183 protein-coding genes, 1 tRNA gene and 24 pseudogenes are annotated in these 220,547 nt (G+C 68.8%); 96 read left to right on the forward strand and 112 right to left on the reverse strand.

Annotated elements, in window-relative coordinates:
* Nucleotides 1–253: transposase (locus ABZ642_RS27960; protein ID WP_360489204.1), on the forward strand; the 253-nt coding region annotated here is incomplete at its 5' end.
* Nucleotides 254–464: 211 nt separating this feature from the next.
* On the opposite strand, the gene ABZ642_RS27965 is transcribed toward ABZ642_RS27960, so the two are convergent.
* Nucleotides 465–1,082 (reverse strand): TetR/AcrR family transcriptional regulator, encoded by a 618-nt coding sequence (locus ABZ642_RS27965; RefSeq protein WP_360489205.1) that lies wholly within the window; start codon nucleotides 1,080–1,082, stop codon nucleotides 465–467.
* 154 nt (nucleotides 1,083–1,236) lie between these two features.
* On the opposite strand from ABZ642_RS27965, the gene ABZ642_RS27970 reads away from it, so the two are divergent.
* A complete protein-coding gene (locus ABZ642_RS27970; protein WP_360489206.1) occupies nucleotides 1,237–2,097 on the forward strand; it encodes an enoyl-CoA hydratase/isomerase family protein in 861 nt (286 codons plus the stop codon).
* Between the two features lie 444 nt (nucleotides 2,098–2,541).
* Nucleotides 2,542–2,618, forward strand: a tRNA-Met gene (locus ABZ642_RS27975).
* Nucleotides 2,619–2,724: 106 nt separating this feature from the next.
* Here ABZ642_RS27975 and ABZ642_RS27980 read toward each other — a convergent pair.
* The 3 genes and pseudogenes from ABZ642_RS27980 to ABZ642_RS27990 all read right to left on the reverse strand — a co-directional run.
* A pseudogene (locus tag ABZ642_RS27980) lies at nucleotides 2,725–3,009 on the reverse strand (hypothetical protein); the annotation flags it as partial.
* A 768-nt stretch (nucleotides 3,010–3,777) separates the two neighbouring features.
* Complete coding sequence (locus ABZ642_RS27985; RefSeq protein ID WP_360489207.1) at nucleotides 3,778–4,494, reverse strand: methyltransferase domain-containing protein; 717 nt, start codon at nucleotides 4,492–4,494, stop codon at nucleotides 3,778–3,780.
* A gap of 53 nt (nucleotides 4,495–4,547) precedes the next feature.
* Nucleotides 4,548–5,063 (reverse strand): hypothetical protein, encoded by a 516-nt coding sequence (locus tag ABZ642_RS27990; RefSeq protein WP_360489208.1) that lies wholly within the window; start codon nucleotides 5,061–5,063, stop codon nucleotides 4,548–4,550.
* Between the two features lie 135 nt (nucleotides 5,064–5,198).
* On the opposite strand from ABZ642_RS27990, the gene ABZ642_RS27995 reads away from it, so the two are divergent.
* The 3 genes and pseudogenes from ABZ642_RS27995 to ABZ642_RS28005 form a co-directional block, all read left to right on the forward strand.
* A complete protein-coding gene (locus ABZ642_RS27995; protein WP_360489209.1) occupies nucleotides 5,199–6,485 on the forward strand; it encodes a histidine kinase in 1,287 nt (428 codons plus the stop codon).
* Nucleotides 6,473–7,123 carry a response regulator transcription factor gene (locus ABZ642_RS28000; RefSeq protein WP_067360243.1) on the forward strand — a complete coding sequence of 217 codons (651 nt, stop codon included), beginning with the start codon at nucleotides 6,473–6,475 and terminating at the stop codon, nucleotides 7,121–7,123. The genes ABZ642_RS27995 and ABZ642_RS28000 overlap by 13 nt, the downstream gene beginning before the upstream one ends.
* Nucleotides 7,124–7,167: 44 nt before the next feature.
* A pseudogene (locus ABZ642_RS28005) lies at nucleotides 7,168–7,605 on the forward strand (IS5 family transposase); the annotation flags it as partial.
* A 15-nt stretch (nucleotides 7,606–7,620) separates the two neighbouring features.
* Here the strand turns inward: ABZ642_RS28005 and ABZ642_RS28010 are convergent.
* The gene (locus ABZ642_RS28010; protein ID WP_360489210.1) at nucleotides 7,621–8,079 is read right to left on the reverse strand and encodes a PPOX class F420-dependent oxidoreductase; all 459 of its coding nucleotides are present in this window, start codon (nucleotides 8,077–8,079) and stop codon (nucleotides 7,621–7,623) included.
* Nucleotides 8,080–8,581: 502 nt separating this feature from the next.
* Complete coding sequence (locus ABZ642_RS28015; RefSeq protein WP_360489211.1) at nucleotides 8,582–9,556, reverse strand: LacI family DNA-binding transcriptional regulator; 975 nt, start codon at nucleotides 9,554–9,556, stop codon at nucleotides 8,582–8,584.
* Between the two features lie 216 nt (nucleotides 9,557–9,772).
* Between ABZ642_RS28015 and ABZ642_RS28020 the strand changes: the two genes are divergently transcribed.
* The 4 genes from ABZ642_RS28020 to ABZ642_RS28035 all read left to right on the forward strand — a co-directional run bounded on the left by ABZ642_RS28020 (nucleotide 9,773) and on the right by ABZ642_RS28035 (nucleotide 15,568).
* On the forward strand, nucleotides 9,773–11,044 hold the full coding sequence (locus ABZ642_RS28020) for an extracellular solute-binding protein (RefSeq protein ID WP_360489212.1): 1,272 nt from the start codon (nucleotides 9,773–9,775) through the stop codon (nucleotides 11,042–11,044).
* A gap of 62 nt (nucleotides 11,045–11,106) precedes the next feature.
* Nucleotides 11,107–12,012, forward strand: a complete 906-nt coding sequence (locus tag ABZ642_RS28025; RefSeq protein WP_360489213.1) for a sugar ABC transporter permease — start codon at nucleotides 11,107–11,109, stop codon at nucleotides 12,010–12,012.
* 107 nt (nucleotides 12,013–12,119) lie between these two features.
* The gene (locus tag ABZ642_RS28030; RefSeq protein ID WP_360489214.1) at nucleotides 12,120–12,917 is read left to right on the forward strand and encodes a carbohydrate ABC transporter permease; all 798 of its coding nucleotides are present in this window, start codon (nucleotides 12,120–12,122) and stop codon (nucleotides 12,915–12,917) included.
* Complete coding sequence (locus ABZ642_RS28035; RefSeq protein ID WP_360489215.1) at nucleotides 12,914–15,568, forward strand: hypothetical protein; 2,655 nt, start codon at nucleotides 12,914–12,916, stop codon at nucleotides 15,566–15,568. Before ABZ642_RS28030 ends, ABZ642_RS28035 begins: the two co-directional genes overlap by 4 nt.
* Nucleotides 15,569–15,612: 44 nt before the next feature.
* Here ABZ642_RS28035 and ABZ642_RS28040 read toward each other — a convergent pair whose 3' ends face one another.
* Complete coding sequence (locus ABZ642_RS28040) at nucleotides 15,613–15,822, reverse strand: hypothetical protein (RefSeq protein WP_360489216.1); 210 nt, start codon at nucleotides 15,820–15,822, stop codon at nucleotides 15,613–15,615.
* 172 nt (nucleotides 15,823–15,994) lie between these two features.
* Between ABZ642_RS28040 and ABZ642_RS28045 the strand changes: the two genes are divergently transcribed.
* The gene (locus tag ABZ642_RS28045) at nucleotides 15,995–16,318 is read left to right on the forward strand and encodes a hypothetical protein (protein WP_360489217.1); all 324 of its coding nucleotides are present in this window, start codon (nucleotides 15,995–15,997) and stop codon (nucleotides 16,316–16,318) included.
* 1 nt (nucleotide 16,319) lies between these two features.
* The gene (locus tag ABZ642_RS28050; RefSeq protein WP_360489218.1) at nucleotides 16,320–19,196 is read left to right on the forward strand and encodes a hypothetical protein; all 2,877 of its coding nucleotides are present in this window, start codon (nucleotides 16,320–16,322) and stop codon (nucleotides 19,194–19,196) included.
* 172 nt (nucleotides 19,197–19,368) lie between these two features.
* Here the strand turns inward: ABZ642_RS28050 and ABZ642_RS28055 are convergent, their stop codons facing one another.
* On the reverse strand, nucleotides 19,369–20,409 hold the full coding sequence (locus ABZ642_RS28055) for a serine hydrolase domain-containing protein (RefSeq protein WP_360489219.1): 1,041 nt from the start codon (nucleotides 20,407–20,409) through the stop codon (nucleotides 19,369–19,371).
* A gap of 1,084 nt (nucleotides 20,410–21,493) precedes the next feature.
* On the opposite strand from ABZ642_RS28055, the gene ABZ642_RS28060 reads away from it, so the two are divergent.
* Nucleotides 21,494–22,558, forward strand: a complete 1,065-nt coding sequence (locus tag ABZ642_RS28060; protein ID WP_360489373.1) for a LacI family DNA-binding transcriptional regulator — start codon at nucleotides 21,494–21,496, stop codon at nucleotides 22,556–22,558.
* On the opposite strand, the gene ABZ642_RS28065 is transcribed toward ABZ642_RS28060, so the two are convergent.
* From ABZ642_RS28065 to ABZ642_RS28080, 4 genes are read right to left on the reverse strand one after another with little or no spacing between them, the layout of a single operon-like run.
* Nucleotides 22,521–23,912: a glycoside hydrolase family 32 protein gene (locus tag ABZ642_RS28065; protein ID WP_360489220.1), complete on the reverse strand. Its 1,392-nt coding sequence runs from the start codon at nucleotides 23,910–23,912 to the stop codon at nucleotides 22,521–22,523. The two genes, ABZ642_RS28060 and ABZ642_RS28065, sit on opposite strands and share 38 nt — an antisense overlap.
* Nucleotides 23,909–24,763, reverse strand: a complete 855-nt coding sequence (locus ABZ642_RS28070; protein ID WP_360489221.1) for a carbohydrate ABC transporter permease — start codon at nucleotides 24,761–24,763, stop codon at nucleotides 23,909–23,911. The genes ABZ642_RS28065 and ABZ642_RS28070 overlap by 4 nt, the downstream gene beginning before the upstream one ends.
* A gap of 13 nt (nucleotides 24,764–24,776) precedes the next feature.
* Nucleotides 24,777–25,724 carry a sugar ABC transporter permease gene (locus ABZ642_RS28075; RefSeq protein WP_360489222.1) on the reverse strand — a complete coding sequence of 316 codons (948 nt, stop codon included), beginning with the start codon at nucleotides 25,722–25,724 and terminating at the stop codon, nucleotides 24,777–24,779.
* Nucleotides 25,721–27,130 carry an extracellular solute-binding protein gene (locus tag ABZ642_RS28080; RefSeq protein WP_360489223.1) on the reverse strand — a complete coding sequence of 470 codons (1,410 nt, stop codon included), beginning with the start codon at nucleotides 27,128–27,130 and terminating at the stop codon, nucleotides 25,721–25,723. The genes ABZ642_RS28075 and ABZ642_RS28080 overlap by 4 nt, the downstream gene beginning before the upstream one ends.
* 223 nt (nucleotides 27,131–27,353) lie before the next feature.
* Between ABZ642_RS28080 and ABZ642_RS28085 the strand changes: the two genes are divergently transcribed.
* Together ABZ642_RS28085 and ABZ642_RS28090 are read left to right on the forward strand one after the other, a co-directional pair.
* A complete protein-coding gene (locus ABZ642_RS28085) occupies nucleotides 27,354–28,940 on the forward strand; it encodes a GH32 C-terminal domain-containing protein (RefSeq protein WP_360489224.1) in 1,587 nt (528 codons plus the stop codon).
* Between the two features lie 109 nt (nucleotides 28,941–29,049).
* A pseudogene (locus ABZ642_RS28090) lies at nucleotides 29,050–29,310 on the forward strand (transposase); the annotation flags it as partial.
* 128 nt (nucleotides 29,311–29,438) lie between these two features.
* Here ABZ642_RS28090 and ABZ642_RS28095 read toward each other — a convergent pair.
* Complete coding sequence (locus tag ABZ642_RS28095; RefSeq protein WP_360489225.1) at nucleotides 29,439–29,984, reverse strand: hypothetical protein; 546 nt, start codon at nucleotides 29,982–29,984, stop codon at nucleotides 29,439–29,441.
* Between the two features lie 470 nt (nucleotides 29,985–30,454).
* On the opposite strand from ABZ642_RS28095, the gene ABZ642_RS28100 reads away from it, so the two are divergent.
* Nucleotides 30,455–31,759 carry a hypothetical protein gene (locus ABZ642_RS28100; protein WP_360489226.1) on the forward strand — a complete coding sequence of 435 codons (1,305 nt, stop codon included), beginning with the start codon at nucleotides 30,455–30,457 and terminating at the stop codon, nucleotides 31,757–31,759.
* 767 nt (nucleotides 31,760–32,526) lie between these two features.
* Here the strand turns inward: ABZ642_RS28100 and ABZ642_RS28105 are convergent.
* A complete protein-coding gene (locus ABZ642_RS28105) occupies nucleotides 32,527–33,225 on the reverse strand; it encodes a TetR/AcrR family transcriptional regulator (protein ID WP_360489374.1) in 699 nt (232 codons plus the stop codon).
* A 101-nt stretch (nucleotides 33,226–33,326) separates the two neighbouring features.
* Between ABZ642_RS28105 and ABZ642_RS28110 the strand changes: the two genes are divergently transcribed.
* The 3 genes and pseudogenes from ABZ642_RS28110 to ABZ642_RS28120 all read left to right on the forward strand — a co-directional run bounded on the left by ABZ642_RS28110 (nucleotide 33,327) and on the right by ABZ642_RS28120 (nucleotide 35,158).
* Entirely contained in the window at nucleotides 33,327–33,884 is a 558-nt protein-coding gene (locus ABZ642_RS28110) for a hypothetical protein (protein ID WP_360489227.1), read from the forward strand.
* 351 nt (nucleotides 33,885–34,235) lie between these two features.
* Nucleotides 34,236–34,550 (forward strand): annotated as a pseudogene (locus ABZ642_RS28115) (IS3 family transposase); the annotation flags it as partial.
* Nucleotides 34,551–34,792: 242 nt separating this feature from the next.
* Entirely contained in the window at nucleotides 34,793–35,158 is a 366-nt protein-coding gene (locus tag ABZ642_RS28120) for a hypothetical protein (RefSeq protein WP_360489228.1), read from the forward strand.
* A 58-nt stretch (nucleotides 35,159–35,216) separates the two neighbouring features.
* Here the strand turns inward: ABZ642_RS28120 and ABZ642_RS28125 are convergent, their stop codons facing one another.
* From ABZ642_RS28125 to ABZ642_RS28145, 5 genes are all read right to left on the reverse strand, one after another.
* Nucleotides 35,217–35,621, reverse strand: coding sequence for an IS5 family transposase (locus ABZ642_RS28125; protein ID WP_360489375.1), 405 nt, complete (start codon nucleotides 35,619–35,621; stop codon nucleotides 35,217–35,219).
* A 25-nt stretch (nucleotides 35,622–35,646) separates the two neighbouring features.
* Entirely contained in the window at nucleotides 35,647–35,832 is a 186-nt protein-coding gene (locus ABZ642_RS28130; RefSeq protein ID WP_360489229.1) for a hypothetical protein, read from the reverse strand.
* A gap of 106 nt (nucleotides 35,833–35,938) precedes the next feature.
* On the reverse strand, nucleotides 35,939–36,334 hold the full coding sequence (locus tag ABZ642_RS28135) for a hypothetical protein (RefSeq protein ID WP_360489385.1): 396 nt from the start codon (nucleotides 36,332–36,334) through the stop codon (nucleotides 35,939–35,941).
* A gap of 325 nt (nucleotides 36,335–36,659) precedes the next feature.
* Nucleotides 36,660–37,991: a hypothetical protein gene (locus tag ABZ642_RS28140; protein ID WP_360489230.1), complete on the reverse strand. Its 1,332-nt coding sequence runs from the start codon at nucleotides 37,989–37,991 to the stop codon at nucleotides 36,660–36,662.
* A gap of 5 nt (nucleotides 37,992–37,996) precedes the next feature.
* The gene (locus ABZ642_RS28145) at nucleotides 37,997–38,659 is read right to left on the reverse strand and encodes a hypothetical protein (RefSeq protein ID WP_360489231.1); all 663 of its coding nucleotides are present in this window, start codon (nucleotides 38,657–38,659) and stop codon (nucleotides 37,997–37,999) included.
* Nucleotides 38,660–39,106: 447 nt separating this feature from the next.
* Here ABZ642_RS28145 and ABZ642_RS28150 point away from each other — a divergent pair.
* The 3 genes and pseudogenes from ABZ642_RS28150 to ABZ642_RS28160 all read left to right on the forward strand — a co-directional run.
* A pseudogene (locus ABZ642_RS28150) lies at nucleotides 39,107–39,622 on the forward strand (transposase family protein); the annotation flags it as partial.
* A gap of 232 nt (nucleotides 39,623–39,854) precedes the next feature.
* Nucleotides 39,855–40,169 carry a hypothetical protein gene (locus tag ABZ642_RS28155; RefSeq protein ID WP_360489232.1) on the forward strand — a complete coding sequence of 105 codons (315 nt, stop codon included), beginning with the start codon at nucleotides 39,855–39,857 and terminating at the stop codon, nucleotides 40,167–40,169.
* 105 nt (nucleotides 40,170–40,274) lie between these two features.
* Complete coding sequence (locus ABZ642_RS28160) at nucleotides 40,275–41,486, forward strand: cupin domain-containing protein (protein WP_360489233.1); 1,212 nt, start codon at nucleotides 40,275–40,277, stop codon at nucleotides 41,484–41,486.
* 448 nt (nucleotides 41,487–41,934) lie between these two features.
* On the opposite strand, the gene ABZ642_RS28165 is transcribed toward ABZ642_RS28160, so the two are convergent.
* Nucleotides 41,935–42,894 carry a YncE family protein gene (locus ABZ642_RS28165; protein WP_360489234.1) on the reverse strand — a complete coding sequence of 320 codons (960 nt, stop codon included), beginning with the start codon at nucleotides 42,892–42,894 and terminating at the stop codon, nucleotides 41,935–41,937.
* A 736-nt stretch (nucleotides 42,895–43,630) separates the two neighbouring features.
* On the opposite strand from ABZ642_RS28165, the pseudogene ABZ642_RS28170 reads away from it, so the two are divergent.
* Nucleotides 43,631–43,750 (forward strand): annotated as a pseudogene (locus ABZ642_RS28170) (transposase); the annotation flags it as partial.
* Between the two features lie 51 nt (nucleotides 43,751–43,801).
* On the opposite strand, the gene ABZ642_RS28175 reads toward ABZ642_RS28170, so the two are convergent.
* Nucleotides 43,802–44,206, reverse strand: a complete 405-nt coding sequence (locus ABZ642_RS28175; protein WP_360489235.1) for a hypothetical protein — start codon at nucleotides 44,204–44,206, stop codon at nucleotides 43,802–43,804.
* Nucleotides 44,207–44,621: 415 nt separating this feature from the next.
* On the opposite strand from ABZ642_RS28175, the pseudogene ABZ642_RS28180 reads away from it, so the two are divergent.
* A pseudogene (locus ABZ642_RS28180) lies at nucleotides 44,622–45,403 on the forward strand (IS5 family transposase); the annotation flags it as partial.
* 75 nt (nucleotides 45,404–45,478) lie between these two features.
* On the opposite strand, the gene ABZ642_RS28185 reads toward ABZ642_RS28180, so the two are convergent.
* The 6 genes and pseudogenes from ABZ642_RS28185 to ABZ642_RS28210 all read right to left on the reverse strand — a co-directional run bounded on the left by ABZ642_RS28185 (nucleotide 45,479) and on the right by ABZ642_RS28210 (nucleotide 49,045).
* Nucleotides 45,479–46,030, reverse strand: coding sequence for a DinB family protein (locus ABZ642_RS28185; protein ID WP_360489236.1), 552 nt, complete (start codon nucleotides 46,028–46,030; stop codon nucleotides 45,479–45,481).
* A 171-nt stretch (nucleotides 46,031–46,201) separates the two neighbouring features.
* Nucleotides 46,202–46,321, reverse strand: a pseudogene (locus tag ABZ642_RS28190) (transposase); the annotation flags it as partial.
* 207 nt (nucleotides 46,322–46,528) lie between these two features.
* Nucleotides 46,529–47,266, reverse strand: coding sequence for a dienelactone hydrolase family protein (locus ABZ642_RS28195; protein WP_360489237.1), 738 nt, complete (start codon nucleotides 47,264–47,266; stop codon nucleotides 46,529–46,531).
* A gap of 306 nt (nucleotides 47,267–47,572) precedes the next feature.
* Nucleotides 47,573–48,079, reverse strand: a complete 507-nt coding sequence (locus tag ABZ642_RS28200; RefSeq protein WP_360489238.1) for a GNAT family N-acetyltransferase — start codon at nucleotides 48,077–48,079, stop codon at nucleotides 47,573–47,575.
* Complete coding sequence (locus tag ABZ642_RS28205) at nucleotides 48,054–48,599, reverse strand: hypothetical protein (RefSeq protein ID WP_360489239.1); 546 nt, start codon at nucleotides 48,597–48,599, stop codon at nucleotides 48,054–48,056. Before ABZ642_RS28205 ends, ABZ642_RS28200 begins: the two co-directional genes overlap by 26 nt.
* Nucleotides 48,533–49,045 carry a hypothetical protein gene (locus ABZ642_RS28210; protein WP_360489240.1) on the reverse strand — a complete coding sequence of 171 codons (513 nt, stop codon included), beginning with the start codon at nucleotides 49,043–49,045 and terminating at the stop codon, nucleotides 48,533–48,535. The genes ABZ642_RS28205 and ABZ642_RS28210 overlap by 67 nt, the downstream gene beginning before the upstream one ends.
* A 540-nt stretch (nucleotides 49,046–49,585) precedes the next feature.
* Here ABZ642_RS28210 and ABZ642_RS28215 point away from each other — a divergent pair.
* Complete coding sequence (locus ABZ642_RS28215) at nucleotides 49,586–49,912, forward strand: hypothetical protein (RefSeq protein ID WP_360489241.1); 327 nt, start codon at nucleotides 49,586–49,588, stop codon at nucleotides 49,910–49,912.
* A 526-nt stretch (nucleotides 49,913–50,438) separates the two neighbouring features.
* Here the strand turns inward: ABZ642_RS28215 and ABZ642_RS28220 are convergent.
* Complete coding sequence (locus tag ABZ642_RS28220) at nucleotides 50,439–50,981, reverse strand: GNAT family N-acetyltransferase (RefSeq protein ID WP_360489242.1); 543 nt, start codon at nucleotides 50,979–50,981, stop codon at nucleotides 50,439–50,441.
* A 104-nt stretch (nucleotides 50,982–51,085) separates the two neighbouring features.
* A complete protein-coding gene (locus ABZ642_RS28225) occupies nucleotides 51,086–51,898 on the reverse strand; it encodes a HEAT repeat domain-containing protein (protein WP_360489243.1) in 813 nt (270 codons plus the stop codon).
* A gap of 928 nt (nucleotides 51,899–52,826) precedes the next feature.
* Between ABZ642_RS28225 and ABZ642_RS28230 the strand changes: the two genes are divergently transcribed.
* Both ABZ642_RS28230 and ABZ642_RS28235 read left to right on the forward strand, forming a co-directional pair.
* The gene (locus ABZ642_RS28230) at nucleotides 52,827–53,216 is read left to right on the forward strand and encodes a hypothetical protein (protein ID WP_360489244.1); all 390 of its coding nucleotides are present in this window, start codon (nucleotides 52,827–52,829) and stop codon (nucleotides 53,214–53,216) included.
* Between the two features lie 298 nt (nucleotides 53,217–53,514).
* Complete coding sequence (locus tag ABZ642_RS28235; RefSeq protein ID WP_360489245.1) at nucleotides 53,515–53,919, forward strand: SsgA family sporulation/cell division regulator; 405 nt, start codon at nucleotides 53,515–53,517, stop codon at nucleotides 53,917–53,919.
* Between the two features lie 140 nt (nucleotides 53,920–54,059).
* Here ABZ642_RS28235 and ABZ642_RS28240 read toward each other — a convergent pair whose 3' ends face one another.
* Both ABZ642_RS28240 and ABZ642_RS28245 read right to left on the reverse strand, forming a co-directional pair.
* Nucleotides 54,060–54,764: a helix-turn-helix domain-containing protein gene (locus tag ABZ642_RS28240; protein ID WP_360489246.1), complete on the reverse strand. Its 705-nt coding sequence runs from the start codon at nucleotides 54,762–54,764 to the stop codon at nucleotides 54,060–54,062.
* A gap of 181 nt (nucleotides 54,765–54,945) precedes the next feature.
* On the reverse strand, nucleotides 54,946–55,644 hold the full coding sequence (locus ABZ642_RS28245; RefSeq protein WP_360489247.1) for an SDR family oxidoreductase: 699 nt from the start codon (nucleotides 55,642–55,644) through the stop codon (nucleotides 54,946–54,948).
* 130 nt (nucleotides 55,645–55,774) lie between these two features.
* Between ABZ642_RS28245 and ABZ642_RS28250 the strand changes: the two are divergent.
* Nucleotides 55,775–56,397, forward strand: a pseudogene (locus tag ABZ642_RS28250) (IS5 family transposase); the annotation flags it as partial.
* A gap of 155 nt (nucleotides 56,398–56,552) precedes the next feature.
* Here ABZ642_RS28250 and ABZ642_RS28255 read toward each other — a convergent pair.
* Nucleotides 56,553–56,936 carry a limonene-1,2-epoxide hydrolase family protein gene (locus ABZ642_RS28255; RefSeq protein ID WP_360489248.1) on the reverse strand — a complete coding sequence of 128 codons (384 nt, stop codon included), beginning with the start codon at nucleotides 56,934–56,936 and terminating at the stop codon, nucleotides 56,553–56,555.
* 46 nt (nucleotides 56,937–56,982) lie between these two features.
* On the reverse strand, nucleotides 56,983–57,891 hold the full coding sequence (locus ABZ642_RS28260; RefSeq protein WP_360489249.1) for an alcohol dehydrogenase catalytic domain-containing protein: 909 nt from the start codon (nucleotides 57,889–57,891) through the stop codon (nucleotides 56,983–56,985).
* An 87-nt stretch (nucleotides 57,892–57,978) separates the two neighbouring features.
* Here ABZ642_RS28260 and ABZ642_RS28265 point away from each other — a divergent pair, with 87 nt between their 5' ends.
* Together ABZ642_RS28265 and ABZ642_RS28270 are read left to right on the forward strand one after the other, a co-directional pair.
* Nucleotides 57,979–58,521: a MarR family winged helix-turn-helix transcriptional regulator gene (locus ABZ642_RS28265; protein ID WP_360489250.1), complete on the forward strand. Its 543-nt coding sequence runs from the start codon at nucleotides 57,979–57,981 to the stop codon at nucleotides 58,519–58,521.
* Nucleotides 58,522–58,602: 81 nt separating this feature from the next.
* A pseudogene (locus ABZ642_RS28270) lies at nucleotides 58,603–58,944 on the forward strand (transposase); the annotation flags it as partial.
* Nucleotides 58,945–59,023: 79 nt separating this feature from the next.
* Here the strand turns inward: ABZ642_RS28270 and ABZ642_RS28275 are convergent.
* Nucleotides 59,024–59,674: pseudogene (locus tag ABZ642_RS28275) on the reverse strand (CbrC family protein).
* Between the two features lie 37 nt (nucleotides 59,675–59,711).
* Entirely contained in the window at nucleotides 59,712–59,840 is a 129-nt protein-coding gene (locus tag ABZ642_RS28280) for a hypothetical protein (protein WP_360489251.1), read from the reverse strand.
* 5 nt (nucleotides 59,841–59,845) lie between these two features.
* Here ABZ642_RS28280 and ABZ642_RS28285 point away from each other — a divergent pair, with 5 nt between their 5' ends.
* The 7 genes from ABZ642_RS28285 to ABZ642_RS28315 all read left to right on the forward strand — a co-directional run bounded on the left by ABZ642_RS28285 (nucleotide 59,846) and on the right by ABZ642_RS28315 (nucleotide 69,243).
* Nucleotides 59,846–60,430, forward strand: coding sequence for a DinB family protein (locus ABZ642_RS28285; protein WP_360489252.1), 585 nt, complete (start codon nucleotides 59,846–59,848; stop codon nucleotides 60,428–60,430).
* 74 nt (nucleotides 60,431–60,504) lie between these two features.
* Nucleotides 60,505–60,750 (forward strand): hypothetical protein, encoded by a 246-nt coding sequence (locus ABZ642_RS28290; RefSeq protein WP_360489253.1) that lies wholly within the window; start codon nucleotides 60,505–60,507, stop codon nucleotides 60,748–60,750.
* Between the two features lie 245 nt (nucleotides 60,751–60,995).
* Nucleotides 60,996–62,048, forward strand: coding sequence for a hypothetical protein (locus ABZ642_RS28295; RefSeq protein WP_360489254.1), 1,053 nt, complete (start codon nucleotides 60,996–60,998; stop codon nucleotides 62,046–62,048).
* 831 nt (nucleotides 62,049–62,879) lie between these two features.
* Entirely contained in the window at nucleotides 62,880–64,844 is a 1,965-nt protein-coding gene (locus ABZ642_RS28300) for an ABC transporter ATP-binding protein (RefSeq protein WP_360489376.1), read from the forward strand.
* Between the two features lie 23 nt (nucleotides 64,845–64,867).
* Complete coding sequence (fxlM, locus tag ABZ642_RS28305; protein ID WP_360489255.1) at nucleotides 64,868–67,003, forward strand: methyltransferase, FxLD system; 2,136 nt, start codon at nucleotides 64,868–64,870, stop codon at nucleotides 67,001–67,003.
* Between the two features lie 91 nt (nucleotides 67,004–67,094).
* On the forward strand, nucleotides 67,095–68,012 hold the full coding sequence (locus ABZ642_RS28310) for an NUDIX domain-containing protein (RefSeq protein WP_360489256.1): 918 nt from the start codon (nucleotides 67,095–67,097) through the stop codon (nucleotides 68,010–68,012).
* Between the two features lie 28 nt (nucleotides 68,013–68,040).
* Entirely contained in the window at nucleotides 68,041–69,243 is a 1,203-nt protein-coding gene (locus tag ABZ642_RS28315) for a bifunctional class I SAM-dependent methyltransferase/NUDIX hydrolase (protein WP_360489257.1), read from the forward strand.
* A 180-nt stretch (nucleotides 69,244–69,423) separates the two neighbouring features.
* Here the strand turns inward: ABZ642_RS28315 and ABZ642_RS28320 are convergent, their stop codons facing one another.
* The 4 genes and pseudogenes from ABZ642_RS28320 to ABZ642_RS28335 all read right to left on the reverse strand — a co-directional run bounded on the left by ABZ642_RS28320 (nucleotide 69,424) and on the right by ABZ642_RS28335 (nucleotide 72,185).
* A complete protein-coding gene (locus ABZ642_RS28320) occupies nucleotides 69,424–69,924 on the reverse strand; it encodes a hypothetical protein (protein WP_360489258.1) in 501 nt (166 codons plus the stop codon).
* 789 nt (nucleotides 69,925–70,713) lie between these two features.
* A pseudogene (locus ABZ642_RS28325) lies at nucleotides 70,714–70,868 on the reverse strand (transposase); the annotation flags it as partial.
* Between the two features lie 607 nt (nucleotides 70,869–71,475).
* Nucleotides 71,476–71,682 (reverse strand): hypothetical protein, encoded by a 207-nt coding sequence (locus tag ABZ642_RS28330; RefSeq protein ID WP_360489259.1) that lies wholly within the window; start codon nucleotides 71,680–71,682, stop codon nucleotides 71,476–71,478.
* Nucleotides 71,683–71,855: 173 nt separating this feature from the next.
* Nucleotides 71,856–72,185 carry a WhiB family transcriptional regulator gene (locus ABZ642_RS28335; protein WP_360489260.1) on the reverse strand — a complete coding sequence of 110 codons (330 nt, stop codon included), beginning with the start codon at nucleotides 72,183–72,185 and terminating at the stop codon, nucleotides 71,856–71,858.
* Nucleotides 72,186–72,462: 277 nt separating this feature from the next.
* Here ABZ642_RS28335 and ABZ642_RS28340 point away from each other — a divergent pair.
* Nucleotides 72,463–72,585: pseudogene (locus tag ABZ642_RS28340) on the forward strand (Tn3 family transposase); the annotation flags it as partial.
* On the opposite strand, the gene ABZ642_RS28345 reads toward ABZ642_RS28340, so the two are convergent.
* Entirely contained in the window at nucleotides 72,585–73,220 is a 636-nt protein-coding gene (locus ABZ642_RS28345) for a TetR family transcriptional regulator (protein WP_360489261.1), read from the reverse strand. The pseudogene ABZ642_RS28340 and the gene ABZ642_RS28345 overlap by 1 nt on opposite strands.
* Before the next feature lie 62 nt (nucleotides 73,221–73,282).
* Between ABZ642_RS28345 and ABZ642_RS28350 the strand changes: the two genes are divergently transcribed.
* On the forward strand, nucleotides 73,283–74,161 hold the full coding sequence (locus tag ABZ642_RS28350) for a 2-dehydropantoate 2-reductase N-terminal domain-containing protein (protein WP_360489262.1): 879 nt from the start codon (nucleotides 73,283–73,285) through the stop codon (nucleotides 74,159–74,161).
* Nucleotides 74,162–74,304: 143 nt separating this feature from the next.
* A complete protein-coding gene (locus ABZ642_RS28355; protein WP_360489263.1) occupies nucleotides 74,305–74,580 on the forward strand; it encodes a hypothetical protein in 276 nt (91 codons plus the stop codon).
* A 223-nt stretch (nucleotides 74,581–74,803) separates the two neighbouring features.
* On the opposite strand, the gene ABZ642_RS28360 is transcribed toward ABZ642_RS28355, so the two are convergent.
* Nucleotides 74,804–75,322 (reverse strand): hypothetical protein, encoded by a 519-nt coding sequence (locus ABZ642_RS28360; RefSeq protein ID WP_360489377.1) that lies wholly within the window; start codon nucleotides 75,320–75,322, stop codon nucleotides 74,804–74,806.
* A gap of 127 nt (nucleotides 75,323–75,449) precedes the next feature.
* On the opposite strand from ABZ642_RS28360, the gene ABZ642_RS28365 reads away from it, so the two are divergent.
* On the forward strand, nucleotides 75,450–75,794 hold the full coding sequence (locus ABZ642_RS28365) for a hypothetical protein (RefSeq protein ID WP_360489264.1): 345 nt from the start codon (nucleotides 75,450–75,452) through the stop codon (nucleotides 75,792–75,794).
* Here the strand turns inward: ABZ642_RS28365 and ABZ642_RS28370 are convergent.
* From ABZ642_RS28370 to ABZ642_RS28380, 3 genes and pseudogenes are all read right to left on the reverse strand, one after another.
* Nucleotides 75,787–76,977 (reverse strand): hypothetical protein, encoded by a 1,191-nt coding sequence (locus ABZ642_RS28370; RefSeq protein ID WP_360489265.1) that lies wholly within the window; start codon nucleotides 76,975–76,977, stop codon nucleotides 75,787–75,789. The two genes, ABZ642_RS28365 and ABZ642_RS28370, sit on opposite strands and share 8 nt — an antisense overlap.
* Nucleotides 76,974–77,698, reverse strand: a pseudogene (locus ABZ642_RS28375) (transposase family protein). Before ABZ642_RS28375 ends, ABZ642_RS28370 begins: the two are co-directional and overlap by 4 nt.
* 58 nt (nucleotides 77,699–77,756) lie before the next feature.
* Nucleotides 77,757–77,966, reverse strand: coding sequence for a hypothetical protein (locus ABZ642_RS28380; protein ID WP_360489266.1), 210 nt, complete (start codon nucleotides 77,964–77,966; stop codon nucleotides 77,757–77,759).
* 169 nt (nucleotides 77,967–78,135) lie between these two features.
* On the opposite strand from ABZ642_RS28380, the gene ABZ642_RS28385 reads away from it, so the two are divergent.
* Nucleotides 78,136–78,561, forward strand: a complete 426-nt coding sequence (locus ABZ642_RS28385) for a transposase (RefSeq protein ID WP_360489267.1) — start codon at nucleotides 78,136–78,138, stop codon at nucleotides 78,559–78,561.
* A 16-nt stretch (nucleotides 78,562–78,577) separates the two neighbouring features.
* Here ABZ642_RS28385 and ABZ642_RS28390 read toward each other — a convergent pair whose 3' ends face one another.
* The 3 genes from ABZ642_RS28390 to ABZ642_RS28400 form a co-directional block, all read right to left on the reverse strand.
* The gene (locus ABZ642_RS28390; protein WP_360489268.1) at nucleotides 78,578–79,471 is read right to left on the reverse strand and encodes a DUF1963 domain-containing protein; all 894 of its coding nucleotides are present in this window, start codon (nucleotides 79,469–79,471) and stop codon (nucleotides 78,578–78,580) included.
* A 419-nt stretch (nucleotides 79,472–79,890) separates the two neighbouring features.
* A complete protein-coding gene (locus ABZ642_RS28395) occupies nucleotides 79,891–80,472 on the reverse strand; it encodes a TIGR03086 family metal-binding protein (RefSeq protein WP_360489269.1) in 582 nt (193 codons plus the stop codon).
* A gap of 102 nt (nucleotides 80,473–80,574) precedes the next feature.
* A complete protein-coding gene (locus tag ABZ642_RS28400; protein ID WP_360489270.1) occupies nucleotides 80,575–81,483 on the reverse strand; it encodes an MBL fold metallo-hydrolase in 909 nt (302 codons plus the stop codon).
* Nucleotides 81,484–81,822: 339 nt separating this feature from the next.
* On the opposite strand from ABZ642_RS28400, the gene ABZ642_RS28405 reads away from it, so the two are divergent.
* The 3 genes from ABZ642_RS28405 (at nucleotide 81,823) to ABZ642_RS28415 (ending at nucleotide 84,786) form a co-directional block, all read left to right on the forward strand.
* Nucleotides 81,823–82,704, forward strand: a complete 882-nt coding sequence (locus ABZ642_RS28405) for a helix-turn-helix transcriptional regulator (RefSeq protein ID WP_360489271.1) — start codon at nucleotides 81,823–81,825, stop codon at nucleotides 82,702–82,704.
* A 16-nt stretch (nucleotides 82,705–82,720) separates the two neighbouring features.
* On the forward strand, nucleotides 82,721–83,614 hold the full coding sequence (locus tag ABZ642_RS28410) for an LLM class F420-dependent oxidoreductase (RefSeq protein WP_360489272.1): 894 nt from the start codon (nucleotides 82,721–82,723) through the stop codon (nucleotides 83,612–83,614).
* A gap of 185 nt (nucleotides 83,615–83,799) precedes the next feature.
* Nucleotides 83,800–84,786 carry an SDR family NAD(P)-dependent oxidoreductase gene (locus ABZ642_RS28415; RefSeq protein ID WP_360489273.1) on the forward strand — a complete coding sequence of 329 codons (987 nt, stop codon included), beginning with the start codon at nucleotides 83,800–83,802 and terminating at the stop codon, nucleotides 84,784–84,786.
* Between the two features lie 245 nt (nucleotides 84,787–85,031).
* Here ABZ642_RS28415 and ABZ642_RS28420 read toward each other — a convergent pair whose 3' ends face one another.
* Complete coding sequence (locus ABZ642_RS28420) at nucleotides 85,032–85,919, reverse strand: helix-turn-helix transcriptional regulator (protein WP_360489274.1); 888 nt, start codon at nucleotides 85,917–85,919, stop codon at nucleotides 85,032–85,034.
* 246 nt (nucleotides 85,920–86,165) lie between these two features.
* Between ABZ642_RS28420 and ABZ642_RS28425 the strand changes: the two genes are divergently transcribed.
* The 3 genes from ABZ642_RS28425 to ABZ642_RS28435 all read left to right on the forward strand — a co-directional run bounded on the left by ABZ642_RS28425 (nucleotide 86,166) and on the right by ABZ642_RS28435 (nucleotide 92,442).
* Nucleotides 86,166–87,377 carry a Cmx/CmrA family chloramphenicol efflux MFS transporter gene (locus tag ABZ642_RS28425; RefSeq protein ID WP_360489275.1) on the forward strand — a complete coding sequence of 404 codons (1,212 nt, stop codon included), beginning with the start codon at nucleotides 86,166–86,168 and terminating at the stop codon, nucleotides 87,375–87,377.
* Nucleotides 87,378–88,091: 714 nt separating this feature from the next.
* Nucleotides 88,092–90,059 (forward strand): hypothetical protein, encoded by a 1,968-nt coding sequence (locus ABZ642_RS28430; protein ID WP_360489276.1) that lies wholly within the window; start codon nucleotides 88,092–88,094, stop codon nucleotides 90,057–90,059.
* Nucleotides 90,060–90,480: 421 nt separating this feature from the next.
* Nucleotides 90,481–92,442, forward strand: coding sequence for a hypothetical protein (locus ABZ642_RS28435; protein ID WP_360489277.1), 1,962 nt, complete (start codon nucleotides 90,481–90,483; stop codon nucleotides 92,440–92,442).
* Between the two features lie 214 nt (nucleotides 92,443–92,656).
* On the opposite strand, the gene ABZ642_RS28440 is transcribed toward ABZ642_RS28435, so the two are convergent.
* The 3 genes from ABZ642_RS28440 to ABZ642_RS28450 all read right to left on the reverse strand — a co-directional run bounded on the left by ABZ642_RS28440 (nucleotide 92,657) and on the right by ABZ642_RS28450 (nucleotide 98,985).
* Nucleotides 92,657–94,879 carry a TIGR03767 family metallophosphoesterase gene (locus ABZ642_RS28440; protein ID WP_360489278.1) on the reverse strand — a complete coding sequence of 741 codons (2,223 nt, stop codon included), beginning with the start codon at nucleotides 94,877–94,879 and terminating at the stop codon, nucleotides 92,657–92,659.
* 212 nt (nucleotides 94,880–95,091) lie between these two features.
* Complete coding sequence (locus ABZ642_RS28445) at nucleotides 95,092–97,899, reverse strand: TIGR03767 family metallophosphoesterase (RefSeq protein WP_360489279.1); 2,808 nt, start codon at nucleotides 97,897–97,899, stop codon at nucleotides 95,092–95,094.
* A gap of 318 nt (nucleotides 97,900–98,217) precedes the next feature.
* On the reverse strand, nucleotides 98,218–98,985 hold the full coding sequence (locus ABZ642_RS28450; RefSeq protein ID WP_360489280.1) for a class I SAM-dependent methyltransferase: 768 nt from the start codon (nucleotides 98,983–98,985) through the stop codon (nucleotides 98,218–98,220).
* A gap of 204 nt (nucleotides 98,986–99,189) precedes the next feature.
* On the opposite strand from ABZ642_RS28450, the gene ABZ642_RS28455 reads away from it, so the two are divergent.
* Entirely contained in the window at nucleotides 99,190–99,645 is a 456-nt protein-coding gene (locus ABZ642_RS28455) for a ricin-type beta-trefoil lectin domain protein (protein WP_360489281.1), read from the forward strand.
* Between the two features lie 133 nt (nucleotides 99,646–99,778).
* Nucleotides 99,779–100,063, forward strand: a complete 285-nt coding sequence (locus ABZ642_RS28460; RefSeq protein WP_360489282.1) for a hypothetical protein — start codon at nucleotides 99,779–99,781, stop codon at nucleotides 100,061–100,063.
* Nucleotides 100,064–100,207: 144 nt separating this feature from the next.
* Here ABZ642_RS28460 and ABZ642_RS28465 read toward each other — a convergent pair whose 3' ends face one another.
* Nucleotides 100,208–102,133 carry an N-acetylmuramoyl-L-alanine amidase gene (locus ABZ642_RS28465; RefSeq protein WP_360489283.1) on the reverse strand — a complete coding sequence of 642 codons (1,926 nt, stop codon included), beginning with the start codon at nucleotides 102,131–102,133 and terminating at the stop codon, nucleotides 100,208–100,210.
* Nucleotides 102,134–102,628: 495 nt separating this feature from the next.
* Here ABZ642_RS28465 and ABZ642_RS28470 point away from each other — a divergent pair, with 495 nt between their 5' ends.
* Nucleotides 102,629–103,546 carry an endo-beta-N-acetylglucosaminidase H gene (locus ABZ642_RS28470; protein ID WP_360489284.1) on the forward strand — a complete coding sequence of 306 codons (918 nt, stop codon included), beginning with the start codon at nucleotides 102,629–102,631 and terminating at the stop codon, nucleotides 103,544–103,546.
* 484 nt (nucleotides 103,547–104,030) lie between these two features.
* Here ABZ642_RS28470 and ABZ642_RS28475 read toward each other — a convergent pair whose 3' ends face one another.
* The gene (locus ABZ642_RS28475) at nucleotides 104,031–105,560 is read right to left on the reverse strand and encodes a SpoIIE family protein phosphatase (protein ID WP_360489285.1); all 1,530 of its coding nucleotides are present in this window, start codon (nucleotides 105,558–105,560) and stop codon (nucleotides 104,031–104,033) included.
* A 48-nt stretch (nucleotides 105,561–105,608) separates the two neighbouring features.
* Here ABZ642_RS28475 and ABZ642_RS28480 point away from each other — a divergent pair, with 48 nt between their 5' ends.
* From ABZ642_RS28480 to ABZ642_RS28495, 4 genes are all read left to right on the forward strand, one after another.
* Nucleotides 105,609–105,881: a hypothetical protein gene (locus tag ABZ642_RS28480; protein WP_360489286.1), complete on the forward strand. Its 273-nt coding sequence runs from the start codon at nucleotides 105,609–105,611 to the stop codon at nucleotides 105,879–105,881.
* Between the two features lie 502 nt (nucleotides 105,882–106,383).
* A complete protein-coding gene (locus ABZ642_RS28485; protein ID WP_360489287.1) occupies nucleotides 106,384–106,899 on the forward strand; it encodes a hypothetical protein in 516 nt (171 codons plus the stop codon).
* Nucleotides 106,900–106,904: 5 nt separating this feature from the next.
* On the forward strand, nucleotides 106,905–111,413 hold the full coding sequence (locus ABZ642_RS28490; protein ID WP_360489288.1) for an NACHT and WD repeat domain-containing protein: 4,509 nt from the start codon (nucleotides 106,905–106,907) through the stop codon (nucleotides 111,411–111,413).
* Between the two features lie 302 nt (nucleotides 111,414–111,715).
* Nucleotides 111,716–112,495, forward strand: a complete 780-nt coding sequence (locus ABZ642_RS28495; protein WP_360489289.1) for a hypothetical protein — start codon at nucleotides 111,716–111,718, stop codon at nucleotides 112,493–112,495.
* 932 nt (nucleotides 112,496–113,427) lie between these two features.
* Here the strand turns inward: ABZ642_RS28495 and ABZ642_RS28500 are convergent.
* The 5 genes from ABZ642_RS28500 to ABZ642_RS28520 form a co-directional block, all read right to left on the reverse strand.
* Nucleotides 113,428–113,817: a hypothetical protein gene (locus ABZ642_RS28500; RefSeq protein ID WP_360489290.1), complete on the reverse strand. Its 390-nt coding sequence runs from the start codon at nucleotides 113,815–113,817 to the stop codon at nucleotides 113,428–113,430.
* 3 nt (nucleotides 113,818–113,820) lie between these two features.
* Nucleotides 113,821–115,641: a glycoside hydrolase family 15 protein gene (locus ABZ642_RS28505; protein ID WP_360489291.1), complete on the reverse strand. Its 1,821-nt coding sequence runs from the start codon at nucleotides 115,639–115,641 to the stop codon at nucleotides 113,821–113,823.
* Nucleotides 115,642–116,150: 509 nt separating this feature from the next.
* Complete coding sequence (locus tag ABZ642_RS28510; RefSeq protein ID WP_360489292.1) at nucleotides 116,151–117,365, reverse strand: cytochrome P450; 1,215 nt, start codon at nucleotides 117,363–117,365, stop codon at nucleotides 116,151–116,153.
* Nucleotides 117,366–117,377: 12 nt separating this feature from the next.
* Nucleotides 117,378–118,769: an FAD-dependent oxidoreductase gene (locus ABZ642_RS28515; RefSeq protein ID WP_360489293.1), complete on the reverse strand. Its 1,392-nt coding sequence runs from the start codon at nucleotides 118,767–118,769 to the stop codon at nucleotides 117,378–117,380.
* On the reverse strand, nucleotides 118,766–118,993 hold the full coding sequence (locus ABZ642_RS28520; RefSeq protein WP_360489294.1) for a ferredoxin: 228 nt from the start codon (nucleotides 118,991–118,993) through the stop codon (nucleotides 118,766–118,768). Before ABZ642_RS28520 ends, ABZ642_RS28515 begins: the two co-directional genes overlap by 4 nt.
* Nucleotides 118,994–119,401: 408 nt before the next feature.
* Between ABZ642_RS28520 and ABZ642_RS28525 the strand changes: the two are divergent.
* Nucleotides 119,402–119,485, forward strand: a pseudogene (locus tag ABZ642_RS28525) (GNAT family N-acetyltransferase); the annotation flags it as partial.
* A gap of 145 nt (nucleotides 119,486–119,630) precedes the next feature.
* Here ABZ642_RS28525 and ABZ642_RS28530 read toward each other — a convergent pair.
* The 3 genes from ABZ642_RS28530 to ABZ642_RS28540 all read right to left on the reverse strand — a co-directional run bounded on the left by ABZ642_RS28530 (nucleotide 119,631) and on the right by ABZ642_RS28540 (nucleotide 123,043).
* Entirely contained in the window at nucleotides 119,631–121,838 is a 2,208-nt protein-coding gene (locus ABZ642_RS28530) for an FUSC family protein (RefSeq protein ID WP_360489295.1), read from the reverse strand.
* A 131-nt stretch (nucleotides 121,839–121,969) separates the two neighbouring features.
* Nucleotides 121,970–122,623 (reverse strand): ribose 5-phosphate isomerase A, encoded by a 654-nt coding sequence (rpiA, locus tag ABZ642_RS28535; protein WP_360489296.1) that lies wholly within the window; start codon nucleotides 122,621–122,623, stop codon nucleotides 121,970–121,972.
* 30 nt (nucleotides 122,624–122,653) lie between these two features.
* Nucleotides 122,654–123,043, reverse strand: coding sequence for an HAD hydrolase family protein (locus ABZ642_RS28540; protein WP_360489297.1), 390 nt, complete (start codon nucleotides 123,041–123,043; stop codon nucleotides 122,654–122,656).
* A 29-nt stretch (nucleotides 123,044–123,072) separates the two neighbouring features.
* Here ABZ642_RS28540 and ppgK point away from each other — a divergent pair, with 29 nt between their 5' ends.
* The 7 genes and pseudogenes from ppgK to ABZ642_RS28575 all read left to right on the forward strand — a co-directional run.
* Nucleotides 123,073–123,846 carry a polyphosphate--glucose phosphotransferase gene (gene ppgK / locus ABZ642_RS28545; protein ID WP_360489298.1) on the forward strand — a complete coding sequence of 258 codons (774 nt, stop codon included), beginning with the start codon at nucleotides 123,073–123,075 and terminating at the stop codon, nucleotides 123,844–123,846.
* 51 nt (nucleotides 123,847–123,897) lie between these two features.
* On the forward strand, nucleotides 123,898–125,964 hold the full coding sequence (gene tkt, locus ABZ642_RS28550; protein WP_360489299.1) for a transketolase: 2,067 nt from the start codon (nucleotides 123,898–123,900) through the stop codon (nucleotides 125,962–125,964).
* Between the two features lie 190 nt (nucleotides 125,965–126,154).
* Nucleotides 126,155–126,271: pseudogene (locus ABZ642_RS28555) on the forward strand (hypothetical protein); the annotation flags it as partial.
* 115 nt (nucleotides 126,272–126,386) lie between these two features.
* The gene (gene gnd, locus ABZ642_RS28560; RefSeq protein ID WP_360489378.1) at nucleotides 126,387–127,400 is read left to right on the forward strand and encodes a phosphogluconate dehydrogenase (NAD(+)-dependent, decarboxylating); all 1,014 of its coding nucleotides are present in this window, start codon (nucleotides 126,387–126,389) and stop codon (nucleotides 127,398–127,400) included.
* Nucleotides 127,354–127,836: a 6-phosphogluconolactonase gene (locus ABZ642_RS28565; protein ID WP_360489379.1), complete on the forward strand. Its 483-nt coding sequence runs from the start codon at nucleotides 127,354–127,356 to the stop codon at nucleotides 127,834–127,836. Before gnd ends, ABZ642_RS28565 begins: the two co-directional genes overlap by 47 nt.
* A complete protein-coding gene (zwf, locus tag ABZ642_RS28570) occupies nucleotides 127,758–129,167 on the forward strand; it encodes a glucose-6-phosphate dehydrogenase (protein WP_360489300.1) in 1,410 nt (469 codons plus the stop codon). Before ABZ642_RS28565 ends, zwf begins: the two co-directional genes overlap by 79 nt.
* Nucleotides 129,168–129,179: 12 nt before the next feature.
* Nucleotides 129,180–129,455: pseudogene (locus ABZ642_RS28575) on the forward strand (hypothetical protein); the annotation flags it as partial.
* On the opposite strand, the gene ABZ642_RS28580 reads toward ABZ642_RS28575, so the two are convergent.
* A complete protein-coding gene (locus ABZ642_RS28580) occupies nucleotides 129,441–130,295 on the reverse strand; it encodes an NmrA/HSCARG family protein (RefSeq protein ID WP_360489301.1) in 855 nt (284 codons plus the stop codon). The pseudogene ABZ642_RS28575 and the gene ABZ642_RS28580 overlap by 15 nt on opposite strands.
* Before the next feature lie 237 nt (nucleotides 130,296–130,532).
* Here ABZ642_RS28580 and ABZ642_RS28585 point away from each other — a divergent pair, with 237 nt between their 5' ends.
* Complete coding sequence (locus tag ABZ642_RS28585; protein ID WP_360489380.1) at nucleotides 130,533–131,459, forward strand: DUF5996 family protein; 927 nt, start codon at nucleotides 130,533–130,535, stop codon at nucleotides 131,457–131,459.
* Between the two features lie 322 nt (nucleotides 131,460–131,781).
* Here the strand turns inward: ABZ642_RS28585 and ABZ642_RS28590 are convergent, their stop codons facing one another.
* From ABZ642_RS28590 to ABZ642_RS28615, 6 genes and pseudogenes are all read right to left on the reverse strand, one after another.
* Nucleotides 131,782–132,759, reverse strand: coding sequence for a hypothetical protein (locus ABZ642_RS28590; protein WP_360489302.1), 978 nt, complete (start codon nucleotides 132,757–132,759; stop codon nucleotides 131,782–131,784).
* On the reverse strand, nucleotides 132,756–133,460 hold the full coding sequence (locus ABZ642_RS28595) for a hemerythrin domain-containing protein (protein WP_360489303.1): 705 nt from the start codon (nucleotides 133,458–133,460) through the stop codon (nucleotides 132,756–132,758). The genes ABZ642_RS28590 and ABZ642_RS28595 overlap by 4 nt, the downstream gene beginning before the upstream one ends.
* Nucleotides 133,461–133,848: 388 nt before the next feature.
* Nucleotides 133,849–135,327, reverse strand: coding sequence for a carboxylesterase family protein (locus ABZ642_RS28600; RefSeq protein ID WP_360489304.1), 1,479 nt, complete (start codon nucleotides 135,325–135,327; stop codon nucleotides 133,849–133,851).
* A 670-nt stretch (nucleotides 135,328–135,997) separates the two neighbouring features.
* Nucleotides 135,998–136,488 (reverse strand): annotated as a pseudogene (locus ABZ642_RS28605) (aldo/keto reductase); the annotation flags it as partial.
* 234 nt (nucleotides 136,489–136,722) lie between these two features.
* A complete protein-coding gene (locus ABZ642_RS28610; RefSeq protein WP_360489305.1) occupies nucleotides 136,723–136,878 on the reverse strand; it encodes a hypothetical protein in 156 nt (51 codons plus the stop codon).
* 99 nt (nucleotides 136,879–136,977) lie between these two features.
* Entirely contained in the window at nucleotides 136,978–137,382 is a 405-nt protein-coding gene (locus ABZ642_RS28615) for a helix-turn-helix domain-containing protein (RefSeq protein WP_360489306.1), read from the reverse strand.
* Between the two features lie 140 nt (nucleotides 137,383–137,522).
* Between ABZ642_RS28615 and ABZ642_RS28620 the strand changes: the two genes are divergently transcribed.
* The 4 genes from ABZ642_RS28620 to ABZ642_RS28635 all read left to right on the forward strand — a co-directional run bounded on the left by ABZ642_RS28620 (nucleotide 137,523) and on the right by ABZ642_RS28635 (nucleotide 141,742).
* Nucleotides 137,523–138,131, forward strand: a complete 609-nt coding sequence (locus ABZ642_RS28620) for a TIGR03086 family metal-binding protein (protein WP_360489307.1) — start codon at nucleotides 137,523–137,525, stop codon at nucleotides 138,129–138,131.
* A 107-nt stretch (nucleotides 138,132–138,238) separates the two neighbouring features.
* A complete protein-coding gene (locus ABZ642_RS28625; RefSeq protein WP_360489308.1) occupies nucleotides 138,239–139,702 on the forward strand; it encodes an aldehyde dehydrogenase family protein in 1,464 nt (487 codons plus the stop codon).
* A gap of 283 nt (nucleotides 139,703–139,985) precedes the next feature.
* Nucleotides 139,986–141,209, forward strand: coding sequence for an MFS transporter (locus ABZ642_RS28630; protein WP_360489309.1), 1,224 nt, complete (start codon nucleotides 139,986–139,988; stop codon nucleotides 141,207–141,209).
* 119 nt (nucleotides 141,210–141,328) lie between these two features.
* On the forward strand, nucleotides 141,329–141,742 hold the full coding sequence (locus ABZ642_RS28635; RefSeq protein WP_360489310.1) for a hypothetical protein: 414 nt from the start codon (nucleotides 141,329–141,331) through the stop codon (nucleotides 141,740–141,742).
* A 306-nt stretch (nucleotides 141,743–142,048) separates the two neighbouring features.
* On the opposite strand, the gene ABZ642_RS28640 is transcribed toward ABZ642_RS28635, so the two are convergent.
* Genes ABZ642_RS28640 through ABZ642_RS28655 form a run of 4 tightly spaced genes read right to left on the reverse strand, consistent with a single transcriptional unit; the run spans nucleotide 142,049 to nucleotide 147,891 of the window.
* On the reverse strand, nucleotides 142,049–143,359 hold the full coding sequence (locus ABZ642_RS28640) for an MFS transporter (protein ID WP_360489311.1): 1,311 nt from the start codon (nucleotides 143,357–143,359) through the stop codon (nucleotides 142,049–142,051).
* Entirely contained in the window at nucleotides 143,356–144,567 is a 1,212-nt protein-coding gene (locus ABZ642_RS28645) for a type III PLP-dependent enzyme (protein ID WP_360489312.1), read from the reverse strand. The genes ABZ642_RS28640 and ABZ642_RS28645 overlap by 4 nt, the downstream gene beginning before the upstream one ends.
* Nucleotides 144,564–146,276, reverse strand: a complete 1,713-nt coding sequence (locus tag ABZ642_RS28650; RefSeq protein WP_360489313.1) for an IucA/IucC family protein — start codon at nucleotides 146,274–146,276, stop codon at nucleotides 144,564–144,566. The genes ABZ642_RS28645 and ABZ642_RS28650 overlap by 4 nt, the downstream gene beginning before the upstream one ends.
* 37 nt (nucleotides 146,277–146,313) lie before the next feature.
* Nucleotides 146,314–147,891, reverse strand: a complete 1,578-nt coding sequence (locus ABZ642_RS28655; RefSeq protein ID WP_360489314.1) for an IucA/IucC family protein — start codon at nucleotides 147,889–147,891, stop codon at nucleotides 146,314–146,316.
* A 499-nt stretch (nucleotides 147,892–148,390) separates the two neighbouring features.
* Here ABZ642_RS28655 and ABZ642_RS28660 point away from each other — a divergent pair, with 499 nt between their 5' ends.
* A complete protein-coding gene (locus ABZ642_RS28660; RefSeq protein ID WP_360489315.1) occupies nucleotides 148,391–149,152 on the forward strand; it encodes a response regulator transcription factor in 762 nt (253 codons plus the stop codon).
* Nucleotides 149,149–150,705 (forward strand): HAMP domain-containing sensor histidine kinase, encoded by a 1,557-nt coding sequence (locus tag ABZ642_RS28665; protein ID WP_360489316.1) that lies wholly within the window; start codon nucleotides 149,149–149,151, stop codon nucleotides 150,703–150,705. The genes ABZ642_RS28660 and ABZ642_RS28665 overlap by 4 nt, the downstream gene beginning before the upstream one ends.
* 299 nt (nucleotides 150,706–151,004) lie before the next feature.
* On the opposite strand, the gene ABZ642_RS28670 is transcribed toward ABZ642_RS28665, so the two are convergent.
* The 7 genes from ABZ642_RS28670 to ABZ642_RS28700 form a co-directional block, all read right to left on the reverse strand.
* Nucleotides 151,005–153,407: a transglycosylase domain-containing protein gene (locus tag ABZ642_RS28670; protein WP_360489317.1), complete on the reverse strand. Its 2,403-nt coding sequence runs from the start codon at nucleotides 153,405–153,407 to the stop codon at nucleotides 151,005–151,007.
* Between the two features lie 277 nt (nucleotides 153,408–153,684).
* Nucleotides 153,685–154,890 (reverse strand): hypothetical protein, encoded by a 1,206-nt coding sequence (locus ABZ642_RS28675; protein ID WP_360489318.1) that lies wholly within the window; start codon nucleotides 154,888–154,890, stop codon nucleotides 153,685–153,687.
* Nucleotides 154,891–155,367: 477 nt separating this feature from the next.
* Nucleotides 155,368–156,204, reverse strand: coding sequence for a hypothetical protein (locus ABZ642_RS28680; protein WP_360489319.1), 837 nt, complete (start codon nucleotides 156,202–156,204; stop codon nucleotides 155,368–155,370).
* Nucleotides 156,205–156,444: 240 nt separating this feature from the next.
* The gene (locus ABZ642_RS28685; protein WP_360489320.1) at nucleotides 156,445–157,383 is read right to left on the reverse strand and encodes a lysylphosphatidylglycerol synthase domain-containing protein; all 939 of its coding nucleotides are present in this window, start codon (nucleotides 157,381–157,383) and stop codon (nucleotides 156,445–156,447) included.
* A 5-nt stretch (nucleotides 157,384–157,388) separates the two neighbouring features.
* Nucleotides 157,389–158,822, reverse strand: coding sequence for a hypothetical protein (locus ABZ642_RS28690; protein WP_360489381.1), 1,434 nt, complete (start codon nucleotides 158,820–158,822; stop codon nucleotides 157,389–157,391).
* Between the two features lie 317 nt (nucleotides 158,823–159,139).
* The gene (locus ABZ642_RS28695; protein WP_360489321.1) at nucleotides 159,140–160,069 is read right to left on the reverse strand and encodes a M48 family metalloprotease; all 930 of its coding nucleotides are present in this window, start codon (nucleotides 160,067–160,069) and stop codon (nucleotides 159,140–159,142) included.
* A complete protein-coding gene (locus tag ABZ642_RS28700) occupies nucleotides 160,066–160,437 on the reverse strand; it encodes a BlaI/MecI/CopY family transcriptional regulator (RefSeq protein ID WP_360489322.1) in 372 nt (123 codons plus the stop codon). Before ABZ642_RS28700 ends, ABZ642_RS28695 begins: the two co-directional genes overlap by 4 nt.
* Nucleotides 160,438–160,564: 127 nt before the next feature.
* Between ABZ642_RS28700 and ABZ642_RS28705 the strand changes: the two genes are divergently transcribed.
* The 4 genes from ABZ642_RS28705 to ABZ642_RS28720 all read left to right on the forward strand — a co-directional run bounded on the left by ABZ642_RS28705 (nucleotide 160,565) and on the right by ABZ642_RS28720 (nucleotide 164,300).
* Nucleotides 160,565–161,233, forward strand: a complete 669-nt coding sequence (locus ABZ642_RS28705; protein WP_360489323.1) for a DedA family protein — start codon at nucleotides 160,565–160,567, stop codon at nucleotides 161,231–161,233.
* 286 nt (nucleotides 161,234–161,519) lie between these two features.
* Complete coding sequence (locus ABZ642_RS28710) at nucleotides 161,520–162,308, forward strand: phosphatase PAP2 family protein (protein WP_360489324.1); 789 nt, start codon at nucleotides 161,520–161,522, stop codon at nucleotides 162,306–162,308.
* Entirely contained in the window at nucleotides 162,262–162,924 is a 663-nt protein-coding gene (locus ABZ642_RS28715) for a response regulator transcription factor (RefSeq protein ID WP_360489325.1), read from the forward strand. The genes ABZ642_RS28710 and ABZ642_RS28715 overlap by 47 nt, the downstream gene beginning before the upstream one ends.
* Nucleotides 162,921–164,300 (forward strand): HAMP domain-containing sensor histidine kinase, encoded by a 1,380-nt coding sequence (locus ABZ642_RS28720; RefSeq protein ID WP_360489326.1) that lies wholly within the window; start codon nucleotides 162,921–162,923, stop codon nucleotides 164,298–164,300. The genes ABZ642_RS28715 and ABZ642_RS28720 overlap by 4 nt, the downstream gene beginning before the upstream one ends.
* 28 nt (nucleotides 164,301–164,328) lie before the next feature.
* On the opposite strand, the gene ABZ642_RS28725 is transcribed toward ABZ642_RS28720, so the two are convergent.
* Nucleotides 164,329–165,120, reverse strand: coding sequence for a hypothetical protein (locus tag ABZ642_RS28725; RefSeq protein ID WP_360489327.1), 792 nt, complete (start codon nucleotides 165,118–165,120; stop codon nucleotides 164,329–164,331).
* 291 nt (nucleotides 165,121–165,411) lie between these two features.
* On the reverse strand, nucleotides 165,412–165,990 hold the full coding sequence (locus ABZ642_RS28730; RefSeq protein ID WP_360489328.1) for a TetR family transcriptional regulator: 579 nt from the start codon (nucleotides 165,988–165,990) through the stop codon (nucleotides 165,412–165,414).
* 119 nt (nucleotides 165,991–166,109) lie between these two features.
* Between ABZ642_RS28730 and ABZ642_RS28735 the strand changes: the two genes are divergently transcribed.
* The 4 genes and pseudogenes from ABZ642_RS28735 to ABZ642_RS28750 all read left to right on the forward strand — a co-directional run bounded on the left by ABZ642_RS28735 (nucleotide 166,110) and on the right by ABZ642_RS28750 (nucleotide 168,376).
* Nucleotides 166,110–167,093, forward strand: a complete 984-nt coding sequence (locus ABZ642_RS28735; protein ID WP_360489329.1) for an aldo/keto reductase — start codon at nucleotides 166,110–166,112, stop codon at nucleotides 167,091–167,093.
* A gap of 125 nt (nucleotides 167,094–167,218) precedes the next feature.
* Nucleotides 167,219–167,623 (forward strand): VOC family protein, encoded by a 405-nt coding sequence (locus tag ABZ642_RS28740; protein WP_360489330.1) that lies wholly within the window; start codon nucleotides 167,219–167,221, stop codon nucleotides 167,621–167,623.
* 33 nt (nucleotides 167,624–167,656) lie between these two features.
* A pseudogene (locus ABZ642_RS28745) lies at nucleotides 167,657–167,821 on the forward strand (transposase); the annotation flags it as partial.
* Between the two features lie 84 nt (nucleotides 167,822–167,905).
* Nucleotides 167,906–168,376 carry a GNAT family N-acetyltransferase gene (locus ABZ642_RS28750; RefSeq protein ID WP_360489331.1) on the forward strand — a complete coding sequence of 157 codons (471 nt, stop codon included), beginning with the start codon at nucleotides 167,906–167,908 and terminating at the stop codon, nucleotides 168,374–168,376.
* A 199-nt stretch (nucleotides 168,377–168,575) separates the two neighbouring features.
* Here the strand turns inward: ABZ642_RS28750 and ABZ642_RS28755 are convergent.
* From ABZ642_RS28755 to ABZ642_RS28805, 11 genes and pseudogenes are all read right to left on the reverse strand, one after another.
* Nucleotides 168,576–169,634 (reverse strand): annotated as a pseudogene (locus tag ABZ642_RS28755) (IS630 family transposase); the annotation flags it as partial.
* 71 nt (nucleotides 169,635–169,705) lie between these two features.
* Nucleotides 169,706–170,434 carry a dienelactone hydrolase family protein gene (locus ABZ642_RS28760; protein WP_360489332.1) on the reverse strand — a complete coding sequence of 243 codons (729 nt, stop codon included), beginning with the start codon at nucleotides 170,432–170,434 and terminating at the stop codon, nucleotides 169,706–169,708.
* A 188-nt stretch (nucleotides 170,435–170,622) separates the two neighbouring features.
* On the reverse strand, nucleotides 170,623–171,282 hold the full coding sequence (locus tag ABZ642_RS28765) for a lactate utilization protein C (RefSeq protein WP_360489333.1): 660 nt from the start codon (nucleotides 171,280–171,282) through the stop codon (nucleotides 170,623–170,625).
* A complete protein-coding gene (locus ABZ642_RS28770; protein WP_360489334.1) occupies nucleotides 171,279–172,748 on the reverse strand; it encodes a LutB/LldF family L-lactate oxidation iron-sulfur protein in 1,470 nt (489 codons plus the stop codon). The genes ABZ642_RS28765 and ABZ642_RS28770 overlap by 4 nt, the downstream gene beginning before the upstream one ends.
* Nucleotides 172,745–173,500: a (Fe-S)-binding protein gene (locus ABZ642_RS28775; protein WP_360489335.1), complete on the reverse strand. Its 756-nt coding sequence runs from the start codon at nucleotides 173,498–173,500 to the stop codon at nucleotides 172,745–172,747. The genes ABZ642_RS28770 and ABZ642_RS28775 overlap by 4 nt, the downstream gene beginning before the upstream one ends.
* Nucleotides 173,501–173,505: 5 nt before the next feature.
* A complete protein-coding gene (locus ABZ642_RS28780) occupies nucleotides 173,506–174,420 on the reverse strand; it encodes a carbohydrate ABC transporter permease (protein ID WP_360489336.1) in 915 nt (304 codons plus the stop codon).
* Nucleotides 174,417–175,349, reverse strand: coding sequence for a sugar ABC transporter permease (locus tag ABZ642_RS28785; protein ID WP_360489337.1), 933 nt, complete (start codon nucleotides 175,347–175,349; stop codon nucleotides 174,417–174,419). The genes ABZ642_RS28780 and ABZ642_RS28785 overlap by 4 nt, the downstream gene beginning before the upstream one ends.
* Nucleotides 175,346–176,734, reverse strand: a complete 1,389-nt coding sequence (locus ABZ642_RS28790; RefSeq protein WP_360489338.1) for an extracellular solute-binding protein — start codon at nucleotides 176,732–176,734, stop codon at nucleotides 175,346–175,348. Before ABZ642_RS28790 ends, ABZ642_RS28785 begins: the two co-directional genes overlap by 4 nt.
* A 127-nt stretch (nucleotides 176,735–176,861) precedes the next feature.
* Nucleotides 176,862–177,959 (reverse strand): enolase C-terminal domain-like protein, encoded by a 1,098-nt coding sequence (locus ABZ642_RS28795; protein ID WP_360489339.1) that lies wholly within the window; start codon nucleotides 177,957–177,959, stop codon nucleotides 176,862–176,864.
* Nucleotides 177,960–178,039: 80 nt separating this feature from the next.
* Nucleotides 178,040–181,249, reverse strand: coding sequence for a discoidin domain-containing protein (locus ABZ642_RS28800; protein WP_360489382.1), 3,210 nt, complete (start codon nucleotides 181,247–181,249; stop codon nucleotides 178,040–178,042).
* Nucleotides 181,250–181,538: 289 nt separating this feature from the next.
* A complete protein-coding gene (locus ABZ642_RS28805) occupies nucleotides 181,539–182,408 on the reverse strand; it encodes an FCD domain-containing protein (RefSeq protein ID WP_360489340.1) in 870 nt (289 codons plus the stop codon).
* 336 nt (nucleotides 182,409–182,744) lie between these two features.
* Here ABZ642_RS28805 and ABZ642_RS28810 point away from each other — a divergent pair, with 336 nt between their 5' ends.
* The 10 genes from ABZ642_RS28810 (at nucleotide 182,745) to ABZ642_RS28855 (ending at nucleotide 192,177) form a co-directional block, all read left to right on the forward strand.
* Complete coding sequence (locus tag ABZ642_RS28810; RefSeq protein WP_360489341.1) at nucleotides 182,745–183,578, forward strand: fumarylacetoacetate hydrolase family protein; 834 nt, start codon at nucleotides 182,745–182,747, stop codon at nucleotides 183,576–183,578.
* 1 nt (nucleotide 183,579) lies between these two features.
* A complete protein-coding gene (locus tag ABZ642_RS28815) occupies nucleotides 183,580–184,332 on the forward strand; it encodes an SDR family oxidoreductase (RefSeq protein ID WP_360489342.1) in 753 nt (250 codons plus the stop codon).
* A gap of 3 nt (nucleotides 184,333–184,335) precedes the next feature.
* Complete coding sequence (locus tag ABZ642_RS28820; RefSeq protein WP_360489343.1) at nucleotides 184,336–184,659, forward strand: L-rhamnose mutarotase; 324 nt, start codon at nucleotides 184,336–184,338, stop codon at nucleotides 184,657–184,659.
* Between the two features lie 66 nt (nucleotides 184,660–184,725).
* Entirely contained in the window at nucleotides 184,726–185,565 is an 840-nt protein-coding gene (locus ABZ642_RS28825; RefSeq protein WP_360489344.1) for an amidohydrolase family protein, read from the forward strand.
* On the forward strand, nucleotides 185,562–186,530 hold the full coding sequence (locus ABZ642_RS28830) for an aldo/keto reductase (protein WP_360489345.1): 969 nt from the start codon (nucleotides 185,562–185,564) through the stop codon (nucleotides 186,528–186,530). The genes ABZ642_RS28825 and ABZ642_RS28830 overlap by 4 nt, the downstream gene beginning before the upstream one ends.
* A gap of 222 nt (nucleotides 186,531–186,752) precedes the next feature.
* Nucleotides 186,753–188,474, forward strand: a complete 1,722-nt coding sequence (locus ABZ642_RS28835; RefSeq protein ID WP_360489346.1) for a hypothetical protein — start codon at nucleotides 186,753–186,755, stop codon at nucleotides 188,472–188,474.
* On the forward strand, nucleotides 188,471–189,409 hold the full coding sequence (locus tag ABZ642_RS28840) for an ROK family protein (RefSeq protein WP_360489347.1): 939 nt from the start codon (nucleotides 188,471–188,473) through the stop codon (nucleotides 189,407–189,409). The genes ABZ642_RS28835 and ABZ642_RS28840 overlap by 4 nt, the downstream gene beginning before the upstream one ends.
* Nucleotides 189,410–189,461: 52 nt before the next feature.
* Nucleotides 189,462–190,505, forward strand: coding sequence for a LacI family DNA-binding transcriptional regulator (locus tag ABZ642_RS28845; RefSeq protein ID WP_360489348.1), 1,044 nt, complete (start codon nucleotides 189,462–189,464; stop codon nucleotides 190,503–190,505).
* 376 nt (nucleotides 190,506–190,881) lie between these two features.
* Nucleotides 190,882–191,679, forward strand: coding sequence for a maleylpyruvate isomerase N-terminal domain-containing protein (locus ABZ642_RS28850; protein ID WP_360489349.1), 798 nt, complete (start codon nucleotides 190,882–190,884; stop codon nucleotides 191,677–191,679).
* Nucleotides 191,680–191,970: 291 nt separating this feature from the next.
* The gene (locus tag ABZ642_RS28855) at nucleotides 191,971–192,177 is read left to right on the forward strand and encodes a hypothetical protein (RefSeq protein WP_360489350.1); all 207 of its coding nucleotides are present in this window, start codon (nucleotides 191,971–191,973) and stop codon (nucleotides 192,175–192,177) included.
* Nucleotides 192,178–192,845: 668 nt separating this feature from the next.
* Here ABZ642_RS28855 and ABZ642_RS28860 read toward each other — a convergent pair.
* Nucleotides 192,846–193,175: a hypothetical protein gene (locus tag ABZ642_RS28860; RefSeq protein WP_360489351.1), complete on the reverse strand. Its 330-nt coding sequence runs from the start codon at nucleotides 193,173–193,175 to the stop codon at nucleotides 192,846–192,848.
* A gap of 189 nt (nucleotides 193,176–193,364) precedes the next feature.
* Between ABZ642_RS28860 and ABZ642_RS28865 the strand changes: the two genes are divergently transcribed.
* Nucleotides 193,365–195,629 carry a hypothetical protein gene (locus ABZ642_RS28865; RefSeq protein WP_360489352.1) on the forward strand — a complete coding sequence of 755 codons (2,265 nt, stop codon included), beginning with the start codon at nucleotides 193,365–193,367 and terminating at the stop codon, nucleotides 195,627–195,629.
* Between the two features lie 444 nt (nucleotides 195,630–196,073).
* Here ABZ642_RS28865 and ABZ642_RS28870 read toward each other — a convergent pair whose 3' ends face one another.
* The 11 genes and pseudogenes from ABZ642_RS28870 to ABZ642_RS28920 all read right to left on the reverse strand — a co-directional run bounded on the left by ABZ642_RS28870 (nucleotide 196,074) and on the right by ABZ642_RS28920 (nucleotide 206,655).
* Nucleotides 196,074–196,355: a hypothetical protein gene (locus ABZ642_RS28870; RefSeq protein ID WP_360489353.1), complete on the reverse strand. Its 282-nt coding sequence runs from the start codon at nucleotides 196,353–196,355 to the stop codon at nucleotides 196,074–196,076.
* A gap of 233 nt (nucleotides 196,356–196,588) precedes the next feature.
* A pseudogene (locus ABZ642_RS28875) lies at nucleotides 196,589–196,943 on the reverse strand (AAA family ATPase); the annotation flags it as partial.
* Nucleotides 196,944–197,109: 166 nt separating this feature from the next.
* Nucleotides 197,110–197,520 (reverse strand): cupin domain-containing protein, encoded by a 411-nt coding sequence (locus tag ABZ642_RS28880; RefSeq protein ID WP_360489354.1) that lies wholly within the window; start codon nucleotides 197,518–197,520, stop codon nucleotides 197,110–197,112.
* 202 nt (nucleotides 197,521–197,722) lie between these two features.
* Nucleotides 197,723–198,298, reverse strand: a complete 576-nt coding sequence (locus ABZ642_RS28885; protein WP_360489355.1) for a hypothetical protein — start codon at nucleotides 198,296–198,298, stop codon at nucleotides 197,723–197,725.
* A gap of 488 nt (nucleotides 198,299–198,786) precedes the next feature.
* Entirely contained in the window at nucleotides 198,787–200,373 is a 1,587-nt protein-coding gene (locus tag ABZ642_RS28890; RefSeq protein ID WP_360489356.1) for a GMC family oxidoreductase, read from the reverse strand.
* The gene (locus ABZ642_RS28895; RefSeq protein WP_360489357.1) at nucleotides 200,370–201,026 is read right to left on the reverse strand and encodes a DUF5987 family protein; all 657 of its coding nucleotides are present in this window, start codon (nucleotides 201,024–201,026) and stop codon (nucleotides 200,370–200,372) included. The genes ABZ642_RS28890 and ABZ642_RS28895 overlap by 4 nt, the downstream gene beginning before the upstream one ends.
* 6 nt (nucleotides 201,027–201,032) lie before the next feature.
* A complete protein-coding gene (locus ABZ642_RS28900; RefSeq protein ID WP_360489358.1) occupies nucleotides 201,033–201,704 on the reverse strand; it encodes a hypothetical protein in 672 nt (223 codons plus the stop codon).
* 616 nt (nucleotides 201,705–202,320) lie between these two features.
* The gene (locus ABZ642_RS28905; protein ID WP_360489359.1) at nucleotides 202,321–203,715 is read right to left on the reverse strand and encodes a hypothetical protein; all 1,395 of its coding nucleotides are present in this window, start codon (nucleotides 203,713–203,715) and stop codon (nucleotides 202,321–202,323) included.
* A complete protein-coding gene (locus tag ABZ642_RS28910) occupies nucleotides 203,712–204,428 on the reverse strand; it encodes an FCD domain-containing protein (RefSeq protein WP_360489360.1) in 717 nt (238 codons plus the stop codon). Before ABZ642_RS28910 ends, ABZ642_RS28905 begins: the two co-directional genes overlap by 4 nt.
* A 331-nt stretch (nucleotides 204,429–204,759) precedes the next feature.
* The gene (locus ABZ642_RS28915; RefSeq protein ID WP_360489361.1) at nucleotides 204,760–205,758 is read right to left on the reverse strand and encodes an NADPH:quinone reductase; all 999 of its coding nucleotides are present in this window, start codon (nucleotides 205,756–205,758) and stop codon (nucleotides 204,760–204,762) included.
* Nucleotides 205,759–206,025: 267 nt separating this feature from the next.
* The gene (locus tag ABZ642_RS28920) at nucleotides 206,026–206,655 is read right to left on the reverse strand and encodes a TetR/AcrR family transcriptional regulator (protein ID WP_360489362.1); all 630 of its coding nucleotides are present in this window, start codon (nucleotides 206,653–206,655) and stop codon (nucleotides 206,026–206,028) included.
* 177 nt (nucleotides 206,656–206,832) lie between these two features.
* Here ABZ642_RS28920 and ABZ642_RS28925 point away from each other — a divergent pair, with 177 nt between their 5' ends.
* A complete protein-coding gene (locus ABZ642_RS28925) occupies nucleotides 206,833–207,828 on the forward strand; it encodes a zinc-binding dehydrogenase (protein ID WP_360489363.1) in 996 nt (331 codons plus the stop codon).
* 333 nt (nucleotides 207,829–208,161) lie between these two features.
* Entirely contained in the window at nucleotides 208,162–208,887 is a 726-nt protein-coding gene (locus ABZ642_RS28930; protein WP_360489364.1) for a transporter substrate-binding domain-containing protein, read from the forward strand.
* 214 nt (nucleotides 208,888–209,101) lie between these two features.
* On the opposite strand, the gene ABZ642_RS28935 is transcribed toward ABZ642_RS28930, so the two are convergent.
* Complete coding sequence (locus ABZ642_RS28935; protein ID WP_360489365.1) at nucleotides 209,102–209,689, reverse strand: GNAT family N-acetyltransferase; 588 nt, start codon at nucleotides 209,687–209,689, stop codon at nucleotides 209,102–209,104.
* 167 nt (nucleotides 209,690–209,856) lie between these two features.
* Entirely contained in the window at nucleotides 209,857–211,476 is a 1,620-nt protein-coding gene (locus ABZ642_RS28940; protein WP_360489366.1) for an FAD-dependent monooxygenase, read from the reverse strand.
* Between the two features lie 139 nt (nucleotides 211,477–211,615).
* Between ABZ642_RS28940 and ABZ642_RS28945 the strand changes: the two are divergent.
* The 3 genes and pseudogenes from ABZ642_RS28945 to ABZ642_RS28955 form a co-directional block, all read left to right on the forward strand.
* A pseudogene (locus tag ABZ642_RS28945) lies at nucleotides 211,616–211,798 on the forward strand (IS5/IS1182 family transposase); the annotation flags it as partial.
* A gap of 25 nt (nucleotides 211,799–211,823) precedes the next feature.
* Nucleotides 211,824–212,447, forward strand: coding sequence for a hypothetical protein (locus tag ABZ642_RS28950; RefSeq protein ID WP_360489383.1), 624 nt, complete (start codon nucleotides 211,824–211,826; stop codon nucleotides 212,445–212,447).
* Between the two features lie 363 nt (nucleotides 212,448–212,810).
* Nucleotides 212,811–213,107, forward strand: coding sequence for a hypothetical protein (locus ABZ642_RS28955; RefSeq protein WP_360489367.1), 297 nt, complete (start codon nucleotides 212,811–212,813; stop codon nucleotides 213,105–213,107).
* A 6-nt stretch (nucleotides 213,108–213,113) separates the two neighbouring features.
* On the opposite strand, the gene ABZ642_RS28960 is transcribed toward ABZ642_RS28955, so the two are convergent.
* Nucleotides 213,114–214,376 carry an MFS transporter gene (locus tag ABZ642_RS28960; RefSeq protein ID WP_360489368.1) on the reverse strand — a complete coding sequence of 421 codons (1,263 nt, stop codon included), beginning with the start codon at nucleotides 214,374–214,376 and terminating at the stop codon, nucleotides 213,114–213,116.
* A 159-nt stretch (nucleotides 214,377–214,535) separates the two neighbouring features.
* Here ABZ642_RS28960 and ABZ642_RS28965 point away from each other — a divergent pair, with 159 nt between their 5' ends.
* Nucleotides 214,536–215,492, forward strand: a complete 957-nt coding sequence (locus ABZ642_RS28965) for a helix-turn-helix domain-containing protein (RefSeq protein WP_360489384.1) — start codon at nucleotides 214,536–214,538, stop codon at nucleotides 215,490–215,492.
* Between the two features lie 322 nt (nucleotides 215,493–215,814).
* On the opposite strand, the gene ABZ642_RS28970 is transcribed toward ABZ642_RS28965, so the two are convergent.
* The 5 genes and pseudogenes from ABZ642_RS28970 to ABZ642_RS28990 all read right to left on the reverse strand — a co-directional run.
* Nucleotides 215,815–217,230, reverse strand: a complete 1,416-nt coding sequence (locus ABZ642_RS28970; protein ID WP_360489369.1) for an MFS transporter — start codon at nucleotides 217,228–217,230, stop codon at nucleotides 215,815–215,817.
* The gene (locus tag ABZ642_RS28975) at nucleotides 217,227–217,454 is read right to left on the reverse strand and encodes a hypothetical protein (RefSeq protein WP_360489370.1); all 228 of its coding nucleotides are present in this window, start codon (nucleotides 217,452–217,454) and stop codon (nucleotides 217,227–217,229) included. Before ABZ642_RS28975 ends, ABZ642_RS28970 begins: the two co-directional genes overlap by 4 nt.
* 284 nt (nucleotides 217,455–217,738) lie before the next feature.
* Nucleotides 217,739–218,572: a hypothetical protein gene (locus ABZ642_RS28980; protein WP_360489371.1), complete on the reverse strand. Its 834-nt coding sequence runs from the start codon at nucleotides 218,570–218,572 to the stop codon at nucleotides 217,739–217,741.
* Between the two features lie 244 nt (nucleotides 218,573–218,816).
* A complete protein-coding gene (locus ABZ642_RS28985; RefSeq protein ID WP_360489372.1) occupies nucleotides 218,817–219,617 on the reverse strand; it encodes an inositol monophosphatase family protein in 801 nt (266 codons plus the stop codon).
* 136 nt (nucleotides 219,618–219,753) lie between these two features.
* Nucleotides 219,754–220,166: pseudogene (locus ABZ642_RS28990) on the reverse strand (transposase); the annotation flags it as partial.
* 139 nt (nucleotides 220,167–220,305) lie between these two features.
* Here ABZ642_RS28990 and ABZ642_RS28995 point away from each other — a divergent pair.
* Nucleotides 220,306–220,547 (forward strand): annotated as a pseudogene (locus ABZ642_RS28995) (DNA-directed RNA polymerase subunit alpha); the annotation flags it as partial.

The raw sequence follows: 220,547 nt of genomic DNA on the forward strand, positions 1-220,547 counted from the left end.
CCGGGGTTACGACTTCGACAACTACCGCCGCCAGCTGTGGAAGCGCGGCATCAAGCCGGTGATCGCCCGACGCGGCATCGCTCACGGCTCCGGACTCGGCAAAGTGCGCTGGGTCGTGGAGCGCGCGTTCGCCTGGCTGCACCAGTTCAAGCGCCTGCGCATCCGCTACGAGTACCGGGCAGACCTTCACCAGGGGCTCCTTGAACTCGCCTGCTCGATCATCTGCCTGCGGCGGCTCTCTCGATCATTCTGAAACGATCAGTTAGAGGTCGCGCAGATAGGCGCTGTAGGGGCCTCGGCGGCCCCGCACGGCTGCGCGTAAACACCGTCCGCTTCGGCCGGATCGACACCCCACTCCTGCACTCGCGGCCGGGACTGGACTCCGCCGACGCGATCACAGCCGCCGGATCGACCACTCCTTTCGGCCGCTTCGGCACCTCCGAGGAAGCCGCCGCCTCGGCCCTTTACAACGGAGCGTCCGACTGCCGGCATGCCGGGATCGAGAAGGCGGCGAACGCAGTGTCCAGCAGTGTGCCGAGGTCTTCTTGGCCGCCGCTCGCACTCCACTGTCCGAGGACGATCCACAAGCATTCGAGCGCCGCCGCAACGCGAACGTGGGCGATAACCGCTGGCTCGTCGGCCGAGGAAGCTGTCTCCTGGAGTCGGGCAACGATCCCTGGTCGCCATTCGGCCTGCTTCTCCCGGAGGCGTGCGCAAAGGGCTGGGGTCTCATCGATGAGGCCGAGGATCGTCACGAGTTCCTGGACGTCGCGCACGAGGAACGTCACGGCTGACTCCAGGGCGTTGCGCAGCCTGTCCCAGTCGTCCTGGTTGGCCCGGCCGGCATCGAGGGCGTCGGCGATGACGTCACCGACAGGGTCGAAGACGAACAGGACCACGTCTTCCTTGGTGCCGAAGTAGCGCAGGAAGGTGCTCCGCGACACCCCGGCGGCTTCGGCGAGGTCGGCGAAGGTGACCTGGTTGAAGCCGGTGAGGCAGAACCGGTTGAACGCGACGCGGGCCAGCTCTGCTCGCACCGCGTGGCGGCTGATCTCACGGGTACCGACTGGCGCTGCACTCATGGGGACGAGTGTACTCCGGCACACTCGTTTGCTTCTTCGGGTACAAGTTCCTAATCTGACACTCGGTGTCAGCCGCGATGCTGAGGTTCGCGACGCTGTCCCCAGCAAGCGGCCCGTTCACGGGCCGTCCCTTACCGCGAAATGGAGCCACCTCATGAGCTACGAAGACCTTCCCGCCCTGACGATCGACGTCTCGGACAGGGTCGCGACGGTGACAATCGATCACCCGCCGCTCAATCTGATGGACGCGGTGCTCCTGCCGTCACTCCGGGCATTCGTCGCGCGTGTGCGCGACGACGCCGACGTCCGCGTCATTGTCTTCGAGAGTGCTGACCCGGAGTTCTTCGTTGCGCACGGTGACATGGCCTACCTCACCGACCCTGACGCGCTGCCTACAGCCACTCGCGCTGCGATAGCGGCCGCACCGGACTCGGCCATCCCCGAGGGCCTGAATATCCTCCAGGCGATGAGCGAGGAGGTCCGCTCGCTGCCGCAGGTCACCATCGGCAAGCTGGCGGGCTTCGCGCGCGGCGCGGGCAATGAGTTCTTCATGTACCTGGACATGCGATTCGCGGCGATCGGCAAGTCGGGGCAGGGGCAGCCGGAGTCTTTGATGGGGATCCTCCCAGGGGGCGGCGGCACGGTGAACATGACGCGCCTGGCGGGCAGGGCCCGCGCGCTGGAGCTCATCCTCGGCGCCGAACTCGTGGGCGCGGAGCTCGCGGAACGGTATGGCCTGATCAACCGTGCGCTGCCCGCCGCAGAACTCGATGCATTCGTCGACACTCTTGCCCGACGGATCGCCGGCCTGCGGCCGGAGGTGCTCTCCGTCACCAAGGCCGCGGTCGACGCGGTCGCGCAGCCCATTCCTCACGCGGCGTATGCCGTTGAGAACGAGGGCCTGTTTGCGGCGTTCGGCGATGAGGTCACCGAGCTCGCCCACAAGCTGCTCGCGGCTGGTATCCAGACCCGCGAGGGCGAACGGGACCACGAGCGCATCGCCAACAGCATCTGAGTGCCCAAGCTCTCGCCATCCGTGCGCAGAGGCTTCGTGGGAGTTCCTCAGCCATTGCCGACACGCTCGTTGTCGAGTGGTCAGGTCGTGGTTCGCCGGGCTTGTCGGGAACACGACCGGCTGAAGCGCCGGAAACGGCGGGCAGGGAAGTGGATGGAGCAAGTAGCCGTAAGCTTGACAACGCTGTTCGGCCGCGCGCACTTTGTACCGATCCGCGGTGTCGGCGCCCGAATCATCGAGCTGAGGCGCAAGGAAAAAGCGCTCTCGGGCGCTCAACGTCCGTAGTGGGCGTGTGGAGTGGCTGCATCAGCGGGTAGCGCAGGAGGATGTGCCGGACCTTGCGTCGCCGGGTGTGCTGCTGCGCTGCACGGCGACCAGGACAATCGGAACCGCGCGAAAATCCCACGCTCGCGCTGCCGGCATCCCGTAGCCTGGTCAGACCGACGCGGGGTGGAGCAGCTCGGTAGCTCGCTGGGCTCATAACCCAGAGGTCGCAGGTTCAAATCCCGCCCCCGCTACCACGATCCGGCCCCGGTGACATCTCGTCGCCAGGGCCGGAGCCATGCAGGAGAAGAGTGCGGCCGGCGTCCTCGTCATCGGGATTACAGCTCCCGACCTGGACGGAAGGGGAACACGCAGCCGCGCCATCACGTCAGCGAAGGCAGGCGCGTCACCGGCCGGTCCGGCGGTGAGATGGAAGGCCAGGGGCCGGCAGTTGCCATCGGCCGCGAGATGGATCTTCGTGGTCAGTCCGCCACGGGACCGGCCGATGGCGTGGTCGTACAGCTCGTCGGCCGGGGCCCCTTTTTGCGGGCTCCGGCCGCGTGCTGGTGGGCTCGCACGATCGTGCAGTCCACCGAGACGGTGGTCCCGCCACCGGCCACCCCGCTTCGGTGTCCGGTCCGGAAGCAACGGCTCGATCCGCGCCCACTGCGCGTCAGTCAACGGCACACCAGGACAAACGAGCAGACGATCCGAAGGGAGTGACTACACGCAGCCGATGCCATCGGTTTTCCCGGCAGCTGTCCACCAGGACACCCGGGCAGCCATCTCTTCCGGCTCTGACGGAAGAGGGGTGAGACCGAAGTGGTCTTCCAGCTCATGTCGCAGGAACTCACCGATCTCCGCCTGGTCGGCGCCCCCGGAGCCGCTGAAGGAGAGGGACGAGTATGCAGTCGTACTCCTCCTGCACCGCGTCAGCGACGCCGATCGGATCCCACTCATTGAGCAGATGCCGCGGGCCGTTCTCGGTGACGTCGGTCCCAGGTCGCATCGCTCCAGGGTGCCACCCCAGAACCGCCGTCATCACTCACCCCCACCTTGATTCAGAAGAAACCGCCTACACCAGCCCCGCTCACCTGTGGCTGGGTAGCACCGCCGAAAACCGCGCGGAATGGGCCGGTCGGCACTGCACCGCCACAGGCCCGCCCGCAGAACTCCGCGAGGCTGCTGGACGCATTCGCGTTATGGCCGCCGTCCGGGCTTGCTGCCGGAGAGGGGCCCAGCGCAATCGATGACCGGATTCACGCAGCAGAAGCCACAGGACTCCCCTCCCACCTCGTGGGGGCGCCGCGGTTTTCGTGGCTGGCCGCGGTTGGGGCGGAGCCCGCTCGCCTCTTGGAGCGGCCTACCGCGCGCCAGGTTGTTCAGCTCGGTGATCGCGGTCCCTGCGTGCGGTGCTCACGCTTCCCCGTCGTTGGTGTCCCGGTCGCTGTGGGCGAGGCGCTCGCTCTGGTGGCCTGGCGCGTCGGCTCTGCAGGGTCGGAAGCAGGCGAGGTATGCCGGGCTTGGGCCGCGGCGCTCGGTCAGGTGGAGGCCGGCGGCGTCGGCGAGCAGGTGCAGCCGGCCGAAGGGGATCCAGTGCCGGTCGAAGAACTCGCCGATCACCAGCCGCCCGCCTGGTGCCAGCACCCGTGCCGCCTCGCGCAGTACCCGATCCGGCTCGGGGATCTCGCCGAGCGCGGTCACGGCGTATACGGCGTCGAATGTCCCGTCGGCGTAGGGCAGTTCACGTGCGTCCGAGCGGGTGGGCCTGATCGTCGCCAGGCCGTCGCGATCGGCGCGGCACATCACGTGGTCGAGCATCTCCTGCTGGATGTCGAGCACATCGAGCCGTCCCTCCGGCCCGAGCTGCGGGGCGACGTGCAGCGACTGCAGGCCCGTCCCCGGGCCGATCTCCAGCATCCGCTCCCCCGGCCGCGGCCGCAGTACGGCGTCCATCCGGTCGGCGGTCAGGAACGGCAACGGCACGTCGAGCAGGCCGCGTTGGGTGTACGGATAGGGCGCCGTGTCGCCCAGCCACCAGGCGGCGGCCAACGCGGCGCCGACGCCGGCGGCGACCGCCCAGCGGGTCCGGGCCGGGATCGGGGCGACGGGGACGGCGGCGATGCGGTGCATGGTGTTCTCCGGTGGATCGATTCGGTCCGTGGTACGTAGTCGGGCGGTCGGCGTCACGCGGGCCGGCTCAGCGCCCGCAGCGCCAGCCGGCCGCACAGCGCGGCGAGCGGCAGCTCGGCGCCGAGCGCCATGGCGACCGCGGAGGCGAAGTCGCCGCCCGGGGCCGCGGTCGTGGTGTCGAACCAGGCGTCCACCACAAGCAGCGTCGCGGTCGCGGCGGCTGCCAGGGCGTCCCGCCGGTCGCCGCGGGCGGCGAGGAGGCCGGTGGCGATCAGGCCGAGCGCCTCCAGCGCGTCGAGCCCGACCCAGGCGACCGGCCAGTGCGCCGCGGTCGCGGTGGCCGGCAGGCCGGTGGCCAGCACGTACAGCCACGGCAGCAGGGCGAGCCCGCAGGCGACCAGCAGCCACCCGGCCCGCCGCATGCCCCGCGCCGGGCGCGGTTCCTCCGCCTCTTCGTGGAGCGGGATGACCTCGGCGCGGTCGAAGTCCTCGGCGCTGGCCATTTTCTCATCGCACAAGCCCAGTTGACGCATCGTCTTCCCCTGCTCCCCGCCGGCTCTCTCCTTCACGTGCTCCACCCTCCGCCGCACACCAAGGCGCCGTCAGTCACGCAGGGTTCCGACCCGGGGTGGAGATAAGTGCACCCCCGAATCGGGCGGGAGCGTCATGGCACGGGGATGGCCTGCGGCTTTACCGTTTGACGCATGCAACTCAAGACGTGGCTGCAGCTGGTGCTGGGCCGGCCGTTCCGCAGGGCGGGACACCGGACCGCGCTTGTCGCCGCCGGCCTGCCGCTCCATCTCGCCGTGGTGCCACTGTGGCTCTGGTTGGTCGGCACGATGGCGGCGTTGGTGCCGGCCGTGACTCCGCTGCCCGTGCTGCTCACGCTCGTGGCGCTGCCCGTGCTGCTCACGCTCGTGGTGACACCCCTGCTGACCGTCGGGCAGCGGCGGCGCTACCGGGCGCTCGTCGGCAAGGACCTCCCGCGCCCCGCCGCACCCGGGCCGGGACGCAACTGGAAGTCGGCGGTGCGCCGGCTGACCGGCCGGGCCTTGTGGCGGCAGGTCTGCTACCACGCCGTGGCGGGTCCACTGCTCGCTGTCCTGGACCTCGCCGTCCTCGCCGTCTGGGCCGTCGCTCTCGTGGCCGCCTCCATCTACGTGTGGATCTGGGCGCTGCCCCCGCAGTGGCGGGTCACCGACGTCGGGTACACGACGCAGGCCGCGTACATCACCGCCGGCGGCCTCGCCCTGCTGTTCCTCGGGCCCCGGCTGACCGGCGCTCTGGTGCGGCTGGAGACCCGGGCGGCCGAGGTCCTTCTCGGCCCCAGCCGCACGGAGAAGCTGGCCCGCCGGGTAGCCGATCTCGCCGAGAGCCGGGCCGGTGTGCTCGACGCCGCCGACGCCGAGCGGCGGCGGATCGAGCGCGCCCTGCACGACGGCGCACAGCAGCGCCTCGTCTCACTCGCCGTCAACCTGGGCCTGGCAAGGTCCACCCTCGGCGACCTGCCGGAGGACGCCCGCAAGGTGATCGACGAGGCGCACCGCGAGGCGAAGGAGGCGATCGCCGAGCTGAACAACCTGGTGCGCGGCCTGCATCCGGCCGTCCTTGAGGACCGCGGCCTCGACGCCGCGCTGTCCGGGGTCGCCGCCCGCCTCCCGATCCCGGTACGCGTGGCGGTGGACCTGCCGCAGCGCCCCTCACCCACGGTCGAGGCCGTCGCGTACTTCGTGGTCTCCGAAGCCCTGACGAACGTGGTCAAACACGCCCAGGCGACCCGGGCGGACGTGACCGTGGAGCGGATCGGGGAGACACTGCTGGTGGTCGTCGCGGACGACGGCGCGGGCGGCGCGGATCTCGCGGCGGCCGGCGGTGGCACCGGGCTCGCCGGGCTCGCCAAGCGCGTCGCGTCCGTCGACGGCACGTTCTCCTGCCGCAGCCCCGCCGGGGGCCCGACCGTCATCACCGTGGAGCTGCCGTGCGCGCCGTGATCGCCGAGGATTCCCTCTTGCTGCGCATCGGCGTGGTCAAGGTGCTGGAGGCGGCCGGCTTCGAGATGTGCGCGCAAGTCGCCGACGCTGAAGGGCTGCTGGCAGCCGTCGAGGAGCACCGGCCCGACATCGCCGTGGTCGACGTGCGCATGCCGCCCGGCTTCACCGACGAGGGAGTGCGCGCCGCGCTGGTGATCCGCCGCCAGTATCCGCGTACCGCCGTGCTCCTGCTGTCGCAGTACGTGGAGGAGAGGTACGCCGCCGATCTGCTCGCCGCCAACACCTCGGGCGTCGGCTATCTGCTCAAGCAACGGGTCGCCGACGTGGAGGAGTTCGCCGAGGCGGTACGCCGGGTGGCGGCCGGCGGCACCGCGCTCGACCCGCAGGTCGTCGCGCAGCTGCTGGTGCGCCGGCACAGCGATCCGCTCGACCGGCTGACACCGCGCGAGCGGGAGGTGCTGGAGCTGATGGCGGGCGGCCGGTCCAACTCAGGCGTCGCCGCCGAGCTGGTCGTGAGCGAGAGCGCGGTCGCCAAGCACATCAACAGCATCTTCACCAAGCTCGACCTGCCCAAGGCCGACGCCGACCACCGCCGCGTCCTGGCGGTGCTGCGCTTCCTGGGCGTTGCGACCGCATAGTGCGCGATCACGCCCGCATGCCCAGTCGACAACGGTGCTGAGCCCTCGCGGCCGATGGCGACTGCCGGCCCCTGGCCTTCCATCTCACCGCCGGACAGGCCGGTGACGCGCCTGCCTTCGCTGACGTGATGGCGCGGCTGCGTGTTCCCCGACGGCGTGGACGGCCCCGGACCCGGCCAGCGGCAGTCCGAGCAGACAAGGCGTATTCGTCCCGGGTCATCCGTGAACACTTCAGGCGGCGCGGCATCCGGACGGTCATCCCCGTGCCGGCCGATCAACGCGGCCACCGTCTGCGACGCGGCAGCCGGGGTGACAGGCCACCCGCCTTCGACCGCGAGACCTACAAGCAACGCAACGCGGTCGAACGCTGCATCAACCGCTTGAAACAGTGGCGAGGCATCGCCACCCGCTACGAGAAGACAGCAGCCATCTACCTGGCCGGACTCCACATTGCGAGCATCTTCCTCTGGTCAGCCAGGTGATCCAAACGAAACCGCCTAGCCGTTGATGTCGAGTGCTGTTCCGTACAGCCGGTCAACTGTCAACCGGACGACCACTCGGCGCTCGGCAACCAGCTGCTCCAGAAACGCGTCTTCATTCCCCGGCTTCGCGGCCGGCGGGATCATTCCGAGCAGTTCCCGACCAACCTCATCGCCAGGAACCGTCGTGATCTCCGAGACTTCGGCCTCGCCTTCGGCGACGGCGAACGACCACACGTCGCCGCCCTGCACATGCAGCGAGGCACGCGGGTCGCGTCGCAGGTGTCCGACCTTGATGCGGTCGACCGTCGTTGAGAACCGCACGATGCGGGCCTCGGAGTCCCAGCTGTACAGCATGGTGGTCAGGTGGGGATGGCCACTGCGCTTGACGGTGGCGAGCGTGCCGAACTGCTGACTGCCAAGCAGGTTGGAGAGGGCTTCGTCGGACAGTGGGCGAGGCGCTGGTCCTTGAGTCATGACGTGATCAACGTCCATAGCCGCCCAACAATTTCGTGGACACTATGAGCTCCATCCCCACTTTCGCCACACGCCCCAGATCAGATGGGCGTTGATCTCGACTGGGCTTCAGCGGTCGCCATGGGCTGAGGCAAACCCCGGCGGGTGGTGCACTGCTGGTCGTGCAACATCCGCCAGGTCCGCTGGAGTGGTGTATCGACGGCCACTCAACCACCTCGACTTGAGACCGTGTCGCGCCAACCCGACATCAAAGCGTTTGCACCAGCCCCGGTCGCCGCATTCCGCCTCCCCCGCAAGGTCCTCTTCGGAGGCAGCAGCGAAACCTGGACAGGCCAGTTGCAAACACCCAGGCCTGGGCACAGCAGCAGCCCGCACCCACGACATCGAGCGCCGGCCCCACGCCTGCGCCGCTCCGCACCCCACGCCCCCGGACAACACGGGCGGCTGACGGCTCCCCGACCCGGGGCACCGCGCATCCGGCCCCTCCCCGTGCCCCAGGCCGTCAGGCGCGTACCTCGCCCGAACCGCGGATCTTCAACGTGACCGGGACGATCACCGTCTGCACCGGGCGGCCGGGGTCGGCGATGCGGGCGCGCAGCAGTTCGACGGCGGTTCGGCCGATCTCGGGGGTGTGCTGGGCGATGACGGTGAGGGCGGGTTGCAGGAGATCGGCCAGGGGGACCTCGTCGAAGCCCACGAGGGCCAGGCCGGAGGCCGCTGCGGGGCCGAGGTGCCGTAGGACCGCGAGTGTGGTGTCCATGTTGCCGGTGACGAGGGCGGTTGCCGGGTCCGGGCCGTGCAGCGCCGTGTCCAGGGCGGCGGCCACCCGTTCCGGGGTGATCTCGCCGGGGTGCACCAGGCCCTCGACCGCCTCGCCGTGGGCGCGCAGGGCCGCGCGGAAGGCCGCTGCCCGCTCCCGGCCGGAGAAGACGCGTTCGCTGTCGCCGATGTAGGCGATGCGGCGGTGGCCGTGCTGGTGGAGGTGGTGGAAGGCCATGCCGATGCCGGAGGCGTTGTCGGACATGACGCAGTCCACGGAGATTCCGCTCATCGGGCGGTCCATGGCCACCAGCGGCACGCCCGCGTCCAGTTCGGGCTGGAGGTAGGCGTGGTTCTCGCCGAACGGCTCGACGATGATGCCGTCGAGGCGCTGCCGGCACATGGAGATCAGGATGTCGCGTTCCCTGGTCTCGTCGAAGTCCGTGGAGGCGGCGAAGAGGGTCAGGCCCGCGTCCCGGGCCGTTCGTTCGATCGCGGCCAGTTCGGGGTTGGTCTCGGCGATCCGGCGGACGGCGGCGCCGATCGTTCCGGTGACGCCGGTGCGCAGCTGGCGGGCCCGGTCGTCCGGGCGGTAGTTCAGCGCGGCGATCGCGGCCTCGACCTTGACGACGTACTCCGGCCCCACCGTGGGGTCGTTGTTGACCACCCGTGAGACGGTGCGCAGGGCCACGCCGGCCTCGCGCGCGACGTCGACCATCGTTGGACGCCTGGGCCGTCCCCCGCTCTCACGCTGTGTTCGCGTCATCCGGCAGCTCCTCCTTGAAACATCGGACGGATATCAGACCAGGTCTTGACACATGGCCGCAACGCGCTCCTATTCTCGGGATAACGTTATCTCGAAGGGTGACGCGGTGTCGATCCGGTTCGGGGCACCGTCATCCATCGGGCCGCATCGTCCCTTCAGGAGACTTCCATGAGGCACAAACGTCCGACCGTTGTCTGCCTCGCCGCGGCGCTCGCCCTGACCGGATGCTCCGCCGCGTCGACCGGAAGCGGGACAGGCGGCAGCACCCTGACCTACCTCACCTTCGAGACGCCCAGCCTGACCGCGACGTTCTGGGACACCTCGATCGCGGGCGCCGAGAAGAAGGTCCCGGGTGTCACAGTGAAGAAGATCGTCGCGCCGAGCACGGACCGGGACGCGTACGCCAAACAGCTCCAGGCCTCCGGGCAGTTCCCGGACCTGCTCCAGTCGATCACCCCGTCGACTTTCGCGACGGCCGGGCTGCTCAAGCCGTACGACCAGAAGTGGGTGGACGCCAACTTCCTGCTGCCCCAGGGCAACGCCTACCGGGGCAAGGTCTACATCCCGCCGACCAACTCGCAGATCATCCCCGAGGTCTTCTACAACAAGAAGCTGTTCGCCAAGGCGCACATCGCCGCGCCCCCGAAGACGTGGTCGGAGTTCATGGCCGTGTGCGCCAAGCTCAAGGCCGCCGGCGTCACGCCGGTCGAGCTGGGCGGCGGCGATCCGTTCTCCGCCTCGATGCCACTGGTCGGCATCCTCTCCGCCGACGTGCTGGGCAAGAACCCGGACTGGCTGAAGGAACGCTACGCGGGCAAGGTCAAGTTCACGGACGCCAACGTCAAGGCGGCGGTGGGCAAGTACCGGACGATGGTCAAGAGCGGCTACTTCGAGGACGGCGCCCTGGGTGTCAAGTACGCCGACTCCATCACCAACTTCACCTCCGGCAAGGCCGCGATGTACATGATGGGCAGCTGGTTCCTCGGCGCGGTGCCCAAGGACCACGCCGACGACTTCGGTGCCTTCCTCACCCCGACCGAGGACGGGTCGCTCGTGGTGCCGTTCTCGGTGGGGGGCTCCATGGCGATCAGCGTCAAGGCCAAGGATCCCGCCAAGGCGACCGCGTTCGCCGAGGCCTGGTCGCTAGACCCGGCCAACTACAAGGCGCTGATCGAGGGCGACGGCGCGTTCCCGATGCTCAAGAACAAGACCCTCGACGACTACGGCGTGGACGTCACCAAGGTCTTCAAGGACTCCTACTCCTACGTGACCCAACAGAACACGAAGGTCTCGGCGTTCGGCTGGGCGACCAATGACGACTCCATGCCCTCGGGGCTCAACAACGCCTTCTACGCGGCCAGTCAGGCGCTGTTCTCGTCCGACGACGTCGACGGACAGCTGGCCAAGCTGGACGCCGCCTGGGACTCGGCGACCAAGTGAGCCACGTCACCGGCCCGGCCCTACCGTCCCGGCGTCGGCAGATCTCCTCCGAGGGAAGAGCTATGACCACCCGAGCCGTGTCCACCCGACTACGCCGACGACGTGGCGACTTCGCCCTGGAGTCGATCGCGCTCCTCGCGCTGGGTTTGTACGTCCTCTTCGTCGCCGTTCCCGTGATCATGAGCGCCTGGAAGAGTCTCACCGACGAGAACCCGCTGCTGGCGCGGGCCGACTTCGTCGGCCTGGCCAACTACACGGAGATGGCGCACGACAGCGCGCTGGCCGGAAGTCTCGGCTTCACCCTCCTGCTGGCCGGCGCGGTGACGGTCGCGGCCAACGCCGCCGGCATCGGGTTCGCGATGCTGCTCAACAGGACGTCGCTGAGCTTCCGGATGATGCGCACCGTCGCGTTTCTGCCGCAGGTGCTGTCCGGCGTCATCGTCGGTTACGTCTGGCGCTACATCCTGGCCCGCGACGGCATCCTCGACAACGTCCTGGTCTCGCTGGGCATCATCGACAAGCCGATCACCTGGCTGGGCAGTCCGCACCTGGCCGTCCTGTCCGTGGGCATCGTCGCGGCCTGGGTGCTGACGGGGTTCACCACCGTCGTCCACCTGGCCGCGCTCCAGTCGATCCCCGTCGAGCTGTACCAGGCCGCGATGGTCGACGGGGCCGGCCGCTGGCAGCGGTTCCGCCGGATCACGTTCCCGATGCTGGCCCCGGGGACCACCATCAGCGTCACCATCTCGCTGATCACGATGCTGAAGCTCTACGACATCATCGCGGTGCTCACCTCCGGAGGCCCGGCCAACTCCACGCAGTCCACCGCTCTTTACATCATCCAGCTCGCCTTCACGGACGACCGCTACGGCTACGCCTCGGCCGTCGCGATGCTCCTGCTCGTCGTCTCGATCGCGATCGCGCTGTCCGTGACCGCGCTGCTGCGCCGCCGGGAGGTGGACCTGTGAGCACGTCGACGTCGCACCTGCCCGCGTCCCAGGAGCGGACCGTGGCCCCGCGGGCAGTAATGGTGCCGCACCCGCGCCGCCGTCCCTGGGCTACGCGGGGACACCTCGTGGCAGCCGGTCTGCTCACGCTCGCCTTCGTCAGTCCCGTCTATCTCACGATCGTCAACGCATTCAAGACGCAGGACCAGATCGTCCGCGATCCCGCGGCTCCCCCCGCTCCGCCGACCACGCACAACCTCACGGACGCCCTCGCCCGGCCCGACCGGATCGTCCAGATCGGGCTGACCAACTCCGCGGTCACCGTGGTCGTCTCGGTGCTGCTGATCATCCCGCTGGGCGCGGCCCTGAGCTTCTGGCTGTCCCGCCGCTCGTCCCGGCTGCGCGCAATCGTCCTGGCGGGCTTCGCGGCCGGCCTGATGATCCCGCCCGCGGTGATCCTGCTGCCCACCATCCGCATCCTGACCTTCCTGCACCTGGACCACACCTATCCGGGCCTTGTCCTGGCCAACGTCGGCGGCGGCTACCTGTCGTTCGCGGTGTTCGTCTACTCCGGCTTCCTGCGGTCGGTCCCCGGCGAGATCATCGAGGCCGCGACCGTGGACGGCGCCGGAAGTCTGCGGGTCTGGTGGACGATCGTCATGCCGCTGCTGCGCCCGGCCACCGCGACCGTCACGATCTTCCTTTCACTGTGGATCTGGAACGACTTCATGAATCCGCAGTTCATCCTCGGCCCGCTGCACGGTCAGACGATCACCACCGGGCTGTATCTGTCGGTCGGTCAGTTCTCCACCGACTACGCCCAGTTGTTCGGGGTGATGCTCCTGGCAGCGGTCATTCCCGTCGCCGGCTACCTCGCGCTGCAGAAGCAGTTCATCGCCGGACTGACCTCGGGAGCCACCAAGTGACCACGAACACCGCCGCCCGGGCCGCGGGCATCGGCAGCACCGGCGTCCCGGACCTGGACGACGTCGCCGGGCACTGGGTCGGCGCGGACGAGATCGCGCACCTGCCCTCCCTGCGCAACCAGCAGGGGCAGGCGCAGGTCAACCACGACCTGACCTCCCTGTCCTGGCTGGCAGCTCCGCCGTTCACCTTCGGGTATCACACCGGCGAGCTGCGCGTGGACGGCCATGTCCCGGCCGCCCAGCGGTTCCTGTGGAAACCGTGGGGCGTGCAACGCGAACACCGGAGCCCCGACGGACTGTCGCTGACCACGGACACCCGCATGGCGCTGTCCCGGGACCTGCTCCTGTGGCGGATCACGGTCACCAACGAGAGCGCCACGCCGCGCACGGCCGAGTTGGCCCAGGATCTCTTCGCGATGGTCGCCCACTCCGAGACCGGGTACGGCTGGCTGTACGACGGCCCGTGGAACCACGGCATGCACCACGACTTCATGGCGCTGGAACGCATCCGGGCCACCACCGGCGGACGCGAGCCGCATTACCTGCTGTCCCCCGCCCCGCGACGCCTGCGCCTCGGCAGGCCCCGCGTCCCAGGGATCCAACGCGATGAGGAGCAAGGCCCCATGCTCCTCGACGACGCGTTGCCTGCCCACGTCAGTCACGACAAGGAGCCGGAGCCGCGGGCCGGCGTCGAGGGTGGCGTACGCGGGCTCCGGGTGACGGCGGCCGACGGCGACGTGATCCTGCGGGCCGACGGCCCGATCGCCCTGACACCCGACGACGAGAGCTCTCTTCGTCCCTTCACGCTCTCCCCCGGCACGACCATCAGCTTCGAGCTGCGTCTCGATACGGCGGCACAGTCCGGAACGGTACTCACGCACGGCAACCATCCCGACTCGCTGCAGGTCGGTGTCGAGGACGGCCGGCTGTGGCTCGGCATCACCGGGGAACGGGAGTCCAGCGACGCCGAACTCGCCATCGGCGACTGGCACCGCATCCGCGTCGAAGTCGACGCCGACCACGTCGTACTGCGGCTCGCGGGAGCAGAACGTGCTCGTACCCGGCACTGGACCGAGTCACGCCGCTGGATCTCCCGCATCGAGAACGGAACGGTCGCCTTCACGGACTCCCGATCGCCGGCGCACGCCGCCTACGCCTTCACCCATCCGCCCCGCGAGCTGCGCAGCGAGGGCGCCGGTGGGCGGGCGAGCTGGACCTGCCGGATCGAGCCCGGCCGGAGCGTGGAAATCGGGATCGCCTGCGCGTACGGCACCGACCCCGACAGCGTCTCGGTCCAGGCCCGCACCGCGGCGCAGGACTTCGAGGCGACGGCGCGGTCCGGGAAGGACGGCTGGCGGCGGCTGTGGGCGAGCATGTTCACCCCGGGCAACCCCGAGTTCTCCGGGCACCTGCCGACCTTCACCACCGAGGACACCGGGCTCGCGCGCACCTACTACATGGGAGCTCTGCAGGCGCTGTACCTGCGCAACACCCGCATCCGGCCCGGCGAGCCGGTGTTCCTCACCGGCGGCCCCCGGCTCGGCCCCACGACCACCTACTTCTGGGACCACTGCGAGTGGAGCCGCCTGTACGCCCTGCTGGAACCGGCCGGGCTGCGTTCCTGGCTGCTGCGGGTTCTGGCCGGCCCCTACCGTGACTCCTTCGGTGTGGAGAACCTCGGCGGCGGGCCCCTGGGCAATGCCTACAGCTCCACCGACTACGCCCTGTTCCGGCTCGTCGAGCACTATGTCTGCGTCACCGGCGACCTCGCCTTCCTCGACGAGACGACCGGCGGGGCGACCGTTCTCACCCACCTGGAGCGGCTCGGGCTGGGGTGGCGCGAGCGGCGGAACCCGGCCACCGGGGGCGTACTCGCCGACTTCGGTGACGATCCGTGGCAGTTGCTGGAGTGCGTGCCCACCTACACCGGTGTCGTCGCCTCCTTCAACGGCGCGTACGTCGCCTCGACGCGCTCGTTGGCCGCACTGTACCGGCGGCTCGGCCGCGCAAAGGATGCCGACCGGGCTGACACCGACGCCGGTCAACTGGCCCACGCACTAGTGGACTTGTACGCCGGGTCGGGCCGCTGGCGGATACTCCGCCCGGACGGGACCGACACCATCGGGCACTGCCTGGACTTCGGCCTCGTCACGGCGGCACTGTCCCGCGAACTTCCGGACGGGGCGCGCCGGGAGATGGCCGACTTCGTCACCGGCCGTCTCCTGGCGGGCGGATGGATGCGGGCACTCAGCCCCGACGATCCCATCGCCGCCGCCTCCGACCGTCCCGACCACGGCGCGGCCGGCGCCTTCGCCGCCTGGCCCGGCATCACCGCACACGGCCTGGCCCGCCTCGGTTATCGCGACCGCGCGATCGCCCTTCTGCGCGGCCTGTCCGCCGCCGCCTCGGGTGGGCTGTGGGGCCAGGCCATGGAGATCGTCACCGGTCCGGACGGGCAGTACCAGGCACGGGTGGCCGAGCGTGGCACCGCCACCCGCGACAACATCGCGGGCGCGGCCGGCGCGGAGGCGGTGCTCTCGGCCCTGTTCGACATCAACCCGACGTTCGCCGCCGGCGGGTGGGCGCCACTGCCCGCCACCTTGTCCGTCGAGGGCGTCGGGACACTCACGCAACTCGGTCCGCTCGCTTGACCGCCCCAGACCGTACTGGCAGAGAGGCTGACATCGTCATGCCGTCAGTTCGCGGCTACGAAGCCGACCCCTGCCACCGTGTCACGGGCGAGGTCGGTGCCGGACACCGGGACGCGGTCGCCGGGCTCGCTCCCGGGCAGGTCCTCGCCGTCGACGGCCCGGTGGTCGTCGACGGCGAGACGGTCACAAGCGGCATCCGCGACGCGCTGGCCGCCCGCGACATCCCCTCGAAGCAGATCGACACGCGCGAACACTTCGCACCCTGGCAGGACATCCTCGCCCTCACCGCGTCCGCGGAGCCGGCGGACGAGCCGGACTTCGCCGCGCTGTCGCGGGCCGGGCTCGCCGACTTCTTCACCGGCCTGCCGCAGCCCGAGGCCCCCGCCCGATGCCGTCACGGTCGTCGCCGGACCGGGAGCGGCCCTCGTGCCGTACGACCGGCTCTGGTACGCGGACCTGCCCAAGCGCTACGCCGAGGCCGGGATCACCGGCGGGACCGGGCGCAATGTGGGGCAGCCGGCCGATACCGGAGCGGGCACCACACGCCGGCCGTTCTACGTCGACCGGCCCGTCCTGGACCGGCACCGCGACAGCCTCGTCGGCGCCGTCGACCTGTGGCTGGACACCCAGGACCCGCAGGCTCCGGCCGGGCTGGAGGGCACCACCCTGCGCGAGGCTACCCCGCCGCTCTCACACGCCCGCTCAAGGAGAGCGGTATCCGGATGTACGACGAGCAGAAAGGTCACATGAAGTGGCATCCTCACTTCGTCACCGGCGACGCATCAGCACCCTGCTGGCCGCGGCCCTGGTTGCCATCGGCCTCACCGCCGTCCAAGGCAGCACGTCGGCCGCAGCCGCCGTACCGGCGCTCAGCGACCCCACGGCGGCCCAGGCGCTGCGCACCGTTGCGCGGTTCCAGGGCGAGTGGCACTCCCCGCCCACCACCTTGGCCAACGGCGAGACCGTCGACGCCCCGCTGATGGGCAACGGCGACGTCGGCGTCGCGGTCGGCGGCTCCATCGACGACCAGACCTTCTACCTGGGCAAGAACGACTTCTTCTCCACCGCGACCAACGGCATCGAGCCGCTGGGCCGGATCGTGCTCGCCGTCCCGGGGCTGGCCGGCGCCGACCATCACGTCGTACAGAACATCGCGCAGGCGCAGGTCGAGGGCACCTACACGCTCGGCGACCAGACGCTCTCGTCAAGGAGTTGGGTCTCGGCCACCCAGAACCTCTTCGTCACCACGCTGCGGCTGTCCGGCTCACGCGCGCAGGACGCGACCGTCACCGTGCAGGACGGCCTCGGAAAGACTCCGGCGACTTCCAGCGACGACGGTGTCCTTGACGCCGATGTGCAGGCCGGCGCCACCGACGCGCCGGGCAACCCCCACGCTCGTATCGCGACGAACGTGCGCGGCACGTCCGCGAGACCGTCAGGCGACCGGATCAGCCTCACTCTCAAGCCCGGCGTGACCTACACCCTCGCGGCGGCGATACAGAGCAGTCACGACACGCCCCGCTACCGGTCCGTCGCCCACTCGACGGCCGCCACACTGACCGACGGTTCACTGGCGAAGCTGTACGCGGCCCATGAGTCCTGGTGGCGTGCGTACTGGTCCCGGTCGTTCGTGCAGATCCCCGACCAGGCCGTGGAGAAGAGCTGGTACGGCTCGCTGTATCTGCTCGGCTCGGTCTCGCGCGCCGGGAAGTACGCTCCCGGTCTGTGGGGCAACTGGACCACCGGGGCCATGAACTGGTTCGGCGACTATCACGCCAACTACAACTACGAAGCGGCGTTCTATCCGGCGCTGTCCACCAACCACGTTGCCCAGATGGGCAATTACGACGACCCGATCCTGGACTGGATGCCGAGAGGCAAGGCGAAGGCGGCGGCAGCCGGTTACCAGGGCGTGCTGTACCCGGTGGGCATATCTCCCAACGGCACCAGCGCCGCAGACGACCTGTACAACCAGAAGTCCGACGCCGTGAACTTCGCCAGCGACATGGTCATGAAGTACGAGTACACCCGCAGCGCCTCCTACGCGCGCAAGGTCCTGCCCTACCTCCGGCAGGTCGGACTGTTCTGGCAGGACTACCTGACCTGGGACGCGGCCACGGGCACGTACAGCATCGAGAACGACGCGCCGCAGGAGGGCGGCGTCTACCCGCAGACCAACAGCATTCTCTCCCTCGGACTGGTGCACCTGCTGTTCCAGGGTCTGATCGACATGAGCAAGGACCTGCACACCGACGACTCGCTCGTCCGCACCTGGCAGCACATCGACAGCCACCTCGCGCCGCTGCCCACGATGGAGCGCAACGGCCAGACCGTCTTCCGGCAGACCTCCGAAGGGTCCGGCTGGGTCAGCGACGGCAACGACGTGGCCGTGCAGGCCGTCTACCCGGGCCTGCAAGTGGGCTTGAACAGCTCCGCCGACCTGCTTCGGACCGCGCGCGACACCGTCACGCAGCTGAACAACTGGCACAGCGACAACTCCCCGGCCACCCTGTACGCGGCCGCGGCGATGGTCGGCTACAACCCCAGCACGCTGATGGAGGAACTGCACGCCGAGGCCACCGCCTCCTCGTATTCGAACATGGCGGTGCACCACTACGGCGGCGGCATCGAGAACCTCAACGTCACCACCTCGGGGCTCGACGAGATGCTCCTGCAGTCCTTCCAGCACGACATCAAGGTCTTCCCGAACTGGCCCGCGAACTCAAACGCCAAGTTCGGCGGCCTGCTCGCCTACGACAACTTCCTGGTCTCCAGCAGCATCCGCGACAACGCCGTCGAATACGTCCGGATCACCAGCCAGTCCGGTAAGAACCTCACCGTCACCAACCCCTGGCCCGGCAAGGCCATGGAGTACTACGTAGACGGCGTCCACAAGGGCACTCTCTCGGGCACCACGATCAAACTGCACACCACCGTCGGCCAGACCATCGACCTCGCTCCGGTCGGAACCAGCGAGGCCACCGTCCGGCACGCGTTGTCCCAGCCGGCCAAGGCCGGGACGACCAGTTCGCTCACCACCGGCTTCGAGACCGGACAGACCCAGCCGACCTGGACCGACACCGTCGACGACGTCGACACCAAGGGCGACGGCAACTACGGGATCACCGGCCTGTGCTGCGGCCTTACCGGCCCCCAGGCGGCCGTGCGGACCGGTGAACAGGCCCACACCGGTGACGCGGCGCTGATGTACTCGGGCTACGCCAACGGCGGCTCGTACGACCACGCGTACCTGCAGGTCTACGGCTTCAACGGTGCACCGCTCACCGTCCGCGGCGACACGACACTCAGTTACTGGATCTTCCCGCAGTCCGATGCCACCACACCTTGGGTGTCCGCCGGATCCGGCAGCAGCACCTGCGTCGCCATCGACCTGATCTTCACCGACGGCAGCGCCCTGCGGGATTCCGGAGCCACCGACCAGTCCGGCAACGGGATCCATCCGGCTGGGCAATGCGGACGCCTCGCGCTCGACAGGTGGAACCACGTCACCGTGAACCTCGGCACGGTCGGGGCGGGGCAGGCGATCAGCAAGGTGCTCGTCGGCTTCGACCACCCGGGCGCGACCGGCGGCTACCGCGGCTACATCGACGACCTGAGCATCGGCTGACAGCGGGGGTCCGGTCGACCGACCGGATCCCGTCGCCCGCTCCTCGTTCCACGTGCACCTGTTCCCGGACACCACCCCCACGGCAACTCGCTGCCCGATCAACCAAGTTAAACCCGCTCAGTTGCGCGTCTCACATCATGATCCGGAGGCGGCTCCCACGGAAACGCACTGGTCAGTCGAACATGGCGCAGTTGACCGCGTCCATCAGGGCCGCGCCGGTCTGGTGCGCCTGCTTGTTGAGAGTGGACGTGGCAAAGAAGAAGGCGGCCGTGCGATGGCCGGTGGAATCGGTGACGTTGTAGGTCGCATAGCCCGGGACGACGCCGACGTGGTCCCAGACCGTGCCACAGTCGGTCTTCGCCGTCTCGATGCCCAACCCGTAGCCGAGCTCGTCCGGGTCCCCCGGCCCGTCCTCCGGCACGGTGGTGCGCATCTCGGCCAGTTGGGCGGCGGGCAGCAGGCGGCCCGACATCAGCGCGCCGTAGAAACGGGACCAGTCACCGGCGGTGGACACGATCGCGGCATCCGCTCCGTCGGCCGTGACGTAGTCGCCGGTGACGTCCACGTGGTCGTCGTGCTGCGGTCCGGCGTAGTTCCTGAACTCGTCGGGGACGTCCGGTGGCATGTGGGCGGCGTCAGGTTCGTAGCCGTGCGCGTGCCGGTCGTGCCAGGCGGAGCCGGTGGCGTAGAAGGTGTGCCGGAGCCCCAGGGGTCCGGCGATCCGCTCCCGCACCAGCGCCGCAAGTTTCTTACCGGTGGCCTTCTCCAGGACGGCACCGATCGCGATGTAGTTGGTGTTGCTGTACGACCACTCGGTGCCGGGCTCGAACAGTGCCGGGTGTCTGCTCACCAGGCTCAGGATTTCCTTCGACGTCCATACGTGGGAGTCCCGGCCAGTGAGGGCCGGTGCGAGGGCGGGGTCGTCGGTGTAGTCGAACAGCCCACTGGTGTGGTTGAGCAGCATGCGCAGGGTGATCGCTCTGCCGTTGCGTACCTGGCCGGGCAGCCACTTGTCGACCGGGTCGGTGAGGGCGAGTCTGTGCTCAGCGACCAGTTGCAGGACGAGGGTGGCCATCACCGTCTTGGTGTTGGACGCTTCTCGCACCTCGTCGTCCGCCCTGAGCCGATGGTCCTTCTTCGTCCAGGCGGCCTGCTCGGAGATCTCGATGGGCCTGCCGTGACCGTCGTCCACCCGCACGATGACCCCAGGCACTCCTTCTTCCACCAACTTCCGCGCCAACTCCCGCAGGTGAGCGCGTGTCTGCGCAGTGCCGTCCTGTCGGACCGCCGAGGGCGTCCGAGGGCCGATGGCCGCACTCTCGCGGACCGCCACACTCTCGTGCACCGTGTTCGCACTCGACGGGGTCGCAGCGAGGGGCACGACGAGGGCCGCGGACACCGCAACCGTTGCTACTGCGCGAAACCCCGTCAGTTGCGGGCGCCGTCGCACACGCACATTCACACGCAATTCATGCTCCTTCGAGAATCCGGGAAGGCCGTCGGGCACGATCGGGGGACGGGAAGGAGAACACACGACTCCGCCCGGCGAGTTGCCGCCCGGCCCTGAGGCGAAGCCACCTCCGGCGGCCCCGGCACGGCCCTGGGGAATCCTTCGGAGAATAGTCGAAGGCGGGGGGTGAAAAAGATGAATATCGGTTACTCAACCGTGTTTTCCTGGGTGGAGTCCGCGAAACGAGCGGTTGCGGCGAGTTGTTGAGCTCGACCTCGATGTCCCGTGACGACCGGCCGGCTTCACCTACGGACCACGAACCCCTGGGAAGAGATCCGCGAAGTCAAGATCGTCACCGTCAGCAGACCGCGCTTCCCGCATGCCCGCCAGGTGGTGTGCGTCCGCCGCAAGCGCCGCCGCATCGGCGAGAAGGAGCGGCAGGCCGAGACCGCCTACGCTGTCACCGGCCTGCTCGCCGAGCAGGCCACCGCGAAGAAGATCGCGGCCCGGGCACGCGTGCACTGGGTCATCGAGAACACCGTCCACCGGACCAAGGACGTCACCCTTAGCGAGGGCGCCAGTCAGGTCCACCACCACAGCCCGGTCGTCGTGAGCGGCTTGCGCGGCTCGGCCCGCGCTACCCTCCACCGGGCCGGTGGGTCGGCATCGCCGACGGACGACGTGCTTACGCCCAGTCCGAAGCGGTCCCCGCCCTGCGCGGTATCCGGTGATCAAATCGGACGCCCACGCCGCGGCGCCCTGAGGATCTCCCGTGTGCCGTGGCGCTCCCCGCGGATAGGGTGGACGGTGATCGACAGGGACGGGCTGGGTGAGGGCGGCGGACGGCGTGGGCGGTGCCGAGGAGAGCAGGAGCACGGGTACCGGGCGCCCGACGTCACGGGACGTCGCCCGGCTCGCCGGCGTGTCGCACACCGCGGTGTCCTTCGTGTTCAACGGCCGAGCCGAGGGCAACCTCTCCCCCGCCACCCAGGAACGAATCCGGCAGGCAGCGGCCCGGCTGGGCTACCGCCCCGACCCGGTGGCCCGCGGTCTGCGCCGTCGCCGTACGGCCGTGATCGGGCTGGTCACCGACGAGATCGCGTCCTCGCCGTTCGCCGGTCGGCTGCTGCGCGGCGCCATGGAGACCGCCTGGGACAGCGACCATCTCGTCCTCACCGTCGACTCCGGCGGTGATCCGGCCAAGGAGGACGCGGCCGTCGCGGAACTTCTCGACCGGCGCGTGGACGGCATCATCTACGCGGCCATGTCACTGCGCCGGGTCCGCGTCCCCGAAGGCTTGCACCGCACCCACTCCGTGCTGGCCAACTGCCTGCCCGAGGACGACTCCCTGCCCGCCGTGGTCCCTGCCGAGCGCGCAGGTGGCCGCAGCGCGGCCCGGCTGCTGCTCGGTGCGGGCCACCGCCGGCTCGCCGTGATCGGCGGTCTGGACGACATCGCCTCGGTGGAACGTACCCGCGGCTTCCGGGACGCGCTGCGCGCCGAGGGCGTCACCCTGCCCGCGGAGTGGATCGTGCGCGGCGGCGGGGAGATCTCCGCGGGATACGCGGGGGCGCTGCGCCTGCTCGACGGGGTCGAGCCGGGCCGCCGCCCCACTGGCGTCCTGTGCTACAACGACCGGGTCGCGGCGGGTGTCCTGCACGCCGCGACCCGGCTCGGGATCGACGTGCCCGCCGATCTGTCGGTGGTCGGTTACGACGACCAGGAGCACATGGCCGCGTTCCTCACCCCGCCGCTCACCTCGGTCGCACTGCCGCACCGGGCGATGGGCGAGGCGGCGGCCCGGCTGCTCCTGGACGCCATCGAAGCCGGCCCTACGCCGCCCGCGACCGTCCGGCGCCTGGCCTGCCCTGTGGTCAGCCGCGCCTCCGTGGGTCCGGCGCCCACCCGGTGACCCGGACACGCGGCCCGTCGACGGCCAGCTCGGCGATGTCGCCGGGGCGCAGGTAGACGCGCTCGGTGACCATGGCCCGTTCCGCGACGAAGAGTTCGAGGAGCGAGCCGTCGACGAGCAGTCGGAGTGCGAGTTCCGGCGCCTTCGGCACGTGCGCGGTGATCGGGGCGGAGCCTTCCCTGCCGGTCCGGGGCCAGGCACTGCGGTCGAGGACGACGGTCCCCGAGGCAGGGTCCGCCCGGACGGTCAGCTCGCGGCCCGACACGTCCCGGAGCAGGCTTACCGTGGTCGGTTCGTAGACGGTGATCGTCAGGTCGTACGTGTGGGGAAGCGGAATCCGGCCCGGCGCGGTGACGAACGGCTCGACCGGGCGCAGCGAGTCGAGTTCCGGAGCCGGACTCACACGCAGTGAACCGTCGGGGTGGACGTCGACGACCCGTGGCGCGGTGAGTACGCCCGCCCATCCGGCCCGCTGTATCTCCTCCTGCGGGCGGGCCTCCCACGACCAGCCCCACAGCAGTGCGCGGTCCGGCTCCTGGAGCACGGCGGGAGCGTAGAAGTCCCGCCCCTGGTCGAGCCGGCCGCCGACGCGCGGCACGAACCTCAACGAGCCCTGACCATCGGCCTGCAGACGGCCCGTCAGGTATCCGGTGGAGCAGGGATCTCCGTCCCACAGGGACACCAGAAGCACGTGGTCGCCGCCTGCTGTCCGGTACAGGTGCGGGCACTCCCAGCCCACCGCCTTGTCGCCGAACGCGCCCGCGGCCACCGGGTCCCTGCCGTCCAGCAGTACACCGGCGAACCGCCACTCGGTCAGGTCGTCGCAGTCGTAGAGCAGGACCGACGGCGTGCCGTCGGCGTGCCCGGCCCCGACGAGGGCCCAGCGCCTGTCCCCGCAGCGGAAGACGAACGGGTCGCGGAACATCACCACGTCCAGTCCCGGCGGCGGCCCTGTCACCACCGGCGTCGGCAGCGGCTTCCACTCGGTCAGCCGCTCGTCGTCCGGGTCCGCCGCCCGCGCCAGGCAGATGGTGCCGAGTCCGGTGTGGGCATGGTCGACTCCCGTGTACACGGCGGTCGGTGTGCCGGCGTCGTCGGTCACGCAGCCCGACCAGCAGCCGGCCTCGTCGGGTCCGCCGGGCGTCGGGGCGAGCGCGATCGGGTGATGCTCCCAGTGCGCGAGGTCGGTGCTGGAGGCATGACCCCAGTGGACGTTCGCGTGCACCGGTGCGTCGGGGTTGTGCTGGTAGAAGAGGTGGTAGCGGTCCCCCCAACGGAACGGCCCATTGGGGTCGTTGATCCAGCCGACGGGCGGACGGACCCTGAAGCGCGGCGCGTTGGGGTCATTGCTCAACGGTTGACTCCTGCCGAGGTGATGCCTTCGCGGAGAGGGCGCTGGCCGACGGCGAACACGGCGACGGCGGGGAGCATCGAGAGCACGACCCCGGCCAGGACCACCGAGATCGACCCGGTGCCGAGGTTGCCCTGCAGGGAGACCAGACCCAGCGGAAGCGTGTAGTTCTGGCTGGAGGTCTCCAGGATCAGCGGGCGGAAGAACTCGTTCCAGTGGTAGTTGAAGGCCAGCACGCCGACGATCGCCAGGCCGGGAGTGGCCAGCGGCGCGTACACCGAGCGGAAGATCCGCCAGGGCCCCGCGCCGTCCAGCATGGCCGCCTCGCCCAGGTCCTTCGGCATACCGAGGAAGTACTGGCGCATCAGGAAGGTGCCGAAGGCCGTCGGGAAGGCCGGGATGATCAGGCCGAGGAGCGTGTCGGTGAGGCCCATCGACTTCAGCACCAGGAACACGGGCACGATGGTGACCTGCAACGGCACCATCATGGTCGCCAGGACCAGGCCGAAGAGCGGCTTCTTGAACCGGAACTCCAGGCGCGCGAAGGCGTATCCGGCCAGGCCCGCCGTGATCATCTGGCCGACGGCGATCAGTGCCGTCACCAGCGTGGAGTTCAGGGCGAGCAGCCACACGTCGATCTGCTGGAAGACCCCGCGGTAGGCCGCGGTCGTCGGGTGCGTCGGGATGATCTGCGGGGGCAGGTCGAAGGACTGGGCCGGGGTGCGCAGGGAGGTGGCGACGGTCCAGATGACCGGGCCGAGCGTCAGTAGGGCGCACACGGTCAGTCCGGCGATCCGGGCCCAGGGGGTGAGTGAGTAACGTACGCGACTCAGGGTCGGGGTTGCTTGGCTCATGCGGCTCACCGGCTCACTGGTAGTGGACGAAACGCCGGCTGAGCCGGAACTGGACGGCGGTGACCGCCATGATCAGCACGAAGAGCAGCACGCCCACCGCGGATGCCTCGCCGAAGTCGAGCTGCTCGAAGGCCCTCTCGTAGATCACCATCACCACGGTGCGGGTGGCGTCGCCGGGTCCGCCGTCGGTGAGGACGTAGGGCTGTTCGAAGACCTGCAGGGCGTTGATGATGCCGACCACCGACGCGACGAGCAGCGTCGGCGACAGCAGCGGCAGTGTGATGCCGAGGTGCTTGCGCAGGCCGGTCGCGCCGTCGAGGGCGGCGGCCTCGTGGATCTCCTTGGGGATGTTGTTCAGACCGCCGACGAACAGCAGGAACGAGAAACCGAACTGCTGCCAGACGTAGACCAGGATCACCGTGGCCATCGCCGCGTGCTCCGAGGTCAGCCAGGGCACGGGCGTGACGCCGATAAGGCCGATCAGCCAGTTCACCACCCCGAAGTCCTGGTTGAACAGGTACTTCATCACCACCGAGATGGACGCGGCGGACAGCACCAGCGGGAAGAAGAACGCCGAACGGAACACCGACCGCAGCCACACCGGCATCCGCCCGTTCAGCGCGAGCGCCAGCGACAATGCGATCAGCAGTTGCAGCGCGACCGCGAGGACCATGAAGACGAGCGTGTTGCGGAAGGAGACCAGGACGGTCGAATCCGTGAACGTCGTACGGTAGTTGGCGCCGCCGGCGAAACGGGGCGGGTCGATCACGTTCCAGTGGAACAGGCTCAGCACGATGGACCCGATGATCGGCACGACCGTGAAGACGACGATGCCCACGACCGTGGGCGCCAGGAACAGCGCGGCCAGCAGCCGGGCGCCGCGGTCGCGGACGGACGGCCGCACGGCGGCGGGTGGCGCGGCGGGCCGTGGACGTACGGCCGGGACCTGGGTGTTCGTCATACCTCACGCTCCATGGCCTGCTCCAGGTCGCCCTGCATCCGGCGTAGCGCGGGACCCACCGCACGCGGCGAGGCCAGCGCGGTGCCGGTGTACTTGAGCAGGACGTCGGTCACCTCGGCGACCTGCGGCGGCGCGGGGATCGGGCCGGTGTCGGGAAACCGGTCGAGGGTGTCGTAGAAGACCTGCCAGTGCGCCGGGCCGCTCGCGGCGTAGCGGGCGGCGTTCAGCATCGAACGGCGGGCCGGGGTTGTCTGGTTGCTCCGGAACAGCCGGGTCATGGTGTCCTTGCGGGCCGCGTACTTGATGAACTCCCAGGCGGCTTCCTGCTTCTTGGAGGTGCGCAGCAGCGCGTAGCCCGCTGCGCCGAACTGGTGGCGCTGGGTACGCCAGCGCGGGAAGTACTGCACGTCGTAGTCGGCGGCCCGCATGCCGGCCAGCTGCAGGCCGCCCGCCCAGAAGCCGCCCGCCGGTGTGACGCCGACGCGGCCGGTGGAGAACACGCCGACCAGGTTGCTGCCGTTGCCGCCCTCGGGCCGGGTGCACAGGTTCTCCTGGACGAGGGAGGCGAGGTAGTCGTACGCCTCCTCGACCCGGTCGGCGGTGGCCTGCGGGGTCGTCCAGCGAAAGCCCCCGCCGCGCCCCTGCCGGTCGGCGGCCGGGTAGAAGGTGTCCCACAGCCAGGAGCCGCCGGGTGCCTTCGACTCCTTCAGCAGGTTCGTGCCGTTCGCGAAGAGCCAGGGCACCACGCCGCCCCACAGCCGGTTGGTCCAGAAGTACGGCGTGAAGTGCGAGCCACCGGTACGTTTCAACTCCCGCAGCAGCGCGGTGAAGTCGTCGCGGCTCCAGTCGGCCGCCGGGAACCCTGCGCCTGCCCGCTTCAGCACCTGCTTGTTGAGGTACATGTCGGCGGCGTTGAACTCCATCGGCAGCTGGTAGAGGTTGCCCTCGTACATCATCGACTCCACCAGCGAGGGGTGGACGTCGGCGAAGTACTCACGCAGTTCCGCCGCGTCCCGCCGCACCCAGCGGTCCAGGGCCACGCCGAGCCGCCGGGCGAACAACTGCACGCCCTCGGTGGCCACATACACCAGGTCGGGGGCGGTGCCCGCGGCGATCTGGGTGAGGATCTTCGCGAAGAAATCCGACCAGTCGACGGCCTGCACCGCGTTCACCCTCAGCGGGATGTCGGGGTGGAGCCGGTGGAAGCCCTTGGTGAGGGCGTCGACGGTGGCCGGGTCGAAGGCGGAGCCGAGGGTGGCGACGACGAGGGAGCCGTCGTCACGGCCGGGGATGTCGGCTCCCGTGAGCCGGTCCCAGCTCGCGGCGGTCGCGGCCAGGGCGGCTGCTCCGGCCCCGTACGCGCCGTACCGCAGCAGCGTGCGGCGAAGGAGGTGCGAGTCAGTCATCAAACAGGGCCTAACTCGTGTTAGATCAGGGTTGATGCCCCAGATGATGGGAACCGGACGGCAGGCCTGTCAAGGGTCGGGAACGCTTGACCTTTAACGAGTTAGGTCTACAGTCCTCGTTCACACGAGCCGCTTTTCACGCCCTCCGCGTTGTGAGCCGCACTCACGTGCGTGACGAGCCGCCACGGGCCCTCATGGGCCGCCACGAGAGGATCGATGCGTCATGCCCGGAACATCGGGGATTTCCAGGAGATCACTGTTCGCGGGATCGGCGGCGGGCACCGCCGCCGCGCTGCTGCCCACCGGAACGGCCACGGCCGCCCCGAAACCCAAACCCGGGGCCACGGCCAAGAACAGGACCAAGTCCGCGGCGAGCGGGGCGACTTACCGCGCCGCGTACCACTTCACGGTCCCCGACCAGTGGAAGAACGACCCGCAGCGGCCCGTCTGGATCGACGGCGAGTACCACTACTACTACCTCTACAACGCCGACTACTTCACGGGTGTCGTCGGCACCGCGTGGCGCCTGGCCACCACCAAGGACCTGGTCTCCTTCGCCGACCGCGGGGTCGCCGTGCCCAAGGACACCACGGTCAACGGCGATCTCTGGTCGGGTTCGGCGGTGGTCGACACCGGCAACACGGCCGGATTCGGCGCGGGCGCGGTCGTCGTCATCGTCACCATGTCCCCCGGCGGCGGCACCGACCATCAGGAGCAGTTCCTGTACTACTCGACCGACGGCGGTCTCACCTTCGACAACTACGGGACCGACCCCGTCCTGCCCAACCCCGGCGTCGCCGACTTCCGCGACCCCAAGGTGATCCGCGACGAGGACCGGGGCCGCTGGGTGATGGCCCTCGCCGAGAACGACAAGATCGGCTTTTACCACTCCGACGACCTCAAGTCCTGGACGTACGTGAACGGTTTCGTCCACGACGGCATCGGCGTCCTGGAGTGCCCCGACCTGTTCCGCATCACCGCCGGCGACGGCACCGTGAAATGGGTGCTCGGCGCGAGCGCCAACGGGAAGGGCTCGGGGCTGCCCAACACGTACGCCTACTGGACGGGTTCCTTCGACGGCAGCGCGTTCACCGCCGAGGCGAGTGAGCCGCAGTGGCTCGACCACGGCTGGGACTGGTACGCCGCCGTCACCTTCGAGAAGCGGGACGCGAGCGGTGCGGTGGACGCGGCTGCCCGGTACGCGATCGGGTGGGTGAACAACTGGGACTACGCCGACACCACCCCCACCATCGACTGCGACGGCTTCAACGGCACCGACTCCATCGTCCGCGAGATCACCCTGAAGAAGGCCGACGGCACCTACTACCTCGCCTCCCGGCCCGTCGCCGGCCTCGACTCGCATGTCTCCCGCACCGTGAACCTGGGCGACGTGACCGTGGACGGCACGAAGGTGCTCGACTACACCGGTATCTCCTACGAGGTGACGACCGAGATCACCTGGTCCCAACTCACCGGCGCCGGGCTCCAGTTGAGGCGCTCACCCGACGGCGGTCGGCACATCGATGCCGGGATCTACGCCGACTACGCCTTCCTCAACCGACGCAACACGGTGAACGCCGACACGTCCGGCAAGTGGCAGGAGAGCCACACCCCGTTCGACCCGTCCGCCGGCACGGTGAAGCTGCGCATCCTGGTGGACCGCACGTCGGTGGAGATGTTCGTCGACGACGGCCGCTACGTGCACACCAGCCAGGTGTTCCCGTACCTGCTGGACACCCGGCTCGCGCTGTTCACGATCGGCGGCAGCGCGGTGTTCCGCAACACGGTGATACGCGAGTTCTCCTTGTGAGGCCGGCCAGGGGCGCGGGTGCACACCGTACGTGTGAACCCGATCGGCAACACCAGAATGGGCCGCCCGGTCCTGGAGGGATCCGCGCTCCGCCCCGCTGACGCGGCGACTCGTCCGCAACGATCCCGATCAGCGCGGCTTCCGGGTCCAGCCGAAGCGGTGGGCTGTCGAGCGCACCTTCTCATGGCTGACCGCCCACCGGCGCCTGGCCAGGGACTACGAGGCCGGCCCGGCACGATCGGAGACCATGATCCGCTGGGCGATGATCGGCCTCATGCTCCGCCGGCTCACGCGCTGCCGTCCCACCACCCGGCCCGGCCCGAAACCATTGATGCAGCTGAGGCCACTCGCGAGTGCTGTTCGAACATGACCAGTGGCACTGCCGGCCCAGCGGGAGGCGGGGATCAGCGTGGTCGCAATGGCTCACCCGGTGGTTGGAAGGAGAGGGTGAGTCGGCCGCTTTCGACCAAGCCGCGAGCCTGACTCCGGAGGGGCACGTCAGGTCGTGCCCCGGCCCTCGCGTTCGGGGGATCCGTACGGGTAGTCGGTGGGGAGCCATTCGCCGACGCTGAACAGGCGGCTGCGGAGCAGGTCGCTGTCCGGCTTCAGAAGGCGGCTCGGGGTGTGCTCGTCCAGATCGAGCCAGGACCGCACCATGCGGTCGTCTTCGGGCTGGTTGAGGTTGGCGATGACGCAGGTCAGTGCGCCCTGCAGGACGTGAGTGCCGACGGCGGGGGTCCACACCCTGAGAGTCACGGGGGCGAACAGGGCGACCCAGGTGATGATGTACCGGCTCTCCGGCACCGGGTCGTCCCAGTCGAGGTGGGTGTCCGCGAGGGGATAGGGCGGGCCGGTGATCGCCAGTCGTTCCAGCACGATCCCGGGATCGTACGCTTCGAGGGCGCACTGGGCCAGGCCGCACAGAAGCTCGAACGGGTTGCCGAGAAATCGGGCGAACAGGTCGAGGTATTGGTACCTGCGGGCGAATGCCGCGAAGTGGCCCTCGCTGGCTATCCCGGGGACGTCGTCGGGGGTTTCGGCCATGGTGAGCGGGCCTGTCCTTCCGCCGTGCGAGGGCGGAGGTCACCTGTGAGCGCGGTGGGACGGGGGGGCCTCGGCGACTCCGGCTGCGGCACCTTCTCACGCCTGACCATCATGGGCAACGCTGCCGGGAAGGTACGGCTTGCCCCCAGCCGGCCGCAACCCATCCCAGCGTGACCAAGGTCTGGGCCGATAGCGGATACCAGAGCAGCACCCTTGACCACGGCGCCGGACTCGGCATCGACGTGGAGGTAGTCCAGCGCCCACGGACGAAGGGGTTCGAGCCCCTGGCGAAGCGGTGGGTGATCGAGCGGACCTTCGGCCGGCTGATGCAGCACCGCCGCTTGAAACAGCTCCCACAAGAGTCCTGGCCCAGACCCGCCTGCGTCGCGCGGGCGAACGGCCGCTCGGACTCAGGGAACACCCGGACCCGCTGTATTACCTGCCGCACGGCCTGGCTACTCTTCACTGCCATGCACATAGCAATCACACAGCGGATGCTCAGGGTTCACCTGGCGGTCGGGCTCACCCTGGGATTACTCCTGCTCATGCTGGCGAGAGCACAGCCGGCCGCGGCGGCCAGCACCCTGGACCCGATATCCGACCCCGGCAAGATGACCCTCACAGCCGGGGACTTCGCGTCTCGGTGGCGCGCCATCGACGCCGTCGAGGCGAGCGGCAAGGTGACTGCGTACAACTCGCTGGCGCCCCTGCTCAGCGGGAGCGGGCACAGCGGCCGCCCGTACCTGTGCCACGGCAACCAGAACCTCAACACGTCCTACCGCGTCGACGGCTTCTGCTGGGAACAAGCAGACGACACCACCGGCAACTGGGTGCCCCAGGGCATCACCGGATCGCATGACGCCCAGCCCGACGGCAAGTGGCTCGACAAGTACGTCTACATCGCGTCCTGGCACAGCAGGAACACCGGCAGCAACGAGTTCGCCCGGATCTCCGTCGTGGACAACGACGGCGGAGACCACACGATCTATAACCACGTCATGCTGGTCGATCCCTACATGGAGACCCAGACCACGGGGAACTTCCAGGCCGTGGGCGCCGCCGACAGCCCGTTCGCCGGTCACGCCGACGGTATCGCCTGGTACGGCAACAGGCTGTTCGTGGCGAGCGGACACCAGATCCAGGTCTACGACCTGCGCCACCTGTGGCGGATGTCGGACAACACGCGCGAGTCCGTCGGGATCAGCGACGGCAAGTCCTCCGCTCGCTGGCACAACTGGGCCCTGCCCATGATCGGTTTCTACGACAACGGAACCAAGGGCGATCCCTGCACGGACCTCAATCCGTGCATGACCTCCCTCAGCCTCGACCGCACCGGTACCGACGGGCTCATCACGTCCGAGTTCCGCCGTTCGACGGGCGGCGCCCCGATCGTGCGCTGGCCGCTGAACGCCGCAGACACGCTGCTCGACACGGACGGCACGACCAATTACGAAGGCACCGTCCGCGCCACAGCGGGCTACCGGACCCCGGTCTGGGGGGTGCAGGGAGCGGCGACCGACGGCACATACTTCTATTTCAGCGGCACCTGCCCCGAATACGCGGACCGAGATCCCAAGGACTCGGCGACCGCCGACCTTCCGTACTGCATCCACTGGGCGAAGCCCGGCAGTGCGCCGCACGTGCTCACGTACGGCCCTCCGCTCATCCAGAACCTCTCCTGGGCCCCCTCCTCCGGCCGCCTGTGGGGCATCAATGAACGCATAGCCCCGGCGCCGGGGGTCCGTTCGGTGTTCTCCCTCGACCCGCCCAACTGAATCCGTCCGACGGTCCTCGGTCCGAAAACCGGGGGCCGCCACGCTCACCTGGGCTGTGATCCCCGCGTGCCCCAACCCGGGTTCTGGTGACAACAAGGCTGCATCAGTGACAGCTATCGTGCTTCGGCTCAGCGGGCTGGACGCCTGCCCTCACCTATCCGGGCTCCTACCAGCGCATGCCGAGGGCATCGAAAGTGCTGCGTCGTTCTTGGCTCAGCCTGGCGGCCGGCGGCGGGTGTTGTCGAGCCAGGCCCCGGGCTTCACGGCCGCCTGGTCCCCGTCGCCGTTGCTGCCGGCGGTGATCTCGACATGCTGACGGGTACTTGGAGGTGGCCCTCGCGGGCCCATGGCCAACACAGAGGAAGAAGCCGACACCGAGCGTGCCGTCATCGACCACTACACCCCGCTGAGCAGGTGATCGAGCGAGCCGGCGTCGGCGAGTTCGACGGAAACGAATGCCGAGGGGGGTGGCCCTCTACGCCTACGGACCGGACGCCGAGGCACGCTTCGCCGTGATGGCACCCCTCGCACGACGTGCCGTTCCGCCCGGCACACATCGTCTTGCGCTACGGCTCGGTCGATGACGCATCGGCTTCCGAGCAGCACATCGACCTCTGACGACACCCGTCAGCAGCCGTCTGACAGACCGGCACCTGGGGAATTACGTGAAATTACCCCAGCTGAACATCGACTCCGCCGAGCAGAACACGTTCACCGAGCGCCTTGCCACCTGCCACGTCGACGCGCATGGTCGCGCCCGGCCGCGGTTACGCGCTGGGCGGCGAGCACTCGATGTCGGAAATTGTCGTGGCCGCCCAGGAGGCCTGGCCGGGTGCGGAGGCAGCGCGCGCGTCGAGCCCACGGGCGGTGTGGATCCGAACCAGTCCTTCAATGCCACGCAGCAAGGTCTCGCCGGCCAGAACGGGGTCACCGAGGTAACCGGCACTCACCGCACCGTCACGGAGCATGACGAAGTGCCGCCCGGCGTGATCGGCCTCTGCCGCAGCGATCTCAGCGAACAGTCCGGTGATCGTCTGCAGGAACCACTCGCGGTGCTGCACGACGGCACGGTGGACCGGGTGGTCGGGATCGGGGAATTCCGCTGCCGCGTTGAGAAAGGCACATCCGCGGTAACCGGGCGAGCGGATCTGCTCGACCAGGGACACACCGATGCCCCGCAGGATGCCGTCGGTCGGCACGTCCGCGGCCATCAGGGAGCCGATCTGGGTGCGGATCGCCTGGTCGACGCCTTTGATGTAGGCGACGGCAAGGTCTTCTTTGCTGCGGAAGTGGCGGTAGAAGGTGGCGTTGGTGACCTTCGACTCGGCGACCAGACGGTCGACGCCCACCGTGTGGATGCCCTCCGCGTAGAAGAGCTGCCCGGCGGTCCTCAAGAGCCGTTCCCGGGCCTCGGAGATTCGCCGGCCGGTGCCTGTGCCAGCTTCCGTCTTTGTCATGTCACCCATGGTAGCGGGTAGAACGCTCTCTCTTGTTTTCACGGGATGGGCGTGCCAGGCTGCGTACAAGAGAGAACGTTCTCTCTGTTCCGCAGTCATTGGAGAACCCCATGGCATCCACCGCCTCCGCCGAGCCCATCGGTGCCGCACCCGCCCTGCGTCGGCTGTACGTCATCCGCTTCGTCTTCGCCGCCGCCTGGGCCGCACTCCTGCTGGTGTCCGGCTCCGAGCTCACCTTCGGGGCCAAGTTGCTGCTGTTCCTCTATCCCGCCTTCGACGTGGCCGCGGCCGTCGTGGATGCCAGGTCGGCTCGCGCCGCCGGGCCGGTCAAGGGCCTGTACGCCAACATGGCCGCCAGCGTGCTCGCCGCCATCGGGGTCGCGGTCGCCAGCACCTCGGGCGTCGACGACGTACTGCGTGTCTGGGGCGCTTGGGCCGTCGTCTCCGGCCTCATCCAACTCCTCGTGGGCGTCGCGCGCCGACCCATGGGCGGCCAGTGGGCCATGATCCTCAGCGGCGGCATCTCCGTCCTCGCCGGCGCGACCTTCATCCGAAGCGCCACACAGGACAACCCCTCCCTGACCTCCCTCGCCGGCTATGCCGCGCTCGGCGGGATCTTCTTCCTCCTCTCGGCGATCCGCCTGTCCCGCTCGACCCCCAGGCACTGATCCGTGCCGACCGAGGATCGCGCCGACCAGGCGCGGCCCACGATCATCAGTGCCGCACCAGCGCCTTGCAGCACTCGGGCCACGATCAGCCAGCTCCCACCGACGACAGTCTGCGCAGCACCGCTCGCACTCGTCGCTGGTGGAAGCCGGTGGCAGGAGACGGCCGCTTCGCGGCTCAGGGCGGCCCGGAGCGTGCTTCGTAGTGGTGGACCTTCGGGCCGTCGAGCAGCCCGGAGGGGGCATGGTGTCGCGCTCCCAGCAAGACGCGATCGCTGGCCGGTGACGGGGTGCCCGTCACGGTGACGTGCCGGGTCCTGAACCGTGGCCCGACGTGACAACGTCGCCGGGTGCATTCTGCACAGCGATCGCGGATCACAGTTCCGGTCGAGGAGGTTCGTCCGGGCGCTCGACGGACACCGGATGACCGGTTCGATAGGGAGGGTCGGGGCGGCGGGCGACAAGGCGGCCATGAAGTCGTTCTTCAGCCTGCTGCAGAAGAACGTCCTCGATCGCCGTGCCTGGGCCACCTGTCAGGAACTGCGGATCGCGATCGTGAGCTGGGTCGAGGAGACCTGCCACCGACGCCGCAGACAAACCTCACTCGGTCGGCTGACCCCCGTCGAATTCGCAACCGTCATGACCACACCGGCCCGCCAGGCCGCGTGACCCGAACTGTCACCCAAACCTGCAGTAGACCCAACCCTTGTGACCCCAGTTCAACGAGCTGACGTCGGACGAGAGATCCCAAAGAGCTGTCTCCCCGCAACCTTCCCGCAGCGGCTCACGACCGTCGTGGCCTTGTGGCGGTCCGGAGGAGAACTGAGCGACGACGACGTACGCCGGCACTCGAAGCAGCGGCTACCCGACACCGCTATCTACATGATCGTCGGCAAGGCTAGGGTGCGGACATGGCTCTCATGGATGTCCGCAACGATTCCAAAGGGTGGCTCATCATGTGGCTCGAGCCACTTGGTGAGGATCGATGGCTCAAGCCCAACGAGACGTTCCGAGTCCGATCCGACTACAACGGCGATGAGCTGGCCTTCTCCATAACATTCTGGGTGGACGACGACGATCGGTCGGCGGGGATCGAGAACGTCGCCGTCTGGATCGAGAACGGTGACTGCTACGCGGAAGTCGTCGACAGCGCAGGCAACCTCATCGAGTGCGGGCACCAAAGGCCTGAGGAGGTCAACAGGCGATGGCAAGCCGCGCTCGAAGAGGCGCGAAAGCGCGCAGCAGCGCGGAAGGCCAGCGGAAAAACAGTGGGATGAAAGTGGCACCGTGCCCGCCGCCGGGGCCCGTAGAACCCCGCCGTCGGCACCGAGTTGTTCAAAGGCGGTCGCTGCGGTGGAACACCCGAGCGAGAGGCCCTGGTTGAGGTTGCTCGTCCATGTGGTGGCGGTGGTGCGACAGGCGCATCACGGTGGAGTCCACCGAGACGCGCCAGTCGATCGCGTCGGCAGCGCCCTGGACCTGCTGGAACAGCCGCTCCCAGGTACCGTCGGCCGACCAGTGCCGATGGCGTTCATACACGGTCTTCCACGGGCCGAACCGTTCCGGCCGGTCCCGCCACGGCACCCCGGTCCGCACCCGGTGCAGTATCCCGTTGGCCACCTGCCGGTGGTCCCGCCACCGCCCGCACCGGTTGTTGCTCACCGGCAGCAGCGGCTCCAACTGCGCCCACTGCCTGTCCGAAGATCTCCCCGCCCCGTCATGCTCCGGACAATGTCGCAGGCCGGTGGCCCGACACGGCCTGGCGTCAGGACACGGCAGCAGCCCGCAGGTCTTCGGCCGACAGCAGTGACAACAGACTGATGCCCTCTGCCTTGAGAGCCTCGGCACCGCCTTGCTCCCGGTCGATCACGCACAGGGCCTCATCCACCTGCGCGCCCAGGTTCCGCAGGTCCGCGGTCGACAGCACGATCTGCCCACCGCTGGTGACCACGTCCTCCAGGTTTCTCCGGGGCGCCGCGAGTGTGTGGGTGGAGTTTCCGCAGCTCAGGAGCGGTCGCGAGCACTGTAGCTGATGCAACACGTGTGGTGCACGGGTCCTACTGGTTCTCGTCGGCGGCAGGCGGCTTGTCCAGAATTTCCCGCTCGGCCTCTTCGGTGCGGGCCTCGATGTTCCACTGCCGAACGACGTCGTCGACCAAGCCCTCGATCGTTTCGTCGAGCCGCTGCCGCAGGAGCCCGGGGCGGAGGGCTTCGGCCTCGACGGCGGTGTGCGGATCGATGCCTTCGCGCAGGCACTCCTCGCAGTAGCGGGCGAAGTTGACGTCGCGGGTGTTGACGTCGTGGGTGGTGAGCCGGCCGGAGCGGACGTCGTTGGCGGTGATGGCGATCAGCCGGAACTCTAGGTCGAGTTCGCCATTTGGTGCGCAGCCGCAGGCCGAGCTCGTCGGACAGGCCGAGCAGCGCCCGCCGGTGCTCGCCGGCATCGAGTTCATCGCGGGCGAAGGTGTGGCTGGTGCTGGTGGAGCGGACCAGCGCGGTGCGGGTGACGCCCCCGCCACCGTGCTCACCCGCATCCTCGACTCCGCCGCCGGCCCCCAGCTCCACGCCCGAGCCCGTGGCGATGACCCCAGGTGGGTTGAGGCGCTGTGAGACGGAGGCTGTGTTCCCCCAGTGAATCTGTAGACGCCCCGTCGCGGTGCTGGATCTGGCCCGGGCGGAACTGGTGGCTGGGATGTGAGGGACAAGTACACGTTCGTCGGCCCGCTGGCGGATGATCAGAAGTTCTGTTGACCGATCAGCGGACTTGTCAGTGCCCGGTCACCTTCTCGACCTCACCCGAGTGAAGGCCGCCGACCTCCAGGCCGGTCTGCCATCTACTGCTTCGGAGCCAGACCGTTGTGGATGGTGTGCTTCCTCTTCGCGGTCGCCGTAGAGCATCGTGACGTTGATGCGCAGATTTTCGTATCCAGGCCGGAAGCGGATGGCATCCGAGGCGTGGAATAGGTCAGAGTTGAAAATCACCGCTCGGTTCTGTCGGTAAGGAATGGTCATGCTGCGGGCCTGCCGACGTTGCAGGAATGGCCGGATCAGGTCTTGGCGGCCATTGTATGCGTGGAATCCCCAAGACAAGGGAGCGTCGACGTTGTGCACCACCAGGCCGCCTGAGTGCTCGTCGGTGTTGGCGCTGTCAGGGGTCACCCAGAAGTTGACGTTGACGGCGGCGAAGTCCGCATGCGTGGTGACGTCGGCGGGCACTTGAGGGCCGCATTTAAAGCCCCACATTTGGCGCAGCGGGTACTGGTTCCCGATGAGCCGAGGTAGGGCGTTCTGTAGTTCCTCGGCGATCTGCATGAGCAAGGGGCAAACAAACCCATCCTGCATGAGCGCGCCCAGCCGACCGTGGGCGTAGCGGTTGCCGAACCAAACTGTCGACTCCAGACAGAAGTGGTACAGCTCGCCCAATGCCTCTTCGGTAAGAAAATCATCCACATAGACTACGCCGGGCGCATTCGCCAAGTATTGGTCCTCAACAGCTGCGGGATCCCAGCGACGGGACAGGGCACGCGCCACGCGTGGTGTATGGCGTACATGTAGCAGTCGATTGTAGTTCTCGGCGATGCGGGGGTCGGCATCGGAGTCGAGGGGCGCCTGAGCGTGAGGGCCTTCAGTCACCAGTCGGTCGTGCACGGCCTGGTAGGCGTCAATGACCTGGCTGTACTCCGAGCTCAACACGCCTAGGCCCTGGAGGTAGTACATCTGCTGGATGTCGTGCCGCAACTTGGGAACTGTCAGTGGTATTGCTGGGCGCTTGGCCGGATCCGAGGAAGCACCCCAACGCAGTCGGGCGAAGAGCGAGGCGAACCCCTCTGCGAGCGCGAAGTCACAGTGTTCCAAAGCCGCATTGAGCACCTCGGTCACCCACACCCTGCTGTCGGCATCTGCGCACAGTTCGTCACGCAACAACGGCTGCACCTCGTCCCAGCGCTCCGAGGCGGCCAGCAAGAGCGCCAACTCGCGTTTGTTCGACCAGCTTTGGGAGTCGGCTTGAAGGGCCTCGCGGAGGAGGTGCACCTCCTCCTCCGCAAGGCCAGCACTGACAGCGGCCCTCGCGCGGGCGACCGCCGATCCGGCGTTCCACGGCGTGCCCATGCAGATCACCCGAGCTGGAAGGCGTTGCGTGCCCGGAGTTCCACTGCGTATCGGGCCAGTCCGTTGAGGGTCACCGCGACGTATGGCGGCGCGAAGCGTGAACTGAAGGCCTGCTCATCGTCCGCAGACTGAATCTTGTACCAAGTCTTCCAGGTCATATTCGTCACGAACGGGGTTTTGTCTCGGGGCTGCATGCCGACGTTCTCTTCGCCCTCCCCTGGGTCTCCGTCCTGTTTGCCAGCCCTGTCACTGTAGAGTGTCTGCGCGACAGGGAGGTTGATGAAGTAGTGCAGCAACTCATCGGTGAGCCCATAGATTCCGGTCTCTGTCACGCATCCTTCCAGCAAAGTAGCCACGACATCCCGGCCACCGTGGTTCACAGTCGCCTCACAGAAGTCGGCTAGAAACTTCCTCCCAGCAGGCATTTTCTCTTTTTCCGTGTGACTGTGCGCGTACTCCTCGAACCACTGCAGTAGCTTCGGGCTGGCGAACACCGAGTAGATCAGCCGGTCTGTCAGGGCCTCTTGTTCCGGCGAAACGGATGAGCCCGCAAGATACTCCATCAAAATATGAGTCGGGCCAGTGATGAACTGCTCGCGCAGGAGAAAATCCGTTTCCATGGCCTGGAACAGTGCATCGACACGTCGCACGGTCGCAGCACGGGACATCGCAGTGGATTGTTGTGCACCCAATTTCTTCTCCTCTGGTCGGGGCGATCCGGTTGGCCAGCAGGTGCTGGGCCGTGACACGACTCCCAATCTAATAAGGAGTTCCGCTACGGAATGCCGTGCGGCACGCCGCAGATCAAAGGTGATCGGCTCAGGTTCACGCATTTGGTCCGCGGAGACTGTCCCACTCCATCCACTGCTCAGGGTCGATGAGACTGGCGTCATCCAGCCAGCGCCGGACCGCTTTGCCCAACGCCAGCTCTGGACCAGATCGAACCAGCGGTGGGCCGTGGACTTCGAAATGCCGAAGCACGGCGGCAGTGGGCCCTTTCCAACCTGAGGGCGTGTTGGCGGTTGGGATGACAACGTGGTGAAGCCCCTGTTAGATCGATTGCGACCAAGAGAACCGTCTCCACCAGCTTCATGTGCTTTGTTTAGCCATCCGGCATCGACGTGTCCACTGCTGCCCATCGCTTCCTGGCTTTCACGAACTGCGCTGGCACCGCTGCGTGATCGGCTCCCGTGGGCGGCGGCTGAGCGGTGGCCGCCAAGTCCTTCTCGCGCTCGCCCACTTACGGGTTGGGCGCACCTATGCTCAGCGTGGGGGTCGGTTTCGACATCGGAACCACGACCGCGTACCGCTACGTCACTCGCGCCCACCCTCACCAAGGCCGTCCGCGCCGCATCGGCGAAGTCGCACCTGCTCCTGGACCGCACGCTTCTGTCGATCGACCGCATCGCCGCAAACCTGCGCTCCGACTCCGGCAAGCAGCAGGCACGGGATGAACGTGCAGGGCACCGCCGATCCCTCCGGCCCACTGCTGCTGGCCTCGCCGGCCTTGTGCGGCGCCGTCCACGACGTCCGCGTGACCCGCAAAACGCGGCATCGGCGACGCAGCTGCCAATGCCGACATCAATTGTAGGGCCGATAAGGGCTGTCGAGGTGCCGGTGAGACGGTCCGCACATTTTTACGGCGCAGTAACGATCGCATAGGCTACTCCGCCCGCACTGGCTCGCGTCTTCAACTGCTGCCGAGATGAAAGAAACGCAGGGGCAGATTGAATGCGAAACGATTTTTCGAGTTGCAGGCAGACTCTAACGGCAGGATCCTTGAAGGTAGGTGACGGGTGATTGGAACAACATTTGGCAGCACCTTCGCTGAAGATCCGTTGCCATCCAAAGCGGGAGTCAGTCATGGTACACACACAGAGCGAGAAGTACACCCTGAGGGACGATCAGATCCGGGTGAGCGAGACCGCGATCAGCGCCGCTGACGTTCTGCGGTCTTCGATGCCTTTCCTGGAAAAAGCACTCAGGGCCATCGAGCGCGGTGGCCGGGATGAACGTATCGAGGTCTCGCCAGAGGTTTTCCGGGATCTTGTCGCCATATTGGCGGCCGAGGTGAAGAGGGCCGATGCGTATACCAGCACAGAAACACACCTTCGCCCAAAAAAGCCGCGTGACAAGGATTGGAACCCCTTTAAGGGCATCGATATCAGTTGGCTCTGAAGCTGGAACCACCTCAGCGTCCGGTTCAACACGCTCGACAAGTTGATCCGGGCGTTGAGATGCGCTGCTCCTCACAGGGCAGGGTGGCAACGATCGGGTAACCCAATGAAGCACACTTCACCCTCGTTCGACAAGCTGATGGCGATTCCCCCCGAGACGTTCATGGAACGGCACTTCGAGCGCTTCTATTTCCTTTCCCGTGGCGAGCAGAACTCGGAAAGGGCAGGTCACTGCCGAGATCTCTTCTCTTTCGATGACGTCGACCAGATACTTTCGGTCCCCGGGCCGAGATTTCAGGGATTCATTCAGATGAGCAAGGGAGGCCATCCGATATCAGCCGACGAGTACTCGGCGCCGAAGCAAGGAGGGTTGGCAACGTTCGATACAGAGGCGATTCTTGAGCTGTACGCCAGCGGAGGCACCATAACCTTGAACCAGGCGCATCAGTGCAATGAGCGACTTGCTGTATTTTGCGCTGAACTGGCAGGAGTGTTCTGCGCCCCTATCGCAGCCAACGTGTACATCACACCGCCTAACTCGCAAGGGTTCGCGGTGCACGCTGATACCCACGATGTGATCCTATTGCAGTCCGAAGGTCGAAAAAGGTGGAAGCTGCAAAAGGAGTTGGAATTCCTTGCCACGCCTCGGAGCCCTAACGTCTGCTCAGATCCGATGGGCACCGGAATGTGGGACGAGTTCGTGCTCGAGGCCGGTGACGCACTGTACATTCCTCGCGGATTACTGCATGAGGGGACCACGGAAAGCTCTCATTCCTTGCATATCACCATAGGAATATATCCCTACACTTGGGCCGATATGGCACACGAGGCGCTCGCAATGGCCGAAAGCACGGACGCGCTCCTGAGACGCTCCGTCATCTCCGCCTCCCCGGCCACAGTCGACGACGACGCAAATGAGCTGCTCGCGAGACTGTCGCCGCACCTGAAAGCCCTGGCCACCAGGGAGCCGCGAGTTCCCACGCATCAGGCCAGCCTGCACAGGGGCCGGTTCCGGGCGCTGGTCGAACCGCTCCCCATCTCACTCACTACGGCTGTTCGGATCGCAAATAGAGCCGACGCGCAACTCGAACGATGCTCCAGTGAGGTTGTCCTTCATAGTGACGCAAAAATGATCGCATTCCCAAGCTACGTTTCTCCGTCTCTTGAGATTCTTTTGCACGCCGACGTGATCACGGGCCAGGATCTCGCCCCGAACCTGGATGACGAAGGCAGGCTGACACTTCTGCGGCGTCTTCATAAAGAGGGAGTACTCGAGCTTGGGGTGAAGGACGGTCCAGCCCAATTACGAACGCGTTAGGCCTCCCGGTGCCGCCGCTGCGCTCCTAACTCGCGGTGCAGAGCCCGTTCCGCCGATGCCTGGTTCGGTGATGCCCCAGTGGCAGGCGTTACTTCGCCAGCAGGCTCCGTGCGGCCATGCGCTTCACTTCCGACCGCGCCCCGTCCGGGGTTGTGTCGACGAGCATGGCCATGAGCCGCCGGCTCGTGCGACGGGCAAACTGAGCAACTGAGAGCGCCTGGAGTCGTTACTGTCGCATCATGAGCGGAAATTCCGGTCCGAGTCGCAAGCTGCGGGACACGGCACATCGTGGGGGGATATCCGAGTGTTGCTGCCGGTCACCGTAGCCTCGGTCACCGACTGGGAAGCGGGCAGAGACTGCTGGTCCGGCTACGCGACACTGCACTCACGCCGACGGGCTCGCGACTATGAGAACAGGCACCGACACCTCGAGAGCGTTGATCCGCAGCTACACGTCTATAACCGACACGGAGTTTGCGAAAAAATTGGTCACGTACAGGCGGGTTCCATCCGGGCTCACTGCCACACCACGCGCGTCATCACCAACCGGGACCGTGGCAACTATGGTCTGGGTAGAGACGTCGATTACCGACACGTCTCCGGGGCCTAGGAAGTGAGTCACGTAGAGGTGAGTTCCATCCGGACTCACAGCCACACCATACGGGTCGTTGCCGACTGCGATGGTGCCCACTACGGCCTGGTCAGAGACATCGATTACCGAAACAGACCCTGCGGCAAAGTAGTTCGTCGCATAGACGCGGGTGTTGTCGTTGCTTACTGCCACACCCACCGGGAAGTTGACGGCTGGAATATCCCTGATATCCATGAGAAACTTATCAGTTACTCGCACGGCGTCTGACAAAGCCAGCGTCACGTAGACGTGTCCGTCTGGGCTCGCCGCCATACCGTAGGGGTTCTTGCTGTGGTTCTCCGCCTCAAGGATGGAGCCATCTTCGACGACATCGTCACCGGAGATGCTGTACTGCGTCACGGTGCCTTGGCTTGGGGAGGCCACGTAAAGATCGGTTCCATCCGAGCCCACCGTCAAACCATACGGGCCTTCGTCGACTGGGTGTGTCGCAACTACTGACTCGCGGCCAAGGTCGATCACTGACACTGAGCCGTCACCGAAGTTGGTAACGTAGAGGCGGGTTCCATCCGGGTTCACGGCCACACTGTGTGGACGATCGCCGACCGGGATCTTCTTCCTCTGCCAAGCAGCTGCAGGCTCCGCTTGAACTGGCGCCGACGGAACCTGCAGACCCTTGTCTCGCGCCCTCGCGCAGAGTCGCTCGAATGGCAGGTCAGTGATAACCCGCTCTGTTGCAGCCATCGGCCTCCGTCTTGGATCGCCCGACGGCGACTCGTCCATGATCCGGGGGGCCTGGCTGCCGTCCTCGGTGGTCATAGCAGTTCCTCCTTGGCGGATTCCGTGGAGCGGTGCAAACTCCCATATTCAAAGGGTGTGCCCCACAAATGGCCCAGCCGCAGTTCCTGGTATCGCCGATGGTCTGGACCGACTGGACTCGACCCGCCGAGACCCTCTGGCGTCCTGTCAAGAGGTATGACCGGCGCGCGCACCGCGCCATTCCAGCCAGGCCAATAGGGAGAACGTAACGGTGGCAGCCAGCGCCAATGCGGCGATGACTGCCTCAAGGGTGCCGCTTCCTGCGTCGGGGTCGACTCCGAAGACCGCCTCGATCTAGTCAGGTCATACCAACACCAGGATAAATAGGAGGCCGCTGATGCAAGCGCCCGCAGCCTCCACCCATCCACGCAACCTCATCCCACGGCCCTCCGTGGTTACCAAACACCCCGTTTCTCCTTCATCATGCGCTCTTTTCTGGTGGCCTGCACCTCGAACCAGACGTTGTCCGCCGACACTTACACGTGAAGTCGGCAGGGTCTGTGTGAAGCAGGTGTCAGGTCGGCAGTCCAGTAGCGGAGGAGCATGGGGTGATTCATGATGGTAGGAGGGGTAGTCCGGAAAGTTGCAACTATGGCCAAATCGCCGAATCGACTGTGCCGAGCCTTCTCTCTCGTCCCGAGTGTCCTGAGACCGCGTTTGAGAGATGCCGTGCCCCGTTCCTGGTGTGGTCGTTGAGCATGTCGTGAGCGGTGCCGCGGGTGGGTATCCGTAGGACTTGACGGACGAGCAGTGGGCGTTGGTGGAACCGTTGCTGCCGCCCGCGAGGGTGGGGCCCAAGGGCGGGCGGCGGGAGAAGCATCCGCGGCGGCGGATCGTAAACGCGATCTTCTATGTCGTGGCCCGTTGACTCGAACTTCGGCCTGATAGCGCGGCGTGGTCAGCAACATCAGTCTGGCCCGTGTTCGTCCCCGAGGAGCAACGTCACCATCGCTTCGAGATGCTGGTCGCCCACCTGCGGAACAGTCCAGTTGTTGCTACGCGCGTGCTCAATGAACGCTGGGTCGAGCTCCACGTGGTAGCGCCACACATAGTGGGCCAGGTCGGAGTACCACAGCCAGTGTCCATCCGTGAGTAGGTGCAGCCCCCCGATGAGGGCGCCAGTCTCGCTCAGCACGTCAGGCACAGCCGAAGGCATGGCGACCAACGTCGTGCCGGCGCGCAGGTACTGAACAAGATCGCCTTCATGCTGCGGCGCAGCCGTTCGCACAGCAGCCCGGATCGACGGCCCGTCCGGACGGCCGTATTCCAACTCCTTGAAGCCGCCGACGATGGGGAACTTGTCGGAGAGCACCCGCCGAGAGGCCACCGACCCAGATCTCAAACGCGGTCTAAGCAAACAACGTGACCATGCTGGGGCCGCTGCTCCAGAAGAACCCGCCGGGGTAGCCGTCGTAAAAGATGCAGTCCATGGAAGCGTTGCATGCCCTGTCGACGGCTTCCGTGTAGGCGTCTGGCAGCTCGGGAGACTGGCCGCGTGGGGTAGCGTAAACGTACTTGTCGCGGTCGAGTACGACGGGGGCGTACCACTGTGATGCCTGCCCGGACGTCGATCTTGCGGGCTCGCGGGTCGCGCGGACCGGGGTCGATGTAGATACGCCGTTCGGTCACGTGCTCTGCTCCCTGGCTCTATCCAGATCGACTAGGAACTGTCCGGCGGATCATGTGTCTGTCGGACTATTGGCTCGTTGTGTCCGGCATGGGGCGGGGTGATCAACGGGATCTTGTTCCGGGTCCGGACGGGCATACCGTGGCGGGATCTTCCCGAGCGTTTCGGCAGTTGGAAGACGGTCCATGAACGGCACCGACGCTGGTCGGCGGACGGCACGTGGAACCGGATCCTGCGTTCCGTCCAAGCCGACGCCGACCTCGGGGGCCGGATCGACTGGAGCATGGTCGGCGTCGACTCGACGTCTTGCCGTGCCCATCAGCACGCGGCCGGGGCCCGGAAGAAGAAACCACATGTCCCGAAAAAAGGACAACGCCCCGGCACCACCGCCCCGACGAAGGACTCGGGCGGTCCCGGGGCGGCCTGACCTGCAAAATCCACCTTGCTGGCGAAGGCGGCTGCCGCCCGCTGGCGTTCCTGGTCACCCCCGGCCAGTGGGGCGACGCCCCGCAGATGATCGAGGTCCTCGAACGCATCCGCGTTCCCCGCCCGCAGGGCGGTCGTCCTCGGACCCGGCCGGACCACCTGGGTGGTGACAAGGCATACAGCTCACGCCGCAACCGGGGCTACTTGCGAAGACGTCAGATCAAGCACACCATCCCCGAGCCGAAGGACCAGCGGGCCAACCGCAAACGGCACGGCAGCAAGGGCGGTCGGCCCACCGGCTTCGACAGCGAGATCTACAAACGTCGCAACGAGGTCGAGCGGACGATCAACCGGCTCAAGACCTTCCGAGCCGTCGCCACCCGCTACGACAAGAGGGCCTTCGTCTTCCACGGCACCGTGGCCGTCGCCGCGATCCGCCTATGGCTCCGGGTGTGATCGCTCGACAGGAACTCGCCTTTATCAGGGGTGAGCATGATGAAGGCCGACCATTCCTCCACGCCGTACTTCAGTTCACCTCGGCGGGTCCTCGCCTGTGAGCCCGTCGACGGATTCACGGATGAGGTCGGCGTGACCGGCGTGGCGGGCGTACTCCTCGATGAGGTCAAGGAGAATGCGGCGGAGGTTGGGGCGTTCGCCGCTACGGGTGGTGTAGGCGCCCAGCTGGTCCAGCCCACCAGTGCTGAGCGCCTTGTCGACGATGGCACGGGAGCGGGCGACTGATTCCTGCCAGAGAGCGCGCAGTTGCTCGGGGGTGTCCTGCGCAGCGGAGCGGTAGTCCCAGTCGGGGGTGTTGTCCCAGTCGACGCTGTCCCAGGGAGCCCCGACGGGGGAGCCGAGCCACAGCCGGGCGAAGTGGCTGTCTTCTACGTGCGCCAGGTGCTTGAGGAGGCCGCCCAGAGTGACGGTGGACGTGCCGAGTGTGGCGCGAAGGCCGGCGGCGTCCAGGCCGGAGCACTTCCAGGCCAGGGTGGCCCGCTGCCGTTCGAGGGCGCCGAGGACGGCTGCTGCCTCGGTGCCGGCGAGGGGAGGTTCCGGCCAAGCTTCTGTTGCGCTCTCAGTCATGGCCGCAGACCTTAGCGAACGGAGCTGACAGTGCCGCCGACGGGTGAACCGCAACGAACCGATCACCCAGAACCACAAGATCCGCCGGACAGGCTGTAGGGCTGTCCCGTAATCAATCTTCGAGTCGCGATGGGCAGGGGCAGTTGCGGTGCGTGCGCTCGCCGTTATCCAGCCAAGTTCGAGCAGGCCCTGGTGGAGATCTGCGCGTCGTTGGTAGCGGGTGCGGAGCCGTTTGAACTGATGCAGCCAGGCGAAGGCGCGCTCGACCACTCAGCGCACCTTGCACATCCCGCCCTGGAAGCCGGAACGTTCCGCCGCAGGTCGCGACGATCACGGCCAGGGCTCCGTCGCAGTAAATCCGGTATTTACTGCGGCAGTTGTGAATACGTCTCCGCGATCGCACAACTACCCGAAGGCGGATCTGCTGTGAGGGCTTGAGGGGAGGAGGCCGTCAGTGCGCGACGCTGACCAGTCCTGGCGCCAGCATGTTTGCCTGGGTCATGCCCCCAGGTCCTCCGTCACGGGCAGGCACTCGGTGAGCAGGTCGACGATGTCGCGCCAGGCTCGCTGCGCGTGCTGTGGGTGGTAGCCGACACCGGGGACCACGGGGTGGTCGACCGGCGGGTGGTGGAAGGCGTGCAAGGCGCCGCCATAGACCGCGAGGCGCCAGTCGACGCCAGCGGCCTGCATCTCAGCGGTGAACGCGTTTCGTTGCGCGGGCGGCATGATCGGGTCTTCCGATCCGACCCCGGCCCACACCGGACAGCGGATGCGCGCTGCCTCGCCCGGTCGGCCCGTGGTAGTAGCGTTGACTGTCCCGATCGCGCGCAGGTTGACGCCGCCTCGCCCGAGTTCCAGCGCGATGGCGCCCCCGGTGCCGTAGCCGATGGCGGCGATCCGGTCGGGGTCGGTCCGGGGCTCGGTGCGCAACTCGTCGAGTGCCGCGTGGCCGATGCGCCGCATCCGGTCGGGATCAGCGAGCAGCGGCAGGCAACGGGCCAGCATCTCCTCGGGGTCACCCAAATAGCGGCCGCCGTGAAGGTCGAAGGCCAGCGCTACATATCCCAGCTCGGCGAGAGCATCGGCCCGGCGGCGCTCGACGTCGCTGAGCCCCATGCCCTCTGGTCCGAGCAGCACTGCGGGCCGGCGGTCGACACCGGCCGGGAGCGCGAGGTGCCCGATCATCGTCAAACCGTCGGCCGGGTACTCGACCGTACGCGTCGTAATCGTCGTCATGAGACTGGACTGTAGTGATCGTCGAGCCCGGTCCGGCCGGTGTTCTGCCGCTGGCAGAACAGCGTAGGTGTCCCTCTGAAATACGGGACGGGCCCGGCGCTCAGGGCTGCAAGATCATCCCGTTGCCCCTTTGGTGCGTATCTCGGTCACACCCCCTGGAGTCCCGCGGTTCACGCAAACTGAAGGGTTATGGGTCGGAACTCAAGGATCCGTCGTCGTGCTTCACGGTGCTGGTTCAGCGAGTTCGATGCCGACCCGCGGCCACACGGCTTCCTGGCTCTCTCGACGTGTAAGACCGCGAGCGGGCTAACCAAGAGGGCGGCTGTAACGCAGCTTGTTGAGAGAGGCGCCGCCGGTGGTGTCCACCACGGCCGCGCCATCCGGGCGCCAACCGGCTGCCTCGTAGAAGCGCCGGGCGCGTTCATTGTCTTCCAGTACCCACAGGGCAGCCTGTGGGTAGTCGGCCTGTTTGAGAGTCGCCAACGTGGCCAGCATCAACTGCTTGCCGATCCCGGTGCCCCAGACCTCGGGCAACGTGTAGAGCGTGCCGATTTCCGCGACGCCGGGGGCCTTTTCAGACGGGCCGAAACTTGCGAAACCGACGATCCCCGTCTCGGTTTCGGTTACCAGTACTCCCGACGACGGCCACCGTGTCTCTGCGATAAGTGACTTCCAATCGGGCTCGACGCGGCTTGCGTCCATGGCGTCGAGGTAGCGCTGTGGAACAAGACCGGCAAAGGCCACCTGCCACGATCGCACGTAGACACCAGCGACGGCCGAGGCGTCATCAAGCCCTGCCTGTCGAATCTGCATGGCCGTCATTCTTCAAGGCTCCACGAGCCGGGCCAAGTTCTTTTGTTGAGGAGGATGTTGAGTGCTCGGCTGTCTGTGCCAGCAGTGCGCGGGCCGAGTTCGCGTAGCGGATCGCGGTCTTCTCGTCCAGGCCGAAGACCTCGGCAAGGTGGAATGGGTCCGGGCCGTGGACGAGGGCTTCTTCGAGCTGGCGGTCGACACGGAGCCGTTCCGGTGTGGCGGTCTGGCCGCGAGGCGCCGCGGAGACGGAGACGCCGCTGATGGGCCCGGTCTCCGGCGCGGTCTGCTTGTTGATTGGAAGGTGCAGGTTGGCGGTGTCGGGCCATCGGCGCCGCCGGTGGTCCAGCCAGGCGAGGGCGAGCTGCAGCGTCAGCTCGTCCAGGGGCCGGACGCGGCCGTCGATGAGAAGTCGGCGGTTGCCGATGTCGAGGTCGTCGACGTGGAGGCGGCGGATCAGGCCGGGGCGGGCGGCGTGGACGGCCGCGAGGGCGAGGACCAGCCGGTCCGCCGGCCGGGCCACCACGGCGACCGAGGACTGGACGTGCCCGGGGTGCAGTGGCTGGATGACGCCGGCTCCTGCTGGCCGACCCGGATGCGGCTGGTGGGGTTCTTGAAGATCGTGCCGTTCCTCTTCGTCCGGGTGAACAGCGACCGCAGGGCGACCAGGGTGTGCTTGCGCTGCGAGCCGTGAACGGTGCTCAGGTGGCTGGGGATGTCGTCGCGGGTGACCTCGCGCAGGTGGTCGTAGCGGTTGGACCATTCCAGCAGCACGGGCCGGATTCGGTTGAGGTAGCCCCAGAGCGTGTGCACGTCCCGGGGGGCGAGCGGCGGCCGCCGTCGTGCAGGAGCCGGGCCCACGCCTCGACGTCGCGGCGGATACCGGCCGAGGCCGTCGAGCTTGCGCTCCAGCCACTGGTCGAACGACGAGGGCCGGTCGTCGTGGAAGATGCCGACGTGGTCGAGCACCTCCGCGATGCGTTCGACGCTGAGCCCCCGTGATCGCAGGGCCGAAAACAGCTCGGAGTACCGGAGGACTTCGCCCGCGATGTGGCCGGACAGGACGATGACCAAGGCCCGGTCGACGTCGAGGCGGACTCGGCGTGGCCAGCCGTGGGCCTCGCCGAGACGGTGCGCGACATGCCGGGCCCAGGCCGGCCGCCGAGCTCGGAAAGATCCGCCGGCCAGGCCTTAAAGATCCCCATCATCGGCGTGCCGGCCGTGAACCCATGGCGTCCTCTGGCATCGACTGGCGCCGAGGAACAGGGCAAGGGTGAGGCCGCGTGCTTGAGTGAGTGTCAGGTCCATCATGCCTGCTCGAAGGTGGTTTGCGGTAGGACGGAGGGCACGTCCGTTGAGGCTTGTCCGGGGTGGTGGCCTGCCCGCAGACTCGTCGTCATCCACTCTCCGACGTCCGTGTCGGCATCCGTTCTCGGGTGTCGACGCGTTCGTCGTGCTGTCCCGTCGTGGGACGGGTGCAGGTGGGGGTGAGGGAACGGAGGGGGACCGATGGATCAGGACATGGTCATGCGGGCGAGGGTCCAGTTGCTCAGTGCCAACCGGCGGGTGGTGCGCGGCACCGAAGGCTTGCGGATCTACCGCCTGCTGACGCAGGTCGAGCCGGAGGTGTACGGATCGAAGCTGGCGTACGTTCTGGTGGAGGCCAGCGCGTCACCGCTGGTGCGGGAGCTGCCCGAGCAGCGGCTGGCGCTGTTGGACGAGGCGCTGGCGGTGGCGTCCGCCCTGGGTGCCGCGAACCCCTACCGGGCCAAGGTGCTGGCGAAGGCGCTCGCCGCCAGGCGGGAACTCGAGGGGCGGCAGACACAAGGGATGTGAGACAGGTGCCGTTGCGCCGCAGGCACCCCTGGGGCTCTACTGGGGGCTCAGGCGCCTGCGGCCGGCAGGGAGGGCCCGCGCGGTACGGGAGGCGCACCGAGGGCTGGTTGTCCCGTTCGACCGTGACTTCGACTCCGTCGGCGGCGACGTCCGCCAGGACCTCGATGTAGGTGCGGCAACCCGGTCCCAGGGCGGTCGAGACCCGGGTTGGGGACGTCCCCGACCCGGGTCTCCGGCCCCACGCCCTCAGAACGCTGACAGCTGCGTCCACCAGCAGGTGGTGCAGTTCGCTGTTCTCGGGCGGAAAGGGCCGCGCCGCGGCCGCGGCACCCAGCCACCGGTCCTGGGAGGCTACGGCGCCGTCCGCTGTGCAGGACAACTCGACGGTGAGCTGCCGCCGCATCGACCGTGAGACCGTCATGAGCCGGTCAGCCTGAAAAACGCACTCGCCTCCCCGGCAGTCGGGGAACCAGGGACCTGGGTGAACGGGCAAGGCGGCGACCGGTGCCGGCGGTGAGACGGTCGGTCAGCCGTCCTGCCGGTCGACACGATAGAGGTAGTGGGTCCGGTCATCGACCGGGTTGTCCGGCTCCAGGTTGCCCACCCCGACCCGGCTCAGCCCCGCTCGTTCGAGGGCCCGCCACGAACGACGATTGGCTGCCACCACCGGGACGAGAACACACGGGGCGGCCGGGTGTTCGGCCCAGGTTCGCGAGACGACGGAACGGATGACGGCCGTGCCAATGCCCTGCCCGGTCTGGCGGGGATCACCGATCAGGTAGTCGATGGTCATAGCGCCGTCGGGAACAGGAACGATGGCCGCCAACTCGGCCATGTACTCGGGGTAGTCGCGCAGGCGTGCCCGCTGCACGAGACCCACCGGCCGACCGTAGAGCAGGGCGAGGAGATCCTCCGAAGGCTCCTCACCGCGGACTGCGGGGCCGAAATCGCGTACCACCGCTTCCGCCGTGGTCTCGTGATTCCACCAACGCTTCACGTGGGGCTGCTGGAGCCACTTTCGCAGCAGAGGGAAGTCCTGCTCCTCGACTCGACGCCATGTGATGTCCATGAGACCGCTCCAGGGTTGCTCTCGATTCTCCGCAGGCCAAGTGCCTTGGGGATCCTGCCGTCGACTTCACCGACCCAAGCGCGCCATGCACAGGATCGGAATGCTCAGTCCCGAGCTGTGCCGTCAAGTGGCCGCATTCCAGGGCCGATTTCCGGCTGATCAGCCGCCGGCAACTCCCGCGAACTGTCGACGCGGAGATCCGCCGCGTCGATCCAGGAGATCGTCACCACCCGACCAGGTGCCATGTCCACCGCCTCCGCCGCCAGCAGCGCCCAGTCGCGGCAAGAGGCGACACACCCGGACCAGGGGCGGTCACGGTCCACGGTCCAGTCGATGCCCGGCCCGCGGACGCCGCGACGTCCGCCGTCGAACGTGACCTCCCAGACCTGGAAGTACAGCACCGCCTGCCCGTGGTCGGCGAGGTCCCGGATCACCTCTGGCAGATGTTCCACCGGCCAGAGACCCGTCGGTGCGCCGCCCGTGCCGCACAGCGCAGCGGACCGCCGCGGGAGGACGGTCTCGCGGGCACCCAGTTCGGTGAGCGCCCAGCGCAGGCCCTCGCCCTCACTGTCGTCGGGCGCCTCCCCGCGCCGCAGGAACGCGTCGTACGTCTGCCACAGGCGTGGTACGGCACGCTGGACGCCCAGGTCGGCCAGGGCCTCGGCGGCCCACTGCCGGACGGTCGCGCTCTCGCTGCCCAGCATGCCGATCAAGGTGTCGGCGGGGCGCGGGTCACCCAGCGCGGTGAACACCTCCACGGCACACAGCTGCCCGAACGGATTGAGCGCCGGAGCCGCCGCGATCAGCGGCTCCAGCACCTGTGGTCCCAGGGCGATGAGCGTGTGCTGCGCCTCCTCGGCCACCTCGGTTGACTCCGCGTCCAGTTGGGCCACCTTACGGGCGATCTCGTCCTCCATGCGCGCCAGTCTGACCCGTACGACACCCCCGGCGCCGCCCGATTTCCGCCCGCATCGTGGAGCCGGAAGATTCAGCCGGGTACCTGGCGCACGCGGTAAGGACGTCAATTGACATCGGACGTAGGCACGTTCACATCCCACTCCACGGAGCGCGGGCCTCCCCCGTCCCCGTCGACCGGGCCCCCTGCCGGGAACCCTCGCACAGACCGCTTTCCTTCCCGAGGCCACGTGACCTCTTCGGTGCCACCGCCCATGACTTCCCGAAGCACCGGACCTACCAGGGAGCGCTGAGCCGGCCAACGATGAACCGGCGGATCGAGGACTTCATCACCTGGGCACCTGAATCTGGCCGTCCGATCCGGCCGCCTCCACGAAGTGATCCCTGAAGACCCGCGCGGCGCCGTCGGCACCGAGCGGTTCCGTCGCACCCTGGCCTGGCACCTCGCGCGGCGTCCCGGCGGGCTCATCGCGTCCTCCAGGGCCGCCGCCACGGCGCTGCCCATCCACGCGGCCGGGCTGCCCACCATCTTCGAGGACACCGTGACCAGCGGTTACTGCCTGCGCCGCCGCACACGTCGAGTCCACCGCCGCCGCCACCGAGACCCAACCGCGCGCTGGTCGCCGCGGCTCCCAGCACGAGGTTGGCGTCGGCGCCCCGGGTCCCGGATGCCCGTTCCTGCAGGTCAGACCCGGCGCCCGCCGCCTCGGCCGCCGTCGCGCCACTCGTGCCAGTCGACCCCTCCGACGTGCTGTGATGAGCCTCACCGCAAACATGAGGGCCCCCTCAAGTACGCTGAGCAACGTCGAACATGAGGGCCCCCTCCGGATGATCCTCACAGTTCGGCACCCGACCGATTCGGGTCCCCCGGATCACGGACAGGACAGCCGCCCGGTGAACGGAATCGCGGCACATCACAAGGAGATGACCATGAACAAGTGGATCAAGCGCGTCTCGACCGCTGTCGCTTCTACGGCGCTGGCAGGCGGAGCCCTTCTCGGAGTCAGCGGCACGGCGTCAGCGGCGACGGCCTCGGCGCCCGGGGAGCACACGCATTCCGCGATCACCGCCTTCGCCACCAGCGGCGACCGCGCGGACCGATACCAGAGCGTCCACCACGAGGCACAGGACGACAGCTGGGGCGCACCCCGCGGCTGGTACACGAACGACGACCGCCAGGGCCACTACGGGGAAGAGCGCTGGAACGGTAGCCACGTGTACGTCTGGGACGGGTACCGCTGGAACGAGGCGACCACGTACCGCGTCAGCGCCGAGCTTTGGCACCTGGACCAGGTCGTGTGGTTCGCGGACCAGCGCTGATGCGGCCGCAGGCCAGCACGGTCGGTTTGACCGGCCGCAACGACGTGGCTTGGGGTTGTGCCGTTGCGACTCGTCAAACCGACCGCTCGCCGAGCCGAGATCGAGCTCGAGCCGGTGAAATCGCCTCCCGGCCGAACAGGGACAACACGCGGGAACCGTGTGGGCTGCTCCCGTCCACCGGCGCTTCCGGTTGCGCCGGCGGTACCGCCACCCCCGCGCCTCGAAGCACGCGGGGAGCGATCGCAGTGCCGGGCGAGCGGGGACGTGGAAGTGAGGGACAGTGAGATCGGTCCGAACCGTGGCGCGCGAGCTGACCGTGCAGCTCGTCTTGTCGCACGACCTGTCGGTGTCGGTACATGCAGCACTGCAGTACGACGCGGGTGATCCCTATGCGGTGCGTGCCGTCTTCCACACCCCGGACCAGAGCGGAACGATCGAGTGGTTCCTCAGTCGCGACATGCTGGCTCAGGCTCTGGGCGAGCACACCGGGCAAGGAGACGTGCACATGTGGCCGACCGGCGGCCCGGGACGCGATGTGGTGAGCATGGTTCTTCGTTCCCCTGCGGGATCGGCCCTGCTCGAGTTCCCCGCGCGGGGCGTGGAATCCTTCGTGCGTGAAACGTGGTCCGTGGTGCCGCCGGGGACCGAATCCAGCCGGCTCGACCTGGACGCCAAGCTGGCACAGCTGATGGCGGACAACTGAACGCCATCCCCTGAATGGTGATGCCCCTCGCAGGACTGAGGGCCCGGATGCCGACCGCGGCACCGGGCCCGCCGTATGCCCCGCTGCATGCCGCGTTGCCCAACGTTGCATGCCCCGTTGCCAACGTCGTCAGCCGCGGCTCATGCCTCCTCGCGGCACTCGCGGCACTCCTCTTCGGGACACTCGAGAGTGGTGAGGGTCTGCTCGACCTGCTGGGGGGTCAGCGGAGGTTCGGGCAGCTCGTGGGCGCACTGCGCGCGGAAGGCGTCGAGCAGCAGGTGCAGGTGGCGGCGCCAGGCGTTGGGGGCGACAGCACGGGTTGCCTGGATGATCCCCATCTGGGACCAGATCACGAAAGTGATGTCCTCCGGAGTGACGTCGTCACGCAGGACGCCCTGCTCCTGGGCGTTGCAGAAGATCTGAGCAAGCCGTTCCTGCGTACGCTCGAACATTCCTCTGCCGAGCGCATGGATCGGCAGGCGAGCCGAGATCAGGTCATTGAAGGCGTGGTCACAGGCCTGCAGTTCGCAGAGCTTTTCCAGGTAGTGGCAGAACCCTTCCCAGGCGTCGTCCATGGCCGCGGCCTCTTCGGCTGCGGCCAGCAGGTCCGTGAACTTCGCGGTGAAGAGCTCTTCGACCAGGTCGAGCCGGCTGGGGAAGTGACGGTAGACCGTGCCGATCGCGACGCCCGCCTCGCGGGCAATACCCTCCAGGGAAGCGTCCAGCCCCTGTTCGGCGAAGGCCTTGCGGGCGGCGGCGACGATCGCGTCCCTGTTGCGCTGCGCGTCACGGCGCAGCGCCTTGGCCGGCGCCTGAGGCGCGGGCAGGACGTGCTGGTGACTCATGCCTCCAGACTAACATGAGGGGGCCCTCGAATTAGGTTGTGATCTTACTCACGGTCCGGACGGAACGTGGTCCAGGCGCACGCACGCAGGGCGCACCGGAGACGATGAGACTCCGGCACGGGCCACACCATGCTTGGCGGAGCCAAAGGCGCCTCCCCGTACGACCCTTGGGAGCTCTACCTCAGCCGACCTGCCCCGTCGGCCGCACCGTGATGTGGTTGATGTCCACGCCCGCGGGCTGGTTGATGGCGAACACAATGGTGTCCGCGATCTGCTCGGCGGTCATCGTGGCGGCTGCCTCAGGGGTGCCGCCGCGGACGTGCCAGAAGGGGGTGTCCACGACGCCGGGGGCGACAACGGTGACGCCGACTCCGTCCTGGCCGACCAGGAGACGGGTGTTCTCGGCGAGGGCGTGGGCGGCCCACTTGGTGACGGAGTAGAGATTGCCGGGGGTGTGGCGGACGCCGGCGACCGAGCCGATGATCACGATTCGGCCCTTGGAGGTCCTCAGGTGGGGCAGGGTCTCCTGGATCAGCAGGGCGGGGCCCAGGACGTTGGTGAGGATCATGGCGCGCATGTCCTCAGGGGCGTGGGTCTCCAGGTTGCCGGGCAGGGAGAAACCAGCATTGGCTATGACGTTGTCCAGCCGGCCCCAGGTGTCCAGCACGCGGCGGACGGCGGCGGCGACGTCATCCGCTTCGCCGGCGTCGCCGGTGATCATCAGCAGCCGCTCGCCCTCCCCCGCAGTGGTGGCGAAGGCGGCCAGCTTGCCCGCGTCGCGTCCGGTGACGGCCACGCGGTGGCCCTGCTTGAGCAGGGCGCGGGCGGTGGCGGCGCCGATTCCGGTCGACCCACCGGTGATCAGCGTGACGGGTTCCATGGGACGGCCTCCTCGGCGACGGGGTCATCGGGGCAAAGCGCCTGCACTATACCCAGCGATCTTCGACGCTCGCTCCCGGCTTTCTCCGACGGCTCCGCTCCTGACCGTGGACCAGGAGTTGGGCAGTGTCATGCCGATCAGTCGAGTCGTTGATAGGACTGTGGGGCATAGGGGTGATCTGACTGACGCCCAGTGGGAGCGACCAGAGCCGCTCCTGCCAGTGAGCAACCGACGCTGTAGCCGCTGGCAGGACCATCGGCAGGTAATCAACGGGGTGCTGCACCGGATCCGGACAGGCGTGCAGTGGCGCGATCTGCCGGAACGCCAGGGGCCGTGGAAGGCGGTGCACGAGCGGCATCGCCGCTGGTCAGCTGACGGCTCCTGGGAGTTGCTCGTCCAGCGGGTCCAGGCCGAGGCTGACGCGGCCGGCGACATCGACTGGGATGTGTCCGTGGACTCGGCCTCCGTGCGAGCCCACCAGCACGCGGCCGGCGCCCGGCTGGCGCCGCCACCGCGCCCCAAAGGGGGCTTTGGCAAGGCGGTCGGGAACGCTCAGATCCGGGCGGAACTGACTGACCTCCTGGCGGAGGTGGCGCAGGAGATGAGGCGCTCGGCCGCTCACGCGGCGGCCTTACCACCAAACTCCACCTGAGCGCGGACGGTCGCGGCCTCGCCGCCCTCCGCGGTGCCAGCCCCGTGGAAGCTTCGTCTGGAAAGACCCAACGCCGCCGACTCAACCGCGGCGGCGACCGCCAGGGCGATCACCGCGACCGAGGAGGAGGCGAACAAGCTGGTCAGCCGGGAGCGTGCTGCCATCGAGCACGGCCTCGCCGACCTGAAGAACTGGAGGATCCTGACGAAGGTACGGATGAACGCCCGGCACGCCACCGAGTTGAGTAGGTCCAGCCTTATCCCATCCGGCTGGTGAACTGGTTCATGTCGAAATAGTCGCGCCAGGCGTTGATCTTGCCGTCGGTGACCTCGAAGGTCCCCATGACCGGCAGTTCGAACGATTTGTCAGGGAGCTTGAAGACATCCACCCGCTCGGTCATCACGATCGGTCCGTTGGCCGCGATGTTGATGACGCGGAACTCGATGTGCTCAATGCCCGGCGGGCCAGGGCGGATGAACGAGGTGATGGTGTTGGCGATGGCCTCCCGGCCGGAGATCGGCGCCAGCGGGATGTTGTGGTAGATGGCGTCGTCGGTGAAAAATGCTGCCAGTTCGGCGGCCCCAGTGTTGTCCGACCATGCCGCGCAAAACCTGCGCACTACCTCGATCGGGCTCTCCATCTGGCTCCTCCCGCGGTTGATGTGAACAGTGCACTGCGATAGCCCGCTAAGCGGTGAGGATGAGCTTTTCGTGCGCTGTGCCCACCTCGAGGAGGGCGTGCGCCTGCGCGGCGTCCCGCATCGGCAGCAGCCGCTGGGCACGCAGGCGGAGTTGCCCGGAAGCGAGTAGTGGCATGGTCTGCTCGACCGCGTCGGGGGCGCGGTCCGGGGTGGGGGCGGAGAGGGCGACGCCGAAGTCGGCCGCATGCTCGTCCGCGAGGGTGATCACGCGCGCGGGGCCGCCCGCGAGTTCGACAGCGTCGCGCAGGCCGCCCTTGCCTCCGGCGTCGAAGACGGCGTCCACCTTGCCGACGTGCGCGCGCATCTGCGCAAGGAGCGCCGATCCGTAGCGGACCGGGATCGCGCCGAGATCCTTGGCGAACCGCTCGTCGCTCGGGCCGGTGGCGCTGAAGACTGTGAGGCCCTGGGATACGGCCAGCTGGGTGGCGATCACGCCGACCGAGCCTCCGCCGCCGAGGACGAGCAGGGTCTCGCCGGAGGTGACGCCGAGTTGGCGCAGGACGCCGACGGCGGCTTCGGCCGAGGCGGGCAGCGCTGCGGCGTCGGCCCAGCTGACGGTCGCCGGTTTGACGGTCCAGTCCGAGGCGAGGGCGTATTCGCCGTACCCGCCGAGCGTGGGCAGCTGGGCGGCGACCTCGTCACCCAGCGACACGCCAGTCACGCCTGGTCCGAGGGCGTCGACGGTGCCGGCGGCCTCGAAGCCGAGAACGGCGGGGTCAGGCAGCGGGAAGACCTCTCGGAGGTCACCGCGCCGGATCTTCAGGTCGGTCGGGCCGACTCCCGCCGCGTGTACGCGCATCCTGATCTGACCAGGTCCGGGTGCGGGCAGGGCGACTTCCGACCACACGAGCGTCTCGGGCGATCCGTATCCGGTGAGCACTGCTGCGTACGGCATGGATACCTCCTGCTCCTGGCGATCCGCGCGAGATGATGTGGGAGCGGCACGCCTCGACGGTGGTGCTAGACAGAAAGCATAGGTGACATGTCACGCAATGCCAACGGCGGCGCGCCGGTGCCCGAGGGCGGGTGGCTCGACGGCGAACAGCAACGGGCCTGGCTGGCGTACATCCGGGTTCAGCTGCGGCTGACCTACGAGATGAATCGCCAGCTGCAGTCCGACAGCGACCTGTCCCTGCCGGATTACGACGTCCTGACGGCCCTGAGCGTCGCCGACGGGGGCCCGATGCCGATCACGGTGCTGGCCGCGCAGATCGGCTGGGAGCGCAGCCGGGTCTCGCACCACGTGCGGCGGATGACCAAGCGGGAACTGGTGAGCTGCAGCCTGTCTGCGAACGACCGGCGCGTGACCGAGGTGAGTCTGACCCAACACGGCCGGACGGTACTCGAGGCCGCGGCTCTGGGACACGTGGAACTCGTGCGTCGCCTGTTCTTCGACGGCTTGCCGCACGAGCTTGTCGGGCCGCTCAGCCAGGCGCTGGAGAGCGTCTACGCAAACATAATCGCGCAGGGCACACTGCCGCCGCCGGTGGACTGGCACCCGCGCGGGGCGAGTGACCGGCCTTGACTTAGTACTGCAACGGTGCTTCCGCTGACTACTGGCCAGGTCGGTCATGGGTAGGGGGGCCTTGCTGATGCCAGGTAATGGGTGGGTGAACTGACCGCTTTGCACGAGCGGTTCGTGCACCGTTTCGACAGGTCGGAGCCGCGTGAATCGGCTCTTGCCCACATGCGGGGGCTGATTGCTCCGCTGGAGCGCGAGAACGGCTGGACGCCGGCCGAGGAGGCCGGTCATGACAGTCCGGACCGTATCCAGCGGATGCTGGACAGGATCGAGTGGGACGCCGACAAGGTCCTCGACGATGTGCGTGACTACGTCGTGGAACACCTCGGAGACCGGGATGCCGTCCTGATCGTCGGCGACACCGGCTTCCTGAAGAACGGCGTCCGGTCGGCCGGGGTGCAAAGGCAGCACTCCGGTACCGCCGGACCCGCGCACCACAAGAAGGGAACGAAGCGCCGGCGAACGACCGACGATGGCCGTGATCACGGCACGGAATGAGCTGCTGTCAGCCGATGTCCCAAGATGCCAGGCCTGTGTTGCAGTGCAAGCAGCGGAAGAGATAGGCGGTCGGCTCGCCGGCCCGGTCCAGTCCCCGCAGGAACCGTTCGGTTTCTGCCGGCGACCAGCCGTAACGCTGATGATCTTCATGGAGCATCGCGAGGGCCTCTGGGTGGGCCTCAAGCTCGCGATACCCGGCAGGGCCGAGAAAGGCCGCGCCATCGCCACAGTGGTACAGCCAGGCCTCCTGCTGCCAACCCGCAAAGCCGGGAGTGCGTCAGGTGATCTCTTCGACGACCGACAGAGGCACGTCGTCGGGGACGTCGACGGCATCGCTGAACACCGCAGCCATGTCGGAGTTCTTATCGCCTCCGGCTGAGACGCTCAGGGCACGAGACGCTGCCCCGGAGTGGATGCAGTGAAGGCACAGGGAATCAGGTTGCCGACCGTAGACAGGGCCTTGATAGCGGATCTGTCGATCCACGCCACAAACACTGCAGACATGGTCGGTGCGCAACGCGGACCCGGAAGCCAGCGGATCGGGGTGGTATCGAAAGGTCGGCTCTGCCACGGGACCATCATCCCAACCAGAAACCGGCACCGCGAAGCTGGTAACCGTCTGCCACAGGCCACGATGTAGCGCAGCAACCCCCCACACGAAGACCAGAGGTTAGACGGCAAGGTAAGAGGTTGTCTCACGTGGCAAGTTTCGCGAGCTTCTTGTAGCAGGTCAGGGCGGCGGTCACGGCCTGGCCTCGGCTCTGCCAGTCGTTGCGGACCACGTACAGGATCTTGAGACCACGAGCAGCCCATGGCAGGCTCATGCCGCATGATCGATGAGTTCGCGAAAGACAGCCTGCACGGGAGACTGCGGCGGGACCGCAAGGCGCTGCTCTGGAAACTCGACGGCTTGTCCGAATACGACGCCCGCCGACCTTTGACAGCGACCGGGACCAACCTCCTCGGCCTGGTCAAACACGTGGCCACCGTCGAGGCCAGGTACTTCGGCGAGGTCTTCGACCGCCCTTCCCCGGAACCGCTGCCCCGGTGGCAGGACTCCAACGGCAGCGATCATTGGGCGGCCCAGGACGAGACCCGCGATCAGATCATCGAATTCTACCGGCGCACGTGGGAACACTCGGACGCGACGATCAACGAGCTTCCCCTCGACGCCCCCGGCCACGTGCCGTGGTGGCCAGAGCCTTATCCCAACACGAATCTGTTCGCCATCATGGTCCATGTCCTCGGCGAGTCCATCCGGCATGCCGGGCACGCCGACATCCTGCGCGAGGGCCTCGACGGCAGGACCGGGGTGCGCGCCGAAAACGAGCAGCAGATCGACGAAGAAGCCCGCGCAGCCTACTGCGCGAAGATCGAGCAGGCCGCCAGGTCGGCCGCACCGATCAAGGCCTAGAGGTCGTCTGACGTGACTTGATGTTCGTGCGGCATGATGCCGGTCGTGGGTGCTGTGCCTTCCACCATATCGGTGTGCTCGTCGACGACTTCGATGCGGCCATGGCAACCGCGTCGGCGGGCGGTGCCACCGCGAGGTGGAGTGCTGATGTGCCGAACGGGATGCGGGTCAGCTATCTGAGCGTGCCTTTGCTCGGTCACTATGTCGAGTTCGTGTACTACGGCGGCGACAGCGGCCAATTTCTCGAGGGGCTGCGCGAGCCGCGTGCCCGAGCATCGATACACCGCTCTTCCAGCGAACCAGAAAGCGAGTGCTGGTGACGTCGACGAACAGCAGGTCCGCTTCGAGGTTCAGCAGGTTGGTGACCCCGTCGAAGACCTGCTTCGCCAGATCGCCCTTCACCTCGTGCAGCCAACTGATCGAGGCCTTCTCGGCCTGAAGCTCTGGCGAGCGGCCTCCACAAGGGTAATCCTCTGGACGAGCACAGTCAGGACCGCCTTGATCGTCCACTCCCCCGCTCCACTCGCCATCTCGGCTGTCAGTCGGTTCCGGCATACTCCGCGGCATGTCGACTGCCGATATCACCCTCGACGAGTGGCTCCAGTTCGACCAGAAGGCGGCCGCAGCCAGCGCCGAGGCAACCGCTCGAGAGGTGGGCGGTGCCGTCGTGTCCGTCCACGTCCACAAGTACGCCCGACGAACCGCCTACAACGCGATCGTCGAGGTCGGCGGGAGACCATTTGCCTTCGTCCCCGGCGGAGACACCCAGCTCGGCTTCGACCCCGAATCCTGGACACCGACCGACGAAGAGGTTCTGTCCTACCTCGGTAGCCACCGGGCGTTGGACCCGTTTCCCGAGTACGCCGACCACGAGTCGGATGACCGTGCTGAGGCCCGCGCCCGCCACACCGACAACACCGTCGAGGAGATCCGCGCGCACATCGCCGCGATCACCTCGCGCCCCCGTACTGCGCATGTGAAGGCGTTCCTCGCTGCTACGCACGCTGATGAGGCCGGCGTGAGTGAGGCTCCCCTCGACCACCCGATCATCACCGCGCTCATCCAGCGGTGGAAGCCGGGATTCCAGGAACCCATCGACGATCTCATCCTGCCCGAAACCGATACGGCAACCCACGGTCGCGTCCGCTTCGACCCAGACGGAAACCCCACTTCGGCGTCGCTCACGGCCCACACCACCTACGACACGATCACCGATGAGCTGGCACGGACCGGCCGACGCCTGCCCACTCCCAACGAATGGGAACACGCCTACGCGTTCGGCGCACGAAGCCTGTTCCCCTGGGGCGACCGTATGCCGACCCGATGGCTCGAGGACGACAACACCTTGGTCATGCCCGACTGCGTCCCCGTTGTCGCGGCATCGCCGATGCTGTCAGGACTGCACATGGCTCAGAACTCCTACAAGTGGGAGCTGACCGCCGACCCGCGCGAAGTCCGTGGCGCCGACGGCGGAGGCACCGAATGCGGCGGCGAACCCTGGTTCGCCAAATGGTTGATTCCGGCGAACTCCTATCGCGACCCCGAACAGGGCGACTTCGTCGCGAAGCGCCCCCATACCCGCGGCACCCTCGTCAGGCCTGTCATTCCGCTGAACTGATGGCGGTAGTCGGCCGGCACCGAACGAAGTCTGGTCTTGTTCGCAGAAGTCTGCAGCCGATGCCCGCCTCGACGAAGACAAGCCGTGCCGGCGGACAAACTCACCACGGCGAGCCTCCTCACCCAACGGCACGACGTTGTCCAAATCTGCTTGTACGACTTCCGGCCCGTCACCGGCCGTCGGGGCTGACGAACACGGGGCGCGGCGAAGCCGAACTGAGGCGACTCCTGCGGGGCAACAAGGCGCTATCAGGCAATCACCCGGAGGAGGTACCCCAACCCACACGAGTGATCGAACACAGCATCACGGACCGCCACGCACGACCACATAAGGGGAGGGCACGGTATTCGAATTCAAGTTCCAGATTTCGTCCTCCTCCACCCGTTACAGCGACACCGAAACCCCCGTTACCCGATCACTCGTCCGCATCTTGCTCCGAGGAGTCCCCATGCATCTCGTACGCCGTCCTGCGTTGGTTCATCCCGCGTTCGAAGAGACCGCCGCCTCCTCGGGCACCAGCCCTCTCTCCGCCCCGGCCGCAACTCCCTGCTCGCCGACGGGTCACGACCGATCACGACGTGTCTGGCATGACGCAACCCACTCGTCTCCCGTCCGCTCTCGCCCCCTGGGTGCCGAGCGTGCCGGCCGCTTGGACGGTGTGTGGGAAGCCTCGCACCACCGCGTCAACTCCACGGGCTTGGAAAGGCCCCCGCCAACCTGCCGTCCCTGCACCGCCGCGATCTTCCACATGCTCACCCACGGCCCGTCCCACCGGGCACTGAACTGGTCTACGGGAGGCTCCAGGTGAAGAGGTTCTTCGGCCCGGTCACGATGGTCGACCCGCAGGTCTCCGACGCCGAACATGAGCTGTTCGGCGGACCCCTGCGCTACGACATGGGTTGGTCCACGCACGAGCACTCGACCTTGGACTTGACCATGATGTCCGCGCTGCGTTCCATGCCCGCGCTCGTCGGCGCCACGCTGCGCATGGCGTGGCAGGCGGACCGGCGTGCCCTGCTCTCCGTCGGAGTCAGCGAGATCGGCCAGGGCATCGCCGCAGCAGCCGGCCTGCTCGCCGTCAACGCCGTCATGCACGCGCTGCTCGCCGCAACCGGCAGCGCCGCCGAACGGCTGCATGCCCTGTTACCCGGCCTGCTGGCCGCCGCCGGCATCGGCGTCGTCAACTCCGCCCTGTCGGCGTGGTCCACCTCCCGGGCCGGGCGCCTGGAGCCCAAGGTCGAGCGGATCGCCACCACCCAGTACCTGGCCGCCGCAGCGGGCGTCGAACTGGAAGCCATCGACGACCCCGACTTCCGGCGGCTCGTGGACATCGCACAGCACGGCCCCGGCTCGGCCCGCCGCATGATCAGCGCCTGCGTAGCCGCGCTGAACGGACTCATCTCCCTGGTCACCACCGCCGGCGTCCTTCTCGTTCTGCACCCCGTGCTGCTGCCCCTGCTGATTCTCATCGCCGCCCCGCGCGGCTGGGGCGCCATGCGGGTTGCCCAGGAACGGTATGTGTCGGTGATGAGCTGGATCGAGCACGTGCGGGCCAGCCGCCTGATCGGCAATCTGCTCACCGAACGCACCGCCGCCCAGGAGGTCCGCCTGCACGCCGTCGGCGCCTTCCTCCTCAGCCGCTACGAGCGCATGGCGGAGAGCGCCGAGGCCGAACAAGAACGCCTCGCCTCCAGCAAAGCCCTGACCGAGTGGGTAGCCTCCGCACTGTCCGGACTGGCGATGGCCGCAACGTACGGGGCCATGTTCTGGCTGATCCTGGCCGGTCATATGAGCCTCGCCGTCGCGGGGACCGCTGTCATCGCCGTGCGTACCGGCTCGGCGAGCCTGGGCGCCCTGGTCATGAACATCAACCAGCTGCACGAGGAGAGCCTCTACGTCCGCGATCACGGCCGGTTCCTCACCCAGGCCGCCCAGCGGACATTGCCCGCCGGCGGTGCACCTGTACCGGAGCGGGTCAGGGAGATCGTCCTGGACGAGGTCACCTACCGCTATCCCGACCGGGACACCGTGGCCCTGGACAGGGTCTCGCTGACGCTGCCGATGGGGTCGGTCACCGCGGTGGTGGGCGAGAACGGCTCCGGCAAGAGCACCCTGATGAAGATCCTCTCGGGCATGCTGCTGCCCGATACAGGCACTCTGCGCTGGGGCGAGGCGGACCTCACCGGCCTCGACCGCGCTCAGGTCTTCGAGCGCGTCTCCCTGCTCACCCAGGACTTCCAGCGCTGGCCCGTGACCGCCGCGATGAACATTCGCCTCGGTCGCCCCGCTCACCCCGCAACAGATGAGGATCTCGAGCCGTCGGTCGATTACGCAGCCGCCGGTCCCGTGATCACCAAACTCCCCGACGGCCTGCGCAGTCTGCTCGCCCGCATGTTCCGCGGTGCCATCGAACTGTCCGGCGGCGAATGGCAGAAAGTGGGTCTGGCCCGCACGCACTGGCGTAGTTCAACATCGCAGGGGGACGGCATCCTCATCGTGGACGAGCCGACGTCCGCCCTTGATCCCGAAGCCGAGATCGAAGCCTTCGACCGCATCCGCGGCCTGGCCGCGCCGAACCGGGCCGTCGTGCTGGTCACCCACCGCATGTCCGGCGTCCGCCACGCCGACCGCATCTACGTCCTCAACAACGGGCACCTCGCCGAGCACGGCACCCACGACGAACTCATCGCCGCCCGCGGCCGGTACGCAGCCATGTTCGACGCCCAGGCCGCCCAGTACGCCCCGCCCGCGAACATCCCGAACCCTGCTGCGCCCGCCGTCTCGGATCAGGTATGACCCGCTCGACCGAAAGGCCCGCCGTGACCACGCCCCCCACCGCAGGCTTCGCCGGGGCCACCGCCCTGCGCCACCAGCTGGCCGACCGACTCGCGGCTGCCGGACACGTCCGCACCCCCGCGGTCGACCACGCCCTGCGCACCGTGCCGCGGCATGCCTTCGCCCCCGAAGTACCCCTCCCCGCGGCGTACGCCAACGACATCGTCGCCACCCTCCACAGCGACGACGGCCGCATCACCAGCTCCATCTCCGCGCCCTGGCTGCAGGCCGACATGCTCGAAGCCGCCCGCATCCGGCCCGGCCACCGCGTTCTGGAGATCGGCTCCGGCGGCTACAACGCCGCCCTGATCGCCGAACTCGCCGGCCCGACCGGTCACGTCACCACCCTCGACATCGACCCGGCCGTCACCGAACGCGCCACCCGCTTCCTGACACAGGCCGGATACGACCACATTCGCGTGGCCACCGCAGACGCCGAACACCTGCCCACTGACGTGGTTCCCGACGGCGGCTTCGACGCCATCGTCGTCACCGTCGACACCTGGGACCTGCCCTGGATCCACGCCCTCGCCGAGGGCGGCCGTCTCGTCGCCCCGCTGCGCCTGCACCAGTACACCTGGGCCATCGGCTTCACCAAGCGCGACGGAGCCCTGCACAGCGACGAACCGCTCATCGTCTGCGGCTTCGTCGCCATGCAGGGCGACGGCGCCTGCAGCGCAAACCGACGCACCATCCCAGGCGCCGGCGTCCACCTCTCCTGGGAGGACGGCGTCCCTCCGGACGTCGACCACCTCGCGCCCGCATTCACCCGCGAGCCCTCCGTCACCCGCACCCGCATCACCGTTGGTGGACAAGAACCCTTCGACGCCCTCCTCCTCTACCTCGCCGGCGCACTGCCCGGATTCTGCCGCCTCGCCGTCGACCCCGACGACCATGCGGTCCTCAACCCGCCACCCCAGCACAGGCCTGCCGCCGCAATCGTCCGCGGCACCTCCCTGGCTCGGCTGGCCACCGAGCGCATTGGCGACGGAGACGACGGCACCAGTCTGTATGAACTCGTGGTCCACGGTTACGGCTCCCACGGCCACCTCGTCGCGCAGGACATGGCCGAACAGGTCCGGCACTGGCAGCGCAACCACCGCGGCGCCCTCTGCCCCCGCATCACCGCCCACCCGACGGCCGGCCCCACCCCGGTGGCAACAGCCCACCAGCCGCACGTGTTCGACAAGAAACACACCCGCATCACCGTCGACTGGCCGATCGTTCCCGGCACCGCTGCCCTGCTCACCGACGACCAAGGCCGCTACCTGCTCCACCTCCGCTCGGCGAACAAGCCGATCTGGCGCCCAGGGCACTGGGCGCTGCTCGGCGGCAACACCGAGAAGGGCGAGACCTGCGACGAGAGCATCGTCCGTGAACTCGACGAGGAGATCGGGCTTGCCATCTCCGACCTCACCGGCTTCGTCACGCTCGACACCCGCGACGCGGACGGCACCTTCCACAACCGGGTGCGCGTCTACCACGGCACCCTCAACACCCCCGCGCACGAGATCGAACTGCACGAGGGCATCCAGGTGCGCTGGACCCGCATCGACGAGATCGCCGAGATGACCATGGACCCCGGCGCTGCCGCCGTCCTGCACGCCCACCACACCGCGCAACATCCCGTGAGCGGACAGGACCCGCTGCCGGTGCTCGAAGTCCTGGAACCGCGCGACCGACGCAGCCGCAGCATCATCGGCGCCCACCTCGTCCTCATCCGCGACGGCGCCGTCCTCCTGGGCAAACGCCACCCGAGCAGTGCCTTCGCTCCCTCCACCTGGCACCTCCCCGCCGGCCACCGCGAAGACACGGAATCCGCCGTCACCTGCATGGTCCGGGAAACGGAGGAAGAGACCGGACTGCGCATCCCGGAGGACGACCTGGCATTCGTCCACGTTCTCGACCTGCTCGACCCCGACAGCCCGATCCCGCGGATCCAGTTGTTCTTCGCCCCCTCCCGCTGGGAGGGCGAACCCGTCGTACGCGAACCGGAGCACTGCACCGAGTGGCGCTGGTGGCCGCTGGACGCCCTGCCCGAGCCCATCGTCGACTACACCCGCATCGCCCTGGAGGCCATCTCCCGCGGCACCTTCTACGTCTCCATGGGGTGGACCTAACACGGATCCATCACGACCGGCACGCGGCAGCGCCATCGGCCGATCCGCTCCCCCGCCGCCGCGACCACCGCTACCGAGAAGGGCGTGCTTCATGTACACCACACAGGACGAAGAGGACCGCGGCAACGCCGAAGGGGCCCGCACACAGAACGAGGATCAAGCCGCGCCGCGGCAGCATCACTTCCGCCTCATGGGCCGCTACTACGGGCAGGTCGAGTCGGGACGCAAGACGATCGAAGTCCGCGCCGCCACCCAGGAGAAGAAAGCCGTCGAGGTGGGGGACGCCATCGTCTTCCACGACCGGGACAGCGATCGGGAACTCGACATCATCGTGAAGCGGATCACCCCGTACGCCTCCTTCGAGGACCTGCTCAGCGCGGAGGATGCCGCCCGGATCGACCCGGACGGATCACCAGGGGACCTGCTGCCCAGCCTTCGCGGCATCTACCCGACGGCCAAGGAGGCGCTCGGCGCCCTCGCCTTCGAGTTCGACCACCGCCCAGCCAGGCCCGGCCACCCCATGCCGATGACACCCACGCAGTACGCGCAGACCATTCCCCACCACACGGTGTACGGCTGCCTGTACGTACGGGACGAGCAGGACCGGCCGGTCCAGCTGCGCTCGGTCTACGGCTCGCGGCCCTGGCAGTTTCCGGGCGGAAACCTGGATGCCCAAGGAGAGGACCCGCTCCAGACCGCCCGGCGCGAAGCGGTCGAAGAGACCGGTCTGGAACTCGGCCTGGAGACGCCGAGGCTGCTCCTGACGTACTTCCTGCACGCCGGGCTCCGCCTGCCGCTGAACAGGGTGGGTCTCGTCTTCGACGGCGGGCGGCTGACCGCGGACCAGCTCGGCCGGATCCGACTCGATCCCGCCGAACACGACATGTGGGCCGTCCACGACCTCGCCGCCTGGCAGGAGCTGATGGCGCCGCGCGACTTCGCCCGTCTCGACGCCGTCGAACGAGCCCGGCGCGGGGAAGGCCCCGCCTACCTCATCGCGCACACCTGAACCGCAGCACGCCCACCCAGGAGGCATCGTGACCGTCGAGGACATCAACACCCGAGCCTGGAACGTCTACGGCCAGCGCCAACTGGCCCGCGCCTACACGCCGCCCATTCCCGACCAGATGTCCTGGACGCCCTGGGAGGGGGACGGACCGGGAGCTGAAATCCTCGGTGCCATCACCGGCCGCCGCGTCCTGGACATCGGCTCCGGGGCCGGCCACCACGCCGTCCATCTCGCACAGGCTCACGGCGCTCGCGTCACCGGAATCGAACTGTCCCCGACCCAGCACGAACGCGCCGTCTCCACGCACGCGAACGTTGAGGGTGTGGACTTCGCCCAAGGAAATGTGGCCGAGTACCTGGCCGGGGCCGAGCCGTTCGACGCCGCGTACGCGATCGGGACACTGGGGTTCATCGACCCGCACCGTTCGCTGCCGGCGCTGCGCGAAGGACTGCGTCCCGGCGCCCCGTTGATTCTCTCGCTCCTGCACACCGACCTGCACGGCCGCGGTCCGTCCACGGAGGTGGCGCCACGCGAGCAGTTGATCCTGCTGCGCGACGATCCGCCCCTGCCGACCCAGATGTGGGTCCTGGCACCGCAGTTGTGGGAGGACCTTCTCACCGAGTACGGCTTCCGTGTCGAGGCCATCGACCTGCTGCCCCACCCCGACGGGAGCGCCGCTGTAGTCCAGCAGCTCATCCGCGCCCGCCGCCTGCCCGACCGGCCGAAACGGATCTCCAGCCGACCTCGCAGCACCAAAGCGCCAACTCCGCACGCCGCCGTCGGGGTCGGAGCGATCCTCCTCAGCGAGCAGGGCGTCCTGTTGGGCCGACACCGGCACGGCACCCTCGAACTGCCGGGCGGGACCGTGGAAGCCGGGGAATCCTTCGAAGCCGCGGTGATCCGCGAACTCGGCGAGGAGACCGGTCTGATCGCGCGCCCCACCGACGTCAGGCTCCTGGGAACGCTCGTCGACCACATCGAAGGTGTCCTGCGGGTCACCGTCGGCGCGCTCGTCCACGCCTGGCGGGGACAGCCGGCCACGCAGCCGGACGAGAGCGTCGGCGACTGGGCGTGGCACCCCCTCGATCAGCTTCCCGACGGACTGTTCGTGTGCAGCGATCAGATCCTCACCGCATGGCGACCCGACCTGCCCATCGATCACACGTCCGCACACTTCACTCGCTTCGCCCCCGGCACACCGGACACGACGACGACAGAAGCATTGGCGTGACAGCCAGCACAGACTCGAGCCTGTCGTGCGACGCGACCTCGCCTTCCCCCACCCAGAGGAGACATGGTTGAAGATCGTGCTGATGTCTGACCCCTGTGAGTTGTGCCCACGCAGTTGGGAACCGCTGCTCGACCGGACATCCGCCGGCCCAGCCGTCTCGTTTGAACGCCGGTGAGCAGGTCAGGCGGCAACCAGTGAGGCCTGGATGCGGCTGACGGCATGCAGGATCTCGTCCCGGTTCTTCGCCCGCTTGATCCATGCCGGCAGCCGGGCCACCAACGTCATCTTCTGCCCGGTGTCGTACCAGGGCGCTCGTTCCCGCAGCGGTGCCTGGACGAAACGACGGATCAAGTCGAGATGTTCGAGGTTGTACGCCCACAACCACCCGTGCCGGGTCTCAACCTGGAGCCACAATGGCATACCGAAGTACGGATCCGTCGCGGGTTGAGCTGTGCCGGCAGGGAGCGCGACACGACGGCCGCTCCACACTCGAGACAGTCCGCAGCCACGACAGACCAGACGTCGCGGCCTGAACAGGATCCGACACCCGGGATCAGAATCCTCGGGCGCCGGAACGACACGAGCGGCCTTCTCGCAACCAGGACACCGCACGATGATCAAGCTGATGAAGTCGTACTCGGTACTGCGTGGATCCCGGAACCGCGCAGAGAACAAGGCCATGCGGTGAGTATGCAACTGCCTTGCGGAACGGCGCATCCCAATTCGACTGCTCACGCTCAAGCCCGCCATGGCCGGACCGAGGTCTAAGAACAAGCTCAGGATGCCGCTTGACGACTCCGCTGGGCAGGCAACGGTGCTGGGGCAGCGATCGACGCAGGTCTATCCCCAACAGCGTCTTGCCCACCATCCGTCGTCGGGCGAGGCGAAGGGGTCGGGCCAAGTTCTGGCGATGTAGAGGTCGTCGAGCGGTTTCACCAGACGCCGCAGCTCACGCGCCGCCTGCGGCGGAAGAGCGTGCATTGCCGCTTCCAGAACTCCCCGCTCGTCCGTTGTGTAGAAGGGGTTGCACAAAGGGCAACCGCAACCGCCGGAGAGAGCACGACTGGGACGGTGGGCTGTTCGTGACCACTGCTGCAAGGCCTGGGCTATCGCCCCAGGCCAGAGCCGAGCGTGCTCGAGGCGGGAAACCGCTCCGGCAAGCTTGCCGGAGCCACGCGGCAACCCAGGTGTTGGTGTTTCGTGCGTCTGCCGCCTCGGGTGACGTCCGGCGGCGCGAACTCGGGACGGCCGATTACGCGGCATCGTCCTTTCTGCGCTTGTTGTTCACGGGGCCAGCATGCCAGGTCCGGGGGCCGTCTCGCGCCCCGGATTAGGCGTCGGACGGGTCGTCTCGCCAGTGCGCCGGCGCTTGGTTCCTTGCTTGTGGTGCGCGGGTCGGGTGCAGGACTCGCCGGTGGCGAGGACTCGTCCGACGTCGTAGCGCGCTCCAGCCGGATCGCGTCCAGCAACGGTCCACGAGGTCCGGCCGGTCTCCAGCGCCGCGACGATCGAGTACGGCCAGCCGGGGACCATCTGGTGTTGCCCAAGCCCCGGCCGAAGGTATGGCAGAAGGAGCGGTCCGAGGAGGTGTCGGCGTCTGGCCGCAACCACGGCGAGACAGGTAGCCGCCAGCAGCGCGGCAGCGCCCTGCACGAGCAGGCTTCCGTCGTTTGCCGCCTCCAGGAGGAAGCCGGCCTTGCCGGTGGCGTACTGCTCCTCGCTGTCGCTGAAGACGGACGTTCATCACCACGAGGTCACTGTTCCAGCTCCGGACGGCGTCCGGCCGTGCCTCGTCGCCGGCGCCGAATGCGCCGACCTGCGGACCTTCGGTGACCCACGCCGATGTGCCGTCGGCGTGGAAGTGCGCGACATGACGGCTGCGAGACTCCGCGGTCGAGGCGATAAAGCGACGCGGTCCGACGCCGAAGGACCTGAACACGTAGGAGGTGGTGTTGTCGTTGCGGTAGGGAAAGCGCAGGGTTCCGTCACGGGCGTCCTCGAGACCGGTGACCGCGTGTGGGCCACGGGCGCTGGGCGGTACCGAAATCACGACAAGCCCGCGAGGCGCCGGCGCTTCCGGGTCCTCTGCTATGAACGTGATGTCACAGTCGGCCGGCGGTTCCATGCGCCAGGCCAGGGCCTCGCGGTAGTTCTTGCGGAGCTGGTCGGTCAACGGCTCCGGGTTGGCACTGACCAGTATGGACGTGGCCCGGTCCTCCTCCAGACCGAGGATCAGCGTCCCCCGGCCGCGTTGGCCAGGGCAGCGACGTCCTTGGCCAGTTCAGCCTGCCACTCCGGTTTCCGCTCGTACTGCGTGCCCTTGTAGTCCAGGTCCGTGCTCTCCACTGCGTTCGGATTCCGGAGAAGCGTCGGGTACTGGTGCCAGGAGGCCTCACGGGGAGAGGCGCCGAGCAGAGTCTGCAGGCGGGTATCGAACATCCCCCAGACGGCAGTTCCGAACCGTTCGCGCCCGATGATTGACGCGGACGTCCAGCCCGCGATCTTCTCAGTGCTTGACCGAAGTTTCCGGATCGTTGGACACGACTCTGGGCCGCTCTACCGGTGGGACAGACCGGCACCCGCGCACCGCATCAGTTCGGGGGCCAACAGGCTCAGCCCGCCTGCGAGAAGCCTTCGCCCGGCTCCTGATCGCCCGCGTCCTGCCGACCGAACTCGGCACGCGCGGTCTCCAGCAACATCCTCCAGGATGCCACCGTCGGCCGGCGGCGCAGGAGCGCGCGCCTCTCCCGCTCGGTCATCCCACCCCAGATGCCGTGCTCGATGCGGCGGTCGAGGGCGTACGCGAGGCACTCGGTGCGCACCGGACAGCCGGCGCACACGGCTTTCGCCTGGTTCTGGGCCGCTCCCTCGACGAACAGTTCGTCCGGATCAATACGCCGGCAGACCGCCCGCGCACCCCACTCCTGCTCATCCCCGACCACCCCGACGCCGTCCTCTCCCCGGTACGGCCCGCCACACTCCCCCGGGCAGGCACAGTGCCAGAACGCTACGGCAGGCACACGGGTCATGGCACATCGTGGTGCGGCAGCAATCCCTACGGGTGACGGGGACTTGACGACAACCTCACGGAATATTGATGGCGGAGTGCGACGACCGGCTCTCCCTGTTGAGATACCGACCTGGCTGAGTGCTCTTGATCGCCGGCCCCACCTGGTTCAGATCTCTGTGATCGAATGCCGAGCGCGGGCATAGGACCACCTCACCGTGCAGGAGTCCCGCCACAAGCTGGCGAGGGACGTGTGCCACAGCAAGCGCGGCACCAGCCACCAGGCGTACCGCGACGGGATGGAGGACCAACTCGGCGCGCTCGGCCTGGTCCTCTACCGACGGGCCCGGGTCGGTGGTGCGCTCATTGCTGCCGTCAGGAACGTGATCGCCCAGCGCCGGGCCTCCTCGCCCGCCGTCACCGTCGGGCAGCCAGGGGACGGCCGGTGGTAGACCTCGACGCGGTCCACGGCCGTCACGGCGAAGATCCCCCGCATCCGGAACAACAGCTCCTCTGGGGCAAGGCCGGGCAGTGCGCGCGCGAAAGCCGCCAGGTAGCGCTCACGGACCGTGTCCTCTTCCGGGCCGGTCCAGCTGCGCGCCTCCTCGGCCGGGTCGCTGAGGATCGTCACGAACAGCCGGGACGTCCGGGCTCCGCTCTCACTGCCGGCGGGCATCTCGTCGAAGAGCGGCCCTGCGAATGCTTCCACCAGATCGGCGACCGGCGGGTCCGGAGTCCGGGCGAGCAGTTCGTCGAGCCCGGCGCTCTGGGCGGCGGTGATCGGCTCGGTCACGCGGCGGGCGACCGCGGCCAGGAGTTCCGCCTTCGAGCCGAAGTGATAGCCGACGGCCGCCAGGTTCGCTCCGGCAAGGTCGGTGACCGCCCGGACCGAGGTGCCGCTGTAACCGTGCTCGGCGAAGAGGTGTTCCGCTGCGTCGAGGATCTTGGTCCGAGTATTGGGTAGCGCCATGTGCCGTACTATACAGACGTTCGATTGAAACGAACGTTTGACTCAGGGTGGAAGAGGCTGTCATGAAACTGCTCGTGTACGGCGCCGGGGTCTGCGGCAGCCTGTTCTCCGCCCGCCTGCACGAAGCCGGGCTCGACGTCTCGCTCCTCGCCCGGGGCGAGCGCCTGGCCTCCCTCCGCCGGCACGGCGTGCAGCTCGCCGAAGGAGACGGCACTGCCGTCAGGCGGGTACCGGTACCGGTGGTCGAGCACCCGGCAGGCGGGTACGACCTGACCGCCGTCCTCGTGCGCACCCATCAGGTCGACGCGGCGCTGGAGTCGCTCGCCGGCCTCGAAGGCGACGTGCTGTTCCTGCACAACTGGGCGGCCGGCGCGAAGCCGTTGGGCGAGGCGATCGGCCACGAGCGAGTACTGCTCGGCTTCCCCCCGGCTCCGACCGCCGGCACGATGGACGGCGACGTGGTCCGCCCCCGCGCTACCACCTTCATGACCAGCCGGGTCCCGATGCCGATCGGCGAACCCGACGGCCTGACCACCCCGCGACTGGAACGGATCGTCCGGGAGTTCCGCACCGCCGGGATCAACGCCAAGGCCGAGCCGCGGATGGATGCCTGGCTCAAGACACACGCCGCGTTCGAGGTGCCACTCGGGCAGGCGGTGCACGCGGCGGGCGGCCCGGTGGCGCTGGCCGACGACCCCGACGCGGTCCGCGGCATGCTCCACCTCGTACGGCAGAACCTGGCCGCCATGCCGACGTCGCCGGTCCCCCGCGCGTTCGCTGCACTGCAGACCCTGCCGGAAGGGCTGCTCGTGGCCCTGCTGCGTCGCTTCCTGCGCAGCCCGACCGCCGTAAACAGCGGGCTCAGCAACGCCTCCCAGGCAACGGTCGCCGAACTCGGACGGCTGGCCGAACAGATGCGCGCCCATGCGAAGGTCCGGTAGACCAGCGGCGGCAGTAGCTCCTCGGCCGCACCCAGCCGAGTGCGGTCCGGGGACTTCCACCGGACCTCCGGCACCCTTGCCCTCGGTCGACGACTGACGAACCGACACCTCGGACACCCCGCACGCACAGCACCGCGGAGCGATTGGCTGCCGGTGCCTCCAACACCGAGGCCGCCAAGGACTTACGGATGAGTGTGCACTCGGTGCGGTGCTGGCGCCGGGCCTGGCAGGACGCCGACACTCAGGGGCTGCGGTCTGCCGGGCCCGTCTCACGGCCCAAACTGAGCGAGGCCCTGTTCGTGGTGCTGGAGCAGGAGTTCGCCAAGGGGCCGGTCGCGCACGGCTGGCCGGACCAGACGTGGACGCTGGAGCGAATCAGGACGCTGATCGGGCGCCGGTTCCACAAGAGCATCACGTGAACGATGACAGGGCGCCCGTCCCGGTCGAGCGCACTGCCCGTCCGGAGCGTCTGGTGGCCGGCGCCGGCGAGCGTCGGGCGCGCGGGGTCGGTGACGTACTACAGGATCGTGGTCCTGTCGCTGCTCGCGGGCACCGGCGGTCGGGACCGTTCGCAGCCCGGTTCGCTGTCGGCGCCGACCCGGGGTCCGGGCGGTTATCGGGCGGCGTGAGTCCGGCGGGCCGTCACCAGTCGGCGGTGGCGGTCGGATGGACCTCGCAGTGATCGACCTCGTCGAGGGATCCTCCCGCACCGGAGACGGCCACCCGGAGGGTCTTTCTGCTCTTTGCGGGCACCGATACCTGGTTGGTGGTGTCGATGAGGGTGAAGCCGTTCCTGTCCTTGAAGCTGATCTTTGCGGTGAAAACAACTTCGCGTGCGTTCGGATTGCTGACCTCGACGGTGGCGTAGGGGTCGTCCGCGCTCGCACAGCGCACGAGCACCGCGGTGCCGTTCTTCAGCGGCCGGGAAGTCGACGCGGAGGGGGACGTCGTGGAGGTGGAACGGTGGGTGGGCTGCGAACGGTATGTCGCGCCGCTGGACGGCTTGCCGGTGTGCGTTTCACCGTCGCCCGACGCCGACACCGGGGTGGAACCGTCGTGGTCCTGGCGGGAACTGCTGCAACCGCCGCCGTCACTGCTGTGATCGCTGCGGCTTCCGTGGCTTCGGCCCGACGAGAAACCGGTCAGGGCCAGTACGACCATGGCTGCCACCGCTGTGAATCTGAGTCTGCGTCCCCGCGTGTACATGCCATCACCCTAACGAGGGGCGTGCACCCGTCCCTGCGGGGGTAAGCCTGCCGGCTCGGTCTCGGTCTCGGTCGCACGGACGGTGACGGCCCCAGATGCGGTCACCGTCAGTGATCGTCATTGTTCCAGCGCGCGGAGAATCGTCAGCCGCGCCGGCGAGGTCTGGTTCCGGCGCACGGCCGCCCACCGCGGCTACAGCAACAGCGCGCTTGACGAGGTGTGGGAGACGGTCGCCTCCTTCGGTGCGTACGGCTTCTGCCGCGCCCACGCGGTGGCCTTCGCCGTACCCGCCCTGCAGTCCGCCGTCCTCAAGGCCCGCTACCCACCGGACAGGGCTGGGGTGTGCGCCTCGATTCGCGTCTGCCGCAGGGCTCGGGAGCCGGACCGATCCCGGTTCGACCCCAGCGGTCCGCGCTTCGTTACGTAGCGGACAGGCTCCATGCTCCGGCCGAGCGCACCTGGTAGTAGCCGCGGCCCGGCCACTGGAACGTATGCTCCCCAGCGGGACCCTCGGTCACCGTCACCCAGTAGGCGAGGCGGTCGTCCAGCGCCTCCAACCGGATCAGGCTCGGCCCCGCGTACTGCAGGACGCCCGGGCCCGGTTCCCCTCGATAGTGCACGACATCCGATCCGGTCCCGTTGATCTCGTCGTGGAAGCGCGGGACTTCTCGCAGCGGGGCCGCAGTTGCCGTCCACGCCTCCCGCTCGACGGCGGCGAACACGCGGAAGGCGATTGCCTTGTTCCCTTCCGGCAGCGGAATCCGGGCGGTGATGGGAGTGCCGTCGCCGGACAGCCGGTACAGGCGTGAGGAACGTCCCTTCCTGCCGCCCTCGAACCGTAGGTGGACCCGTGCATGCCCATCGGTCGAGAAGACCATCACGGCCGGGCGGTACGACGGCATTTTCAGCTGATGGGTCTGCTCGCCACTGCCTCCCTTCCCGCTGACCTGGGGCTGGGGGACACGCGTCGGCGTCGTCGGGCGAGGCTTGGCCTCGCGTGGCTGTGTGCGGACTCTGCTGCCTGGTCCAGGCTGTCTCGGAGTGCTGGGGCTCGGGTTTTCGGCCAGGCGGACCGCGTCCGCTGCGCATACGGCAATGATGCGGGCGGCCCCCTCGGGAGGCGTCCAACTGACCTTCCGGGCGGCCCCACCGTGCCGGGCGTCGAAAAAGCACAGCGGCATGTGATCCGGCAGAGGTCGGCCGGCGACCAGGGCATCCAGACAGGCCAGCGCGTGCCTGCCCTCGTCCAGCACGCGCAGCACATCGAGCGTGTCCCCCCGCATCCGATCGCCGGCGACGTCCCGCTTTCCCTGGTCGTACGCGTCGAGAGCACGTGCCAGCTCGGCCCGCATCTCATCGGTGGCGCCGGACTGGCCAGGGCTGAAGGAATGGACGTCCAGAGCCTCACCGAAGGCCGTGATCTCGGCCTCGATCTCGGAGAGCGCCGACTCGTCGCGTCTGCGCCACGGCCACAATCGGCGGAGCCCCCTGCCCACCCCTCTACGCATGGTCCCAATCATGCCGCACGGCTCGGCAGGCACGTCCTGGGTTCGGGGCTGAGCACGGAGCGGCAAGCTGAAGCAATCAATGGCTAACTGAGCCTCTTTCATCCTGAGTTCGTGCAGATCAGGAGGGTATGGACGGCATGGACGATGCGGCCGAGGCGATTGGTTGAACAGCGTGCTCTACGGAGCAGGCGCCAGGATTTTAGCTGGCGAAGGCGCGTTCGCCGGATGCGCGCAGACGGGCATGGTCGCGGTTGTACTGCTGGTAGTGATCAGGCAGTTCGCGGTCGACGTAGTAGGGGGTGCGGACGGTGGCGCCGGCACCCTGGTAGGCACGGTCGGCCAGGATGAGGATCTGCCGGGTCAGGCAGGCTTGGACGATGCCGTGGGCGCGGGCGGCGGTCAGGTCGTGGGTCCGCCCCGGCGTTGCCCGTTAGAACCACAGTCGCGTGCCGTCCGGCGTCGCAATGACCTGGACGTTCAGGCCGTGCTTCTTGTGCTTCTGCGAGTAGTACGGCTCGTCGGCACGGATGCGGTCGGTGGGAATCAGCATCCCGTCGACGATGACGAAGTCGCCCTCGCCCAGGCCCACCAGTGCCTCGTACAGTCCTGGCGCCCAGGCGGCCAGGACCTCCGGTGTCTCGTCCACGTACCGCCGCGCCGTAGCCTCCGACACTCCGAACCCGGCCCCCACCTGTGCGAACGTCTCGTTCTTCCGCAGGTGGGCCAGGACCAGCAGAGCCTGCCTGAAGCAACCCAACTTCCGCCACGGCGAGTTCAGTTCACGCCTTCGGGCGTAGATGAGCCGGAAGACGTGCTCGACCATGGTGACGAACAGTCAACATGTCGACGAGACGCAGCAGACCCAGTTTGAGGCGCCGTGCCTACGGACTGCTCTGACGTTTCGCCCGGCGGCGCCGGTAGAGGCCATGCAGGCTGAGGACGACCATCACGCCTGCCGTCAGCGGCCACCACCACGAGTTCCCGTTCTGGGCCATCTGTATGCCCTTCCACAAGAGAGCGATCGAGAGCAGCAGACCGAGCAGTCCCATGGCGATTTCGAGCGGACCGCCATCCCTGAACGGATTCTGCATCTTCGTGTTCCTCTACTCTGCGGGCTCGCGTGATCACGGCGTCGGCGAGTGTAATCAGTACCCGCTTGAAGCCATCGCCTTGGTGCACGTTGAGAAATGGACGCGCACGCGGAGTATCACTAGGACAGTCCCTCAGCGCCACCGCACCGCTCAACTTCGAAGACCCGGCATGGCCTGCTACAAGCCGGGCGAGCGGTCCCGGCTGATCTACGCGCTTCGCGAGTACCGGGGCCGCAGGGACGAGCCGAAGGGCTTCGGCTGGCGCGAGCTCCGCGACCTGATCGTCCGCGCCCGTATCCAACTCGGCGGCCCGATCGTGCTGGTCTGGGACAAGGTCCGCCTGCACCTGACGGCTGGCGTGCGGGAGTTCATCGCCGCGAACGTCGAGTGGCTCACCGTGTTCCAGCTGCCCACCTATGCCCCGGACCTCAACCCGCAGGAAGGCGTGTGGTCGCTGGTCAAGCGCGACATCGGCAATCTCGCCGCGGCCGACCTCGGTCAGATCACCCGGGCCGTGAAGCGCAAGCTCAAGATGGTGCAGTACCGTCCCGAAGTGATCGACGGCTGCCTCGTGGGCACCAGTCTGGCCCTTTGATCGAAGCAGCGCGCAGTCAAGAACAATCTGAGCGGTAGGCGAAGGGCCTGTCGGAGCAGTTGGTGCATTCGAACAGGTAGATCCCGCCCATGTCGCCGAGCATGAGCCCAGGGGGGCATTGGATCTCGGTGCGTTGTTCGTATGGAAGGTCCCAGATGGTTCCCATGGCCGGGGTGTCCTCGATGGGCAGCCACGCGCGCCAACTCTCGCCATCGAACTCGTTGCTGCTGATCGTCAGGAGATGCTCCATGCGCACCCGGCATGTCGGGCACGTCGGCCAGTTGGGCTCCTGCGTCCACGTCGGATACCCGCCGACCTTGACGCCGTCCGACACGGAGAGGTGGGACCAGTAAGACCAGCCGGTTTCCTCCTCCAGCTGTTCGAACCTGGCTTCGAGCGCGTCGGCGACCTCGTCCGGGAGGTCCCAGTTGGGGTAGTCGGTGACACGCTCAGGGTGCAGGACGCACGGGTCCGGAAGGTAGTCCTTGTCAGCGCCGGCCGGGCGGGGTCGGTTGGCCGGCTGCAGGTCGCTCAGGGAGCCGTCTCGCCAGTAGATCTCGGGGCGGGGAACGTAACCGTCCTCGTGATCGAAGGGGCACCACAGCACCTGCAGCAGATCGGTGGCGCTGGGGAAGGCCAGGTCAGGAACGTCGGCCGCGAAGAGCTGGAGGACCGGGACGAGCGGGATCGGTCCCTGGGCGGGAGGGGAGAACGCCGTGCGCGGGTGGTCGTCCTCGCAGTGGGGCCAGGGCTCCGAGAGCGGCCAGAGCACGGGTCCGCCGAGCGAGCTTTCCCGCGCGCTCGGATCGCCGAGGCGCGGATGCAGACGAACGGCCGTCTTCCGATAGCCGGCCACCTCAGGGAACAGCGTCTCGATATCGAGCGGACGTGGCGGGGTGGTGCGAGCCATCGGAGTGCTCCTCACAGACCAAAGCGCTGGCTTGGCCACGGCCGAGGCCGCGGTGGGCTGAGAGTAGCCGCACGGTCCATCGGATCCAGCAGCAGGCCCTGTTCTCGGTCACGGGGCAGCGCGCGGTCGGCCCTGACAACACCCGACATCACGAGTTCAAGTTCAGCAGCGCCGAAGCCCTTGGTCGCCAGATGCGAGACCGTCCGTCTGACCTTGCATCAGGCGATGTCGTCATTGGCGAATTCCTTGGTGACCTGGAACTTCTAGTCCATGCACCCTCGGAGGAGGGCGAGCGGTGAGCAGGGCGCCTCTCTGCTGATGCTGATGGCCAAGTCCCGGCACAAGATGACAATGAGGCGTTAATCGAGCCGGTGACCGCCGCGTGGAAGGCCGCGCACCCCTCAGTTGTCGGGCAGACCCTAATGCGCCTCCGGTGTCCATCGGGGGTTTCTGCCTGTAAGGGCCAGTGCGCGGTCGAGCACAGGTGCGTCTGCGTCTTGGGGTACTTCGTCACCCAGAAGGCCGAGACCGCGCATGCGGGGTGCCTCACGCGAGTATGTCGCGAACGTGGCCTGGGCCAAGGCCGCGGGTACGGCGAGCGGTTGTCCGGTGGCTGCTGCCGTGTCCCAGGCGTGGACGGTGAATTCGGCGATCAGGATCCCGCCGAGCGCGGTCGCGGGCATGGGGGGTCCGCCGAGGCCGGCCTCGCCCTCCCACGCCGCAGGTTCGGACCAGGCCCTGGCCGCCGGTTCCGCTCTGCCGGCCAGGAGCAACGCCCACTCGGATTCTGGCCGCCCGGCGAGGAGTGGCACCGGGTTCGCGGTCAGCAGGCTCGGATCCGATGCCGTGCGGGTGCCCGCGTCTCTCGTCATCAGCAGCATCATGGCGATGTGATTGACGAGGTCTTTCACCGTCCACGCCGAACACGGCGTCGGGTTGTGATACTGGTCGACCCGTGCACCGCGCACAGCGTCCACGACCAGGTCGATGCTCTGCGTCAACTGTTCCACCTTCGTCGCCGGCAACATGCGATATCCCTTCTGCGAAGTCGACTGCGACGAACGCAATCACCGCGGTTCGCCCCTCATTCGTAGGGCGTCGTCCTAGTCGATGAAGACGCTCCACGCGGTGGCGTTGAGGTTGTCGGAGAGGAAGATGTCGGTTCCTCCCAGACGCTTTTCCCAGGACGGCATGAGTTCGGCCGCGCGGGCGGTGACCGCATCCATCCAGACCTTGATTTCCGCCTGCTTGTTGTTGGCCGGCACCTTGGCGGCGGCCGAGGCTTCCTTCATGTCGACCGTGCGCAGCGCTTCGGAAGCAGCGGCGCGCAGGTCCCGGATGTACTCCCGGTTCGTGGCCACGTCCTCGGGCGTACCGGGCAGGGCCATGTGGCCGGTGACGATGGTCTCGTAGTCGTACTCCAGCAACTGGTCCATGGCGTCGAAGTACGCTGGCACGTGCGCGGAGAAGTACAGGCGGAAGAACGGCGCGCTCTTCGGAGAGAAGCTGTCCATCGCTCCCATGAGCTTCAGCTCCGGCAGGTGGATGAACAGGTTGCCGGCCTGATGCCAGTCTCCCGTGTAGTCGAGGACGAACCGCACCCCGTCGATGTCCATCTCCTTGCGCCGGCCACTGAAGGTCTCGGTGGGCAGGGGACGCCGGTCGTCGTTCTTGACCTCCTTGATGAACTCGCCGGTGATCTCATGGGAGATGATCTTCAGGCCGTCCCGCTTCAGCAGGTGAGCTGCCCCGATGTGGTCGGCGTGCGCATGGCTGTAGATCAGGTGGGTGACCGGCTTGGGGGTGACCGACTCGATCGCCTCCAGCAGTTTGTCCCCCAGGAACGGTGAGGCGTCCACGAGGACGACACCGTTCTTCGTCTCCACGAACATCGTGTTGATCATCCCCTGGGTGACGAAGTGGGCACCGCCGCCCAGGTCCTGGACGACATAGCCGGACTCCGGGATGTCCGGGCCCAGGGCGAAGTCGGGTACAGGCGCGAACTCGGTCATGGTGATCTCCTTTGGGTGGCCCGCCCCAGGGCTGGGGCGGAGGCGTGTCCTGTGATGGGTTCGAAGGGACCGCGTGAGGGCTGGCTCGGGCCTGACCTGCGGCAGCGCGGTCTTCGAGGCGACAGCGGGCCGGTGCAGGACCGCCGCTCCTTTCTCCAGCCCGGCGCAGGGAGGTCCTCCGGCTTCCTCGCGGGAGAAGCGGGAGAAGGTCGTCGCTTTTCAGCCAGCATGGCCCGCTTTGCATGCACGTGGACGCTCCAAGGGCGCCCTGCTGAACCTAGGTCTGACTGGTCCACCTTCACCGGCCCGCCACGCCGCTGTGGGGAGCACACTGGCCGCATGAACGACAACGGCGAACTGGCGGACTTCCTGCGCTCGCGGCGGGCCCGACTGCGTCCCGAGGATGCGGGGGCGGCTTTCAGCGGCGGCACGCGCCGGGTCCCGGGACTGCGCCGTGAGGAAGTCGCACACCTGGCCGGGGTGAGCACGGACTACTACGCCCGCCTCGAACAGGGCCGGCACCCCCACGTCTCGGAGACGGTACTGGAGGCGGTCGCCCGCGCCCTGCGCCTGGACGACACCGAACGCGGCTACCTCTTCGAACTCGCCCGGCCCAGGACACCCGGACGCCACCGGAGCAGCCCCGCCCGCGCACCACGCATGCGGCAGCCGATCCACCAGATGCTGGACGTCCTCAACGACGTCTCACCGGCCGTCGTCATCAACCACCGCAGCGACGTCCTGGGCGCCAACCACCTGGCCAAACAGCTGATCACAGACTTCGACGCACTGCCGCACCGCGACCGCAACCTCGCCCGATTCGTACTGCTCCACCCCGCCGCCCGTGACCTCTATCAGGACTGGGACCGGGTCGCGGAGACCTTCGTCGCCAGTCTGCGCCTGGCCTCAGGACGCCATCCCGACGACCGCCTGCTGAACGAACTCGTCGGGGAGCTGTCCATCAAGGTTCCCGAGTTCTCCACCTGGTGGGCCGGCCACCGCGTGGACCAGTGCGCCCACGGCACCCAACGCCTGGTTCACCCCGTGGTCGGCGAACTCACCCTCTCCTACGAAACGCTGGCTCTGCCCGCCGACCCTGACCAGAGCATCGTGCTCTACACCACCGAACCCGGCTCCGCCTCCGCGGAGACACTCCGGCTGCTCGCCAGCTGGACCACACCGGCGAACACACACGAGGCCGCCCCCTCCCAGGCACCGTAGGGCTGGGGAATGAACGATGCACTCCGCACCTCGCACCGAACTGCAACGGCCCCTGGGCCGCTTCGGAATCTTCAGCCACGAACTGCGCTCCGAAGACCCGGCACTTCAAGAGCAACGGCGACGCGCGGCAGCCGAGTTGGAGGAACTCGGCTTCGGCGTGATCTGGCTCGGGGGCAACACCAGCGTGCGCCACGCCGCGGCGCTCGCCGGGTCCACTGAACGCATCGCCCTGGCCACCGGCATCCTCAACATCTGGAACGAGGACGCCAACACCGTGGCCGAGCAGCAAGCCGAGATGGAAGAAACCCACCCCGGCCGGTTCCTCCTGGGCCTGGGCGCAAGCCACGCGCAGTTGGCCCAGAACTACCAGCGGCCCTACTCCACGATGGTCGGCTACCTCGACACCCTCGACAACGCGGCCACCCCCGTCCCGGCCGACCGCCGGATCCTGGCGGCCCTCGGACCGAAGATGCTGCGTCTCGCCCGCGACCGGTCCGCCGGCGCCCACCCCGCGATGGTCACCCCCGAATACATCAAGCAGGCCCGGGAGGTCCTGGGCGACGGACCGCTCCTGGCTCCCGTGGTCACCGTGGTCCTGGAAAGCGACCCCGTCCGGGCACGTGCCATCGCACGTGACTTCCTCGAGCTGTACTTCCGGCTGCCCAACTACACCACGAACTTCGAACGCCTCGGCTTCACCGCTGACGACTTCACCGGCGGCGGCAGCGACCGCTTGGCCGACGCCCTGGTGGCCTGGGGAGCCGACGACGCGATCAGCGACCGCCTGACCGAGTTCCACACCGCCGGCGCCGACCACCTGGCCCTGCAGCTCATCACCGCCGAGGGGGGCGAGACGCCGCCACTCACCCAGTGGCGCCGCCTCGCCGGCGTCAGCGCGAAGAGTGCGTAGCCGCACAGGTGACGACGCCCGAGGCGTGTTCACCGGCAAGAACACCGGCAAGCTCGAACTCGAGCACCAGGCGTGAGCCGACCCCTCTGTCTTTCCGGCGCACCTGCACCAGGTCTGCCGGGACCGCTTCCCTCACCTCTTCAGGTGCGGGAAGAACAACCGACCAGTGACTAGGACTTGAGGTCATGACAACCACCCAGCGCATCCACACCTCCTTCGGAGAAGAGTCGACGGCCGCCGAGGTCATCGAAGGCATCGACCTTTCCGGCAAGCACGCGGTCGTCACCGGCGCCGCCTCGGGTCTCGGCGCCGAGACCGCCCGCGCCCTCGCGGGCGCCGGTGCCTCGGTCACCCTCGCGGTCCGCAACACGGACGCCGGCGAGCGCACCGCGACCGACATCCGCAAGGCCACCGGAAACGACGCCGTCCATGTCGGCCGGCTCGACCTCGCCGACCAGGCGTCGATCGCCGCCTTCACGAACGCCTGGACCGGGCCCCTGCACATCCTCGTCAACAACGCCGGCGTGATGGCACTGCCCACACTCGAGCGCACACCGGACGGCTGGGAGCTGCAGTTCGCGTCCAACCATCTCGGCCACTTCGCGCTCGCGCTCGGCCTGCACGACGCGCTCGCGGCCGCCGGCAACGCGCGGATCGTGTCGCTGAGCTCCCGCGGCCACCACGCCTCGCCCGTGGAGTTCGACGACATCAACTTCAACGACCGCGCCTACGACCCGTGGCTCGCCTACGGGCAGTCCAAGACCGCCAACGTTCTCTTCGCGGTCGAGGCGAGCAACCGCTGGGCCACCGACGGGATCACCGCCAACGCCGTCCACCCCGGCGTGATCATGTCGACGAACCTGTCGCGCTACATGGATCCGGACCAGGCCGCACAGCTGCGCGCCGCCGAGGCAGCCGGAGAATTCGGATCGATCCAGGGCGCACCGTTCCGGTTCAAGACCATCGCCCAAGGCGCCGCGACCAGCGTGCTCGTCGCGACCTCCCCCCGGCTGGAGGGCATCGGCGGCCGCTACTTCGAGGACAACAACGAAGCGGAGAAGCTGTCGGCCGAGGCCGTCGGATCCGCTCCCGGCGGCGTAGCTCCCTACGCGCTCGACCCGGACGCCGCCAAGCGCCTGTGGGAACTGTCACTCGCCGCAACAGGCGCATGAGCAGAATCCTCGCAAGAGGGGTACTGAACTCGTGGCAGCGATTCCAGCGCCATTCATCGACGCATGCTGATCCGCGCATGGCATACGTGAGCGGTGACACCTGACTCCATGCGCGGTCCTGGGAGTCCGCAGAGGAGCCGGCCATCGTCCGGCACCGCGCAGACGAGGGCAAAACACATCCCGGCACCGGCAGGACGGCTGCCGCAGGTCACACGGAAGCAGAAACTACGGACGACCTTGGGAAGTCAACTTGAGGGTGCCTCGGAGGAGCTGCGCCCTCGTAGGCCCGTCGGGGCACTCCAGCTGGCGAGCATGCCCAGCGTCTCCGCAGAGGCCGAACCAGGTTCCGCGGTGTAGAGGCAGATACTCAGGTCAGGGTCGGCGGGCAGGGCCAGAATCTCGTAGGAGAGGGTGAGTTCGCCGACCACTGGGTGAACCAGGCGCCGGGTGCCGTGGGCGCACTGGTCCACGCGGTGGCCGGCCCACCATGTGGAGAACTCGGGAACCTTGATGGACAGTTCCCCGACGAATTCCTTCAGCAGACGGTCGTCGGGATGGCGTCCGGCAGCCAGGCGCAGACTGGCGACGAACGCCTCCGCGACCCGGTCCCAGTCCTGATAGAGGTCACGGGCGGCGGGCTGGAGCAGTACGAATCGGGCGAAGTTGCGGTCACGGTGCGGCAGTGCGTCGAAGTCCGTGATCAGCGCCTTGGCAAGATGGTTGACTGCCAGGACGTCGCTACGGTGGTTGAGGACCAGGGCCGGCGAGACATCGTTGAGGACGTCCAGCATCTGGTGGATCGCCGGACGCACGCGCGGTAGCGGGGCCGGACGGCGCCGTTCCGCGCTGTGTGACTTGGGTCGGGCGAGTTCGAAGAGGTAGCCGCGCTCGGTGTCGTCCAGGCGCAGGGCGCGGGCGACCGCCTCCAGCACCGTCTCAGAGACGTGGGGGTGCCGGCCCTGTTCGAGACGGGCGTAGTAGTCCGTACTCACCCCGGCCAGGTGCGCGACCTCTTCACGGCGCAGTCCCGGGACCCGGCGCGCGCCGCCACTGAAAGCCGCCCCCGCATCCTCGGGACGCAGACGGGCCCGCCGCGAGCGCAGGAAGTCACCGAGCTCGTCGCTTTGGTCCATGCATCCAGTGATACCACTACAGCGGCATGACGGGCCGGTGAGTGGACCAGCCAGACCTAGGTTCAGCAGGGCGCGCGCGAGGCGTCCGCACGCGCGTCCCGGACGGGATGCTGGACGCGAACCGGGAGGCAACGCTGCCTCCACAAGGTGGTCCTCGCCGGCAACGGGCCCTTTCTGAGAAAGGGCCGCGCACGGCCGAGCGGAGCACCCGGTCACCCCTCGTTCCTCACACGAAGCAGATGAATCATGCCCTTTGTGATCTACGTCCTTGGGCTGGGCATCTTCGCCCAGGGCACCTCGGAATTCATGCTTTCCGGCGTGATGCCCTCCATCGCCCAGGACCTCGACATACCCCTCGCCTCCGCCGGAATGCTGGTGTCCGCCTTCGCCATCGGCATGCTCGTCGGAGCACCGCTGATGAGCCTGGTCACCCTGAAGATGCCGCGCCGTGCCGCGCTGGTCGGCTTCCAGCTCGTCTTCATCGCCGCCCACGTCGGCGCCGCCCTCGTCCCGCACTTCGGATTCCTGCTGGTCATGCGGGTGCTGTCGGCCATGGCGTATGCCGGATTCTGGGCCATGGCCTCGGTCGCGGCCATCTCGCTGGTGGACGCCGACAAGCAGGGCCGGGCCATGGGAGTGGTCGTCTCGGGACTGAGCGTGGCCACGATCATCGGTGTCCCGGGCGGCACCCTGCTCGCACAGCACGCCGGCTGGGAAGCCGCCTTCTGGGCCGTGGCCGCGATGACCGCTCTGTCCACGATCGCACTGCTCATCGCCCTGCCCGGCGGCCGGGACACGACAACGGCACAGCCCCGTCTGGCCACGGAACTGCGCTCGCTGACGCAGCCACGGCTCTGGGTCGCCTACGCCACCACCGCACTGACCGTGGCGGCCCAGTTCGCGATCTTCTCGTACCTCGGAGCCCTGCTGGAGGACGTCACCGGCCTCAGCACAGGCCTGGTACCCCTCGTGCTCGGACTCTACGGCGTCGGCGCGTTCATCGGCCTGACCATCGGAGGACGCGTAGCCGACCGCGCCCCCTTCCCGCTCCTGCTGGTGGGCATGGCCGCCTTCATCGTCGCCGCGACAGCACTCGCAGTGACCGCACATGTCGCCTGGGCCACGACCGCGCTGGTGGTGGTCCTGGGCGCCGCCAACTTCGGAGTCACGCCCGCAGTCAACGCCAGAGTCTTCTCCATTCTCGGAGAGACCAGGACGCTCGGCGGCGCCGTGAACATCGCCGCCTTCAACGTCGGCATCGCCGTCGCCCCCCTGGCATCCGGCCTCGTGATCAACACGGGACTGGGGCTGGCGGGTACGGCCTGGATCGGTGCGGCCTTCGGGGTCGCCCACATGGGCAGCGTTCTGCTGGACCGCCATCTCACCCGACGCCACGAAGCGGGAACCGAGGAGCCCGCAACCGTCTCCGAGCTGGAGCACGCTCCCGCTGCATCCTGACAACTGCAACCGAAACCAACGACCTCGTGCACGATTGGCCGTGGCCCGTCGAAGTGGGTGGCGTTGTCGGTGTTCACGCTTGAAAGGCGTGTCCGAGGGTGGCGGTCTGCCGGCGTGAGAGCAGCCCGGTGGCGGCTTGGACGATGTCACTCATGTGTTCGCGTCGGCCATGGTGGCGGGCGGGTGCCCGCCGGTTTTCGAGGTGGTCGATGCCGTGCTCGACGCGGAATGCGCCGGGAGGAGTGCGCCTTGCGCTGCACTTCGTGCCGTTTCTCGTACCAGGCGGGCGCGTTCTTCTTGAACTTGCAAGGGGGTGGCGTCACCCCCGCCCGCCGGTCTGCGCGCCCATGCCCTGATAGCCGGCGTCCGCGAGGATCTCCAGGAACGGGCCGTCAGGACCATAGGCTTCACGGCGTCCTGTTTGGTCTCGCCGGAGACGAACTTGTTCCGGCCCTTGCGGCCTGCGGCCGGGCGTCGCACACGGATCTCCGAGCCGTCGATGATCGCGGTCCGACCGTCGACGCCCAGGTGCTCGGGCCTCACACGATGTCCACATCCCGTACAACTTGTGGCTGTTCCCCCACCACGACCTCTGCGCTACGCTCTCTGGCCGTCGTCCCCCGCCTGGGGCAAGGCCACCGATCACGACCGACCCGGCGGTCCGGCGGGCTCCCCTCTGGCGTTGTCGAGTGCACCCAGGAGGGAAGCACAGCCGTGAACCATGTCGATGCGCCCGTGCGGGACGCGCGCGGTCCGGACGTCCCGCGGCCCGGTGAACTTCAGACCCTGCTCGCCGAGGGCACCCTTGCCGTGGTCGACGACGGTGATCTGCGTACCGGCCGGGACCGCTTCGAACGCGCCTACCGGATCGCCGAGTCGATGGGCGATGAACGGGCAATGGCGGTGGCCGCCCTCGGCTTCGGCGGCCTGTGGGTGCACGAGCACCGCACGGTCGCCGGCTCGGTACTCCTGGAATCGCAGATACGCCGGGCGCTGGAGTTGCTGGACCCGCAGTCCTCCCTGGCGCTGCGGCTGCGGATCAGGCTGGCCGGGGAGGGCGACTACCGCAGCGGCGACAACACGGCGGTACTGGCGCTGCTCAAGCAGGCGAGGTCGCGGCAGAATCCGATGGCGCGTGCGGAGGCACTGAGCCTGGCCCATCACTGCCTGATCGGCCCGGAACACGGCGCACTTCGCCGGGAACTGGCCGCCGAGCTGGTCGCCGAGAGCTTCCGTACCTCCCGCCGCAGCGATCTGCTGATGGGTCTGCTGTGGCAGACGGTCGACATGTTCCTGGACGGTGACCCGCACGCGGAACGCTGCCTGGCGGAGCTGCGCGGCCTGCTGGCCGAGCGGGACCATCTCGCGGTGGGCTTCGTCGTGAGCGCGATGGAGGTCATGCTCGCCGTCCGCGCGGGCCGCCTCGACGAGGCCGAGGCCCTGGCCAGGGCGTGTACCGATCGCGGGGTGGCCGCCGGTGATGTCAACGCCACGGTGTGGCATGCCGCGCAGCTGGTGACCATCCGCTGGTACCAGGGCCGGGTGGCCGAACTCGTGCCGCTGCTCAGCGAAGTGGTCAACTCTCCCACGCTGAGCGCCGTGGACGATCACGCCCAGGCCGCGCTGGCGGTGGCCGCGGTGACGGCCGGGGACCGGCGGAGGGCCGTCAGTGCGCTGGCCACGCTGTGCGGCCGCGACCTCGGCGACCTGCCGATGTCGAGCAGTTGGATGGTGACGATGCACGGTCTCGCGGAGGCCGCCTATCTCCTCGACGACACCGCCACGGCGGCGCGGGTCTACGAGTTGCTGAGTCCCTACGGTCACCTGCCGATGGTGGGCAGTCTCGCCATTGCCTGCTTCGGCTCGGCCCACCACGCGCTGGGGGTCGCCGCGTTGACCATGGGAGACGTCGACCGGGCCGTGACCCATCTGCGGGACGCGGTACGGCAGAACCTCGCCCTCGCGCACTGGCCCGCGGTTACGGCCTCCCGGGACCGGCTCGCGGAGACGCTCGTACGGGCCGGCCGGCAGGCCGAGGCCGACGCCGTCCGCCAGGAGTTCGCGGTGGCTGCCGGGGAGGCCGCGACGGCGCCGCCGGGGAGCGACAGGCATGACAGCGCGGGTCCGCAGGGCGAGGACGGGCAGGTGCAGCCCGCGGCGTTCTGTACCCGGCTGGGCCGCAAATGGCGGATCGGCTTCGGCGGGCGCAGCGTCCTGGTGGAGCACAGCGTGGGGATGCTCCATCTGGTGGTGCTGATCGCCAACCCGCGCCAGGAGATCCGGGCCGTCGACCTCGTGGCGGGGCTGACCGCGCTCAACGGGGCCGCCGAGCACACGCCCCTGTCCGGGCAGCCGGTACTGGACCGGGTGGCGACGCAGGAGTACCGCAACCGTCTGGCCCGGCTGCGCACCGAACTGGACGAGCTCAAAGCGGCCGACGACCATGAGCGCGCCGCCGTGGCCCAGGTCGAACACGACTGGCTGATGGGCCAGTTGGCGGGCGCCACGGGCCTGGGCGGACGTGCCCGCCGCTTCCCCGAGGGCGAGGAGCGCTCCCGGGTCGCGGTGAGCAAGGCCATCCGCCGGGCGCTGGACCGGATCGTGGCAGCGGATCCGGCGATCGGTGAACACCTGCGGCACGCGGTGCACACCGGGGTGCGGTGCTCGTACTGGCCCGCATGACGCTTACATGACGCGGGCCCGGCCCGCGGTCCCGGCCGGATCGAAGGGCTCACCGCCTTGCTCCCGGGCGACCGGCGGGTGGATCTCAACGCGATCCGCACGCAGCACGCTATGCCGGATTCTGCCGGCCATTCCCTCCAGGTCCGGCCGGTCGTCCTCCCCTGCCCCGAGGGGGCACCGCCTTGTCCCGACGATTTACCCTCCCGGCCAGGAGCGTGCGGTGGCTGATGAGGCAGAATCTGGCGCGGCCAGGCATCTGTCGGCTGCTCTGCGCCGTTCTTTCGTGCTGAGGCCCTGAGCCGGGCCCTCGCCGCACGGGAGACGAGTCCCGGCTACGGCTGCGTCGTCGTACTGGTCGATGCCGGAAGTCAGCGGAGAGGACCGGCTGGGAGGGCGGCCGGTCGGGGAGCGAAGTGGAGACATGACGGGGATGGACGCACCGGCCGAGGACGATCCAGGCCCGACGGGACTCGGCGCCGAGCCGGCGCGCGACCCGGAGTCGCTGCTCGCGGCAGCCACCCGGGCACTCGTCGTCGAGGGTGACCTGCAGTCCGGTCGGCGGCGGTTCGACGCGGCCTACCGGATCGCCGAGTCGACGGGTGACGCACAGGCGATGGCCGTCGCGGCGCTCGGCTTCGGCGGTCTCTGGGTCCATGAACACCGCACTGTCGCGGGTGCCGCGCTGCTGCGGTCACGGCTGCGTCACGCGTTGTCGCTCCTCGACCCGGACTCCCCGCTCGCTCTGCGGCTGCGGGTCAGGCTCGCCGGCGAGACCGACTACCGGGCCGGTGAGCATGCCGCGATACTCGCCCTGCTCGACGAGGTCAGGCTGACAGCCGACCCGGTGGCGCGGGCCGAGGCCCTCAGCCTCGCCCACCACTGCGTACTCGGCCCGGACTACGGCGCCTTACGCCGAAAACTGTCGGTCGATCTCGTCGCGGAGAGCTTCCGCACCGCACGGCACAGCGACCTGTTGATGGGCCTCCTCTGGCAGACGGTCGACCTGTTCCTCGACGGCGATCCGCATGCCGAGCGCCGCCTGGCCGAGCTGCGGGACCTGCTGGCGGAGCGGGATCACCTCGCGGTCGGCTTCGTGGTGAGTGCGATCGAGGTGATGCTCGCCATCCGGGCGGGCCGCCTCGACCAGGCCGAGACACTGGCACGTGCCTGTGCCGAGCGCGGGGCGGCCGCCGGTGACGTCGACGCCACGGTCTGGCTGGAGGGGCAACTGCTCACGATCCGGTGGTACCAGGGGCGCGTCGCGGAACTGCTGCCACTGCTAGGGGATCTGGCGCATTCCCCCAGGCTCAGTCCGGTGGACAACCATGGTCTGGCCGCACTCGCGGTGGCCGCGGCGGTGGCCGGGGACCGGCGCAAAGCGGTCGGCGCGCTGGCCATGCTCTGCGGCCGCGACCTTGCCGACCTGCCGCGTTCGAGCAGTTGGCTGGTGACGATGAACGGCGTCGTGCAGGCCGCATACCTGCTTGACGACGTCGAGACGTCGGCACGGGCGTACGACCTGCTGAGCCCGCTCGGCCACCTGCCGATGATGGGCAGCCTCGCCGTGGCCTGTTTCGGCTCGGTGCAGCACGCTCTCGGGGTCGCGTCGTTGACCACGGGAGATCTGGACAGGGCCGTGGAGCACTTCCACGCGGCGGTGCAGCACAACCTCGCACTGGCGCACTGGCCCGCGGTCATGGCCTCCCGGCAGATGCTCGCGCAGGCCTTCGCCCGCCGGGCCCGGCCGGATGACGACGCCGCCGCCCGGCGCGAGCTGGCCGCCGCCGCGGAGGAGGCCGCGGCACTTCAGGACGCCGGGCAGCCCGGCGATCCGGAGGAAGAGCCGCCGGAGTCGGAGGCGACATGTGCCCGCCAGGGCCGGAAGTGGCGGATCGGTCTGGGCCGGCGGAGCATGCTCGTCGAGCACAGCATCGGGATGTTCCATCTCGCGGTGCTCATCGCCAACCCGCGTCAGGAGATCCGGGCCGTCGACCTGGTGGCTGGGCTGACCGCGCTCGGCGGTGCCGTCGGGAGAAGTGCCCTGTCGGAGCAGCCGACGCTTGACCGGGTGGCGGTAGATGAGTACCGACGTCGCCTGACAGGGCTGCGTTCCGAGACAGCCGGCCTCGAGTCGCGGGATGAACTTGAGGACGCTGCCGGCTCCCGCCGCGAACACGACTGGCTGGTGACCCAGCTGGCCAGTGCCGCGGGACTGGGTGGGCGCCTCCGCGGCTTCGCCGAGGGCGACGAACGAGCGCGGATCGCCGTGGGCAAGGCGATCCGCCGCGCGCTGCAACGGATCACGGATGCCGACCCGTTGATCGGCGAACACCTGCGTCACACCGTGCACACCGGACTACGGTGCTCCTACTGGCCCACGTGACGTACGTCCGGGACTTCCCCGTACGCACGCGGACGAGTTTGCTCGGGCCCGGTCGTGCGGCCCGCCGGCCGGCCCTGTGCCGGGTACAGAACCCGTTGGGCCCGCCGGCGGTGGCGCACCGTACCCGGTCAACCGCCCCCTCAGTACCGCCTTCGCACGCCGCGGCACCAGCGGGTCGGCGTCGGCCGCCCGGCAGTCCCGTGGACGGTCCGCGTCACAGTCCGGTCAGTGTCTGCCAGGTCGTGGACGCGACGACCCCGTCCGCCGGAAGGCTGTGGGCGGACTGAAAGGACTGCACCGCGCTGCCGGTGGACGGACCGAAGGCGCCGTCCACGCTCAGTGCGGCCCCGTGGGCGTTGAGCTGGCGCTGCAACGCCGTCACCGCGGGGCCGCTGCTGCCCTGCTGCACGGCAATGGCGAGGGCCCGCCAGGTCGTGGGTCCGACGATCCCGTCGGCGGACAGACCGCGGCTGGACTGGAAGGACTGCACCGCGCTGGCGGTGGAGGAGCCGAAGGCGCCGTCCACGCTCAGCGTGGCTCCCCTGGCGTTGAGCAGGTACTGCGCGGTCCTGACCCGCTCACCGCTCGCCCCCTGCTGAACCACCGGCCAGCCGGCGCTCGGAAGCGGCGTACCGCGGCCGGCGGGCAGGGAGAAGGGAGCGGGAAGGAGCAGCTGTGTGTTGCGGGCATCGGCCGTTCCACGGCGCTTGCCGATGCCGGCCGCCACCGCCTGGAGGTCGTTGGCCGCCAGCTCGCGTCCCAGCGAGGCCAGCGCGGCGGGGGTGCTGGTGTCCCCGTTGTACGACAGCGGTGCGTCTGAGTCGACCATGGTCGTGAAGATCGACAGGATGCCGCCGCCTTCGGCGATCTCGAAGATCCGGCTCTGGATGGGCCAGTCGATGTGCGACGCCGTGTTCACCTCCCAGAAGCCGTTGCCGATGACGGACGGCCAGGAAGTCTTGTGGGCCGAGATGTTGTTGGTGTGGGTGTGGCCGTCGACCATGAGGATCACGTTCGGGAAGCGCAGCAGCAGGTCGCGGAGTTCCGTGCCGCCGTACGGGGACCCGCTGTCCGTGTTGTCCATGGAGTCGAGCGTGTGATGGCAGCAGATGACGATGAGTTTGTCGGTCACGCCGGGCTGGGTGACGACCGTCCTGGCCTTGGTGCCGTCGGAGTCGTCGAGTTCGTAGCGTGAGCTGTTGGCCTTGAGCTGGGCGTTCAGCCAGTTCCACTGGTTGGTGTCGATGGCGCCGTTGGCACCGCCGCTGGTGTTGGTCGTGTCCAGCACAAGGAACTGGAACGCGTCGCCGGTCCCCGAGGGAATCGCGTAGTAGCCCTTGTCGCTGCCGGAGGTGAAGCCGTGACCGCGCGGGACACCGGTGGTGTTGAAGTGCTCGGCGATGAAATCGCTCCGCGCGAGCAGCCGCCGGGACGGGTCTGCCGTCACGTGGGCGGTCTGAAGGGTGAACTCGCCCGTCAGTACGTCCTCCAGCAGGTCCAGATAGTACGTCGCGGTGTTGTCGAAGACGTCCGGGACGCCCTCGATCTCCGTCAGTTTGGTGGAGCCGGTGGCGATGCTCTTGAGCGGGTCGAAGGGGAGGATGTCGATCGGCACGTTGCCCTGGACGAGCGCGTCGTGGTTGCCGTAGGCGGCGTACCAGGGCATGCCCAGCCCGGTCGCCGTGAACGATCTGCGGGCGGCGTTCAGCAGGCCGCTCACGACGGGAAAGCCGTGCTGGGCGTTGTTGTCGGGCGGAGTCTGCCGTCCTTCCGGATGCCAGTAGTGGGTCTCCGTCCCGAACTGGCCGCCGGCCACGCTCTCGTCCTTGGTGAGGTCACCGGAGTCCGGGCGCACCGTATTGCCGTCGAGCAGGTCGATGTACCAACGCGACTCGTTGTACTGGCAGTTGTCGACCGCGTCGCCCGTGACGACGGTGAAGGCCAGCGGTGTGCCCGTACGCGGGCCGCGGAGGACCTGCCGGACGGCTCGGCACATCGCGTCGGTCGTCTGTGTCGAAAGGAATTCGTGCGCGCGGTACGCCGATTCGGTCGGGTACGAGTTGTAGTGCGGAGGTCCGTAGTCCGCGAGTCGGTCCAGGCACTCGACCCGCAGCGGCGACTGGTCGTCGACGATGTGCAGGTCGGACATCTGGGCGAAGGCGATCAGCGACCGGGTGACCTGCGGCGAGGCGGCGAGGGTGAAGTCGTTGCGGATGATGTGCGGTTCGCCGGGCCCGGCGACCACGCCGTGGTATCCCAGGCCCAGGTCGGGACCGACCTGCACGGTCTGGTCCAGGGTGGTGAGCCCGAATGCGGCACCGGTGCCGAGAGGCGGCGATGCGGCACTGGCGACGGCGCGCAGACCGCCGGTATCGATGGCCGCGGCCACCAGAGCCACTCCGGCAGCGGTCAGAATCCTGCGTCGGGAGATTGTCATGTCGATTCCTTCGGTGTGGGACGTGACATGCTGCGAAGTCGTCGTTCGCCCGTCCCGCACCCCTTTGACTGCGGTGGAGTCCCGAGGGGTCCGTGACGGGAGGGTTGCGGGGAGGCGGAAACCCGCGCAGGTGCCGGTCCCGTCGCTGAGCGACGGGACCGGCACCTGTGTTCAGGCGGAGGAGCGGGACGGGTCAGGTGTTGCCGGACCTTTCACAGCCCGACGAACGTGTGAGTGGCGCGCAGCTGGAACTGGTAGGACTGCCAGGCCGACCAGGTGGTGCTGTTGGGGTCGGTCTGCGTGCAGTGGTACAGCGTGCCCGTGTCGTCGACGGCGAACAGTTCGATCTTCCCGGCCCCGTTCCGCTCGGCGGCGACGTGGCGCATCCGCAGCGTGGTGCCGCCGTGCTGGGTCGATATCTGGGCCCAGGACTGCCAGGTGCCGGCGGCGGGGGCGGTCTCGAAGCGGCGCCAGAGCATCCCGTCGGGGTTGGTGCCGAAGATCGCCAGGCGACCGTCGAGGTTGCGGGCCATGTCGATGGAGTCGAGGATGCCGTCGACCGGCAACACCCCGCCCCACTCGCTCTCCGTCTGCGCGTTGGGGACGTTCATCTTGCGCTGGATGAGGAGGCCGTCCTCCTTGATGGCGACCAGCACGGCGCGCCCGTCGGCGCCGGTCTCGACGGCGAGCTGGATCGCGGTGCCGCCGAGCTGGGTCCAGGGAGTGAACCAGCCGTTCGAGGCGGTGTCGTCGTTCAGGAAGTCCTGCCAGCGGTGGCGGAGGGTGTTGTCGCTGCGGGTCGCGTAGACCTGCATGCCGCCCCACTGGTCCTGGACCGCGGTCGCCGAGGTGAAGCCGGAGTCGAACTGCTGGGGTGCCGTGTAGGTGCTGCTGCCCGCGCTGGTCTGCGTGCGACGGGTCACGTAGCCGTTCTGGTCGATGGCGAACACCGCGACCCGGCCGTCCTGGTGGGTGCCGGCGGTGACGGACTGCCATCCCGGGCCACTGGCGAGCTTCGTCCAGGCCTGCAGGCTGCCGCCGGCGGTCTGCTGGCTGGTGTTCCACAGGTTGCCCTGCGCGTCCGTGCCGAACAGCTCCAGCCGCCCGTCCTTGTTCCGGGCCGCGGCGACCGGGGAGCCGAGCGGGTGCGGAGCGTGCAGCGGGAAGGGGGCCGGCAGCAGCAGCTGTGTGTTGCGGTCCTGGTTGACGCCCATGCGGTTGGTGATGCCGTGGCTCACCTCCTGCGGGTCGTTGGTGGCCAGCTCCCGTGCCAGGGAGGCGAGTTGCGCGGGGGTGCTGGTGTCACCGCCGAAGGAGAGGGGTGCGGCGGGGTCGACCATGGTGGTGAAGATCGAGATGGTGGCGGGTCCGGCGGAGGAGCCGAACTCGCCCGCATTCTGGGCGTCGGGGCTCGCCATGATCTCGATGATGCGGCTCTGGATCGGCCAGTCGATGTGCGAGGCCGTGGAGATCTCCCAGAAGCCGCCGGAGATCGGGCTGGAGGCCGGCGTCGGATGCGGGACGATCTTGTTGGCGTGGGTGTGCCCGTTGACCATGGCGATCACGTTCGGGTAGCGCAGCAGCAGCGACTTGAGTTCGTCGCCGGTGTGCCGGTCCCCGAAAATGCCGCCGAAGATGCCGTCGTCGAGGTTGTCCATGGTGTTGAGCGTGTGGTGACAGAACAGGACGTACATCTTGTCCTGCACACCGCTCTGCGTGACGATGCGGTTATTGGTGTCGATGTAGCGCGAGCTGTTGGCCCTGAGCTGCTGTTCCAGCCAGTTCAGCTGGTCGGTGTCGATCGACCCGCCCGCGGCACCGGAGCCGAAGCCGTCGGTGTTGGTGTTGGTGGAGTCCAGGGTGATGTAGCGGATCAGGTCGCTGGAACCGGACGGGATCGCGTAGTAGGCCTTGTCGATCCCGACGCCCTGGAATCCGTGCCCGACCGGCAGGCCGGCGGTGTTGAAGTGGTCCTGGATGAACGCCTTGCGGGTGAGCAGCCGCCGGTTGGGGTCCGCGGCGACCCGGGTCCCCTCCAGGTCCCAGGCGACCATCAGCTTGCCGAAGGTGCCGAGGTCGCTGTAGTTGTCGGGCAGATCGGCGGAGGTGCCGGTGGTCTTCGACGAGCCGACCGTCATGCCCTGCACGTCGACGAGGTTGTTGTCGATGGGCTCGTTGCCCTGCCACAGTCCGTCGTGGTTGCCGTACGCCGCGTACCAGGGCATGCCCAGGCCGTGGGAGACGAACGGCCGGCGGGCCGCGCCCACCACTCCGCTCGCGTCCAGCAGGCCCGGAACATAGGGAAATCCGAGCCCTGATGTGCCGGTGTACTGGTTGCCCGGCACCTGCTGCGGGGGCACCGACGGGTAGTAGTAGTGGTTGTCCCCGGTGCCGCCGCTGGTCAGGGCACCGCTGGAGAAGCTCTGGTCCAGGCCGATCTGGCCGGAGTCCGGGACGATCGTCTGGCCGCCGTCGAGCAGGTCGATGTACCAGCGGTTCTCGTTGTGCTGGCAGTTGTCGATCGCGTCGCCGGTGACGATGGTGAACTGCAGCGGTTTCCCGCTTCGCGGGCCCTTGCCGATCCCGGCGATGGCCTGGCACATCGCGTCGACGACCTGGGTCGAGAGGAACTCGTGACCCCGATAGGCCGAATCGGTGGGGTACGAACCGTAGTGCGGGGCGCCGGCGTCCGCGTAGCGATCCATGAACTCGAGGCGGGCCGGCGACTGGTCGTCCACGATGTGCAGGTCGGTCATCTGCGCGAACGTCGCCAGCACCATGGTCGGAGGACCGAAGCGGGACCAGAGGTCGGTGCGGATGGTGTGCGGCTCCCCCGGCCCTGCGACGAGCCGCTGGTACCCCGCGCCCTGGGCGTAGCTCGCCCGCTGCACCGTCTGGTCCCACGTGGTGACCACCTGCACGTCCGGTGCGGAGGCGGCCGCGGCCTTGCCGGTTGCGACCGAGGTCGCGGCTTCGGCTGCAGCGCGGAAACCGCCCGCGTCGATAGCTGCCGCCACCACGCCCACTCCGGTCGTCGTCAGTAGCGTTCTTCGCGAGATACCCACGACATGTCTCCCAGGAAAGGTCCAACCCCGTCTCCTCTTACGGCGTTCCATTCCGTTCCGCCTCGTTCCACAGGCGTGTCCGTCAGCGGTCGGGCAGGGGGAACGTCGCGGCGGAGCTCGACCCCGGCCTCTGCGGCACGGGTACCGATGACAACCTGTGGGGGCCGGTCCCGGTGGCACCGTTCTTCGAACCAGTGCACGCACGCCATACGCGAGTGAAGGTGGCTCGGCACCGGCCTGGGGCCGGCGGGCTGACATGGCGAGGTGTCGTGATCAATCCTCGTAGCGCCGACGCGCCAGATGGACGGTGATGTCGGCGGCCATCTCCACTCTGTCCGGCAGTACCTGCATGATCTGGCTGAATACCTGCTCTCGCTCCACAGTCGGCAGGACGAGATAAGCCGAGATGGTGGAGAGATGACCAACGTAGTCGTGAGCGCTCATCGTCACGCGCCGTTCGAGCACGGACTGCTGAACGCCGGTGAACCACTCGGACCGTTGCAACTCCGTACCCGGCCACTGCATCTCATGACCCGGAGGCGTTCCGTCAGGCGACGAAATCTCGTCACTCTCCAAGAATGGTGCTCGCGCCGCGCGGACAGCTTCCTCTACAGCCGGGTCAGCCAGTCGACATGGCCCGCCGCATGAGGCGAACACGCCACCCGGTTCCAGCAGCGCGGCCATGCGCGACCACCGACCCTCCAGGTTCGTCCAATGCAGCGCAGCCGCCGCATAGACCAGCCCATACCGTTCGCCTGGTCGCAACTCCTCGAACGCAGCTTGCACCGGTCTGACGTTCGTCGGCACGTGCTTGCGCAGCTCGGCGAGCATGGACCCGTCAGGATCGGTAGCGGTCACCATGACCCCCCGCTGAGCGAACAGGCGGGTCGCCTTGCCTGTCCCGGCGCCGATCTCGAGGGCGGTCCGAACCGGATGGCCCGCGTATGCCATCACCATGTCGAACAGCTCCACGGGATACCCCGGCCGGAACCGTTCGTATGCTTCCGCCATCACTCCGAAACTCAGCGCGCGACCAGACATGCCCAGCATCCTCACATGAGTCGCGCCTCCGGTGCTTGATCTTCTCTGGGCGGTGCTGTCAGCGGCCGAGGACCTCGTTGAGGCTGACGGCGAGTGTGGCGTTTGTGAATATATCGACCGTTGACGCTCCTTCCGGCCGGTATCCCCGGTTTACTGCTCGGTGGTGCTTTTTCATGCCAGAACAAGCCGAGGGGGACCGCGTTGATGAAGAAGATCGCCGCCGTGGGTGCGGCCGTTGCGCTGGGTTGGGGACTGGGTACCACGCCGGCGACCGCGGCGCCGGTCTACTACCACGTGCAGAACGTGGCCACGGACAATTGCCTGGACTTTCGGGCCGACTTCGGGCCCTACGCGACAGGGTGCAACGGAGGCGCGTACCAGACCTGGCTGATGAACGACACCATCGGCCAGCTCTCCGAAATGCGGCAAAACGTGGGTGCCAGGCTGTGCCTGGTCGCCCGCAACGGTCAGGCGACGATGAAGCCGTGTTCGTCCAGCGACCCGGCAGCACTGTGGGATGCGTACTTCACCACCTCGAGCTTCGAGCTGATCAACAACGTGACCAAGACCTGCCTCGGTGAGGGGTCGGGAGACGTCCATCACGTCACGCTCGTCAAGTGCACCGGCGGCGATTCCCAGCAGTGGACGCTCCACCGCTGACCGTTCGATGCCTCGTGAGTGGTGAAGACGGTCAGAACCGTCGTAGGCGCTCACGAGGCATCCTGGAAGCCCCAGGTCAGGTCACGGGCAGCCGGTCGGCGATCTTCTGCAAGGGACGATCGGCGCTCTCCCGATGCCCTGGGCATCAGCGCCGGCGTGCGGTCATGTTCCGCTCGGCCATCAGTTCTCGGTTCGCTGCTCGCTCGGCGTCGAGCTCTTCGTCCTGGTCCACGAGCTTCCGTTGCAGGTCAAAGATCTCCTGCTCCAGCAGTGCGATCCGTTCCTGAAGGGCGTGAACGCCGGTCGGGCCGCCCAGGCCGGTTCGCGCCGGATCTGTTCGCCCGGGGCTTCGGAAAGCGGGGTGGCGGATGCCGTCGACGCGGGCGGTTATGGAAGCGCGGCGGGGGGGCCGAGGTGATGTGCGTGGAGGAGCTAGAGGCAGAACTTCGCCCGTCACCCTCGGCCTCGCAGAGCCACCTCTCAGGTGAGGGACCCGGCCGGAGTGGTGCCATTGCTATCCGGCCGGGTCTCGTCACCTACCCGTCACCTGGCTGAGGACGCGTCAGTTCGCGTCGTCCTCCCAGTGGTGGATCGCGGTGGTCGCGGTGACGTCGTTCGCGTAGACCAGCGCCACGCGGTGGTTGTACTGGATCGTGTACATCTTCTTGCTGCCGATGACGACCGCTCCGGAGGTGAAGTAGTCGTCGGTGGCGGCCGCCGGCTGGGTGGCGACGTACGCCTGGCCGGCCGGAACGGTGTACATGCTCAACGGGGCCTGGGTGGAGGCGCCCAGGCCCGCCGGGTACTCCGACTTGTCCGGGTAGCTCGACCCGTAGACGGCCACCGCCGTGTCCACCGCGGGCTTGATGATCTTCACCCCGTAGGTGGCCCTGGTGTTCTTGCCGCGGGGGTTGTAGAACCACACCTTCGACCCGCTGTACCAGACGGCGGTCCAGTCACCCTGTACATCGGCGACCACGAACTGCTGTCCGGCCTGCGCGGTGCCACCCCAGTCGCTGATGCGGTCGGTGCCCGCGCCGGTTCCGTGGATGGCCTGGTCGCCGAAGATCGGGGCATCGGCGTCCGGAGCGGTACGCAGGTAGACGAAGTTCGAGGCCTGCTGCTTGTCCGTGCAGGCGGGCGTGCCACCGGTCGGGTCGTCCGCCGGACAGACCTCGACGGTCTGCACGTTGTCGGCGAACGGCGGGTCGACGGTCACGACCGAGCCCACCTCGGGAACGCCGTGCAGCCCGCTCAGCGGACGGCCGAGCAGGCGCATGAAGTGGTCCCAGTCCCAGCCGTTGCCCGGGTCCCAGTGCATGCCGGAGACCAGCGAGGAGTTCGGTCCGGCAACGTTGTCATGCCCCAGGATGTGCTGCCGGTCCAGGGGTATGTCGTAGCGTCCCGCCAGGTACTTGACCAGGTCGGCCGTGGCCTCGTACTGCGCCTCGGTGTACCAGGTCGCGCCCTGTGCGGCGTAGCCCTCGTGCTCGATACCGATGGAGTGCAGGTTCGTCGAGTAGTTGCCCGCGTGGAACGCGATGTCCTTCGTGGGCACCATCTGGGTCACCGCACCGTCCGACGACCGCATCACATAGTGCGTCGACACGGTGTTCTTCGGGTCGGACAGGCCATTGACCCCGGCGTCGTAGGTGGATTCGAGGTCGTGGATGACGATGGAGTCGATCCTGATGCCGTTGGTCGGCCGGTTCGACACCTGGCCGCCCACCGGGGAGCCGGGGACGAACGTGCAGTCGACCGTCGGCGGGCACTCCGTGTCGGCCGTCGCCGCGGTCTTGAGGTGCAGTCGCTCAACCTGCGCGTCCGCGCGTCGCACGGAAGGGCTGGCGGCCAGTCGCACCCGCTGGCCGTCGTGCGTCACGCCGGCGGCTCCGGTGCGGAGGACGGCGAAGACACGGTCCGCGAAACGGACCGCCCCCTGCTTCTGCGACGACTGGCTGTACCGGGCCACGGCCCCGTACCACTGGGAGGCGTCGGCCGGCGTGCCACCGGTCACCTCCCGCTGATAGGACGCGAGCAGCGCGGCGCCGCCGCGGATGTTCGCGGCCGGATTCGACCGCAGGGTGTCCTCCGGCAGTCCGGTCAGCTTCGCAGCCGCCTGCAGGGTGTGCAGGGCCGGATCCGCGGCGAGGGAAGCGAGGTCGCTGCGCCCGGCGGCGCCCGCGGCTCCGCGGGCCATCATGGCGGGGGTGACGTCCGTGAGGTGCATCGGTCCGAAGCCGCCCTCGGTGCTGGGCAGCGCGCCGTGCGCGTCCCACCCCGACTCCTCGTATGCCACCGCGAGCAAGACGTTGACGGGAATGTGGTACTGCGCGGCGGCCGAGACGAAGTCCTCCTGACGTGAGGTGGACACGTCGTCCGCGGTGCCGGCCAGCGCGTGGAAGGGCAGGGTGGCCAAGCCGCCTGCGGCCAGCGCGCTCGCGGCGATAGCGGTGGCGATGCGCAGTCGCGCCTTTCTCTTGTGCAAGATGCTGTTCCTAACGGTGATGAGGGTTTCGCGGTCGTCACGTCTGCCATGCGGATGGCGGTGCGGGACGACGAATGTCACGGGCCTGAGGCGCCGTTGACTACTTGACCGGCCGGCCGGGCCGGCTGTGACACGACCGCCGCCGTCAGCTGCCATGGGGGCGGGCCGGCAGGGGCGGCGGCGTCGACGCTGTACGGGGAGTGGATCTGGCCTTCGCCACTGTCCCGGTACCAGGGTTTGACCGGGATCTCCGGTTCTGAGCACGGCCGCACCTTCGCCGTGTTGGTCGCAGGCCTGGGACATTGCGGCAGCGTAGCGTAGCGTTCCAGTAACTCCCTTGCCCGGACTCGGGGTTACCGCGCGATGTGCGCGGGAGTCGTGAAGAGTTCTCGCATGGTTCTGGGGATTCGGTCACGGGAGCGGAAAGATCGGGGGGCTCACTCGGCGCTCCGAACAGGTCGGGCGCCGCTCCATGCGATGGGAGACCGATCAACGATGTTCACTCCGGTGCGGAGCAGAGTACGGACTGCCGCGCTCGCGCTCTCGGCCGTCATGGCCCTCGCCCTCGGCGCGACCGCCACGACCGGCGCGGCAGCGGCCCCCGCTGCCGCGAAACAGGGACCGACCTCGGTGGCGTACGTCGAGGTGAACAACAACAGCATGCTGAACGTCGGCAAGTACACCCTCACCAACGGCGGCGGCAACGTCTTCGACGTCGCCGTGATCTTCGCCGCGAACATCAACTACGACACGGGCACGAAGGCGGCGACCCTGTACTTCAACGAGAACGTGCAACGCGTCCTCGACAACGCCGCCACGCAGATACGGCCGTTGCAGCAGAAGGGCATCAAGGTCGTCCTCTCGGTGCTCGGCAACCACCAGGGCGCGGGCTTCGCCAACTTCCCGTCCCAGCAGGCGGCTTCGACGTTCGCGAAACGACTGTCGGACACCGTGTCCAAGTACGGCCTCGACGGCATCGACTTCGACGACGAGTACGCCGAGTACGGCAACAACGGCACCGGCCAGCCCAACGCCAGCTCGTTCGTGTACCTGGTGTCGGCACTGCGCGCCAACATGCCCGGCAAGATCATCAGCCTCTACAACATCGGACCGGCCGCGTCGCGCCTGTCCTATGGCGGCGTCGACATCACGTCCAAGTTCGACTACGCCTGGAACCCGTACTACGGCTCCTGGCAGGTCCCCGGCATCGCACTGCCCAAGTCGAAGCTGTCGCCGGCGGCCGTCGAGATCGGCGGGACCTCGCAGAGCACGGTCACCAGCCTCGCCCGCCGCACGGTCAGTGAGGGGTACGGCGTCTATCTGACGTACAACCTCGACGGCGCCGATCGCAGCGCCGATGTCTCCGCGTTCACCAGGGAGCTGTACGGCAGTGACGCCCGCTACACGCCGTAGGCCGATCACGTTCCCCGGCGTCCGGTGCCCCCTCGGGGCCTGCTGCATCCCGTAGGGCCACACCTCGGGCAGGCCACGCTTTCGACAACGATGTCGGAGGCGTGGTCGCCGTAGGTACCGTGACCTGCGCTGCACCAAAGTGCCAACTTTCTCTCTGATTCTGCGCTTCGGGCCGCTAAAGCTAATTGGCATCAGCGCAGGTCACGAACGTCGCCCGATGTCAACTAGCAATCTTCGCCACATGAACACGGGCCCCGGTGCTGCTCGCGGTCGGCGTGACGGCAGCTTCGGAAGCCGGTATCAGGACCGCTGACACGGTCTTGGTAGTAGCCCCCGCCGATCGGGATCAGGTCGATTGATTCGAGCGGCACGAACGCGTCGATCTCGATCCCCTTCGCCGTGGTCAAGGGGAGATCACAGAGTTCCTGATCCGATTTCCAGTAGCCGCTACATGGCTTGGCTCACGGGGCGAGAGATATCAGAGCTATGGGTGACTCTGCCTCGACCCACTTCGGGGAGTCCCAGCTTCACGGGAATTCGGGATGATTTGCTCGGACCAGATCGTCTTGCCGTTCTGGCCGTGGCGGCAACCCCATCGTCTGCCGAGTTGAGAGACGAGGAACAGGCCGCGTCCTCCCTCGTCCGTTGTGCGCGCATGCCGCAGGCGCGGTTGGGTGCTGCTGGAGTCGGTGACCTCGCACACCTGGACGTGGTGGCGAATCAGGCGGAGGTCCATCGGCGGACGGCCGTAGCGGATGGCGTTGGTCACCAGTTCGCTGACGATGAGTTCGGTGGCGAAGAGGAGGTCGTCCAGGCCCCACATGGTGAGTTGGCGGGTTATCCACTCGCGAGCTTTGGAGACAGCGGCCGGATCGGCCGGGATCTCCCAGTGCGCGGTGCCCGCCGCCGGGACGGCGCGGGTGCGAGCCAGCAGCAGGACCGCGTCGTCGCGTGGGGCCTGGTCCGCCAGGTCGGCGAGGAGAGCCCGGCCGGTCTCGTCCAGGGCACGATCCGAACGGCAGTGCGCGGCGAGGGCACGTGTCAGGCGTGGCAGGCCTTGACCGGTGTCGCGATCGCCCCGTTCGACCAAGCCGTCGGTGTAGAGGGCGAGGACGCTGCCCGGCTCGACGTCGATCACGGTGGTCTCGTACGGCATGCCGCTGAGGGCGAGTGCCGGCCCGGGGGAGATTTCGACTGCTTCGGCGGTTCCGTCGGGCCGGACCAGGACGGGGGGCGGGTGTCCGGCACTGGCTATGGCGCAGCGCCTGGTGACCGGGTCGTAGACCGCGTACAGGCATGTGCCGCCGACGATGTCGCGGTCGCCGGGCGGGGCTTCGGCCGCGAGGCGCTGGACCAGGTCCGCGAGCCGGGTGAGCAGCTCGTCCGGTTCGAGTTCCAGGTCCGCGAGCGTCTGGATGGCGGCGCGCAAGCGGCCCATGGTGGCGCTCGCGGGCATGCCGTGGCCGACCACGTCTCCGGCGACAAGGGCTACCCGGAGAGAGGGCAGGGCAATGGCGTCGTACCAGTCGCCGCTGATGTCCGCTCCCCCGCACGCGGGCAGGTAGATGCCAGCGGTCTCGGCTGCCGGAGTGTCGGTCGTGGCCGGGGGAAGGAGACGCTGCTGCAGTGCTACCGCCGCCCGGTGCTCACGTGTGTAACGGCGGGCGTTGTCGATGGCGAGCGCGCCGCGTGAGGCGATCTGCTTCATGAGATCCGCCTCGTCCTCGGTGAAGGGGGCGGTTCGGCCGCAGCGCCAGGCCGATATGGCGCCGAGCGTGTGCCCGCGGGCATGCAACGGTGCCGCCATCACCGAATGGGCGTCCTTCGGGATGAGAAACTCGACCAGCTGCGGGTCTCCGACCATGGCGATGAAGTCGTCAAGGTCGAAGACGACCGGCTCGCCGTGACGGAAGCTGCGCAGCAGGGGGTGGTCGGGAAGGGGCGGGATGGACTCGCCGCGCTTGATGCCGGCCGGCCACACCGCGCCGGCCGGTGCAAGGGCCGCGTTGCCCATGTCTCCACCGCCCAGCCGCTTCGACGGTTCGTCCCCGTCGAAAACGGAGTGCGCAAGGTCGACTGCAGCCAGATCCCCGAACGCAGGTGTGCGGTCTACAACTCGGCACTGCAAACCGGAGTCTTCCTGATCGCGGTCCGTGCGGCGGGTTTCGCGGCCGGTCCCATGGCGGGCTTCGACAAGGCCGGCATGGACGAGGAGTTCTTCGCCGGTACCAGCTGGCGCTCGCAACTGGTAGTGAACATCGGTCACCCCGGTGCCGACCCGTGGTTCCCGCGGCTGCCCCGCGTGCCCGTCGAGGACGCCCTCGCCTGGGCCTGACGGCACTGCTGCCGCCCGGCCCCGCGGGACCAGAAGAGTCCGATCAGCCCGGGAGTGGCGATCGTAGAAGCGAGAGGTGCCATGTTGTGGGCGCCGGTGCTCTCCTGAGTACCGGCCCCCATTTTTCTGCCCTGCCCGAAGTGGCTGTGATGGATTTCCCGGAAGCAACCGTCCTCATACTGGTCACAACGAACCGTGATCGCTGGTCGCACAGCACGCCGAAGTGAAGGCTGCCGTCGACCGGTCCGGCTGTGAAGCCGGCCAGTGGCACACAACGGGGACGCCGGCCTGTGGCCGTGTCCCCCCGCGCCGAGGTCTGCATCCGCAGCGTCAGCCCTGCCCTCCCCCCTGGCGGCACTGATTGGACGTGCGCGCATTCGTCCACCGCGCCTGCAAACAACGCGGTGCCCCAGCCTGACCGGCTGGCAGGCAAAGGCATCTGTGGGACGATTCATGGCGTTCTGTGTCGCTCTGTTGCCCACTATGGTCCTTACCGATATAGATGAATGACGGAAATAGACAACTAGTCAGGTATATACTCCCACTTGACTATTGTGCTCGGTTGAGTGAATGCGGTATCCCGTCATACGCGAGGAACGGCGCAATCGGGGGGATTACCGTGGGCGACACAGTCCGGATCGAGATCCGTGGGGAAACCTCGAGCGCATCTCTGCGATCGCTGTACACGTCTTTGGTGCAAGATCCTGAATGGCGTGCGCGTGTCGGCTTCGTGGAGGCACGGCCGCAGCCGGAGACACTGGGCAGCCTGCCCGAAGCACTCGCCATTGTGCTGGCGCCTGGCGGAGCGGTCGCGGTACTGGTGGGTGCCGTGGTGTCCTGGGCTCGGCGGCAGGCGGCCGGGGACGTGGTGTGCAAGCTGAGCCGGCCGGACGGAAGTTCAGTGGAGGTGTCGGCTCCGATCGCGCGCAGTCTGCGGGGGCCGGACGAGCTAGGTGCCTTGGTGGAGAACGCCGTCCGCCAACTCGAGCGCGGCTCGGGCACTCCGGACGGGGAGTGAGGAGAATGGGGGCTCTCGCCGCGGGTGGCGCGCGGGTTCTTCTGGCGGGATGCGGCACCTACAGCACGGAGTCGGGACTGGAGGACGTGGCTGCGGTGCGGGCCAGTGTCCGTGACCTGGGGCAGGCGCTGGTTGAGCGGTGCGGGCTCGGTGAGGCGAACCTGCGGATAGTGCTGGATCCGCAGGAGCCCGGCGAGTTGGGGCGCGCTGTCGCGGAGGAGATCGGACGACGTGCCGGGGTGCTCTGGTTCCACTATGTGGGGCACGGGCTGGTCAGTCCGAGCGGTCAGCTGCATCTGGCGACGGGCCGGACTCGTACGGAGCCAGGGTGGCTTGCCCATACGGCGCTGCCGTATGCGTCGGTGCGTGACTCGCTACTGCTGAGTTCCGCGGATGCCCTGGTGGTGACGCTGGACTGCTGCTTCTCCGGGCATGCCGTCGGATTCCTCGGACCGGGCCCGGAAGGGCTGGAGACGGATCTGGCACAGATCGACGGCGGGTTCGTGCTGGCCGCCGCGGCCAGGGAGGAACTGGCGTTGGCGCCGAAGAACGCGGTACACACGGCGTTCACCGGGGAGCTGATCAGGCTGCTGCGGCAGGGCGATCCCCAGGCCGGCCCTCAGCTGACGCTGCTGGGAACGGCACGCTCTTTGCAGCGGACCCTCGGCGAACAGGGGTTTCCCGTTCCTCGCCAGCGGGCGAGCGGCCGGGCCGGTGACATGGTGCTGTGCGCCAATCCCGCCTACCGGCCGCCGGCAGACAGCGGGAGCGCCGACGAAACGCAGAGCCCCGAGGACACGGGCGCCGGCGCTGTATGTCCCTACCCCGGGCTGGGGGCGTTCGGCCCGGAGCAGGCGGCGTGGTTCTTCGGGAGGAGGGAGTTACTGGACCGACTCACCACGCAGCTGGCACAGCGCATGGACACGCCAGAGCCGCTGGTGGTGATCGGGCCGTCGGGCGCGGGCAAGTCGTCGCTGCTCGGCGCTGGACTGATACCGGCGCTGGGCCGGGGTGATGCCGGTCTTCCCGGCTCCGCCACCTGGCCTCATGTCCGGTTCTCCCCGACCGGCCGGCCGGTGGCCGCTCTGGCCGCGGCACTGGCTCGCCTGGGCGCGGGCGAGAAGGCCGAGGACATCACGGCCGTTCTGTCGGCACAGCCTGAACTCATAGGCGAGTTCGTGGAGAAGATCCTCAAGGACAGGGCCGGTGGCCGAAGTACCGGACGGACGCGCCTGGTGATGATTGTCGACCAGTTCGAGGAGGTCTTCGCGCTGTGTGGGGACCGCACGCAGCGGCAGACATTCATCGGAGCCCTGAGCGCGGCCGCAAAGAGAGCCAGTGGGGCAGGGGGTGCGCTGGTGGTCCTCGGGGTGCGGGCCGACTTCTATGCCGAGTGCCTGGCCCGGCCGGAGCTGGAGCAGGCGTTAGGACAGGCTGTGGTGGTCGGTCCCATGACGCAGAACGGCCTGGCCGAGGCCATCACCGCTCCGGCGGGTCTGTGTGGCCTGAGGCTTCAGTCCGGTCTGGTCGAGATCATGCTGCGTGACCTGGGACTCCTGCGGCTGACGGCGGAGGTTGGCCTGGGCGAGGAGAAGGGTGACGACCGCGAGGCCGCGGACGCGGGGGTGCTTCCGTTGCTGGCGCATGCGCTGCAGGCGGTGTGGGAGCGGCGCAAGGGCAAGACGCTGACGCTCGCGGGCTACCGCGCGGCAGGGGGGATCCACGGCGCGATCGCCGCAACGGCAGACGCCTGTTACAGGGCCCTGGAGACAGAGGGCCTCCAGGAGCTGGCACAGACCTTGCTGCTGCGGCTGATCCAGGTCACCGACAAAACCGAGACCCGGCGCCGTATGCGCCCCGCCGATCTGCTCGTGGACCTGCCGTTGCCGGATGCGACAGTCGTGCTGGACGCCCTGACCGAAGCCAGGCTGATCACCCGGGACACTGATGCGGTCGAGATCGCCCACGAGGTCCTCATCCGGGCCTGGCCGCGGCTGCGGACCTGGGTGGAGGACGACCGGGCCGGTCTTCTGATACGTCAACGTCTGGCAGCTGCCGCGCGGTTATGGCAGGACTCTGGGCGCAAGGAGAGCGAACTGCGGCAGCAGACGGTCCTGCTGCGCCAGGAGGTCGCCTGGGCGGCACGCTCCCCCGCTCATCTGCGTCCCACCGTCGTCGAGCAGGATTTCCTGAACGCTTCGATGACCCTGGACCAGCGACGCGCCCGTACACGGCGGGCCTGGGCTGTGGGTGGCAGCCTGCTGTTGGTTCTGGCTCTCGTGGCCGGCCTGCTGGCCTTACAGCGCTCCCAGGCCCTGGCGGCGAACCAGCGGCAGGCGGCCGCTCGCAACATCGCAGCCCGGGCCGACACACTGCGGCAGTTCGATCCGCCAGCCGCGATGCTGCTGAACATCGCCGCATGGAAGACCGCGCAGGTGCCCGAGACGCGGTCCGGTCTGCTGACCGCCGCCGTACAGCAGGACCAGGACACCTTCTCCCTGCCCAATCTGTCCGAACCTCAGATCGTCTTGTCCGGAGACAGCCGGGTGGTGATGGCCGTCGACGCACAGGGCACGGCACACGCCTGGAACGTCGCTGCCAAGAAGCTCACCCATAAGTTCGACGTGTCCGACGATGTCTCGGTACGCCCTGATGCCGGTGCAGCCGTCATCAACTTCAACGGTCGGGTGACGGCAGTGCAATCCGGCGAGGGCGTGCGCCTGTGGGATGTCGACCGCGGCCGGCAGATGCGCCGCCAGACGGTGGGCGACCAGGACAGCACACCGCTGGCATTGGATGATTCCGGACAGCTTCTGGCCCTGACCTCGGGTCGTCACGTGGAGGTCTGGGACACAGTCACCCACCGCCGGCTACTGCAAACACCGGGCCCGGCCACGACAGCGGAGCTGTCCCATGACGGCCATCTGGCCCTCTGCGACATACCCCAGACCGGAGACCAGCCCACGGCACTGGAACTGTGGGACGTGCGGACGCGGCGGAGCATTTCACGGAGCCTGACCTCTTCCGTCGTATGCGAGGAGGGATCCCTGCACTTCAGCCCCGACGGAAAACAGCTGGCTGCCGCCGTCTTCACCTCAGGGACATCCGCAGGCCAGTTCATGCTCTGGGACACCGACACGGGTCATACCGGAGGGCTCTTCTCGGCATTCCACATCCTGGGCCCCGGCTATCCCTCCTCCATCTCCGTCGCGTTCTCCCCCGACGGCACACGGCTCGCCGTATCCGACGATCAGGCGATCAAACTGGCATCACTGAGCGGTCAGAGCCCCGACCAGGACTATCTCCTGACCAACGAGGAGGCAGACTTCATGGCCTTCGCCCCGGACGGCCATACGCTACGGTTTCTGCGCGGTATCAACGCCGGACTGGCCGTCAGGTCCATCGACATGGACACCGGGGCCGGCCACGCCTTCTCCACCGCCGCCGGGGCGAGCGCGATCAGCGCCAACGGACGAGTCGTGGCCGTGCAGAGCCCCGAGGGCAGACGCAACAAAGTCCGGATCATCGCCCCCTCCACAGGCCGGGCAATCGGACAAGCCCTTGCCACCCAGCCCGGATCCGCTGCCGTCCCGGAAAATCCGGGACCCACTCCGATGGCGCTGAGCTCCGACGGACGACTCCTGATGGTCGCTGACCCCACGGCGTCCACGGCAGCCGTGTGGGACACACAGACCCGCCGCCGAGAAAGCCGGCTGGTCTTCTCAGACCCGTTGACAAGCAAGTCGTCCCCGTTCGGAAGCGCAAACCTGCTGCTGAGTGCTGACGGCACGGTGGCCACCGCCGCGCTCGGTGACGGCACCACGGTGCAGGCTCTACAGGTGAACACCGGCGCAGAGATCCGTACCATCCGCCATGTCGCCGGCAGGCTGCTGGCCCTCAGCTCCGACGGCCGCCTCCTGGTCACTGACGCCGGCGAGGTCATCGACGTACCGTCAGGGCGGATACGCAGAGTTGTGCTCGCCCGTTATGGAACGGCCACCCAGGCGGCGTTCAGCCCCGACGGCTCGCTGCTCGCCGCAACCGACTACGCCGGAGGCCTGGCCCTGTGGAACAGCACGGCCACCGAGCGACTGACCTATCTCGACGACGGAAACGCCTACTCCTACGGCAACGGCATGCTCTCGCACGGCGGCCTGCTCGCCTTCTCCGCCGACGGGCGCCAACTGGCCGCCCAGCAGCCCCTAGCCCCCAAAGCCACGCTCTGGGACACCCACACATTCCGCGCCCTCGGCGCCCCACTCCCGCTGTACCCGCAACTGACTGTCAGCGGGCTGGCCTTCGACGCCAGTGGAAAAAACCTCCGTGCCGTAGGGGCAGCCGCCAGCATCTCCTGGACCCAGTCGGCAACTCGGCAGGGGATCTTCCTCGTCCAGACGGCACTCGACCCGGACGTGCTCGTCGCCACTCTCTGTAAACGTGTAGGCCACGATCTGCCGCGCACCGAATGGGCTCTCTACATCCAGGACCTGCCCTACCGGCACGTGTGTACGTAAGCGTGTTGAACACCGGCCGTAAGGTGCGTGCAGTTGGCGGTGACCGGCAGCGGTACGCCACATCCACGCGACCAGCCCCGGCTCTACCTCATGTACGCGCTCGACATGCTCCGCCTGCGCTCACGCGCGAACCACCACCCGAAGGCGTGGCAACGCCCATTGGCGGGCCCACCGTGAATGCGCCGGAAGACTGAGCGCCAGCGCGCCGGACCAGATGAACGCACCCCGGTTCAGCGGCTGTGACCGGGAATGTCTCCGGATCACATAGGCTCTCCTGGCACGCGCACGACAAGGGGAGGATCATGAGAGGCAGAACGGCCTGGGCCGCGGCCAGCGGGGCGGCGGCCCTGGTGCTGACGACGGCTACCGGAGCACACGCGGAGGGGCGGGGCGACATCCGGGTGGTGAAGACCGTCGTCAACGGCGGCGGCAATGTCATCGTGGGGACGTCGAAGACGATCCGGTACCCGATCGACATCACCGTCAAGGACAACTCGGGGGTGAAGAAGCTCACGGACGTCTTCACCTTCAACAAGACGAACGCCTACACCTTCGCGACCTGGAACGACGACTCGTCCTGCACGAAGAAGAGCGCGACCACCTCGGTGTGCCGGGCCACCATGACCATCGACCCGAGTTGGATCCCCGACAGCGACGACATCGACACCAACAGGGTCGCCGGTGTCTGGCGGGTCGACGCCACCGTCAAGGCGAATGACGGTGACTACTGGATCTCCGACGACATCGCCGAGTACAAGGTCAAGCGGGCCACCCAACTCACCACGGTGATCGCACCCGCCAAGGTCGCCAAGGGTGCCAAGGCGAGCGTCACCGGCAAGCTGTCGCGGGCCAACTGGGAGGACCTGAAGTACCACGGGTTCACCGGGCAGCAGGTCAAGCTCCAGTTCCGGAAGAAGGGCGCCGCCCACTACAGCACGGTCAAGACCATGACCACGGGCGACGCCGGCAAGCTGAGCACCAAGGTGACCGTCACCGCGGCGGGCAGCTGGCGCTGGTACTTCCCCGGCACCACGACCACCTCACGCAAGGTGTCGACCGGGGACACACTCAACCTGAAGTAACCGGCGGACGGCGCCCCTGCCGGCAGTTGCCTGATCGCCGGTGCCGCCGAGGACGTCCGCCCCTGCTCAAAGCCGTCATACGGGCCCCTACCGTGGCCGGTGTCCACGCTGCGAGAAGTGAGCACGCGGGCGGCCGGGCAGGCGGCCCGACCCGCAACCGGCTGGCGAAGGCCCGGCGCCTGGAGCGTGAGCTCGGCACAGCCGTGGTCGGCGACTTCCACGCCGCGCCCGGGGTCATGAACTCCGCTACGCGGGGACGTCGCCCGCCAGTCGGTGAGCAGTTTCTGAAAGGCAAGCACGGTGACGTCGTCGGCGGCCGCGAGTCGCCAACGACAAGGCGGCGAGCGGGTCCCGTTTCCAGCGGCCCTTGTCGGTCAAGGCTCGGCCAACTGGTATTGGCGCCGGGCCCGGTCGGCGGCATAGTCCGCGCGTTGCAGACGCTGCTGCCAGATCCGGTCCACCTCTGTGTGCCGTTTCTGGGCCTGCTCGGCGGCCGACAGCGCCCGTTGCGTCGTGCCAGTACTGCCGGACCCAGACCTGCCGCAGGACCTGCGCCGACCTCAACTCCCGCAGGTCAGGCAGGGCATCGTCGCGATGGACGGCGCGCAGAATGGGCAGCCCGTCCTCACCCACCGGCAGCACTCAGGCGATCAATGCGTCTCCGCCACAGGGAAGGCGGTCATAGCGCACCGGTCGGCCATACCGGTCTGCCCAGCCAGGAGTCACGAGAGCGGCCAGCCACTCCTCGCCCGGCAGAGCGAGTTCCTCCAGGGCAACAGCGCAGCGTCTCAGCGACCAATTCACCCCGGTTCAGATGGCGCACCGCCGCCAGCACGTGAGTGGAATCCGTTCGGATCCGTCCCCGCCTCCTGACGCTGTTGTCAAGCCGTCGGAGTGCGACTCATGCGCCAGGTGAGTACGAGGTCATGTACTCACCTGGGGTCCTCGGCTCCGGCCATGTCGTACTCGTCGATGTCGAGCTCGGCGCTGGTGGCGCTGAGGAAGTCCAAAACCTTCAGGTCCCGGTGCCAACCGAAGACGTTGGGGTACCCGCTGCGCCTACCGACGCTCCCGCGCATCTCGTGCCTCGAGGGCTCCGGGTTGTCAGGACCGGGCGAAGTCTCCACCGGCGCGGCCAACGTGACCGTCCGTCCGGTCCCCATCTCGCGGGTGGCGGCCGGCACACGGGCGGGGGTGAGCGCATCCAGAGCGCCCCGCCCGCCCTTGGCCCAGGAGGCGCGCGAGCGCAGCCGTCGGTACAACGCGTCGGTCCCGGTCGCCGTCAGCGGTGGCGGTCCGGCCGGATGGGCATGCGTGACCATGGGTCAGCGCTCGGTCTCCGCGTCGAGCGCCTCGTCGAGGGTGATGGCGGCCATGATCAGGGACAGATGGGTGAACGCCTGCGGGAAGTTGCCCAGTTGCTCCCCGCTCGGGCCGATCTCCTCGGCGAACAGTCCGACGTGGTTGGCGTAGGTCTGCATCTTCTCGAAGCTGTAGCGGGCCTGGGCCAGCCGCCCCGCCCGGGCCAGCGCGTCGACGTAGAGGAAGGTGCACAGGCTGAAGGTGCCCTCCGAGCCTCGCAGCCCGTCCGGCGATGCAGCGGGGTCGTAGCGGTAGACGAGGCTGTCCGATACGAGCTTGCGGTCCATCGCGTCGAGCGTGGAGAGCCACGCCGGGTCCTTCGGGGCGACGAACCCGACCCTGGGCATCAGCAGCAGCGAGGCATCCAGAACATCGCTGTCGTAGTGCTGGACGAAGGCGTGCTCCTTGTCGCTCCAGCCTCGTTCCATGACCTGCTCGAATACGGCGTCTCTCGCCGTGCGCCACCGCGCCACGTCGGCGGGCCTGCGGAAGGACTCGGCCAGGCGCATCCCGCGGTCGAGGGCAACCCACGACATCACCCGGCTGTAGGTGAAGTCCTGGCGGCCGCCGCGGGTCTCCCAGATGCCCTCGTCCGGCCGGTCCCAGGCGTCGGCGAACCAGTCAAGTGCCCTGGTAAGTGCCTGCCATCCCTTGAAACTGGCCTGGTGTGCGATTTCTGCCCCCTGGGACACCGCGTAGATGGCCTCGCCGTAGATGTCCAGCTGAAGCTGGTCGGCGGCGCCGTTGCCGATGCGGACGGGCGCGGAGCCGCGATAGCCCTCGAAGTGATCGAGTGTCTCCTCCGGCAGATCCGGACTGCCGTCGATCCGGTACATCGTCTGGAGCGGTTCCCCCTCCTTGCCCTCGCGCTCGCGCAGCCTGTCCACCAGCCAGTGGACGAAGGCGGTCGCTTCCTCGACGAAGCCGAGGTCCAGCATGGCCCGCACGGACAGCGAGCCGTCGCGTACCCAGGTGAACCGGTAGTCCCAGTTCCGCTCCCCGCCGACCTCCTCGGGCAGGCCCATGGTGGCCGCCGCGATCAGAGCGCCGGTGGGCGCGTAGGTGAGGAGTTTGAGGGTGATGGCCGAGCGGTGCACCAGCTCGGGCCACCGTCCCCGGTAGCGGGACTGGCGCAGCCAGTGCTGCCAGAACCGTCCGACTTCCTCCACCTGTCCGGTGAGCCGGTCGATCGTGGGCGGCGGGGGTGCCTTACCGCCGGACGCGCAGACGGTGAACACGGCACCGCCGGCTTCGCCGGCTTTCAGAGTCACTTTGGCACGCACGTCCTGGCCGTCCCGCTCCAGTGGGAAGGTGGACTGCAGATGCCCGTCGATCCCGAGCGCCCGGAACAGAGCGTCGTTCTCGCCGAGTTCGAGTTCGTGCTCGGCTCGGCCGTAGTCGAAACGCGGCCGGCACTCAAGAGTGAATTCGACGGTCCCCCGCACGACACGGACGCCGCGGACCAGGGTGTGCCGGTCGGTGGCGGTGCGGGTCTGGTCCGGGGGCATGAAGTCGAACACCTCGCCCACTCCGTCCGGTGACATGAACCGGGTGACGAGGATGGCGGTGCCGGGGTAGTAGAGCTGTTTGCAGGTCGCGTCGGGGTTCTCGGGGGCCAGCCGCATGTACCCGCCGCGATCGTGGTCGAGCAGGGCGGCGAAGATGCTGGGCGAATCGAACCTGGGAGCGGCGAACCAGTCGACGACGCCCTGCGACGAGACGAGCGCGGCGGTCTGCAGGTCGCCCACCAGGCCGTGCTCGGCGATGGGAGGGTAGCGGTCCATTGCAAACTCCGAGGTCTCGGAAGAAGCTCCCGCTTCCACTATCTTGCATCTCCGTGACTCCTGCCGCGTCGAGGCGATCGGCGATCACCCGCCCACGGTCCGGCCGTCGACGGCCCGTCGGCCGCATGCAACGTGCGCGGACCTTTCCCGCCGAACCATCCCTGAGAGCAACTGATACTGACGGTCCGTCACATGAGTTGTGCGCTGCGGGATGCCACGACGTGCGGCCTTGGCACGGGAGCCGCACCACGTCCCGTCGCCGCGGTCGCGACCGAAGTGGTGGTCGGAGGCTGTCGATCGGAGTCGTGGGCCGAAGCGGTCCCCCGCGGTGCCGATCACCGCGTCGCCTGCCATGAGAACACCGGCTGCGAACACCGTGAACAGATGCTTCACGCGCTGTGCTCGCCTGGGAAGACCCTTGAAGAGCGGTCACTGAGGTGAGCAGGGCGCCGACGCGTATGGGGATGCCCGCGGCTGCCGCGGGCAGCGTCAGCTCCGCTCGATGTGCGTCAACTCTGTTCGATGTTCAGATGGATGGGGCCTCGCAGGATGGGGCTGGGCCGGTACGGCGGCGGGTCGGCGACCAGCCTGGGCCGGTCCAGGCGGCGTACCAGTTCGTTCAGCGCGGTCTGGGTCTCCAGCCGGGCCAGTGGGCCACCGAAGCACAGGTGGATGCCGCTGCCGAAGCCCAGGTGCTGGTTGTCCTGCCGATCGGGGTCGAAGCGGTCGGGATCGTGGAAGCGGTCGGGATCGCGGCTGCCCGAGGCGAGCATGAGCATGATCTGCGAGCCTTTGGGGATGACGGTGTCGGCTACGGTGATGTCGCTGTACGCAGCCCGCCACGGAATGATGTGTACGGGGGGCTCGTAGCGCAGCAGTTCCTCGACCAGCGACACGACCAGGCCCGGTTCCTCGCGCAGCCGTTGCAGCACCTGCGGGTGGCGCAGCAGCGTCAGCATGCCGTTGGTGATGAGGTTGACGGTGGTCTCGTGGCCGGCGATGAGCAGCAGGTTCGCGGTGCTGACGATTTCGTCGTCGGTCATCCGCCCGTCGGGTCCGTCGTCGTTGGCGAGCCGTGTCAGCAGGTCGTCGCCGGGCCGGCCGTGGCGTTGTTCCAGCAGACCGCCGAGGTACTGGCGCAGGTCCTTGGTGGCCTGCACGCCGTTGTCCAGTTTCTCCTGCGGGTCGGTCTTGGGATCGTAGTCGAGCGAGTCGACGATGGCGTTCACCCACACGTGGAACCGCGGTTCGTCCTCGCGCGGCACGCCGAGCAAGTGACAGATCACCGTGACGGGGAACGGGTAGGCGAAGTCGTCGACGATGTCGATCCGCTCGTTGCCCGCGAAGTCGTCGATCAGGCCGCTGATGGTGGCGGTCAGGTCGGGTTCCATGCCGGTCACCAGCCCCGGGGTGTGCGGAGGGCCGAAGTGGCGCATCGCCAGGCGCCGCAGGCGGTCGTGCTCGGGTGGGTCGAGGTTGATGAACGACGGCGTGGTACGTCCCTCGGCCGTGGCCATCGGCCGCGACAGGTGGCGGACGTCGGAGCTCAGATGCGGGTCGTGCAGTATGCCGCTGAGCTCGCGGTAGGTGCTGATGACGTAGCTGCCGTCCTCCTGCAGGGCCACCGGCGTCTCGCGCAGTTCGGCGTACAGCGGGTAGGGGTCGGCCCGGGCGGAGTAGTCGAGGATCCGGGGCAGGATGTCAGGCGTCTCGGTCGTGGTCATGTCGCTTCCCTCCTACCGGTGCTGCCACGCGGCCGTGACACGCCGCTCGCCCGGGTCGTGGCCGGTGACGACCACCGTGGCGCCCTGGGCGAGCAGAGCGGGGCCGGGGAAGTCGACGGGGACCGGCTTCGCGTCGGCGGGCTCGTCGGGGGTGGGGCAGGGCGGCGGGAAGGGCGCGGCCGTCTCTATCAACTGCCGGTAGTGGTCCAGCCACTTCGCATTGTTGAAGCTGACTGCCGCGGTGACGCGGCCCCGGTAGCCGTATGCGGCGACGAAGCGGTGGTCGGGCACGGATCCCTGGGTGACGACGACCTCGTCGGCGAAGGTCGGTACGCCGACGGACTTGATGTTGACGCCGAACTGGATCGACCAGAACGTGGGGATGGACAGGTGCGGCCAGCGGTCCGCCTGGGCGCTGACCATGTTGTGGGCCGCGACCTTGGCTTGCTCCACGGCGTTGACCCAGTGTTCCAGGGAGATGAGCCGGTACTCGTAGATGGGGTTCGGGCAGCGGGCCACGTCTCCGGCGACGAAGATGTCGTCGGTGATCAGGCCGTTGAGGTCGAGGGCGCGGCAACCCGTGTCGCAGGCGATGCCCCACGGGCCTGCCGCCAGTCCCGAGTCGCGCAGCCACTCGGTGTTGCGGATGCCGCCGAGCGCCACCACCGCCACGTCGGCGTCGACGGTGCTGCCGTCGTCGAAGTGGGCGCGGCGAAAGTGCCCCTGCGCGTCTCCTTCCAGCCGGGTGACCTTGACGCCGCACCTCAGGTCGACACCGTGGGTGCGCTGCATCTCCGTCGCGACCTCGCCGATCATGGCGCCGAGCGCCCCGACCAGCGGGGCCGGCCCGAGTTCGGCGACGGTCACCGGGATGTCCCGCTCGCGGCAGATGGAGGCGATCTCGGAGCCGGTGAAGCCCGCGCCGATGACCAGGACGCGGGAGGGCCCGGCGGCAAGGGCTCGCGCCAGGCCGTCGGCGTGCTCGCGCGTGCGGACGACGAACACCCCGTCCAGGGCCGCCTCGCTCTCGACGAACCAGGGCCGGGCCCGCACCCCGGTGGAGATCAGCACCCGGTCGAAGGGAACCTCGCGGCCGTCAGCGAGATGCACGTGGTTGGCCGCCAGGTCCAGCCCGTCGGCGGGCACGCCCAGCAGCCACTCCGCATCGATGTCACGACGTCGCGGCAGCGTGGTGCCCCCGGCCGGCACCCACCCGGTCAGCACCTGCTTGGACAGCGGGGGCCGGTCGTAAGGCTCCCCCAACTCGTCACCGATCATGGTCAACGACCCCGTGAACCCCTCGTCGCGCAGATCCTCCGCGGCTCGCAGGCCCGCCAGTGACGCCCCGACGATCACGACCCGGCCGTCGCGCTTGAACCCCTTCAGGGTGTCGGCGCTGGTCATGACCGGGACGCCCCCACCGGTGCGTCCCGCCCCTCCAACTGGTCGACCAGAATCGCCTGGAGCGGGCAGGCCGCCGCGGCGCGCAGCACCTGCTCGCGCTGGGCATCATCGGGGTTCGGGTCGTACATCAGCGCTTCCTCGCCGTGCATCCGGAAAGCGTCCGGAGCCAGAAACGCGCACTGCGCATACCCCTGACACCGGGAAAGATCAACGACAACTCTCATCCCGAACTCCATTTCAGGGACGCAAAGCTGCGGGCCCCAGAGGCAGCACCACTACAGCGCCCAAAGCGCGGGGCACGCCTTCGAAGAAGGGAATCGGCTGCTGCTCACCCCTGCGAACGCGAAGGGGGTGCACCACGCACGTCAAAGGTCTCCGCAGGATGAACTGATCATTGCGAATGAGGCCCGGGCGTCTGCAAAACCGCCCGGATAACCTGACCTTGCCGTCAAAAGCCTATCCCGCACGCAGGTCGTCCGCACTCCGGAAATGGGACGCGCGGGCGTCGGTCACCCCGGCGGCCGAGGGTTGAACCGAATGGGTGAAGCGTGCCTTTGGGCTGGGTGTACGGGCTTGCCGAAGAGACTGTCCACCGCGCCTTCGCACCCTGGCGGGTCACCGCCGAGCACGTACTGTCGTACGCCGGGATTCGGAAGAACTTCGAAAGCGCCCGGTACGCCCATGCCGCCGACACCACCTCGGTGCGGGCCGGTCACCGGCAAGGTTCACAACAGCCACCCGGGCCGGGAAGCCCGGCCCGCGAGGGAGCAGCAGCTGCGGCCGGCCGCCAAGCGCCGGGCGCCCGCATCGTCCCATGGCCCGCCGTGCCCCGTGAGGACGTCGCCACGATCCTCGCCGTCGTCAACCCCGCGCTGCTGTCTGCCCTGCCACGGACGGACGGATCGCCGTGACCACCCGCTGCAGGCTCGCCAGCCAGATGGCTGCGTCGACGGCGTAGTACAGCAGCGGGTCGGGCGCCCCGCCGTCCGAGGCGGCGCACACGTCGGCGATGACGGCGCGGTCCGTCGGCAGATTCGGATCCGGGGGCTCGGCGGGCGCGGGGCGCCCCTTCCGGGATCGCAGGTCGTGCATCAGCGGCAGCGCTATCAGCCGCAAATGGTGCGCGGCGTCCCGCAGATGCGCGGCGCTGCGCGGCCAGGCCGCCAGCGCGCCCGGTGGGCAGTGGTCGACCAGGGTCTGCCCCATGGTGATCACCCGGTTCCCGGCGAGCATGATGGCCATCCAGTCCATGTCGACGGACGTGCCGGAAGGGTGCTCCGGGTCCGGGGCACCGCGTTCGGTGGCGTACTGCGCGTAGCTCGCCTCCGCGATCACCTGGGCGAGGCGGGCCCGAGCCAGCGCGTCGCCGGCCGTCCGGTCCCCCGCGATGGTGTCGATGATCTCGGTGACGGCACGGGTGCCCTGGTCCAGCAGCCGGGAGCAGGCCCGTCGCAGCTCCCCGGTGCCGCCTTGTGGCCAGGCCAGCAGCCCCACAAGGGCGCCGATGACGCCGCCGATGACAATGTCCGTGAACCGGACTGCGGCCACCCCCGGCCCGGTGGGAGCGAGCTGGGCGAAGGCGGCGACCGAGGCGATCGTCGAGAACGCCTGGCCCCAGCCCATGCCGAGCACGGGCCCCGCCGAGAACGCCAGGAGGTACAGGGGCAGCATCACGACCGCGTACGCCGCCACGTGGTCGCCCACGGAGTACAGCATCACAGCTGCCGCGGCGGCCCCCGCGAGCGTGCCGCCGAACGCCGGCCACAGCGCCGTACGGGTACCCGTGGCGCTGGTGCGCATCACGGTGATGGTGGCCAGCAGCGCCCACAGGCCATGGGACAGATCGAGCGCGCCCACGACCAACCGGGCGGCCGCCAGGGCCAGCGCGATCCGGACGGAGTTCTGGAAGTACACCGACCGCGGCGTGAGATGGGCCTGCAGGCGCCGCGCGTAGAGCGAGAGCGTAGGCCGCCCTACGTACCAGAACGGGCCCGGCCGCTCCGCGGGCGGCGTCGCGTCCGCGGGCACGGGCGCGCCGAGTGCGATCCGCACCGCCGTGACCAGGAGAGCCCCGGTGTACGCGATGTCCAGGGCGATCGCGCCGCCGCGCACCACGGCCGCGCTGTTGGCGCCCCATGTCGGCGGGCGGATGCGGTGGGCTTCGAAGTCCGCCGCGGCCGCGGTGTACGGGGCGTCGGAAGGCGCGGGCCCCCGGCCGGACAGCCCGAGAGCGACGCCGCGGCATGTGGTGGCCGACGCGTGCAGCAGCCGGGACGCCGCGGGGTCGCGGGCGCCGGGCGCCTCGCGGGCGTCCTGCGTCAACTGCCAGGTCTGGGCCAGCAGATGACGCATGTAGGTGGCACCCTGGCACAGCGCCCGGTCCCGCGCCGACGCCGACGTCGGGCGCTCGTCGTCCGGCACCCGGCTCAGCCGCAGCTCTTGCGACGCCGACACCAGCCGCTCCGGGCTGTCGAACGGTGACCGCGGCTCCGCTGCGAGAGCCCGCAGCGCCCCGGAGGCCAGCGCCGCGGCGCGTTCGAGGCGGTCCGCGTAACGCCCCGGCGGGCGATCCGGCAGCAGCCACATCTCCGCCGCCGCCATCAGCACCATCCCGGTCGCCAGCCCGACCAGGCGCGCTCCCAGCGTCTCGGGGGCGTACGGCGGAAAGCACGCCAGGATGTAGAACGCCTGGAGGCCGCCTGCCAGCCCCCCGATCCGGGGCGCGCCCACCCCCGCGAACGTCACCAGGAAGCCCACTCCGAGCATCCCGAGGGCCGCCGTCCACGAGTGCACCGCGAGCACGGTGCCCAGGGTGACCAGCGCGGCCGCGACCGGCAGCGCCGCCAGCAGCGTGCGGGCGCGCTCACGCGGCGTACCCGGAACGAAGGACATCCCCCCGGAGGCGATCGCTCCGAACAGCGCGTAGATCGCCGCGACATGGTTCCCCAGGCCGTAGCGGGCGGCATAGAAGCCCGCACACGCCACCAGCGTCACCCGGACCGAACGACGCACCGCCCGCAGACCCGGATCACGGGCCTTCAGCCACTCCAGGCCACCGCCAAAGGGCACCCGCGGCCTCCTCGTTCATTCGGCACAGCGCACGCCTGCCCCCACTCATCACGGTAGGCGGGGCGGATTCGCCCGGCCACCGCGCACCCGGGGCCGATCCGGCGGGCAATCCACTCCTACCGAATACCCTCTCAGGGGCGGGACTTGGCCTGGTTGTGGTGCTCGACTGAGTCGCCGCGGGCGACGAATACGTCGGCGACCAGCGCCGGAGGGAACAGGCCGTGCTCGACGACGCCAGGGGTGGCGCCGAGCAGCGCCGCCACGCCCGCGAGGTCGTCCACGGCACCGTGGTAGTCCGCGATGACGCCGCCGTCGGGGCTGCGTGGCGCGTTGCGCAGGGAGACCGGGTGGAGCAGGCGCATGGTCGCGGCCAGCCCGAACTCGAGCAACTCGAGCGGGACCGGCGGGTGCAGCGCTGTCACTCGTTTACTCGAGTCGGCGATCACGACGAAGCGATCGGCGGCCGCCGCGACGATCTTCTCCCTGGTGTGCGCGGCGCCGCCGCCCTTGACGAGCCAGCCGTCCGGCGCTATCTGGTCCGCACCGTCGATCGTGATGTCGAAGCGGTCGATGCTGCCGAACGGTTCGACCCGCAGATCGAGCATCAGAGCCGCCTCCTCGGTCCGCGGCGACGTCGCGACACACCGCAGTGACAGCCCGCGGCGGGCCAGCGCAGGCAGAAGGTAGGCGACGGTCGAGCCGGTGCCGAGGCCGACGGTCATGCCGTCCTCTACGAGCTCGGCCGCGGCCTCGGCGGCAAGTCGCTTCTCATGCTCGACGCTCATGGATGCCCTCCTCCTTGACCAGGCCAGACCTCAGGCGCTGGGTGGTCTCCCGCTGGTCACCGCGAAGAGGACGCCGGCGGTGTGGAGCTCGTGGTCCGCCTGGACGGCACGGTCGGTGAGGACCTTGTCGCTCGTGACCAAAGCGCCGTCGACGTCGGCAAGAAACAGCCGGATCGGTCGGATTGATTTCCGAAAGTTGCTGGCAGGTACCGCCACGACCGGCTTGAGTTGCAGTCGCGTTCCTCTCGAACGGAGTGGAAAGCCAATACCCTTGCGGGCGCACGACGCTTGCATATGCCCCTTAGGATTCCATTCAACCCTATTAGGGCGATGTAGCGAAGATAAGAGATACATGCGAGTATCGAGGATTATGTGGCGAAGCTCTTGCGGGGCCTGACGTCCAAAATTCACACAACGCATTTTGGGCCGGCCCCTGAGGGGAGCGGGTAGTGACGCAGACAGTTCCTGACAAGACGGCCCACGTGCTGGGGGTCGACATCGGCGGGACCGGTATCAAGGGAGCGCCGGTCGACCTCGAGCTCGGCAGTCTCATCGGTGAGCGGGTCCGGATCCCGACCCCGCAACCGGCGACCCCAGGGGCAGTCGCGGACGTCGTCGTGACAGTGCTCTCCCAGATCGGCGTCCCAGGACCGGTCGGGCTGACGCTCCCGGCCGTCATCCGGGGCGGCAAAGTCCAGACGACGTCCAATATCGACCCGGCCTGGATGGAGACGGACGCGGCCCAGCTCTTCGCAGGAGCGACCGGCCGCGACGTGAGGGTGGTGAACGACGCCGACGCGGCCGGGATCGCCGAGATGCGCTTCGGTGCCGGCAAGGGACGCAAGGGCGTCGTCGTGATGGTGACACTCGGCACCGGTATCGGCAGTGCCGTCTTCTCGGACGGGCTCCTGGTGCCCAACAGCGAGCTCGGGCACCTGCCGCTGCACCACGAGGACGCCGAGGACTGGGCCGCGGAGTCGGTGCGCGAGCGCGACGACCTGTCGTGGAAGAAATGGGCGCACCGCCTGGAGACGTATCTCGAACTCGTCCAGCGGCTGCTGTGGCCCGACCTGATTGTCATCGGCGGCGGCGTCAGCAAGAAGGCCGACAAGTTCCTGCCGCACATCGAGCTCAGGACCGAGATCGTGCCGGCGCAGCTGTTGAACGATGCGGGCATTGTCGGCGCGGCGCTCTTCGCCCCGGCCGGGAAAGCTCAACCCTAGTCTGCCGCGCTCGATATGACCGCAGGGGCGGCACCTTCAGGGAGGCTCGCATTGAGCAACAACGACCTGGAAACGCTTTCCGTCAACACGATCCGCACGCTGTGCATGGACGCCATCCAGACGGCCAACTCCGGCCATCCGGGGACGCCGATGGGAATCGCCCCGGTCGCGTACACGCTCTGGCAGCGCTTCCTGCGCTTCGACCCGGCCGATCCGATCTGGCCCAACCGCGACCGCTTCGTGCTGTCGGAAGGACACGCCTCCGCGTTGCTCTGGTCGCTGCTCCACCTCACCGGCGTGCAGGCTGTCGACCCCGACTACGAGATCCTCGGCCGACCCGCCGTGAGCCTCGACGACCTCAGGACGTTCCGCCAGCTCGGCTCGCGCTGCCCCGGGCACCCGGAGTACCGGTGGACCAGCGGCGTGGAGACCACGACCGGCCCGCTCGGCCAGGGCGTTGCGACCTCGGTCGGGATGGCGATCGCCGGGCAGTGGCTCGCCGCCCGGTACAACCGCGACGACTTCACCGTCTTCGACTTCGACGTGTACGCGATGGCCGGCGACGGCTGCATGATGGAGGGCATCTCCTCGGAGGCTGCCTCGCTGGCGGCTCACCAGGGGCTGTCGAACCTTTGCTGGATCTACGACTCCAACCGGGTGACGATCGAGGGCCACACCGACATCACGTTCACCGAGGATGTGGCGGCCCGGTTCATCGGCTACGGCTGGAACGTCACCACCGTGGCCGACGCCAACGACCTCGACGCCGTGGCCCGCGCGCTGCACACCTTCAAGTCCGAGAACGAGCGCCCGACGCTCATCGTGGTGCACAGCCACATCGGCTACGGGTCGCCGGCCGAGGACACCCCGAAGGCACATGGCGCGCCGTTCGGCGTGGAGGGCGTCAAGTCGACCAAGCGATTCCTCGGGATGCCGGAAGACAGGGAGTTCTTCGTTCCCGACGGCGTCTACGAGCACTTCGCCGCAGGCGTCGGCGCGCGCGGTCGCGAAGCCCGGACGAGCTGGGAGGCTCGATTCGAGGCCTACCGAACCGCCCATCCCGATCTCGCCGACGAGCTGGAGCGCATTCAGCGGCGTGACCTGCCGGAGGGCTGGGAGTCCGCGCTGCCGACCTTCCCGGCCGACCCCAAGGGCATCGCCGGCCGTGACTCCAGCGGCCAGGTGCTCAACGCGCTTGCCCAAGCCGTGCCGTGGGTGGTCGGCGGGTCGGCGGACCTTTCGCCGTCCACCAAGACCAACCTCACGTTCCCCGGCGCCGGGGACTTCCAGGCCGACGACCGCTCGGGGCGCAACCTTCACTTCGGGATCCGCGAGCACGCCGCCACCGCGATCACGAACGGGATGGCGCTGACCAAGCTGCGCCCGTACTGGTCGGGGTTCCTGATCTTCTCGGACTACGCGCGCGGCGCGATTCGGCTTTCGGCTCTGATGGAGATCCCGGTCGTGCACATCTTCACCCACGACTCGATCGGGGTCGGCGAGGACGGTCCGACCCACCAGCCGGTCGAGCAGCTCGCGTCGCTGCGCGCGATGCCGGGGCTGCTGGTGTTCCGCCCGGCCGACGCGAACGAGGTCGTCGAGACCTGGCGGATCGTCGCCGCGCTCCGGCACGAGCCGGCGGTGCTGGTCCTGTCCCGTCAGGCACTGCCGACCCTCGACCGCTCCGCGATGGGGGCCGCATCCGGGGTGGCCAGGGGAGCCTACGTCCTGGTCGACGCGGCGGACGGCAAGCCCGACGTCATCCTGCTCGCCACCGGGTCGGAGGTCCAACTCGCGCTCGCGGCCCGTGCCGAGCTCGCCGCCGAGGGCCTCGCGGCTCGCGTGGTCAGCATGCCCTGCTGGGAATTGTTCGACCGCCAGCCCAGGGAATACCGCGACTCGGTCATCCCGCCCGGGGTCAGGGCCCGGGTCGCCGTCGAGCAGGCGGCGACCCTCGGCTGGGACCGTTACGTCGGCGACGGCGGCGCGGTCGTCGGCATGCACACGTTCGGGGCATCGGCACCGCTCAAGCAGCTGCTGACCAAATTCGGCTTCACCCCCGAGAAGGTCACCCGGGTTGCCCGCGAGTGCGTGGCCGCCGGCAGGGAGCAGGCGTGAACGTAACCCAGCACTACCAGCTAATCCACCAGGGCACCAAGCTCATCCCGGTGGACCTGATCGGCTTCGGCACGACCGAGGGCGAGGTGCGTGCCGAGGGGGCAGCCGAGGTCGTGGCGTCGCACCGGGTGATGGAGGCCGCCCGACGAAGGTGCTGCCGGCCGAGGTGCTCACCCCGTACCGGCTCGGCATGCTGGTCGCGCTCTACGAACGAAGCGTGTTCACCCAGGGGACGAGCTGGGAGATCGACTCCTTCGACCAGTGGGGCGTCGCGCTCGGCAAGGTGCTCGCTGTCGCGATCATCGCGGAGTTCGATGGCGCGACCGACCTTGAACTCGGCCACGACTCGTCCACGAACGCGCTGATCCGGCACTACCGCACGCTCAAGGACCAGGAGGCACCCCATGGCGACAGACAAGCCCATGCAGCTCGGGATGATCGGGCTCGGCCGGATGGGGGCGAACTTGGTGCGTCGGCTGATGCGAGACGGCCACCATTGCGTCGTGTCCGACGTCAACGCGGCGGCCGTCGCCGAACTGGCCGGCGAGGGCGCGACGGGCGCAGACTCACTCCAGGACTTCGTCGCGAAACTGGACAAGCCACGGGCCCTGTGGCTCATGCTTCCGGCTGCCATCGTCGACTCCATCCTCGACCAGCTCGTGCCGTTGCTGGAGCCCGGCGACATCCTCATCGACGGTGGCAATTCCTACTACCGCGACGACATCACGCGCGCCAAGCGTCTTGCCGACAAGTCGCTGCACTATGTCGACTGCGGGACCAGCGGTGGGGTCTGGGGGCTGGAGCGCGGCTACTGCCTCATGATCGGCGGCGAGGACGAGGTCGTGGCCCACCTCGACCCGATCTTCAAGTCGATCGCTCCCGGCGAGGGCAGCGCCGAGCCGACACCGAGCCGGACCCGGACCGACGGTACCGCCCCGCTCGGGTACCTGCACTGCGGGCCGAACGGCGCCGGGCACTTCGTGAAGATGGTCCACAACGGGGTCGAGTACGGGATGATGGCCGCGATCGCCGAGGGCCTCAGCATCATCAAGCGCGCGGACGCCGGCACAAGGCGGCAAGAGGTCGACGCGGAGACGACGCCGCTGCGCGATCCGTGGGCCTACCAGTACGACATCGACGTCGGCGAGGTGGCCGAGGTCTGGCGGCGCGGCTCGGTCGTCGGCTCGTGGCTGGTCGACCTGACCGCCGAGGCCTTCGCCAGGTCGCCCTCCCTCGACGCCTTCGCCGGGCGGGTCTCCGACTCCGGGGAAGGCCGCTGGACCGTCCTCGCCGCGGTGGACGAAGGCGTCCCGGTACCGGTCATCACCACCTCGCTCTACGAGCGCTTCGAGTCCCGGGAGGCCGGGGAGTTCACCGACAAGATCCTCTCTGCGATGCGCTCCGAATTCGGCGGGCACGCGGAAAAGAAGGGCTGAGGGCTGTGCATCGCGAACTCGAGGTCGTCGCCGACCCCGATGCGGTCGCCGGCACCGCTGCGGCGTTCGTGGCGCGGCTGGCCCGGGCCCGCGTGCAAAAGCACACGGCCGATCCACGTTCGCGGTCAGCGGGAGGCACACGCCATGGGCGAGGTTCGCGCGGCTCGCACCTGAGGATGTCCCCTGGGAGCACGTGGCGGTGTTCCAGGTCGACGAGCGGGTCGTGCCCGACGGCGACCCGGACCGTAACCTCAGGATGCGGCGGCCGCCCGGGATCCTGCTCGCGTCGGCGCCCGGCCGCCGACAGAACCATGGTGCCCGACCCCATTGCCGTGCCGGCTCCGTAAGGAGGATGAGGTGGCTTCGAACTCGTCGAACGTTCCCGCGGACGTGCTGGTCATTTTCGGGATCACTGGCGACCTCGCGCGAAAGATGACGTTCCGCTCGCTCTATCGGCTTGAGCGGCGCAAGCTGCTGACCTGCCCGATCATCGGAGTGGCGCGCGACGGCTGGTCCGACGACGCGCTGCGTGACCACGCCCGCACGGCGATCAAGGCAACGGGCGAGCCGCTGGACGAAACCGTCTTTGCCCGGTTCGCCGCCCGACTCAGCTATGTGCAGGGCGATTACGCCGACCCTGAGACGTTCCATCGCCTCGCCCAGGCGGTCAACGGCAAGCGGCGCCCGGTCTTCTACCTGGAGATCCCGCCGTCGCTGTTTGCCCGGGTGGTCGGGGGCCTGGCAGGCGCCGGGCTGACCAAGGGCGCCCGGGTTGTCGTGGAGAAACCGTTCGGGCATGACCTCGCGTCGGCGCGCGCCCTCAACACCGAGCTGCGTCAGCTCCTCGACGAGGATCAGCTGCTGAGGATCGACCACTTCCTCGGCAAAGAGCCGGCGATGGACATTCTGTTCCTGCGGTTCGCCAACTCCGTGTTCGAGCCGGTGTGGAACCGCGACCACGTCTCCTGCGTGCAGATCACCATGGCCGAGGACTTCGGGGTCGAGGACCGCGGCCACTTCTACGACCCGGTCGGCGCCCTCCGCGACGTCGTGCAGAACCATCTGCTGCAGCTGCTCGCCCTGGTGGCGTCCGAGCCGCCGTCAGCCGCCGACGCGGACGCGCTCCGAGACCGCCGGGTTGACGTGTTCCGGGCGATCCCGGACGCCGACCCGGCCCACTACGTGCGCGGGCAGTACGAGGGGTACCTGGCGGTCCCCGGCGTGCAGCCGCACTCGCGCACCGAGACCTTCGTCGGGCTGCGACTGGAGGTCGAGAACTGGCGCTGGTCCGGGGTGCCGTTCTTCATCCGCGCCGGCAAGTCGCTCCCCGAGCGAGTGACCGAGATCCGGATCGTGTTCAAGCGCCCGCCGCGGCTGGCGTTCGCGGAGCGGTTCGCCCCCGAGCCCGACCAGTGGATCCTGCGGATCGATCCGAGCCCTGGCATGAACTTCAGCATCCAGGCCAAGCAACCGGGCAAGCAGGACACGCAGCTGGTGGACCTTGACCTCCTCTTCGCGGCCGAGCTCGGTGAGGCACCCGAGCCGTACGAGCGCCTGCTCAGCGATGCGATGCAGGGCAACGCGAGCCTGTTCACCCGGGAGGACTCGGTGGAGGAGACGTGGCGCATCGTCCAGCCACTGCTGGAGGCGCCCGGCGACCCCGAGCGCTACCGGCAGGGGACGTGGGGACCGGCGGGAGTGAGCAAGCTCGTCGCCGGATACCCGCGATGGCACGAACCATGGCTGCCGGCGAGGTCTCCCGACTGACGAGCTCGGCGTGGTGTGCGGCACCGGCTGCCGGTCGTCGTGGGCGCGGCGGTCTGCGCTGTTGTGGCCGGCTGCCGCTCCAACACGGCGATCGCCGAATGGATCGACGACGTCCCGGCCGCGACCATGCTCGCCTTGGGTATCAACCACAGAATGGAATTACGGCGTGCTGGAGATATGGGACCGCTCGGCCAGGAGGCGCGCTCCGTTCGAGTCGGCGCGAACTCTGCGGCACGTTCCCGCGCATCCCGGGGCCGCAGCGAAGGCTGCCTGTCATGGTGCCGTTGAGAAGGCGCTTCGGGCCCAGTCGGCGAACGACGTCCAGCGAAGTTCGGGGTGGTCGGCGTGCAGCGACGGCAGGTCGACGCCGTAGCCGACGCTGCGCAGGAACGCCCACATCGCTCGCATGTCGTCGTTGCCGATCTCGTCGAGCTGCACTTCGTTGTACCGAACAGTCCCACCGAGAGCCGCGCCCAACGCGGTCGCCATGTCACCGGGCGTGGGGGCGTCGCCGGCGAGCTCGATGCGCTGTCCGACGAACGCGTCGGGCGCGACGAGGACAGCGGTCGCAAAAGCACCCAGGTCGGGGCGCGCCAGTTGCTGGAGACGGCGGTCGGCCGGCAGGGGGAGATCGAGTACCCCCCGGCGGATCCGCTCCTCGTCGCCGAGGGCGTTGTCGAAGAAGTAGGTGGGCCCCAGGATCGTGTAGGGCACCTCGCCTGCGGCCAGTTCCCGCTCGATGACGGCCTTGGTCTCGAAGTGCGGTACGCCGGTGTCCTGGTCGGCACCTGCGACGGAACTGAAGACCAGGTGTGGCACACGGGCCTGATGCGCGGCGGCGAGAATGGCTCGGCCCTGTGCGATCTCGGCGGCTGGTCCTGACTCGAAGGGCGTGGTCATCGCGAAGACACCGGCTACTCCCCGCATGGCTGACGCCAGGGATTCCCGGTCCTCGAGATCTCCGCCCACGACCTCGACGTTTTGGCCGGCCAGGCGCCGGGCCGAGGCGGATCGAGGGTTGCGGACCAGGCCGCGGACGGCGGCACCGCGGGACCGCAATGCGCGGACGACGGCGCCGCCCTGTCCCCCGGCTGCCCCGAGTACCAGGATCGGCTGGTCAAGGCTCATGATGAAAGGTCCTTCCGAATCGACTCCGCAGGACCTCGCCGCCACCAGTGGGACCAGGCAACTGCATCAGTGTGCTTGCGATGCCGGAACACCGACTGCTCGTGGAGCGTGCAAGCGTCCCTGTCCGGTGACCGGTGCGGCGCGCCGGGTTGCCTGATTCATTGACTGAGGGCACCGTGGTCAATATGTGTCACATTGTCCCGGAAGGAGCTCGCTGTGGCCGGGACTTCCGACCAGATGTCGCGGACGATGTGGCCGCAGCTGCGGGTCGCTGACTGGACCGAGACCCGGGACACCCTGCACATGTGGACCCAGATCGTAGGCAAGATCCGGCTGGCCCACGCGCCCCTGGTCAACCACTGGTGGCAGGTCACTTTTTATGTCAGCCCGCGCGGTCTGACGACATCGGCGATTCCCTATCGTGCCGGAGTATTCGACATCGAGTTCGACTTCCTCGATCATCTACTGCGTATCCGCAGCAGCAACGGCACCCACCGCACCGTGGCCCTGGAGCCCAGACCGGTGGCCGACTTCTACCGCGAGACCATGCAAGCCCTGGGCGAGCTGGGAATCGAGACAAGGATCCAGGCGCATCCGAACGAGGTGGACCCGGCGATCCCCTTCGACGAAGACCACCAGCACGCTTCCTACGACCCAAACGCCGCACAGTTGTTCTGGCGGCAATTGCTGCAGGCCAACCGGGTGCTGGGAGAGTTCCGCTCGTACTTCGTCGGCAAGGTGAGCCCAGTGCACTTCTTCTGGGGCGCCATGGACCTGGCCTGCACGAGGTTCTCGGGACGCGCGGCCCCACCGCATCCGGGCGGCGCCCCGAACTGTGGTGACTGGGTGATGGTGGAGGGCTACTCCCACGAGTTGAGCAGCTGCGGGTTCTGGCCCGGCGGCGGGGAAGAAGGGGCCTTTTACTCGTACGCCTACCCCGAGCCGGATGGCTTCGCCGGCCATCCGATCAGCCCGGCCGACGCGTTCTACAGCCCCGGCCGCGGCCAGTTCCTCCTGCCCTACGAGGCGGTGCGCACCGCGGCCGACCCGGACAGGACAGTGGCTGACTTCCTGCACACGACCTACGAGGCTGCCGCGGAACACGGCGACTGGGACCGGGCGACCCTCGAAGAGGACCCGAACCGGTGGCGGGAGCAGGGGTAGACCCTCACTGGCTCCTTGCCTCTCGGCGGCGCCGGATGGCTGGGTGGCGAAGGGCTTCCGTCCGGTCGATCGAGACCAGCAGTTCCTGCTCCCGCTGGACATGCGCCAGTGGCTTCCTGGCGACCATGTGGTGTGGGTGCTGCTGAAGGTGGTCGGGCAGCGGCACCAGGACTCTCGTCGAGCAGGCTGCCACGGCGGATGTGGCCGAGAACGCCGCGTTCGGGGCCGCGGAACGCAGCGTCTACGGATCTACTGCGTGAGCCGCGAGACGAGAAACGGTCTTGGAAATGCGGCCCCCGAGTATCTCTGGGGGCCGCATGGCTCACTCCGCTGGGCCGCGGACGGCGAGGTCCTGCAGGCGGGCGGACGTGCCGTCACGCTGCGCACGCCACAGCCCGTACTTGGCCAGCAGTCCGTTGGAGACGGTCAGCAGGTTCTTGTATGGAGGTGCCGCCAAACCCTTGGATGTGTGAGGTGCGTAGATGGCGCCCTCCTCTGTGACGGTGAGCCAGCCCGTGAGCGTCCGCATTCCCACCCCGACACATTGTGGTTGGAAGGCGTGAGCAAGGAACCCGGCTCTACGGCCGCCAGTCGGAACCAACCCGGGGGGCATGTCGAGGTGCAGTCCTGCGCTGTCGTGACTGGTGACTTGTACAGGGACAATGACCGGAGAGCCGTCCGCGCCGCGGTAGGCCAGCAGTCGATGCGGCAGTCGGCGGATCCGACGCGCGACCGCAGCGACGTCGAGACGTGGGCCGGTACCGTTTTTCGGTGCTTTCTGTTCCGTTGGCAGATGAGGCCAAGCGGCCCCCGTGACCGCACATGCGCCTCGGGCTTCCAAGTCCTCCCACACGGTGACACGTTCGAGTTCGACGTCGACGAAGACGCGCTCTTGGTGGTATTCGCGCAGTAGCCAGTCCCACAGCGGCCCACGCCTCGTTTCTCCGAGGAAGGGCTTCGAGGCCTGCATCAGGTCGGCCAGACGTTCCTGCGTCGGGCGCAAGTCGACCGACGCGGTCCCCTGGGCCAGCACGTACGAGGTGCTCGTGGCAAGGCCGTGTTCACGCGCGTGATAGGCCAGGGAGACATGCGGGTTGTGCAGGATCCGTTCCAGTTTCTTCGGGAAACCGAGCGAGGTGGTGAAACCGACAAGGCCGGCCTCTCGGTTTCCGAGGCCCACTGGCGAGACACTGGTGACCACAGTGCCGCCGGCCGGAGTGACATAGGCGACCGCCACGGTGAGGTCGCCTATGATCACGTCGTCTGCCGCATCTGGCCATCTCAGCGGGGTGGAGGTCATGCGCCGATTCCGCGGAGGATACCGAGATCTGCTGCTGCCCGGAGGCGCAGGCCGGGGACAAGCGGGCGCACCGGCTCTGGCAGACCCGAAAGCACCAGGTCAACTTCCGCGGGTGTGCCCACTTCATCGAGGAAGCCGACCATCAGGTGTCCGGCTACGGGTGGGGTGGTGGCGATCACTCGCTGTGAGAAGTCCTCCCACTCCGCTGGGGTGAGATGGTCGCGAAGCGCCGGGAAGAGCACGGGCTCTTCGTGGGCCAGGTGGTCGTGCACACGGTCGCGTACCGTCACGGCGGCGGCGTGCAGCGCGGCACGGACTGTTGTGGCGCTCGTCCCGCCCTGGTCGGCGGTGGGCTTGGCCGTCTCACTCAGGTTGCCGCCGGCTCCGTTGCCGTTCATGGCGACGGCAGCCAGTTGGTTGAGTGCCGCGTCGAGTCGTTCATGCTCTTCGCTGAGCGAGTCGAGCTCGAGCGCAGCGGCTGGCACAGCCGCAACGATCCGAGGCCACAGGTCGTTGTCCTCGCTCTCGTGGTGATGGTCCAGGTTCGAGACAAGGAAGTCCCGCAGTTGCGCCAGCGCGCTGAGCGGAACCGAAGGGTTGAGGGCCGCCTCAGCCAGCAGGGTGCTGGCCGCTCGGTGGACGTCATGGGCAAGCCGGGTCTCAACGATCGCCGTTGATTCCGTAGGGGGGGTCATCGTCATGTTGAGGAACCTGTTCAGATGAGGGTGCGGTGGGTTCGATGTCGATGCGGGTGCCGTCGGGCTACGACACGACGGCGAATTGAAAGACCCATCTGCCGCCAGGCCCGAAGCCCCTTTGACTCGTGGGTAGTGGTGACTCGCCCGCGCACGGCGCCCCACTCGTAGCGTGGGCGCTCCCACGCGGCGACGGTTCCCTCGGCCACTTCGGCCCAGGCGTGTGGACGTTCAGACGCTCGGCGTCGTTCGTGGGCCGGTTCCGGGTGCGGGCAGGGTCGAGTCGGTCCGTACCGCTTGGCTGTCGGCGCTGCCGCGCCTTGCAGGTGTCCGCGTGATCGCCGCTCCGCACCGGCTGGGCCGCTGCGGAGCGGCGATCGTCAGGGTGCGGTCACTATCCGGCGGCCCAGAAGGAGTAGTGGTGCCGGGTGGCGAAGTCCTTCTCGTCGACCGGCGTGGGCGGTACCAGCGACTTCACGTCCGTGGTGTTGCGGAAGGAGGGCCAGTGCACGGCGGCGGTGGAGGGGTTGCCGGTCGCGGCGAAGTGGATCCAGGCGGCGCGCATGCTCTTGGCGAGCTGGTCCTGGTCGGCGCTGAACGAGTCCTTGAGCGGCGCGTCCGGCAGGTCGAACAGATAGGGGAGTTCGGACAGGTGCGTCGCGACGGGCGGGTTGACCTTCAGGTATCGCGCGGGCGCGGCGTCGTCGTTGAATTCGTAGGCGTAGGTCGGCGTGCGCTTGGAGATCCACTTGTCCACCTGCGCGGCGGTGACGGAGAAGTCGGCGTCCCCGAGCAGTGTGCCCAGGGCCGCGGTCGGCGAGGCGTAGGAGGCGAGCGGGTACTCGTCCGCGACGGCCTTGGCCCGCGCGTCGGTGACACCCAGCACCGAGGCGATCGTCTGCTGGTAGTTCTCGGCGGTCACCCCGCCCGGGGGCAACGGCGCGTAGGCGCCGTCGTGGAGGGTCACACGGGTGGCGAGGATGATCTGCTCCTCCTCGTGGTTGGACCCGTCGAGGACCGGCACGCGGGCAAACCGTCCGGCAGCCAGCGAAGTGCCGATCGACTCCTTGAGGACCTTGCCGTCGATGATCGCGGCGCGCGGGTAGGAGGGTGGGTATTTCGCCACCAGCTCTTCGACCGGCACCTTGCGCAGACAGTCGGCGCTCTGGTCTGTGCAGCCGACGGTGTTCGCGAAGGTCTTGCCGTCGTCCTCCGCCTTGGCCAGCGGCAGCTGGTTCAGGGCGAAGGTGCCGCTCTGCACGATGGCGCGCTGGAACAGTCCGCGGGAGCCGGGAGACGTGAGGTGGGCCAGCACGGACTCACCGCCGGCCGATTCGCCTGCGATGGCCACCTTGTGCGCGTTGCCGCCGAACTGGCCTATGTTGCGCTGCACCCAGCGCAGGGCGGCCTGCTGGTCCATCAGACCGTAATTGCCGGACGAGCCGTCATGGGAGGCCAGCGCCGGGTGGGCCAGGTAGCCCAGGGCACCGAGACGGTAGTTGACGGTGACGACCACGCTGCCCTCTGCGGCCAGCTTCGAGGGGTCGTAGTCGCGTCCGGCGCCGGTGACGAGGCCACCGCCGTGGAACCACACGATCACCGGAAGGTGCCCCTGACGGCGGTGGTTGTCCGCGGCGGGCGTGGAGACATTGAGGTACAGGCAGTCCTCACTCTGCGCGCCCCCGGTGGTGGACATGGGCTGCGGGCAGCTCGGCGCGAAAGCGGTTGCGTCACGCACGTCCCTCCAGCGCTCCGCCGGGTGCGGGGGCTGCCACCGCAGGTCGCCGGTTGGGGCGGCGGCATACGGCAGCCCACGGAAGGTGTAGCCGCCGGGCACGGCCGTGCCGCGTACGGCACCTTCGTCGGTGGTCACGACCGGAGCGCCGGCAGAGCCGGCCGGACCGGTACTGGCGCTGGTCTCGGCGGCTCCGGCGCCCATCGTTGCCACGGTTGCCGCGACAAGACCGGCACCAAGGGCGGCCAGCGGTAGACGCCACTTCCGCCAGGGCGATTTCCTCGCGTGGGTTTCATTCATGATCTTGGTTCCTTCGGTTCGGTGGAACACCGATGCGCTGCTGCCGCGCATTCGCGTTTGGGCCGGCGGGCACACTCCGGCCCTGGCCGGACGGCCCGCCGACGGGGGTCTGACCGTTTGCGACCAAGGGGTGGCGCGCGACTGCACGACGACGAGCAGCCGCACCCTCGACGGGGCATGGTCTCTAATGTAGATCATAACCCCGTCAGCAATCGCCCCCCGTATGGGATGCATATCTCTTTCAGGGACTCGCTGGGGCCAGGGGCGCGCGGGGCCGGGTGTTGGGGGCCGTCCTTGGCGGTGAGCCGCCGTCGTGGCGCGTCCGCCCACCCGCGATGGGGCGTCACACTGCTCCCTGGGCGCCGTGCGAGCCGGCGCAAGAAGTCAGGGTGGACCGATTCCGGACTCATCACCGACCGCCGAGGGCGCATCGTCGATGGTGTCGAACTCAGGCCGCCCGGCTGAGCACTTCGAAAGCGGTGTCGGTCAGAGGGAGACGTGCGGCGGCGAAGGCAAGGTTCTCGCGCTCGGTGTAGTCCACGACGTCCTCGGCACGGCGATCGTCTGCCGGCGGCACCTTCGGGTCGATGCGATGAAGCAGGTAGCGGTCGATGCGTTCCACGTCGATGTGGCGCAGGCTCAGTTCGGTCTGCTGCCGCAGGTACTCAGGGCGCCCTAGGGCGCCAGTCTCCCGGTCGGAGCGGGTCAGGCCGCCCTTGGTGGCGATGACCAGGTCCGCCCGGTAGGGGTGGTAGCAGAGCCTTGCGGATCAGCGCCTCGCTCGCGAAGGGGCCGTAGGAGTCGGCGGTATCGATGAAGTTGATCCCGCCTCGACGGTCCGGCGCAGCACTCCTACGACCTCCTGCGGGTCCCTTGGGGCGCCCACACCCCAGAGCCGGTCAGCACTTTGGCCCCATAGCCGAGGCGGTTGACGGGAAGATCGCCGCCGAGCCCGAAGACTCCGGAGTGGTCGGCCAGGGGGGAAGGTCGGGATGTCATGTCGCTGTGCCCCATGAGGAACTGTGCTCCATGAGGAAAGGGGATGCTGCCCATTCCGCGCGGGACGAGCGGCCCGCCTGTCCTCCCCCTACGGCAGGACCAGCAGCCGGGTTCCGCGGTGGCCGCATCTCACGCGGTGCCGGGGCGAGGCGGCAGGACGCCGACGCCCGTCGCGCCTCGGGCGCGGCGCCGTACGACGTGCCGTTACGGTCCGCCTGTCCCGGGGGGTCCGTGTCAGATTTTGATCATGACCTTCAGTGCCTCACGCCGGGCCATCGCCCGGTAGCCCTCGGGCGTCTCCTCCGGACAGATGATGCGGTCGAAGACGCGGCCCGGGTCGACGGTGCCATAGGGGCCAGCAGACAGCAGCTCGTCGATGTAGGCACGCACCGGAGCCACCGCGCCGGTCAAGGTGATGACGGATCGGGATGCCGCAGCCGTCCGCCGGCGCAGGACCGGCCACCCCCTTCCCTGCCGTGACGGGTGGGCTCAGCCGGTGGTGCGCTCGTCGTAGGCGCTGCGGGCCGCGCGGACTTGGTGGGCGCGGTTCTGGGTCCAGTCGCACAGGACCCGGGTCTCCTCGGCGATCTCCTTGCCGAGATCGGTGAGCGAGTACTGGACCAGTGGCGGGGTGGCGTTGGCGTCCACGCTCCGCAGGAGCAGTCCGTCGCGTTCCAGGGTGCGCAGGGTCTGGGACAGCATCTTGCGGCTGATCCCGCCGACGGACCGCTGCAGCTCGGAATACCGCTGCACGTTGCGTTCGCGCAGGCTCACGAGCATGAGCAGCACCCACTTGTCGGCCAGGTCCACGAAGACATCACGACTCGGGCAGGCCGCGTCAAGGATGTCCATGGGCCGGTAGGTGTCGATGACTGGCGGCTGGTCCTGTGGCATAGGCCTCATCCTACACCAGGGCACGGATGCACACATGTACTCTTTCAGGAGTGTGGTCTACTCTAGAAACCAGGTCGAGATTCGAGGGGCCACCCTCCCCTATTCCGCCCGGGAACCCCCAGAAGAAAGGACGCAGCCGCATGACACCACCGAACAGGGCCGAACAGCTGGCGCAGAGCATTGATCTGGCCGTGAGTGCCGTCAATGGCGCGCGAGTGGGCCAGTACCGCAATCCGACGCCGTGTACGGACTTCACCGTTCGGGACCTCGTCAACCACGTCGCCAGAATGCTCCTGCTGACGACGGGTGCCGGGAGCCGGACCGAGTGGGACCCTGGCCTGCTGACGGCCGACCCGGTGCCGGTCCTCGCCGGGCATCCGGAGCCCGACTGGGCCGCAGTGGTCAGCAAGACCGCGGAGCCCGCAGCCGACGCCTGGTCCGGCACCGCGCCATGGAAAGGCGAGGCGAGTCTCGTCGGACCGCCCATGCCTGCCGCGGTACTGGGCGAGATCCTCATCGCGGAGTTCACCGTGCACGCATGGGACACGGCGGTGGCCACCGGACAGCCCCTTACGGTCCCGGTGCCGCTGGCCGCCGTGACGCTGGAAACCTTCACGCGTGAGGCACCGCGCATGCGGGGCTTCGGGCTGCTCGCCGACGAGGTTCCACAGGACGCCGGTGCGCCCGCGTTCGACCGGGCACTGGCTCTGACCGGACGGGACCCGCGATGGATCCGCCCCGCCGCCTAGCGGCGCGACCTCCCGATTTCACCGGAACTCATCGATCACGTCTCGCGGTACCCCTACCTGACCTGTGCCGCGAGACCGCATGAAATGCACACACAATGGAGAAGAACATGACAAGCGTACCCGCCAATGCAGAGCTTTCGGTCGACGAGCTGAAGGCCCTTCTGAAGCTTCAGCAGGAGGCCTTCCTCAACGAGGGGCCGCCGTCCGCGGAGGTCCGGCGCAACCGGCTCGACCGGCTTCTCGCGGCGGTCCTCGGGTCCGCCGACGAGCTGGCCGAGGCACTGAGCGCCGACTTCGGTAACCGGCCCGTGGGCTACACCCTTGGGACCGAGATCACCACGAGCATCCACGTGGTCAAGCACCTGCAGGCCAATCTCGAGGACTGGATGCAGCCCATCGACTACCCGGACGACTTCCTGCCGACAACGGTCGATGTCGACCCGCTCGGTGTCGTGGGTGTGGTCGGCCCGTGGAACTTCCCGATCACCCTGGTCGTGCACCCCGCCGCAGAGGCCATCGCAGCCGGCAACCGCGTCATGATCAAGTTCTCGGACGGTGACGTCCGGACCGGCGAGGTCTTCGCCAGGGCGATCGCGAAGTACTTCGACCCGTCCGAGGTGGCTGTGGTCCTGGGTGGGGTGGAGCTGAGCGCAGCGTTCTCGGCCCTGCCGTTCAACCACCTGATGTTCACCGGGTCTCCCGGTGTCGGCAAGCTCGTCCAGAAGGCGGCTGCCGAGAACCTCACCCCGGTCACCCTCGAGCTCGGAGGCAAGAACCCGGTCGTGGTGGGCCGCGACGCGGTCCTGTCCGATGCAGCGGTCCGACTGGCCGGCTCACGGCTGGCCAACGGCGGCCAGTTCTGCCTCGGCCCCGACTACGTCTTCGTACCGCGCACGAGCGTGGAGGAGTTCGTGGACCGGACACGGCAGGCCTTCGTCGACTTCTTCCCCGACTACGCCACGAACCCCGGCGTGACCTCCGTGATCAACGAGAAGAACTTCGACCGGATCACCGAACTGGTCGACGACGCCGTCACGAAGGGCGCGCGGGCCGTCCTGGGAGTTCCCGAGGGTGACCGGGCCGCGGTCGCGGACCGCTCCACGCGCCGCATCCCGCCGACGATCCTGCTGAACGTGACTGACGACATGCGGATCGCCCAGGAGGAGATCTTCGGGCCGGTCATCGTGGTGTTCCCCTACGACGACATCAAGGAAGCCATCGCCTACGTCAACGACCGGCCGTCGCCACTGGCGGCGTACTGGTACGGCGACGACAGTGCCGACTTCCGCGAGTTCCGTCGCCGTACCGCCAGCGGCGGCATGGCCCGCAACGACTTCGCGGTGCAGATCTTCCAGCCCGACGTCCCCTTCGGCGGCATCGGCCAGAGCGGCATGGGCGCCTACCACGGCAAGACCGGATTCGACACCTTCAGCCACAAGCGCGCCATCACCACCTCCCAACTGCCCGTCCCCTACGCCGTGCAGTCCGTGACCTTCAGCGAGGAGGGGCTCGCCCAGACCAAGGAACTGCTCTCCTCCGCACTCGCCGAGGTCACCGCGCGACTGAAGTAGCACCGACCGCCATGCCGCCGACCGCGGCAGCACGGACAACAGAACCAGCGGTGGCGTCGCCCCTCCTCTGGAGGAGGATGCGGGCCACCGCTGCCCGGCACGACGCCCCACACACAGGACCGCGTGCACCTTGCCCGGGACGGCCGTCACCACCGGCGCCCTTGCGGCAGACGCCGACATGTCCCCGGCGTTACCCATGTGGCCCGTCGACGGGACCGCCCGGCTCTGGTACCCCACCGCAGCGATCCGATCCCCTCGCCTCGTTCCTGAAGGACCCACCGACGTGTACCGATCACTCCTCGTCCTGACCGCCGCGCTGTTCGCGATCGGCACCGACAGCTTCGTCATCGCCGGTATCCTGCCCGAGGCCGCGCACTCCCTGGATGTGAGCGTAGGAACCGCAGGCTGGCTGATCAGCGCCTACGCCTTCACCTACGCCATCCTCGGCCCCGTCATGGCGGCCTTCACCGCGCGCTGGTCGCGCCGCACCCTGTTCCTCACCGGGCTCGGCATCTTCGTCGTAGGCAACCTCCTCACTGGCCTCGTCCCCGACTTCGGCGTCGCCCTGGCCGCACGGGCGCTGGCCGGGCTCGGCGGCGCCATGGTCACCCCCACCGCGATCGCCGCCGCAGCCACGATCGCTCCCCCGGAGCGCCGGGGCCGCGCCATCGCCACCGTCACCGCGGGCCTCAGCGCCTCCACCGCACTCGGCGCCCCCATCGGCACCGCGATCGGAAGCCTCACCGGCGACTGGCGCGCCACCATGCTCTTCGTCTCAACCCTCGGCCTCCTGGCCGCGGCGGGCATAGCCCTGCTCATGCCCAAGGTCCCCAGCCCCCCACCGGTCCCGCTACGCGCCCGCCTGGCCCCACTCGGCGACCGCCGCATCGGCCTGACCTTGCTGACCACCCTCCTGCTGTTCACCGGTCTCTACACCGTCTACTCCTACATCGCCGAAAGCCTGGACCGCGCCACGGGCGGCAGTGGCACCACCCTGGCCGTCCTGCTGTTCGCCTGGGGCGTGGCCTCCACCACCGGCACCCTGGGCGCGGGCCATCTCGTGGACCGGCTCGGCGACCGTCGCATCATCAACATCACGGTCGCCGTACTCGCGGTGGACTTCGCCCTGCTGCCCTGGTCCAGCGCCCAACTGTCCACCACCGTCATCGCCCTGGTTGTATGGGGCCTGTGCGGATGGGGCTTCTTCACCCCGCAGGCGCACCGCCTCATCAGCGTCATGCCCGCCTCGGCGCCCATGCTCACCGGCCTCAACTCCGCCACCCTGTACGTGGGTGTCTCCCTCGCACCACTGGTCGGCCAGGCCGGAATCGCATGGACCGGCGCACACTGGCTCGGCCCCATCGGCGCCGTGCTCATCCTTGCCTCCCTCGCCACCGCGGAGCGGGCCCACGCCGTCATCCGCCGCCACACCCCACATCCCGCGACGCAGGCCCAACCGGCAACCTCGCCCGCGTCCACTGAACGGGGCTGTCCAGGAGGGCTTTGACGCCGTGATCACACCAGCCACTGCGGGATCGCCTCACCTTGGTCATGCTCCGGGCCCGCAGCCTCCGGCGGGACATGTCTCGGTCGCCCGCGCGGATTCGGCGTGAGAGCCTCACGCCCGTGGCTACTGAAACCGAGGTGGGCGAGCTGTTGCACCAGCGCGGCTGGCGGACGGCGTTCACCGTCGCTGAAAGGGTGAACGCGTGGGCCGCCCTGGTGAGCGTCATCGAGCGCGGCTACGGCGACGACATCTACGAGTACATCAACGACCTCTACTGCCGAAACTGGCTGCACGAGGCGTGGCTCCTGTTGGACGAACACGTCGTTCAGCTCTGGACCCCGCAGATCAAAGCTCTGGACGACCGGTACAAGGCCGCGACCGTCGATGACGACGGCCAAGCACTCGACCAGTTCCACAGGCTGCCCGGCCCCGACCTGTGGTGGTGGTGGCGACACCCCCGCATCCTCACCGGTGACCTCGGGCGTTCGCTTCGCTCGGCCGGTGCCATCGGCGCCGACCCCGACACAGCTTGACCCTCAGCCTCGTGGGGTTACGGGACAACTCTTGGGACCACCTCATCGACGGCCCCGGCATCTATTCCGGCCGCCCCTGGACCCGCTCCCTTGAATGGGTCTACGGCCTCCAGCCCACCCTCGCCGCGACACAGGGCGACCACGCCACAGGTCTGCTACCCACCTGGACCGCCTCCGACGAGGACCCCACCGGCCGAGGAACTCGTGTGCCGGCACGATGAACGATGCGAGCCCGAAGGCGGGGTCGCTCCTCGCCCGGGTCGCCGAGGCGGGCCTTTCAGCCGGGCCTGTCCCGGCCCGGAAGGATCACTGATCGGATGTCCGGCGCCTTGCTGGAGCGGATACAGGGACGCCTGAGTCGTTGGTGTGGGGTGAACCGGGGGCGGACTCAGGTGCCGTGATCCGGGTGAGTCGTCGTCGGGTTCGCGCTGTGATCACGGCGGACAGGACGAGCGCGGAGGATGCCGAGACGACACCGGCCAGGATGAGGCCGGCGCGGGCGCCGAGGGCGTCCGACGCCAGGCCGGCCAGCGGGGCGCCGAGAGGAGTGCCGCCGAGGAGGACCAGGAAGTAGACGGCAAGGACTCGGCCTCGCAGACGTGGCTCGGAGTGAAGCTGGGTCAGCGTGTTGGCGGTGGTGGTCACGGTCACCGCGGCGAAGCCGGTGGGGATCAGCAAGGCCATGAACGTGCCGTAGTCCGGCATCAGGCCCAGTGCGGCTTCCAGTGTCCCGAAGACGACCGTGGCGACGATCAGTCGTCGCAGCGTGGGCGGCTTCCCGCGCCTCGCCCCGTGGAGCGCGCTGATGAGGCTGCCCGAGGCGTAGGCGGCGAAGAGGCAGCCGAAGGCCGCGGCGCCTGAATGGAAGACGGTGATTGCCACGAGCGAGATGGTGACCTGGAAGTTGAGGCCGAAGGTGCCGACGAAGGCGATGACGCAGAGCGGCAGGAGCAGTTCCGGGGTGGTTGCGATGCATCGGAAGGCGTCGGACAGCCGGGGGCGCCCGGGTGGGGAGTGGCTGGGGTGGCTCAGCTCGACTGTACGGATGGTGACCAGGCCGTAGAGGACGGCCAGGTACGACACGGCGTTCGCGAGGAACACAGGACCTGTGCCGAAGGCGGCGACGGTCAGGCCCGCGAGAGCGGGGCCGAGGACGCGGGCCGCGTTGAACTGGGCGGAGTTCAGGCTGACCGCGGTCGCCAGGCGCTCGCGGGTGACCAGCTCGGAGATGTACGCGTGGCGGGCGGGGCTGTCCACGGCGGTGGCGGTGCCGAGGGCGAAGGCCAGCGCGTAGACGGACAGCAGGTTCACTGCCCCGGTGACGGTCAACAGCCCGAGCAGGAGCGACTGCGCTGCCATCGCGGACTGTGTCAGGAGCAGCAGCCGCCGCTTGGGGAACCGGTCCGCGAGGACGCCTCCGGTCAGTCCGAACAGGGTCTGGGGCAGGAACTGCAGTGCCGTGACGATGCCCACCGCACTGCCGCTGTTGCCGGTGAGGTGGAGGACGAGCAGGTCCTGGGCGGCGCGCTGCATCCAGGTGCCGACGTTCGAGGTCAGCTGTGCGAGCAGGTAGCGGCGGAGGTTCCGGACGGTGAGGGTGGCCGGCACTCCGCTCATGACGTCTGATGGGCGTGACGGCCCGGGACGGACACCTCGACATCCTCGACGTGATGGAAGGTCGGGTGGGGATGCATGAGGAAGTCGTGGTGGGAGATGTTCCAGGCGTAGGCGCCGGCCATGGCGAAGGCGACTCGGTCGCCGACACGCAGTCGGTCCACCATGACGGCACGTGCCAGGACGTCCTTGGGCGTGCACAGCTGTCCGACCAGTGTCACCGGCTCGTCCCGGGCTTCCGGACGGTTCCAGGACGGGAGCCATTCGTCGTCGGGGATCACCTCGAAGGGCTGGTCGTGCTGTTTCGCGGCCGGGGTGCGCAGATGGTGGGTGCCTCCGCGCAGCACCGCGAACGCCTGCCCGCGGCTGAACTTGATGTCCAGGACCTGGGTGACGTACCAGCCGCAGTACGCGGTGATCGAGCGGCCGGGTTCGACGCGCAGGGTGAGGTGAGGGTGGCGGGCCAGGAGGGGGCGTAGGCCCGCACCGAACGCGGGCCAGTCGAAGACCTTGTGCGGAGCCGAGTAGTCGACGCCCATTCCGCCTCCGACGTTGACCTCGGCCAGGTCGACCCCGCGTCCGTGAGCCCAGTCTTGGGCCCAGGTCAGGATCTTGTCGACGAGGGCCAGTTGGGCCCGGGCCCGGAGTCCGCTGGCGAGGTGGAAGTGGAGGCCGTGCAGTCGGACGCGCGGGTCGGACGCGATCACCTCCAGACAGTGGTCCAGTTGTGCGGGGTCCATGCCGAAGGGGCCGGGGCGCCCGCCCATGGCCAGGGCGACCTCGCCGAGGCCGACGGGCGGGTTGACGCGGAGCAGGATCTCGGCGAGTCCGTCGCCCAGCACGGTGGTGAGCAGGCGCAGTTCGTGTTCGCTCTCGATGTGCAGGCGCTCCACTCCGGAGTTCAGCGCGCAGGTCAGCTCGGTCTCCGTCTTGCCTGGGCCTCCGAAGGCGATCGGTGCGCCGGGGACGAGTGAGCGGACGTGGCTGAGCTCACCGCCGGAGGCCACCTCGAACCCGTCGACGTGTCCGGCCAGCGCCCGCAGGATCCGGGGGTCGGAGTTGGCCTTGGCGGCGTACAGCAGCTCGACACGTTCCGGCAGCGCGGACCGGATCGCCCGCACGTGCTCGCGCAGGCCCGGCAGGTCGTAGAGGTAGGCGGGCAGATCGTCGTCGGTCATCGTGCCGACGAGGTCGAGGAGGGCGGGCCTCACCGGATCGCCTCGCGGGGGAAGTCCGCGCCGAGCGGGCTGGGCAGCGGGACGTAGGTGGCGTGCCGGTCGGCCTTGCGGGCCCAGCGCAGGAGGAGATTGGCCTTCGCGGGCAGCGGCACGCCGGACAGCAGGGCACGCAGGCGTGGCGGTTCGCCGGCGGTGCGGGCGTAGCCGGCGAGGTGGTCGCGGACCAGGCCCCAGAGGGCGGGTTCCAGCGTCGGATCGAGGTCGGCCAGGGCGCCCAGCACTTCGGCGGTGTGGTTGACCAGGAGGCAGTAGGCGACCCGGTTCCAGCCGCGTTCGGCATCGTAGGCGAGGGATTCCCGGACATCGTCCGGGAGTTCGGCGAGGGCGTGCCGGTGGTGTGCGGGCAGGAGCTTGGTTCCCTCAAGGTCGCGGAAGAACATCTGCGCCGGTGTGCCGTCCGCGTGCACGCCGACGACGACGTTCTGCAGGTGGGGTTCCAGTACGACGCCGTGCTCGAAGTAGGCGGCCAGCACCGGTGGCAGCAGCAGCCGTAGATAGGTGTCCCACCAGGCCAGGATGGATCCGTCGCCGCGCGCGAGCAGGTGGGAGACGTGGGCCGGGCCGGTGGGGTACTCGTCCGCCACGGCAGCGGCGAGCAGGGGTGTCACCCCGGGGAGAAGGTGGTGGCGCAGGCCGGAGCGGACGATGACGCCGAGCCCCTCCAGGAGGTCCGGGTCGCCCCCGGTGTCCAGGGTGCGGTAGCCGGGCTCGGCCAGGAGCGCGCAGCCCGGGAAGCGCCCGGACAGGCCGGCGAAGAGGGGCTGGAGCAGCCGGTTGAGAGCGACGGCGCCGGCCAGTTCGTACCGCGCGTGTTTGCGCACGCAGTTGGTGAGGCGGACGTTCAGGCTGAACTTCAGGAAGACGTCGCTGTCCGGGTGGTAGAGGGTGCGCACCGATGCGGTCGGCACCAGCTCCGGCCCGCTCAGTCCGGTGTCGACGACATCACCGGCGGCCATGGCCTCACGCAGCCGGGCGTCGCCCTGGAGCAGCAGGTACTGCCAGGGATGCACCGGCAGCATCGCGAACTCCGGGTCGGCCGCCGGATGCAGCGCGTCCACTCCGTCCAACTCGCCTTCTTCTCGTACGAGATGGCGGCGCACCGCCAGGTAGCGCAGGCGGAAGCGCGCTCCGGTCTCCGGGCCGTACGCCAGCCAGTCCGCCGGGTCGCCGGTGCGGGCCTTGGGGGTCGGGTGGAAGCGATGGCCGAACACCAGGGACTGCTCGGACGCCACATAGAGGTCGGCATGCGGCGCGGCGGCGGCCCGCTCCTCCAGCGCCGTGCGGATCGTCTCCCTGCTGTCCGCCACCTGGCTCACGAACTCCTCGTTGGCGACCCCTGTGCGCAGTTCCAGTTCGTCCTCGATGAAACCGGCCAGCTCCCTCCAGCCCACGGTCACCCAGGTGCCGTCGGCGAGCCGCTGCACCGGGTCCCGGAAACGGTGGGCTCCGATCAGCGAGGTCCGTCGCAGTCGGCAGCGGAGCAGGAGGTCCCGGCGTGGCAGACGTAGCAGGAGGTGGCCGTCGGCGACGGTCACCTGGTGTTCGGGGGCGGAGACCTCGCGGATCAGGCAGTTGAGCAGGGTGTGGGCGGTGACGGCGTCGGCCGTCCGGACAGGTTCGCCGGCCGGCCCGGTGGCGGTGGCGGTGGCGGACCTGGTGTGGGGGGCAGTACCGGTGGTCATACGGTCGCTCCAGGGGGACGACGTTCGGTGGGAGATGTCAGCGGCGCGGGGCCAGCGGGTTGGGCAGGTACGTCCACTGCGCCTTGCCCGGGTTCCCGGAGAGGCGCATGGCGACGGTCGCCTTCAGCGGCATCGTGTCGCCGAAGAAGGCCGCGGCGTCCTCGTGGTCCGGCAGGCCGGCATACACCTGGCGGCCCGCTTCGGCCACCACACCCCACAGCGCCCGGGGATCGGCCTCGCGCGTCCGGGTGAGGACGTCGACCAGCTCGCTGAAGACGCCGCTGACCAGGCCGCCGAACAGTTTGGTGTGCAGCGCGTCCGTGTCGTCGCCCGCGCGGGTGCCGAGCAGCGGCGGCGGCGTGAAGCCGCACCGGGCCAGGCGCCGTGGGCTCACCCGTACGCCGTCGAGGTCCCGGTAGAGCACCCGTACCGGCCGCCCGTCGCGCAGCACGACCAGGGTGTTCTGGCCGTGGGCCTCAAGCGCCACGCCCATGGACAGCAGGGTCAGCGCGGGCGGCAGGACGAGTCCGGCGAAGTCCGCGAGCCAGCGCACCGGATCTCCTGAGATCAGGGTGGCCCCTGTCGCGTGGACGGCGGTGAGGGGCACCGCGATCTCGCCGGGGTCGAGGCAGCGCTCGGTCGACTCCCGGATCATCGCCGCCAGGCTCGCCGAGGGCTGCCCGTCCACCCGCACCGCGCCGCCGCCCAGCTCACGCAGAACGCGCAGGCTGTTGCCGTACCCGGACTTGTCCAGGACGGCCGAGACCAGATCGGACAGCGCCGGTCCGTCGGCGACCTCGGCCGGGGAGATGGTGCGCCGGTAGTTGGTGACCTGCACGTCGAGCGCGGTCTTGATGTGACAGCCGGGCAGGACGCCCAGCGGCACCAGGGTGCGCAAGGACAGCAACGGCCGGGCCGGGATCGTCTCCTCCGCGACGGCCAGGTCGGGATGGCGCGTCAGCACGTGGTCGCGCTGCCAGGGATGCAGCGGGACCAGGATCGTGTCGCCGTCGAGCAGTTGCCGTGGCCAGGTGCCTGCTCCCTGCCAGCGTTCGGCCGGGACCCGCAGCAGCGCCAACCGGACGACCGGGCGGTGCTCGGGAGCGTAGGCGAGGACCTCGGCGACCGACATGCCCGTCCGCGTCCGGCAGCAGGGATGCTGTGGGTGGCCCTCGGTGACCGCCTGCTCGGCGTCCGTCGAGTCGTTCGGCGGGGCTGTCGGGTGGTGTGCGTTCGCGGCCCTGGCCAGGGCCAGGTTGACCACGCTGTTGTCGAGTTCGGTCGCCAGTCGTTCCGCCGCGGGGGTGCGCAGCCCGAGCTGGGCCAGGAGTTCGGCCGGCCCGCTGATCGTCCCCTCGGGTCCGGACACGGTGAAGTCCGCGGGTACCTCGGCGAACGGCCGCGCGCAGGACCGGTCCGCCGACAGTGAGCCGCCCCGTCGCAGATCGACCACGTGGCTGTCGGAGGTCTGGCGATGCCCGGTCACACCGGGCACGGGTTCTCGTGAGAACGCGCCCCACAGACGGCCGAGCACGGTGGCCCGGGCTCCGGGGAGCGCGGCTTTGAACGAATCCACCAGGTCCGGCCGGATACGGCGCAATTCTTCGATGGGCATGAGGTGTCCCGGGTGCTCGGGGAGGGCTGGTCACGCGGTGCTCGATGAGCGGCACCGGACGTGCGACCGACGCTACGGGACGACGATCAAGCACATTGCCAGAGCAAATACAGCGGGTATCCCGGAATCGTACGAGGAGGTGCCGGGATGTGCCCGTCTCCAGCCGATGACGTACCGGACGGCTTAACCCGGATGGACTGACGCTGTATCAGTTTTCGATTGCGGTCTGCTCGGCCGAGTCGGCGCACGGGTTTCAACTCGACTGCTCCTGCGATGACTTGCCCGACCAGGACCAGAGCCGGTGTCCGTCGCTGTTCGACGGTCCTGGGTCTCTGCTTGATCGGGCCGGCGATGTCCTGGATGTCGCCGGCGCGACGTCGTTCAGCGGCTACGCCGTACGTGGTGAACCCGGTCGCCCGCGATCACGGGAATCACCGGCTCGGGGGAGGTTCCGGCGTTTGCGCCACGCGCTCCGCCAGAAGTCTGTGAGCCTTCCGGCATGCGTGTATTGCTGATCGAGGACGACGACCGGGTGGCCGGTCCGCTGATGGAGGGGCTGCACCGTTTCGGGTTCACGGTGGAACACGCCCGAAGCGGCACCGACGGCCTCGCCGCACCCGAGGCTGCCATGGTCCTGCTGGACCTGGGGCTCCCCGACATGGACGGCATCGACGTCTGCCGTGCGCTCCGGGCCCGTTCGGCGGTGCCGATCATCATGATCACTGCCAGGGACGACGAAGTGGACCGGGTCCTCGGCCTGGAGCTGGGCGCGGACGACTACGTCTCGAAACCGTTCGGCGTACGGGAACTCGTCGCCCGTATCCGCGCCGTCACCCGACGCACCCGCCTCACGGGGCCGGAGACGGGCCACGACGGACGGCAGCCGTCGACGGATCCGGCCCGGTCCGGGATGGCGCACGTCCAGCGGATCGGCCCGCTGGCCATCGACCGCCGCACCCGGCAGGTGCGTCTGAACGAGTCGCCGATCGCCCTGGCCCCCAAGGAGTTCGACCTGCTCACCTGCCTCGCGGAAGATCCCGGGGCCGTCTGCTCACGCCGGCAGATCCTCGACACCGCGTGGGAGCCGAACTACTTCGGCCCCACCAAGACCCTCGATGTCCATATCGCCGCGCTGCGCCGCAAACTCGGTGACTCCGCCTGGATCGAGAACATCCGCGGGATCGGTTTCCGCCTGGTGTCGCCGCCCGTGGCCGACGCCGCGTCCGCCACACCGGCGGTGTATGACGGAGGGCCCCGGTGACCCGTCGTATCCTGCTCAGTCATCTGAGCCTCATACTGCTCGTCCTGCTCGCGCTCGAAGTGCCGTTCGGCGTCTTCTACGCCCGCAGCGAGCTGTCCCGCTTCTCCCGTACGGCGCAGCAGGGGGCGATGACGCTGGCCGCGATCTGCGAGGAGCGGATGGAGCACGGTCTGGCGGCCGATCTCCCCGCCCTGGCCCGCGCCTACGGGCGGCGAACCGGCAGCCGCGTGCTCGTCGCCGACCGGAGAGGGGTCGTCCTCACCGACACCTCCCGGGGCCAGGTCGGCAGGGACCTGTCCACGGAGCCGGACATCTCAGGCGCGCTGCGCGACAACCCCGTCGTCGGCACCCGGAACGACCCTTCCGCACACGGCGACGTCCTCTTCGTCACCGTGCCCGGCGGCTCCGGCACCGCCGTCCCCTGCGTGGTGCGGACCGTGTACCGACTGGACCCGCTCAAGGCGAAGGTCCATGCGACCTGGCTGGCGCTGGCCGCTGTCGGGCTGGGTGTGCTGGCCACCGTCGCCCTGATCGGCTTCGTGCTCGCCCGCTCGATCACCCGCCCGGTGAGGGCTCTGGAACACGCCACGGCGCAACTCGCCGAGGGCCGGCTCACCGATCCACCCGCCACCGACCACGGTCCGCCGGAACTACGGCGGCTGGCCGTGTCGTTCACGACGACCGTGACCCGGCTGCAGCACGTGTTGCAGGCACAGCAGGCGTTCGCCTCCGAGGTGTCCCACCAGCTGCGCACCCCGCTCACCGCACTGCGGCTGCGCCTGGAGAACTTCGAGCCGCACCTGGCCCCCTGCGCCCAGGACAGCCTGGACACGGCGCTGGCGGAGATGGAGCGGCTCAGCCGTATGGTGCAGGGGTTGCTGGCACTCGCCAGGCTGGAGAACTCCGCGACCCGGCCCGAGGCGGTCGATCTGGACGCTGTCGTCGCCGAACGCGCGGCCGTCTGGACGGCCTTCGCCGACGAACAACACGTGGGCATCGTCGTCTCCGGAGCCACAGCCGCGCGGGTGTGGGCGGTCCCGGGAGCCCTGGACCAGATCATCGACAATCTCCTCTCCAACGCGCTGCGCGCGTCCCCACCGGGAACCACGATCACGCTGGCCGTCGTCACCGCCCCGGGGGACGGCGGCCGTACTCCGCCCCTGGTCGAGCTGCATGTGATCGACCAGGGGGCCGGTATGACCGAGGCCGAACGGCACCGAGCGTTCGACCGGTTCTGGAGAGCCCCCGATGCCGACCACGACGGCACCGGCCTGGGCCTGCCGATGGTCCGGCAGCTCACCCGCGCCGGAGGTGGTGAAGTCACGCTGGAGCCGGCCACCGGCGGTGGGCTGGACGCCGTGGTCCGCCTCCGGCTCGCCGAGCAGCACACTCACCAGGAGCGCCTGGGCGCCCCCGCGGACGGCTCCGGGGGACGCCCGAGGCACCACGGCACCCACGGAGTGGTGTCAACGGCTGTGGCCGCGGTGGACCCGGCGGGCCGTCGCCCATTCTCAGAGGCCGGCGGGTGGTGGAGAAGCGGGCGGAGCGAGTGAACACTGCTCCGACCTGAGGCGGCCGGGCGGACGCACCGCCGGGCCGGCTCCAGCACAGGGATCCGGCCGAAGCGCCCGTGGGTGGGGCACCGGCAGTCGGCCGCGGTCGGCTCCGACGTGCTCGGCTCTGTCGCGGCGGTGGATTCGGTCGGCAGCCGCAGGCTCACTCGGCAGGGAGCGTGCGGAGAAAGACGCCGCACGGCCCGTGACCGAAGGGATCCGGCAGCCCTGCCCGGACGCCGAGGCCCGTCGCCGCGACACGCCGACGGGGGCAGCCCACCGGCCACCGTGGACGCGGCTCAAGGCCCTCCGCGGGTCCGGGCCGGGGCCGGTGAGCCGGTCGTCGTCGGTGAGGGTGAGGTGTTTCCGCCGGTCGTGCCGCCGAGCAGCCCGCCGCCGGTGCCGGTGGTCGTACCGCCGGTGGCGGTATCGGTCGGGCTCGGGCTGACGCAGTGCCGCCCGTTCCCGTGACACGGTGCGGTGGTGGGGTTCGGGGTGGCCGACGGGGTCGGGGTCGCCGCGGGCGTGCTCTGGGGCGCGGTGGCGGAGGGTGTGGGCGAGGGTGCGCCGTATTCGTCCGTGCTCTGGCCCAGTTGGGGCGCGGTCGGGAACTGCAGGACGGGTTGTCCCTGGAGGGCCGCGGACATGTACCCGGTCCACACCTCGGTGGGCATGTCGGCGCCGAAGACCTTGGCGTAGCCGCCGACGCCCTGCATGGATCGCAGGCCGGCGTTCTTCGGGTCCTCCTTGAACATGCTGACAGCCGTGGTCAGTTGGGGGGTGTAGCCGATGAACCAGGCGGACTTGTAGTCGTCGGTCGTACCGGTCTTGCCCGCCGCCGGGCGGCCCAGGGCCTGGGCGTTGGTACCGGTGCCGGTCCTGACCACGTCTCGCAGGACGTCGGTGACGGTGTCGGCGGTCGAGGCGGGCATGGCCGTGGTGCCCTTGGGTCTGCCGAAGCCGGGCAGCTGCCGGCCGTCGGCGACGACCTTGGTCACGGAGTACGGCTCGTGCTGGATCCCGCTGTCGTCGAAGGTGGCGTACGCGTCTGCCATACGGATCGCCGACGGTGTGGAGGTACCTATGTAGAAGCCCGGTGTGTCGTACTGCAGGCTGGAGCGCAGGAGCCCCGCCTTCAGGGCCTCGCCCTCCACGGTGTCGTACCCGACGTACTCGCCGAGCTGGACGTAGGGGGTGTTGACCGACTGCTCCATCGCCTTGCGCAGGGTGATGTAACCCCACTTCGTGGATACGTCGTTACGCTGGTGCAGGAGCCCCGTGGGGTCGTTCGAGTCCGACAGCTCCCGGCCCTGCTGGTTCTTGATGGTGATGCCGTCGTCGCCGTCGAACTTCGAGGCCGGGGTGATCGGTGAGGCGGACTGCCCCGGGGAGAGGACCGCGCCGTGGTCGAGGGCGGCGGCCAGGTCGATGGGTTTGAAGGTGGAGCCGACCGGCACACCGGTCGCGTCCGCGTTGTCCGTCCAGTGCCCCTTGTTCCAGCCGGCCCCGCCGTACAGCGCCACGATCGCGCCGGTCGACGGACTGATCGACGCCGCTCCGACCTGGACGTCCTTGTCGGCGGAGCGGTGCCGCGGGTCGAGGTGCCCGTGCTCCATCGCCGTGACGGACGCCGACAGCGCGTTGACCTTCTTCTTGTCGAAGGTCGTGTAGATCTGGTACCCGCCACGGCCCAACTGCTGGTCCGTGAGGGAGGCGTGGGCTTCGGCATACTTCGACGCGGTCTGCACCAGGTAGCCCGTCTGCCCGGACATCCCCGCCGAGGGCGTGTAGGGCCGGGGCGTGGGGAACCCGGCGGCGAGGTACCGCTGTTCCTGACCGTCGGTGATCTTGTGGATCTTGGCCATGCGGTCCAGCACGTACTTCCAACGCGCTTCGGCCTGGGCCTTGGCCCGCGGGTCGGTGTCGGCGTGCATCAGCAGACTCGGCTCGTTGACCGTGGCGGCGATGAAGGCGCCCTGACTGACGGTCAGCTGGAAGGCGTGCACGTGGTAGTAGGTGCGGGACGCGGCCTCGATGCCGTAGGCGTCCCGGCCGTAGTAGCAGCTGTTGAGATAGCCCTGCAGGATCTGCCGCTTGGACAACTGGCCACCGATCTTCAGGGAGATCATGATCTCCCTGAGCTTGCGGGTGACCGACTGGTCCTGGCTGAGGTAGGTGTTCTTCACGAACTGCTGGGTGATGGTGGACCCCGACTGCACCTCACCGCCCGTGGCCATGTGGTAGACGGCACGGAGCATGCCCTGCGTGTCGACGCCGGGATCGGAGTAGAAGGTCGCGTTCTCCGCGGCAAGGAAGTCCCACTGGACCAGTTTCGGGACCTGCGCGAGATCGACGTTCTGCCGGTTGGTCGATCCCTGGGTGGCCATCACCGAGCCGTCCGACCAGTAGTAGGTGTTGCTCTGTGCTTGGGTACTGGGGTTCGCCCCGGGGATCGTCGTCGTGGCGTAGGCATAGCCGAACAGGCCCAGCAGACCGCCGATGAACAGCAGGAAGGTGCCGGTCGTCAGCTTCCACGAGGGCAGCCATCGCCGGAGGCCGCGTCTGTCCGCCCGCGGGTAGTCGATCAGGCGGCGCCGCCCGGAACGTCCGGTGTCAGCACGCCGTGTGCCCCCCGCACGGCGGCCATGCCCGTTCCGGGCCTGGGCGGCCCGCCGCGCCGCGGCCCGGCCGCCACCCGGCACACCGTCAGATCCTGACGGTATGGACCTCCCCGACGATTGCCGCCGGTGTTCACTCATTTCGCTACTCCTCAGCCAAGGACACGGCCCCGCCATCGCCGCGAGACCGTCCGCCGGGACCTGATGGGGCCTGACCAGGACGCGGCCGCGCCCTCCCGGCAACTCCTACAAGTCGTAAGAGTAAATCGCACTCGCAAAACACGGGCAACCGCCCCCCCACCAGAAACGTCGGCTGCCCCGGCGCCGGGGACGCGTCGGGGCAAGCCGTCATGGTGGCTGGTCAACCGAGTGAGACGAGAAGGGTGTTGAGCGCCTTGACCTCGGTGGCCTTGTCGGGGCTCGAGGCCCGCAGTGCGGTCAGGACCTGGTCGATTTCGCCGTCGAGGAAGTGCCAGGACTGCCCGCTCTTGGGCTCGAGGGTGGACTGGTCGTCGTCCCAGGCGGTCTCGAGGTCGGTCACGCGAGTGGTCGCGGCCGACTGGTCGCCCGCGTTGAGCTTCGCCAGGGTGTCAGCCGCGATGGCGCGGAACTTCGCGATCTCGGCCGGCGGGAACGGCGACGTCGCCTGCTTCGGGGTGAGGTGGGCGGTCACCGGTGCGGGGGCGTCGTCCTCACTGGCCACGGCCGCGTGGGGCTGGTGGTGTGCCCAGACGAGAAGCGCCGCAGTCGCGACCGCCACGACGGCGTAGTAACCGAGCATGATCCGCTCACGCGCCGGGTTCGCCGCTCGCGGGGTCTGAGCGAGTTCGTCGGTCTCGATGATGTCGCTGCGGCTGATCGTGAGGTACACGACCGTGGCGAGGATCGCACCCAGGAAGATCACGCTGGTGATCGCCGTACCGAGGCCCAGGCCGCCGTCGCCGCTGGGCGAGCCGAGCCAGTCACCGAGGTTGGCACCGAGCGGACGGGTGAGGATGTAGGCCAGCCAGAAGGAGAGCACCGCGTTGGCGCCGAGACGCCATCCGAGAACGATCGCGGCGATCAACCCGAGAGGCAGGAACACGGACACACCGGCGGTCCAGCCGGTCAGCTCCAGGGTCCAGTCGCCGGTCGCGGTGCCGAGGGCGAAAGTGACCAGAACCGCGAGCCAGTAGAAGAGTTCACGGGGACGGGTGGTGATGGTGTGGACCGACAGGGTCCGCTCGCGGGCGTACCAGATCCCGAAGACCACGGCCAGGAGGCCGGCGAAGACGCTGCTGCTCACCGCGAGGGGAACGCCCTGGCTGTCGGTGAGGATGTCGGTGTAGAGGGTGCCGGTCACACTCACCACCACGACGGTGAGCCAGTACACGAACGGGATGTAGCGTTTGGTGGTGAGTTGCCAGCCCATGACTCCTGCCAGAACCACGGTGAAGATCAATGCCGTGTTGATCAGGCCGACGCCGAGGTTCATGTTGATCCAGTCGGCGAAACTCTCACCGACCGTGGTGCACAGGATCTTGATGATCCAGAACCAGATCGTGACCTCGGGAACCTTGTTCAACATCTGCCTGGCAGGCGACCGAAGGCTCTCGGGCGTCGTCGCAGTTGTCATGTAAACCCTCGCAAGGAACGAGTGGCAGCACGGAGGGACATCCCTCGTGTCTGCGGAACGGTAATTGTCAAGAAATGCAGGGCCAGGCGCAGTCCGGGATTCGCAAGGCCGCGGTATGACTTCGATTGCCCGTCAGGCCTGTTCAGGCCGCGCCGCCGGGGGCGTGAGACAGAGGGCTCGGTGCCGTGGCAGCCACCCCGCGCGCACCAGCCGGCGAGATTCGCCGGAATCCCGGAAGCTCCGCCACGGCGGCTCTCTCGGTACTTCCCCCGGCTCGCTCCTGGTTTCGCCGGCGGATGCACGTCTCCGGAGCCACGGGATCATCAGACGTTTCGTCGGTCATAGTGCGCGACGGTGCCAGTTGGAACCTGAACACATCCTGACCGTCACCGTGTGTATCACTCGCCCCACTCGGAGATGGCCGGCGGCTCAGGCCAGGTGTCCCGATACGCGCTCCGGTTCGGCGGCATCCCTGCGGGTGACGGAGAGGTGGACGACCAGTCCGAAGATGACCGCCAGGAACAGAGCGCTGGTCACGACGGTGCCCAGGCCCAGACCGCCGTCGCCGATGGGCCGGGAGAGGTAGTCACCGGTCGAAGCGCCCAGCGGGCGGGTCAGGACATAGGCGATCCAGAAACTCCACAGCCCGTCCAGGTCCAGTGCGAAGTGCGCGAGCGCCACCGCGGCGATGACCACCGCGTAGAGGACGGCGGACAGCCAGTAGCCCAGGTCGATCCGCTCGGACACCAGATCACCGGCCGTGGTGCCCAGGGCGAAGGTGGACAGGACGGCCGACCAGTAGAAGGACTCCCGACTGGTGGTGTCGATGTGGCGGACGGACAGGATCCTCTCGCGCCGGTACCAGACGACGAACACGACCGCGAGGAGTAGCGCGAAGACCGTGGTGCTCGCCTCCGGCGGCACGCCCATGATGTCGGTGAGGTCGTCGCTCGCCAGCGTGGTGACGACGCTGATCAGCGCCACCGCCGACCAGTACACGCCCGGCCGGTAGGCGCCGGAGCGGAACTGGATCACCAGGACCACGGCCAGCAGGGCGCTCATCAGCACCGACACACCGGTCAGCCCGAGACCCGCCTTCTTGTTGAGCAGGTCCGCCGCGGTCTCGCCGACCGTCGTGCACAGCACCTTGATCATCCAGAAGGAGACGGTGACCTCTGGCACCTTGCTCCTACCCGGTCGGTCCCGGGAATCGGGGGCTTGACCGGCCTCCGGAACCACCTGACTTTCGGACGCTTCGTGGGTCACACGGCCCGAGCCTGCCATCGGGCACCTGAACGCATCCTGACTACGGGCGGACTTGTATGGCCTGCGGGCCCGGCCGTTGACTACCTGGTCAAGCCGTTCAGCCTGACCGTGCTGGTCGCCCGCCCCGGATCAGTACGTTGCGGGGGCACGGGTACCGGCTGATCCGCGGGACTGACGCGCTGTCGGCGCGCCGGGGCCGTGGGCCTGGCGGCCAGGAGGAAGGCGAGGCGTCCGGTCGGTTCACACGGCCGAGCGGCGGGCCAGCAGCGCCAGGACCAGCAGCCCGGGGACCATCGGCAGCCACCCGGTCAGCAGGCGGTAGCCGAGTACGGCCGAGACCGCCGCCGGCCCCGGCGCGCCGACCGCCGTGAGCGCCAGGGCGAGCGCGGCGTCCAGCGACCCCAGTCCGCCCGGCGTGGGCAGCAGCGCCGCCGCGCCGCTGGCGACCAGGTAGGCCACGACCACACGGCTCGCGGGAAGGCCGAGGCCGATCGCGTGGACCACGGCGAGAACCACCCCGGCGTGCAGCAGAGCGAACGCGACCGACCCGCCCCACAGCGCACAGGCCCGTCCCCGGCACCGGTGCACGTCCCGCACGTCGGCGAAGGCCCGGCCCAGCCCTCGTCTGAGGCGGCCGCTGACCGCGACCGCCAGGGCGACGGCTCCGGCCGCCACCGGCAACAGGACCAGCACCTGCGGAACCCGCACGGCGAGAGGGACCGTACCGGGCGAGGCGGCCAAGAGGACCACCCCCAGCACGCACCGGACGATCCCGCCGACGGCCGCCTTCACCGCCAGGGCGGTCGCCGAGCGCCGGGCCGACAATCCGCACCGGGTCAGGAACCGCAGGTTGACCACTGCCGCTCCGGCCCCCGCCGGAAGAAGGTGGTTGGCCGCGCCGGCCGCGAACTGTGCCGCCACCAGCCGCCCCTTGGGCAGCGGTTCGACCACCGCCCCCTGCTGTGCGACGGCCGCGCACACCCAGGTGCCCACCGCGGCGAGGCAGGCGAGCACCAGCCACTCTCCGTCGGCCGCGATCAGCCGGTCGGTGCCGCTGGCCAACGTGGCCCGGTGCGCGGCGACCATCCCTCCGACGGCGGCCAGCACCACCAGGGTGATTCCCAACTGGACGTACAGGCGCCGGCCCATGGTGATCGACAAGCTCTCGGCCGCGGTCACCACGGTCACCTGCCCAGCCACGTATCGGGTGCCGCGTACGCCCGAAGAGCCCCGGCCCGCTCCTCGGGCCAGGTGCGTGCGTACGCGGGCGGACGGCCCCCCGGCGGTGCGAGGACGGCGAAGGGCATGCGGTGAGCGGCACGCATCAGCTCGACCGAGGTGGCGCTGGTGTCGTGGCCCGCCGTCTGGGCTGAGCCGCAGCCGGTGTAGAACGCGACAGGGACGGCGTCGTAGCCGCTGAGCAGGCACGGCGGCCGTACACCACGTGCGTGGAGGGCGGCGGCGGTGCGGGCCCAGGCGGCGCGGGAGGCGGCGGAGCCGCGCACGGTGTGTTCCAGGACGACGTACTGCACGGCCAGATGGCCTGCCAGGCCGACCGCCACCAGACCGGCGGCCAGGGTGCGCCCCGTCCTGTGGGTGGGGGCGGTGAACAGGTGGACGAGACCGCGGGCCACGGGGAGGGCGAGCAGGGCGTAGGCGGGCAGCAGGAAGCGGGGGGCCGCGTAGCCGATGAGGAAGAGATAGGGGACGGCGGCCGTGACGGCGCAGGCTCCCGCGAGCAGGACGGGCAGCGCGCGCCGGGCACGTACGGCGACCACCGCGCCGAGGACGGCGAGGAGCGGCAGCGCGAACCACCACAGGGTCACCACCGGGCTGGGGGCCGATCCGGTGCAGGGCCGGCACAGGGTGCGCCCGCCGAGACTGCGCAGTTGGTCGATCACGGCGAGGTGCCAGCCGAGCCCGCCCTGAATGGCGGACGCGGCCGACAGGCGCTGCGCGAGACCGCCGTAGCTCACGTACGCCTCGATCACCCACTCTCCCCCGCCCGCCGCCAGGCCCACGACCAGCGCGACGAGGAGACGCGGGCGGCGCAGGGAGAGGGCGAGCAGGGGCAGCACGACGTAGACCGCGTCCATCGGGCGCATCCACGCCATCAGCGCCGCACCCGCGCACACACCCCACCAGGACGCCCGGTCCCGTGCGTGCGCGCGGGCGCGCAGGAAGCACCCGACGCAGGCCAGGGCGCCAATGGCGACCCAGTAGTTGGGCATGGCCTGCGGGCCGTAGAACAGCGTCACCCACAGCGAGGCGAACAGGGCGCCGGCCAGGGCCAGGACTCCGGGCCCGAGGTGGCCTCGCCAGACGCGCAGGGCGAGGTAGAGGGCGAGGCCGGAGAGAACGGCCAGGTAGATCCGGAGCAGGACGGTGGAGTCCGACCAGGAGGCGATCGGGGCGGCGAGGAGCGAGATGCCACGGGAGCGGGGGGCGCTGAAGTAGGCGGCCGGAACGTGACCGCTGACCTGGCTGACGTAGACGGTCTCGTCCCAGCCGAGACCGAGATCCGGCCGTACGAGAACGAGCTGGGCGAGCGTGAAGGCCGCCGCGACCGCCCCGAGCCGGGGCTCGCCCCTAGGGCGCCGGGGCCGGACGGCCCGCATCGGGAGGCCGGTGCGAAGGACACCGGTCGTCGTGGCGTTCGAGCCGCCGGTCATCTCGCACCTCTTGTCGTCGCACACCGCGGAATCGGCTCCTCCTACAGCTCGCAGGAGGGCGTTCCACCCTACGGCTTGTAGGGTGAGAGGCGGGTGAGAAGACGACTGGACGGCCCTGTTTTCCGTTCAGCCGGCCACCGGGGCGGGTCCGCAACCTGCCGAAGGCCCCGGCTTCACGTGCCCTTCGTGGCGGGCGCCCTCCTGCTGACCCTTGTCGGCCTGCGCCGTCGGAACGGGGATCGCCGCCGCCTACGACGGACCGGTCAGGGAGCCTCCTCGCCCTGGGCGACCTCGACCTTGTGATGGAAGTCGAGGACGCCGGCCGTTCCGGCGCCGACGGACAGGACCGTGCACACCACCAGGAGGAACGCGATGGTGCGTGCGGCGCGCGGGCGTCTCACGGCGGGACCGAGGAGGGCGGCGACGCGCTGCGCGACCGGGCCCGTCGTCGCCGCCGGGGCGAAGCCCGGGCGATCGCTGGGGGAAGCGTGGCAGGCCAGGGCGGCGCGCGCGATGGCGGTGGCGAGCAGACGCCGGTCCCCGACAGCGGTGGCGGCGGCCTCGTCGGCGTCCCGCTCGGCGGCCAGCCGGATGATCTCGCGTACTCGGCGCAGGGCCGGGTGGCAGTGGGCGGCGAGTTCCGCGACGACCAGGAAGTAGTGGTGGCCGGCCCGGTTGTGGGCCCGTTCATGGGCGAAGAGTGCCTCGCGTTCGGCAGGTCCCAGGCTGCGCAGCATCGCGGTGGTGACGACGATGCGGTGCGGCCGTCCGGGCAGGGCGTAGGCGTCCGGGTGCGGCGACTCGACGACGCAGAGGTCACCGGCGGCCGGGCGGCGACCGGCCTGCGTCCGGGCGGTGCGGTAGGCACGGGTCTGCCGGAAGGCCGAGCGTACGAGGCTGAGGACGCCGAGGGCGAGGACTCCGGTGGCCGCCGAGGCCGCGGGAACGACGACGAAGTCGGAGGGCGTGCGCAAGGGGTGGACGAGTTCGCCGAAGGCGGCGAGGGCGGGGAGCTTGAGCAGTCCGAGCAGGACCAGCGCCCCGAGGGCGGCGACGCAGGCTCCCGCCAGCGCCAGCGCCGAGGCGGTCAGGACCCACAGCGCGGTGGCGGGGGCCAGACGGTCCAGAGTCCGACGGCCCAGCACCGGCGCGAGGAAGGGCAGGACCAGCGGCAACAGCAGGACGGCGGTCATCGCTCGTCACCGTCCAGGAGCCGGCGCAGGACTTCCTCGTCGCCCGGGCCGAGCTGGGCGACGAAGCGGGCCAGGACCGTCTGCCGGTCGGCGTCGCGGTCGAGTTCGGTGTGCATGCGCCGGGCGGTCAGGCCGGGAGCGTCCTGCACCGGGAAGTAGGCGAAGCCGCGCCCCTGCCGTTGACGGCCGACGACGCCCTTCTCGTGCAGCCGGGTCAGGATCGTCGCCACCGTCGTGCGTGCCAGGCCGCCGCCGAGTTCGGCCTGCACCCGCCCGGGCGTGAGCGGGGCCCCAGCGGCCCACAGTGCGGCCATGACGGCCGCTTCGAGTTCGCCGGCCGGCCGCCTCTCGTCCCTCGAGTCGGTCATGGGAACGTCCCTCACGCCACGATCGTCTACAGTTGAGTAGACCGTCTACTGGATTGTAGTCACCGGCCGGGTGCCCCGTCGCGGCGCATCCGGCGGCCCGGGCGCGTCATGAAGGGACCCTCGACGAATGACCACAGCCATGCACCTATCGTCGCAGCTCGCTGTCAATGTGCTGGACGCACGCTCGCTGCTGTCCGCCTTCGGCGTGCTGGGCGTGGGAGTGGTGCTGTTCGCCGAGACCGGGCTGCTGATCGGTTTCTTCCTGCCGGGCGACTCCCTGCTCTTCACGGCGGGCCTGCTGTGCACCGGCACCGCCGACCACGGCCTCAAGCTGTCGCTCGGGCCGCTCCTGATCGCCGCCGCGGTGGGTGCGCTGGCGGGCTCGCAGTGCGGATACCTCCTGGGCCGCAGAGCGGGCGGCGCCCTGCTCGCCCACAGCCGCTCGGCGCGCCTGCACGAGGGGGCGAGACGCGCGGAGGAACTGCTGGAGCGCTACGGGTACGCGAAGGCGATCGTGCTGGCCCGTTTCGTTCCGGTGGTGCGGACGGTCCTGAACCCGATGGCGGGCGCCCTGCGGGTGCCGGTACGGACCTTCACCGTCTGGCAGACGGCCGGCGGGCTGCTCTGGAGCCTGGGTCTCACGCTGGCGGGCTACGCGCTGGGCTCCTCCGTGCCGAACGTGGACCGGTACCTGCTGCCGATGGTCGCGTTGATCGTGGCCCTGTCCCTGATTCCGCTCGCCACCGAGGTGCTCCGCTCGCGACGGCGGGCGAAGGCGGCGGAGGCCCAGGGATGATCCTCGCCTTCGCCGGACCGTCCCTCGACGGCTCGGCCCACACCGGGGTGGTGCGCCTCGCCCGGCACGTCCCTGCCCGGCCGAACGACACCGTGTCGGCATGGTCCGCGTCGCGATGGCCTTCTCGGGTCCGGTCGCATGAGCACCGCCCCCACGATGTGACGGCAGGAGCCGCGGTGGGCGCGCTCACCGTGACAGCCGGCGTGTCCGTACTGAGCGGGCGGGCAGGGCCCCCGGCCCGGCGGCCGGCCGCCACCCCGCCGCGCCCGCTGCCGGCGGCGGTGTCGTGAAGCGCGGCAACGCCGCCGAACTGGCCGGCGGCTGCGGCCTCGGTGCCTGGACCGCGTTCGGCCTGCTGACCATGGTCGTGACGGGCCACGGCGGCAGACCACTCTTCGCCGACCACGGCCTCCTTGCTTGGTCCGTCGACCACCGGCCGGATGTCGCGGTGGCATTCGCCCACGGGCTGACCACCACGGGGACAGGTGCCGTCCCCTACGCGCTGGCGGCGCTCGCCGGAATCATCGCGGGACGGACCCGCCGGCAGCGTGCGATCGCCGTCGCACTCTGCCTGGCCTGTCTCGGAGCGGGCCAGGCGCTGCGGTACGGGGTGATGGCACTCGTGTCCCGCCCACGGCCGCCCCAAGCGGACTGGGACACCCATGCCTCGGGATGGGCTTTCCCGTCGGGACACACCACCACGGCGGCCCTCACCGCGGGACTGCTGATCGTCGCCGTCCTCGTGCGCGGCAGGCGCGGCAGCATTCCGCTCGCCCTGGTCATCGGATGCTGGGGCGCGATGGTCGGGCTGACCCGCGTCTACCTCGGGGTGCACTGGTTCACGGACGTGGTCGGCGGCTGGCTGTTCGCCCTCGGCTGGCTGGGCCTGTGCCTGGCCGCCGTGACCCGCTGGCCGCCCGGGCACCGGCCCTCCGGCGCCACGCGGACAGACACAGTGCGCCGAGGGAACGAGCCGACGGGTACGGCGGCCGGACGGACGGACACGACACGCGAACCGAGGGAGGACCATGCGGCAGACGATCCTGGTCGTCGAGGACGATCACGCCCTGCGTGACGTGCTGGTGCGCGGACTGCGCGACGAGGACTTCGACACCGTCTCCGCGCCGGACGGCGGCACCGCGCTGCGGCTGGCCACCGACAGCGTCTCCGCCGCCGTGCTCGACATCGGGCTGCCCGACGCGGACGGACGGGACGTGTGCCAGGCGATGCGCGCCAACGGGTTCCTCTCTCCCGTCATCTTCCTGACCGCCCATCACCGGCTCACCGACCGGCTGTCCGGGTTCTCGGCCGGAGGCGACGACTATCTGCCCAAGCCGTTCCATCTCGCCGAACTCGCCGCCCGCCTGCGGGCGGCTCTGAAGCGGGCCGCACCACCGCAGGTCGCCACGGCGGGAGACCTGGTCCTGGATGCCGTCCGGCACACGGTCGCCGTCCGGGGCACCCAGGTCGATCTGACGCCGACCGAGTTCCGTCTGCTGGCCGCGCTCATGGCCACTCCCGGCGCCGTCGTGCGCCGCCGCGAACTGGTCCGGGCGGCCTGGCCCGAAGGCGCCCAGGTCAGCGACAACACCCTCGACCAGTACCTGACCAGGCTGCGCCGCAAACTGCGCGAGGCGGGCAGCGACCGGACGATCAGCACGGCGCGCGGCATCGGCCACCGCCTGTCATGAGCGAGGCCCGCCAGCGGCCGCGCCCCGCCGCGTCCGCCCTCCCCCGCCGCCTGACCCCCAGCACCCTGCGCGGCCGGCTCTCCCTCGTGGCACTCGTCACGGCCACGTTGCTGATGCTGGTCCTCACCGTCGCCTTCAACACCGTGGCCCAGCACCGCCTCCAGCACCAGGCGGACGACGAACTCCGCACCCGTGCCGCCGCCGTAGCGACGACCGTCGACACCAGCGGGACGACCGTACGCGTCCTGGAGACCTCGCACGACGACCTCCTCGACGCAAACGTGTGGATCTACGCCGGCCGGCGCCTGCTCGAAGCTCCGCCCGCCGCCGGGGCCCTCACTCACGTCGCCGACACACTCGCCGGGCACGGCGGCCGACGGTGCGTCACCGTCGACGTGCGTGGCCCCCTCCGCCTGTGTTCCCAGTCGGTCCCCGGAGACAAGAGCGGTGCCACGGTGGTCACCGCGCTGAACCTCTCCCCCTACCGGAGCTCGGCCGACACCCTGCTCCTGGGATCGCTCGTCCTGGACGCCGTGATGCTCGCCATCACCTACGCCCTGACCCGGCTGGCGGTAGGCCGCGCGCTGCGCCCGGTCCGCACGATGACCGACCAGGCCACCCAGTGGAGCGCCGTGGCCTCCGAGGAACGCTTCGGAAGTATGCGACACCCTGACGAACTCGCCCGCCTCGGTACATCGTTGGACGCCCTCCTGGACCGTATCCGCACCCTGCTGCGCCACGAGCGGCAGCTCACCGGCGAACTCTCGCACGAACTGCGCACACCGTTGAGCCGGATCATCGCCGAACTCGACTGGTGGCAGGCCCACCCCCGCACCGCCGAACAGACCGACGCCACCCACCAGGTCATCGCCGATGCCGCCGAGTCCATGCGCACCATCTGCGACACGCTCCTGGAGGACGCCCGCAACGGCACGCTCACCGCACCCGGCACCGTGGAGGTCCTGCCCACGCTGCGGCACCTCGCCGAAGCCCTGGACGTGCCCGGCCACTTGAAGCTCACCACCGACGGCGCTCCCCTGGTGGCCGGAGTGCCGCCCGCCCTCCTCGAACGCATCATCAGCCCGCTTCTCGCCAACGCCTGCCGCTACGCGCGCACCAGCGTCGCCGTCCGTGCCCACTCCGCGCCCGACGGCGTCCGCATCGACGTCATCGACGACGGACCCGGCGTACCACCCTCGTTCGCCGGACAGCTCTTCGAGCCCGGCCGACGTGCGGATCCCGGCGACGGGCACGCCGGAGCGGGCCTGGGGCTGCCACTGGCGCGACGTCTCGCCCGCTCGGCCGGCGGCGAGGTGACGAACGATCCCGGGCACTCGCCCGGGGCACGCTTCGTGGTCAGCCTGCCTGCCGGGTGACGACAGACCCGCTCGGGGCTGCGCGATGTCACGGCATGGTGTCGTGCTGGATGTCCTTGCGGGAGACGGCGAGATAGCCGACGAAGCCGAGGATGGCCACCGTCCAGGACAGCGTGACCGGCCCCAGGCCGAGGGCGAGCCCGCCCCGGCCGCGCGAGACCGCCATCCAGTCGGCGACGGAGGCGCCGAGCGGGCGGGTGATGACGTAGGCGGCCCAGAAGGCGGCCACCGCGTTCAGGCTGCCCCAGCGGTGAGCGATCGCGGGAACGGCGATCGCGAGGCCGTACACGACGGCGGACCCCAGGTAGCCGAGGCCGATCGTGGCGGTCAGGTCCCCCGCGGCGGTGCCCAGAGCGAACGTGGCGAGGACGGTCGCCCAGTAGAAGGTCTCCCGGCGCCGGGTGTGGATGCTGTGGATGGACAGCGTGCCTTCGCTGCGGTACCAGAGGACGAAGACGACGGCCAGCGCGACCATGAAGAACGGTGTCGAGAGCGCGTACGGCACCCCGAGACCGACGTGCAGGATATCCGCGGCCATCGTGCCGAACACGCTGACCATGACGATCGCGGTCCAGTAGATCCAGGCCACGTAACGCCTGACGGCGAACTGCACCGCCAGGGCCGCCACCAGGGCGACGCCACCGAGGCCGACGGCAGGGACAGGGCCGAGCAGATGGGCCAGGAAGTCGGAGGCCGTCTCTCCCATGCCGGTCGTCAGCACCTTGATGATCCAGAAATAGACGGTCACCTCCGGCACCTTGCTCGCCGCGTGACGGATGTGGCCCGCGGGCCGGTTGTGCATGAGGTGATCAGTCGTCATGGTAGGGACGATGACACGGCACCCGACAGGTCTCCCAGACCCCTTTGCCAGACTTTTGGGGCTTCTGGAGGTGGAGTTGCCCAAGGGCTCTCCGAACCTGAACACAACCTGAGCGCGACAGCGAATACGCTGGTCAGCGACGTGTGGCCGGTGGTAGGAGAGGCGGGTGGACCGTGGTGGCGTCACTGCGGTCGGCCAACAGCCCGCCCGTTGGCGACGACTCGTGCGGCGCTGACCGCGCGCCGTCGTCGACGAGCTCGGGCAGCCGGCGTGAGTGATCCGCCGCTTGTCCTATGTGTGCGGTGTGGTGATCCGCCGTACCGCGTCGACGACGGCGTCGCGGTGCTGGGCCAATCGTCGCGTTGACCATGGGTCGCTTCCGCCGGTCGGGCTCATGCCGCCGGTGAGGCTGAACCAGGCTTGGGTCAGCGCCAGCACGAAAGCCACCAGGTCCTCAGGGCCGAGCTCCGACTCGACTCGGCCCTGCTCCTGGGCCGCCGCCACGGCCGTGGTCTTGGCGGTGTAGGTGGCGGTCTCCTGGTCGGTGGCGCCGGGGCGCTCCAGCAGCTTCCAGGAGAGCAGCCGCATCAGGTCGGGGTGGGCGACCAGGGCGTCGAAGATCTGTCCCGCGACTCCGGGGAGGTCCTCGGCGTCGAAGGGCACTGTCTCCGCGCCCATGGCGAGCACTCGGTCGATCACGGCGTCGAACAGTTGCTCCTTGTTGCCGAAGTAGGCGTAGATCCTTTGCTTGTTCGCGTTGGCCGCTTCGGCGATGCGGTCCACCCGGGCGCCGGCCAGGCCGTACGCGGCGAACTCGGCGAAGGCGGCGTCCAGAAGGCGTGCCTTGGTCGCGGCGGAATCTCGGGGCATGCCGCCACTCTAGCAAGTAACCATCCAGTTGGTTTGACACCTCCGAATGCGTGCTCCATCATGGAAACCATCCAGTTGGTTACCTTCCGCTGGATGACCTCGACACAAGGAAGATCACGATGGAACTCCGCCCGCTCGGCAGCCAGGGCCTCGCCGTCTCCACCCAGGGGCTCGGCCTCATGGGGATGAGCGCCTTCTACGGCAGCACCGATGAGGCTGAATCGCTGGCCACCATCGACCGTGCCCTGGAACTGGGCGTGACCCTGTTCGACACTGCCGAGATCTACGGCCCCTTCGTCAACGAGCAGCTCCTCGGCAAGGCGCTCACCGGCCGCCGCGATCAGGCCGTGATCGCCACCAAGACCGGAATCGAGATCGGCGACGACGGTGCGGTGACCGGCCTCAACGGGCGCCCCGAGTACATCCGCCGCGCCCTGGACCGCTCCCTGCGCCACCTGAACACCGACCACGTCGATCTCTACTACCTGCACAGGGTCGACCCGCAGGTGCCCATCGAGGAGACAGTCGGTGCCATGGGCGAGCTGGTGGACGCCGGCAAGGTCCGCCACATCGGCCTGTCCGAGGTCGCGCCGCAGACCATCCGCCGCGCCCACCGCATCCACCCGCTGACCGCGGTCCAGACCGAGTACTCGCTCTTCGAGCGCGGCATCGAGCAGGACGGGGTCATGGGCACCCTGAACGAGCTCGGGATCGGCCTGGTCGCCTACTCGCCGCTGGGGCGCGGCTTCCTCTCCGGCGCGATCAACGGCCCGGACGACTTCGCCGCGGACGACTACCGCCGCATCGACCCCCGCTTCCAGGGCGAGAACTTCAACCGCAACCTGGCCGTGGTCGACGAGGTCCGCCGGATGGCCGCCGCCAAGAAGGTCACGCCGTCCCAGCTGGCCCTCGCCTGGGTCCTCCACCAGGGAGCGGTCGCCATCCCCGGCACCAAACGCCGCCGCTATCTGGAAGAGAACAGCGTCGCCGCCGCCGTAACCATCACCGCGGACGAACTGGCCGCCATCGATGCGGTCGCCCCGCACGGGATCGTCTCCGGCGACCGCTACACCCCCGAACAGATGCAGCTTCTCAACGGTTGAGTACCGGGCCCGTCTGCAGGCGGCATGCTGCGGCACGGCCTCCTGAAGGCCGCGCTGCGGCATTCCAACCAGTCCTGGACGCTTCCGTTGGTGGCGTCCTCAGTCTCCAGAAAGAGATGAACACAGTGATCGATCATGTTTTCCTGACGGTGAGCGACATGGACCGCTCGGTCGACTTCTACAACCGGACGTTGAAGCCACTGGGCATGAGCCACGTGATCGACTTCGACGGCTCGACCGGCCCGGAGGGGCACCCCGACCTCAAGGGGTTCGGTACCGACACGGCTTTCGTGTTCTGGTTGCGCGACGGGGTCAGTGAGGGCCGTGCCGCGCACGTCGGCTTCACCGCGCCGTCGAAGGAGGCGGTCGACGCGGCGTATGCGGCGGCCATGGCGGCGGGCGCGACCGACAACGGCGCACCCGCGGACCGCCCCTACTACGCTCCTGGGTACTACGCGGCCGGCGTCTTCGACCCTGATGGGTACAGCCTCGAGTTCACGTACAAGGCCTGGCAGCACTCCAAGGACTGACCTGTGTTTCTCACAAGGTCGCGTTGACGCGTGGGGCGGGGCGGGCGTTGGAAGAGCCACCGCAGGGTGCTCAACGGCGTTCTCTTCCGTCAGCGGACCGGTATCCCCTGGCGGGACCTGCCGCCGCGGCTCGGGAAGTGGAAGACGGTGTACGACCGGCATCGCCGCTGGTCGGCGGATGGCACATGGGAACGGATTCGTCCTGAAATCGTTACGGGCGGTAGTTACCAGGTGACGATGCATCTGCAGAGTCCACTTGATCAACTGGCTTAGGGTTCCTGCATGACGACCACACTGTCCCTGGAGCAGATCACCCCGGCCAACTTCGACGTCGCGATCGGTCTGCGGGTTCGTCCGGATCAGGAGCACTTGGTCGCGCCAGTCGTGAAATCTCTGGCCGAGGCATATCTCTATCCCGGCATAGCCTGGCCCCGCCTCATCCTTGACGGTGACCGTCCCGTCGGTTTTCTCATGGCCTTCTTCGACATCGACTGGAGGGGCGACGGCACAGGCACCGACATCCGTTCCGGTCTCTGGCGGCTCAACATCGCGGCTGGCGAGCAAGGTCGAGGTCACGGTCGCTTCGCGGTCGAGTCCGTTGCTGCTGAAATCCGCCGTCGCGGCGGCACCCGCCTGACCACCACCTGGCATCCGGGCACGGGCGGCCCCGAAGGTTTCTACCTCGGGCTCGGATTCCGTCTGACGGGTGAGACCAGCGGAGGCCAAACAGTCGGCGAGCTGGACTTGCGCTAGGACTCGACCTGTCGGACAGGTCCTAGGCGCCCGCCGGGAGTTCCGCTCGTGCGGTGTCTTCACCCGACCGATTACCCCGGGAGTGTGTCCGAGGGCCGGTCAGCCGAAGTCAAGCGTGTCCCTACGAGCTCGTGACACGAACTTCCACGATCTCGCGGAGGCGTTTGTCGGAGGCGTGCTTGTTCCGCCAGATGATCTAGCGGCGGATCATGCTGCCCTGCTCCCGGTGGCCGGCATGGTCGGTGCCGTCCAGCGCGAAATAACGCTGGGCGGTGAACTGGGCCTCGATCCGGTTCAGCCAGGAGCTGTTGGTCGGCGTGTAGGCGAACTCGACGTTGTTGTCGGCGGCCCAGTCACCGACCCGGGCGTCTTTCTTCGTGGTCAGGTGCGGGGAGAAGTTATCGAGCACGATCGCGATCCGGATCTGGGGCCGGTAGAGGCTGCGCAGGTAGCGGCAGAACTCCAGGAACCTCGTCCGGTTCTTCTTCGGCCTGATGTGGCCGTAAAGCTTGTCCCTGCTCAGATCGTAGGCAGCGAACAGGTGCCTGACTCCGTGCGGGCGGGTGTAGGTCGCCCGCCTGCGTGGTCTGGGTTCCCGGTCGGGATCCTTGTGCCGACCGCCGCACTCGGCCCACTGCCGGCCGGGGTGAGGCTGGAGGTTGAGCGGTCCGAAGTCGTCCAGGCAGAAGACGACTTCGGGCTCGTCTTCCTCGGGTACGACCTCGCCGTCGGCGATCGCGTAGAGATGCTCGACCCGGGCCTTCTTGGCCGCATAGTCGGGATCGCGTGAGGTTTTCCAGGTCTTTATGCGTTGAAACGAGATTCCCTCCTCGCGGAGCAGGCTGCGCAGGCCCTCGTGGCTGATGTCGTCGACCACCCCCTCGGCGACCAGGAAGTCGGCCAGCTTGGCCAGGCTCCAGGTCGAAAACGGCAGGCCGTGCTCGGCCGACTTGGACTTGGCGATCTTCTTGATCTCCCGACGTTCCGGGAGGCTGAACGTTCTGAGCCGGCCATCCTTGTACTTGGGACAGAGCGAGTCGAAGCCGTCGGCGTTGAAGTTGTGGATCACATCCCGGATCCGGTCCGGGCTGGGAAACGTCACCTCGGCGATCTTCGCCACGGGCATGCCCTGTGCGGATAACAGCACCATCTGAGCCCGCCGCCAGGTCACCACCGACCCGGAGCCCCTGCGGATGATCCGCAGCAGCCGCCTGTCCTCGTCGTCATCGATCTCCCGCACTTGCACCCGCTCGGCCATGCCAGACGTCTTGACTGAACGCGCTGGCCGGGAAGGCGTTCCGGCCAGCGCGCTGGATGGTTGATGTCGTGTCAGCTCAGGTGCCGGGCGAAGAACCGCCGTGAGCTGTCCACTTCGAACAACGGCACGTCCCCGTGCTTTCCGGGGTTGGCGTGCAGCGTCTTCTCAGCCGAGGCCAGGGCGTCGAACAACGCCAAGCCTTGGTCCCGCGGCACCATCTGGTCGTCCCACTGAACCAGGAACTGCACCGGCACGGTGATCCGCGCGGCGTCCTCGGCCAGCCCGCGCACACCGAGCAGGCCCAGTACCGCGGCGCGGATCCGGGGCTCTGCAGCGATGAGCGGGATGCCGAGACCACAGCCCATCGACATGCCGCAATAACCCACCGGGCCGACGCCGACCTGGTCGAGGCGCTGGACCGCAGTCAGGACCGCCTGCCAGTCCGCGACGGCCTGAGGGGCCAGATAGCTGTGCATGCCGGCGACCAGCGCGCCTGGATCTTCACCGGCGGCCATGCCGGCGCGCATCTCGGCAGCGATCCTGCCGAAATCCTCGTCCGTGGGTCGATCGCCGTGGTTGGGCGCGTCGATCGCCACCACCGCGAAACCCTCGGCGGCGTAGCGGCGCGCGCGGGACACGTTGCCGGGGGCCGTCTTGTGCTGCCTGCCCCCGTGGCCAAGAAGGATCAGGGGCCGAGTACCGCAGGCGTCTTCCGGCGTCCAGAGCACGCCGGGGATCTTGTCGAGGGTGAAGAACTGTTCGGTGACGCCGTCCGACGACGTCTGGGAGGTGAAGCGCATCAGCGTTTCAAGCCCTTCGGGATGCCTTGTGCGGGCGCTCCCTAGGCCATGCAAAGGAGGGAGCCCCGACCTGTCACAGCGTTGATCGGTCTCACCTCCCTGAACTCGCAATGGTGCACAGCGACGGTGAACTTATCACAAAGATCATTACCTGCGCCTCGCCAGGGCGAACGTTGCCTGATGCGGCACTAGAAGTTGCCGTCGTCTCCCGACTGGCCGGTGCTGACGAGTACCACCTCCAGGGTGCGTGGGCCGTGTACCCCTTCGACCCGGTCCAGCTCGATGTCGCTGGTCGCGGATGGTCCGGAGATCCAGGTCAACGGGCGTGTCGGGTCGAGACGTTCGAGGGCCTGGGGGACGGAGGAGACGACCTGGTCCGGGATCCGGACGACACAGATGTGGTGGTCCGGAATGAGGGTGATGCGGCGGCGGCCCTGGTCCGGGCCGCCGTCCAGCACGATCGTGCCGGTCTCGGCGATCGCCACCGCACACCCGGTGACCACACTGCCCACCGTGTCGAGCTGGTGCGGTGTGTCCTCGGCGCGATCCGGGAACACCTCGGCGCCGACCCCCGAGAGCCATCGCGGGTCCAGCCCCGCCGGTACGACCACCGTCCCGGCCCCGCGGTCGGCGACCAACCGGCTGATCAGGTGGGCCAGTTGGTTCTCCGTGCAGCGGTGCACGATCGCCCGGTAGTCGGCGAGGTTCTCGGCCAGCAGGTCGACCGTCTGTGCGACGCTGCGCTGCCCGTGCTCGCGCAGATACGTCCGTTCGAGCGGTGCGTCCTCGCCCGGCGCCTCGGCCAGTGCGCGTCGTACCCGGCCCAGGATCCGTTCCCTGCTGCTCACTTGGCACCGTCCTTTCCGCCGTTCGTGCGCTGCCACCAGTCCCGGAACGGCTCCGCGGGGAGGGCCGGCAGGTCCCGGGTCTCGCTCCACGCCCTGCCCGGGCCCGGCAGCGTGCGGGGATGGAAGCGGCGGCTGCGGGAGGCGAGGCGCTGGCCGGTGCGCAGGGCGGCGGGGTGGGAGAACGTCCAGCGGGCCGCCCGCATCGCCGCCCGCTCGGCCGCATGTCCCTTGGCCGGCTTGAGGAGCACCTTGTTGCCGCCCCGGACCGTCTCGCCGCCTTCCACGACTCGTTCCCGCAGATGCACCAGTACTTCGGGGATGTCGATGGCGACCGGGCACACTTCGTAGCAGGCCCCGCACAGCGTCGACGCGTAGGGCAGGGAGGCGTCGATCGCGCTGGCCGTCCCCCGCAGCTGGGGGCTGAGGATGGCGCCGATCGGGCCCGGGTAGACCGAGCCGTAGGCGTGCCCGCCCGCCCGCTCATACACCGGGCAGACGTTGAGACAGGCCGAGCAGCGGATGCAGCGCAGCGCCTGGCGGCCGACCTCGTCGGCGAGGGTGTCGGTGCGGCCGTTGTCCAGCAGCACCAGATGGAAGGTCCGCGGCCCGTCCCCGTCCGTGGTTCCGGTCCACATCGAGGTGTACGGGTTCATGCGTTCGGCGGTCGACGAACGGGGCAGGGTCTGCAGGAAGACCTCCAGATCCCGCCAGGCCGGCACGATCTTCTCGATGCCGACGACCGAGATCAGCGTCTCGGGCAGGGTCAGGCACATCCGCCCGTTGCCCTCGGACTCGACCACGACCAGGGTGCCGGTCTCGGCGACCATGAAGTTGGCGCCGGAGATGCCGACCTTGGCCCGCAGGAACTTCTCGCGGAGGTGGAGGCGGGCGGCCTCGGCGAGTTCGGCGGGGGTGTCGGTGAGGCCCTCGGGCGCGGGGCGTCCCCACGCGCCCATCTCGCGCCGGAAGATGTCCCGGATCTCGGCCCGGTTGCGGTGGATGGCGGGGACCAGGATGTGTGAGGGCCGGTCCTTGCCCAGCTGCACGATCAGCTCGGCGAGATCGGTCTCGTAGGCGTGGATGCCTTCGGCCTCCAGCGCCTCGTTGAGGCCGATCTCCTGCGTGGCCATCGACTTGACCTTGACGACCTCCGACTCACCGGTCTCCTTGACCAGTTCGGTGACAATCCGGTTGGCCTCGTCGGCGTCCGCCGCCCAGTGGACCGTACCGCCCGCCCTCGTCACCGCCTCCTCCAACTGGATGAGATAGCGGTCGAGATGGCGGAGGGTATGGTCCTTGATCTGTTTGCCGGCCTCGCGCAGCGCATCCCAGTCGGACACCTCGGCCACCGCCTTGGCCCGGATGGTATGCGTGGCATGCCGCAGATTCCCGCGCAGGGTCGGGTCGTTGACGGCCTCGTGCGCGGCCACCGGAAAGGCCGGCATCCCCAGATACGTTCCGCTCATACGGCCGGCTCCTCCTTCGTGCTCGCCAGGATCTCCGCGAGGTGCACCGGCCGCATCCCGGTGCCGAGCCGGGTCATGGTGCCGCCGATGTGCATGAGACAGGAGTTGTCGGCCGCGCACAGCACCTGCGCGCCCGTCGAGGCGGCGTTGCGGACCTTGTCGGATCCCATCGCCGCCGAGACGTCGGGGTTCTTCACCGCGAACGTCCCCCCGAACCCGCAGCACTCCTGCGCCCCCGGCAGCTCCACCAGCTCCAGCCCCTCCACAGCCCGCAGCAGCCGGCGCGGCCGCTCACCCAGCCCCAGGGCGCGCAGTCCGTGGCAGGTCGGGTGGTAGGTGACGGTGTGTGGGTAGTAGGCGCCCACGTCCGTCACCCCGAGCACGTCCACCAGGAACTCGGTCAGCTCGTACGTTTTCGGCACCACCGGTGCCAGCGTGTCCGCGAGGCCGCTGCCGCGGCCCTCCGCGCGGGCCCGTTCGCCCATCCGCGGGTACAGCTCCCGCACCATCGCCCCGCACGACCCGGACGGCGTCACGATCGCCTCGTACTCCCCGAAGACATCGGAGAAATGCCGGGCCAGCGGCTCCGCCTGATGACGGTATCCGGTGTTGTAGTGGGCCTGCCCGCAGCAGGTCTGTGCCATCGGGAAATCGACCTCGACGCCCAGCCTGGTCAGGAGTTTCACCACGGCACGACCCGTGTCCGGATACAGCGTGTCGTTGACACAGGTCAGGAACAGGGCGACACGCACGGCGGTCATTCCTTGGTGGCGCCGGCAAGCATGCCGGCCACCAGGGTGCGCTGTGAGACGAGGAAGAGCGCGAGGACGGGCAGGATGGCAAGGATGATCGCCAGGGCCAGTTCCGGGATGGTGATGTTCAAGCCGGCGCCGGCGACCGGGTTGAACGACGGTGTGGAGGTGAGCAGTTGGTTCAGGCCGACCTGGATCGGGAACTGCTCGCTGTTGGGCAGCACGAGGTAGGGCAGGAAGAAGTTGTTCCAGTTGCCGACGAAGCTGAAGAAGGCGACCAGTCCGACGACGGGTTTGGCCAAGGGCAGCGCGATGCGGGCGAACAGCTGCCACTCCGTGCATCCGTCGATGCGCGCCGCGGACAGAAGGTCCCTGGGCAGGCTGCTGCCGAAGTAGATGTAGACCAGGTACACGCCGAACGGGTAGAACGAGAACGGCAGGATGACGGACCAGACCGTCCCGATCAGATGGAAGCGGTTGAGCTCCAGGAAGACGGGGAGCACCAGGGTGGCCTGCGGCATGATCATGGTGACGAGGGTGATCACCAGGAGCAGCTTGCGGCCGCGGAACTTCGTCAGGGCCAGCGCGTATCCCGCGGGGACACTGACGAGCAGCGTGAGGACGAGTGAACCGCCCGAGTAGATCGCCGAGTTGCGCAGCCAGGTGAGCATGGCGCCGTCCTGGAAGGCGAACAGGTGCTTCCACGCCGCGCCGATCTGGTGGAAGGAACCGAAGGAGAGCGGGTTGTCCCGCACCACTTCACCGGCGGTCTTGGAGGGTGCGAGGAGCAGCCAGACCACCGGCAGGACGAAGAAGACCAGCAGCGCGGCCAGCAGAATGCCCACGACGACGTAGGACAGGGCACGGCCGGGCCGGACGAGACGGCCGGCGGTCGGTGAGGCGGAAGTGGGCAGCGTCATTTTTCATCCAACGTGAACAGGTTCGAGCGGGCTACCAGGAGACCGGCGGCAAGCAGTCCTACGACCAGCAGGCAGACCGAAATCGCGGCGGCGCCGTTGAAGTCGCCCTGCTGAAAGGCATAGACGTAGGCCAGCTGGTTGGGCGACCAGGTCGGGCTCACGCGGCCCAGGCTGGCGGTCTGCAGCAGTTGGGGTTCGACGAAGAGCTGGGTGCCCGTCGCGAACGCCATGATGGTCATGTAGACGATCCACTGCCGGATCATGGGGATCTGGATGTGCCAGGCGGTGCGCCAGGGTCCGGCGCCGTCCATCCGGGCGGCTTCGAGGACCTCGTCGGGGATGTTGTTGAGGGCTCCGTACATCACGACCATCCAGCCGCCCGCACCGGTCCAGAACGCGATCAGCATCAGGATGAGCGGCAGGTTGCCTGGTGCGAGCACGGCGGCGAAGGTGTGCATACCCATGCTCTCCAGCAGCCAGGACACCGGGCTGACGTCCGGATCGAGCATGAACAGCCAGACCAGGACACTGGCCACGCCGGCCAGCGCGCCCGGGAGGTAGTACAGGAAGCGCAGGAGCGCGGAGAGGCCGGGGCGGATCCGGCCGCGCAGCACCACGGCGGCCAGGACGACCAGCACCACCAGGGTGACCAGCCACAGGAGCAGATAGACGAGCATGTGGCCGAAGGCCGGGAGGAAGCGGTAGTCCTGGGCGACCTTCACGAACTGGTTGAGGCCGGTGAACTGGCCGCGGTCGTTGGTGAAAGCCAGGTAGAAGGAGTAGCAGGTCGGGAAGACACCGAAGGCGAGCAGCAGCAGCGCGTATCCGGCGACGAAGAGGTATCCGGCCGTACTGCGGCGCCTCCGCCGCGGCGCGGTGCCGCGGCGGAGGGCGGAGACGGCGACGCGCTCGGTCTCCAGCAGGGTCACTTGGTGACCACCTTGTATCCCTGGGCCTTCGCCTCGTTGCCGATCTCCTGCTGCCAGGCGGGCAGGGTCGCGGTGAGACTCTTGCCGGCGGTGAGGGCGGGCAGGACGACGCTGGACCAGGCGGTGGAGTCGGAGAACCGGGTGTTGGACCAGCCGGTCCACACGGCGTCGGCGGCCTTCTGGAACGCGCCGCTGACGTCATTGGCGAAGTAGTCGCTGTTGGCCGGGTTGGCCAGCCAGGCCTGTGCCGCCTTCGTGTAGGCGGGGTAGGTGGGCGCCGAGGCCTGATTGGCGTCGGAGGTGGTCAGCCAGGTCACGAGGTCGGTGGAGGCCTTGAGGTTGGCGCTGTGCGAGGAGACCATCCACACTCCGCCGCCGACGTTGCCGGTGGCGACCGTCGACTCGCCCTGCCAGGTCAGCGGGGGCGCGGCGGCGATCTGCTTGGCGGGCGTCTTGAAGGCGGCCTTGAACAGGTACTGGCCGTACCAGGAGGGGCCGTAGGCCATGAGGACCTTGTTCCCGCTGTCCTTGGCGAAGCCCTGGCTGAAGAAGCCCTTGGTGGTGACGGCCTTGGCGTCGATCAGGCCGTCCAGGAGCTTGGCGGTGCGGGCGCAGTTCGGGTCCTGGAGGTCGGTGCGCAGGGTGTCCGGCTTCACCAGGTCGAAGGCGGGGCACTGGCCGGACCAGAAGTACGACTCGTGGGAGTTGGTGTCGCCGACCGAGCCGACGAGGTAGCCGGGGTGCTCCTTGGCCACCTTCTTGCCGAGCGCCTCGTACTCCTCCCAGGTGGTGGGGACCTGGTAACCCCACTTGTCCATGAGGGACTTGTTGTACCAGAGGACGACCTGCGCGATGTCGTTGCGCAGGCAGTAGGTGTGACCGTTGAACTGGCACGGCGTGAGGGAGCCCTTGGCGAAGCCGTCCAGGGTGCTCTGCTGCACCAGCTTGTCGTCCAGCGGTGCGGCGAAGGGCTGGGCGCCGGGCTTGGTGGCCCTCGAGGCCCAGGTGACATCGGTGGGCGAGCCGAAGACGACGTCGGGCCAGCCGCCGCCGGTGCGGTCGAACAGCTGGATCTTGGACTGCAGGTAGGTCGAGCCGTCCGCTCCGCCGTCGTAGGTGACGATCTTCAGCTTCTCGTCCGGATGAGCCTTCTGGTAGGCCTGCACGGCCGGCAGCCGGGTGGAGTCGGCCCACACGGTGATCTCGGAGCCGTCCTTCTGCTTGACCGGCTTGAACGCGGCCTTGGAAGAGGAGGAGGACTGGGTGCTGGTGTCGGCGCTGGCGCAACCGGCCAGCACGGCCGCGGTGGCCAGAGAAATGGCTGCGGCCGCAGTACGGACGACCACGCGGCGTCGGGCGCCTGTCGGAGATCCGAAAGACCTCATCGTCGTGCCTTTCTGTTCATTCTTGGTTCTCTGCCGGCGGGATGAATCCCCGCGCGATTCGGGTGGTGCGCCGGATGGGGGGCGTCGGCAGTGGTCGCCATCGCGGTGGACGGCGATCACCGCCGACTCAGCACGGTTGTTCGACGAACGGCAGCAGTGCGTCGCCGTAGCCGAAGTCGAGGGGAAGGGCGATGCCCGGTCCGGTGGGAGCGTGGACCAGACCCTGGGCGTCCACATGGCGTTCGCGTACGACGTGCGCCGCGGTCACCAGGGACTCGTAGTAGGTGGTGTTGGAGATGGCCATGCACAGGTGGTGGTTGGGGATGTCCGAACCGTGCACCTCGGCCCGCAGCCGGTAGGCGTCGGCGAGGTGGGCGGTACGCATGGCGCCGGTGATGCCGCCCCGCAGGTTGGTGCTGGCGCGGACGCCGAAGGTGGCGGCGCCGGCCCGGATGAAGTCGGCGGAGTTCATGTGGGCTCCGTCGGAGGTCTCGGCGACCAGCAGCGGGATGTCCACCGCTTCGGCGAGCCTCTGGTAGGCGGTGATGCTGAACTCGCGCATCGGCTCCTCGTACCAGAGGTAGTCGGCCTCGGAGAGTGCCCGGCCCAGCCGGATCGCGTCGGGCAGGTCGAACCCCGCGGATCCGTCGTACATGAGGGGGATGTCGGGGCCTACGTGATCGCGCAGCGCGAGGCAGAGCGCCGCGTCACGGCGGGCGTCGCCCCAGGCGTGCAGCTTGATACCGCGGTAGCCCAGTGCCAGGCACTGGTCGGCCACGTCGAGGAACTCCTCGGTGGAGGAGAAGGTGGAGGTGGAGGCATAGGCCGGGATGGCCTCACGGAACCCGCCGAGGAGGCGCCAGACCGGCTGTCCGTGGTAGCGGCCGGCCAGGTCCCACAGGGCGGTGTCGATGAGACCGAGGGTGGGGAGCGGGAGTTCGTGGATACGGTCCAGTTCCCACACCCGGTGCCACAGCCACTCCCGCTGGAAGGGGTCGGCGCCGAGCAGCTCTTCCCGGAAGACCCGGTCCACCAGTTCGGTGAGGGTGGTGAAGGCTCCCGGGCGGGCGAACACCGCCACGCCCTCGGCGCCTTCGTCGGTGCCGATGTGCAGGACCGCGCCGTCGCCGACCTCGGGGCTGCCGCTCAGACCGTCGCGCCACCGGAAGGGTGGGCTGGCCGCCGGAACGTCGATCCGGTGTACTTCGACATGGGTGATCTTCATCCTGGCTTTCGTCTCTGTGTGGGAGGAGCCGGCCGGGTGCCGGCGGCGCGGTGGCCGTCGGCACCCGCCGTGCGGGTGGCTCAGAAGCCGCCGTAGGCCTGGAGCTCGTAGATGCTGCCGCCGTTCCAGCTGGAACCGGTGACCGTCAGGCGCAGATAGCGTGCGGTGACCGGGTGTTCGGCGAAGGCGTAGTTGGTCGCCGAGGTGGTGTTGTCCGCCGCGTGGTCGTCGAACAGGGACCAGTTCTCGCCGTCGGTGGAGTACTCCAGGCGGTACTTGTAGCCGCTGGACTTCTCGAAGGTGACCGCCACGCTGGAGACGTCGGTGGCGTCGCCGAGGTCGACCTGGATCCAGGACGGGTCCGGCAGGCCGAGTCCCTGGGCCCAGCGGGTCGACAGGTCTCCGTCGACGGCGTTGGCGGGCGCGTATCCGTCCGACTCGGAGGACGCGGTGGCGGGCTTGTGCAGGGCGAGGTCGTTGTCGGCGGGTGTGGTCACGGTGGCCGCGGGGCTGGGGTCGGACGCGTTCAGCGCGGCGTCACGCGCGACGACCGTGAAGGCGTACTGCGTGTGGGCCGTCAGGCCGGTGACCCGCAGGGTGGTGTCGTCGGTGACGGCGATGCGCTTGCCGTCCTGGTAGACGACGTAGCTGGTCACGGCCGTGTCGTCCGTGGCGGCCGGCCAGCTGAGGTCCAGGGCGCCGGGCGCCAGCGGGCGGATCTCGGGCTGCCCGGGTCGCGAGGGAGCGGTGTGGTCCGAGCTGGGAGCGGCCGGGCTGCCGTAGACCTGGAAGTCGAAGATGCTGCCGCCATTGCCGCTGGATCCGGTCACTGTGAGCCGTACGTAGCGGCCGGTGACAGGGGTGCCGGTGTGGTCGTAGTTGGTCTGGGCCGTGGTGTTGGCGCCGGTGCGGTCGGTGAGGGTCTTCCAGTGGACCTCGTCCGGTGACACCTCGATGCGGTACTTGTATCCGCCTGCCTTCTCGAAGGTGGTGATCGCACCGTCGACGTCGTAGGAGCCGCCGAGGTCGACCTGGATCCAGGACGGATCGGGCAGGCCGAGGCCCTGGGCCCAACGGGTCGACAGGTCTCCGTCCACCGCCTTCTCGGGATGGTTGTCCTCGGAGTCGGAGGAGGCGGTGACCGGCTTCTTCAGTGCCAGGTCCGAGCCGGCGGGCATGGTGAGCTTCAGCGTGCCGCTCGGTGCCGACTCGTTGCCGGCCGCGTCGCGCGCGGTGACCTTGAAGGTGTACGTCTTTCCGGCGGTCAGGCCGGGAATGCGCACGGCGGGGGTGGCGGAGGCGTTGACGAGCTCGCCGTCCTGGAACACCGAGTAGCCGGTGACCGCGGTGTCGTCGGTGGCGGCGGGCCAGCTGAGGTCGGCCACGGTCGGGAAGTCGGTGACGGCGGTCGGGGTGCCCGGTGCGCCGGGAGCCCGGTGGTCGGTCACGGCCGGACCGGGGTCGAGATGGCGGTAGGGCTTCTGCAGGCCGGCGTTGTCCACGATCGAGGCGGGCAGCTGGTCGCATGCCCCCACGGTGACGTTGCCGTTGACGGTGTCGTTCTTGCTGAGGTACTGGACGCTGAAGGCGGGGTTGGTCGTGTAGTTGCCGGTGGCCCGGCTGTCCTCGGCGTGGTTCATGAGCAGCCACTGGAAGGCGATGTCGCAGAACGCGTTGCCGGTGTTCGTCCAGTGGCGGCTGCCCTCGTCGTGGTAGACGGCACCGTAGGCGGGTGCGGGAACGCCGTGGATGTAGTTGCCGGAGACGCGGCCGCCGGGGTTGTCGCTCAGGGTGTAGATCGCTCCGCCGTCGGCCTGCGACTTCATGATGTCGCTGATCTCGTTGTCGCTGACGACGTTGTCACGGCTGATGGTCGGGGTGTCGGAGACCGGGACGCCGGCGTTGCCGGGGTAGGCGGAGTTGCCGCCCTGGTCGGTCAGACCCCAGCCCCAGCCGACCGAGATGCCGCTGTAGGGCAGGTCGTGGACCTTGTTGTGGGTGATCACCGTGGCGTCGGTGTAGCCGGCCAGGATGCCCAGCGACCCGTTGTACTGGTCGGCGACCTGGGTGACGACGTTGTTGTCGACGCGGGTGTCCCGGGTGATGTCCCGCGGGTCGTCGGGGTGGGCGTCGTCCCAGGTGACGCCGCCGATCTGGATGCCGGTCGCGGCGATCTGGCGGAAGACGTTACCGGTGATGTCGGTCTGCTGCGTGCCGGTGTTCAGGTTGAGGCCGACCGCGCCCAGGTGCGTGAAGGTGTTGTCCTCGAAGTCGATGTCCCGGCCGTGGCTGACGTTGACGGCTCCGGGGGTCTTCTTCCAGTTCAGACGGGTGGAGTCGAACGTCGGGTTGTCGTCGCCGACCATCCGGAAACCGGCCTGCCCCTCGATGAGCCCGTCGGCCGAACTCGGCTCCAGCCAGCTGGAGTAGGAGAAGGTGATGCCCTGGAAGGACACGTTCGCCACGGGGTGGTCACGGGTGCCGTTCAGGTCGACCAGGTCCTGGACCGCGGGCACGGTGACGTCCGCGGTGTTCATGTTCTCGCCCTGCTCGGGCATGTAGTAGACCTCGCCGGCGCTCTTGTCCAGGTACCACTCCCCCGGGCTGTCCAGCAGTTCGCGGGCGTTCTCCAGCCAGGTCGGGTTCTGGATCTCCTGGCCCTGCTGGAGGTTGGCGTTGTGCCAGCACGGCTGCCGCATCGTCATCGTGGTGCCGGAGATCGACGCCACGGGGCAGCGCATCAGCTTCCAGCCCCAGGAGCTGACGACTTCGAGGTCCGCGGGATGCTTGTAGGCGCTGATGGCGCTGTCGGTGAAGGTGTAGCCGGTGGAGGTCTTGCTGAAGCCGGCGGGGTTCTTGCCGCTGCGCGCCCGGGTTCTGAGCTCGCCGTTGACGTACAGCTGGCGGGTGTCGAGGCCGGTCAGCTTCGCCTTGTAGACCTTGCCGTCGGCGTCGGCCTTGGTCCAGCCGGTGACCTGCTTGCCGCCGCTGATCACCGGGTGGGCGCCGGGTGCGGCCTCGTAGACGATGTTCTGCCCGTTCCCGCCGGAGTCCTGGGCGGTGAGGGCGAAGGTACGGCTGAGCCGGTACGTGCCGGACAGCAGCCGGACGTGGATGTCGCCGTCGACCTTGCTCTTGGCGTCGCGCACGTAGTCCCGGGCGTGTTCCAGGGTCTTGAAGGGCTGGCCTGCGGTGCCCCGGCGGGTGTCCTTGCCCGCCGGGGAGACGTAGACGGTGAGCCCTGCGGCCTTCGGGGCCGCCTGGGCCGGGGCGGCGGCGAGCGGGGCCATCGCGAGGGCGACGGGCAGGGCGGCTATGAGAGTTCTCGGCAGGGGCACGGCTCTGCCCCTGCGTACAGACAGAAGAGACACGGAGATCCAATCGCCTGGTGAATGGAACACGGGAAGCAGGTCGTCCGCCCTGTTACCGGTACGCCGGTCGGCACGTACCCGTGCTGGTCGGCACATGCCGTGCTGGTCGGCACATGCCCGTGCCGGTTGGTACGTGCCCGTGCCGGTTGGCAGATGCCCGTGCCGGTCGGTGCGTGCCCGTGCCGGCCGGCGCGGGCACGTCACCGGGCTAGGACGCCGACGTCTGCGGGGGCGCCGCAGCGGGCCCGGGGCCGCTGTCCGCCGACGGCCACGCGGGTGCCCCGGGGGCGGCGCGGTCGTCGAGGTTGAACAGCCGGTCGCGGATCTTCCGCTCGAACTGGCTCTGGGTGGTGGCGATGTGCTCCACCATCAGCTGCTCGGCGAGTTCGGCCTCCCCCGCGGAGACCGCCTCGGCGATGGCGAGGTGCTGGCGCGCGGCGACCTCCAGGGAGCCAGGGGCGTCGCCGTGGAAGAGCAGCACGTCGGACTGGCCGGCCAGACGCCGTACACCGGCGACGCTCGACCGGAGGAACACGTTGTGCGAGGCGGCACCGACCGCGTCGTGGAATGCCTCGTCGGCGCGGGCGAAAGCGTGCACCTCGTGCCGTCCGGCGGCTTCCAGCGAGGCCTGCGCACTGTCCTTGATGGCACGGACTTCGATGGGGGTGGCGAGGGTGGCGGCCCTGCGGGCCGTCTCCGACTCGATCACCGATCGGTAGTCCAGGAGCATCAGGACGTCTTCCATGCTCGTCGGCCGGAACTGGGACATCTGGTCGTCGACCAGTCCCCCGGTCCCCTCGGCGACGAAGATGCCGGCTCCCCGCCGCACGCTCAGCCGGCCGATGGCCGCCAGGACCTTCACGGCCTCCCGGGTGACGTTGCGGGTCGCGCCCAGGATCTCGGCGAGGCCCTTCTCGGTGGGGAGCCGGTCACCGGGACGCAGCCCCTGTTCGGAGATGTAGTCCAACAACTGCTCGGCCACCAGCTCGTACCCGGGCCGGTAGGGATGTGACGCATCGTCATCCCCCTTGTCCCGGGCGCGTGACGGATCGGCCACTATGCACTCCTTCTCGCTCATCAAATGAATCTGGTTCATCGGCGAGGCCACTATGACATCTGTGTTACGTGATGGATAGATGTTGACGAAGATCAGTTTCAAATCCGACTTAACGCGCCAGAGTCAGTGGTCAGAGCCGGTTTGTGCGCCCTCTGTTGCGTCAAAGCGATCTCATCCTTATGGTCCTGAGCGTCAGATGAAGCAGATCCATCGCACACTGCGGGGTGTCGGTAACCCGACTCTGCGGTCGTGTCGCAGGAGCGTCCGGCGTGAGCCGCCGTCCACGCCCGGGGTCGGACGACCTCGCACTGCACCTGACAGCCGAAGTTCGAAGGCACTTCTGCGGGAGAGAGTTCTGTGAGACTGGCGCGGCACGGCTCGGCTGGAGCCGAGACCCCCCTGATATCCGGACCGGACGGCGTGTGGCGCGACCTGCGCCCCGTCGTCGACGACCTGAACGGCGACACCCTGCCCTCGGTCCTGGCCGGCGTCGACCTGAGCGCGCTGCCTCTGGTCGAGCGGCCGGATAGGTTCGGGCCCCCGCTGAGCGGCATAGGCAAGGTCGTGTGCGTCGGGCTGAACTACCGGCAACACGCTGCGGAGACCGGTGCCGCTGTCCCCGACGAGCCGATCGTCTTCCTCAAGGCCGCCGACACCGTGGTGGGTCCCGACGACAGGGTGTTGATCCCACGTGGTTCGGTCAAGACCGACTACGAGGTCGAACTCGCCGTCGTCATCGGCCGCGAGGCCCGCTACCTCCCTGACGAAGCCGCCGCAGCCGCCTGCGTGGCGGGATACGCGATCAGCAACGACGTCTCCGAGCGCGAGTTCCAGCTGGAACGGGGCGGCCAGTGGGACAAGGGCAAGAACTGCGAGACCTTCAACCCACTGGGACCCTGGCTGCTCACCGCCGACGAGGTGCCCGACCCCCAAGCACTGGGCCTGCGGCTCTCGGTCAACGGCAAGGTCCGCCAGAACGGCAGTACCTCCGACATGGTTTTCGGCGTCTTCGAGCTGATCCGCCAGCTCAGCCACTTCATGGTCCTGCACCCCGGTGACGTGATCAACACCGGTACGCCGGCCGGCGTCGCTCTCGGGCTGCCCGGCACTCCCTACCTGCGGGCGGGCGATGTCGTGGACGTGGAGATCGACGGACTCGGCCGACAGCGACAGACATTCGAGGAGGCCTGACATGGGCGGGTTCAACGGGCTTCGTGCCCTGGTCACCGGCGGCGCTTCGGGCATCGGGCTGGCCACCGCCCGGCTGCTCGCCTCCCAGGGGGCACGCGTCGCGATCCTGGACCTGACGCAGGCGTCCCCCGACGGGTTCGCCGCATGCCTGCAGGCCGACGTCGGTGACGACACCTCCGTCACAGCTGCCGTGAGCAGCGCGATCGACGCCCTCGGCGGCCTGGACATCCTGGTCAACAACGCCGGGATCGGCGCCCAGGGCGGCATCGCGGACAACTCCGACGACGAGTGGCACCGGGTCTGGGACATCAATGTCGTCGGACTCGTGCGGGTGACCCGCGCCGCACTGCCCGCGCTGCGGTCCTCCGCGCACGGTGCGATCGTCAACATCTCCTCCATCGCCGCGACGGCAGGCCTGCCCCAGCGGGCGCTGTACTCGGCCACCAAGGGCGCGGTGCTGTCACTGACCCGCGCCATGGCGGCGGATCTGCTCCCCGAGGGCATCAGGGTCAACGCCGTCTGCCCCGGCACCGCGGACACACCGTGGGTGGCACGCCTCCTGGAGCGGGCTCCGGACCCGGCGGCCGAATACGCGGCGCTGGCGGCCCGGCAACCGCACGGCCGGCTCGTCTCCGCCGACGAAGTCGCCGCAGCCGTGGCCTACCTGGCCTCTGCCGCGGCCGGATCCACCACCGGGACCAGCTTGGCCGTGGACGGCGGCATGGACGGCCTGCGGCTGCGAAAGGAGGGGTGAGCGATGGAACGCCACGCCGCCGTGGTCAGGCTGCGCCCGGAGAAGGAGGCCGAGTACCGGGCACTGCATGCCGATGCATGGCCCGGCGTCCTGGCGGCGCTCAAGCGGGCCAACATCGGCAACTACTCGATCTTCCTGCGCGACGGACTGCTGTTCAGCTACCTCGAATACACCGGCGACGACTACGCCGCCGACACCGCCGCGATCGCCGCCGACCCGACCTCACAACGGTGGTGGGCACTGACCGACCCCTGCCAGCAGCCGCTGGACACCGCCACCGACGGCCGGCTGTGGGCGAGCGCCGAGGAGCTCTTTCACCTCGACTGACCCCGCGCCCCCCGCGTTACGCCGCACCACTGTCCAGCCCGCCTCCTCTCTCACCAGGAACGGACCATGCGCATCGACGCCCATCACCACCTGTGGGACCTGCAGGTCCGTGACCAGCCCTGGACCCACGGCCTGCCCGAACTGCACCGCAGCTTCAGCCCGTTCCAACTGCGGCCGCTGCTCGAGCACAACGCCATCGACACCGCCGTCGTCGTACAGACCATGGCCGACGCCGAGGAGACACCGGAGCTGCTCGCGCTGACCACCAAAGACACGCAGGTGAAGGCCGTGGTCGGATGGACGGACCTGACCGATCCGGCGGCCCCGGACCGCCTCTGCGAGCTACGGGACGCCCCGGGCGGGACGGCGCTCGTGGGAATCCGCCACGGCATCCAGGACGAACCGGTGTCCGACTGGACGTCCCGCCGCGACGTCCGCCGCGGCCTTCGGGCTGTCGCCGCGGCCGGACTCGCCTACGACCTGCTGGTGCGACCCGACCAACTCCCCGACGCGGTCAGGACCGTACGCGAGCTGCCCGACGTGCGCTTCATCCTCGACCACGCCGGCAATCCCGTGATCAGCGAGGCGGGCCTGGACGCCTGGACCGCCGAAATGAAGGACCTGGCCACGTGCCCCAACGTCGCCGTGAAACTGTCCGGTCTCGTGACCCGGACGCCATCCGGAGACGACGCGGTTCGTGCGCTGCGCTCCTTCACGGACGTGCTGTGGTCGACCTTCGGGCCGAGTCGCGTCATGTTCGGATCGGACTGGCCGGTCTGCCTCCTGGCAGCCGACTACGACCATGTCCTCGCCGTGGCCGAAGCCCTGTGCGAGGGCCTGAGCGACGCAGAACGCGAAGCCGTCTTCGGCACCACCGCCGCGCACTGGTACGGAATCCCGGCATGAACGTCACGCGGCTGAGCAGCACGAAGGTGCATGTCAGCGCCCTGGGCTTCGGTGCCGCTCCGCTCGGCAACCTCTACAGCGCCATCAGCGACGATGAAGCCCGGGCCACGGTCGACGCCGCCTGGGACGCCGGGCTGCGCTACTACGACACCGCTCCGCACTACGGCCTGGGGCTGTCGGAACGGCGCCTGGGCGCGGCACTCGCCGGCCGGCCGCGGGAGGATTTCGCTGTCTCCACCAAGGTCGGACGGCTGCTGGAACCTCACCCCGCACCTACCGGGTCCGACCTGGCAGCGGGCGGCTTCGCCGTACCGGACACCCTGATCCGCCGCCCCGACTACTCCCGCACGGGCGTGCTGCGGAGTCTGGAGGCCAGCCTGGACCGCCTGGGGCTGGACCGGGTCGACATCGTCTACGTCCACGACCCAGACGACCACCTGGACGCTGCCGTCGGTGAGGCCATACCCGCGCTGCTGGATCTGCGTGACCAGGGAGTCGTCGGCGCGGTGGGCGTGGGTGCGAACACCGTGGGGCCGCTCCTGAGGACCGTCACCGAGACAGACATCGACACTGTCATGGTGGCCGGGCGGTGGACCCTGCTCGACCGCACCGCACGGCCGCTGCTCGACGCCTGCGCTGCGCGAGGACTGTCCGTCGTCGCTGCGGCGCCCTTCAACTCCGGCCTCCTGAGCCGCCCTTACCCGGCCGCTGACGCCACCTTCGACTACGGTCCTGTTCCCGCGGCCGTGCTGCACCGCGTCCGTGGTCTCGTCGAGGTGTGCGCCCGACACCGAACGGTCCTCCCCCACGCCGCCGTGCGTTTCCCCCTGCGCAGTCCCGAGGTGGCCTGTGTGGTGGCAGGTTTCCGCTCCGGCGACGAAGTGCGAGCGGCCGCCCGTTGGACCGCGGTCGACCTGACCGAAGAGACATGGGCCGACTTGGACAGCGCCGTTGAAACGACATGAGGTGTCCCAGCCGGCGATGAAGCACCCAATGGTTAACGTCAACACTGCGTGAGCTTCAGCGATCCCCAAGCTTCCAAGCTTCTACGAACCCATCACTTCAGATATAACACCAGGTCAGAGAACGATTGGCGAGAAGTGCCCGCGACGGAAGGAAGAGTGGACGCCTTCCGACCTCCATTGTTATCGTTAACTTGCACAAGAAGGCCCCAGTGAGGAGTAGATGTGCCGTCGACGTCTCGTTCGTACGATGCCAACCCCAGCTACGAGCCCGTAAAGGGGCAGGTAGTCGCAGGCTGGCCGGCTGCGGTCGCCGGACTGCCCGCCGGTCCGCTCGTGCTGTCGGTGGACGGTCCTGCCGCCCTGGACTGGGACGCGGTGGCCGAAGGCCTCTCGGCGGCCGTCCGCTCCGCAGGGCGGGAGGTGCGGTTGGTGGACGTGCGTCACCACTACGCGCCGGCGGCCGCCGACCGCATCGCCGCCCGGCCCGTCCCTGCTGACGACTCCTTCTTCACCCCCTTGTCCGAGGCGCAGGTCTGCGACCTCTTCGGCGTCCTCCCCCAGGCCGAGAGGCTCCCGGACGAGGGCATCGTGGTGATGTTCGGACCGGGCGCGGGGCTGTGCGAGCCGGATGTGCTGTGGTACGCGGACCTGCCGAAGCGATACGCCGAGGCCGCCGTGGTGCACGGGCAACTGCCGGTGGGCACGAACCTGGCCCGTCTCGGCGAACCCGGCGATCTGGTGCGGCTGTTCTACACCGACTGGCCCGTGCTGGACCGGCACCGGGACGCACACGCGACACGGGTCGACCGGTGGATCGACATGCAGGACGCGTCAGCCCCCGCCTCACTGGACGGCACCGCCCTGCGCAGCACCCTGGAACACCTGGTGCGCGGGCCCGTACGCACCCGCCCGTACTTCAACTCCACGCCATGGGGCGGCCAATGGGCGGCGAGCGAACTCGGCTTCACCCCGCAGGCCGGCAACACCGCCCTCGGCTACGAACTGATCGCCCCCGAGGCGGGAGTCCTCATCGGCGACAAGAACGGGCCACAGGTCGAGGTCCCGTTCCAGCTGCTCTGCGTCCTGCATCCGGAGGCCATGCTCGGCGAAGAGGTCCACCGCACCTTCGGCACCTCCTTCCCGATCCGGTTCGACTACCTCGACACCATCGGGGGCGGCAACCTCTCCCTGCACTGCCACCCTCAGGAGCAGTACATGCGGGAGGTCTTCGGCTGGCCCTACACCCAGCACGAGACGTACTACGTCACCGCCGGCGAGCCCGGTGCCCAGGTCCTCCTCGGGCTCACCGAGCACGCGGATCTCGACGTCATGCGCCGCCAGGTTCAGGACGCCATCGCGCACGGCACGCCCGTGCCCGTCGAGGACCACGTCCAGACCCATCCGGCCACCGTCGGCCAGCTGTTCATGATCCCCGCGGGCACCCCGCACGCCTCCGGCGCAGGCAATCTGGTGCTGGAGGTGAGCGCGACGCCCTACCTGTACTCCCTGCGCTTCTACGACTGGCTCCGCAAGGATGCCGCAGGCGCCTCCCGGCCCCTTCCTTACGAACACGGTTTCGCCAACCTCGACACCACTCGACGCGGAGAGGACGTGACGAAGGACCTGATCCAGCAGCCGCGCATCCTGCGTGCCGGCGAGGGCTGGCGCGAGGAGGTCATCGGCGCGCTGCCGGAGATGTTCTACGCGGTGCACCGGTTGGTCATGGCCCCGGAAACCGGCATCGCCGACGACACCGCCGGCCGCTTCCACATCCTCAACGTCGCCGCGGGCCAGGGCGTCGTCATCGAGACGCGCGACGCGGGCAGCCACTTCCTGGCCTTCGCGGAGACCATCACGGTGCCCGCCGCAGCCGGCCCGTACCGCATCAGCCCGGTGGGCAGCGACGAGGTGCACATCGTCAAGGCCCTGGTGGTCGAGGCGTGACCAGCGCTCTCGTCCAGCGGGCCGGTGCGCTGATCCCCGTACTCGACATCGGCGGAACACATGTCACCGCCGCCTTGGTCGATCCCGCGACCAGCCGCCCCGTTCCGTCCTCGGTGCTGCGCAGGCCCCTTGACTCCGACGCCGCGGGCGACAGCATCCTCGACACCGTCGCCCTGGCCGCCCTGGAACTGCCCGCCGAACACCGGCCCTGCTGGGGCGTGGCCATACCAGGCCCCTTCGACTACGACACCGGTGTGGGCCGCTTCACCGGCATCGGGAAGTTCGAGACCCTGTCCGGTGTCGATGTCGGGGCCGGATTGCGCTGGCGGTTGGGCCACAGGGCCGAACGGCTGCGCTTCCTCAACGATGCCGACGCCTTCGCGATCGGCGAATACCACGCAGGCTCCGCGGGAGGGCATGAGCGCGTGGTGTGCCTGACGCTGGGTACCGGTGTGGGCTCCTCGTTCCTGCGCAGCGGCGTGCCTGTGCACGATGACACGCAGGTGCCTCCCGACGGTCATGTGCACCGGCTGACCATGCGCGACCGGCCGCTGGAGGATCTGGTCTCACGCCGTGCCATCCGCGCCCGCTACGCCGGTCTTGTGAGTCTCGCGGAGGATCGAGACCCGCCGGACGTCCATGAGATCGCCGCGCTGGCGAAGGGGGGCGACCCGGCGGCTTCGGAGGCTTTCCGCTACGCTTTTGCCAGCCTTGGCGAGGTACTGGCCCCGTGGATCGTCCGCTTCGCGGCCACCGCGGTGGTGGTCGGTGGTTCCATGGCTCAGTCGTGGGACCTGATCCACCCTCCGCTCTCCGCCGGACTCGTCCGGACCGGTGGGATCACTGTGCGTGTGCTGCCGGCCAGGCAGCCGGCGGAGGCACCGCTGATCGGAGCCGCCCACTGGGCACACGACACAGCCAGTACGGCGCCTTGAGGGCCGGTCAGGTCCGGGAGCCGCCACAGTGGACGTAGGAAGGGGAAGGGGCATGAGCGCTCGCCGCGGCGGCGGGGCGACCATGCAGGACGTCGGGAAACTCGCGCAGGTCAGCGCGATGACGGTCTCGCGGGTACTCAAGAACGACCCCCGGGTCTCCGAAGCCACCCGCGAACGCGTCTTCGCGGCGGTCGACCGTCTCGGGTACCGCCTCAACGAGACCGCGCGCAGCCTGCGGCTCGGCGGCAGCGGCATGATCGGCCTCGTCGTCACCAACCTCGCCAACCCCTTCTATTCACGTCTCGCGCTCGGGGTCCAGGAAGTCCTCGCCGAACACGGCTTCCGGATGCTGCTGAGCAACACCGGCGAACAAGCCGAGCTCGAACCCGGTCTCGTCAACGGGCTGATCGACCACCGGGTCGAAGGCCTGATCGTCGTCCCCGCCGGCAGTCGGCAGCAGCACCTGGCCGATGCCATGCGCCATGTCCCCGTCGTCCTCGCCGCGCGGCCACCTGCCGGACTCGACACCGACTGTGTGCTGGTCGAGGACTTCCACGGCGCCCGCGAGGCCACCACCTGTCTCCTGGCGGAAGGTCACACCCGCATCGCCTTCCTCGGCAATCCGCCGGCGCTCTACACAGGGGCCGAACGGCTGCGCGGGTTCTGGGCGGCACACGAGGAAGCCGCGGTGGAGCCCGACAGCGCCCTTGTACGGCAGGGCCTCGTCGACGCCGCGACAGCCGAGCAGGCGACCCTCGAACTCCTCGACCTCCCCGACGGCCCCACAGCGCTGTTCTGCACGAACAACCGCATCAGCCAAGGCGCGATCAGAGCCCTCTACAAGGCCGGTGCCGCCCTCCCCCTGGCAGGCTTCGACGACTTCGACCTCGCCGACGTCCTCGGCCTCCCGCTGACACTCGTCTCGTACGACGCCGACGAAATCGGCCGTCAAGCGGCACGCCTCCTCATCGACCGCCTCGGCCGGCAGGACACCGAAACCCCCGCGTCCCGACGCATCACTGTCCCGACCCGCCTGATGCGCTACGGCCCGCACCCTGGCGCACGCCCCGGCAGGAAACCGTCGCAGGGCGCCTGACGACCTCGTGCACGGTTGGCCGTGGCACGTCGAGGTGTGTGGCGTTGCCGGTGTTCACCGGCCTTGGGGTACAGCGGTACGGCGGTACCTGCGGCCCGATCGGGCGTGAGATCCAGGCGGGCAGTCTCTCAGAAGTGCCTCGCACAACACGTCGGTTTCGAGAGGACTTTCGCCAACGACCACCTGCGGAAACGTGATCACCCTGGGGGCTTTCGCAGAACTCTCACAGATGAACGTTTATGAGAATGACCGTGTGTGACGCACGGTCGGCGGCGGAGAGGTCCTTCATCGTTCTCCGCGGTGGTGAGAGTCCGCCCGCGATGGCGGCTGTGAAAATCGCTGTCCGATTGTCGGAACGCAGTGATAGAGATCCAGGGTGACAACGACACTCGAGTTCCCCGTTCTGCTGCGACTGATCGACGAACGGTCGACCGCCTTCCGCGCCGCGGTCGCCTCCGCGCCCAGCCTCGACGTACAGGTGCCGACCTGCCCCGAGTGGACGCTGTTCGATCTGGCGCAGCACATCGGCGAGGGGCGCCGCGACTGGGCCGCCACCGTCTCCGCAGGGCCTGCTCCGGCCAAGTCCGCAGCGGAAGGCGCCCCGGGAGCGCCCCGGGAGCGCGAGGCCCTGCTGGCCTGGTTGGCGGAGTCCACGGAGCAACTGCTGGACGCACTGCGGAAGGCCGGCCCGGATCGCGGTTGCTGGACGTGGTGGGAGACGTCGCAGTCGCCGCAGACCTCCGGTGCGGTAGCTCGGCACCAGCTCCAGCAGATGGCGGTACACACGTACGACGCCCAGATCACCGTGGGTGCCCCGCAGCCGCTGCCGACCGAGGTGGCACTCGACGGTGTCGACGAGTTCCTGTCCACCTGCGTCGCAACGACGAGTGCCTGGCCACACAAGCCCGCTGTCGTCGACTTCCACGCCTCCGAGGGCCGCTCCTGGCGCCTCTCGCTCTCCACCGACGGCGCACGGACCGCCCGTCTCCCCGGGCCCGGCAGCATACCGGCCACCGCTGCCGACCAGGCCCCGGACGCGGCCAACGCCTCCGCCTGGGGCACGGCCGACGAGCTGGTCCTCATCCTGCACGACCGCATCCCGGTCAACTCCCTGAAGCTCGACGGCGACCGACGTCTCTTCGACCAGCTCAGCGCCTGGGACCCGGACGAGTAGGACGTGACGATGCGCCCCCTCGTACGCCCCGAGGCATGCCTCCCGTCAACGGCTACAGCCACGCCGTGGTGGCCCCGGGGCCGCTGGGGGAGCAGACCGCCACGGCTGCGAAGCGACTGACCAAGGGCGGCGGCCCACAAGCTGAGCGGCGCGCCTGGTCGGCACCAGACCCCGTCAGTTCTCCGCGTCGTCCCCGAAACGGGGGCTGAAGTTGTAGCCCAGGATCCTGAAGATCCCGAACACCACGTCGGAGTTCGCGTACACCGCCTTGCCGAGGCGACCGGCACCAGCTTGTCGTCGATCTCGCGCGGCAGCAGCGGCTTGTCCTTCACCCGCCGCCGCGCCGGCGCGGGCAGCCGCTTCACACCGGCCAGCACCCGCGTGCCGCCGGTCGCCGCGTCCAGCGCCTTCGACTCGCCCAGCAGCGCGAGGATCGGGCGCCGCTTCCACAACCACGCCCTGGACCTGCTCGAAGAGGCCACCGACACCGACGCCTGACAGCACCGGCGACAGACACAGCCCCTTGAATCGGCCATCAAGACTCCGGCGCCCGCTCGGCCGTCGTTCACCCGCAGCCATACTGGTGTGGCAAGCCTGTCCGATCGCATGGCGCGGCCTGGCCCAGCCAACCACCCGGCAAATCAGAATTCATGGGTTTCGCGGACGGCCGGCACGCGGATCGACGCCTGCTCGCCCAGGATCAGCCAGCCTCGGCCGGTAACGGGTTGTGCGCACGCGGCCGGCGCCGCGCCTTTCCCCTCCGTCCGCCGCCCGCGATGAGGGATCAAAGCCCAAGGGCCGGACACGGCAGCCGGCACGGCGCCTTTGGCCGCGCGATTCCGGCATCCGCATTTCGCGCCGTCGAGGCACGTGCCGGCTGGCGCAGTGACCGCCCCGCCCTGCTCGCCTCCTTGAAGCTTGGTACCGAATAGTCCCGCAGGCCCGGGTGCTACTAGGCGAGTGGACATCACGGAGTACGAGCAGGAGTCGAGGATCACAGAGGAACTGCGCAGTCGCTACGGTGGTTGATCATCCGCCGGCGGAGGCGTGGCGGAGGCCGGTGGGGGTGCAGCGAGGCGCACACGCTCCCGATCGGTTGGCGAACCCGCCACCGTGGCGGACTGTCGTCGGCTGAGGCACAGGCACCAACGATCCCCCGGCTCCGTTCAGTGCGAAGGCGCGAAGTCGGCGGACTGGTCGAGGTGAAAGGCCGAGCCCGGAACCGTCGGAGTCCAACCCTCACGCAGGGCGAGCCGAACAGCCGCGGCAACACCGGACGGCAGTACAGGCTCAGCCTCGCGGCCGATCCAGTTACTCGGATGCGGCTGGTCAGTGATGACCACAAGCGTCGCACCCGGGGTGTCCGCATGCTCGACCGCGAACGTGCACGGCGACCAGGCCAGGCCCTGGAAGTACGTCGGCCTGCCTCGCAGTCGCCAGCGGTAGGCCGTGCCGTCGACGATGGTCCGTCGTGATCCCTTGCGGACCAACGCCATGGCTCCCCCCTTCAACAGCGAAGATGCTAGCGAGTCCAGTTCCGCTGTCCGTCGCTTTCACCTGTAGGCCACCGGTCCACTGGCCTAGTGGCTCTGGGTAAGCGCGTCCCGCCCAGAGCCCGGCCACGGTCGCGCTGCCGAGGTGGGCACAGCCGATCGTTGTCAGTGCCGGGTGGCATGATCCGTGACATGGATCTCCGCCCCGTCTTCGCCGACCTCGACCAGATGGACTGGTCACGGTTTCGCCATGCCTACGGCTCCGCGGAGGACATCCCGGCGCTGCTGCGGGATCTCGCGTCCCCGGTGGAGAAGACAGCCTCGGAGGCGGAGCAGGAGTTGTGGAGCAGCATCGTCCACCAGGGCACGGTCTACTCGGCGACAGCGGCCGCGGTGCCCTTCCTGGCGCGACTCGTTGCCGAAGGCGTGCGCCAAAGCGACTTGTTGGGCATGCTCGGTGTGATCGCCGGGAGCGTCGACGAGCACGATATGCCGGTGCCCGGTGCGGCCCGCGACGCCGTTGCGGCACAGCTGGGGCTGCTCCTTTCGCTGCTCGCGGACAGCGATCGCAAGGTGCGGCGGACCATGGCGTGGACGGTGGCCCAGTGCCGGTCGGCGGCCGGCCCCGACGCGCGTGGGGCGCTGCGGGCCCGCTGGGCGGCGGAGAGCGATCCGGCGGTGCGCGCGGACGTGCTGACGGCCTGCGCGCTCCTGGATCCCGATGCGGCCGAGGAGCTGTGCTCCGCGGTGCTCGCTGGAGACGAGCCGGCGCCGGTTCGGATTGCGGCGCTGCTGGTCACTGCCGACTGCGGCCTGCCGTGGGACATGAAGATGACCGCGAGCGTCACGACATTGGTCCCGTTGGAGCGACACGGTTTCGGCGCCCTGTGGGAGCGGGAGCCGCTGCAGGCGCTCGTCAAAGCTCTGCACACGCGCGGCGAGGCCGACACCGCAATCGACCTGGTCGGCTCCGCGCTTGGGCGGGCCGCGGCACTGCGGCTTCAGGGGAGCGAGCACGCGCAGGCGGCCACCACCGAGGCACGATGGGCCGCCGAGTTCCTCGCCCGCCGCTCACGGACCGCCCCGGCACGGCTGCTCCCTGAGTTGCTCCCGCTGCTCGACAATCCGGCCACCGCGACCGACGTGATCCCGCTGCTGCGAACCTGGTGTCAGCCGGCCCCAGAGGCGGTCCCGGCCCTGCTTGCCATCGCGCAAGGTAATGGCGAATCGGCCGACGAGGCCCTCGCCGCGCTGGTGTGCCTGGGAGCCCCAGAGGCGACCGGGCTGCTCGCCCGCCACCTGCCCGAGCGGCCCCACGCGCTGAAGGCCGCGTACCGCCTCGCGACCGGTGAGACCCGGACGCCGAGTCAGACCCGCACGCCCGGCGAGGGCCGGACGCCCCTGCCCTACGATTCTGAACTGCTCGACGCGATACGCGTCCGGCTCGCCACCGAACCGTCCCGCGAACGCCGATCGGTCTTCGACGGCGGGCTGGCCGCGACCAACGAGCCGGTCTACCTGGGCGGGCTGCTGGCAGCCTGGGGCAGGCCGGCCAGGGGCGCCCTGCCGGAGCTGCTCGCCGCGCTGCCCCGTCATCCGCTCCCGGTCAGCCGCGCCCTGGCCACCGTGGCCGATCCCCAGGCCGACGCCCACGTGATCGAGGCGCTACGAGCCCATGCCCGACAGGGACCGCCGTCCACGCGTCAGGCAGCGGCAAGCGCGCTCCACTCCCTGACCGGCGACGCCGACCCTTTGATCTCCGTACTCTCCGAACTGCTGGCCAAGCGAGGCAACAGCTTGGACCACACCGTCACCGCGGCCGCCTCGCTCAGGGAAGCCGCTCGTCCCTTGCTGCCGCTGCTGCATACACTGCTGGCGGAACCGCCGCAGTCGCGCGAGACCGTGCCGGTGATCAGGGCGGCGCTCGGGGCCGCAGCGCTGGTCTGGGAACTGACCGGGGATGAGCAGGCGGTACTCCCGGTGATTCAGGAGGGCCTCGCCTGGGCCTCCCGAGCATGGGGCCAGGAGACGGTGAAACGCGCCGCCGAAGTCGCTCGCCTGCTCGGTCCCACGGCCAAACCGCTCGTCCCCGACCTCCTGCCTCTGCTGGACGATCCGGAACTCTCCCCTACCCTCGTACTCGTCCTGACCAGCATTTGTCCTGAGGTCGACACACTTGCCGGACTCTCCCGGACCACCCTGGCCGACCGTGTCCTGGCAGCGGCCCGACCGGGCTCGGGTGCACGCTCCGTCTCGGCAGTGCTGAAGGCCTGCGTCGCGCTCGGCCCGACAGCCTTCACCGACGCTCAGCTCGCCCTGATCCGCAGTCTCGCGGACGGCGACCGGCGCATCGTGGGTGCCGGCCTCCAGGACCAGATCATCCACGATGACGAACACTTCCGCGCCGAGGCCCGGGAGGTCCTACGGACACTGACTGACAATCCGTTGATTTCGTAGAGAGCTTGGCTGCGCAACCTGGCGCTGGTGATGGGGGTGGTCGCATGTTTCGGTGGACGCAACGCTCCGCACTCGACCAACTGCGTGGGTTCTCCTCGACCTCGTCGCCCAAGACCGGAACGAACCCCGCAACATCCGATGGTTCCACCACCTCGGAACGGAACTCGGCATGGCACGCTAGCGGCCGACCCGCGCGCCGGCGGTGCCTTCGGCACCGGCTGGACCACGCGCTGCGACATGCAGCCGCGGAAGGAGCCCGCCACGTGGTCAGTCCTCGTCACGCTGGCCGACCGTACCCCGGTTACAGGACGCCGCCCAGGCCCGGTCGATGTGCTCGCAGTACACATGTAATGGTGGAGCCGGGTAGTGGAGCAAGGATCTGGACTCCGCCCGTGATCTTCGTCGCCGACAGCCAGAGGTTGTGCCTCCCGGGACTGGAGATCCTCAGCCGTCGTAGTGAGTCGGCGGAAACGGGTTGCGATCCTTCCGTGGGGCGGAACCCGACTGCACCTCTCCTGTGTCGGCCTGGCGATCGACCTCCGCTTCGGCTTCCTCGTACTGCGCGGTGGGAGACTTCGGCGCATCTGCAGGCAACCCGACATCGCGCCGGTCCTCCTCAGTGCGTCGCTCCAGTTCCGTCTCGTTGGGCCGGCGGGGCATGCCGCGTCCGTGGTCGCTGTCCGGATCTCCCTCGACCTGCCGGTTGGCCTTGTGGTGATGCACCATGGTCTTCTCCTTGAGGTGAGCACCCGGGTGCAGTTGCGACCGGGTGTGCCACCCTGCCGTGCGCCGTCCTTGCGGGCCACGCGCGCCAGCGTCATGTGTGTCCGGTTGTGCCTCCGCCGGCTCCGTCGTCGCCCGTACGGGAAATCGCTGCTGCGGTCGGTTGCCCGGCGCCAAAGCGGGCGAGTCGCGCCGGGATCCCCAAAGTCATCGTCGTCACTGGAGCCGGGCCGCTTCTTGCGCACGGTGCAATGGACTGTGCCGTCTCGCACGTCGGCGACGATCGTGTCTCCGGGAGCGGCCTCGCCGCTGAGGAAGAGCGACGCTGTGCGGTTGTCGAGTTCTGCCCGGACGGTGCGGCGCGAAGGGTGGGCACCAAATTCAGACTGGCCACCGGGGGCGATGAGGTAGACCTTGTCCGCCTCGTCCCATGTTATACGGCTGGCGGCGCGCCTTCTCGGTCGGCTGCCCTGCTTCGTCGTAGCCGACGCATCCGGGCGGGGCCAGGAGAATCCGGGCAACGGTGTGCCCCGCCTGAAACTCGCTCGTGTCGAAGCGGACCATGCGGTTCGCGTCGCCCCTCCGCACCTCTTGCGCCACGGCCGCCGCGTCCTGCTCTGTCGTCACAGACGATCATGGTCGTGGCGGCCGTTCCCGTGCCCGTAGCCGACCCCCACTCCACCGCGCGCTTCAGATCACGATCTACAGCTGCCGCGTCGGACAGGGCTGCCGGGGATGGCCGGATTACCGGTGGTCATCAGAGCTGGGCAACCCGCAGATGCCGTCGTTCGGCCAGCTCCTCCGCACTGACCACGGTCAGAATCGGAGTGCCAGGAGGCGCGAACATGGTCACCACCATCTGCGACTGCCCGTTCGGAAGGTTGTTGGCGCCCTGGTAGTGGATCACATCGCCACCCGGCTCGAACAGGGCGTCGCCGGCCTTGAGCACCCGGGGCGGCTGCCCCTCCAGCTCGAAGAGGACCTCGCCCTGGGTCACATAGCCGAAGATCGGCCCGGGGTGCCGGTGCGGCGGCGCGCCGGGGTCACCGGGCTTCAGGGTGATCCGGACGGTCCTGGCCTCGGCGCCAGCCGGGATCTGGACCGCCGCATCCGGGCGGGTCGCAATGATCTCAACCCCGGGGGGCAGGTGCGCGTGGTCGGCGCTCATGGATTCCTCCAAATGGAAAACGTCATCAGCAAAGACCAGACGGCCTCCCCGTCTGTGACAGCCCAACCTGCCTGCAGACTGTCCAATGGCCTTGCTCATGAGATGCGGTTCTGGCACCGCTTCCGTACAGCGGCCACTGCGGCGTCGTCACGTTCCCGTTCCCGTTCCCGTTCCAAGCCCGCGGGTTCCGTACATACCGTCGTTAGGCGTCCGGGGCGCCCTTCGAGTCCGGCTGAATATCGCTCGACGCTGCGAGGGCGACAAACAGCGGCATCTTGTACAGCGGAGGGGGTTCGCCCGCCAGCCCCAGTCGCTGCCAGGCCAGCCGAGCCGAGACCTTCAGCACTCGGCGCGCGCGCAGAACGAGCAGACAGGCAAGTGGCAGTTCCACCAGCACAGCCGAAGCGACGCTTTCCCACACGTCGCCTCGCCCCAAGTTCAGGGAGACGTCGAACCAGGCATCGCAGACCAGGAGTGTGGCCGCGACGAAAGACATCGGAATCAGAGCCTGCCGTCTCAGCCAGACTGCCGCCCCGGCGCCGACCAGCGAGACAAGCAGCATGATGTCGAAGCCCACCCACACCATGGGCCAGTACCGGGCCTCGAAGCGATGGGGTAGTGAGACGGCCAGGTAAACGGTCCAAGGAACGAGCACGAACACGCACAAGGCAAATTGCCCTATCGCCCTTCGGTGGCGGCGGCGCAACGTGGAACCGTCCGGTACGAATGCCTTGGCTTTCTGGGCCGCCGAGTCGGCGGGGTCGCGCTGCTCGCTCAACGTTGCCTGTCCCTGCTATCGGCTCCGGGCGGGCCGCTCCCCGAGCCGACTGCGTCGATGACCCCACTGTTGCTCGCATCGCACGGCAGCACACGGGCATCAGGCCAAGCCAGGAAACCTGTGGATCGTCCCTTGATACTACGGCGCGCGCATATTCCGTCCGAAGCCGGATGCGGCGTCTTCCCTCGCCGCGCCTGCGGGGCCTGCGGGGGTGGTCCTCATGGCGAAGCTCATCCCGGTCGACCCGATCCGTGATCCCCTCGCCGGCCGGGAGCGGCTTCGGCTCGCCGAATGCCACGCTCAACGCCTACGCCGCCGGAATGGACGGAATAAGGATCGATGCGTGCGATCTCTCGACGTACGACCTGTAGGGGCACCCCGAAGCCGGCGTGACAACCTGGCCGAACCGTTGATTGCGACCCTGCGTCCGAGTGGGCTTCCGGGCCGCCCGTCAGGCTGGGCGGCGTGGTTCGGAGTCTCCCGTGGTTCTATCGGCCGGGCAGCGGGACGCCCCCTGTCATCGTCACTCCGGCCTCGGCGACGCGGGTCGCGATCCCGGCGGTGGCACGTTCGGCCAGCGCGGCGATGGTCAGTGACGGGTTGACGGTGAGCGAGGCCGGAGCAGCCGAGCCGTCCGTGACGAACAGGCCCGTGAATCCCCGTAGTTCGTGCTGGTCGTCGAGGGCGCTGGTGGCCGGGTCGTCACCGATGCGCGCAGACCCGAGCGGGTGGGCCGTGACCGTACCGGCCAAGGCCTCGGACCACGGACGGACCCGGGACAGACCATCCTTCTCCAGGATTCCGCGGAGCGCCGTGTCTGCCCGGTCCCATGCCTGGCGGGTCCGGGTGGTGGGGTGGAAGGACATCGTGCCCTGGCCGAGACCGGGTGCCAGGCGGATGAAGCTCCCGGTGGGAGGAACCGCCCCGAAGGTGCCTTCGTTGTCGTCCTCGGTCATCGCGAGCAGAGTGAGCCACGACGTCCAGCGGGCCCGCATCTGCCGCTTGTCGACGCCGAACCAGCCGGGCGCGCCGGTCGTCTGGCCAAGGACGTCGGTCAGCGGCGGGAAGTAGATCTGCTGGAGCATGAACCGGCTGTACTCCGGTGCGGACGGATCCAGGTAGTCGTACGTGGCGGAGGTGATCGGCCGGCCGATCGGCAGCCCCTGGTAGACCGTCCCGTCGGGACGGGAGAGTCCGAGCAGCGACCCCGCCTTGCTCTCGTCGACGTCGGCGACGCTGACGTGGTCGCCGTTGCCGGAGAAATGGCGTCCGACCGCACCCGGGATGCCGCCGAGCAGCAGGGCGGACCGCTGGAGGATCACCGGCGTGCCCACCGCACCCGCCGCCAGCACCACGACCTTGGCGTTGATGATCCCCACGTTCGTGGTGCAGGTGTAGTCATCGGGGTCGAGGACGGTGTAGGCGACCGCGTAGCGGTAGCCGGACTCCAGTGAGGGGGTGATCAGTTGAACCTCGTGGAGTGGCCGGATGACCGCACCATGGGCTTCCGCCGCGGGGAGATAGTTGAGCAGCATGGAGCGCTTGGCGTCGAACGCGCACCCCGACAGCATCCAGTTGCAGTTGGTGCAGGCCGTGGTGTCCACCGCCACCGGAACCGGATTGCAGGTGTGCCCGGCCCGGTGGCAGGCGGCCGCCAGTACCCCGCCCGCGTAGGAGACGTCCGACCAGCCGGTGCGGGCGACCGGCAGTGCCTGCTCCACCCGGTCGTACCAAGGGTCGAGCGTGGCACGGCTGATGGACGCCGGCCACATCCGCCGCCCGATACTGCCGTGGCGCTCGAAGGCGTACGACGGTGCCCGTAGCGAGGCGGCGAAGTAGACGACGCTGCCGCCGCCCACGCAGTTGCCCGCGACCACCGACACGCCGTCGCCGCGGATCACATCGACGATCTTGTTGTAGGTGCCCAGGCGCATGGAGTGGCTGAACTGCGCCGCACCCAAGCGGGGTCCGCGCTCAAGAACGGTGACGCGTGCTCCGCCTGCGGCCATGTAGTACGCGGGGATGGCCCCGCCGAAGCCGCTGCCGATCACCAGGACGTCCGTGGTCTCGGTCATGTCGGGCTCCCGGAAGGGGTCGTAGCGGGGTGGAGCGCCGCGAGCGGGCGGCCGTAGGAGAAGTCCCCGAACCGCCACAGGCCGTCCGGGTCCGGCTTGGGAAACTTCAGCCAGGTCAGTCCCGGATGGCCCTGGGCCAGGGCGGCGGCCGTGTCGAACTGCCCGGCGGTGTCGAACGCGATGCCGACGATCAGGCTCAGCACCTGCCAGACCGGCTCGTCGATGTCGTCCGAGCCGAACAGGCCGCTGACCAGGTTGGTCCGATGCGAGAAGGAGAGGTCGACGAAGGGCGGCCGGCTGGGTGACAGCCAGATCAGCCGGACCGCCGCATAGGCGACGGCCCGGGCGTCCAGCAGGGTCGCGAGCGCCGGCAGCAGCGGGGCCAGAGGCAATTGGGGCGAGTTCATGACGTCGATGACGCCCGCCTGAACGGCGCCTGGCCCGCTGACCGCTCCGGCGCACACCTGGTCACCCGTGAACCGGTGCTCACCAGGGATGAGGGTGTCGGCAAAGGCCCCCAGGGTCTGTGTCGTCCAGTCCTCGGAGACATGCGCCGCGGCGGCCGCCGGGGTGGCGGTGAGCCCCCCGGTGGCCAACACGGCAACCGATGCGGTGAGCGCCTTGAGGATCGCTCGTCGGTCGACGGTGGACACGGCCGGTCAGCCGATCAACGCGCAGCCGAGGTCCGACGGAAGCGCCACCGTCAGACCGGTCTCCCCGGCCTCCTGGCCGTAGTCGGACAGCGCGTCGGCCAGGTTGTCGAAGTTCGAGGCGCGCAGGGCGGCGACGGCGTCGCCGATGCCCACTGTCTGACCGTTGACGCTGAAGTGGGTGAGGCGCGCACCGGCTCGTCGGTCGGTCTTGTCCCACCAGTACTGGCCGTCCCAGGTCACGTACGGTACGGCGCCGTTGGTGGCCTGCACGCTCCAGTGGTCCTTCTGGTAGTAGTGGCAGGTCAGCATGGTGATGGCGAAGCGGGAGGGCTCGGCGACCAGGAAGCGCAGGGCTCCACCGTCGTCGAAGGTGATGTCGCGCTTGCTGTACTCCACGCACAGCGGGTTCTCGAACATCAGCCACAGAGGCGGCTGTTCACCCTCGCCGAAGTTGTGCCAGGTGCACGTGGCGGCGAAGCCCGGCTCGGTGAAGGGCCCGACCGGAGGCACGTCGGAGGCTGACTGGATCGCCGAGGTGCTCACGGTTCGGGCCGCACGGACGGCAGTGGGCGATTCGGCGGGTGCGGCGGATGCGTCATGGCTCGGGAGCAGCGCGGCGCAGACCCCGAGGGCCATCGCGAAGCCGGCCGCGGTCGTGCGCAGGTGCACAGGGAACACAGGACCTCCTGGACGTGGAAAAGGGTGGTGTCGCTCAGGAAAGGCCGCCGATGGCGGGGAACCGGCAGGCCGAGGATGGGGCACTCCGCTCAGTGGCAGAGGTGGTACGGGGGGATCGAGTCACGATGCGACGACATGCATCCCGACACGGACGGGTATCCGGACGGCCGTGGCTCCGTCGGCGCCCGAGTCGACAACGAAGGCGTCGGCGCTCGAACGCGTGGGCAGCTCGCGGGACGGCGTACAGTCCAGCGGCGGGTCGTCGGGGCCGGACCCCAGGGGCGGCGGACGACACTGACCCGGCGTCCGCGCTGGCGGCGGCCTCCGCCAGGGCGGTACCGCGCCCAGGAGTGGCAGCAGGGACCGGTCGGAACCGAGCGACCCCATGACCCGCTCCCGCCCCGCCGCGCTCAAGGTGGCAGGCCGCCCGCCCGCACGGGCCACGGTGCAGGCCTCGATGGCCGTGGCCGCAGCGCGCACGACCGTCCGTGCCGCACCGGGCATGGCGTCGAGCGGCATCTCGGCCCTGCCCGGCACGGCCCGCGTCCGCGCGGAGGTGCCGTCGTCCGCGAGCAGGGCGGCTGCACGTCCGCCAAGGCGGGGGGACCTCGATGGTTCATCGGTCGCCGACCTCCGCGTGCGCCGTACCCGACAGCCTCCATACGGCTTCCCGCCGCCATGTGCCCCACCAGCGCTCCAGGCTGACCACCGCGTCCGCCCTCTCGCTGTTGCGGCAGACCGCGGTGGAGCCGTCGGGGTCGGTGTAGCCGAGCGTCAATGTCTGGTCCGGCGGCTGGGTGACCGTCACCTTTATGCGCCTCAGGCCCGACCTGCCCTCGACCCGCCACTCAGGCAGACGGATGTCCGCGCGGAACCGGCCGATGCCCGCCCAGCCCACGGCGGAGCGTTCCGCGCGCCGGGGCCAGCTGCGGCCGTTTCGGTGCAGGCGCAGGAAGACCAGGGGTGGCAGCCTGTCGAGTCCGCGTCGCATGGACACCGCGGCGACGATTTCCAGGACGTCACCGCCACCCAGGTCGGCGTGGAGCCAGGCCCAGCGGCGGGCGTTGCCATGGCCGTAGATGCGGGCGCCGGCTCCCGGAGCGTGGTCCAGCCGCAGCTCACCGGCGCCGTACCTGATGGTTCCGCTGTAGCGGACGCGGGTGGCGGGGAGCATGTGCGAGGCCGGAAGCCAGGGGCGTCGCCAGGACCAGCGGGGAAACGTGTACAGCGGCGAGCCCTCGGGGCTCTCGTTGAGCGCCCAGGTGAACGTCCCCGCGGAGCCCGTGAGCCGATCGGGTCGGACGCAGATGCCCTCGGCGGTGAAGCCCTCCGGATGCGCCGTCCACGGTACGGGGCCGAAGCGTGTGTGTTCGACGTGGCCGTCCTTGGGGAAGACGGCTATCCAGCCGTGCGCGTAGGCGGCGGAACCGTCGGAGGGCGCCACCAGTTCGTGGTGCAGCCAGATCCCGCTGTCGGTGGCCGGATCGGTCAGGGTCGTGTACCAGACCTCGGTCCGCCCCGGTGTGCCGTCCCAGCGTGGCGTCAGATGCCTGTCGGCGGGGGACGCGACAGCACGTGGGAACCGGAAGCTCGCGAGGAAGGGCAGCAGGCCGGTGACGAGGGGGAAGCGCAGCGTGCCCTCGCCCACGCGGTCACCGTTCTCGTACAGGGTGTACGGCAGTACGGTCAGCGAGGCGAGCGGACGCCTGGCCGACACCGACTTCCAGCCGACCAGAGTGAGATGCCGGCCTTCCATGGTGAAGGTGATCCGGTATCGGATCCAGCGGCGCGACAGGGGCGCTGTCTCCAGTTCGCCCTCAGCTTCGGTGTCGTCGGCGCGTCCCGCCACTCGTACGCGTCCGGTCACGAGCGCCCGCGCCGTGCGGTGGGGCAGCGGCAACGCGTCGGCACGGACCAGCAGGTCCAGCCGGACGGGGCGGTCGCGGTCCTCGTCGGCCAGACGCACACGGCCCAGCATGGTCTCCCTGAACACCGTCCCGTGTGAGCTCACAGGGCACCTTCCCGGCGTCGGCGGGAGGGTGCCAGTCCTTTGAGCATCAGGCGTTCCGTTGCCGACAGATAGTCGCCCGCGGCGGTGCGTGCCGCCTCCTGGTCGCCGGCGGCCACGGCCTCGACGACCGGTGCCAGACGGTCACGAGCGGCCCGGGGATCCTCGAAGGGCCCGACCAGCGCCCCGCGCACCGGCAGATACGCGTTGAACAGGGTGTTGGTCAGCAGGACGTACACCCGGTTGCCCGTGGCGCGGGCCAGCGCACGGTGCACCTCGACGTCCGCCAGCTGCACGGGCTCGCCGCCCGCCGCGTCCCCGACGGCCTCCAGCAGCAGACGCAGTTCGGCGACCTGGGTCGCCGTGGCACGGTTCGCCGCGCGTTCCGCGATCAGCATGCCGATGCTGCGCCGGACTTCGAAGATCTCACCGATCCAGTCAGGGCTGTGGAGCACCAGCATCGGCAGGAGGTCCGCGCCGCCCAGGCGCAGGAAATCCCGTACCCGGGTACCCACTCCGTGGCGCGTCTCCAGCAGTCCGGCGTGCGCCAGTCGTCCGAAGGCGTGCTTGAGGGAGGTGCGGGTGACCCCGAATCCGTCGGCGAGTTCACGTTCGGGAGGCAGATAGCTCCCGGCGGGATGACGCTCGGCGAGGATGTCCTCGCGCAGTCGCTTCTCCAGCACGTCGACGATCGTCTCGCGTGGCAATGCCTCCACCCAGGCCCCCATTGACTCAGTGGTTCAGTGGCTGAGCCACTGAACCACCGTCAATGACACGGCGTCAATAACCGTGACCAGACTGCGGCGGTGCCACGCACTTGGATCAACGCGGCTCCACTCACGACCAGTTGACAGCCTGTGGGCTCCTCCTGCCCTGGCCCGACCACCATCGCTCGTCTCGACGGTCTCGGCCTGGACGTCGTCGGGCGGCGCCTCTCCCCTACACCGAGCCTCTCCCCTGCACCGTCAGCCGGGCATCACCGCGGCCAGCGACCTCAGCCGACGGCGGAAAACTCACGAGGTGAACGAACGCGACGGTGCTCTGGGCTCACACGTCGATGAGGACCTTGCCCACCGCGCCCTTCTCGACCGCGGTGTGCGCGTCCGCGGTGCGTTCCAGCGGGAAGCGGTGCAGCGGCAGGCCCGCCTCCTCGCCCACGCGCAGCGACCCGTCGGCGAGGGCGGCGGTGATGGCGGCGACGGCATCCCGCTTGGCCTCGGCCGGCATGGTGTAGACGAGCACGCCCTGGAAGCGCAGGTTGCCGAAGAAGGTCCAGCGGGGCAGTGTCACCTCGGCGCCGTCGTCGTAGTACGCGACGGCGGCGTTCTGGGCGGTCACCGAGACGTCGAGCTCCGCGTTCGCCGCCATGGCGACCTCCACGACGATGTCGACACCGTCCGGCGCCACCCGGCGGATCGCCGCCGCCGCGTCCTGGGCCTTGTAGGAGACGACGTGGTGTGCGCCGGCGGCCTCGGCCAGACGCGCCTTGAACGGGCTGCTGACGGTGGCCACCACGGTCGCCCCCGCCCACCGCGCCAGTTGGATGGCCATGTTGCCGACCGCGCCCGCGCCGCCGGCGACCAGCACCGTACGGCCGTGGAGCGCGCCGGGGTCGAGCCGGGCCGGGCCGCCGTCCCGCACGGTGAGGGCGCGGTGGGCCGTCATCGCGGGGATGGCGATGCTCGCGCCGAGGTCGAGAGAGGCGTTGTCGGGCAGCGGTACGGCCTGGTCCTCGGGGAGCACCACGTACTCCTGCGCCGTGCCGTCCGGGCGCTGCCAGGCCGCCTCCCAGATCCAGACGCGCTGACCGGTCCTGGCCGGGTCGACACCCTCCCCCACCGCGTCGATCAGTCCGGCGCCGTCCTGGTTGGGCACCTGCTCGCCCTCGTCCTGCGGCCCGGAGGTGCGCGACTTCCAGTCCGTCGGGTTCACCCCTGACACCTCGACCCGTACCCGTACCTCGCCCGGTCCCGGCTCCGGCAGGGGACGCTCGGTCAGGCGCAGCACTTCAGGGCCGCCGCCTTCCGTGTACACGATTGCTTTCATGATCTGCACAAGGTCCGGCCCGGCCGGATTCTTCCCGGCCCGCGCCTCAGGCCCGCGCGGCCTCCTGGCAGCCGGTGATGATCAGGGCGTACGACAGCCACTGCTGCCGGCCGCCCGGGGCGAAGGCTGACTCCTGGCCGAAGTCGACGAGCGGCAGGAGCAGGTCGAGGGCGTAGCAGACGGGCAGGACGCCACGGTCGCCAGGCGGATCGGCGAGGTCACGTTGGCCACGGGACCGTCCACGAATGAGATCGACCGGTCAGCAGGTCAGTTGACGGGCTGGGCATCCGGAAGGAAGTGCTCTATCAGCACCCGGGCGGCGTCGAGGGCGTCCTGCCGGGGGCAGGAGCTGTCGAGAGAGGTCGACATGGCATTGGCACCCTCCAGCAGGACGGCCAGCTGACGGCCCAGCCGCTCCGGGTCCGCGGCCCCCGCACGGGTAGCGATGTCCGTGAACTGCTGGACGACACCCTCCCTGTTCCGCTGGACCAGCTCTCGCACTCGGGGCATGGTCCCGGCGGCCTCGACTGCGGCGTTGTGGAGTGGACAACCGCGGTTGGACGTACCTCCCGCGCCCCGCGAGGCCGTCTCGGCAACCATGACGAATTGGGCCAGCAGCTGATCCCGGGGTGAGAGCCCCTCCGGAGCAAGTCTCTCCTCCACCCGCCGTGCCAGTCCGGCCTCGTAGCGGCGCAGATACTCCTCCACCAGGGCCGTCTTGGTGGGAAAGTGCTGGTAGAAGGTGCGCGTGGAGACCTCGGCGGTCTCCACCAGGCGCGCGATGCCGGTGGCGTTAATACCCTCTTCATAGAAGAGCGCCGCAGCCGCCTCCAGGATGCGTTCGCGCGCCCCTCGGCCGCCGCGCCGCCGGGGGACAGACGTGCTCTCTTTCTCCATGCCGAAAAGTATAGCGGTCACTTTACTTTGACTGCGGAGACCATTAGCGTTCGAGGGAAAGCGATCGCTTTACTTACGCGGAGGACGCGTCCCCGGAGCCCGGCGGCCGCGCCCGGCCGCAATCCACTGCCCCCGCTGCAGCGATCGCCCCGCCAAGATCCCCAGGCACGAAAGGCCATGACCATGCGAGCGATCCAGTACGACCAGTTCGGCGACTACGACGTGCTGAACCTGACCGACATCCCCAAGCCGGCAGCACCGAGCGGCCAGGCGCTGGTGCGGCTGACGGTCGCGGGCACCCACCCGCTGGACGACACAGTGCGCTGGGGAAAGCTCCCTTCCGGCGCGGTCAAGCCTTTCCCGGTGACGCCGGGAACCGTCGGCGTGGGAGTGGTCGAGGAGCCGGGTGAGTCAGGGCTGGCGGAGGGCAGCCGGGTCATGATCAGCGGCGGCCGCTACGGCATCGGTGTCGACGGCACCTGGGCCGACTACCTCGTGGCCGACCCCGCCCAGCTGCTCCTCCTCCCCGACGAAGTGGACGACACGGCCGCCGCGGCACTGTCGGCCGGCGCCGGCTACCTCACCGCATACCTCGCACTCACCGAGCTGGCGGGGTTTCGGCCGGGCGGGACCGTGCTCGCCCCCGGAAGCGGCGGCGCGGTGGGGCAAGGCGGTGTCGAGATCGCCCGGCATCTCGGCGCGTCCCTCGCCGTCACCACCGCCACCAGCACCGCCAAGGCCGAGCTGAGCCGGGCGGCGGGATACGAGGTCATCGACCTCACGCAGGAGTCACTGCGGGACGGTGTCGCACGGCTCACCGACGGAAAGGGCGTCGACGTCGTCCTGGACGGTGTGGCCGGGCCGATCACCGGACAGGCGCTGGGCGCACTCGCCAGAGGCGGAACCCTCGTCAGCATCGGCTATTCGGCCGGTATGCAGGCCGACATCAACGTCACCGACCTGATCTGGAAGGTGGCCCACGTACACGGGTTCTCCTTCTCCCTGTTCTCCCAGGAGCAGGTCAACAGCATCAACGCCAGACTGCTGGACCTGGTCGTCAGCAAGGACATCACGCCTCTCGTCGACCGCGTCTTCCCTCTTGAGCAGGCCGCAGAGGCACAGCGCCACCTCATCGAGGGCAGTCCGTTCGGCCGGGTACTCCTCGGCCTGTAGGGCATGGCGTCAGGGCCAGACCAGACCCCGCCCGTCGTACCCCAGGCGCATGGCACTGGGCGGAAACGGAGGCCCGACAACGGACTGTCTCCACCAGCGAAGTCCCGCACCCTCGTCCACCACGCCCTCGAAAACCAGCACCGACAGTCCGGAGAACACCGTCCTCACAACGGAGTTGACGTCCATCACCACGTCATGATCACGGATGGATGCTTGACGTCAGCACCGGCTACGGGCCAGAGCCACTCGTTCGACAGTCCCCGTGTTGGCTGGTCGGTGACACTGGGCTGCCGCAGACTTCCCGTCCCGTATGGCTGTCCTAGACTCCGCCCCATGGGGATCGTTACTGCGAACGTCGTTCAAGGCCTGGCTCCGACAGGCATGTTGAGAGCATCGATCAACCTGGGCAACCCTGTCCTCGCGCAGGGCACCTTTGCGGAGCCTGCCGGAGTCACCGTGGACATCGCCCGCGAGATCGGCCGGCGTTTGGGAGTGCCGGTAGAGCTTGTCCGCTTCGACGCCGCGCGCAAGTCGTTCGAGGCTATGACTTCGGGCCTGGCGGATCTCTGTTTCCTCGCAGTCGAACCAGCACGGGAGGCCGAAGTCGCCTTCACCGCCCCCCACATGGTGATCGAGGGCGTGTACGCAGTCCCCGTGGAATCGGAGAGGCTGTCAGCCGCGGACATCGACCGGCCGGGCGTCCGCATTGGGGTGAAGCAGGGCTCCGCGTATGACCTTTACCTGAGTCGTACTCTTCAGCACGCAACCGTGGTGCGTGGCGACGAGGGCGTTGATGTCTTCCTCGCGCAGGGCCTGGAGGCGGCAGCGGGAATCCGCCAGCCGATGACCGCCTTCGTGGCAGAACATGCAGACCAGATCCGGCTGATCGAGGGTCGTTTCATGGAAATCAAGCAGGCCGTCGGGACTCCCCGGCACTGTACGCCAGAGGCAGTACGTTTCCTGCACGCTGTGGTCGAAGAACTGAAGTCGGAGGGATTTGTGGCCGACGCTCTTCGTCGCTCACACCAATCCGAGACCCTCGTTGCGCCGCCCGGGTAGCCTCACCGGAATTCCGGTGCTCCGGATCAATGAAACAGCACGGTAGACGTACCGTCCCTTGCAGCCGGCTTGGAGCCTACATCTCGGTGAGCGCGCCCGGGTGGTTACGGCGTACCGAGGCACCGGCTTGGCGGTGCGGTGTGCCGGCTTGAGTCTCTGTTCGGAACCCCTGAGGTCTGCGGCCCGACCTATGGTCACCTGTCCGACGCTGCGGTCACGCCCACGAATCCGCAGAGACAGTGTGACTTGCGGTGTGTCCCTCGGGCCGCAGTCGCTGGGCCACCGTGGCGGGTCCGCAGGCCTTCTCCAAGAGAGTGAATGACTTGGGTGCACCGCCCGGCTGCGGTTTGCCTGCCTTGTGGCCGACGACATGGTAGCCAGCATCCAGGTAATAGGAGTTCAGACGCGTGTTGCCGGACAAGCAGTCAAGACGCACGAAAGACCGCCCCAGCGCCGCAATGCGGCGCTCCGCGGCACGCAGCAGGACCCGTCCCGTCCCCGGCTGGGCGTTGCTGCGGTCCACCATCAGCCGGTGCACGTAGCCGGCCACCGGTGGCTGCGGTCCCCACGCGTCCTCGTCCTCCCACCAAAGCTCCCACGCCCCGGCCACGCGGCAATCAGCCTCGGCGAGCCAGACCTCACCACTGGCCATGGTCCTGCGGAAGTGGTCCTCATCGAGCTGACCGGGCTGCCACTGGCCGGTGATGCCTTGGGCGATCATCCAGTGGGCAGCGTCATCACGCAGTCGGACGAGAGTGGCAAGGTCGGCCTCCTCGGCGAGGCGGAAACGCAGATCGTTCACGTCGAGATCCTCGCACGGGCTCGCGCGGGCTCGCACGGACACTCGACGGCACTGGTCAGGTAGCCCAGTCTCGATGGCCTTCGAGCCGAACTCCTCCTCGATCGCGTTTTACCAACGGCACCCCTGCCGCAAGCAGGCGGGGGCACGGTCGGGTCGTCGGCCGTCGTTCACCGTCCGAGCAGCCGCCGGATCACGTCGTCCAGTTCGCGTCCGTCGGCTGCCGGTTCATCGTCGGTCCGCCAGGCGACGAAGCCGTCCGGGCGCACGAGGACCGCGCCGTCGGGTGTCGTCCCATGAACGGCCGACCAGTCAGGACCCTCTCCGGTGTCGAGATCGTATTCGGCTCCCCGGCCGATGAGATAGGCCTCGAGCGGCACACCCAGCCGTCCGGCCGCCCCGCGCGCCGCTTCAGACCAGTCCGGGCGCCCGCAGAGCAGGACGAAGGAGTGCTCGTACAGGTCGATGGTGGAGAGGACCTCACCGTCGCGTACGACCTGCATGTGGGGGGCGCGAGTACCCGGGTCGGCACACAGGCGCAACAGGTCGGGGACGACGGGTCCGCCGGCACCGGCCACCGCCGGGGACGTGTACCGGTATCCCAGCGCCACCGTGATCGGCACCTCGGAGTAGCCCGCCGATTTCCTGGCGGTATAACCGGAGTTCTGGTCGCTGCGGGCCTGAGAGGTCGACCGTGCGCTGATGACCTGGGCCAGGGGGCGGCGCTCGGCCTCGTAGGTGTCGAGCAGGCGGGGATCCGCCCAGCCGCGCAGGACGGCGGCGACCTTCCACGCGAGGTTGTGTGCGTCCTGAATGCCGATGTTGGCGCCGAAGGCGCCGGTCGGCGGCATTTCGTGTGCCGAGTCACCGACGAGGAACACCCTGCCGTCCCGGTAGACGTCCGCCAGCCGCTCCGCGGCGCGCCAGGGCGCCTTGCTGGTGATCTCGATATCCAGGTCGCGCATTCCGGCCGCCGCGCGGATGTGCTCGATGCACAACTCGTCGGTGAAGTGCTCGGCCGTCTGTCCCCTCTCGGGGAACCAGGGCAACTGGAAGACCCAGCGCTCCTTGTCGTCCACGGGCTGCAGCACGCCCTGGCCCGCAGGATCGGTGACGTAGCACAGAACGAAATGGTCCTCCCCCACCAACTCGCGCAGCATCTTGCTGCGGAAGACAATACTGAGGCGGTGGAACAGGACTCCCGGTCCCGTCTGCCCGATGCCGAGCCGCTCGCGCACGGTGCTGCGTGGTCCATCGGCGGCGAGCAGGTAGTCCGCGCGCAGCGTGCGGGACTCACCGGATCTCGTGTCGCGCACGACAGCCGCTACCCCACGATCGTCCTGTGTGAACGACATCAGCTCCGTCGCGAACCGTACGTCCCCGCCGAGTTCGCTGGTGCCCCGCAGCAGCACCGGTTCGAGATCGCTCTGGGGGCAATCGCAGCGAACCGCCGAACAAAGACCGTGCTCGGGCGGTCTGCCGGTGACCGGCGCCTGCAGCCACTCCCGGTGTTCGCCGTGCAGCGTGTCCACCCGAAGGATGCCCCGGTTGTGAGACAGGGTTCCCGCCGCCCGGCGGATCGCCGGCTCCAGGCCTGCGGTCCGGAAGAGTTCCATCGTCCGCATGTTGGTGCGCCGGCCTCGCGGGTGCTCCGACAGCGTCGTGCGGCGTTCGACAACCTGGTGACGGATGCCCAGGCGCCCGAGGAACAACGATGCGGACAGTCCTACGAGCGCTCCCCCGGCAATCAGCACCGGTACATGTTCGTCACCGTCACCGCTGTCGTTCATACGATCGTCTCCTCCAGGGTCCGGAGCGCCGCGCTGTACCAGCGCCTCCCTGTAGGACTCTCCCCCACCTCTGCCGACATCTGGCCGATCACGCGCGAGTGATCGCCCGGATGCCGTATCGAGGCCGCGATGTATCGCCCATGGCTCCGGCCCGGGGAAGACCTGGTGGGTCGTCGAGCGCACCATTGCCTGGCTCCACCAGTTCGAACGGCTACGCATCCGCTATGAATGCCGCGCCAACCCCCACCACGGGTCTTTGCAACTGGCGTGCTGCATCGTCTGTCTCCGCCGACTGCAGGCATCGTCCCGGAGGGATCAGTAGGGTTCTCGGCGTGCGTGATGTGCGGGTGGTATTGATCGGCGGGACGTCGAACGTCGGAAAGTCGACCGTTGCCCAAGTGGTGGCGGGTAAGCTCGGGTTCGAGTGCCTGACCACTGACGGGCTGGCCCGGCACCCTGGGCGACCCTGGAGAACCCCGGAGTGGGAGGTGCCGGCCCACGTCGCCGAGCACTACGGATCACTCACGGTGGACGAACTGATCACATCCGTTCTCGGCCACTACGATCGGCTGTGGCCCCGCATCGAAGAGCTGATCACGGCCCATGCGGCCGAGGGCAGTGGCAGGACGGGCCTGGTCCTGGAGGGGTCGGCACTCTGGCCCGTCCGCGTCGCGAGGCTGCGGGTGCCGCACACGGCCGCCGTGTGGCTCACCGCGGACGACGCCGTAGTACGCGCCCGCGTTCATGCAGCGGGCCGCTATGAAGCAGCCACCGACGAGGAACAGCGCCTGATGGACAAGTTCCTGGCCCGCACTGAGCGCTACCAGACACTCATGGTCGATGCCATCGACAGGTCGGGCATGGACCGCATCGACGCGGGTGGCGGACGGTCCGCTGCGGAACTGGCTGACATGCTGCTCGCGGCAGTCGCCGCGCAGAACGCGGTGGGGCGGTCATCCGTCGGTCGGTGACTACTCGTGCCGGCTCACCTACGGCAGCCCCCGACACCAAACCCCCCACCATTGCGCGTCCTGACTCCGTCACCCGATCAGTGGTCACGCGGAAAGACCTCAGGGGGTACAGGACGGTGATCATCATTGCCGGGCCGTCCGTCTCTCGTACCGCCGTCCCGGTCTGTGCCGCGATCACACCGCGGCGCTAAGCTGAATTGCTCTTCGCCTGACCGTTCGTCGTAGTCTCACCTCGAAACAGGGGGCGCTGTGCAAGGTGAGGGTGTTGTCGCAGACCAGGTCGGCCAGAGTCGTGCGACTGAGTGGGGTTGGTTCCTGGCATGGCTCGCGGTCGGGGGGTGTCTGGCCCTCGGGCTGGCGGCCTTGCTGACGGTGGGCATCGCCCTGATCGCGCTGGCCGCCGTGGCCGCGGTGTTCCTGCTCCGGAAGGGGCCCAGGGCCGCCATCGTCGGAGGTGTCACGGGCCTGGCCCTGCCGGCCTTCTATCTCGCCTACCTGAACAGGAGAGGCCCCGGGAGCGTGTGTCACGCGACGGCTGGTGGGAGCACGTGCACCGACGAGTACGCACCGGTGCCGTTCCTGGTCGTCGGAGCACTGCTGTTCGTCGCCGGCTTCCTGATCTTCCTGATGCTCGAACGCCGGCCCAGGGGCAACGGCTGACCAGCACTAGGCCGCGCTTGATGTGGACGCTCGTACGTCCTGCGCTCGTGCTTCTTGCGTGCCGCCGGACAGAGCGTCCCTCGACATCGATCCCGTCCGGGTGAGCGAGACGGTCAGTCCAGCGGCTGTTATGGCCAGTGTTGCGGCGGCGTAGATGATTGCTGCGGGCACCAAACCGATGGCGTCACTGAGGAAGCCGGCCACGATGGTAGGGACGCCATACGCGAGATAAGCGACGACGTAGACGGCGGAGAACAGCTTCGCGCGCTCCTGTGCACGCGTCAGCGGGACAAGGAACCCGAGCGTACTGGAGAAGACGGCGCCGAAGCCGAGGCCGGTGATGATCGCGCCGCAGATGATCAGTGATGCGAGGCCCGCCGCGAACGAGCACGCCTCCAGCGACACACCAGCAAGGACGGCTGCATACCCGGCGAGCATGAACCGCCGGGGCGGCATCAGCGGGCCAAGTACCAGCGCGGAGACGGCCGCAGCCAGGGGCTGGGCGGCGACTACCAGGCCGAGGGCGGCTCCACTGGTGATGCCCAGGGCTTGATGAACGATCGACGCCCCGAGGCCGAGGACCAGCCCGGCCGACATCCAGATCCCGATCATTCCTGGGGCAGTCCGAACGAACGCGGTCCGGGCCGCGGATGGAACGCCGATGCGTGGCACGAGGGCATCGCCGACTTGGCGCTCGCCGACCGTCTCAGGCGAGGCCGCTGTGACGACGATGGCGATGACGACAATGGCGAGTGCGGCTCCGAACACGACCGCCGCGGGTGCTGCCGTGAACTGGATGGCGACGCCTGTGAGGACCACACCGATGCCGAGGCCGGCGACGGATGCAATGCTCACGACCAGTGCCGCGACCTTCTTCCGCGCCACCGGTGCGACCTCGGGGATGTAGGCGCTGAACGCGCTCGTGGCCGCTCCCGTCGCGAAGCCCTGCAACGCCCTCGCGACGATGATGACGCCGATATTCGGGGCGAACAGGAACACCACCATCGCGACCGCCTGAAGTGCGAGGGCCGCGATGAGGACCGGACGGCGACCGATTCGATCCGAAAGGGAACCGATGCCGAGAAGCGCGAGGAGGAGCGCGAGGGCGTAGATCGCGAAGGCGACCGTCAGCTCGGTGTCGGAAAAATGCCAGTGCTGCTGGTAGACGATCAGCAGGGCGCTCGGTGCTCCCGCGGCGGCCATCACTGTCATGAACGCGATAGCCGACGAGACGAAGGCAACGACCGGCGGGACCGTTGGACGCGACATGGAACTAACCCCTATCCACTCGACATAGGACCGAACCCGACTGGACGGCCCACTCAGTGTCGAGCGATGGGACGACACCCTCCAGTGGCAAGAATGCCAATATGTGCGAGGATCCTGCCGTAGGGGATTGGGAACCGCGAGCTGCGGAGATGGACGATGATGAGTTCACACCGGGTGACGGTGCTTGTGCTGGATGGGGCGCTCCCGCTCGACGTCGGCATCCCGACCCAGGTGTTCCATCCGCGTAATGGACTCCCGTACGAGCTGACAGTGTGCGGCGTCGCTGCGGGTACGGTGCCGTCCAGTGAGGGTTTCGGGTACACGGTGCCGCAGGGTCTCGACGCGCTGAGCGGGGCGGACACCATCATCGTCCCCGGCTACGCGCCGGTCGGCCGACCGATCCCGGACGCAGTGCACGAAGCCCTTCGGAGGGCGCATTCAAGGGGAGCCCGCATCGCGTCGATCTGCTACGGCGCGTTCGCCCTGGCCGACGCAGGTCTGCTGGAGGGTCGGCGCGCGACAACGCATTGGGACGCAGCGGAGCTGCTGGCGCTGCGCCATCCGGACATCGTGGTGGAGCCCAATGTGCTGTTCGTCGACGAGGGTTCGGTCCTCACATCAGCCGGTGTCGCGGCGGGCATCGACCTGTGCCTTCATATCGTCCGGCGCGACCTCGGCGTGAGCGTGGCGAACGACATCGCCCGCCGTCTGGTGACGGCGCCCTATCGGAGCGGCGGCCAGGCCCAGTACCTTCCCCGAAGCAGCCCGGCACCGCATGGCGACACGCTCGCGGCGACCCGAGAATGGGCGCTGACGCGCCTGCACGAACCGCTCGCGGTCACCGATCTCGCTACGCACGCGCGGATGTCGCTGCGCACCTTCATGCGCCGCTTCGCCGAGGAGACCGGCGAGACGCCGCTGCAGTGGGTCCTGCGCGCTCGAGTCGACGCTGCCCGAGCACTCCTGGAGACCACGAAGCTCCCGGTCGACCAGATCGCCGAGCGGGTCGGATTGGGAACCGGATCCAACCTTCGCCTGCATTTTCGGAGAATCCTCGACGTGTCGCCGTCCGAGTATCGGGCCGCGTTCTCCGGCCGGACGGTTCTGACTCCTTGAGCAGGAGCTCCTGGCGCTCTGCGGGTGCCGCCGGAAAGCCCGCGCACACAGGCGCCGGCCGATGTTACGGGATGCTCGGTGGAAAGCAGCGGGCAGACAGCCGGGAACCGTTGCCGCTGCGTGAGCAATGAGTAGCGCCGCTCGGGTCGGCGAGCTGCCGTCAACGGCGGAGCCGGCTGCGGGGGCCCCACGGCCCCTGCGCGACCCGGATGCCTCTGGGCTCGACGAGGACGAGGACGAGGACGAGGACGGCGTGAGCTGACCGGGTCGGGGGCCGACTATGGCGCCGATCAGCTTGTGGGCCTCGGCGTTGGTCAGGCGCTCAGCGGCGGTGACGGTCCGCGCCCTGGGAACCCGGGACTTGATGGCCGTCGGAAGGTTCTGGCACCCGGTTCCGAGAGGGAGATGCCCGGTGCGATCGTGATGAATGACGAGGTAGGGCCGGCTCGCCGTCAGAATCCAGCGGAGGTTCGGAATTCGTCGTTGTCCGGCGGGACGTCGGCAGGTCCCGGGCTCGCCGGATCGGCGAGAAGAGCAGAATCAGTGCGGCGAGCGGGACCCCCGCTGTCGTGATGGCCATGGCAGTGCGGAGGCCGAGTGCGGTTCCGAGCACGCCACCGAGCAGTGCTCCGACGGGGATCGTTCCGTAGCTGAGAAATGCGGTGCTTGCGGTGAGGCGACCGAGGAGTTCCGGCGGGCAGTAGCGTTGCTGGAAGCTCGCCTTGACGATGTTGCCGGCGACGACGCCCGCGGAGACGCTGAAGCCACCTGTCACAAAGAGCAGGGTCCCGGCTCCGCCGACGGTCAGCGGGATGAGCAGACCGAGCACGGGAACGCCCAGCTCGAACAGCAGTGTCGCGCGGGCCGTGCCGATCCGGTGAGCAACCCGGCGTGCGGCGAATGCCCCTGCCACGCCTCCGGCACTGGTCGCCGCGATGAGTACGCCGACCGTCCCCGGGGTCAGGCCGACGCTCCGGACCAGAAAGACCACCTGGATTGACTGGTATCCCATAAGAGCCAGGTTGGAGGCTGCCCCGAAGAGTGTGAACGTACGAAACCAAGGGTCGACGGCGATCAGCCGCAAGCCTTCGCGGACTTCACTGATCAGTGAGGTGGGGCGATGATCGTTTCTGGTGATGCGTGGCTCGCGATGCCGAATGCCTGCAAGGCACAGGAGGGAGATGAAGAACGTCGCGGCGTTGGCGAACATCCCGTTCACCGCACCTGCCAACTGTGCGATCAGGCCGCCGGAGCCGAGCCCGGCAATCTGCGCGGCGGATGCGCTGCCGTGCATTTTGGCGTTGCCCTCGGGCTGGTCATCGGGTGCCAGAATGCTGGGGAGATAGGCGCTGTAGGCGGTCTGGAAGAACACCGCTGCCGTGCCTGTCAGCAGGGCGACGGCAAGCAGCAGTCCGATACTCAGCCGGCCGGACCATGCAGTGACCGGGACGCCGGCGAAGAGTACGAGAGAGACCGCGGCGGCGGCCAGCATGATCGGTCTGCGTCGCAACCGGTCCACCCAGACACCGACCGGGAGACCGATGATCAGCCAAGGAGCCCAGGCCGCAGCGCTCAGCAGGCCGACCTCGAACGTGCTGGCGTGCAGGGTGGAGACAGCGACCAGCGGCATCGCCACCCCGGTGACGGACGCGCCGAACTTGCCGGCGGTCTCGCCGCACCACAGCATGCGGAAATCGTGGTGGCGACGCAGGAGGCCTCCGCGTATGCCGTGGCTCATGCGGAGCCACGTTCCTTGCGGGGGAAGGACTGGAGCTGGACGACCACGGGGAACGCGTCCGGGGCGGGCTCGGCGTCCGAAGCAGGGGTATGGCGGGCGATGACAGCCATCAGCTCCGCGTTGAGCGCCTCCAGTTGCTTCGGAGTCATCCGCAGGTCACTCCAGTCCGAGACGGTGCCGGCGCTCCGCCACCTGTCGTCCCAGTCCTCGCTGATGTAGTTCACGACCCGGCGGTGTCGGTAAGGCCGTCATGGTCCGACATTACCCCCCACCTCTGACAGCGTCCCTAGTGCAACTCCTCACCGGGATGAGGAGATCGCCCCTGGGCCGTCCATCAAGAAGTTCCTGATCCGGATCGACGAAGAGGTGCCCGCACACCTGCAGATCCACCTGATCGTCGACAGCTACGGCACCCACAAAATCCCTGCGATCAAGTCCTGGCCGGCCAGACACCCGTGGTACGGGCTGCACTTCACCCCGACCGGCGACGGATCTCTGGCGCAGGACACTAGCCGAGTTTCCGCAGCACCTCGGCGATGGTGGCCCGGTATGTGCGCAGCGCCTGCCGCCCGGCGGCATAGCGGCCGCGGTGCTGTGTGATGTCCACCGCCTGCTGCCGCGCCCGTACAGCGTGCCAGATCTCGGCCGTGTGGTGGCGGCGCTTGCAGGTGACGTCCGCGACGGCGGTGGCCCGCTCCCGCCGCGTGTGCCAGGTGTTGCCGTCACTGCTCCGTTGCCAGGCGGTGTTCGTGTACGCCGCGACGGGGTCGGGATAGCGCGTGAATCCTTGTTCTGCCACACAGCGGGACCACACGTCCCACGCCGCGCGCAGGCGTGGGTCGCGCCTGACCGCCTTGTCCACCTCGGCCGCCCGTGTACTCGCGTAGAGCCAGTCCCGCTTGACGTCGATGCCGCGCAACAGCCGCCGGCTCGCCTCAGCATTGCAGGCGGGGAAGTCCGCAAACTCGGTGTCGGTCATCCGCCGGCCCTTCGCCCGGAGGGCGAGGGACTTGGCCGGGTCCCAGCCGTAGCCCCAGCGGCGGGCGGTGGCGAGATCCAGGACGCCGTAGTCGGTGCTGACCGCGGTGGCGACGATGGGGTCGCTCGGGTAGCGGGGGTCGAGCGGGAAGTCCCGGTGTCCGCGTTCCGCCATGCACTGCCGGACCAGCAAGGCCGATGCCCGCTGCGATCGCTGGTAGTCCTGCGGCGTGAAGTCGTAGCGGTCGGCCGGCAGGGAGCCGAGGTCTGACGCCGTGCGGATGACCTCCGGGCGCCCGGGGCCGGAGACGCAGATCGCCGCCAACATCGCTACGACACCCAGCCGCCACCCCCGCCTCGTCATGCGAGGGATGTTAGCGGGCGGCGTGCAGCGGTCGACCGTGGCCCCCAGCCCTCATCCCCGCACGCCAGGACTTCAGGTGACAGAAAGCCCGATCAGCAACGCCAACGCCCGCAGCCCAGACGTCCTCGCGGCTCAACGCCGTGAGCGTGCCGGGATCCGTAGCGAGAAAGGCATCCGTCGGGGCGGCAGGCCCGTCCAAGTCGCAGCCTGCCCCAGCCTCGGCGAAGCCCATGCGGTCACAGCACTAGCTTCGGCTGCGCAGCATCGACATCAGCAGCCCGTGGGTTTCATCGTCGGCGGCGGCCACAAGCCCCCGACCTGCGTCACCGATCGGGGCACCGTCGATCCCGGTGACAACGCAGCCGGCAGCCCGGCACAAAGCGATGCCGGCCGCGAAATGCACGCTCCCGAAGAGGTCGCCGCCGTCGGTGACATACGCGGCACGCCTGCCGGCAGCGACCCAGGCCAGCGCCAGCGTTGTAGACAGGACGCGCGGTCGGAATCGTTCGACGAACTGAGGGTGGGCCAGCAGATCCACGGACCGGAAGCCGGGTGCGCTCGGGAACGGCGGATCCAGGTTGACGTCCACCAACCGCGTGGCGGCCGTGGGCGTCAGTAGTGCGTCGTCGGCCCCGTCATGCCGTACCCAGGCGCTCTCCCCGTCGGTGAAGAAAACCTCGCCGCTGAACGGGTCGGCCACGGCCGCCACTCCGTCGCGCAGCGCCACGTTCACGGCTACCAGCATGTTGCCGGCGGCGTAGTTCAGCGTGCCGCACAGGGGATCCACCAACCATTGGCGCACAGCACCGGCGGCGCCCTGCTGCCCGCCTTCCTCGCCGAGCACGCCGTCATCGGGCCGTGCGGCACGGATGACGCCGAGGATCGCCTTCTCGGCTTCCACATCGGCGGCAGTGGCGAAGTCCCCAGCACCCTTGTCGATGCGGTTGAGCCGCCGGCCGTACATGTTGCGGACCACATCCGCGCCGGCCCGCGCCCCGGCTATCGCTACTGCGGCATCGTCGGAGCTCGCGTATGAGTTGATCACACCGTGCAGACTACGATGCGAAGCCACCGCCCCGGCGAACCTTTCCGGTCGGAGCACTAGTAGGACTCCGTTAGGTCGTTCTTGATCTCGGTGTGGTGTGCGGCCTGCTGGGGAGGGATTGTTGGCAGGTGGTGCAGATGCTGACCGCGACCTGGCAGTTGGCGCGTTTCCCCAGGGCCCCGCGGTACTGCGGGGCCACCGCGACCGACATTCTTCCGTCCTTGGGTACGGACACGTCGTCGATCACCAGGCTGCCGGGGCGATGAGCGGCAGCATCCGTTCGCAGATCCGACGCTGTACCGGTACCGGGTCCCAGGTGGACTGGTTCACGAACTGCCGGAGGTTCTGCTCGTTGCCGTCCGGCAGCCGCGCGGCCATGGCCTGGAAGGACTTGCGGCGGCGGTCCAGCTTCAGTCCCCGCAGGTAGCAGTCGCCCTTGGCCCGCTGGTCCTTGCGCGGTACCGAGGCGAACACATCCGCCACGTATAACGCCAATGCAGCCCGGACCCGGTGGCCCGCTACGGAGGAAGGGGGTGAGCCCGGACTCACTCATAGGGGCTCTGGCCCACTTCGGTGCGGAGACGCGCGGTTCGGCCACGGTGGAGACCATAAGATCCCCATCGCCCGTACCCTTCGTGGTGTCCACGGCGTCACACAGGAGGCGCCGAACCACTGGAGGCAACACCACGTGCTGATCGCTCAGCGTCCCTCCCTGACCGAAGAGGTCGTCGACGAGTTCCGCTCCCGGTTCGTGATCGAACCACTGGAACCCGGCTTCGGCTACACCCTCGGCAACTCCCTGCGCCGAACCCTCCTGTCCTCGATCCCCGGCGCCGCCGTCACCTCGATCCGCATCGACGGTGTCCTGCACGAATTCACCACCGTGCCGGGCGTCAAGGAGGACGTCACCGACCTGATCCTCAACATCAA

Origin of the sequence: Streptomyces sp. NPDC007157 (assembly GCF_040634235.1) — a bacterium.
GTDB lineage: Bacteria > Actinomycetota > Actinomycetes > Streptomycetales > Streptomycetaceae > Streptomyces.

Coding starts and splice junctions, on each gene's coding strand:
- ABZ642_RS27965 (WP_360489205.1), bottom strand. CDS start 1,082: ATGAGTGCAGCGCCAGTCGGTACCCGTGAGATCAGCCGCCACGCGGTG.
- ABZ642_RS27970 (WP_360489206.1), top strand. CDS start 1,237: ATGAGCTACGAAGACCTTCCCGCCCTGACGATCGACGTCTCGGACAGG.
- ABZ642_RS27985 (WP_360489207.1), bottom strand. CDS start 4,494: ATGCACCGCATCGCCGCCGTCCCCGTCGCCCCGATCCCGGCCCGGACC.
- ABZ642_RS27995 (WP_360489209.1), top strand. CDS start 5,199: ATGCAACTCAAGACGTGGCTGCAGCTGGTGCTGGGCCGGCCGTTCCGC.
- ABZ642_RS28010 (WP_360489210.1), bottom strand. CDS start 8,079: ATGACTCAAGGACCAGCGCCTCGCCCACTGTCCGACGAAGCCCTCTCC.
- ABZ642_RS28015 (WP_360489211.1), bottom strand. CDS start 9,556: ATGGTCGACGTCGCGCGCGAGGCCGGCGTGGCCCTGCGCACCGTCTCA.
- ABZ642_RS28020 (WP_360489212.1), top strand. CDS start 9,773: ATGAGGCACAAACGTCCGACCGTTGTCTGCCTCGCCGCGGCGCTCGCC.
- ABZ642_RS28025 (WP_360489213.1), top strand. CDS start 11,107: ATGACCACCCGAGCCGTGTCCACCCGACTACGCCGACGACGTGGCGAC.
- ABZ642_RS28070 (WP_360489221.1), bottom strand. CDS start 24,763: ATGAGCCAAGCAACCCCGACCCTGAGTCGCGTACGTTACTCACTCACC.
- ABZ642_RS28075 (WP_360489222.1), bottom strand. CDS start 25,724: ATGACGAACACCCAGGTCCCGGCCGTACGTCCACGGCCCGCCGCGCCA.
- ABZ642_RS28080 (WP_360489223.1), bottom strand. CDS start 27,130: ATGACTGACTCGCACCTCCTTCGCCGCACGCTGCTGCGGTACGGCGCG.
- ABZ642_RS28085 (WP_360489224.1), top strand. CDS start 27,354: ATGCCCGGAACATCGGGGATTTCCAGGAGATCACTGTTCGCGGGATCG.
- ABZ642_RS28095 (WP_360489225.1), bottom strand. CDS start 29,984: ATGGCCGAAACCCCCGACGACGTCCCCGGGATAGCCAGCGAGGGCCAC.
- ABZ642_RS28100 (WP_360489226.1), top strand. CDS start 30,455: ATGCACATAGCAATCACACAGCGGATGCTCAGGGTTCACCTGGCGGTC.
- ABZ642_RS28105 (WP_360489374.1), bottom strand. CDS start 33,225: ATGGGTGACATGACAAAGACGGAAGCTGGCACAGGCACCGGCCGGCGA.
- ABZ642_RS28110 (WP_360489227.1), top strand. CDS start 33,327: ATGGCATCCACCGCCTCCGCCGAGCCCATCGGTGCCGCACCCGCCCTG.
- ABZ642_RS28120 (WP_360489228.1), top strand. CDS start 34,793: ATGGCTCTCATGGATGTCCGCAACGATTCCAAAGGGTGGCTCATCATG.
- ABZ642_RS28135 (WP_360489385.1), bottom strand. CDS start 36,334: ATGAACTCGATGCCGGCGAGCACCGGCGGGCGCTGCTCGGCCTGTCCG.
- ABZ642_RS28140 (WP_360489230.1), bottom strand. CDS start 37,991: ATGGGCACGCCGTGGAACGCCGGATCGGCGGTCGCCCGCGCGAGGGCC.
- ABZ642_RS28145 (WP_360489231.1), bottom strand. CDS start 38,659: ATGTCCCGTGCTGCGACCGTGCGACGTGTCGATGCACTGTTCCAGGCC.
- ABZ642_RS28155 (WP_360489232.1), top strand. CDS start 39,855: ATGGTACACACACAGAGCGAGAAGTACACCCTGAGGGACGATCAGATC.
- ABZ642_RS28160 (WP_360489233.1), top strand. CDS start 40,275: ATGAAGCACACTTCACCCTCGTTCGACAAGCTGATGGCGATTCCCCCC.
- ABZ642_RS28165 (WP_360489234.1), bottom strand. CDS start 42,894: ATGACCACCGAGGACGGCAGCCAGGCCCCCCGGATCATGGACGAGTCG.
- ABZ642_RS28185 (WP_360489236.1), bottom strand. CDS start 46,030: ATGACTGAGAGCGCAACAGAAGCTTGGCCGGAACCTCCCCTCGCCGGC.
- ABZ642_RS28195 (WP_360489237.1), bottom strand. CDS start 47,266: ATGACGACGATTACGACGCGTACGGTCGAGTACCCGGCCGACGGTTTG.
- ABZ642_RS28200 (WP_360489238.1), bottom strand. CDS start 48,079: ATGCAGATTCGACAGGCAGGGCTTGATGACGCCTCGGCCGTCGCTGGT.
- ABZ642_RS28215 (WP_360489241.1), top strand. CDS start 49,586: ATGGATCAGGACATGGTCATGCGGGCGAGGGTCCAGTTGCTCAGTGCC.
- ABZ642_RS28220 (WP_360489242.1), bottom strand. CDS start 50,981: ATGGACATCACATGGCGTCGAGTCGAGGAGCAGGACTTCCCTCTGCTG.
- ABZ642_RS28225 (WP_360489243.1), bottom strand. CDS start 51,898: ATGGAGGACGAGATCGCCCGTAAGGTGGCCCAACTGGACGCGGAGTCA.
- ABZ642_RS28230 (WP_360489244.1), top strand. CDS start 52,827: ATGAACAAGTGGATCAAGCGCGTCTCGACCGCTGTCGCTTCTACGGCG.
- ABZ642_RS28240 (WP_360489246.1), bottom strand. CDS start 54,764: ATGAGTCACCAGCACGTCCTGCCCGCGCCTCAGGCGCCGGCCAAGGCG.
- ABZ642_RS28245 (WP_360489247.1), bottom strand. CDS start 55,644: ATGGAACCCGTCACGCTGATCACCGGTGGGTCGACCGGAATCGGCGCC.
- ABZ642_RS28255 (WP_360489248.1), bottom strand. CDS start 56,936: ATGGAGAGCCCGATCGAGGTAGTGCGCAGGTTTTGCGCGGCATGGTCG.
- ABZ642_RS28260 (WP_360489249.1), bottom strand. CDS start 57,891: ATGCCGTACGCAGCAGTGCTCACCGGATACGGATCGCCCGAGACGCTC.
- ABZ642_RS28265 (WP_360489250.1), top strand. CDS start 57,979: ATGTCACGCAATGCCAACGGCGGCGCGCCGGTGCCCGAGGGCGGGTGG.
- ABZ642_RS28280 (WP_360489251.1), bottom strand. CDS start 59,840: ATGAGCCTGCCATGGGCTGCTCGTGGTCTCAAGATCCTGTACGTGGTC.
- ABZ642_RS28285 (WP_360489252.1), top strand. CDS start 59,846: ATGATCGATGAGTTCGCGAAAGACAGCCTGCACGGGAGACTGCGGCGG.
- ABZ642_RS28295 (WP_360489254.1), top strand. CDS start 60,996: ATGTCGACTGCCGATATCACCCTCGACGAGTGGCTCCAGTTCGACCAG.
- ABZ642_RS28300 (WP_360489376.1), top strand. CDS start 62,880: ATGGTCGACCCGCAGGTCTCCGACGCCGAACATGAGCTGTTCGGCGGA.
- ABZ642_RS28310 (WP_360489256.1), top strand. CDS start 67,095: ATGTACACCACACAGGACGAAGAGGACCGCGGCAACGCCGAAGGGGCC.
- ABZ642_RS28320 (WP_360489258.1), bottom strand. CDS start 69,924: ATGGCCTTGTTCTCTGCGCGGTTCCGGGATCCACGCAGTACCGAGTAC.
- ABZ642_RS28330 (WP_360489259.1), bottom strand. CDS start 71,682: ATGTTCGATACCCGCCTGCAGACTCTGCTCGGCGCCTCTCCCCGTGAG.
- ABZ642_RS28345 (WP_360489261.1), bottom strand. CDS start 73,220: ATGGCGCTACCCAATACTCGGACCAAGATCCTCGACGCAGCGGAACAC.
- ABZ642_RS28350 (WP_360489262.1), top strand. CDS start 73,283: ATGAAACTGCTCGTGTACGGCGCCGGGGTCTGCGGCAGCCTGTTCTCC.
- ABZ642_RS28360 (WP_360489377.1), bottom strand. CDS start 75,322: ATGGTCGTACTGGCCCTGACCGGTTTCTCGTCGGGCCGAAGCCACGGA.
- ABZ642_RS28370 (WP_360489265.1), bottom strand. CDS start 76,977: ATGAAAGAGGCTCAGTTAGCCATTGATTGCTTCAGCTTGCCGCTCCGT.
- ABZ642_RS28380 (WP_360489266.1), bottom strand. CDS start 77,966: ATGCAGAATCCGTTCAGGGATGGCGGTCCGCTCGAAATCGCCATGGGA.
- ABZ642_RS28385 (WP_360489267.1), top strand. CDS start 78,136: ATGGCCTGCTACAAGCCGGGCGAGCGGTCCCGGCTGATCTACGCGCTT.
- ABZ642_RS28390 (WP_360489268.1), bottom strand. CDS start 79,471: ATGGCTCGCACCACCCCGCCACGTCCGCTCGATATCGAGACGCTGTTC.
- ABZ642_RS28400 (WP_360489270.1), bottom strand. CDS start 81,483: ATGACCGAGTTCGCGCCTGTACCCGACTTCGCCCTGGGCCCGGACATC.
- ABZ642_RS28405 (WP_360489271.1), top strand. CDS start 81,823: ATGAACGACAACGGCGAACTGGCGGACTTCCTGCGCTCGCGGCGGGCC.
- ABZ642_RS28410 (WP_360489272.1), top strand. CDS start 82,721: ATGCACTCCGCACCTCGCACCGAACTGCAACGGCCCCTGGGCCGCTTC.
- ABZ642_RS28415 (WP_360489273.1), top strand. CDS start 83,800: ATGACAACCACCCAGCGCATCCACACCTCCTTCGGAGAAGAGTCGACG.
- ABZ642_RS28420 (WP_360489274.1), bottom strand. CDS start 85,919: ATGGACCAAAGCGACGAGCTCGGTGACTTCCTGCGCTCGCGGCGGGCC.
- ABZ642_RS28425 (WP_360489275.1), top strand. CDS start 86,166: ATGCCCTTTGTGATCTACGTCCTTGGGCTGGGCATCTTCGCCCAGGGC.
- ABZ642_RS28435 (WP_360489277.1), top strand. CDS start 90,481: ATGACGGGGATGGACGCACCGGCCGAGGACGATCCAGGCCCGACGGGA.
- ABZ642_RS28440 (WP_360489278.1), bottom strand. CDS start 94,879: ATGACAATCTCCCGACGCAGGATTCTGACCGCTGCCGGAGTGGCTCTG.
- ABZ642_RS28450 (WP_360489280.1), bottom strand. CDS start 98,985: ATGTCTGGTCGCGCGCTGAGTTTCGGAGTGATGGCGGAAGCATACGAA.
- ABZ642_RS28455 (WP_360489281.1), top strand. CDS start 99,190: ATGAAGAAGATCGCCGCCGTGGGTGCGGCCGTTGCGCTGGGTTGGGGA.
- ABZ642_RS28460 (WP_360489282.1), top strand. CDS start 99,779: ATGCCCTGGGCATCAGCGCCGGCGTGCGGTCATGTTCCGCTCGGCCAT.
- ABZ642_RS28470 (WP_360489284.1), top strand. CDS start 102,629: ATGTTCACTCCGGTGCGGAGCAGAGTACGGACTGCCGCGCTCGCGCTC.
- ABZ642_RS28475 (WP_360489285.1), bottom strand. CDS start 105,560: ATGGGCAACGCGGCCCTTGCACCGGCCGGCGCGGTGTGGCCGGCCGGC.
- ABZ642_RS28485 (WP_360489287.1), top strand. CDS start 106,384: ATGAATGACGGAAATAGACAACTAGTCAGGTATATACTCCCACTTGAC.
- ABZ642_RS28490 (WP_360489288.1), top strand. CDS start 106,905: ATGGGGGCTCTCGCCGCGGGTGGCGCGCGGGTTCTTCTGGCGGGATGC.
- ABZ642_RS28495 (WP_360489289.1), top strand. CDS start 111,716: ATGAGAGGCAGAACGGCCTGGGCCGCGGCCAGCGGGGCGGCGGCCCTG.
- ABZ642_RS28500 (WP_360489290.1), bottom strand. CDS start 113,817: ATGGTCACGCATGCCCATCCGGCCGGACCGCCACCGCTGACGGCGACC.
- ABZ642_RS28505 (WP_360489291.1), bottom strand. CDS start 115,641: ATGGACCGCTACCCTCCCATCGCCGAGCACGGCCTGGTGGGCGACCTG.
- ABZ642_RS28510 (WP_360489292.1), bottom strand. CDS start 117,365: ATGACCACGACCGAGACGCCTGACATCCTGCCCCGGATCCTCGACTAC.
- ABZ642_RS28515 (WP_360489293.1), bottom strand. CDS start 118,769: ATGACCAGCGCCGACACCCTGAAGGGGTTCAAGCGCGACGGCCGGGTC.
- ABZ642_RS28520 (WP_360489294.1), bottom strand. CDS start 118,993: ATGAGAGTTGTCGTTGATCTTTCCCGGTGTCAGGGGTATGCGCAGTGC.
- rpiA (WP_360489296.1), bottom strand. CDS start 122,623: ATGAGCGTCGAGCATGAGAAGCGACTTGCCGCCGAGGCCGCGGCCGAG.
- ABZ642_RS28540 (WP_360489297.1), bottom strand. CDS start 123,043: ATGCGTTGTGTGAATTTTGGACGTCAGGCCCCGCAAGAGCTTCGCCAC.
- gnd (WP_360489378.1), top strand. CDS start 126,387: ATGCAGCTCGGGATGATCGGGCTCGGCCGGATGGGGGCGAACTTGGTG.
- ABZ642_RS28580 (WP_360489301.1), bottom strand. CDS start 130,295: ATGAGCCTTGACCAGCCGATCCTGGTACTCGGGGCAGCCGGGGGACAG.
- ABZ642_RS28585 (WP_360489380.1), top strand. CDS start 130,533: ATGTCGCGGACGATGTGGCCGCAGCTGCGGGTCGCTGACTGGACCGAG.
- ABZ642_RS28590 (WP_360489302.1), bottom strand. CDS start 132,759: ATGACCTCCACCCCGCTGAGATGGCCAGATGCGGCAGACGACGTGATC.
- ABZ642_RS28595 (WP_360489303.1), bottom strand. CDS start 133,460: ATGACGATGACCCCCCCTACGGAATCAACGGCGATCGTTGAGACCCGG.
- ABZ642_RS28615 (WP_360489306.1), bottom strand. CDS start 137,382: ATGCCACAGGACCAGCCGCCAGTCATCGACACCTACCGGCCCATGGAC.
- ABZ642_RS28620 (WP_360489307.1), top strand. CDS start 137,523: ATGACACCACCGAACAGGGCCGAACAGCTGGCGCAGAGCATTGATCTG.
- ABZ642_RS28625 (WP_360489308.1), top strand. CDS start 138,239: ATGACAAGCGTACCCGCCAATGCAGAGCTTTCGGTCGACGAGCTGAAG.
- ABZ642_RS28640 (WP_360489311.1), bottom strand. CDS start 143,359: ATGAGCGGAGTGCCGGCCACCCTCACCGTCCGGAACCTCCGCCGCTAC.
- ABZ642_RS28650 (WP_360489313.1), bottom strand. CDS start 146,276: ATGACCACCGGTACTGCCCCCCACACCAGGTCCGCCACCGCCACCGCC.
- ABZ642_RS28655 (WP_360489314.1), bottom strand. CDS start 147,891: ATGCCCATCGAAGAATTGCGCCGTATCCGGCCGGACCTGGTGGATTCG.
- ABZ642_RS28660 (WP_360489315.1), top strand. CDS start 148,391: ATGCGTGTATTGCTGATCGAGGACGACGACCGGGTGGCCGGTCCGCTG.
- ABZ642_RS28675 (WP_360489318.1), bottom strand. CDS start 154,890: ATGTTGAACAAGGTTCCCGAGGTCACGATCTGGTTCTGGATCATCAAG.
- ABZ642_RS28690 (WP_360489381.1), bottom strand. CDS start 158,822: ATGCGGGCCGTCCGGCCCCGGCGCCCTAGGGGCGAGCCCCGGCTCGGG.
- ABZ642_RS28695 (WP_360489321.1), bottom strand. CDS start 160,069: ATGACCGCCGTCCTGCTGTTGCCGCTGGTCCTGCCCTTCCTCGCGCCG.
- ABZ642_RS28700 (WP_360489322.1), bottom strand. CDS start 160,437: ATGACCGACTCGAGGGACGAGAGGCGGCCGGCCGGCGAACTCGAAGCG.
- ABZ642_RS28705 (WP_360489323.1), top strand. CDS start 160,565: ATGACCACAGCCATGCACCTATCGTCGCAGCTCGCTGTCAATGTGCTG.
- ABZ642_RS28715 (WP_360489325.1), top strand. CDS start 162,262: ATGCGGCAGACGATCCTGGTCGTCGAGGACGATCACGCCCTGCGTGAC.
- ABZ642_RS28720 (WP_360489326.1), top strand. CDS start 162,921: ATGAGCGAGGCCCGCCAGCGGCCGCGCCCCGCCGCGTCCGCCCTCCCC.
- ABZ642_RS28725 (WP_360489327.1), bottom strand. CDS start 165,120: ATGACGACTGATCACCTCATGCACAACCGGCCCGCGGGCCACATCCGT.
- ABZ642_RS28730 (WP_360489328.1), bottom strand. CDS start 165,990: ATGCCCCGAGATTCCGCCGCGACCAAGGCACGCCTTCTGGACGCCGCC.
- ABZ642_RS28735 (WP_360489329.1), top strand. CDS start 166,110: ATGGAACTCCGCCCGCTCGGCAGCCAGGGCCTCGCCGTCTCCACCCAG.
- ABZ642_RS28750 (WP_360489331.1), top strand. CDS start 167,906: ATGACGACCACACTGTCCCTGGAGCAGATCACCCCGGCCAACTTCGAC.
- ABZ642_RS28760 (WP_360489332.1), bottom strand. CDS start 170,434: ATGCGCTTCACCTCCCAGACGTCGTCGGACGGCGTCACCGAACAGTTC.
- ABZ642_RS28770 (WP_360489334.1), bottom strand. CDS start 172,748: ATGAGCGGAACGTATCTGGGGATGCCGGCCTTTCCGGTGGCCGCGCAC.
- ABZ642_RS28780 (WP_360489336.1), bottom strand. CDS start 174,420: ATGACGCTGCCCACTTCCGCCTCACCGACCGCCGGCCGTCTCGTCCGG.
- ABZ642_RS28790 (WP_360489338.1), bottom strand. CDS start 176,734: ATGAGGTCTTTCGGATCTCCGACAGGCGCCCGACGCCGCGTGGTCGTC.
- ABZ642_RS28795 (WP_360489339.1), bottom strand. CDS start 177,959: ATGAAGATCACCCATGTCGAAGTACACCGGATCGACGTTCCGGCGGCC.
- ABZ642_RS28800 (WP_360489382.1), bottom strand. CDS start 181,249: ATGGCCCCGCTCGCCGCCGCCCCGGCCCAGGCGGCCCCGAAGGCCGCA.
- ABZ642_RS28805 (WP_360489340.1), bottom strand. CDS start 182,408: ATGAGCGAGAAGGAGTGCATAGTGGCCGATCCGTCACGCGCCCGGGAC.
- ABZ642_RS28815 (WP_360489342.1), top strand. CDS start 183,580: ATGGGCGGGTTCAACGGGCTTCGTGCCCTGGTCACCGGCGGCGCTTCG.
- ABZ642_RS28820 (WP_360489343.1), top strand. CDS start 184,336: ATGGAACGCCACGCCGCCGTGGTCAGGCTGCGCCCGGAGAAGGAGGCC.
- ABZ642_RS28825 (WP_360489344.1), top strand. CDS start 184,726: ATGCGCATCGACGCCCATCACCACCTGTGGGACCTGCAGGTCCGTGAC.
- ABZ642_RS28830 (WP_360489345.1), top strand. CDS start 185,562: ATGAACGTCACGCGGCTGAGCAGCACGAAGGTGCATGTCAGCGCCCTG.
- ABZ642_RS28845 (WP_360489348.1), top strand. CDS start 189,462: ATGAGCGCTCGCCGCGGCGGCGGGGCGACCATGCAGGACGTCGGGAAA.
- ABZ642_RS28860 (WP_360489351.1), bottom strand. CDS start 193,175: ATGGCGTTGGTCCGCAAGGGATCACGACGGACCATCGTCGACGGCACG.
- ABZ642_RS28865 (WP_360489352.1), top strand. CDS start 193,365: ATGGATCTCCGCCCCGTCTTCGCCGACCTCGACCAGATGGACTGGTCA.
- ABZ642_RS28870 (WP_360489353.1), bottom strand. CDS start 196,355: ATGGTGCATCACCACAAGGCCAACCGGCAGGTCGAGGGAGATCCGGAC.
- ABZ642_RS28880 (WP_360489354.1), bottom strand. CDS start 197,520: ATGAGCGCCGACCACGCGCACCTGCCCCCCGGGGTTGAGATCATTGCG.
- ABZ642_RS28890 (WP_360489356.1), bottom strand. CDS start 200,373: ATGACCGAGACCACGGACGTCCTGGTGATCGGCAGCGGCTTCGGCGGG.
- ABZ642_RS28915 (WP_360489361.1), bottom strand. CDS start 205,758: ATGAAAGCAATCGTGTACACGGAAGGCGGCGGCCCTGAAGTGCTGCGC.
- ABZ642_RS28920 (WP_360489362.1), bottom strand. CDS start 206,655: ATGGAGAAAGAGAGCACGTCTGTCCCCCGGCGGCGCGGCGGCCGAGGG.
- ABZ642_RS28925 (WP_360489363.1), top strand. CDS start 206,833: ATGACCATGCGAGCGATCCAGTACGACCAGTTCGGCGACTACGACGTG.
- ABZ642_RS28930 (WP_360489364.1), top strand. CDS start 208,162: ATGGGGATCGTTACTGCGAACGTCGTTCAAGGCCTGGCTCCGACAGGC.
- ABZ642_RS28940 (WP_360489366.1), bottom strand. CDS start 211,476: ATGAACGACAGCGGTGACGGTGACGAACATGTACCGGTGCTGATTGCC.
- ABZ642_RS28960 (WP_360489368.1), bottom strand. CDS start 214,376: ATGTCGCGTCCAACGGTCCCGCCGGTCGTTGCCTTCGTCTCGTCGGCT.
- ABZ642_RS28965 (WP_360489384.1), top strand. CDS start 214,536: ATGAGTTCACACCGGGTGACGGTGCTTGTGCTGGATGGGGCGCTCCCG.
- ABZ642_RS28970 (WP_360489369.1), bottom strand. CDS start 217,230: ATGAGCCACGGCATACGCGGAGGCCTCCTGCGTCGCCACCACGATTTC.
- ABZ642_RS28980 (WP_360489371.1), bottom strand. CDS start 218,572: ATGACGAGGCGGGGGTGGCGGCTGGGTGTCGTAGCGATGTTGGCGGCG.